This is a genomic window from Leifsonia sp. NPDC102414, from assembly GCF_044765685.1.
GTDB lineage: Bacteria > Actinomycetota > Actinomycetes > Actinomycetales > Microbacteriaceae > Leifsonia.
The window spans coordinates 1-225,638 of the sequence record NZ_JBIWKN010000005.1 but is presented as its reverse complement, the minus strand read 5'-3'; the positions used below and the strand labels follow the sequence as shown (position 1 = coordinate 225,638).

Annotated in this window: 213 protein-coding genes, 2 tRNA genes and 1 pseudogene (1 of these 216 running past the window's edge); 89 read left to right on the top strand and 127 right to left on the bottom strand. The window is 69.2% G+C overall.

Features of this window, described 5'->3' with window-relative positions; translation table 11 throughout:
- From ACIRCZ_RS18180 to ACIRCZ_RS18155, 6 genes are all read right to left on the bottom strand, one after another.
- Positions 1–394: the beginning of an arylsulfatase gene (locus ACIRCZ_RS18180; RefSeq protein ID WP_402855609.1), read on the bottom strand. The gene continues 1,961 nt to the left of window position 1, outside the view; the window shows 394 of its 2,355 coding nt (coding positions 1–394); the start codon lies at positions 392–394; its stop codon lies off the left edge, out of view.
- Positions 395–511: 117 nt separating this feature from the next.
- Positions 512–1,624 (bottom strand): fatty acid desaturase family protein, encoded by a 1,113-nt coding sequence (locus ACIRCZ_RS18175; protein WP_402855606.1) that lies wholly within the window; start codon positions 1,622–1,624, stop codon positions 512–514.
- 140 nt (positions 1,625–1,764) lie between these two features.
- Positions 1,765–2,781: a LacI family DNA-binding transcriptional regulator gene (locus ACIRCZ_RS18170; RefSeq protein WP_402855603.1), complete on the bottom strand. Its 1,017-nt coding sequence runs from the start codon at positions 2,779–2,781 to the stop codon at positions 1,765–1,767.
- A gap of 29 nt (positions 2,782–2,810) precedes the next feature.
- Complete coding sequence (locus ACIRCZ_RS18165; RefSeq protein WP_402855600.1) at positions 2,811–3,722, bottom strand: carbohydrate ABC transporter permease; 912 nt, start codon at positions 3,720–3,722, stop codon at positions 2,811–2,813.
- A gap of 1 nt (position 3,723) precedes the next feature.
- Positions 3,724–4,593: a carbohydrate ABC transporter permease gene (locus ACIRCZ_RS18160; RefSeq protein WP_082581243.1), complete on the bottom strand. Its 870-nt coding sequence runs from the start codon at positions 4,591–4,593 to the stop codon at positions 3,724–3,726.
- Positions 4,594–4,708: 115 nt separating this feature from the next.
- Positions 4,709–6,010 carry an ABC transporter substrate-binding protein gene (locus ACIRCZ_RS18155; RefSeq protein ID WP_402855597.1) on the bottom strand — a complete coding sequence of 434 codons (1,302 nt, stop codon included), beginning with the start codon at positions 6,008–6,010 and terminating at the stop codon, positions 4,709–4,711.
- A gap of 138 nt (positions 6,011–6,148) precedes the next feature.
- On the opposite strand from ACIRCZ_RS18155, the gene ACIRCZ_RS18150 reads away from it, so the two are divergent.
- The gene (locus ACIRCZ_RS18150) at positions 6,149–8,200 is read left to right on the top strand and encodes a beta-galactosidase (RefSeq protein ID WP_402855594.1); all 2,052 of its coding nucleotides are present in this window, start codon (positions 6,149–6,151) and stop codon (positions 8,198–8,200) included.
- Between the two features lie 63 nt (positions 8,201–8,263).
- On the opposite strand, the gene ACIRCZ_RS18145 is transcribed toward ACIRCZ_RS18150, so the two are convergent.
- The 3 genes from ACIRCZ_RS18145 to ACIRCZ_RS18135 all read right to left on the bottom strand — a co-directional run bounded on the left by ACIRCZ_RS18145 (position 8,264) and on the right by ACIRCZ_RS18135 (position 11,695).
- The gene (locus ACIRCZ_RS18145; protein WP_402855591.1) at positions 8,264–9,433 is read right to left on the bottom strand and encodes a hypothetical protein; all 1,170 of its coding nucleotides are present in this window, start codon (positions 9,431–9,433) and stop codon (positions 8,264–8,266) included.
- Positions 9,434–9,475: 42 nt separating this feature from the next.
- Positions 9,476–10,933: an ATP-binding protein gene (locus ACIRCZ_RS18140; protein ID WP_402855588.1), complete on the bottom strand. Its 1,458-nt coding sequence runs from the start codon at positions 10,931–10,933 to the stop codon at positions 9,476–9,478.
- Between the two features lie 120 nt (positions 10,934–11,053).
- On the bottom strand, positions 11,054–11,695 hold the full coding sequence (locus tag ACIRCZ_RS18135) for an NADPH-dependent F420 reductase (protein WP_402855585.1): 642 nt from the start codon (positions 11,693–11,695) through the stop codon (positions 11,054–11,056).
- A 186-nt stretch (positions 11,696–11,881) separates the two neighbouring features.
- On the opposite strand from ACIRCZ_RS18135, the gene cls reads away from it, so the two are divergent.
- From cls to ACIRCZ_RS18115, 4 genes are all read left to right on the top strand, one after another.
- On the top strand, positions 11,882–13,336 hold the full coding sequence (cls, locus tag ACIRCZ_RS18130; RefSeq protein WP_402855582.1) for a cardiolipin synthase: 1,455 nt from the start codon (positions 11,882–11,884) through the stop codon (positions 13,334–13,336).
- Between the two features lie 70 nt (positions 13,337–13,406).
- Entirely contained in the window at positions 13,407–13,901 is a 495-nt protein-coding gene (locus ACIRCZ_RS18125) for a hypothetical protein (RefSeq protein ID WP_157479965.1), read from the top strand.
- A gap of 61 nt (positions 13,902–13,962) precedes the next feature.
- Positions 13,963–14,808: a phosphotransferase gene (locus ACIRCZ_RS18120; protein WP_402855579.1), complete on the top strand. Its 846-nt coding sequence runs from the start codon at positions 13,963–13,965 to the stop codon at positions 14,806–14,808.
- Positions 14,809–14,868: 60 nt separating this feature from the next.
- Complete coding sequence (locus ACIRCZ_RS18115) at positions 14,869–15,756, top strand: hypothetical protein (protein WP_055889483.1); 888 nt, start codon at positions 14,869–14,871, stop codon at positions 15,754–15,756.
- Positions 15,757–15,766: 10 nt separating this feature from the next.
- On the opposite strand, the gene ACIRCZ_RS18110 is transcribed toward ACIRCZ_RS18115, so the two are convergent.
- Positions 15,767–16,330 carry a CGNR zinc finger domain-containing protein gene (locus ACIRCZ_RS18110; protein ID WP_402855576.1) on the bottom strand — a complete coding sequence of 188 codons (564 nt, stop codon included), beginning with the start codon at positions 16,328–16,330 and terminating at the stop codon, positions 15,767–15,769.
- Positions 16,331–16,400: 70 nt separating this feature from the next.
- On the opposite strand from ACIRCZ_RS18110, the gene ACIRCZ_RS18105 reads away from it, so the two are divergent.
- On the top strand, positions 16,401–17,438 hold the full coding sequence (locus tag ACIRCZ_RS18105; protein WP_402855573.1) for a DMT family transporter: 1,038 nt from the start codon (positions 16,401–16,403) through the stop codon (positions 17,436–17,438).
- On the opposite strand, the gene ACIRCZ_RS18100 is transcribed toward ACIRCZ_RS18105, so the two are convergent.
- Both ACIRCZ_RS18100 and ACIRCZ_RS18095 read right to left on the bottom strand, forming a co-directional pair.
- A complete protein-coding gene (locus tag ACIRCZ_RS18100; protein WP_402855570.1) occupies positions 17,360–18,799 on the bottom strand; it encodes an MATE family efflux transporter in 1,440 nt (479 codons plus the stop codon). The genes ACIRCZ_RS18105 and ACIRCZ_RS18100 overlap by 79 nt on opposite strands.
- A gap of 95 nt (positions 18,800–18,894) precedes the next feature.
- Positions 18,895–19,338 (bottom strand): MarR family winged helix-turn-helix transcriptional regulator, encoded by a 444-nt coding sequence (locus ACIRCZ_RS18095; protein ID WP_055889473.1) that lies wholly within the window; start codon positions 19,336–19,338, stop codon positions 18,895–18,897.
- Positions 19,339–19,417: 79 nt separating this feature from the next.
- On the opposite strand from ACIRCZ_RS18095, the gene ACIRCZ_RS18090 reads away from it, so the two are divergent.
- Entirely contained in the window at positions 19,418–20,158 is a 741-nt protein-coding gene (locus tag ACIRCZ_RS18090; protein WP_402855566.1) for a hypothetical protein, read from the top strand.
- Here the strand turns inward: ACIRCZ_RS18090 and ACIRCZ_RS18085 are convergent.
- On the bottom strand, positions 20,103–20,873 hold the full coding sequence (locus ACIRCZ_RS18085) for a CDP-alcohol phosphatidyltransferase family protein (protein WP_402855563.1): 771 nt from the start codon (positions 20,871–20,873) through the stop codon (positions 20,103–20,105). The two genes, ACIRCZ_RS18090 and ACIRCZ_RS18085, sit on opposite strands and share 56 nt — an antisense overlap.
- A gap of 79 nt (positions 20,874–20,952) precedes the next feature.
- Here ACIRCZ_RS18085 and ACIRCZ_RS18080 point away from each other — a divergent pair, with 79 nt between their 5' ends.
- From ACIRCZ_RS18080 to ACIRCZ_RS18045, 8 genes are all read left to right on the top strand, one after another.
- On the top strand, positions 20,953–21,930 hold the full coding sequence (locus tag ACIRCZ_RS18080) for a zinc-binding alcohol dehydrogenase (RefSeq protein ID WP_402855560.1): 978 nt from the start codon (positions 20,953–20,955) through the stop codon (positions 21,928–21,930).
- A complete protein-coding gene (locus ACIRCZ_RS18075) occupies positions 21,930–22,325 on the top strand; it encodes a 6-pyruvoyl trahydropterin synthase family protein (protein ID WP_402855557.1) in 396 nt (131 codons plus the stop codon). Before ACIRCZ_RS18080 ends, ACIRCZ_RS18075 begins: the two co-directional genes overlap by 1 nt.
- Positions 22,322–23,389, top strand: a complete 1,068-nt coding sequence (locus tag ACIRCZ_RS18070; RefSeq protein WP_402855554.1) for a glycosyltransferase family 4 protein — start codon at positions 22,322–22,324, stop codon at positions 23,387–23,389. The genes ACIRCZ_RS18075 and ACIRCZ_RS18070 overlap by 4 nt, the downstream gene beginning before the upstream one ends.
- Positions 23,386–24,204: an SAM-dependent methyltransferase gene (locus ACIRCZ_RS18065; protein ID WP_402855551.1), complete on the top strand. Its 819-nt coding sequence runs from the start codon at positions 23,386–23,388 to the stop codon at positions 24,202–24,204. The genes ACIRCZ_RS18070 and ACIRCZ_RS18065 overlap by 4 nt, the downstream gene beginning before the upstream one ends.
- Complete coding sequence (locus tag ACIRCZ_RS18060; protein WP_402855548.1) at positions 24,204–25,256, top strand: YbhN family protein; 1,053 nt, start codon at positions 24,204–24,206, stop codon at positions 25,254–25,256. The genes ACIRCZ_RS18065 and ACIRCZ_RS18060 overlap by 1 nt, the downstream gene beginning before the upstream one ends.
- Positions 25,253–26,026 carry a RibD family protein gene (locus tag ACIRCZ_RS18055; RefSeq protein ID WP_402855545.1) on the top strand — a complete coding sequence of 258 codons (774 nt, stop codon included), beginning with the start codon at positions 25,253–25,255 and terminating at the stop codon, positions 26,024–26,026. The genes ACIRCZ_RS18060 and ACIRCZ_RS18055 overlap by 4 nt, the downstream gene beginning before the upstream one ends.
- On the top strand, positions 26,026–27,675 hold the full coding sequence (locus ACIRCZ_RS18050; RefSeq protein WP_402855542.1) for a CDP-alcohol phosphatidyltransferase: 1,650 nt from the start codon (positions 26,026–26,028) through the stop codon (positions 27,673–27,675). Before ACIRCZ_RS18055 ends, ACIRCZ_RS18050 begins: the two co-directional genes overlap by 1 nt.
- 81 nt (positions 27,676–27,756) lie before the next feature.
- Positions 27,757–28,170, top strand: coding sequence for a hypothetical protein (locus tag ACIRCZ_RS18045; protein ID WP_402855539.1), 414 nt, complete (start codon positions 27,757–27,759; stop codon positions 28,168–28,170).
- On the opposite strand, the gene ACIRCZ_RS18040 is transcribed toward ACIRCZ_RS18045, so the two are convergent.
- The gene (locus tag ACIRCZ_RS18040) at positions 28,143–28,808 is read right to left on the bottom strand and encodes a TetR/AcrR family transcriptional regulator (RefSeq protein ID WP_402855536.1); all 666 of its coding nucleotides are present in this window, start codon (positions 28,806–28,808) and stop codon (positions 28,143–28,145) included. The two genes, ACIRCZ_RS18045 and ACIRCZ_RS18040, sit on opposite strands and share 28 nt — an antisense overlap.
- A gap of 59 nt (positions 28,809–28,867) precedes the next feature.
- Between ACIRCZ_RS18040 and ACIRCZ_RS18035 the strand changes: the two genes are divergently transcribed.
- The 4 genes from ACIRCZ_RS18035 to ACIRCZ_RS18020 all read left to right on the top strand — a co-directional run bounded on the left by ACIRCZ_RS18035 (position 28,868) and on the right by ACIRCZ_RS18020 (position 32,076).
- Positions 28,868–29,749 carry an SDR family NAD(P)-dependent oxidoreductase gene (locus ACIRCZ_RS18035; RefSeq protein ID WP_402855533.1) on the top strand — a complete coding sequence of 294 codons (882 nt, stop codon included), beginning with the start codon at positions 28,868–28,870 and terminating at the stop codon, positions 29,747–29,749.
- Between the two features lie 102 nt (positions 29,750–29,851).
- Positions 29,852–30,295, top strand: coding sequence for a hypothetical protein (locus ACIRCZ_RS18030; protein ID WP_055889443.1), 444 nt, complete (start codon positions 29,852–29,854; stop codon positions 30,293–30,295).
- Between the two features lie 9 nt (positions 30,296–30,304).
- Positions 30,305–31,456: a sensor histidine kinase gene (locus ACIRCZ_RS18025; RefSeq protein ID WP_402855530.1), complete on the top strand. Its 1,152-nt coding sequence runs from the start codon at positions 30,305–30,307 to the stop codon at positions 31,454–31,456.
- The gene (locus tag ACIRCZ_RS18020) at positions 31,453–32,076 is read left to right on the top strand and encodes a response regulator transcription factor (RefSeq protein WP_055889435.1); all 624 of its coding nucleotides are present in this window, start codon (positions 31,453–31,455) and stop codon (positions 32,074–32,076) included. Before ACIRCZ_RS18025 ends, ACIRCZ_RS18020 begins: the two co-directional genes overlap by 4 nt.
- Positions 32,077–32,156: 80 nt before the next feature.
- Here ACIRCZ_RS18020 and ACIRCZ_RS18015 read toward each other — a convergent pair whose 3' ends face one another.
- Positions 32,157–33,068 carry a formylglycine-generating enzyme family protein gene (locus ACIRCZ_RS18015; protein ID WP_402855761.1) on the bottom strand — a complete coding sequence of 304 codons (912 nt, stop codon included), beginning with the start codon at positions 33,066–33,068 and terminating at the stop codon, positions 32,157–32,159.
- A gap of 386 nt (positions 33,069–33,454) precedes the next feature.
- On the opposite strand from ACIRCZ_RS18015, the gene ACIRCZ_RS18010 reads away from it, so the two are divergent.
- From ACIRCZ_RS18010 to ACIRCZ_RS17995, 4 genes are all read left to right on the top strand, one after another.
- Complete coding sequence (locus ACIRCZ_RS18010) at positions 33,455–34,843, top strand: APC family permease (protein WP_402855527.1); 1,389 nt, start codon at positions 33,455–33,457, stop codon at positions 34,841–34,843.
- 77 nt (positions 34,844–34,920) lie between these two features.
- Positions 34,921–36,621, top strand: a complete 1,701-nt coding sequence (locus ACIRCZ_RS18005) for a SulP family inorganic anion transporter (RefSeq protein WP_402855524.1) — start codon at positions 34,921–34,923, stop codon at positions 36,619–36,621.
- Between the two features lie 15 nt (positions 36,622–36,636).
- A complete protein-coding gene (locus tag ACIRCZ_RS18000; RefSeq protein ID WP_055889430.1) occupies positions 36,637–37,308 on the top strand; it encodes a GAP family protein in 672 nt (223 codons plus the stop codon).
- Between the two features lie 9 nt (positions 37,309–37,317).
- Positions 37,318–38,910 carry a SulP family inorganic anion transporter gene (locus ACIRCZ_RS17995; RefSeq protein WP_402855520.1) on the top strand — a complete coding sequence of 531 codons (1,593 nt, stop codon included), beginning with the start codon at positions 37,318–37,320 and terminating at the stop codon, positions 38,908–38,910.
- A gap of 64 nt (positions 38,911–38,974) precedes the next feature.
- Here the strand turns inward: ACIRCZ_RS17995 and ACIRCZ_RS17990 are convergent, their stop codons facing one another.
- Both ACIRCZ_RS17990 and ACIRCZ_RS17985 read right to left on the bottom strand, forming a co-directional pair.
- Positions 38,975–39,634 carry a class I SAM-dependent methyltransferase gene (locus ACIRCZ_RS17990; protein ID WP_402855517.1) on the bottom strand — a complete coding sequence of 220 codons (660 nt, stop codon included), beginning with the start codon at positions 39,632–39,634 and terminating at the stop codon, positions 38,975–38,977.
- 74 nt (positions 39,635–39,708) lie between these two features.
- Positions 39,709–40,746, bottom strand: coding sequence for an alpha/beta fold hydrolase (locus tag ACIRCZ_RS17985; RefSeq protein ID WP_402855511.1), 1,038 nt, complete (start codon positions 40,744–40,746; stop codon positions 39,709–39,711).
- A gap of 52 nt (positions 40,747–40,798) precedes the next feature.
- Between ACIRCZ_RS17985 and ACIRCZ_RS17980 the strand changes: the two genes are divergently transcribed.
- Positions 40,799–41,185, top strand: a complete 387-nt coding sequence (locus ACIRCZ_RS17980; RefSeq protein WP_402855508.1) for a hypothetical protein — start codon at positions 40,799–40,801, stop codon at positions 41,183–41,185.
- Here the strand turns inward: ACIRCZ_RS17980 and ACIRCZ_RS17975 are convergent.
- From ACIRCZ_RS17975 to ACIRCZ_RS17950, 6 genes are all read right to left on the bottom strand, one after another.
- On the bottom strand, positions 41,175–42,689 hold the full coding sequence (locus ACIRCZ_RS17975) for a cytochrome bc complex cytochrome b subunit (RefSeq protein ID WP_402855505.1): 1,515 nt from the start codon (positions 42,687–42,689) through the stop codon (positions 41,175–41,177). The genes ACIRCZ_RS17980 and ACIRCZ_RS17975 overlap by 11 nt on opposite strands.
- 88 nt (positions 42,690–42,777) lie before the next feature.
- Positions 42,778–43,749 carry an RNA polymerase sigma-70 factor gene (locus ACIRCZ_RS17970; protein WP_402855502.1) on the bottom strand — a complete coding sequence of 324 codons (972 nt, stop codon included), beginning with the start codon at positions 43,747–43,749 and terminating at the stop codon, positions 42,778–42,780.
- 23 nt (positions 43,750–43,772) lie between these two features.
- Positions 43,773–44,540 carry an SDR family oxidoreductase gene (locus ACIRCZ_RS17965; protein ID WP_055889414.1) on the bottom strand — a complete coding sequence of 256 codons (768 nt, stop codon included), beginning with the start codon at positions 44,538–44,540 and terminating at the stop codon, positions 43,773–43,775.
- 113 nt (positions 44,541–44,653) lie between these two features.
- On the bottom strand, positions 44,654–45,850 hold the full coding sequence (locus ACIRCZ_RS17960; RefSeq protein WP_055889411.1) for an AI-2E family transporter: 1,197 nt from the start codon (positions 45,848–45,850) through the stop codon (positions 44,654–44,656).
- A 96-nt stretch (positions 45,851–45,946) separates the two neighbouring features.
- Complete coding sequence (locus ACIRCZ_RS17955) at positions 45,947–46,666, bottom strand: GAP family protein (protein WP_055889407.1); 720 nt, start codon at positions 46,664–46,666, stop codon at positions 45,947–45,949.
- Between the two features lies 1 nt (position 46,667).
- The gene (locus ACIRCZ_RS17950) at positions 46,668–47,510 is read right to left on the bottom strand and encodes a mechanosensitive ion channel family protein (RefSeq protein ID WP_055889403.1); all 843 of its coding nucleotides are present in this window, start codon (positions 47,508–47,510) and stop codon (positions 46,668–46,670) included.
- 135 nt (positions 47,511–47,645) lie between these two features.
- Here ACIRCZ_RS17950 and ACIRCZ_RS17945 point away from each other — a divergent pair, with 135 nt between their 5' ends.
- A complete protein-coding gene (locus tag ACIRCZ_RS17945; protein WP_402855497.1) occupies positions 47,646–47,858 on the top strand; it encodes a hypothetical protein in 213 nt (70 codons plus the stop codon).
- Positions 47,859–47,867: 9 nt separating this feature from the next.
- The gene (locus ACIRCZ_RS17940; protein WP_055889396.1) at positions 47,868–48,347 is read left to right on the top strand and encodes a hypothetical protein; all 480 of its coding nucleotides are present in this window, start codon (positions 47,868–47,870) and stop codon (positions 48,345–48,347) included.
- A 13-nt stretch (positions 48,348–48,360) separates the two neighbouring features.
- Here ACIRCZ_RS17940 and ACIRCZ_RS17935 read toward each other — a convergent pair whose 3' ends face one another.
- Complete coding sequence (locus tag ACIRCZ_RS17935) at positions 48,361–49,137, bottom strand: DeoR/GlpR family DNA-binding transcription regulator (RefSeq protein ID WP_235500143.1); 777 nt, start codon at positions 49,135–49,137, stop codon at positions 48,361–48,363.
- 207 nt (positions 49,138–49,344) lie between these two features.
- On the opposite strand from ACIRCZ_RS17935, the gene ACIRCZ_RS17930 reads away from it, so the two are divergent.
- Genes ACIRCZ_RS17930 through ACIRCZ_RS17905 form a run of 6 tightly spaced genes read left to right on the top strand, consistent with a single transcriptional unit; the run spans position 49,345 to position 54,901 of the window.
- Positions 49,345–50,496 carry an extracellular solute-binding protein gene (locus ACIRCZ_RS17930; RefSeq protein ID WP_055889393.1) on the top strand — a complete coding sequence of 384 codons (1,152 nt, stop codon included), beginning with the start codon at positions 49,345–49,347 and terminating at the stop codon, positions 50,494–50,496.
- Positions 50,496–51,443, top strand: a complete 948-nt coding sequence (locus tag ACIRCZ_RS17925) for an ABC transporter permease (protein ID WP_055889390.1) — start codon at positions 50,496–50,498, stop codon at positions 51,441–51,443. Before ACIRCZ_RS17930 ends, ACIRCZ_RS17925 begins: the two co-directional genes overlap by 1 nt.
- Positions 51,443–52,264, top strand: coding sequence for an ABC transporter permease (locus ACIRCZ_RS17920; RefSeq protein WP_402855490.1), 822 nt, complete (start codon positions 51,443–51,445; stop codon positions 52,262–52,264). The genes ACIRCZ_RS17925 and ACIRCZ_RS17920 overlap by 1 nt, the downstream gene beginning before the upstream one ends.
- A gap of 11 nt (positions 52,265–52,275) precedes the next feature.
- Positions 52,276–53,358 (top strand): ABC transporter ATP-binding protein, encoded by a 1,083-nt coding sequence (locus tag ACIRCZ_RS17915; protein WP_402855487.1) that lies wholly within the window; start codon positions 52,276–52,278, stop codon positions 53,356–53,358.
- Entirely contained in the window at positions 53,355–54,068 is a 714-nt protein-coding gene (locus ACIRCZ_RS17910) for a glycerophosphodiester phosphodiesterase (protein WP_402855484.1), read from the top strand. The genes ACIRCZ_RS17915 and ACIRCZ_RS17910 overlap by 4 nt, the downstream gene beginning before the upstream one ends.
- Complete coding sequence (locus ACIRCZ_RS17905; RefSeq protein WP_402855481.1) at positions 54,065–54,901, top strand: inositol monophosphatase family protein; 837 nt, start codon at positions 54,065–54,067, stop codon at positions 54,899–54,901. The genes ACIRCZ_RS17910 and ACIRCZ_RS17905 overlap by 4 nt, the downstream gene beginning before the upstream one ends.
- Positions 54,902–54,938: 37 nt before the next feature.
- Here the strand turns inward: ACIRCZ_RS17905 and ACIRCZ_RS17900 are convergent, their stop codons facing one another.
- Together ACIRCZ_RS17900 and ACIRCZ_RS17895 are read right to left on the bottom strand one after the other, a co-directional pair.
- On the bottom strand, positions 54,939–55,910 hold the full coding sequence (locus tag ACIRCZ_RS17900; RefSeq protein WP_402855478.1) for a nucleoside hydrolase: 972 nt from the start codon (positions 55,908–55,910) through the stop codon (positions 54,939–54,941).
- Positions 55,911–56,000: 90 nt separating this feature from the next.
- Entirely contained in the window at positions 56,001–57,422 is a 1,422-nt protein-coding gene (locus ACIRCZ_RS17895; RefSeq protein WP_055889367.1) for an MFS transporter, read from the bottom strand.
- A 148-nt stretch (positions 57,423–57,570) separates the two neighbouring features.
- Between ACIRCZ_RS17895 and ACIRCZ_RS17890 the strand changes: the two genes are divergently transcribed.
- Together ACIRCZ_RS17890 and ACIRCZ_RS17885 are read left to right on the top strand one after the other, a co-directional pair.
- A complete protein-coding gene (locus ACIRCZ_RS17890; RefSeq protein WP_402855474.1) occupies positions 57,571–58,359 on the top strand; it encodes a GntR family transcriptional regulator in 789 nt (262 codons plus the stop codon).
- A gap of 55 nt (positions 58,360–58,414) precedes the next feature.
- Positions 58,415–59,242, top strand: coding sequence for a PfkB family carbohydrate kinase (locus ACIRCZ_RS17885; RefSeq protein ID WP_055889364.1), 828 nt, complete (start codon positions 58,415–58,417; stop codon positions 59,240–59,242).
- A 1-nt stretch (position 59,243) separates the two neighbouring features.
- On the opposite strand, the gene ACIRCZ_RS17880 is transcribed toward ACIRCZ_RS17885, so the two are convergent.
- Complete coding sequence (locus ACIRCZ_RS17880; RefSeq protein ID WP_402855470.1) at positions 59,244–60,632, bottom strand: APC family permease; 1,389 nt, start codon at positions 60,630–60,632, stop codon at positions 59,244–59,246.
- A 49-nt stretch (positions 60,633–60,681) separates the two neighbouring features.
- The gene (locus ACIRCZ_RS17875; protein ID WP_402855467.1) at positions 60,682–62,376 is read right to left on the bottom strand and encodes an amidohydrolase; all 1,695 of its coding nucleotides are present in this window, start codon (positions 62,374–62,376) and stop codon (positions 60,682–60,684) included.
- A 94-nt stretch (positions 62,377–62,470) separates the two neighbouring features.
- On the opposite strand from ACIRCZ_RS17875, the gene ACIRCZ_RS17870 reads away from it, so the two are divergent.
- Positions 62,471–63,073, top strand: a complete 603-nt coding sequence (locus ACIRCZ_RS17870; RefSeq protein WP_402855464.1) for a TetR/AcrR family transcriptional regulator — start codon at positions 62,471–62,473, stop codon at positions 63,071–63,073.
- A gap of 180 nt (positions 63,074–63,253) precedes the next feature.
- The gene (locus ACIRCZ_RS17865) at positions 63,254–65,359 is read left to right on the top strand and encodes an NPCBM/NEW2 domain-containing protein (protein WP_402855461.1); all 2,106 of its coding nucleotides are present in this window, start codon (positions 63,254–63,256) and stop codon (positions 65,357–65,359) included.
- Between the two features lie 54 nt (positions 65,360–65,413).
- Here ACIRCZ_RS17865 and ACIRCZ_RS17860 read toward each other — a convergent pair whose 3' ends face one another.
- The 5 genes from ACIRCZ_RS17860 to ACIRCZ_RS17840 are packed head-to-tail and all read right to left on the bottom strand — an operon-like array spanning position 65,414 to position 71,549.
- A complete protein-coding gene (locus tag ACIRCZ_RS17860) occupies positions 65,414–66,340 on the bottom strand; it encodes an aldose epimerase (protein ID WP_402855458.1) in 927 nt (308 codons plus the stop codon).
- A complete protein-coding gene (locus ACIRCZ_RS17855) occupies positions 66,324–68,462 on the bottom strand; it encodes an alpha-galactosidase (RefSeq protein WP_402855455.1) in 2,139 nt (712 codons plus the stop codon). The genes ACIRCZ_RS17860 and ACIRCZ_RS17855 overlap by 17 nt, the downstream gene beginning before the upstream one ends.
- 5 nt (positions 68,463–68,467) lie before the next feature.
- Positions 68,468–69,361 (bottom strand): carbohydrate ABC transporter permease, encoded by an 894-nt coding sequence (locus ACIRCZ_RS17850; RefSeq protein ID WP_402855452.1) that lies wholly within the window; start codon positions 69,359–69,361, stop codon positions 68,468–68,470.
- Positions 69,358–70,263, bottom strand: a complete 906-nt coding sequence (locus ACIRCZ_RS17845; protein WP_055889338.1) for a carbohydrate ABC transporter permease — start codon at positions 70,261–70,263, stop codon at positions 69,358–69,360. Before ACIRCZ_RS17845 ends, ACIRCZ_RS17850 begins: the two co-directional genes overlap by 4 nt.
- Positions 70,260–71,549 (bottom strand): ABC transporter substrate-binding protein, encoded by a 1,290-nt coding sequence (locus tag ACIRCZ_RS17840; protein ID WP_402855448.1) that lies wholly within the window; start codon positions 71,547–71,549, stop codon positions 70,260–70,262. The genes ACIRCZ_RS17845 and ACIRCZ_RS17840 overlap by 4 nt, the downstream gene beginning before the upstream one ends.
- Positions 71,550–71,703: 154 nt before the next feature.
- On the opposite strand from ACIRCZ_RS17840, the gene ACIRCZ_RS17835 reads away from it, so the two are divergent.
- A complete protein-coding gene (locus tag ACIRCZ_RS17835; protein WP_402855445.1) occupies positions 71,704–72,570 on the top strand; it encodes an AraC family transcriptional regulator in 867 nt (288 codons plus the stop codon).
- Positions 72,571–72,588: 18 nt separating this feature from the next.
- On the opposite strand, the gene ACIRCZ_RS17830 is transcribed toward ACIRCZ_RS17835, so the two are convergent.
- Both ACIRCZ_RS17830 and ACIRCZ_RS17825 read right to left on the bottom strand, forming a co-directional pair.
- Positions 72,589–75,846: a DUF5107 domain-containing protein gene (locus ACIRCZ_RS17830; RefSeq protein WP_402855442.1), complete on the bottom strand. Its 3,258-nt coding sequence runs from the start codon at positions 75,844–75,846 to the stop codon at positions 72,589–72,591.
- Between the two features lie 232 nt (positions 75,847–76,078).
- Positions 76,079–76,651, bottom strand: a complete 573-nt coding sequence (locus tag ACIRCZ_RS17825) for a GNAT family N-acetyltransferase (RefSeq protein ID WP_402855439.1) — start codon at positions 76,649–76,651, stop codon at positions 76,079–76,081.
- Between the two features lie 237 nt (positions 76,652–76,888).
- Here ACIRCZ_RS17825 and ACIRCZ_RS17820 point away from each other — a divergent pair, with 237 nt between their 5' ends.
- Positions 76,889–77,218 (top strand): hypothetical protein, encoded by a 330-nt coding sequence (locus tag ACIRCZ_RS17820; protein WP_402855436.1) that lies wholly within the window; start codon positions 76,889–76,891, stop codon positions 77,216–77,218.
- Positions 77,219–77,270: 52 nt separating this feature from the next.
- Here the strand turns inward: ACIRCZ_RS17820 and ACIRCZ_RS17815 are convergent, their stop codons facing one another.
- From ACIRCZ_RS17815 to hpaD, 10 genes are all read right to left on the bottom strand, one after another.
- On the bottom strand, positions 77,271–77,876 hold the full coding sequence (locus ACIRCZ_RS17815) for an alkylhydroperoxidase domain protein (RefSeq protein WP_402855434.1): 606 nt from the start codon (positions 77,874–77,876) through the stop codon (positions 77,271–77,273).
- Complete coding sequence (locus ACIRCZ_RS17810; protein ID WP_402855431.1) at positions 77,873–78,460, bottom strand: CMD domain protein; 588 nt, start codon at positions 78,458–78,460, stop codon at positions 77,873–77,875. Before ACIRCZ_RS17810 ends, ACIRCZ_RS17815 begins: the two co-directional genes overlap by 4 nt.
- Positions 78,461–78,471: 11 nt before the next feature.
- Positions 78,472–79,521: a putative FMN-dependent luciferase-like monooxygenase gene (locus tag ACIRCZ_RS17805; protein ID WP_402855428.1), complete on the bottom strand. Its 1,050-nt coding sequence runs from the start codon at positions 79,519–79,521 to the stop codon at positions 78,472–78,474.
- Positions 79,518–80,234, bottom strand: coding sequence for an ABC transporter ATP-binding protein (locus tag ACIRCZ_RS17800; RefSeq protein ID WP_200949555.1), 717 nt, complete (start codon positions 80,232–80,234; stop codon positions 79,518–79,520). Before ACIRCZ_RS17800 ends, ACIRCZ_RS17805 begins: the two co-directional genes overlap by 4 nt.
- A 5-nt stretch (positions 80,235–80,239) precedes the next feature.
- Entirely contained in the window at positions 80,240–81,097 is an 858-nt protein-coding gene (locus tag ACIRCZ_RS17795) for an ABC transporter ATP-binding protein (RefSeq protein ID WP_402855425.1), read from the bottom strand.
- Positions 81,094–82,896 carry an ABC transporter permease gene (locus ACIRCZ_RS17790; protein ID WP_055889291.1) on the bottom strand — a complete coding sequence of 601 codons (1,803 nt, stop codon included), beginning with the start codon at positions 82,894–82,896 and terminating at the stop codon, positions 81,094–81,096. Before ACIRCZ_RS17790 ends, ACIRCZ_RS17795 begins: the two co-directional genes overlap by 4 nt.
- Before the next feature lie 27 nt (positions 82,897–82,923).
- Positions 82,924–84,084, bottom strand: coding sequence for an ABC transporter substrate-binding protein (locus ACIRCZ_RS17785; protein WP_402855422.1), 1,161 nt, complete (start codon positions 84,082–84,084; stop codon positions 82,924–82,926).
- 255 nt (positions 84,085–84,339) lie between these two features.
- Positions 84,340–84,430 (bottom strand) — tRNA-Ser (locus tag ACIRCZ_RS17780).
- Between the two features lie 97 nt (positions 84,431–84,527).
- The gene (locus tag ACIRCZ_RS17775; protein ID WP_402855419.1) at positions 84,528–85,274 is read right to left on the bottom strand and encodes a DUF2510 domain-containing protein; all 747 of its coding nucleotides are present in this window, start codon (positions 85,272–85,274) and stop codon (positions 84,528–84,530) included.
- Positions 85,275–85,414: 140 nt separating this feature from the next.
- Complete coding sequence (gene hpaD / locus ACIRCZ_RS17770; protein ID WP_402855416.1) at positions 85,415–86,410, bottom strand: 3,4-dihydroxyphenylacetate 2,3-dioxygenase; 996 nt, start codon at positions 86,408–86,410, stop codon at positions 85,415–85,417.
- Between the two features lie 127 nt (positions 86,411–86,537).
- Here hpaD and ACIRCZ_RS17765 point away from each other — a divergent pair, with 127 nt between their 5' ends.
- Positions 86,538–87,458, top strand: coding sequence for a LysR family transcriptional regulator (locus ACIRCZ_RS17765; RefSeq protein WP_402855414.1), 921 nt, complete (start codon positions 86,538–86,540; stop codon positions 87,456–87,458).
- A gap of 3 nt (positions 87,459–87,461) precedes the next feature.
- Here ACIRCZ_RS17765 and ACIRCZ_RS17760 read toward each other — a convergent pair whose 3' ends face one another.
- Positions 87,462–87,854, bottom strand: a complete 393-nt coding sequence (locus ACIRCZ_RS17760; protein WP_402855411.1) for a RidA family protein — start codon at positions 87,852–87,854, stop codon at positions 87,462–87,464.
- 132 nt (positions 87,855–87,986) lie between these two features.
- Here ACIRCZ_RS17760 and ACIRCZ_RS17755 point away from each other — a divergent pair, with 132 nt between their 5' ends.
- The 3 genes from ACIRCZ_RS17755 to ACIRCZ_RS17745 all read left to right on the top strand — a co-directional run bounded on the left by ACIRCZ_RS17755 (position 87,987) and on the right by ACIRCZ_RS17745 (position 90,342).
- The gene (locus tag ACIRCZ_RS17755; RefSeq protein WP_055889269.1) at positions 87,987–89,123 is read left to right on the top strand and encodes an FAD-dependent oxidoreductase; all 1,137 of its coding nucleotides are present in this window, start codon (positions 87,987–87,989) and stop codon (positions 89,121–89,123) included.
- Positions 89,124–89,156: 33 nt separating this feature from the next.
- Complete coding sequence (locus tag ACIRCZ_RS17750; RefSeq protein WP_402855406.1) at positions 89,157–89,597, top strand: MarR family winged helix-turn-helix transcriptional regulator; 441 nt, start codon at positions 89,157–89,159, stop codon at positions 89,595–89,597.
- A gap of 79 nt (positions 89,598–89,676) precedes the next feature.
- Positions 89,677–90,342: a GntR family transcriptional regulator gene (locus ACIRCZ_RS17745; RefSeq protein ID WP_235500137.1), complete on the top strand. Its 666-nt coding sequence runs from the start codon at positions 89,677–89,679 to the stop codon at positions 90,340–90,342.
- On the opposite strand, the gene ACIRCZ_RS17740 is transcribed toward ACIRCZ_RS17745, so the two are convergent.
- The 8 genes from ACIRCZ_RS17740 to ACIRCZ_RS17705 all read right to left on the bottom strand — a co-directional run bounded on the left by ACIRCZ_RS17740 (position 90,327) and on the right by ACIRCZ_RS17705 (position 98,931).
- Positions 90,327–91,637, bottom strand: a complete 1,311-nt coding sequence (locus tag ACIRCZ_RS17740; RefSeq protein WP_402855402.1) for a DUF3500 domain-containing protein — start codon at positions 91,635–91,637, stop codon at positions 90,327–90,329. The two genes, ACIRCZ_RS17745 and ACIRCZ_RS17740, sit on opposite strands and share 16 nt — an antisense overlap.
- Complete coding sequence (locus tag ACIRCZ_RS17735) at positions 91,634–93,241, bottom strand: sugar ABC transporter ATP-binding protein (protein WP_200949517.1); 1,608 nt, start codon at positions 93,239–93,241, stop codon at positions 91,634–91,636. The genes ACIRCZ_RS17740 and ACIRCZ_RS17735 overlap by 4 nt, the downstream gene beginning before the upstream one ends.
- Entirely contained in the window at positions 93,238–94,398 is a 1,161-nt protein-coding gene (locus ACIRCZ_RS17730) for a sugar ABC transporter substrate-binding protein (RefSeq protein WP_402855398.1), read from the bottom strand. Before ACIRCZ_RS17730 ends, ACIRCZ_RS17735 begins: the two co-directional genes overlap by 4 nt.
- Before the next feature lie 67 nt (positions 94,399–94,465).
- Positions 94,466–95,479, bottom strand: coding sequence for an ABC transporter permease (locus ACIRCZ_RS17725; protein ID WP_402855395.1), 1,014 nt, complete (start codon positions 95,477–95,479; stop codon positions 94,466–94,468).
- Between the two features lie 106 nt (positions 95,480–95,585).
- Positions 95,586–96,446 carry a fumarylacetoacetate hydrolase family protein gene (locus ACIRCZ_RS17720; RefSeq protein ID WP_402855392.1) on the bottom strand — a complete coding sequence of 287 codons (861 nt, stop codon included), beginning with the start codon at positions 96,444–96,446 and terminating at the stop codon, positions 95,586–95,588.
- Positions 96,443–96,901, bottom strand: coding sequence for a nuclear transport factor 2 family protein (locus tag ACIRCZ_RS17715; RefSeq protein ID WP_402855389.1), 459 nt, complete (start codon positions 96,899–96,901; stop codon positions 96,443–96,445). Before ACIRCZ_RS17715 ends, ACIRCZ_RS17720 begins: the two co-directional genes overlap by 4 nt.
- Positions 96,898–98,178, bottom strand: coding sequence for an FAD-dependent monooxygenase (locus tag ACIRCZ_RS17710; protein ID WP_055889243.1), 1,281 nt, complete (start codon positions 98,176–98,178; stop codon positions 96,898–96,900). Before ACIRCZ_RS17710 ends, ACIRCZ_RS17715 begins: the two co-directional genes overlap by 4 nt.
- Positions 98,179–98,187: 9 nt before the next feature.
- Complete coding sequence (locus tag ACIRCZ_RS17705) at positions 98,188–98,931, bottom strand: dienelactone hydrolase family protein (protein WP_402855386.1); 744 nt, start codon at positions 98,929–98,931, stop codon at positions 98,188–98,190.
- A gap of 152 nt (positions 98,932–99,083) precedes the next feature.
- Between ACIRCZ_RS17705 and ACIRCZ_RS17700 the strand changes: the two genes are divergently transcribed.
- Positions 99,084–100,133 carry an amidohydrolase family protein gene (locus ACIRCZ_RS17700; RefSeq protein WP_055889237.1) on the top strand — a complete coding sequence of 350 codons (1,050 nt, stop codon included), beginning with the start codon at positions 99,084–99,086 and terminating at the stop codon, positions 100,131–100,133.
- On the opposite strand, the gene ACIRCZ_RS17695 is transcribed toward ACIRCZ_RS17700, so the two are convergent.
- Genes ACIRCZ_RS17695 through ACIRCZ_RS17655 form a run of 9 tightly spaced genes read right to left on the bottom strand, consistent with a single transcriptional unit; the run spans position 100,130 to position 109,398 of the window.
- Positions 100,130–100,642, bottom strand: a complete 513-nt coding sequence (locus tag ACIRCZ_RS17695) for a gluconokinase (protein WP_235500120.1) — start codon at positions 100,640–100,642, stop codon at positions 100,130–100,132. The genes ACIRCZ_RS17700 and ACIRCZ_RS17695 overlap by 4 nt on opposite strands.
- A complete protein-coding gene (manD, locus tag ACIRCZ_RS17690) occupies positions 100,639–101,889 on the bottom strand; it encodes a D-mannonate dehydratase ManD (RefSeq protein ID WP_055889234.1) in 1,251 nt (416 codons plus the stop codon). Before manD ends, ACIRCZ_RS17695 begins: the two co-directional genes overlap by 4 nt.
- 1 nt (position 101,890) lies before the next feature.
- Positions 101,891–103,279, bottom strand: a complete 1,389-nt coding sequence (locus ACIRCZ_RS17685; RefSeq protein ID WP_402855379.1) for a mannitol dehydrogenase family protein — start codon at positions 103,277–103,279, stop codon at positions 101,891–101,893.
- Complete coding sequence (locus ACIRCZ_RS17680) at positions 103,276–104,148, bottom strand: sugar phosphate isomerase/epimerase family protein (RefSeq protein ID WP_402855375.1); 873 nt, start codon at positions 104,146–104,148, stop codon at positions 103,276–103,278. Before ACIRCZ_RS17680 ends, ACIRCZ_RS17685 begins: the two co-directional genes overlap by 4 nt.
- 3 nt (positions 104,149–104,151) lie before the next feature.
- The gene (locus ACIRCZ_RS17675) at positions 104,152–105,294 is read right to left on the bottom strand and encodes a Gfo/Idh/MocA family protein (RefSeq protein WP_402855372.1); all 1,143 of its coding nucleotides are present in this window, start codon (positions 105,292–105,294) and stop codon (positions 104,152–104,154) included.
- Positions 105,291–106,124, bottom strand: a complete 834-nt coding sequence (locus tag ACIRCZ_RS17670; protein WP_402855757.1) for a sugar phosphate isomerase/epimerase family protein — start codon at positions 106,122–106,124, stop codon at positions 105,291–105,293. Before ACIRCZ_RS17670 ends, ACIRCZ_RS17675 begins: the two co-directional genes overlap by 4 nt.
- A gap of 20 nt (positions 106,125–106,144) precedes the next feature.
- Positions 106,145–107,020 (bottom strand): carbohydrate ABC transporter permease, encoded by an 876-nt coding sequence (locus ACIRCZ_RS17665; protein WP_055889224.1) that lies wholly within the window; start codon positions 107,018–107,020, stop codon positions 106,145–106,147.
- Positions 107,017–108,027: a carbohydrate ABC transporter permease gene (locus tag ACIRCZ_RS17660; protein ID WP_055889221.1), complete on the bottom strand. Its 1,011-nt coding sequence runs from the start codon at positions 108,025–108,027 to the stop codon at positions 107,017–107,019. Before ACIRCZ_RS17660 ends, ACIRCZ_RS17665 begins: the two co-directional genes overlap by 4 nt.
- Positions 108,028–108,039: 12 nt before the next feature.
- Entirely contained in the window at positions 108,040–109,398 is a 1,359-nt protein-coding gene (locus tag ACIRCZ_RS17655; protein WP_055889219.1) for an ABC transporter substrate-binding protein, read from the bottom strand.
- A 143-nt stretch (positions 109,399–109,541) separates the two neighbouring features.
- On the opposite strand from ACIRCZ_RS17655, the gene ACIRCZ_RS17650 reads away from it, so the two are divergent.
- On the top strand, positions 109,542–110,561 hold the full coding sequence (locus tag ACIRCZ_RS17650) for a LacI family DNA-binding transcriptional regulator (protein ID WP_402855366.1): 1,020 nt from the start codon (positions 109,542–109,544) through the stop codon (positions 110,559–110,561).
- Positions 110,562–110,571: 10 nt separating this feature from the next.
- Positions 110,572–111,987 (top strand): glucuronate isomerase, encoded by a 1,416-nt coding sequence (gene uxaC, locus ACIRCZ_RS17645; protein ID WP_402855363.1) that lies wholly within the window; start codon positions 110,572–110,574, stop codon positions 111,985–111,987.
- On the opposite strand, the gene ACIRCZ_RS17640 is transcribed toward uxaC, so the two are convergent.
- Both ACIRCZ_RS17640 and ACIRCZ_RS17635 read right to left on the bottom strand, forming a co-directional pair.
- A complete protein-coding gene (locus tag ACIRCZ_RS17640) occupies positions 111,984–112,523 on the bottom strand; it encodes a DUF1697 domain-containing protein (protein WP_402855360.1) in 540 nt (179 codons plus the stop codon). The two genes, uxaC and ACIRCZ_RS17640, sit on opposite strands and share 4 nt — an antisense overlap.
- 4 nt (positions 112,524–112,527) lie before the next feature.
- Positions 112,528–113,316, bottom strand: a complete 789-nt coding sequence (locus tag ACIRCZ_RS17635) for an SDR family oxidoreductase (RefSeq protein ID WP_402855357.1) — start codon at positions 113,314–113,316, stop codon at positions 112,528–112,530.
- A 77-nt stretch (positions 113,317–113,393) separates the two neighbouring features.
- Here ACIRCZ_RS17635 and ACIRCZ_RS17630 point away from each other — a divergent pair, with 77 nt between their 5' ends.
- Genes ACIRCZ_RS17630 through ACIRCZ_RS17615 form a run of 4 tightly spaced genes read left to right on the top strand, consistent with a single transcriptional unit; the run spans position 113,394 to position 117,047 of the window.
- Positions 113,394–114,266: a sigma-70 family RNA polymerase sigma factor gene (locus tag ACIRCZ_RS17630; protein ID WP_402855354.1), complete on the top strand. Its 873-nt coding sequence runs from the start codon at positions 113,394–113,396 to the stop codon at positions 114,264–114,266.
- Positions 114,267–114,309: 43 nt separating this feature from the next.
- Positions 114,310–114,912, top strand: a complete 603-nt coding sequence (locus tag ACIRCZ_RS17625; RefSeq protein ID WP_055889204.1) for a TetR/AcrR family transcriptional regulator — start codon at positions 114,310–114,312, stop codon at positions 114,910–114,912.
- Between the two features lie 25 nt (positions 114,913–114,937).
- Complete coding sequence (locus ACIRCZ_RS17620) at positions 114,938–116,563, top strand: MDR family MFS transporter (RefSeq protein ID WP_402855351.1); 1,626 nt, start codon at positions 114,938–114,940, stop codon at positions 116,561–116,563.
- A 52-nt stretch (positions 116,564–116,615) separates the two neighbouring features.
- Entirely contained in the window at positions 116,616–117,047 is a 432-nt protein-coding gene (locus ACIRCZ_RS17615; protein WP_402855348.1) for a hypothetical protein, read from the top strand.
- Here the strand turns inward: ACIRCZ_RS17615 and ACIRCZ_RS17610 are convergent.
- Positions 116,980–119,419 (bottom strand): annotated as a pseudogene (locus tag ACIRCZ_RS17610) (HAD-IC family P-type ATPase). The gene ACIRCZ_RS17615 and the pseudogene ACIRCZ_RS17610 sit on opposite strands and share 68 nt — an antisense overlap.
- Positions 119,420–119,534: 115 nt before the next feature.
- Between ACIRCZ_RS17610 and ACIRCZ_RS17605 the strand changes: the two are divergent.
- Entirely contained in the window at positions 119,535–119,735 is a 201-nt protein-coding gene (locus tag ACIRCZ_RS17605; protein ID WP_402855345.1) for a hypothetical protein, read from the top strand.
- 4 nt (positions 119,736–119,739) lie between these two features.
- Here the strand turns inward: ACIRCZ_RS17605 and ACIRCZ_RS17600 are convergent, their stop codons facing one another.
- The 4 genes from ACIRCZ_RS17600 to ACIRCZ_RS17585 form a co-directional block, all read right to left on the bottom strand.
- A complete protein-coding gene (locus tag ACIRCZ_RS17600; protein ID WP_402855342.1) occupies positions 119,740–120,981 on the bottom strand; it encodes an MFS transporter in 1,242 nt (413 codons plus the stop codon).
- Between the two features lie 156 nt (positions 120,982–121,137).
- Positions 121,138–121,917, bottom strand: coding sequence for a lysostaphin resistance A-like protein (locus tag ACIRCZ_RS17595; protein ID WP_402855339.1), 780 nt, complete (start codon positions 121,915–121,917; stop codon positions 121,138–121,140).
- A 162-nt stretch (positions 121,918–122,079) separates the two neighbouring features.
- On the bottom strand, positions 122,080–122,694 hold the full coding sequence (locus tag ACIRCZ_RS17590) for a GNAT family N-acetyltransferase (RefSeq protein WP_402855336.1): 615 nt from the start codon (positions 122,692–122,694) through the stop codon (positions 122,080–122,082).
- Between the two features lie 55 nt (positions 122,695–122,749).
- Entirely contained in the window at positions 122,750–123,775 is a 1,026-nt protein-coding gene (locus ACIRCZ_RS17585; RefSeq protein WP_402855333.1) for an aldo/keto reductase, read from the bottom strand.
- A 179-nt stretch (positions 123,776–123,954) separates the two neighbouring features.
- Here ACIRCZ_RS17585 and ACIRCZ_RS17580 point away from each other — a divergent pair, with 179 nt between their 5' ends.
- The 3 genes from ACIRCZ_RS17580 to ACIRCZ_RS17570 all read left to right on the top strand — a co-directional run bounded on the left by ACIRCZ_RS17580 (position 123,955) and on the right by ACIRCZ_RS17570 (position 125,727).
- Positions 123,955–124,569, top strand: coding sequence for a TetR/AcrR family transcriptional regulator (locus ACIRCZ_RS17580; RefSeq protein WP_402855330.1), 615 nt, complete (start codon positions 123,955–123,957; stop codon positions 124,567–124,569).
- Between the two features lie 115 nt (positions 124,570–124,684).
- A complete protein-coding gene (locus ACIRCZ_RS17575) occupies positions 124,685–125,251 on the top strand; it encodes a TetR/AcrR family transcriptional regulator (RefSeq protein ID WP_402855327.1) in 567 nt (188 codons plus the stop codon).
- Between the two features lie 2 nt (positions 125,252–125,253).
- Positions 125,254–125,727, top strand: coding sequence for a hypothetical protein (locus ACIRCZ_RS17570; protein WP_402855324.1), 474 nt, complete (start codon positions 125,254–125,256; stop codon positions 125,725–125,727).
- A gap of 54 nt (positions 125,728–125,781) precedes the next feature.
- Here ACIRCZ_RS17570 and ACIRCZ_RS17565 read toward each other — a convergent pair whose 3' ends face one another.
- Both ACIRCZ_RS17565 and ACIRCZ_RS17560 read right to left on the bottom strand, forming a co-directional pair.
- Complete coding sequence (locus ACIRCZ_RS17565) at positions 125,782–128,145, bottom strand: arylsulfatase (RefSeq protein ID WP_402855321.1); 2,364 nt, start codon at positions 128,143–128,145, stop codon at positions 125,782–125,784.
- A gap of 89 nt (positions 128,146–128,234) precedes the next feature.
- Positions 128,235–128,357: a hypothetical protein gene (locus ACIRCZ_RS17560; protein ID WP_402855318.1), complete on the bottom strand. Its 123-nt coding sequence runs from the start codon at positions 128,355–128,357 to the stop codon at positions 128,235–128,237.
- A 758-nt stretch (positions 128,358–129,115) separates the two neighbouring features.
- Here ACIRCZ_RS17560 and ACIRCZ_RS17555 point away from each other — a divergent pair.
- Together ACIRCZ_RS17555 and ACIRCZ_RS17550 are read left to right on the top strand one after the other, a co-directional pair.
- Positions 129,116–130,141, top strand: a complete 1,026-nt coding sequence (locus ACIRCZ_RS17555; protein WP_402855315.1) for an AraC family transcriptional regulator — start codon at positions 129,116–129,118, stop codon at positions 130,139–130,141.
- Positions 130,142–130,194: 53 nt separating this feature from the next.
- Positions 130,195–130,869 (top strand): alpha/beta hydrolase, encoded by a 675-nt coding sequence (locus tag ACIRCZ_RS17550; protein ID WP_402855312.1) that lies wholly within the window; start codon positions 130,195–130,197, stop codon positions 130,867–130,869.
- Here ACIRCZ_RS17550 and ACIRCZ_RS17545 read toward each other — a convergent pair whose 3' ends face one another.
- Positions 130,870–131,229 carry a hypothetical protein gene (locus ACIRCZ_RS17545; RefSeq protein ID WP_402855309.1) on the bottom strand — a complete coding sequence of 120 codons (360 nt, stop codon included), beginning with the start codon at positions 131,227–131,229 and terminating at the stop codon, positions 130,870–130,872.
- A 322-nt stretch (positions 131,230–131,551) separates the two neighbouring features.
- Here ACIRCZ_RS17545 and ACIRCZ_RS17540 point away from each other — a divergent pair, with 322 nt between their 5' ends.
- A complete protein-coding gene (locus ACIRCZ_RS17540) occupies positions 131,552–132,019 on the top strand; it encodes an SRPBCC family protein (RefSeq protein ID WP_402855306.1) in 468 nt (155 codons plus the stop codon).
- Positions 132,020–132,208: 189 nt separating this feature from the next.
- Positions 132,209–133,258 (top strand): LCP family protein, encoded by a 1,050-nt coding sequence (locus tag ACIRCZ_RS17535; protein ID WP_402855303.1) that lies wholly within the window; start codon positions 132,209–132,211, stop codon positions 133,256–133,258.
- Between the two features lie 30 nt (positions 133,259–133,288).
- Here ACIRCZ_RS17535 and ACIRCZ_RS17530 read toward each other — a convergent pair whose 3' ends face one another.
- Positions 133,289–134,185 carry a LysR family transcriptional regulator gene (locus ACIRCZ_RS17530; protein ID WP_402855300.1) on the bottom strand — a complete coding sequence of 299 codons (897 nt, stop codon included), beginning with the start codon at positions 134,183–134,185 and terminating at the stop codon, positions 133,289–133,291.
- 108 nt (positions 134,186–134,293) lie between these two features.
- Here ACIRCZ_RS17530 and ACIRCZ_RS17525 point away from each other — a divergent pair, with 108 nt between their 5' ends.
- The gene (locus tag ACIRCZ_RS17525; RefSeq protein ID WP_402855297.1) at positions 134,294–135,673 is read left to right on the top strand and encodes an MFS transporter; all 1,380 of its coding nucleotides are present in this window, start codon (positions 134,294–134,296) and stop codon (positions 135,671–135,673) included.
- Positions 135,674–135,873: 200 nt separating this feature from the next.
- Positions 135,874–136,371: a hemerythrin domain-containing protein gene (locus ACIRCZ_RS17520; protein ID WP_402855294.1), complete on the top strand. Its 498-nt coding sequence runs from the start codon at positions 135,874–135,876 to the stop codon at positions 136,369–136,371.
- A 46-nt stretch (positions 136,372–136,417) separates the two neighbouring features.
- Here ACIRCZ_RS17520 and ACIRCZ_RS17515 read toward each other — a convergent pair whose 3' ends face one another.
- Entirely contained in the window at positions 136,418–136,912 is a 495-nt protein-coding gene (locus tag ACIRCZ_RS17515) for an AAA family ATPase (protein ID WP_402855291.1), read from the bottom strand.
- 43 nt (positions 136,913–136,955) lie between these two features.
- On the bottom strand, positions 136,956–137,594 hold the full coding sequence (locus ACIRCZ_RS17510; protein ID WP_402855288.1) for an HD domain-containing protein: 639 nt from the start codon (positions 137,592–137,594) through the stop codon (positions 136,956–136,958).
- An 87-nt stretch (positions 137,595–137,681) separates the two neighbouring features.
- Here ACIRCZ_RS17510 and ACIRCZ_RS17505 point away from each other — a divergent pair, with 87 nt between their 5' ends.
- The gene (locus ACIRCZ_RS17505; protein WP_402855285.1) at positions 137,682–138,695 is read left to right on the top strand and encodes a GlxA family transcriptional regulator; all 1,014 of its coding nucleotides are present in this window, start codon (positions 137,682–137,684) and stop codon (positions 138,693–138,695) included.
- Here ACIRCZ_RS17505 and ACIRCZ_RS17500 read toward each other — a convergent pair.
- A complete protein-coding gene (locus ACIRCZ_RS17500; protein ID WP_402855282.1) occupies positions 138,682–139,602 on the bottom strand; it encodes an NADP-dependent oxidoreductase in 921 nt (306 codons plus the stop codon). The genes ACIRCZ_RS17505 and ACIRCZ_RS17500 overlap by 14 nt on opposite strands.
- Before the next feature lie 64 nt (positions 139,603–139,666).
- The gene (locus tag ACIRCZ_RS17495; protein ID WP_402855279.1) at positions 139,667–140,308 is read right to left on the bottom strand and encodes an HD domain-containing protein; all 642 of its coding nucleotides are present in this window, start codon (positions 140,306–140,308) and stop codon (positions 139,667–139,669) included.
- Between the two features lie 341 nt (positions 140,309–140,649).
- Between ACIRCZ_RS17495 and ACIRCZ_RS17490 the strand changes: the two genes are divergently transcribed.
- Positions 140,650–141,306 (top strand): flavin reductase family protein, encoded by a 657-nt coding sequence (locus ACIRCZ_RS17490; RefSeq protein ID WP_055889140.1) that lies wholly within the window; start codon positions 140,650–140,652, stop codon positions 141,304–141,306.
- Positions 141,307–141,397: 91 nt separating this feature from the next.
- Here the strand turns inward: ACIRCZ_RS17490 and ACIRCZ_RS17485 are convergent.
- The 4 genes from ACIRCZ_RS17485 to serS form a co-directional block, all read right to left on the bottom strand.
- A tRNA-Ser gene (locus tag ACIRCZ_RS17485) sits at positions 141,398–141,485 on the bottom strand.
- A gap of 87 nt (positions 141,486–141,572) precedes the next feature.
- Positions 141,573–142,850 (bottom strand): LCP family protein, encoded by a 1,278-nt coding sequence (locus ACIRCZ_RS17480; RefSeq protein ID WP_055889137.1) that lies wholly within the window; start codon positions 142,848–142,850, stop codon positions 141,573–141,575.
- A gap of 159 nt (positions 142,851–143,009) precedes the next feature.
- Positions 143,010–143,828 (bottom strand): HAD family hydrolase, encoded by an 819-nt coding sequence (locus tag ACIRCZ_RS17475; protein WP_402855275.1) that lies wholly within the window; start codon positions 143,826–143,828, stop codon positions 143,010–143,012.
- Complete coding sequence (gene serS, locus ACIRCZ_RS17470; protein ID WP_402855272.1) at positions 143,825–145,090, bottom strand: serine--tRNA ligase; 1,266 nt, start codon at positions 145,088–145,090, stop codon at positions 143,825–143,827. Before serS ends, ACIRCZ_RS17475 begins: the two co-directional genes overlap by 4 nt.
- A 69-nt stretch (positions 145,091–145,159) precedes the next feature.
- Here serS and ACIRCZ_RS17465 point away from each other — a divergent pair, with 69 nt between their 5' ends.
- Positions 145,160–146,146 (top strand): diacylglycerol/lipid kinase family protein, encoded by a 987-nt coding sequence (locus tag ACIRCZ_RS17465; protein ID WP_402855269.1) that lies wholly within the window; start codon positions 145,160–145,162, stop codon positions 146,144–146,146.
- Positions 146,147–146,187: 41 nt separating this feature from the next.
- On the opposite strand, the gene ACIRCZ_RS17460 is transcribed toward ACIRCZ_RS17465, so the two are convergent.
- Positions 146,188–146,958, bottom strand: coding sequence for a hypothetical protein (locus ACIRCZ_RS17460; protein ID WP_402855266.1), 771 nt, complete (start codon positions 146,956–146,958; stop codon positions 146,188–146,190).
- 46 nt (positions 146,959–147,004) lie between these two features.
- Positions 147,005–148,021 carry a prephenate dehydratase gene (gene pheA / locus ACIRCZ_RS17455; RefSeq protein WP_402855263.1) on the bottom strand — a complete coding sequence of 339 codons (1,017 nt, stop codon included), beginning with the start codon at positions 148,019–148,021 and terminating at the stop codon, positions 147,005–147,007.
- A 98-nt stretch (positions 148,022–148,119) separates the two neighbouring features.
- Here pheA and pgm point away from each other — a divergent pair, with 98 nt between their 5' ends.
- The gene (gene pgm / locus ACIRCZ_RS17450) at positions 148,120–149,742 is read left to right on the top strand and encodes a phosphoglucomutase (alpha-D-glucose-1,6-bisphosphate-dependent) (RefSeq protein ID WP_402855260.1); all 1,623 of its coding nucleotides are present in this window, start codon (positions 148,120–148,122) and stop codon (positions 149,740–149,742) included.
- Between the two features lie 56 nt (positions 149,743–149,798).
- On the opposite strand, the gene ACIRCZ_RS17445 is transcribed toward pgm, so the two are convergent.
- The 5 genes from ACIRCZ_RS17445 to ACIRCZ_RS17425 all read right to left on the bottom strand — a co-directional run bounded on the left by ACIRCZ_RS17445 (position 149,799) and on the right by ACIRCZ_RS17425 (position 154,511).
- Positions 149,799–151,793, bottom strand: a complete 1,995-nt coding sequence (locus ACIRCZ_RS17445; protein ID WP_402855257.1) for a sigma-70 family RNA polymerase sigma factor — start codon at positions 151,791–151,793, stop codon at positions 149,799–149,801.
- 153 nt (positions 151,794–151,946) lie between these two features.
- The gene (locus tag ACIRCZ_RS17440) at positions 151,947–152,327 is read right to left on the bottom strand and encodes a hypothetical protein (protein WP_402855254.1); all 381 of its coding nucleotides are present in this window, start codon (positions 152,325–152,327) and stop codon (positions 151,947–151,949) included.
- A 2-nt stretch (positions 152,328–152,329) separates the two neighbouring features.
- Positions 152,330–152,554: a hypothetical protein gene (locus ACIRCZ_RS17435; RefSeq protein ID WP_402855251.1), complete on the bottom strand. Its 225-nt coding sequence runs from the start codon at positions 152,552–152,554 to the stop codon at positions 152,330–152,332.
- Between the two features lie 106 nt (positions 152,555–152,660).
- Positions 152,661–153,503 (bottom strand): M15 family metallopeptidase, encoded by an 843-nt coding sequence (locus ACIRCZ_RS17430; RefSeq protein WP_402855248.1) that lies wholly within the window; start codon positions 153,501–153,503, stop codon positions 152,661–152,663.
- Positions 153,504–153,605: 102 nt separating this feature from the next.
- The gene (locus ACIRCZ_RS17425; RefSeq protein WP_402855245.1) at positions 153,606–154,511 is read right to left on the bottom strand and encodes a DUF1287 domain-containing protein; all 906 of its coding nucleotides are present in this window, start codon (positions 154,509–154,511) and stop codon (positions 153,606–153,608) included.
- A 351-nt stretch (positions 154,512–154,862) separates the two neighbouring features.
- Here ACIRCZ_RS17425 and ACIRCZ_RS17420 point away from each other — a divergent pair, with 351 nt between their 5' ends.
- From ACIRCZ_RS17420 to ACIRCZ_RS17395, 6 genes are all read left to right on the top strand, one after another.
- Complete coding sequence (locus ACIRCZ_RS17420) at positions 154,863–156,869, top strand: MDR family MFS transporter (RefSeq protein WP_402855242.1); 2,007 nt, start codon at positions 154,863–154,865, stop codon at positions 156,867–156,869.
- 670 nt (positions 156,870–157,539) lie between these two features.
- Positions 157,540–158,865, top strand: a complete 1,326-nt coding sequence (locus ACIRCZ_RS17415; RefSeq protein ID WP_055889105.1) for an ABC transporter substrate-binding protein — start codon at positions 157,540–157,542, stop codon at positions 158,863–158,865.
- A 66-nt stretch (positions 158,866–158,931) separates the two neighbouring features.
- Positions 158,932–160,125, top strand: coding sequence for a carbohydrate ABC transporter permease (locus ACIRCZ_RS17410; protein WP_402855238.1), 1,194 nt, complete (start codon positions 158,932–158,934; stop codon positions 160,123–160,125).
- Positions 160,122–161,048 carry a carbohydrate ABC transporter permease gene (locus ACIRCZ_RS17405; protein WP_402855235.1) on the top strand — a complete coding sequence of 309 codons (927 nt, stop codon included), beginning with the start codon at positions 160,122–160,124 and terminating at the stop codon, positions 161,046–161,048. The genes ACIRCZ_RS17410 and ACIRCZ_RS17405 overlap by 4 nt, the downstream gene beginning before the upstream one ends.
- A 2-nt stretch (positions 161,049–161,050) precedes the next feature.
- Positions 161,051–162,499 carry a GH1 family beta-glucosidase gene (locus ACIRCZ_RS17400; protein ID WP_402855232.1) on the top strand — a complete coding sequence of 483 codons (1,449 nt, stop codon included), beginning with the start codon at positions 161,051–161,053 and terminating at the stop codon, positions 162,497–162,499.
- Between the two features lie 4 nt (positions 162,500–162,503).
- Complete coding sequence (locus tag ACIRCZ_RS17395) at positions 162,504–163,526, top strand: LacI family DNA-binding transcriptional regulator (protein ID WP_055889097.1); 1,023 nt, start codon at positions 162,504–162,506, stop codon at positions 163,524–163,526.
- A gap of 55 nt (positions 163,527–163,581) precedes the next feature.
- Here the strand turns inward: ACIRCZ_RS17395 and ACIRCZ_RS17390 are convergent, their stop codons facing one another.
- Positions 163,582–164,409, bottom strand: a complete 828-nt coding sequence (locus ACIRCZ_RS17390; RefSeq protein WP_055889094.1) for a phosphatase PAP2 family protein — start codon at positions 164,407–164,409, stop codon at positions 163,582–163,584.
- 110 nt (positions 164,410–164,519) lie between these two features.
- Complete coding sequence (locus ACIRCZ_RS17385) at positions 164,520–165,458, bottom strand: DNA-methyltransferase (protein ID WP_402855228.1); 939 nt, start codon at positions 165,456–165,458, stop codon at positions 164,520–164,522.
- 53 nt (positions 165,459–165,511) lie between these two features.
- Between ACIRCZ_RS17385 and ACIRCZ_RS17380 the strand changes: the two genes are divergently transcribed.
- Positions 165,512–165,796: a GNAT family N-acetyltransferase gene (locus ACIRCZ_RS17380; protein ID WP_402855225.1), complete on the top strand. Its 285-nt coding sequence runs from the start codon at positions 165,512–165,514 to the stop codon at positions 165,794–165,796.
- Here the strand turns inward: ACIRCZ_RS17380 and ACIRCZ_RS17375 are convergent.
- From ACIRCZ_RS17375 to ACIRCZ_RS17345, 7 genes are all read right to left on the bottom strand, one after another.
- The gene (locus tag ACIRCZ_RS17375; RefSeq protein WP_082581101.1) at positions 165,756–166,070 is read right to left on the bottom strand and encodes a hypothetical protein; all 315 of its coding nucleotides are present in this window, start codon (positions 166,068–166,070) and stop codon (positions 165,756–165,758) included. The two genes, ACIRCZ_RS17380 and ACIRCZ_RS17375, sit on opposite strands and share 41 nt — an antisense overlap.
- Before the next feature lie 5 nt (positions 166,071–166,075).
- Positions 166,076–166,918 (bottom strand): heme ABC transporter ATP-binding protein, encoded by an 843-nt coding sequence (locus ACIRCZ_RS17370; RefSeq protein ID WP_402855221.1) that lies wholly within the window; start codon positions 166,916–166,918, stop codon positions 166,076–166,078.
- Complete coding sequence (locus ACIRCZ_RS17365; protein WP_402855218.1) at positions 166,915–168,075, bottom strand: FecCD family ABC transporter permease; 1,161 nt, start codon at positions 168,073–168,075, stop codon at positions 166,915–166,917. The genes ACIRCZ_RS17370 and ACIRCZ_RS17365 overlap by 4 nt, the downstream gene beginning before the upstream one ends.
- Positions 168,072–169,235, bottom strand: coding sequence for a hemin ABC transporter substrate-binding protein (locus tag ACIRCZ_RS17360; RefSeq protein ID WP_402855215.1), 1,164 nt, complete (start codon positions 169,233–169,235; stop codon positions 168,072–168,074). Before ACIRCZ_RS17360 ends, ACIRCZ_RS17365 begins: the two co-directional genes overlap by 4 nt.
- Positions 169,232–171,451 (bottom strand): HtaA domain-containing protein, encoded by a 2,220-nt coding sequence (locus tag ACIRCZ_RS17355; protein WP_402855212.1) that lies wholly within the window; start codon positions 171,449–171,451, stop codon positions 169,232–169,234. The genes ACIRCZ_RS17360 and ACIRCZ_RS17355 overlap by 4 nt, the downstream gene beginning before the upstream one ends.
- Before the next feature lie 197 nt (positions 171,452–171,648).
- Positions 171,649–172,698 (bottom strand): biotin/lipoate A/B protein ligase family protein, encoded by a 1,050-nt coding sequence (locus tag ACIRCZ_RS17350; RefSeq protein ID WP_055889080.1) that lies wholly within the window; start codon positions 172,696–172,698, stop codon positions 171,649–171,651.
- 42 nt (positions 172,699–172,740) lie between these two features.
- Positions 172,741–173,589 carry an alpha/beta fold hydrolase gene (locus ACIRCZ_RS17345; protein WP_402855207.1) on the bottom strand — a complete coding sequence of 283 codons (849 nt, stop codon included), beginning with the start codon at positions 173,587–173,589 and terminating at the stop codon, positions 172,741–172,743.
- 72 nt (positions 173,590–173,661) lie between these two features.
- Between ACIRCZ_RS17345 and ACIRCZ_RS17340 the strand changes: the two genes are divergently transcribed.
- Complete coding sequence (locus ACIRCZ_RS17340) at positions 173,662–174,093, top strand: MarR family winged helix-turn-helix transcriptional regulator (protein ID WP_055889075.1); 432 nt, start codon at positions 173,662–173,664, stop codon at positions 174,091–174,093.
- 5 nt (positions 174,094–174,098) lie between these two features.
- Positions 174,099–175,397 carry an MFS transporter gene (locus ACIRCZ_RS17335; protein ID WP_402855754.1) on the top strand — a complete coding sequence of 433 codons (1,299 nt, stop codon included), beginning with the start codon at positions 174,099–174,101 and terminating at the stop codon, positions 175,395–175,397.
- Positions 175,398–175,478: 81 nt separating this feature from the next.
- Here ACIRCZ_RS17335 and ACIRCZ_RS17330 read toward each other — a convergent pair whose 3' ends face one another.
- From ACIRCZ_RS17330 to ACIRCZ_RS17295, 8 genes are read right to left on the bottom strand one after another with little or no spacing between them, the layout of a single operon-like run.
- Positions 175,479–176,987: a rhamnulokinase family protein gene (locus ACIRCZ_RS17330; RefSeq protein WP_402855203.1), complete on the bottom strand. Its 1,509-nt coding sequence runs from the start codon at positions 176,985–176,987 to the stop codon at positions 175,479–175,481.
- Positions 176,984–179,020 (bottom strand): bifunctional aldolase/short-chain dehydrogenase, encoded by a 2,037-nt coding sequence (locus ACIRCZ_RS17325; protein WP_402855200.1) that lies wholly within the window; start codon positions 179,018–179,020, stop codon positions 176,984–176,986. The genes ACIRCZ_RS17330 and ACIRCZ_RS17325 overlap by 4 nt, the downstream gene beginning before the upstream one ends.
- On the bottom strand, positions 179,020–180,183 hold the full coding sequence (rhaI, locus tag ACIRCZ_RS17320) for an L-rhamnose isomerase (RefSeq protein ID WP_402855198.1): 1,164 nt from the start codon (positions 180,181–180,183) through the stop codon (positions 179,020–179,022). The genes ACIRCZ_RS17325 and rhaI overlap by 1 nt, the downstream gene beginning before the upstream one ends.
- Positions 180,184–180,194: 11 nt before the next feature.
- Complete coding sequence (locus tag ACIRCZ_RS17315) at positions 180,195–180,569, bottom strand: L-rhamnose mutarotase (protein ID WP_402855195.1); 375 nt, start codon at positions 180,567–180,569, stop codon at positions 180,195–180,197.
- A 60-nt stretch (positions 180,570–180,629) separates the two neighbouring features.
- The gene (rhaS, locus tag ACIRCZ_RS17310) at positions 180,630–181,676 is read right to left on the bottom strand and encodes a rhamnose ABC transporter substrate-binding protein (RefSeq protein WP_055889058.1); all 1,047 of its coding nucleotides are present in this window, start codon (positions 181,674–181,676) and stop codon (positions 180,630–180,632) included.
- An 11-nt stretch (positions 181,677–181,687) separates the two neighbouring features.
- Complete coding sequence (locus ACIRCZ_RS17305) at positions 181,688–182,758, bottom strand: ABC transporter permease (protein ID WP_402855751.1); 1,071 nt, start codon at positions 182,756–182,758, stop codon at positions 181,688–181,690.
- A 5-nt stretch (positions 182,759–182,763) separates the two neighbouring features.
- Positions 182,764–183,798: an ABC transporter permease gene (locus tag ACIRCZ_RS17300; RefSeq protein ID WP_402855192.1), complete on the bottom strand. Its 1,035-nt coding sequence runs from the start codon at positions 183,796–183,798 to the stop codon at positions 182,764–182,766.
- The gene (locus ACIRCZ_RS17295; protein WP_055889050.1) at positions 183,795–185,321 is read right to left on the bottom strand and encodes a sugar ABC transporter ATP-binding protein; all 1,527 of its coding nucleotides are present in this window, start codon (positions 185,319–185,321) and stop codon (positions 183,795–183,797) included. Before ACIRCZ_RS17295 ends, ACIRCZ_RS17300 begins: the two co-directional genes overlap by 4 nt.
- Positions 185,322–185,585: 264 nt before the next feature.
- Here ACIRCZ_RS17295 and ACIRCZ_RS17290 point away from each other — a divergent pair, with 264 nt between their 5' ends.
- The 3 genes from ACIRCZ_RS17290 to ACIRCZ_RS17280 are packed head-to-tail and all read left to right on the top strand — an operon-like array spanning position 185,586 to position 187,578.
- Positions 185,586–186,599 carry a LacI family DNA-binding transcriptional regulator gene (locus tag ACIRCZ_RS17290; RefSeq protein WP_402855188.1) on the top strand — a complete coding sequence of 338 codons (1,014 nt, stop codon included), beginning with the start codon at positions 185,586–185,588 and terminating at the stop codon, positions 186,597–186,599.
- A 47-nt stretch (positions 186,600–186,646) separates the two neighbouring features.
- Complete coding sequence (locus ACIRCZ_RS17285) at positions 186,647–187,327, top strand: nucleoside/nucleotide kinase family protein (RefSeq protein ID WP_402855185.1); 681 nt, start codon at positions 186,647–186,649, stop codon at positions 187,325–187,327.
- Positions 187,324–187,578: a glutaredoxin family protein gene (locus ACIRCZ_RS17280; protein ID WP_055889041.1), complete on the top strand. Its 255-nt coding sequence runs from the start codon at positions 187,324–187,326 to the stop codon at positions 187,576–187,578. Before ACIRCZ_RS17285 ends, ACIRCZ_RS17280 begins: the two co-directional genes overlap by 4 nt.
- A 71-nt stretch (positions 187,579–187,649) precedes the next feature.
- On the opposite strand, the gene ACIRCZ_RS17275 is transcribed toward ACIRCZ_RS17280, so the two are convergent.
- Complete coding sequence (locus tag ACIRCZ_RS17275; RefSeq protein WP_055889038.1) at positions 187,650–188,279, bottom strand: MBL fold metallo-hydrolase; 630 nt, start codon at positions 188,277–188,279, stop codon at positions 187,650–187,652.
- A 114-nt stretch (positions 188,280–188,393) separates the two neighbouring features.
- On the opposite strand from ACIRCZ_RS17275, the gene ACIRCZ_RS17270 reads away from it, so the two are divergent.
- Together ACIRCZ_RS17270 and ACIRCZ_RS17265 are read left to right on the top strand one after the other, a co-directional pair.
- Positions 188,394–189,365 carry an aldo/keto reductase gene (locus tag ACIRCZ_RS17270; RefSeq protein WP_402855180.1) on the top strand — a complete coding sequence of 324 codons (972 nt, stop codon included), beginning with the start codon at positions 188,394–188,396 and terminating at the stop codon, positions 189,363–189,365.
- Positions 189,362–190,222 (top strand): aldo/keto reductase, encoded by an 861-nt coding sequence (locus ACIRCZ_RS17265; protein WP_402855177.1) that lies wholly within the window; start codon positions 189,362–189,364, stop codon positions 190,220–190,222. Before ACIRCZ_RS17270 ends, ACIRCZ_RS17265 begins: the two co-directional genes overlap by 4 nt.
- Positions 190,223–190,302: 80 nt before the next feature.
- Here ACIRCZ_RS17265 and ACIRCZ_RS17260 read toward each other — a convergent pair whose 3' ends face one another.
- Positions 190,303–191,931, bottom strand: coding sequence for a beta-N-acetylhexosaminidase (locus tag ACIRCZ_RS17260; RefSeq protein WP_402855174.1), 1,629 nt, complete (start codon positions 191,929–191,931; stop codon positions 190,303–190,305).
- A 134-nt stretch (positions 191,932–192,065) separates the two neighbouring features.
- Entirely contained in the window at positions 192,066–192,947 is an 882-nt protein-coding gene (locus ACIRCZ_RS17255; protein WP_402855171.1) for a LysR family transcriptional regulator, read from the bottom strand.
- Positions 192,948–193,045: 98 nt separating this feature from the next.
- Here ACIRCZ_RS17255 and ACIRCZ_RS17250 point away from each other — a divergent pair, with 98 nt between their 5' ends.
- Complete coding sequence (locus ACIRCZ_RS17250) at positions 193,046–193,582, top strand: GNAT family N-acetyltransferase (protein WP_402855168.1); 537 nt, start codon at positions 193,046–193,048, stop codon at positions 193,580–193,582.
- A gap of 27 nt (positions 193,583–193,609) precedes the next feature.
- On the opposite strand, the gene ACIRCZ_RS17245 is transcribed toward ACIRCZ_RS17250, so the two are convergent.
- The 5 genes from ACIRCZ_RS17245 to ddaH form a co-directional block, all read right to left on the bottom strand.
- Positions 193,610–193,858 (bottom strand): hypothetical protein, encoded by a 249-nt coding sequence (locus tag ACIRCZ_RS17245; RefSeq protein WP_402855165.1) that lies wholly within the window; start codon positions 193,856–193,858, stop codon positions 193,610–193,612.
- The gene (locus tag ACIRCZ_RS17240; RefSeq protein ID WP_055889014.1) at positions 193,855–194,502 is read right to left on the bottom strand and encodes an MOSC domain-containing protein; all 648 of its coding nucleotides are present in this window, start codon (positions 194,500–194,502) and stop codon (positions 193,855–193,857) included. The genes ACIRCZ_RS17245 and ACIRCZ_RS17240 overlap by 4 nt, the downstream gene beginning before the upstream one ends.
- 70 nt (positions 194,503–194,572) lie before the next feature.
- Positions 194,573–196,060, bottom strand: a complete 1,488-nt coding sequence (locus ACIRCZ_RS17235; protein WP_402855162.1) for a peptide MFS transporter — start codon at positions 196,058–196,060, stop codon at positions 194,573–194,575.
- 91 nt (positions 196,061–196,151) lie between these two features.
- Positions 196,152–197,447, bottom strand: coding sequence for an ornithine--oxo-acid transaminase (gene rocD, locus ACIRCZ_RS17230; protein ID WP_402855159.1), 1,296 nt, complete (start codon positions 197,445–197,447; stop codon positions 196,152–196,154).
- 11 nt (positions 197,448–197,458) lie between these two features.
- The gene (ddaH, locus tag ACIRCZ_RS17225) at positions 197,459–198,319 is read right to left on the bottom strand and encodes a dimethylargininase (RefSeq protein WP_055889008.1); all 861 of its coding nucleotides are present in this window, start codon (positions 198,317–198,319) and stop codon (positions 197,459–197,461) included.
- A 186-nt stretch (positions 198,320–198,505) separates the two neighbouring features.
- Here ddaH and ACIRCZ_RS17220 point away from each other — a divergent pair, with 186 nt between their 5' ends.
- From ACIRCZ_RS17220 to ACIRCZ_RS17200, 5 genes are all read left to right on the top strand, one after another.
- Entirely contained in the window at positions 198,506–198,943 is a 438-nt protein-coding gene (locus ACIRCZ_RS17220) for an Lrp/AsnC family transcriptional regulator (RefSeq protein WP_055891313.1), read from the top strand.
- A 66-nt stretch (positions 198,944–199,009) separates the two neighbouring features.
- Positions 199,010–199,432, top strand: a complete 423-nt coding sequence (locus ACIRCZ_RS17215) for an SRPBCC domain-containing protein (protein WP_402855154.1) — start codon at positions 199,010–199,012, stop codon at positions 199,430–199,432.
- A 95-nt stretch (positions 199,433–199,527) separates the two neighbouring features.
- A complete protein-coding gene (locus ACIRCZ_RS17210) occupies positions 199,528–200,220 on the top strand; it encodes a response regulator transcription factor (protein WP_055889002.1) in 693 nt (230 codons plus the stop codon).
- 66 nt (positions 200,221–200,286) lie between these two features.
- Positions 200,287–201,867, top strand: a complete 1,581-nt coding sequence (locus ACIRCZ_RS17205; RefSeq protein ID WP_402855151.1) for a sensor histidine kinase — start codon at positions 200,287–200,289, stop codon at positions 201,865–201,867.
- A complete protein-coding gene (locus ACIRCZ_RS17200) occupies positions 201,864–202,256 on the top strand; it encodes a GntR family transcriptional regulator (protein WP_402855148.1) in 393 nt (130 codons plus the stop codon). Before ACIRCZ_RS17205 ends, ACIRCZ_RS17200 begins: the two co-directional genes overlap by 4 nt.
- A gap of 14 nt (positions 202,257–202,270) precedes the next feature.
- Here ACIRCZ_RS17200 and ACIRCZ_RS17195 read toward each other — a convergent pair whose 3' ends face one another.
- Entirely contained in the window at positions 202,271–203,098 is an 828-nt protein-coding gene (locus ACIRCZ_RS17195) for an aldo/keto reductase (protein WP_055888995.1), read from the bottom strand.
- A gap of 29 nt (positions 203,099–203,127) precedes the next feature.
- A complete protein-coding gene (locus ACIRCZ_RS17190) occupies positions 203,128–206,769 on the bottom strand; it encodes a proline dehydrogenase family protein (RefSeq protein ID WP_402855145.1) in 3,642 nt (1,213 codons plus the stop codon).
- Between the two features lie 157 nt (positions 206,770–206,926).
- On the opposite strand from ACIRCZ_RS17190, the gene ACIRCZ_RS17185 reads away from it, so the two are divergent.
- The 3 genes from ACIRCZ_RS17185 (at position 206,927) to ACIRCZ_RS17175 (ending at position 210,210) form a co-directional block, all read left to right on the top strand.
- Entirely contained in the window at positions 206,927–207,820 is an 894-nt protein-coding gene (locus ACIRCZ_RS17185) for a LysR family transcriptional regulator (protein ID WP_402855142.1), read from the top strand.
- Between the two features lie 72 nt (positions 207,821–207,892).
- Positions 207,893–209,554, top strand: a complete 1,662-nt coding sequence (locus tag ACIRCZ_RS17180; RefSeq protein ID WP_402855139.1) for a phytoene desaturase family protein — start codon at positions 207,893–207,895, stop codon at positions 209,552–209,554.
- Between the two features lie 89 nt (positions 209,555–209,643).
- A complete protein-coding gene (locus ACIRCZ_RS17175; RefSeq protein WP_055888984.1) occupies positions 209,644–210,210 on the top strand; it encodes an SRPBCC domain-containing protein in 567 nt (188 codons plus the stop codon).
- 36 nt (positions 210,211–210,246) lie between these two features.
- On the opposite strand, the gene ACIRCZ_RS17170 is transcribed toward ACIRCZ_RS17175, so the two are convergent.
- Positions 210,247–211,215: a DNA-3-methyladenine glycosylase gene (locus ACIRCZ_RS17170; protein WP_055888981.1), complete on the bottom strand. Its 969-nt coding sequence runs from the start codon at positions 211,213–211,215 to the stop codon at positions 210,247–210,249.
- 79 nt (positions 211,216–211,294) lie between these two features.
- On the opposite strand from ACIRCZ_RS17170, the gene ACIRCZ_RS17165 reads away from it, so the two are divergent.
- Positions 211,295–212,677, top strand: coding sequence for an FAD-binding oxidoreductase (locus tag ACIRCZ_RS17165; RefSeq protein WP_402855134.1), 1,383 nt, complete (start codon positions 211,295–211,297; stop codon positions 212,675–212,677).
- 81 nt (positions 212,678–212,758) lie between these two features.
- Here ACIRCZ_RS17165 and ACIRCZ_RS17160 read toward each other — a convergent pair whose 3' ends face one another.
- The 4 genes from ACIRCZ_RS17160 to ACIRCZ_RS17145 all read right to left on the bottom strand — a co-directional run bounded on the left by ACIRCZ_RS17160 (position 212,759) and on the right by ACIRCZ_RS17145 (position 217,664).
- A complete protein-coding gene (locus ACIRCZ_RS17160) occupies positions 212,759–213,304 on the bottom strand; it encodes a thioesterase family protein (protein ID WP_082581097.1) in 546 nt (181 codons plus the stop codon).
- A 154-nt stretch (positions 213,305–213,458) separates the two neighbouring features.
- Positions 213,459–215,429, bottom strand: coding sequence for a potassium transporter Kup (locus ACIRCZ_RS17155; protein WP_402855131.1), 1,971 nt, complete (start codon positions 215,427–215,429; stop codon positions 213,459–213,461).
- A 125-nt stretch (positions 215,430–215,554) separates the two neighbouring features.
- Positions 215,555–217,315 (bottom strand): 2-succinyl-5-enolpyruvyl-6-hydroxy-3-cyclohexene-1-carboxylic-acid synthase, encoded by a 1,761-nt coding sequence (menD, locus tag ACIRCZ_RS17150; protein ID WP_402855128.1) that lies wholly within the window; start codon positions 217,313–217,315, stop codon positions 215,555–215,557.
- The gene (locus tag ACIRCZ_RS17145) at positions 217,308–217,664 is read right to left on the bottom strand and encodes a PLD nuclease N-terminal domain-containing protein (protein WP_055888961.1); all 357 of its coding nucleotides are present in this window, start codon (positions 217,662–217,664) and stop codon (positions 217,308–217,310) included. Before ACIRCZ_RS17145 ends, menD begins: the two co-directional genes overlap by 8 nt.
- Before the next feature lie 42 nt (positions 217,665–217,706).
- Here ACIRCZ_RS17145 and ACIRCZ_RS17140 point away from each other — a divergent pair, with 42 nt between their 5' ends.
- The gene (locus ACIRCZ_RS17140; protein WP_402855125.1) at positions 217,707–218,036 is read left to right on the top strand and encodes a DUF4229 domain-containing protein; all 330 of its coding nucleotides are present in this window, start codon (positions 217,707–217,709) and stop codon (positions 218,034–218,036) included.
- Positions 218,037–218,093: 57 nt separating this feature from the next.
- Here the strand turns inward: ACIRCZ_RS17140 and ACIRCZ_RS17135 are convergent, their stop codons facing one another.
- Genes ACIRCZ_RS17135 through ACIRCZ_RS17125 form a run of 3 tightly spaced genes read right to left on the bottom strand, consistent with a single transcriptional unit; the run spans position 218,094 to position 221,337 of the window.
- Positions 218,094–219,071 carry a 1,4-dihydroxy-2-naphthoate polyprenyltransferase gene (locus tag ACIRCZ_RS17135; RefSeq protein ID WP_055888955.1) on the bottom strand — a complete coding sequence of 326 codons (978 nt, stop codon included), beginning with the start codon at positions 219,069–219,071 and terminating at the stop codon, positions 218,094–218,096.
- A gap of 26 nt (positions 219,072–219,097) precedes the next feature.
- Positions 219,098–220,384: an AMP-binding protein gene (locus ACIRCZ_RS17130; RefSeq protein WP_402855121.1), complete on the bottom strand. Its 1,287-nt coding sequence runs from the start codon at positions 220,382–220,384 to the stop codon at positions 219,098–219,100.
- Positions 220,385–220,425: 41 nt separating this feature from the next.
- Entirely contained in the window at positions 220,426–221,337 is a 912-nt protein-coding gene (locus ACIRCZ_RS17125; protein WP_402855118.1) for a 1,4-dihydroxy-2-naphthoyl-CoA synthase, read from the bottom strand.
- Positions 221,338–221,393: 56 nt separating this feature from the next.
- On the opposite strand from ACIRCZ_RS17125, the gene ACIRCZ_RS17120 reads away from it, so the two are divergent.
- The gene (locus tag ACIRCZ_RS17120; protein WP_402855115.1) at positions 221,394–222,386 is read left to right on the top strand and encodes an o-succinylbenzoate synthase; all 993 of its coding nucleotides are present in this window, start codon (positions 221,394–221,396) and stop codon (positions 222,384–222,386) included.
- Positions 222,387–222,390: 4 nt separating this feature from the next.
- Here the strand turns inward: ACIRCZ_RS17120 and ACIRCZ_RS17115 are convergent, their stop codons facing one another.
- From ACIRCZ_RS17115 to ACIRCZ_RS17105, 3 genes are read right to left on the bottom strand one after another with little or no spacing between them, the layout of a single operon-like run.
- Positions 222,391–223,413 carry an HAD-IIA family hydrolase gene (locus ACIRCZ_RS17115; RefSeq protein ID WP_402855112.1) on the bottom strand — a complete coding sequence of 341 codons (1,023 nt, stop codon included), beginning with the start codon at positions 223,411–223,413 and terminating at the stop codon, positions 222,391–222,393.
- The gene (locus tag ACIRCZ_RS17110) at positions 223,388–224,407 is read right to left on the bottom strand and encodes a hypothetical protein (protein WP_402855109.1); all 1,020 of its coding nucleotides are present in this window, start codon (positions 224,405–224,407) and stop codon (positions 223,388–223,390) included. Before ACIRCZ_RS17110 ends, ACIRCZ_RS17115 begins: the two co-directional genes overlap by 26 nt.
- Positions 224,305–225,210 (bottom strand): hypothetical protein, encoded by a 906-nt coding sequence (locus ACIRCZ_RS17105; protein WP_402855106.1) that lies wholly within the window; start codon positions 225,208–225,210, stop codon positions 224,305–224,307. The genes ACIRCZ_RS17110 and ACIRCZ_RS17105 overlap by 103 nt, the downstream gene beginning before the upstream one ends.
- Positions 225,211–225,638: the final 428 nt, after the last annotated feature.

Sequence of the window (225,638 nt, the reverse complement as noted above, 5' to 3'; positions counted from 1 at the left end):
GCACGCAGCTGTTCGGACGCGTCGACCGGTAGCCGGGAGCAGGCGTCGCCGTCTCGGTGATCTGCCCCATCCCCACCTGGTGGTGGTTGCGGCCGCTCAGGAGGGCCGCCCTGGTCGGCGAGCAGATCGCGGTGGTGTGGAAGCGGCTGTAGCGGAGGCCGCCGCCGGCCAGCCGCTCGGCCGTCGGCATCGGCACAGGGCCGCCGAAGGCACTGGATGCGCCGAACCCGACATCGTCGAGCAGCACCATCAACACGTTGGGCGCTTGTCGCGGCGGGCGTTTCACCTCGATCGGGTCACGCGTCGCGTCGAGCTTCTTCTCGTCCATCGTGATCGGTCCGACATAGACCTGATCCGGTGTCGGGAGAACGGCACCCGGCAGTACTTCTGACATACCCCACCCTTCGTCGCAGAACGGCGCGGGTGGAGCTTCGGTGGTCCGCCCGCTCCCTGCCGACACTCTCACACGTGAGGGCGAGCGGACAATGCTTGACGTTCGGACCGAAGACCGCTAGCGCATCGAGGCGGCGGCCGGGCAGTCGAACGGGTCGCGGGCGGACAGGCCGACGCGGTTCAGGTATTCGATGACGATGCCGTACGAGTTCAGCAGTGTTGTCTCGGTGTACGGGATGTTCTCGGTGTGGCAGTGCTCGCGGACGATGGCGGCGGCCTTGCGCAGGTGCGGCCTGGCCATGCTCGGGAACAGGTGGTGCTCGACCTGGTAGTTGAGCCCGCCGAGCAGCCCGGTCATGCCGAAGCCGACGACGTTGCGGGAGGTGAGGACCTGGCGGCTGAGGAAGTCGACCTTCACGCCGCGGCCGATCAGCGGCATGCCCTTGTGGTTCGGGGCGAAGCTCGCACCCATGTAGAGGCCGAAGACCGCGAGCTGCACGCCGATGAACGCGAACGCCATGCCGAGCGGGAGCAGCCAGAAGATGGCGCCGAAGTAGAGGCTGAACCGGATGGCGAGGAAGGTGAACTCCTTGCCGCGACCATCCACCTTGCCGCGCTGGAAGAGCGTGCCGAACGAGCGGCCGTGCAGGTTGAAGCCTTCGAGCAGCAGCAGCGGGAAGAAGAGGTAGCCCTGCTTGCGCGTGATGGCGGCGATGAGACCCTTGGCCTTGGCGGCGTCCTCCTCGACGAACGAGATGGTGTCCGTCTCGATGTCCGGGTCTTTGCCGATGGTGTTCGGGTTGGCGTGATGCCTGGTGTGCTTGGTCATCCACCACGAGTAGCTGATGCCGACGACCAGGGTTGCGAGCATCCGGCCGAGGCGGTCGTTCATCGGGCCGGAGTTGGCGATCTGGCGGTGCGACGCCTCGTGGGCGAGGAACGCGAACTGGGTGAAGATCAGACCGAGGGCCGCGGCGATGAGGAGCTGGAACCAGCTGTCGCCGAGCAGGATCATGCCGGCGACGGCGCCGCCGAGAGCCAGCACGAGACCGGCGGCCACGAGGGCGTAGAAGAGGCGGGCTCTGCGCAGCAGTCCCTGGTCGCGAACGGTGTTCAGCAGGATCTTGAAGCTCTGCGTGACCGGGGGCGCCGCGTCGATGCGGGCGCCGGTGCGACGGATGGGGCCGAGCGTGGAGGCCGAGGGTGCGGACGTAGGGGCGAGCGTAACCATGGGCAGGCCGTTCGGTCGGATCGACTTCCCAGCCAATATGGTGGTGGGCTGCGCGCCCGGATGGCCTAACCATATCCCGGGCCACCTGAGAGCCGCGGTCGGCCCAGGCGAATCCTCAGGCTTCGCAGCACGGAATGCCGTCAGGCGGATTCGCGTGGCACGAGCTCCGTCGGAACGGTGATGGCGGCGAAGTCTCCTCCGTCGATCTGTTCGAGCAGCATGCGCACCATCTCCCTGCTGATCCTGCCGAACGGCTGGCGCATCGTGGTGATCGTCGGCGAGGACTGGACGGCCGCCGGCGAGTCGTCGAAGCCGGCGACGGCGATGTCCTCTGGAACGCGCCTGCCGCTCTCCTCGATGACGGCGATGGCGGCCGCGGCCATGCGGTCATTGGCCGCGAAGACCGCATCCACATCCGGCCGGCGTTCGAGCAGGGCGCGCATCGCCGCTGCCCCGCTCGCCCGGCCGTAGTCGCCCTCGACGATGAGCGACTCGTCCACGTCGTCGCCGAGCGCTGCGCGGTAGCCGGCCAGCCTGAGCTGGCCGCCGGAGGTGTCCTGCGGGCCGGCGATCGTCGCGACGACCCTTCTGCCCTTGTCGTGCAGATACTCCACCATCGTGCGCGCGCCGTGCTCGTCGTCCGCGGTGACGTAGCCCATCCTCCGCTCGAACCCGAGCGGGATGCCGCAGGCGACCGCTGGGAGGCCGAGCTTGTTGATCGCGGAGACGAACGCCTGCCCTCCGCTGTGCGACGACACCAGGAGCACCCCGTCCACCGAGCCGGCCGCGATGAAGTCGAGCGCCCTGCGCTGCTCGTCCTCCGCCGCCGCCATGATCAGCACGAGCGACACGTCGCGCTCGGCGAGCGCATCGGCCGCCCCGCGCATGAGAATGGAGAAGTTGGGGTCCTCGAACAGCAGGTCGTGCGGCTCGGTCAGCAGGAACGCGATCGAGTGCGCGCGGTTGGTGGCGAGGCTCCTGGCCGCAGCGTTGATGCGGTAGCCCGTCTTCTTGATCGCCGCGGTGACGGCGGCGTGCGCATCCGGGCTCACCCAGTGGCCGCCGTTCAGCACCCGGGAGACGGTTCCGCGCGACACCCCTGCCGCGTCTGCGACGTCGTTGATCGTCGGTCGCCTCTTGGGCGGGTCGGTGGCCATGACTGAATTCTAGGGATGCGCGAGGCCGGTCAGGCCTTCACCGCACCCGCAGCGAGGTCCACCCTCCAGAACCGCTGCAGCAGCAGGAACAGGATCACCAGCGGCACGATCGACAGCAGCGCGCCGGTGATGACCAGCGTGTACAGCGCTGGGACGGTGGCGCCCTGGTTGAGCAGCCCGGACAGACCGACCGTGATCGGGAACAGCTGGTCGTTGCCGAGCATGATGTACGGCAGCATGAAGTTGTTCCAGATGGCGACGAACTGGAACAGGAAGATCGTCACCAGCCCCGGCGCCATCATCGGCAGGGCGATCCTGGTGAAGATCCGCATCTCGCCCGCCCCCTCGGTGCGTGCGGCCTCGACCACGTCTGTCGGCACGGCCGCCGCCGCGTAGATGCGGGCGAGGTAGATGCCGTACGGGCTGATGAGCTGCGGAAGCAGCACGGACCAGTACGTGTTCGTGAGCCCGATCTGCGCCAGCAGGAAGTACTGCGGGATGGCGAGGATGACGCCGGGCACGAGCACACCCATCAGCAGGATGGCGAACACCTTGCCCTTGCCGGGGAACTCGAACTTCGCCAGCACGTACCCGCTCAGCGCGGAGATGTAGCTGGAGACCAGCGCGCCGACACCGGCGTAGAGGGCGGTGTTGAGCATCCAGCGCCAGAACAGGCCGTCCCGGTACTGCGTGAGGGCGACGATGTTGTCCCAGAGGTGCGAGCTTGGCGCGAAGGTGAAGGTGGAGAACAGCTCGGAGCCGTCCTTGGTGGATGCGGTGATCACCCAGAGCACTGGCAGCAGGCAGTAGACGGCGCCGAGCAGCAGCACAGCCGTGCCGAACGCGCTCGGGCGCTCCGCTGCGCTGCGGTCGCGGCCTCTGCCCCTGCCTCCTGGCGGGGCCAGCGACGGAACGGCCTGCGGTGTGATGGTGGCGGTCATGTCAGTCCTCCTGACCGAAGGCGCGCCGCTGAACGACCCGCAGGAAAAGGAACGAGAGGGCGAAGGTGCCCAGCGCGATCAGCACGCTGGTCGCCGCCGCGGAGTAGATGTCGCCGCGGACGAACGCGTCGCGGTACACCTTCATCAAGGGGGTCCAGCTCGACGAGATGGAGTTGGTGAGCGGCTTGAGGGTGGTCGGCTCCGCGAACACCTGCAGTGTGGCGATGATCGAGAACAGACCGGTCATGATGAGCGACGGCAGCACGATCGGCACCTTGATGCGCCAGGCGATCTGCACCTCGGACGCCCCGTCGATCCGTGCGGCCTCGTAGATGTCGCTCGGGATGGCGCGGAGCGCGGTGTAGATGACGATCATGTTGAAGCCGACCCCGCCCCAGAGCGCGATGTTCGCGACGGCGAAGATGACCAGGCCGGAGCTCAGGATGTCCGGCGGGGCGATGCCGACGGCCTTCAGCACGTAGGCGAACGGGCTGACGGACGGGAGGTAGAGGAAGCCCCAGAGCAGCGAGCTGATCACGGCAGGCACCGCGTACGGCAGGAAGATCGAGACCCTGCTGAACCGCACGGCTCGGGAGCGGCGGGAGTCCAGCAGGAGCGCGAACACGAGTGCGAGGCCCAGCATCACCGGGATGAGGATGGCGCCGTAGAGGAGGACGCGGAGGACGCTGGCCAGGAACTCGGGGTCGGTGACCGCATCCACGTAGTTGTCGAGCCAGGCGAACTGCAGTTTCTTGCTGCCGGAGCCGAGCCCGAGGCCTTCGACCTTGACCGTCTGGAACGACATCACGACGGTGTAGAGGATGGGGGCGGCCATGAACAGGGCGAAGAGCACGATGGCCGGGGTGAGCATCGCGTACGGGATGGCGACGCGTTTGGCGCGGGTGATGGTGGTGGTCACGCTTGGTCCTTTGCTGTGCGAGGTCAGGCGGACGGGAGGGCGGGGAGCCCTCCCGTCCGCCGTCGGCTCATTTGACGGTGAAACCCGACTTGACCAGGTCGTTCTTTGTCGTGGACTGCATCGTGTTCAGCGCAGCATCGAACTGGGCGGGATCCTTCGACTCCGCGGCCTTGGCGAACGCGTCCGTGTACGCGCTGTACGCGACGTTGACGTTCGGGCCGTAGGTGAACGACGAGACGTCCTTCGACGACTGCGCTGCGATCGACCAGAAGTCGGCCTGGTCTGCGAAGAACGCCGGAGGAGTGCTGAGCGCCGCGGAGGAGTTCACGTCGGCCGGGTAGATGTTCGCAACCTGCGCGAGCGCTTTGACGGCCTCAGGGTCGGTGTTCAGCCAGGTGATGAACTCCATCGCCTGCTTGGGGTGCTTCGACTGCGCGGTGACCGCCGTCGACGATCCGCCCCAGTTGCCGTTGGACGGCTTCGACGCATCCCAGTTCGGCAGGGGCGCTGCCGCCCACTTGCCCTTCGTGTCCGCTGCGTTGCCCTCGAGCACGCCTGGACCCCAGACCGAGCTGACCCAGCCGACCTGCGTGCCGTCGTTGAGCGCGGTGTTCCACGCGGGGGTGTACATCGGGTTGTTGTCGATCACGCCCTCGTGCACGAGGCCGCCCCAGAAGTCGGCGACCTTCTTCGTCGCCGCCGAGTCGATGTCGACGCTCCAGGCTTTGCCGTCGATGCCCCACCAGGATGCGCCTGCCTGCTGCGACAGACCGGCGAACCATCCGGGGTCGCCGGAGGAGAACGTGCCGAGGAACTTGGTGGGGTCCGCCTGGTGGATGGTGCGCGCATCCTGTGCGTACTCGTCCCAGGTCTTCGGGGCGCTGAGGCCGTACTGGTCGAAGATGTCTTTGCGGTAGTAGAACATCATCGGGCCGGAGTCCTGCGGGACGGCGTAGACCGAGTCGCCGCCGAGGGTGACGGCGTTCCAGGTGCCGTCGGTGAACTCCTTCTTGAGGTCGCCTGCGCCCTGATCCTTCAGGTCGACGAGCGCGTCGGCGGAGACCAGGGTGGGGATCTTCTGGTACTCGGCCTGCATGATGTCCGGCGCTCCGCTGCCCGCCTTGATCGCGGTGAGGAGCTTGGTGACGGCGGCGTCTCCGCCGTCCTGCTTGTTGACGGTGATCTGGATGTCCGGGTGGGACTTGTTCCAGATCGCGGCCACCTTGTCCATGTTGGGCGCCCAGGCCCAGTATGTGAGCTTGACGGGTCCGGAGCTGTCGCCCCCGCTTCCGCTGGAACTGCAGGCTGCTGTGGTCAAGGCCAGGGCTGCTGCCAGGGCGACAGCGCCGACCCTCAGTGATGTTCGCAAGATCTCTCCTCGTTGAGTGCGGCTGTGAGCGGTTACAGTAACGCACATGCGTTTGTACCTTGTCAATTCATTTAGCCCATAACACGCCGGAGTATTTCGATGTGCTATACCTGGGAGCGCACACAGTCAGGAGAAGCAATGACGCTGTCACCACAGCCCACCACCACCTCAGCCCCGCAGACCGCCCCAGCCCCGCAGCCCGCCCGCCTCGGCTGGCCGAGGGGAACAGCCGACCTCCGCTACGGCGGCGACTACAACCCGGAGCAGTGGACCAGGGAGACCTGGCTCGAAGACATCGAGCTGATGAAGCAGGCGCGGGTGAATCTGGTGAGCGTCGGCATCTTCAACTGGGGCCTGATCGAACCCCGGCAGGGCGAGTACGACTTCGCACAGCTCGACGAGATCATGGATCTCCTGGCCGGGGCGGGCATCGACGTCGACCTCGGCACGCCGACCGCATCCCCGCCCGCCTGGTTCTGGAAGGCGTACCCGGACTCCCGGCCCGTCACCCGCGACGGCGTGCCGCTCGGCTTCGGCTCCCGCGGGATGGCGTCGCCGAGCTCGCCGCACTACCGCAGAGCGGCCGCCGCCGTGACGGAGCAGCTCGCACGCCGTTACGCCGACCACCCTGCGCTGGCGATGTGGCACGTGCACAACGAGTACGGAGCTCCCGTCGGCGAGTCGTACGACGAGCACTCGGTCTCCGCGTTCCGCGGCTGGCTCGCCGCTCGCTACGGCACGGTCGACGCGCTGAACAGCGCGTGGGGCACCGCCTTCTGGGGCCAGCGCTACCAGGACTGGTCGGAGATCGACGCGCCGCGCCTGGCCGCGACCGTCATCAACCCGGCGCAGCGCCTCGACTTCGCCCGCTTCACCTCCGACGCCCTGCTCGAGTGCTTCGTCGCGGAGCGCGACATCATCAGGGCGCACACGCCGCAGCTCGCTGTCACCACGAACTTCATGGCGTCGAGCTGCCCGTCGATGGACTATTGGAAGTGGGCGCGCGAGGTCGACGTCGTCTCCAACGACCACTACCTCACCGCCGAGCGCGAGGACAACCACATCCTGCTGGCGCTGGATGCCGACCTCACCCGCTCCCTTGCAGGCGGACGCCCGTGGATGCTCATGGAGCACTCGACCTCCGCGGTCAACTGGCAGCCGCGCAACCTGGCCAAGCGGCCGGGCGAGCTGGCGCTGAACAGCATGGGCCACTTCGCGCGCGGGGCGGACGCGATCATGTTCTTCCAGTTCCGCGCATCCAGGTCGGGGGCGGAGAAGTTCCACTCGGCGATGCTGCCGCACGCCGGCACGGACTCCCGCGTGTGGCGCGAGGTGACGGCGCTCGGCAGCGACCTCGCCGCCCTCGCCTCGATGCGGGGCAGCACCGTGGATGCGCGCGTCGCGATCCTCTGGGACTGGGAGTCGTTCTGGGCTCAGGACCTGGAGTGGCGGCCATCGGTCGACCTCCGGCACCGCGAGCGCATCGAGGCGTACTACACCGCGCTCTGGCAGCTCGGCGTGACCGTCGACTTCGTGCATCCGGAGGGCGACCTGTCCGGCTACGACGCGCTGATCGCGCCGAGCCTGTACGCGGTCACCTCGCGCGGCGGCCCCGCGCTGACCGACTACGTGCGCGGCGGAGGCCACCTGCTGGTGTCGTTCGGCAGCGGGCTGGTCGACGAGTTCGACGCCGTGCATCCCGGAGGTTTCCCCGGCCCGCTGAGCGAGCCGCTCGGGCTCACGATCGAGGAGCTGCTGCCGTTCCGCTCCGGCGAGACGGCGGCGCTCGACACCGGTGGGACCGCGACCGTGTGGGCGGACGACATCCGCCTCGACGGCGCGGAGGTCGTCACGCGCTTCGCCGATGGGCGTGCTGCGGGCGAACCGGCGGTGACCAGGAACGCGTTCGGCGCCGGTGTCGGCTGGTACGTGTCGACCCGCCCGGATGCCGAAACTCTGCGCGGACTCGTCGCGCGCGTGCTGGGCGAAGCAGGCGTCGAGATTCCTGGCCCGCCGGAGGGGCTGGAGGTCGTCGAGCGGTCAGCGGGGAGCGCGCGCTACCGCGTGTACCTGAACCACACCGACGCCGATCTCACGGTCGCCGCGTCCGGCCGCGAGCTGCTCAGCGGCGCCGCCGTCACCGGTACGCTCACCGTTCCGGCGCGCAGCCCGCGCATCATCGCGCTGTAACTCCGCGCCAACATCATCGAGCCCAGGCTTTCCACCGTGTGACGCGCTTTCCACCCTGTGACGCTATGCCGCGTTCTCCGGGTGGGAACGCCTGGGCTCGATCGCTTGGGAGTTGCGGAGGAAGAGGATGATCCAGGAGAAGATGAGGATCGCGGCGACGAGCTCGACCGCGGTGAGGTTGTAGTAGCCGGTGGCGAAGAAGACGGCGAGCACGACGACGACCCCGACGTAGACGTAGCCGAGCAGGATGAACACGCGCGGCATCGCGGGCACCCACCAGCGCAGCCCGACCACGAGAGCCGCGAACACCACGGCCATCCCGGTGGCGACGCTGTTGTGCACGACGAAGAACCGGTCGACAGGGAACACCCCGACGCAGCCGAGGAACACGCCGATCAGCACGAACGCCCAGCGCACCAGATCCCTGCCGCGTCTGCTGGCCGCATCCGGGGTCGCGATGCCCGCCGTCGCCACCCGCGCGATGATGACGACGATCGCACCTCCGACGATCAGCGTCAGGTTGAACGCGAACGCGGACAGGTCGTCCGTCATCCCGAGTGCGGACAGGTTCTTCTGCCACCACAGCGGGTCGGACGAGCTCAGCATGCTCGTGAAGACGCCGACGACGAGGAACACGGCGAGCACCAGGGAGAGCAGCATCGAGGTGAGCTGCACGGAGGTCAGGAACACGACGTATGCGGTGAGCGCCAGCGCGACGCCCGCCAGCACCGCCCCTGGCAGGGTGAACACGACGGCGCCGAGGAAACTGCGCTCGACCACGTCCGAGACGGCCGTCCAGGCGAGCAGCGCGATTAGGCCGACCGCGACGGAGAGCGCGACCACATCGAACACGGCGAGGTGCAGCGGAGGGTGGGCGCCCGCATCCCGTTGTGGGAGGACGCCGACCAGGATGCGCCCGAGCGCGAACACGACCGCTGCCGTGACCGCACCGCCGATCGCGGTGTACTCGCCGATCGATCCCCGCCCGGAGATCGGCAGGTCCCTGTTCCAGAACACGAACAGGGCGACGACTCCCCCGATGACGAACACGGCGGCGCCGACGAGCAGCGCGGACGACTCGATCGACTCGACGGTGCCGATCGGCCGCCGCAGGATGCGCGAGAGGGGATGCGCGCGCTGCGGGTCGTCGTGGGCTCGCGGGGCGCGGAGAAGTGGTTCGTGGACCGACGACGGGGTGGGCAACGGGGCGGACGACGGCTCCTGGGTCGACAACGGGTCCCCTCTCGGCTCGCTCTGAACGTCTGGATTGCGAACTCAGCGCGCTGGCGACCGGAGGGGAACGCGCACGTCCGCGCCGCCCTCCTCTGTGAGCCTGTCGCGCACCTTCACGAGCATCGGCGCCGGCACGAACCCGCCGGCGAGGAGCGCTTCGCCCTGGCGGAAGCCGGGCGCGTGCGCGAGCAGCGACGGGGGCGCGAACCCGAAGATCGTGCCGAGCTCCTCCAGATCGAGCGGGGAGCTCATCCGCATCAGGGCGAGGTTGTCGCACTGGGAGATGATGTTGGGGTGCACCTTCGACGGCCGCTGCGTCGAGAGCAGCAGCCACAGGCCGAACTTGCGTCCCTCTGCGGCGATCTGGATGATCCGCTCCCGCACCGCACGCTGCAGCGGCCGGTCGTCGTCGGGTGAGCAGAGGTTGTGCGCCTCGTCGATGACGATGAGCAGTGGACGCCTGGACTCGCGTTTTGCCCACAGGTCGTCGAGCACGGCGAGCGCGATCACCAGGTGCTCGTCCGGGTATGCGAACCCGCCGAGGTCGAGGACGGTCGCATCCGGTCGCTCGTCGAGGACGTCGGTGACCGCATCCCGGCCCTCGGCCCAGACGTCCCAGTCGATGAGCCGCAGGTTCTCGATGCGCCGGCCGAGTTCTTCCGCCGCCGGGTCGTTCGAGGCGAGGAGCGCCGGGACGATCCCCTCCGGCCGCTGCGCCTCGGTCTTGACGTCGAGGTGGACGAGGGCGTTGTACTCCGCGCGGTCGTCGATCGGGTCGAGCCGCAGCACGGCGGCCTTCGACCGCATCGGGAAGTCGATGAACCTCGCCAGCAGGGCGTTCTCGGCGTCTCCCGGCCGCAGCACTCTGATGTCCTTCCGCGCCAGCTCCCGCTCGTCGTCTGTGTCGACGGCGGTGCGCAGTTCGCGGAGCCGAACGAAGTCTCCGTTCGGGTCGAAGATGACCATCGGAAGTGCGGTGTCGACGAGCAGTTGCTCGAGGAGCACGCCGAGCGCGTATGTCTTGCCCGACCCGCTCTGCCCGCACCAGAAGGTGTGCCGGTTGAACCGGTGCGCGAGCAGCCGCGCACGCACATCCGCGACCCCGATCAGCGAGCCGATGTCGAGCGTCGCCTTGGCCGCGCGGAAGACGAGCTCGACGGCGTCGTCGTCCGCGGTGTCGACGCTGGCCCAGGCGAACGGATGCGTGGAGCCTGTGTCGAGGGAACCGTCCGGTCGCCGCTCCCCCAGCAGTTTGCCTGTGCCGGCGAGGGTGTCGTCTCCATCGAAGTCGAGGTCGTCCACCTGACCGAGCTGCTCTCCGCCGGTGGAGCCGCCGGTGGAGCCGCCGGCAGCGTCGCCGCCGCGGCTGGTCGCGTCGACGCTCGCGCCGTCCCTCAACGTCACGAACCCGCCGGGCACGAACGGCGTGCCCACCGGGCTGCGGAAGCGGAACTGCCTGCCGTCAAGCGAGGTGGCGACACCTTCTGGGGCTGTGGTCACGCCCTGAGCGTACGGCCGCGCATCCCCCAGCGGCAAGACCCTGCGTCACGGTCGAGCCCTGGGCCCGCTCACCGCAGAAACGCATCCTGCAGCGGCGCCCTGGGCTCGACCGAGCGGCGGCTAGACGGTGCGGGGAGCCTTCGCGAGGTTGGCCTCGAGCTCTTCGCGGTTCTGGCGCACGACGTATGCCGGGCGGTCGCGCTCGAAGCGCCAGCTCTCCGACAGCGGTCCGACGTTGACGGCGTCGAAGCCGAATTCCTCGTAGATGGAGGAGACGAGTGCGGCGGCATCGTCGAAGTCGCTCGCGGTGGCGAGCGCACGCCGGTTCGGGGTGCCGGCGGGCGATCCGGTGGTCTGGATGTCGCCTGCGCCGATGTGGTTGAAGCCCTTGGCGACCCTGGACTCGGGCAGGTGCGCCTGCAGCAGGCCGCTGACGGTGGCGGTGCCGTCGTCGAGCTCGGCGATGTGCCCGTCGCGCTCGAAGTAGTAGTTGTTGGTGTCGATGACGATCTTGCCGGCGAGCGGCTCGACCGGGATGTCCCCGAGCGCCCTGAGCGGCACGGTCACAACGACGAAGTCGCCTGCGGCACCTGCCTCCGCCGCGGTCGCCGCAGTCGCGGACGGCCCGAGGTCGGCGACGAGCTCCGCTAGCGTCTCCGGCCCCCGCGAGTTCGCGATGGTGACGGTGTACCCGTGCTCGATGAACGTGCGTGCGAGAGCGGTGCCGATGTGGCCCGCTCCGATGATTCCTACGTTGGTCATGCCGGGTGCAACGTGGCCGGGGCGCGGGAATTCCGGGCTGTCAGGAACCTGGACGTTCTCTCACGGATGCGTCAGGGGGCGCCTGGCAGGCTGCGGTCGACGATGCCAGGCGCGGGTCCGGCTCACCTCACCGGCTAGGCTCCGTGCTGTGATCCCCCGCACGTCCCTTTCCCCCTCCGTCGCCGCATGATCGACGGCGAGGTGCTGGCGATCCTGCTGCTGATCGCGCACGGGGTGCTGGTGATCCTCGCCGCGGTCGTCGTGTCGGCGAACCGGAGGCCGTCCGCCGCCATCGCGTGGCTGCTCGCCGTGGTGTTCCTGCCCGTGATCGCGCTGATCGCGTTCCTGCTGGTCGGGCGCACCAGGCTGCCAGCGCGGCGGCGGGCCGATCAGGCGTTCGTCACCGGCAGGATGCGCGAGCGGGTGCCGAGCCTGGCCGCGGTCGGGCATCGGGAGCAGTGGCCGGCGTGGCTTCCCGGGGTCGTCGCCATGACCGAGCGGCTCGGCGCGCTGCCGATGGTCGGAGGGAACACGGTCGAGTTCATCGAGGACTACGCCGGGTCGTTCGACGCGATGATCGCCGACATCGACGCGGCGGAGCGGTTCGTGCACGTCGAGTTCTACATCCTCGTCCGCGACCACGCGACAGCGCCGTTCTTCGACGCGCTCGCCCGCGCGGCAGCGCGCGGTGTCGACGTGCGCGTGCTGTCCGACCATCTGGCGGGATTCCTCAACCCCGGCAGGAAGGCGACCATGCGGTTCCTCGCCGCGAACCGCATCCACTGGCACGGGATGCTCCCCCTCCGCCCGCTCCGCGGACAGTGGCAGCGCCCCGACCTCCGCAACCACCGCAAGCTCGTCGTGGTGGACGGGCGGGTCGGGTTCACCGGCTCGCAGAACCTGGTGGACGCCAGCTACAACAAGAGGAAGAACATCGCGCGCGGGCTGCACTGGCTGGAACTCATGGTGCGGCTGGACGGGCCCGCCGTGCGGGAGCTCGACGCCGTCTTCGTCACCGACTGGTTCAGCGAGAGCGGGGAGTTGCTGCCGCTCGACGAGTCGCCGGTGAGCGTCGCATCCGGAGCAGACCGCTTCGACGTGCAGGTGCTGCCGAGCGGACCCAGCTTCGATGCAGAGAACAACCTCAAGCTGTTCGCCGCCCTCCTGCACAAGGCGGAGCGGCGCATCAGCATCGCCAGCCCGTACTTCGTGCCCGAGGAGTCGATCATGCTCGCGCTCGCCACCGCGGTCGCGCGCGGGGTGCAGGTGGAGCTGTTCGCGTCGGAGGTCGGGGACCAGGCGCTCGTCTACCACGCGCAGCGCTCGTACTATGAGGCGCTGCTGCGCGCGGGCGTCCGGGTGTTCCTGTACCGCTCGCCCACCGTGCTGCACTCGAAGCACTTCTCCATCGACGACGACGTGGCCATCGTCGGATCGAGCAACATGGACATCCGGTCGTTCAGCCTCAACATGGAAGTGTCCCTGCTCCTCCACGGCCGGGATGCGGTGGACAGGCTGCGCGCGGTCGAAGACCACTACCGGGCGCAGAGCCGCGAGCTCACGCTGGCGGAGTGGCGGGCCAGGCCGGTGCTGGAACGCGTCGCTGACAACGCTGCGCGGCTCACCTCGGCGCTGCAGTAGCGGAGCCGGGCGCGATCGGCATGCCCCCGCATCCATTGGGCACCGGCCGACCTCGGCGTACGCTGCTTGCATGGCAACACTCGAGGACACCAGAGACGCTTTGCACCGCCTCATCTCCGGGGAGACCGGGCTGGAAGCGATGCTCGACGCACGACCGAGCTGGTACGGACGCCTGCTGACCGGTCTGACTCTCGCCATCGGCGACGACCAGATCGTCTACCTGGGTGCGGCGATGGAGCAGTCGGAGCTGGGGTTCACGTTCCGCGTCGGCGCATTCACGCCGGACACGATCGCGGTCGGCGAAGCACGCGGGGGCGCGGTCGGTGAGGCGTCGGTCACGACGAAACTGCAGCGCAGGGCAGACCTGGTGCGCCTCGAGATCGCCGGAGGCATCCCGGCGTTCGACCCGACCGAGTTCAGCGAATGGCCGGGAAAGTTCCGGCTGAAGGCGACATACGGGTCCGGCCTGGAGCTGACCATCCCGTCGAGCGTGGTCGACACCGACCAGAAGCGTGCGTCGCTCGACCACATCCTGGACGGGCTGCGCAACGACCTGAAGCACTGAGGGCGATCGACGCTTGCCGCCAGGTCGAGAATTCACCCGCGACAGCAGCGGCGCTCGTGGTGTGCTCGACCGACTGCGACAATCGGCCCACATCAGCGAGGAGCTCTCTCTCGGTTCCAAGCTCGTAGGGGGCAGGAACAACGACGTCTTTGAGGTTCTCGGTGCCTCCGAGCCTTTGTGCATCAAGCTGTACAGTCCGCAGCGAATCGACAACTTCTCTCGCGAGGTTGCAATGCTTGCCGCCCTGCACAACTGGATGCCCCAGAATGCTCCTCGGTTGTTGGCTGCGTCACACGCCGACGCGGGAATCCTGATGTCGAAGCTCCCCGGCATACCGCTTGTCGGGTCGGAGGTGAACGATGGAGTCGAGACCCAGATCCTCGATCTCTTCGACACCCTGTACTCGATCGATGTTCGAGGCGTTGAGCTCCCTGAGGTGCCCTGGTCGGCTCAGCGCATGTACGAACGGGTCACCGTGATGATCTCTGATTCGGTCGGGGCGGATCTCGCAGCCGAGTGGCGCAGAGCCGCCGAACGTTCGGGCATCGTCGACCTGCTTTCAACCGACGTTCGGCGCCCGTGCGTCGGGAGGGGAGATCCGGCGCTCGACAATATTCTGTGGGACGGATTCAATGCAGTTCTCGTCGATTTTGAGAATGGCGGCCGCACGGACATCTCACACGAGGTGGCCGAATTCCTCGAGCACCCCCAGCAACGATCGTTGTCTTCTGGCTTCGGAACGAGATTGGTCAGTGCGCTATTGAGCTCGGACGACGTTCCACCTTTGATCGCCTCCCGTTGGTTGCTTCGATCCTTCTGGACCGTTCGCTTGGAGGGAGCGGCTAGTGGCCCTCGCCTGCACCGGCTTGCGGATCTCGAGCCGATCCGCGGTCGGCAACGATGGTGAGCCTGGCGGCGAACATGTAGCCCCTCCAACGGTGGCCGCAGCTGTCGGCGACAATGGGGTGTGCACAATCTCGGACTCCTCTTCGACGTCGACGGCCCCATCGCCAGCCCGGTCACCAGGACCATCAACATCAGGAGCATCGTCACCGACCTCGTCGCGATGACTGCGGCCGGCGTGCCGATCGCGTTCATCACGGGCCGCTCAGGCGACTTCATCCGGCACCAGGTGGTCACGCCGCTGCGCGAGGCCGGCCTCGGCGACGCGCTGGACCAGCAGGGCGCGCGGATGTTCGGCGTGTTCGAGAAGGGCGGCGCGTGGGCGCCCATCACCGGTGACGGCATGGGCGAGGTCACCGTCGACGAGACGGTGGCGTTCGGTGCGGATGCTGTCGACGGCGTCAGGAACCTGGTGCGCGAACGCTACGCGGACACCATGTTCTTCGACGAGACGAAGCGCGCAATGATCTCCGTCGAGCAGCGCACCGACGTGGATGCGGACACCTACGCCGATGCGCAGGCCCGCTTCCAGGACGACGCATTCGAACTGCTCACGGGCCTCGGCATCGGGCTCAGCTACGGCGAGCGCACAGCACAGGATGCGCGGGGCGAGCTGCCCTTCCGCATCGACCAGACGATCATCTCCACCGACATCGAGTCGGTGCTGCTCGACAAGGACCGCGGCGCCCAGCGCGCCTTCGACTACTTCGCTGGGCTCGGCCCGCTCCCCCGCCGCTGGCGCTCGATCGGCGACTCGCGCAGCGATTACAAGATGGCCGACTACGTGCACGACGCCGGTTTCGACGTGGCCCACGTGGATGTGCGGCCGGCGGACGGCATCCTGGACCGGCCGTACGAGGTGATCACCATCGGCGACGCGATCCACGACGACGCCGGTGCGGAATTCCTGGCGCACTGGCGGCGCGAGCTGGGGCTCGGCGGCGACGCCTGAGGGCTCTTCCCTATCCCTGCGCCTGCTCCCCGTCCTGTCGCTTGCGGAAGGCGACCATGTTCATCCGGTTGCCGCAGCGCACGCTGCAGAAGCGCTTCGAGCCGTTGCGGGACAGGTCGAGCAGCAGGCCGGTGCAGTCGTCGGCGGCACAGACGCGGAGGCGGCCCGTTTCGCCGGAGCGGATGACGTCGACGAGGGCGAGCGCGACCTCCACCCGGATGCGTTCCGCGAGGGGCGCATCCTGAGCGGTGGCGTGCAGGTGCCAGTCGAAGCCGTCGTGACGCATCAGGTACGGACGCGCGTTCGCGTCGGCGAGCATGGCGTTGACCTCGACGGCTGCGTCGTCGCGGGAGAGCGACCAGGTGCGGCGGAGGCGCTCGCGGGTCTCGTGCACCTCGCCCAGTTCGGTGGCGTTCCTGTCGATGCGGCCGGAGTACTGCTGGGCGATCACGAAGTCGGCGACCTGGTCGGCCGTCGCCAGTTCGTCATCTCCGCTCCGGGATGCGGTCGGCACCGTGTTGCAGAGGGCGACGGCGAAGACCAGAGCGTCCTCGGTGTCAGGGGCAAAATGCAAGTTGACTCCTTATTCGCGACAAGACTAGCGTCAGGAGCATCATCCATCTAGACCCTGACCAGGATTCGCCATGAAGCGCAGCCGGACCTCGCTCGGACTTCTCATCGCCGTCATCTCGGCGGCCACCTTCGGCCTGTCCGGCGCGTTCGTAAAGCCGCTGCTCGAGTCGGGCTGGAGCCCGGCCGCCGCCGTCACGGTGCGCGCCCTGACCGGCGGCATCGTGCTCGCCCCCGTCGCGATCCTGCTGCTGCGCGGACGCTGGTCGGCGCTCTGGCGTGGACGCTGGCGGGTGCTCGGGATGGGGCTGGTCGGCGTGGCCGCGACGCAGCTGCTCTACTTCGCCGCCATCCAGCGCATTCCGGTCAGCACGGCGATCCTGATCGAGTACATCGCCCCGCTGCTGCTGGTCGTCCTCGCCTGGGCGCGGACCAGGCGGGCGCCGAAACTGGTGGTCATCATCGGCTCCGTGGTGGCGGTCAGCGGGCTCGTCATGGTGGTCTCGCCAGACGGCTCAGGCAGCATCGACCCGCTCGGCCTGGCGCTCGCCATCGCCGCGATGGTCGGCTGCGCCGCCTTCTATCTGATCGCCGCGCGCCCGAGCGACGGGCTTCCCCCGGTGGCCCTCGCGTCGTCAGGGCTGCTGATCGGCGGTGTCGCGCTCGGCGCGGTCGGCGCGACCGGGCTCGTGCCGTTCCAAGTGAGCTTCTCCCCTGTGCAGCTGTTCGGTCAGCAGACAGCGTCGTGGATCCCCATCCTGGTGATCGGCGTCTTCGCCACGGCCATCGCGTACGCCGCCAGCATCACGGCCACCGAGATCCTCGGCTCCCGCCTCGCATCGTTCACCGGCCTGCTCGAAGTCGTGGCCGCGACGTTCTACGCCTGGCTGCTGCTCGGCGAGAGCCTGGGGCTGCTTCAGTTCATCGGCGGCGCACTGATCCTGGTGGGGATCGGGTTCGTGCGCTCGGAGAGGACGGAGGCCGAGCAGGTGGCGGTCGCGGAGGCGCCAGCCGACCCGCTCGGCCAGGTGCCTCAGGCGGCGGCCTCCAGCGCGGCATCCGCCCGCTCGGCGCTGCCTTCGAAGAGTCCGCGGTCGATCGAGCGCCGGTAGGCCAGCCAGAGCACGATCCCGACGAGGAACACGATGCCCTCTGTCACCGTCAGCGCCCAGATGATGCCAGGCAGGCCGAACCAGAGGTTGCCGAGCAGCACGATCGGGATGAACAGCACGCCCTGTGTCACGGACATGACCGTCGCGGCCAGCGCCTTGCCCGTCGCCTGGAACAGCGACGTGATGAGGCCGGCGAAGCCGTTCGCGATCATGGCGACGAGCTGCGCCGTGAGGATGCTGACGCCGATCGCCAACACCGTCCTGTCCGGCACGAACGCCGTGAACACCTGGTCGCGGAACACGAAGACGAGCACCGAGAACAGCACCCCGACGCCGCCCACCACGATCCCGGATGCGCGCAGCGCCGAGAACAGTCGTGCCCTGTCGCCCTTGCCGTACGCATAGGCGAGCAGCGGGAGCACACCGAGCGTGACGCCCATCAGCAGGAACTCCGGCACCTGCGCGATCCGCACGGCCACGCCCATCGCCGCCAGCGGCCCGTCGCCGTACGCCGCGGCCAGGTTGTTGAGCACCAGCGACGTCACGATCAGGAACGACGCCTGCAGCAGTTCGCCGACGCCGACGCCGAAGACCGGCTTCAGCACGGACGGCGACAGCGTGAACCAGCGCGGCGCGAGGCTGACGTTCTCGCTGTTGCGCTGCAGCCAGACCACGAAGTAGATCACGACGCCGAGGTTCGACAGGCCCATCGCGAGCGCCGCGCCGGCGACGCCCCAGTGCAGCGTCAGGATGAACAGCACATCGAAGAGGAGGTTCGCGATCGTGGAGCCGATCAGCCCGATCATGACCTGACGGGATGCGCCCTCCGCCCTGACCAGTTGCTCGAGACAGAACGCCGCGGCGAGCACGGGCACGAAGGCGAGCATGACGGCGACGTACGCACTGGTCGCCGGGACCGCTGATGCATCCGCGCCGAGCAGCGTCACCAGCGGGTTGAGCAACAGCAGGCCGGCGGCGCCGAGGACGACCCCGGCGATCACCGCGCCCCAGACGGCGAACGACGAGACATGCTTGATCTCGGCCGCCTTCTCCGGCTCGCGCTCCGCCGCGCCGAGCAGCCGCGAGATGAGCGCGCCGCCGCCGACGCCGAACACGCCGCCGACCGCCATGACGAGACCCAGGATGGGCGTGCCGAACGTGACGGCGGCGAGGAGCGCGTTGTCGTGAAGCGAGCCGATGAAGCCCGCGTTGATGACGTTGTAGACGGCGCCGACGATCATCGCTGCCGCCATCGGCACACACAGGTGCACGAGAGCGCGGATGATCGGTGCGGAGGAGAGATACCAGCGGTTGGTGCCGACAGCGTCGGCGGTGGTGGTTTCGGGAGTCGTGGTGCTCATGACTGCTCCTTTCCGGGCAGGGTGGAGCGCGCGCCGACGAGACGTCGGAGCGACGGTGGGAGAAGAGGGAGATGCCGCCGGGCGGCAGGCCGGGGTTACCGGGTGGGGCGGGGCAGTACGGAGGTGATCTTGGTGAGCAGGGCGAACAGCGTCTCCCGCTCGTCCTCGTCCAGCGGGGCGAGGATGGTCTCGTCGGCGGCGGCCATGGCCTCCTCGAAACCGGCGATGAGGGCGGCGCCCTCTGCCGTGGCGTAGACGCGCTTGCTGCGCTCATTGCCGTTCTCGGTGCGGCGCTCGATGAGGCCGCGCTTCTCGAGCCCCTGCAGAAGGCTCGAGACGCTTGCCGCACTCGTGCGTGTCAGCTGCGCGATGTCTCGCTGGATGGCACCGGGGTTCTGTTCGAGAAAGCCGAGTGCGAAGGCCTGCTCGTGGGTGAGCTCGCGTGCGCGAATCCACTCGTCGCCTGCCTGACGCTGCGCCCAGCCGATCCAGCGGACCAACTGGAGGCTGCTCTCGAACATGCTGTCTGGTGCTTCCATGATCAGAACTCTAACTGTTTGAGTTCTAACTGTCAACCATCAAAGTGTTTGCGGTTCCGATCCCGAGTAGCGTCGGGCCATGACTGTCCCCACGGACGACGAGATCGTCGTCACCGATGGCCGGGTGTCCGCGACGAGCCGTCTCTACCACTGGTTCCTCGACCACCTCGCGAAGTTCCCCGGCCGGGTCACGGCCGTGACGTTCGCGGCGGGCGCGGTGGTGACCGTCGGCGTCGTCCTGATCGACGGAGACGGCGACGCCACCACGATCGTCTCCCTCGTCGCGACGCTGTGGGCGCTGTTCTTCGCGGTCATGATCTACCTGCTGACCGCTCGAGACACCGACAAGGTCCTCGACCAGATCGCCGACCTCCACGAGCAGCTCGCCACCGCGCTCGCCGCACCGGAGGAGGAGACGGCGGACGAAACGGGAGCGGAGACGAACGAAGCGCCCCCGACCCAGGAGTCACCCGAGCCGGAGCGGCCGGCCGCGCCGTCCACCCGCCCGGCCACCCCGGCGACGCGCCCCGGTCGGCCGGGCCAGGGCGCGCATCCACAGCCCAGGCTCCTCGACGGAGAGGCCGCCATCGTGGATGCGGTGCCCGGCGAACTCCTCGACGCCTGGACCACCGCCACCGGCAAAGCCCGCGACGCCCTCTCGCGCGCCTGGACCAGGGACCCCCGCTCCGGTCAGCAGTGGGTGCTGGAGACCGCCGACCACCAGCGCTGGGTCGTCTTCTCGCGGGGCGGGCGAGGCGCCGGCGTCATCCCTCTCGACGCGACCAGTCGCGCCCGCCTGCGCCGCTCACGCGAGGCTTGAACTCCGCCCGCCCGATGAGCCACAGCACATCGCGCCCGAACGACTCCAGCAACAGCAGCAGGGCCACCCCGACGAGCACCACATCCACGCCGGGCAGCAGACCGGAGACGGCGAGCGCCAGCGCGATCCCCGCCACCGCCGTCACCACCTTGCGCCAGTAGCGGTACGGAAGCTGCCTGCGCATCCACGGGACCGCCCAGCCGACCAGCACGAACAGGTAGCGCATGGCGCCGATCGCGAGCACCCAGAGGCCCATGCTCCCCGCGACGTACGCGCTGAGCACCAGGAGGAGGAACGCATCCACCTCCATGTCGAACCGGGCGCCGAGCTCGCTCGCCGACCCCGTGCGGCGGGCCACCCAGCCATCGACCGCGTCGAGCGCGAGGGCGGGGACGATCAGCGCGACGAGCAGCGGGACGGGGACGGCGGCGAAGGCCGACGCGACGACGAGGCCGGTGATCGCGCCGACCACCGACGACCGGAGCGAGGTGACGATGTTCGCCTGGCCGAACCGGGAGGCGCCGCGGCGCCGGAGTCCGGCGATGAGCAGTGCGTTCGAGACGATCAGGTAGGTCGCCGTGGCGATCCAGCCCAGCGCGGGGAGCGGCGTGATCGCGTCGGCCGCCGCGCAGGCGAGCAGCGCCAGCGCCGCGCCTGCCGCCGCCCATGCCGCTGCTGCCGCCCATCCCGCTGCTGCTCGTTGAACCCTTTTCACGTTCGCCTCGTGTCTTCCCTGTATGGCACCTGTTCGTTAACACGCCACGAGCGCACAGATGGTTCATCGAGGAGGGGACGTGGTGGAGGCAACAGCATTCTGGACCGAACGTCCCGGCTCCGGGTCGCTGCGGAGCGAGCCCGTCGGAGAGCCGGGCGACGGCGAGGTGCTCGTCCGCACGCTGCACACCGCGGTGAGCAAGGGCACGGAGTCGACGGTGTTCGGCGGCCACGTGCCGGTGAGCGAGCACGACAGGATGCGCGCCCCGTTCCAGGACGGCGACTTCCCGTGGCCGGTGAAGTACGGCTACCTGAACGTCGGCACCGTCGAGGGCGGACCGTCCGAGTTGCGGGGGCGTGTCGTGTTCACACTGTTCCCGCACCAGTCGGCGTTCGTGGTGCCGGGCGATGCCGTCGTTCCCGTGCCGGAAGGAGTGCCGCCCAGGAGGGCGGTGCTCGCCGGTGCCGTCGAGACCGCGGTGAACGTGCTGTGGGATGCGGCACCGCTGCTGGGCGACAGGATCACGGTGGTGGGCGCCGGCATGATCGGCTGCAGCGTCGCCAGGCTCGCGCACCGCATCCCCGGTGCCGAGGTGGTGCTGGTGGATGCCGACCCGTCGCGGCGCGCGGTCGCGGAACGGCTCGGCGTCGGCTTCGCCCTGCCGGAGGAGGCGCCGCGCGACCGCGACATCGTGGTCAACGCGAGCGGCTCGGAGGCTGGGCTGCGGCTCGCGCTGGAGACCGTCGTGGACGACGGCGAGGTGATCGAGGCGAGCTGGTACGGCGACCGCCCCGTCAGCATCATGCTCGGCGCGGACTTCCACGCCAGGCGCCTCACCATCCGGTCGAGCCAGGTGGGAGCGGTCGCCCTTCGGCGGCGAGACCGGCGGACCACCCGCGACCGGCTGACGCTCGCTCTCGACCTCCTGCACGACGCCGCATTCGACGCGCTGCTCACCTCCGCGTCGTCGTGGCGGGACCTCCCCCAGGTGCTCTCCGCGCTCGCCGGAGGTCGCACCGCCGACATCTGCCACACGATCGATTGGACGGACGCCTGATGCCTTACACCGTCACCGTGCGGGACCACCTGATGGTCGCGCACAGCTTCACCGGCGAGGTGTTCGGCCCCGCCCAGCGGCTGCACGGCGCCACGTTCATCGTGGACGCAACGTTCGGCGCCGACGACGTGGATGCGGACGGCATCGTGGTCGACATCGGCCTGGCGACCGCTGCGCTCGCCGAGATCACCGGCTCGCTCACCTACCGCAACCTCGACGACGAACCGGAGTTCGCCGGGACGAACACCACCACCGAGGTGCTCTGCCGGGTCATCGCCGACCGGCTCGCCGCCCGCGCAGCCGACGGCGGCCTGGGGACGAACAGCATCGCCTCCGTCTCCGTCACTCTGCATGAGTCCCACATCGCGTGGGCGAGCTATTCGAGGCCGCTGTGAGTGCGCCCGTCTTCTTCGTGGTCCCAGACATGCTCGACGATCCGGAGCGCGTGAGCGGGGGGAACGTCTACGACAAGCGGGTCCGCGACGGCCTGCTCTCGGACGGCTGGGACGTGAGCACCCTCCTGGTCCCGGAGACCGATGGCGGCCTGGCGCACGCGCTCGCGCAGCTCCCCGACGACGCCGTCGCGCTGGTCGACGGGCTGCTCGTCGGCCGCGAACCGGCGGCGATCGTGGCGCACAGCCCCCGCCTCCGGATGCTCGTGCTCGCCCACATGGTCGCGCACGAGCTCGGCGACCACGAGCGCGACGCGCTGCGGTCGGCGGTGAGCATCATCGCGACGAGCAGGTGGACCCGCGCGGAACTCATCGCGCAGGACGCGGCCGATCCGCGGAGGATCGTGGTCGCGCATCCGGGGACAGACGCCGCCGTCGCCTCTGTGCCCTCCGCGTCCGGAGCCCGGCTGCTCTGCGTCGCCGCGGTCGCGCCGCACAAGGGGCAGGACCTGCTGGTGACGGCGCTCGCCGGAGCGGCCGACATCGGCGGCTGGTCGTGCACATTCGCCGGATCGCTCGCGACGGAGCCGGAGTTCGCGGCCGCCGTGCGGGCCGCGGCGGTGGCGGGCGGGATCGCCGACCGTGTCTCCTTCCGCGGCGTGATCACCGGCCGCGCGCTCCAGGACGCGTACACACAGGCCGACCTGGCCGTCCTGCCGTCGCGCAGCGAGAGCTACGGGATGGCGGTCGCCGACGCGCTGGCGCACGGCATCCCGGTGCTGACGACAGGGGTCGGCGGCATCTCCGAGTCCATCGGGGACGGCCGTGCCGCGATGATCGTGCCGCCGGACGACCCGTGGGCGCTGGGACTCGTGCTGCGCCAGTGGTGGGCGGACGCTGCGCGGCGACGGGACCTGCGCGCGGCGGCGATGGATGCGCGCGGCTCGCAGCCGAGCTGGGCCGCCACCACGCGGGCGGTGGCGGCGGCGCTCTCGGCCGCAGCGACCATCCCGACCAGGCGTGCCCAAGCGGTACGAGCCTCGACCGGAGCGGAGGTGCGATCGTGAGCGACATCCTCGACGTCAGCAGCGACTGGCTGGCGCTGCGCGAGGCCGAGGACGCGCGGGCGCGTTCCGGAGACCTCGCGCAGGCCATCCCACCCCTGCTGGGCGTCGGCCCGTACACCGTGCACGATCTCGGCAGCGGCACCGGCTCGCTGATGCGCTGGCTGGCACCCATGCTGCCCGGCGGCCAGACCTGGGTGCTCCACGACTGGAACGCCGACCTCACCGACCGCGCCCTCGACCCGCCTCCCCCGCTCGACCGCGACGACCGGCCCGTGTCCATCCGCACCAGGGTCGGCGAACTCGACCGCCTCAGTGCGGAGGATCTGCGCGGGGCGTCCCTGGTGACGGCCTCTGCGCTGCTCGACGTGCTCACCGCAGCGGAGGCGCACGCCATCGTGGATGCGTGCATCCAGGTGGCAGCGCCGGCGTTCGTCTCGCTCAGTGTGACGGGCGAGGTCGAGCTGCGGCCGTGGGATGCGCTGGACAAGCGCGTCGGCGACGCCTTCAACGCGCACCAGCGCCGGGAGGTGCATGGCAGGAGGCTGCTCGGACGCTACGGCGGTCCGATCGTGCGCGGGCTGTTCGAGCAGGCGGGCTGGAACGTGCGGCAGGCCCGCACGAGCTGGCGGCTCGACGACCGCGAGCCGCGGCTCCTGCGCGAGTGGTTCGACGGCTGGGTGGACGCGGCGGAGGAGCAGTCCCCGGAACTCGGAGATGACCTCGCCGGATATCGGTCCCTCCGGCACGACCAGCTCGACCGCGGCGACGCTTCGGCCGTGGTCTACCATCTCGATGTGCTGGCGTGGCCGCGCTGATGGCTGACACAGTGGCGCCGACGCCGACGACCGTGCGTGGCCAGGTCGTCGGCGGCCACCGGTGGCGCGCGCCCGCCCTGGCGGTCGTGCGGTCGCGGTGGTTCGGCGTGACGGCGCGGGCGGTCGTGGGCGCGGGTGTGCTCGCCGCCATCGTCGCGCGGGTCGGCACGGGGCCGTTCCTGCACGGCGTGCAGAGCCTCGACGCGGGGACAGTGGGGGCGGCGATCGTGCTCGCGGCCATCGCGACGGCCGCGGCGGCCTGGCGCTGGACCGTGATCGCGCGCCGGCTGGGTGTCGGCCTGCCGTGGTCCAGGGCCGTCGGCATGTACTACCGGTCGCAGTTCCTCAACACCGTGCTGCCCGGCGGGGTGATCGGGGACGTGCACAGGGCCGTCGACCACGGCCGCAGCGCGGAGCGTCTGGGAACGGCGGCACGCGCCGTCGCGGTGGAGCGCTCGGTCGGTCAGGTGGTGCAGGTCGCGATCACCGTGCTCGTGATCGTCGCCGGGGGCGCGGCGTTCGGCACCGCGGGCGCCACCGCGGGCGGCGTCGACGCGGGAGCGGCGGACTTCGGTGGCGTCGTGTTCCCCGCGCTCGGCATCGGGGCAGCCGTGGTCGTGCTGGCCGCGACCATCGCGGCCGTCGCGAGCGCCAGGGTGCGGAACGTGCTGAGGCGGGAGGCGGCGCAGCTGCGCGTCGGCCTCGGGTCGCCGGCGGTCGCAGCCCAGGCGATCGGCGCATCCATCGTGGTGTGCTGCTGCCACATCGCCACGTTCGCCATCGCGACAGCAGCGGTCGGCGCCGAAGTGCCCCCTGTGCGGATGCTCGTGCTCGCGGTCGTCGTGCTGCTCGCCGCGGCCATCCCCCTCAATCTCGGTGGATGGGGTCCCCGCGAGGGCGCCGCGGGCTGGGCCTTCGCCGTCGCCGGATTCGGCACGGCGGCCGGGGTCTCCGCGGCCACCCTGTTCGGGGTGCTCGCGATCGTCTCACTGGTGCCCGGCGTGCTCGGGACCATGCTCGCCACCATCGTCCAGAGGAGGAAACGACCGTGACAGCCACCCCGTACGTCACCCTGAGCTGCGCCGTCTCGCTCGACGGCTACCTCGACACAGCGCGCCCGCCCAGGCTGGCCCTCTCCAACGCAGAGGACTTCGACAGGGTCGACCAGGTGCGGGCGGACAGCGACGCGATCCTGGTCGGCGCACGCACGATCCGCCTCGACAACCCCCGGCTGCTCGTCCGCAGTGCGGCGCGCCAGGGGCGTCGCACGCAGTCGGGGCTCGGGCGTTCGCCGTGGAAGGTGACCGTCACGGCCTCCGGCGACCTCGACCCGCGCTCTGCCTTCTTCACCGAGGGCGACACAACCAAGCTGGTCTACTGCCCGCGCGGGGAGGAACGGCGCATCCGGAGACGGCTGGGCGCTGCGGCACGCGTCATCGCCCTGGGCGACGAGGTGCGGATGGCCGACGTGCTCTGCGACCTGGGCGACCGCGGCGCGCGGCGGCTCATGGTCGAGGGCGGAGGGACGACGCTCACACAGTTCCTCGCTGGCGACCTGGCCGACGAGCTGCAGCTCGCGATCGCGCCCATCTTCGTCGGCGACAGGCGCGCGCCCCGGTTCGTCGGCGACGCCCTGTTCCCGTGGACGGGCGAGCACAGGGCCACCCTGGCGGAGACCCGCACCATCGGGGATGTGGTGCTGCTGCGGTACGCGCTGTCCAGCCGGTTCGAGGAGGTGGCGACCGCGCGGACGACTGGTCAGGCGACGGTGCAGACCGGGCGTGCGGCCGAGGTCGTGCCGTCGGTTCCGGGGAGGCGATGATGCCCGACCGCCAGCACCCCCGCCGGCACCCCGGCCAGCGCCGTCGCGCCGCGGCGACGATCAGAACGGTCCTCGCCGCCGTCACCGTGTTCGTGGCGTCCCTCGCTCCAGGGCTGATCGCATCCTGGTCGCCGCTCGCCCTGCTGCGCATCCCGCTCGACGCCGTCGTCGCGCTCGTCGTCCTCGTCCTCCTCCCCTGGCGCCCTGCCCGCCGGATCGTCGCCGTGCTCGCCGCGACGCTCATCGTGCTCTCGATCGTCGGCACCGCCCTCGACCGCACGTTCACCGCCACGGTCGGCCGCACGTTCGACGTGGTGACCGGCTGGCCGGAACTGTCCGACGGCTACGGCGTGGTGAGCGACTCGACCGGTCCCGTCCTCGCCGTGCTCCTGGTGGTGCTGCTCGCCACCGCCGCCATCGGAGCGACCGTCGCGGTCACGGCGTCGCTGCTGCACCTGGCCGCCGTCCTCGGGCGGCGCCGGGCGCCCAGCCTGATCGGCGCCTCCGCGGTCACGGCGGGTTGGCTCGCCCTCGCCCTTGTCGGCGCGCAGCTCGTGCCCGGCCAGCCGGTCGCCGCGGCCGACGCGCTCTCCGAGACGGTGGCCAAGGTCGACCAGGCCGCCGCCGCGGAGCGCGACCAGGCCGCGTTCGACCGGGCGGGCGCGACGGACCCGTATGCGCAACTCCCCGCATCCGATCTGCTCACCGGGCTGAAAGGGAAGGACGTCATCATCGCGTTCGTGGAGAGCTACGGACAGGTCGCCGTGCAGGGCACGCCGTTCTCCTCGGGGGTGGATGCGGTGCTCCGCGACGGCGACGCCCAGCTCGCCGCCCACGGGTACTCCGAACGAAGCGCCTTTCTCACCTCATCGACGTTCGGCGGCATCAGCTGGCTCGCGCATGCAACCCTGCAGACCGGGCTCTGGGTCGACTCGCAGCAGAAGTACGACCAGGTCACCGCAGGTCACCGGCTCACCCTCAGCGACGCCTTCCGCCGCGCTGGCTGGCGCACCATCAGCGACGTCCCCTCCGACACCAAGCCGTGGCCGGTCGGCAGCTCGTTCTACCACTACGGCACGCAGCTCAACGCGACCAACGTGGGATACCAGGGACCGAAGTTCAGCTATGCCAGGGTGCCGGATCAGTACACGCTCTCCTACTTCCAGCGACACGAGCTCGCCCGTCCCCACGCCCCGCTGATGGCCGAGATCGACTTCGTCTCGTCGCACACCCCGTGGACGCCGCTCCCGCATCCCGTGCCGTGGGACGCCATCGGCGACGGCTCGATCTACGATTCCCAGCCGGCGCAGGGCCTTCCGCCCAGCACGGTCTGGCAGAGCCGGCAGCACGTCCAGGAGCTCTACGGCCAGTCGATCCAGTACACGATGGGCTCGCTGTTCTCGTTCCTCACGACGTTCGACGACCCGAACCTCGTGATGGTCGTCCTCGGCGACCACCAGCCGGCGAGCGTCGTCAGCGGTGCAGGCGCTGACCACGACGTGCCGGTGAGCATCATCGCCAAAGACCCAGCCGTGACGCAGCGCATCGCGTCGTGGGGCTGGCAGCCGACGATGCTCCCGTCGCCGACGGCGCCGGTGTGGCGGATGGATGCGTTCCGCAACCGGTTCTTCTCGGCGTACGGAGGGTGACCTCGTGAACCTTCCACGCATCCCCTTCGTGTTCTCCCTGTGGTCCCCATCCACCAGCACTCACCGGAAGCAGGTACACCCATGAACGACAGCGGAACGGCCCTCAGGGTCCTGCGCATCATCAGCGCGATCGTGCTCCTCGTGATCGCCGCCATCCACATCTTCCTGATCTTCGACGGCGTCGGCGGTCTGCTCGGCGTTCTCTTCGTGCTGAACGGCATCGCCGGCATCGTCCTGGCACTCGGGATGCTCTTCCTCCGCGGCAGACTTCTCACCCTCGCGACGGTGCTCAGCCTGCTCTTCGTGATCGCGAGCCTCGCCGCTCTGCTCCTCGCGCTGACCGTCGGGCTGTTCGGCATCACAGAGTCGTGGGACTTCACGCTGGTGCCGGAGACGGTGATCGTGGAGGCGATCGGGGTGGTGGTGCTCGCTGCGACGACGGTGAGCGCGCTTCGCGGTACGCGCGGCTACTCCGCGACCGCCCCGACGAGGTAAGCGGCCAGGATGCGCCGGAGCCGCGGCTCCAGGTCCACCAGAGCGTGCCCGAGCCGAGGGTCGGTGCGGTAGAGCTCGGCGATCTCCGGAGGTGGGGTGGAGATCTGCCAGAACGTGCCGGCGAGGGAGGTGGCGGTGGCGACAAGGTCGACGGCTGCGGCCGGGCTCAGGCCGGGGATCGTCTCCCTGACGGCTGCGACGATCAGCGCGAGCGACTCCCCGGTCGTCAGCTTGAAGGCGCGGACGGCCTCGACGGACACGTTGCGCTCGAGGTTCATGGGCGCCTGGGCGAGCAGGTCGCAGAACGCGCCTCGTTCGGCGAGCGACGACGCGAAGGCGGCGGCGACGGCGGAGGTTCCGCTCGCCGCGCGCACCCTGGCGCACACGACAGGCGTCCACTCGCGCCACCCGTCAGCGGTCAGGCGCAGGAAGATCTCTTCCCTGGTCTCGAAGTAGCGCAGCATGGCCGACTTGTGCATCCCGACCGCGTCGGCGATGTCGGTGAGAGTGACCTCTCGGATGCCGCGCTCGGCTGCGAGGGCTCGCGCCGCATCCAGGATCGCCTGTTCCCGCGCGGCCTTCGCCTCGGGGGATCTGGCGCGCCGGAACGTGCCCGCTGCTGGTTCGGTGGTGGTCACGCCGAGAGTTTACCGCAACCGAGTTGCATTAGTTAAAGAAACGATGTTTCATTAACTCCATGACACAGAACCCCACGACCCAGACCTGGTTCATCACCGGCTCCTCCCGCGGCTTCGGCCGCGCCCTCGCCGTCGCCGCCCTCGAGGCCGGCGACCGCGTGGCGGCGACGGCCCGCCGCCCGGAGCAGCTCGACGACCTCGTCGCCACCTACGGCGACCGCATCCTCCCCCTGCGGCTCGACGTCACCGACGCCGCCCAGGCCCGGGATGCGCTCGACACCGCCAGAGAGCGTTTCGGCTCTGTCGACGTCATCGTCAACAACGCCGGCTACGCGAACGTCTCCCCGATCGAGACGACGGACGACGCCGACTTCCGCACCCAGTTCGAGACGAACTTCTGGGGCGTCTACAACGTCTCCAAGGCGGCCATCCCCGTCCTGCGGGCGCAGGGCGGAGGACTGGTCATCCAGTTCTCGTCGGTCGGCGGCCGCGTCGGAGGCTCCCCCGGAATCGCCTCATACCAGGCGGCGAAGTTCGCGATCGACGGCTTCAGCCGCGTGCTCCGCGTCGAGACGGCCCCCTTCGGCGTGAAGGTGCTCGTGGTCGAGCCGAGCGGGTTCGCCACGGACTGGGCGGGCTCGTCGATGGAGGTCCGCGACGTGCCGGAACACTACGAGAGCACGGTCGGCGCGATGAACAAGCGGATGCGGCAGACCACCTCCGGTCCGGCAGGCGACCCTGTGCGCGCCGCCGATATCCTGGTGACCGTCGCCAAGCGCGCGAACATCCCAGACCACCTCCCCCTCGGCGTCACCGCGACCGAGATGAGCGTCGCCCACGACCGCCGCCTGCTCTCCGACGACCTCGCCTGGTCGGCGGTGAGCAGGTCGGCGGACTTCGGGGAGCCGTACCCGGCGGAGTTCCCGGTGGATGCGGTGTGATGGGCGGTACGTCCGCCGCTGCCGGGCAGCATCCACTGATCGGCGGCCAGGTCCAGCCGACCGGTTGATCCGGCGGGCGCTCCCGCTCGCGACGCTGGAGGCATGACAAACGCAAACACCGCCCCACGGTCCGCCGTCCGTCCCGAGACCGCAGCGGCCCGCCGCGCGGCCTTCCGTCCCGTTCTCGTGCTCCTGGCCGCATTCACCGCGGTCAGTCTCGCGATGATCGCCGTGCTCATCGCGCAGAGCGTGATGGGGATCGCCGTCGACACCGCCGTCTGGATCCGCTGCTCGCTGGTGTTCGCCAGCGGGGTCGTCATGCTGCTGATCGCGCGCAGCGCGTCGCGGGGGTCGCGTGCAGCCTGGGTGCGCATCCGGATCATCAGCCCGATCGTGCTTGTCGCCGTGATCGTCATCGTGTCGATCCCCGGTTTCCTGCCGGACTGGGTGCGGATCGAGCAGGCGCTGTGCGGTCTCCTCGTGCTGCCGGCGGCCATTCTGCTCAATCGGCCGCGCATGGGGCGGCACTTCCCGCAGAGCGCGTAGGGTCGGCCTATGATCGACCCGCGCTGGCGGACCGTGCTCGCGGTCGCCCCGTATCTGGTGCTCGGGATGCTCGTCGCCTTCGCACTCGGGATGCAGTGGTCCGACCCCCGGCACCTGATCCCGGAGCTCGTGCTCTGCGCCGGGTACGCAGTGCTGGTGCTGGTGCTGCGCGACCTGCCGACGCCCTGGCGCGGACGCTCGGCGGCGATCTCGGTACTGATGCCGTGCCTCATCCTGATCAACCTGGCGCTCGTGCTCTACCAGGGCTGGTTCGCGTTCCTGACGATCTCGACCTTCTCGATCGCGTACTCCCTCGTCCCGTGGCCGTGGGAGCTCGTCGCCGTCGGCGCCACCGCTGTCGTCGCCGGGCTGGCGCAGGCATCCGGTTTCAGCGACAACGCGGCCGGCACGATCGGCAGGCTGCTCGTGGTGGCGCTCAACATCGTGGCGATGTGCGGGCTCTCCTGGGGGCTGAGGCTGTCGCAGAAACAGCTCGAAGTGACGGCCACCGAGGCGGAGCGGGCCAGGCTCGCGCGGGAGATCCACGACACCCTCGCGCAAGGGTTCGCCGGGATCGTCACCCAGCTGCAGGCGGCGGAGCACGCCGCGGACGACACGGCACGCGACCGCCACACCGACGCCGCCCTCTCGCTCGCCCGCGATGGCCTCGCCGAAGCGCGGCGCTCCGTCCAGGCGCTGCGGCCGGCCGCCCTGGACACGGCGGGACTGCCGGAGGCGATCCGCGAGACGGCACGACGCTGGTCGCGGCGCACGGGCATCCCGGTCGACGTCCGCACCACTGGTGCCGCCCGCCCGCTGGCAGTGGATGCGGAGGTCGCTCTGCTGCGCACCGCGCAGGAGGCCCTCGCCAACGTCGAACGCCACGCGGATGCGCACAGTGTCGCGCTCACCCTCGCGCACGACCAGCGCGGGGTGCGGCTGGAGGTGCGGGACGACGGTCGCGGGTTCGACGCGGAACCGCGGCTCGGCGGGGCCGCGGGCGCGGACGCGGCGGCCGCGGACGCCCCGCCCACCGCCGACCAAGGCGGCGGCTATGGGCTCATCGCCATGCGCGAGCGCATCACCGCCCTCGCGGGCGAACTGATCGTCGACTCCCACCCCGGCCGCGGCACCTCCATCCGGGCGGAGGTGCCGCGATGACCCCCGTGCGCCTCCTCGTGGCCGATGACCATCCCGTGGTGAGGGACGGGATCGTCGGCATGGTCTCCTCCGACCAGGACATCGAGGTGGTCGGCGAGGCGTCGGACGGCGCAGAGGCCGTCCGTCTCGCCCGCGCGCTGCAGCCGGACGTCGTGCTGATGGACCTCCGCATGCCGGGCACGGACGGGGTCAGCGCGATCCGCGAGCTCCTGCGCCTCGGCGTGCCGTGCCGGATCGTCGTGTTGACCACCTACGACTCCGATGCGGACGTCCTGCCGGCGATCGAGGCGGGCGCGACCGGCTACCTGCTCAAAGACGTGCCGCGCGACGAGCTGGTCAGAGCCGTCCACGCCGCCGCGAAGGGGCACTCAGCACTTGCGCCGTCCGTCGCATCCCGGCTGGTCGACCGCGTGCGCACCCCGGAGGCGAGCCTGCTCACCCCGCGCGAGCTGCAGGTGCTCGCCCTGGTCGCCGATGGCGCGACCAACCGCGAGGCCGGAACGCGGATGCACGTGAGCGAGGCGACCGTGAAGACCCACCTGCTCAGCGTCTACGCCAAGCTCGGCGTGGGCGACAGGGCGGCCGCCGTGGCGGAGGGTTTCAGGCGAGGGCTACTTTGAGGCATGGTACCAAATGGCACAACACCTGGTAGTTTCCATGTTCGCGACAGGAACCTTCTGCGCCACACCACCCCGCTGCCCTAAGCGTCCGCAGCGCACCGGAATCCGATGTGCGTCGTCGCCGAGTCCTCCGACTCCGGCGAGCGAGCGGCGGGCCGGTAGCGGAGGCAGTAGTCGGGCGAGCACAGGTGGGAGCCGCCCTTCAGCACGCGGCGCGGGGTGGCCGAGCCCGGCTCCGCGCCTGCCGGGCCGAGGAGACTGGGGCGGGCGCCCGCATCCACTGCCGCAGCCGCCGCGTCCGGGGGCAGGTGGCGGGGCGTGTAGTAGTCGGTCGTCCACTCCCAGACGTTGCCGGTCGTGTCGAAGAGGCCGTAGCCGTTCGCGGGGAAGGTCATCACCGGCGATGTGCCGACAAAACCCGATGCTCCCGTGTTGTTGTACGGGAAGCTGCCCTGCCAGCGGTTGACCATGAGCGCGCCGTCCGGCCGTTCGTCGTCGCCCCAGCCGAAGCGCGCGCCGTCGAGGCCGCCGCGGGCCGCGTACTCGAACTCGGCCTCGGTCGGCAGGCGGCGGCCCGCCCATGCCGCGTACGCTGAGGCGTCCTCGAAGCTCACCTGCACAACCGGATGCGCTGGACGAGAGACGACCGCGTCGAACGCTTCCCTGCCGAACGGGAAACGCCAGTACGCCCCTGCGCCCCAGCGCCACCACTGCCGCCAGTCGCGCAGGTCGACGGGACCGGCGGTCGGCGTGAACACCATCCCGCCCGGCACGAGATCGGCCGGGTCGGCTCCAGGAAAATCGGCAGGGTCCAGCGGGCGCTCTGCCACGGTGACGTAACCGGTGTCGTCGACGAACGCGGCGAACTGCTCGTTCGTCACCGGATGCGCGTCGATCAGGAATGCATCGACCGTGCGTTCGTGCACCGGCTGCTCGTCCGGATAGAACTCGGCGGAGCCCATCCGGAACGAACCGGCAGGGATCGGCACCATCGTGGTCGGATGCGCGCCCACCGTCGGGTGCGAGCTCACCGTCGAGTCTGGCATCCGGTGGGCTCCGTCCTTCTCAGTCGCGTGCCATCGCAGCCGCGTCGTGCGACTCGACGTCGATGGATGCGTCGTCCGCGATCTCGAAGACGACTTTCGTGATGGTACCGCCCTCGAACTCGAACCGGGAGCCTCCGGCAGGGAGCGGTCGCGGAGCTCCCCGGCTTCCGCGCCCCGTATTGTCACGGACGGTTTCGACACTCGATACCGCTGATAACCACGCTTTCAGCACCCGATTTCGTTGTTATGCGACGTAATCCGCACCTCTCGATTCGGATTTCGTCGCGGAACGGCTTACGATGACACGGCTTGTCTGCAGCAAAGGAGCTCGCGTGTCATCCACCCCCGCACCCACCGCGTTGCGACGATCCCTCGGCCTGTGGGCGATCGTCGGTCTCGGCCTCGGCTACATGACTCCGATGACGGTGTTCGACACCTTCGGCATCGTGACCGGCGAGACGAACGGCGTCGTCCCGTCCGCCTACCTGTTCGCGCTCGTGGCGATGGTGTTCACCGCCGTGAGCTACGGCCGCATGACCAGGGTGTTCCCGTCTGCGGGGTCCGCGTACACATACGCGTCGGAGACCATCCACCCGAACGTCGGCTTCCTGGTTGGCTGGTCGTCGCTGCTCGACTACCTGCTGCTGCCGCTCGTGAACGCGTTGATCGTGCGGCTCTACCTTGAGTCGTTCTTCCCGCAGGTGCCCGGCTGGATCTGGGTGGTCGGCTACGTCGCCGCCATCACGGCGATGAACCTGTTCAGCATGTCGTCCACCTCGCGGGTCAACGGCATCCTGGTGGTCTTCCAGATCGTCTTGATCGGCGTGTTCGTCGCACTGACCTGGACTGCGCTGAGCTCGGGCGCCGGCAACGGGACCGCGTTCAGCCTGACGCCGCTGTTCCACTCCGGCGTGCACTTGGCCGCGGTGATCGGCGGTGCGACGGTCGTCTGCTTCTCGTTCATCGGTTTCGACGCGATCACCATGTACACCGAGGAGGCCAAGGACAGCCGCACGGTGCCGAAGGCGATCGTGCTCGCGCTGATGATCGGCGGCGCGATCTTCTTCACGGCGGCCTGGTTCGCCCAGTCGCGCTTCCCCACCCTCGCGGGCTTCAGCTTCACCGACGACACGCTCCCCGAGATCGCACTGAAGACCGGCGGCCTGCTCTTCCAGATCCTGTTCATCTCGGCCGCGGTCGCCGCAGCGGTCGCCTCCAGCCTGGCGTCGCACGCGAGCGTGTCGCGCATGATCTACGTGATGGCCAGGAACGGCAACGGACGTCTCTCGCGGGGTCTGTCGTACATCCACCCGCAGTTCCGCACGCCGGCCACCGCCGTGCTGCTGGTCGGCGCAGTGTCGCTCCTCGCGGCGGCGTTCACGCTGGAGTTCGTGTCGTCGATGATCAACTTCGGCGCACTGATCGCCTTCACAGTGGTGAACGCGACCGTCATCATCCACTTCGCGATCCGGCGTGGAGAGCGGCACGGCGCCAAGCAGATCCTGCGCAACATCGTGCTGCCCGCGATCGGGATGGTGCTCACCGGAGTGCTCTGGGCCAACCTCCACGTGGATGCGCTGACGTACGGCCTCATCTGGCTGACGGTCGGGGTCATCACCCTGCTGGTCCTCACCCGCGCCTTCCGGAGACGCCTCGGCGTGAAGCTCGAAGAGGACGGGGAGGCGGCGATCATCACCCGCGAGGGAGCACCGCAGCCCTAGCCGCGATCCCGACGCGCCGCGCGAGGCACCCCTAGACGCGGAATGCCGGCGATGGTTAGCCTTCGAGCACACTCGCCGTGTTGCGTGCATTGGAGGGGATCGACATTTCGACACGACCACTCGCCGGGCTCACTGGACGCAACACCGTGCGTGAGCTCGTCTCGGGCGTCACCCTGCTGGCCATCGCCGTCCCGCTGAACATCGGGTACGCGCAGATCGCGGGGCTGCCGGCCACCGCAGGGTTGTATGCGCTCGTGCTCCCCGGCATCGTGTGGGCGCTGCTCGTGTCGTCCCGGCAGCTCGTCGCGTCTCCGGATGCCGCCGCCGCCGCGCTCGTCGCATCCTCGATCGGCGGCCTCGCCGTCGCAGGCAGCGCCGACTACATCACGCTCGCGCTCGCCCAGGCTCTCATCTGCGGCGTCCTGTTCCTGCTGTGCTCGTTCTTCAAGCTCGGCTTCCTCGCCGACTTCCTGTCGAAGCCGATCCTCGTCGGATTCGTCGGCGGCCTCGCGCTCGACATCCTGGTGTCGCAGGTGGCGAAGATGCTCGGGGTCAAGATCGACTCCGGTGGTGAGTTCGTCGACAAGCTGGTCGGCCTGTTCACCGGGCTCGGGCACCTCAACCCGTGGTCGCTGCTCATCTCGCTCGGCGCGCTGGTCATCCTGCTGGTCGGCCGGGTGCTGGCGCGGGCGGTGCCGTGGGCGCTGGTGGTGCTGGTGGTCGCGACCATCGTCGTCGTGCTCAGCGGCGCGGAGAAGGCGGGCGTCTCCGTGCTCGGTCCCGTCGACGCCGGACCGCCGAAGCTGACCTGGCCGGTGATCGACTGGTCGATGTGGCTGGCCCTCATCCCGTCCGCCATCGCGCTGACGGTCGTGACCATGGGCGAGGGCCTGCTGGTCTCCCGGTCGTACGGCGAGAAGCGCGGATACCCGACGAAACCGGACAGGGACCTGTTCGCGTTCGGCGCGGCCAACATCGCCGCGGGCGTGGCGGGCGGCTTCACCGTCGGGTCGTCCACCTCACGCACGGCCGCGATGGACCAGGCAGGATCGCGCACGCAGCTTCCGACCATCGTCACCGCGGTCGGCACCCTCGCCCTGCTGCTCTTCGGCACGGCCCTGCTGGAGCACATCCCGTCGCCCGCCATCGGCGCGATCGTCGCGGTCGCCGTCGTTCCGCTGCTCGGGATCGCCGACTTCGCGAAGCTGTGGCGGCAGGACAGGTTCGAGTTCGCCATCGGCGCCGTCTGCTTCCTGGTGACGTTGTTCGTCGGGTCCATCGCCGGCATCGTCGTCGCCTTCGTGCTCGCGGTGATCAACGTCACCCGCCGTGCGGCAGCCCCGGCCATCGACACGCTCGCCGCCGACGGCGACCCGCAGAGCTCCCTGCTCGACGCCGCGGAGCCCGGCACGGCGACAGCACCTGGCGTCGTCGTGGTCCGGCTGGCGGCACCGCTGTTCTTCGCCAACGCCGAGACCTTCGGAAAGGCGGTGCGGCGCGCGGTGGACTCGGTCGAGGGCGTCGAGCACGTCGTCCTCGACATGGAGGCGGTAACGGATGTGGACGTGACAGGCGCCGAGGCGTTCACCGGCCTGCACGCGTGGCTGACATCGCGCCACCTCGATCTCGGCCTCACCAGGCTCCGCCCAGGGCTCGCCGACCGGATGCGGCACCTCGGCCTGCTCGACGGCGTCACCGTCTACGACACGAACAGGGATGCCCTCGCCACGCTCCCGCCGCCCCGCGGGCACGGAGACGCCAGCCATGCAGACGCCTGACAGAAGGAGACGACCATGACCCAGGTGATCGGAGCCATCCTCCCGATGGCGATCGGAATCGCGATCAGCCCCATCCCGATCATCGCGGCCATCCTGATGCTGCTCTCGCCCAGGGCGAAGAGCACGGGCGTGGGCTTCCTGCTCGGCTGGATCGTCGGCATCCTGGTCGCCGTGACCGTGTTCGTCCTGCTCTCCGCCGTGCTGCCGGAGAAGGACCCGGACGCGTCGCAGCCGATCGTCGGCGTCATCCAGCTCATCCTCGGCGTGCTGCTGCTCCTGCTCGCCGTCCGTCAGTGGCGGTCGCGGCCGAAGCACGGCGAAGAGCCGGCCCTGCCCAAGTGGATGAGCGCCATCGACTCGATGAACACCGGCCGCGGGTTCGCGCTGGGCTTCATCCTGGCGGCCGTGAACCCGAAGAACCTGCTGCTGGCCGTCAGCGCCGGAGTCAGCATCGGCTCCGCCACCCTGTCCGTCGGCTTCACCATCCTCGCCATCGCGATCTTCACCGTGATCGCCGCCGTCTCCGTCGGCGCCCCGGTGATCGCCTACCTCGTCGCCTCCGACCGGATGCGCGGGCCCCTCGACGCCCTGCGCGGCTGGCTGGTGCACAACAACGCCACCGTCATGGCCGTTCTGCTGCTCGTCATCGGCGTCTCGGTGGTCGGCAAGGGCATCGGAAGCTTCTAGGCGCATCCCGTGACGACCACCCCGACGGGCAGATCGCGGCTCTGGCTGCTGCCGACGCTCTCCGGTTACCAGCGGTCGTGGATCGGCCGCGACGTGCTCGCCGGGATCTCGGCCGGGGCGGTCGTCGTGCCGCAGGCGATGGCGTACGCGACCATCGCGAACCTGCCGGTGCAGGCGGGCCTCTACACCTGCATCGTGCCGATGATCGTGTACGCGCTGCTCGGCGGCTCGCGCGCGATGAGCGTCTCGACCACCTCCACGATCGCCACGCTCACCGCGACCACCCTCGTGTCGGCCGGAGTTGTCTCCGGCTCGGACGACATCCCGCGCGACCTGGTCACGCTGACCCTGCTCGTCGGCGCGATCCTCGGGGTCGCCAGGCTGCTGCGGCTCGGATCGCTGGTGGAGATCATCAACAAGCCGACCCTGCTCGGTATCCAGGTGGGCGTGGGCGCGACCGTCGCGCTCGGCCAGCTTCCGAAACTGCTCGGCGTCTCCGAGACGACGACGGGCAGCGGGTTCATCCGCTCGTTCGTCGCCGTGGTCGAGGCGGTGCCGCAGGCCAACCTCGCCACCGTGCTGCTGTCCGTCGGCTCCGTCGCGACGCTGTTCATCGTCAAGCGCTTCGCCCCGCGCATCCCCGGCCCGCTGATCGTCGTGGTCGCCGGGATCCTGCTCAGCGCGTTCGCCGGGCTTCCGGACGCGGGCGTGGACCGTATCGCCCCCGTCACGCAGGGCGTCCCGCTCCCTGCGCTGCCGTCGTTCCAGCACATCCTCGCCCTCATCCCCGGCGCGTTCGCCATCGCCGTGATGGCGTTCCTCGAGACCACGGCCGTCGCCAGAGGCATCCGCGACGCGGGCGACAGGGCGATCGACAACAACCAGGAGCTCCTGGCCGACGCGGCAGCCAACCTGGTCGGCGGCTTCTTCCAGACCCTGCCGGCAGCCGGCGGCTTCTCGCAGAGCGCGGTCAACCGGGCAGCTGGGGCACGCTCGCAGATCAGCGGCCTGGTGACGGCGGCGCTCGCGCTCCTGGTCGGGCTGTGGCTCGGCCCTGTCGTGAGTCTCCTCCCGCAGGCGACGCTCGCCTCGCTGGTGTTCGTCGCGGTGTTCGGCCTGATCGACGTGCGCAGCCTCGGCTTGCTGTGGCGGATCAGCCGCCGCGACTTCGCCGTCGCCATCGTGACGATGACGGTCGGGCTGGTCGCGGGGCTGCTGCAAGCCGTGGTGGTCGGTGTGGTGCTGACCCTGATCCTGCTGCTGTCCGCGCTGAACAAGCCGCGCATCCGGGTGGTGTCGCCGACGGAGGAACAGCTCGACGTGACGCTGCTCGCCCCGCTGTACACCGGGAGCACGCTGGGCACGGAGCAGGCGATCCTGCAGGCGGTGGATGCCGCCCCTGGCGCGCGCCGCGTGACGCTCGACTGCTCGGTGCTGCGGGAGATCTCGGTGACCGTCATCGACGGCCTCCGCGACCTCGACCGCGAACTCGCCGGCCGCGGCATCGCGCTCACGCTCACCGGCTTCGCGCCCGCGGTCCTCGCCGTCCTCGAACGCACGGACTGGTTCCAGACCCTGCGCGAAACCGGCCGCGCCGCCTGATCGGCGCTGCCACGAGATGCCGTGATGTACGGCGTGACCCGGGGAGAACTGTGGATGCGCACCGTCACGCCGTCGCCGTGCCGGCGATCTGCGTGTTGAACGGCAGGAAGGGCGTGTGCAGCCGATAGCGCTCGACCTCGACGGCCGCGAACCCGGCCGCCCGAACCGCTCCCTCCAGGTCACGCTCGCACGAGCATCCCTCGAACGTCCAGCCCCAGGGGCGCCGGAACAGCCGCTGCGCCGCCCGCGTCGGCGTGCTTTCCTCCGCGGCGACGTGCTCGACGAACCGGAACGTGCCGCCCGGCCGCAGGATGCGCCTCACCTCGGCGAGCGCCGCGTCCGGATCGTGCACAGAGCACAGCACCAGCGATGAGATCACGGTGTCGACACTTCCGTCCGCGAGGCCCGTCGACTCTGCTGTGCGCTCACGCAGGTCGAGGCGCACGCCCTGGCGACGTGCCGCATCCCGCAGCCTGCTGTGCATGGCGCGGTTCGGCTCGACAGCGACCAGGGTCGCGCCGTCCTGAAGGTATCGGAGGTTCGCGCCGACCCCGGAGCCGAGCTCGACCACCTCAGCGGGCAGGCCGGCGAAGACGCGCGACTTGTGATCGCGGAGGCTGCGCTCCAGGTACGGCCCCATGACGTGGAAGAAGGACGCGTTGAAGCGGCCTCGACCCGCGTGCTGCTCGAAAGGGGTCGGGGTGGTGGTGTTCGTTTCGGTCATGCCTCCAGCGTGCGCGGCGCGATGGAGGCGGTCAGGCGTGGAACTACCTCAGTTCGCGCGCCGGTTCGCCGCGCTCAGTCCGCCGCCCGGTCGTGCGCCGCGGCGTACCAGGCCGCGATCTGCGCCCTCGACCGGAATCCGAGCCGCAACCGGATGCGCTCCACATGGCCCTCCGCCGACCGCTCGTCGATGCCCAGTCGCTCGCCGATCTCGCGGTTCGTGCAGCCGGCGCTGACCAGGGCTGCGACCTCGGCCTGCCTGGCGGTCAACCGGCCGGCGCCCGTCCGGGATGCGCGCAGCCCGAGGAAGCGCCGCACCGTCGTCACGAGCGCGTGCCTGTCTCCCGCCCAGGGCAGGTGGGACCGTCCTGGCAGGACGATGAGCTGCGCCCCGGCGATGCCGTCGGCGAGCGCCGCCGCCTGCGCGACCGGGGCCGCCCTGTCGTGCTCCCTGTGCACGACCAGCGTTGGCGCGCGCACCCCGGCGAGAACGCCGGAGACGTCGAGCCGGTAGCTGAGCTCGAGGAGGGAGCGAGCGGTCGCCGCATCGGACGACGCCCGCTGGTACCGGCCGAACGCCGCCCGGGAGCCGGCCGGCGCATCCGGCGCGAAGATGTCGGTGAGCACATCGGAGCCGAGCCCCCAGTGCGACTCGACCAGGCCGAGCACGCCGTCGCGCACCTCGGGCGACGCGATGGCCGAGCCTGTCGCCCAGCCGCCGTAGAGCACCAGCCTCCGCACGGTCTCCGGATGCGCGGCAGCCCACGCCGCCGCGACCGGCGCGCCGAGCGAGACGCCCATCAGGTCGAACGGCTCCGGTCCGAGCGCCGCCGCGAGCGTCGCGACCTGCTCCAGTTCGCACTCCAGCGACGGCGGGCGATCTGTGGGTGCGGACAGCCCGCATCCCAGCCGGTCGTAGCGGACGAGCCTGCACCCCTCGGCGAGCCCTTCGTAGAGAGCTCGCTCCTCCGGCAGCTCCCAGCTCAGTTCGAGATGGCTGAGCCAGCCGGAGACGTACAGCAGCGGCCGCCCTGAGCCCACCGACGCGTACGCCACGGTGGCGCCGTCGGCCGTCGTCAGCTTTCCGATGCGCTGCTGCATGCGTTGCTGCATGGCACCATTGTGGTCCTCGTCACATTTCCCTCGCTCGCGCGGTCTTAAGGGTATGAAGATCACCGCGTGGCTTCCCCGCCCTTTGCACCACCGCGCCGTCCGGGACTTCCGCAGTGCGGCCGTCTCCGGCGATGCCGCGAGGCTGGAGTCGATGCTCGCCCCGGATGTCGCCGTGGTGGTCGACGGGGGCGACGACGAGCAGCCGGCACTGCGGATGGTGACCGGCACGTTCGACGCGGTCGCCCTGCTGCTGCACGGCCTCCGCCGGAAGCCGGGGCTGGACGTGGTCGAGCGCCAGGTCAACGGTCAGTCCGGTCTCCTGCTGATCGCCGACGGCGAGCCGACCGCGGCGATGACGATCGACTTCGCCGGCGCGCTCGTCAGCGTCGTCTGGATCCGGCTGCATCCGCTGGCGCTGCGGCACGGCCTCACCGTCTGAGCGCGCGGCCCCGTTCGTCCGCGTGCTCCCGCAGCGGCGCACCGTCGCCCGGGTCTACCAGCCTCCAGCGTTCGAACTCGTCGAGCTGCCGATGGATCTCGACGTACTCGCCGCCAGGCAGCCGCACGATGCGCCCGGTCTCGACGCCGTGCAGCAGGAGTCCGACGTCCTTCTTCTGCAGGCCGAGGCAGACTCTGCGCGTGATCGCGAACGCGGCGAGCGGCCCGAGCAGCACAGCGAGCTGGAACGTCAGGACGACCGTCTCGATGCCGACATGGAAGTGCGTGGCGATCAGGTCGGCGCTCGCTGCACCCCAGAGCACGCCGTAGAACACGATCCCGGCGACCCCGATGCCGGTGCGCGTCGGGGTGTTCCTCGGGCGGTCCAGGATGTGGTGCTCCCGCCTGTCCCCCGTGATGCGTTCCTCCACGAACGGGTAGAGCAGCACGGCGAGGAGATACCCGCCGATGACGCCGAGGGGCACCAGGATGGCCAACGTCCAGGTGCGGCCGAGCCAGACGAACTCCCAGCCGGGAGGAACGAGGCGCAGCGCCCCGTCCAGAAAGCCGGTGTACCAGTCCGGCTGGCTGCCCGCCGACGCGTCGCCGGCCGACGACGGACCGTAGAGCCAGATCGGACTCACTGTCACCGTCGCCGCGACCAGGAACAGCAGCGCCGCGACGATCGTGAACAGCCCGCCGGCGCGGACGGCGGCGTTCGGCAGCACGGGCACCCCCACCACGTTCCGCTCGGTCGCGCCAGGCGCGGCGAACTGCGCCGGACGCTGCACGTAGCCGATCCGGATGCGCCACACCAGCAGCGCGATCAGGGCCGCTGGCACAATCAGCACGTGGATCGGGTACAGGTGCTCGATGATCTGTCCGGGGAACTCGCCACCGAACAGCAGTGTCGATGCCCACGTCCCGATCACGGGGATCCCGAGCACGATTCCCTCCACGATGCGCAGTCCGGTTCCGGAGAGCATGTCGTCCGGCAGCGCGTACCCGCTCCAGCCGCCGGCCAGGGAGACGATCAGGAGAAGGAACAGCAGCACCCAGCTCAGCCGCCGCGGCCGCCGGAACGCACCGGTGAAGAACGTGGTCAGCAGCTGCAGGATGAGCGACGCCGGCAGCAGGAGTGCCGCCCAGTGGTGCACCTGCCGCATCAGCAGGCCGCCCGGAACCTCGAACGAGATGGCCAGGGTCGATCGCATCGCCTTCGACATCGTCGCCCCGTCGAGCGGCGTGTATGCGCCCGAATAGACGACCTGCGTGCTCGATGGCGCGTAGAAGAACATCAGGAACACCCCGCTGAGGAACACCACGACCACGCAGGCGAGCGAGACGACGCCGAACAGGTTCGTCCAGTGCAGCGCGATGTGCCGCTGCCTGAGCTCCGCGGCGAGCGCCGTGAGCCGACGGCCGAACGCGGTCCTGGTCGCGATGGCCGACGCCGCACGGTCGGTCAGCGACCCTTTCGTCCTGGCGGAAGAACCGCCACCCACACCGAGAATCCTTCGCACGACGACCTCCAGTCTCACTAGTAAGACCGTGGAGACGGCGCGAATGTGACAGTTGGCTCGAATGTGACCGTCAGGCGGAAACGGACGCGACGCGCGCGAGCTTCTGGGGGTTCATCATCCAGAGCAGTCGGTCGATTCCTTCTGCGCTGGAGGAGAGGGCCACCACGGCGAAGATCGCGCCGTCGCGGACCAGCGCGACCGCCGGCTCGCCATTGGTCTCGACAGGACGAAGCGACACCCCGACCCAGAACCGGGGCGCGAACGCGCGGATGTACTTGGCCACGGTCTCTCTTCCCCGCACAGGGATGCGGGATGCGCGCACGATCCCGCCGCCGTCCGCATAGCTGACGACGTCGGCGGCGAACATGCTCTCGAGCTCCGTGAGGTCGCCGGTCTGCGCCGCCGCCAGGAACGTGTCGAGCAGTCGCCGCTGCTCCGCAGGGTCGACGGGCTTCGCCTGCCGTTCCGCCGCGAGGTGCTTGCGCGCCCGGCTGACCAGCTGGCGCGTGTTCGCCTCGCTGGTCTGGATGATCTCCGCGATCTGCGAGAACGGGTAGTCGAACGCCTCGCGCAGCACATACGCCGCACGCTCCGTGGGCGTCAGCTTCTCCATCAGCAGCATGACCGCGAAGCCGAGCGCCTCGTCACGTTCCGCGCCCAGGGTCGGGTCCGCGCTGGTGTCGACCGGTTCCGGCAGCCACGGGCCGATGTACGTCTCGCGCCTGGCGCGGGCCGACTGGGCGACGTTGATGGCGAGCCGCGTCGTCGTGGTGGCGAGGAAGGCGCGCGGGTCGTCGACGGTGGAGCGGTCGTACCTCTGCCAGCGCAGCCACGCCTCCTGCACCACGTCCTCGGCGTCCGATGCGCTGCCGAGCACGCGATACGCGATCCCGAACAGCCGGGGCCGCACCTGGAGGAACGTGTCGGCCGCCTCGTCGAGTTCGGCGCCGGCGGTCGGCTCGTCGCGCATCCACCGATGGTACTCCCGCCCGGCGACCGGCCGGGCGGGAGCGGGGTACGCCTGGATGGTCGCCGCACTCATGACGACAGGCGTCCTCCGGCCGGTCAGAGCGATCCGGATGCGCGCAGCCAGTCCTCGAACCTGGTCGGCGCGATCCGGAGCGCGGTGATCGCCTCGTCGTTCCCCGGCACCAGCGAGGTGTCTGTCACCGTGCCGCCGAAGTAGCCGGCGGACTCGTCCGCGACGACAGTGCGGGCATCGCCGCGCGCTTCCAGCACGCGCCGGCCGAGCTCGGCCAGGCGGAGCTGCTCGGGACCAGCCAGCTCGATGACGTCGTTCGTCGGCGCCTGCGTTGCGATGTCGGCGAGCGCCGCGGACACGTCCGCGGCGGCGATGGGCTGCATGAGCACAGGGGACAGCCGGATGGTGTCGCCGTCTGCTGCGCCCTCCGCCAGCCGTGGGATGAACTCGAAGAACTGCGTCGCCCGCACGATCGTGAACGGCAGGCCGCTCTCCCTGACGAGCCGCTCCTGCGCGACCTTGGCTCGCATGTAGCCGATGTCGTGCATCCGGTCGGCGCCGACGATCGACAGCACGATGTGATGCCCGACGCCCGCCTCCTTCTGCGCTTCGACCAGGTTGGCGGTCGAGCGCTGGAAGAAGTCGAGCACGGCCGCGTCCTCGAAGGAGGGCGAGTTGGGGATGTCGAGCACGACGTCCGCGCCGGCAAGCGCATCCGCGAGCCCCTCTCCCGTGACGCTGTTCACTCCTGTCGACGGCGACGCCGCGACGACGTCGTGCCCTGCCTGACGCAGCAGCTCGACGAGCGGCGTTCCGATCTGTCCTGTGCCGCCGATGACCACGAACTTCATGACTATCCTTTCGCTGGATGGTTTCAGAAGCTCAGACCGGGCAGCCAGGAGGTTTGTGACAGCGGCCGCGTCGGGATGAGTCTGGTCACCGTCCGGTCACCGGACGCGTCCGGTCACTCGGCAGCGTGCCCGGCGTCCTTCGCACGCTTCTCGCTCTTCCGCTGCTCCGCATCCGCCTTCATCAGCTGGCGGGTCTCGCCCAGATCTCCGATGGCCGCCCGCCAGATGCGGGCGCGCGGATCGGCGTCGACGAGCACGGCGCGGCCGAGCAGGGTGAGCGGGATGGCGAGGATCGCCCCGATCGGCCCGAGGACCACCGCCCAGAAGAGCACGGAGAAGAAGGTCAGCGTCTGACTCAGCGCGACCGCGTTTCCGACGACCTTCGGCTGCACGACCGACTGGACGACGGCGTTGATGACCCCGTAGATGACGATGATCGCGATCACCGTTCCCCAGCCGCCGGTGAGGTAGCCGAACAGCAGCGGCGGCACGATCGCGATGAAGTAGCCGACGTTCGGGATGTAACTGCACAGGAAGGCGAGGATCGCCCAGAGCAGGGCGGCAGGCACCCCCAGCAGCCAGAGCGCGATGCCGTTGATCACGCCCTGCACGATGCCGAGCACCGTCGTCACCACCATGTAGCGGCGGACGTTCCGCGCGAACGCCGACAGCGCGTACACGAGGTTGGGCTTCTTCGGCTGGAGCTGACGGAGCAGGGTCGGCGCGTATGCGGCGTCGGCCGGCATCAGGATGAGCATGGTCAGCACGACCACCCCGAACGACACGAGGCCGAACGCTCCGCCGAGCAGCCCGGTGAAGAAGTCGAGGAAGTGGGCGGGGTCGAACCCGGCCGTCACCGCCTTCACCTCGTCCGGCCCGATCCCGATGCTCTGCAGCCACGCGCCGATCTGGGCGCCGAACTCCGCGAGCTGGGCCTGATACGCGGGCAGCATCCCGATGAAGTCGGCGAGAGCCAGGAGCAACAGGCCCGCGAAGGCGGCGAGCAACGCGAACGTGGTCAGCGCGACCGCCCCCGTCGCGACGCCGGCGGGGGTTCCGTGCCTGGTGAGCCACACCCGCACGGGCTGCGCGCAGATCACGAGCACGAGCGCGAGCAGCGTCGGGGCGAGGATGCTGCCGATCGCGTGCATCCCGACAGCGATCACCACCGCGCAGGCCAGGCCGAGCAGGATACGCACCCCGCGTCCCGATGGGTTGTCCTGCTGATCGGCGTCGGCGTCGGCGGGCGGGGCTGCTTCCGGGGCGCGCGGACGCCGGTGGAACGGCCACCACGCGCGACGTTCGCTCATCTGACTCTCCCTCCCGGCATCGACGGTGAAGAAAGCTGCGTGCTTGGAGGCTATTGCGGTGCTGCCCGGGTGTCTAGGAGCGGACGGCCACGCCCGTTAGTAGCTGAGCAGTTCGGAGAGGCCCTTCTGCAGTTGCAGCACCGCGATCACCAGCAGGAGCGCAGCGTTGAGCACGTGCGTGTTCCCCGCGACCCAGGTGCGGACGCGGGCGAGCAGCGGCTCGACCGCCTTCCCCCGCACGAGCACGAGCACGGCGGGCACGATGATCGGCAGCGCCCCGACGACCCCGAAGATCACCAGGGTCCAGATCGACTCCGGCGCCGTCAGCGCCAGCCGGACGTCAAGCCCGGCGATGACCGCGCACGAGGCGTCGACCGGGTTCAGGACGAACAGCCCGAGACCGAGGACGAACGCACGAGGAACCGTGAAGTTCTCGACCGTGCGCAGCCAGCCGGGCAGCTGCGGGGCTGCCCTAGTCACATCGGCCGGGGTGCGCGCCGCCGCCATCGCCACGATGTGCGCCTTGCCTCTGCGGTACACCCAGATCGCGCTGACCAGCAGGATGACCGCGAGCAGGATGCGCACGACGGGAACCCAGACCGGCGGCACCGACTTCTCGTGGACTTCGAGCGCACCGAACACCAGGTAGCTGATCGCGAGCACGAGGCCGATGCCCACCGCCCAGCCCAGCGCGAACATGACGCCGTTGATCCTCGCGCGACGCGAGACGAGGATCGCGATGAGCGCCATGATCGCGAGTGGACTGAGCAGGATCCCGAAGCCGAGCGGCACGAGGGAGAGCAGAAGCTGGCCCATGTCACAGCTCCCCTGGCGGCGTCAGCGGCGTGTCCGGCAGGGCGGACGTGATCACGACCCGCCTGTCCGCGAACGCCGCCGCGAGGGCGTCGATGACCGCCGACCGCACCTGCGGCCCGTGCGACGGATGGTGCCAGAACCGTACGGCGTACACCGTCCTGGTCGGCTCGACGGCGGTGGTGAGCACCTGCACGGCCTCGCGGTGATGCACGCCGTCCGTGTCGTGGCAGACCGACCGGATGCGCTGCGCCGTCTCGTCGTCGACGCTCTCGTTCCCATCCGCGTTGGCGATCCTGACCTGCAGTTCGCTGCGCTGCTCTCCGGTCTCCGACTCGTTGACGAACGGGCCGCTGAGCACCACGCTGTTCGGGATGTGCACGGTCCTGCCGTCGAGGGTGCGCACGGTCACCGACCGCCCGTTCAGTTCGTGGACGGTGCCGGTGTAGCCCTGGATCGTCACTCTGTCCCCGACGACGAACGGTCGGCGCGTCTGCAGGATGACCCCGGCGGCGAAGTTCTCCGACACGCCTCGCAGTGCGAGGACGGCGATCACGGCGACGATGATCGCCAGTGCGATCACCGGTTGGATGGGCGCGCCGAGGAACGCGATCGCCACCCCGACACCGAGCAGGATGATCACGAGCCTGACCGAGCGGGCGATCCTGGCCCGCACATCGTCCGTGACGCCAGGCAGCTTCCGCAGCAGGACCGTTGCACCGCGTTTGGCGACGATGCCGAGCACGACCCCTGCGACGACGGCGAGCAGCGCGAAGACGATGTCCCAGGTGTCCAGGCCGGAGAGGAAACCCGCCGCATCCGCCCCGCTCGGTGCCGCCGCCGTCATGGACACGAACCTAGCCCGCGTCCGCAGCGAGCGTCTAGTGTCCTCGAAAACCCCCACTAGAGGAGATAGAACGAGCCCTCTACCATTCAATCAAGCGCAGTAGCAGAACCCCCGAACCGATCGGACGGAGCACTGATGGCCACATTCGAGATCCCCCTCGGCAACGCGCCGAAAAAGGGCGAAGACATCCATCTCGTGCGCTGGGCTCAGACGGGTGATGGGTGGTGCCCGGAGACGGTGCTCGCGACCTACGTCGCCAGCACCCACGACGAGTGGATCGTCGACACCTCCGGTGAGCAGCGCCGGCTGCGCCGGGACCAGTGGTTGCAGTTCGCCATGTGGCGCTAGCTGCGGGTCATGGAACCGTCAGAGTCGACGCATCCCGCCGACACGATCGTCGCCATGACGATAGCGGACTACGTCAACATCGACGCGAACGGCAAGGCCAACCTCGTCGGGGCGGGCATCCGCGTGCTCAGCCACGAATCCGGGACGTCGGCATCGTCTCCCTTCGCCGTGTGGGTGACGCTCAGCCTCGCGGACGTGCCGGCGCATCCGGTGATCGTGGAGCTGGTGCTCACCGCACCGGACGGCACCAGCGTGCGGCTCGACGACGCCTCCGGACGGCCGAGCGAGGTCCGGATCACCCAGTCGGCCACGTTCGCCACGATGACACCCATCGACCTCCCCGACGGCCACCTGCCGCCGATGCACGTCCTTGCGGCGAACTTCCCCAACGGCCTGCACTTCCCGCCCGGCCGCCTCTACCGCTGGCAGGTGGAGGCGGACGGGGTGATCGCCGGGACGTATCCGTTCTACGTCGCCGGTGCGGAGTGACTCGACGGCACCCTCACACAGTGCGCGTGTCCCCCTGCGGCGCGACCACCACCCGCCGCCCTCCCTGCACCGCGAGGTCCAGTGTCGCGGCGTCCGCCCCCGCCGTGGTGACGACGGTGTCGAAGTCGACGATCGAGGCGATCCGGTACGAGCCGCTGCCGGGGAACTTGGATGCGGTCGCGACCAGGATCGCGCGGTCTGCGGCCTGACGCATCCTGCCCTTGATGCTCGCCTCCTGCGTGAGGTCGGTGACCACGGCCCCGTCCGGCTTGACTCCTGTGCTGCTGATCACGGCGATGTCGGCGCGGACGAGCGCGAGCGACTCCTCGGTGAGCGGCCCGACCAGCGTTCTGGGCTTCGAGCCGACCATCCCGCCGAGCAGGACGAGCGAGATGGTGTCGTCGTCTCGCAGGGCGTCGAGCACGGCCAGGCTGTTCGTGATCACGGTCACCGGCCGTCCGCGCAGGTGCCTGGCAAGGCGCAGGGTGGTGATGCCGATGTCCAGCAGCACCACGTCGCCGTCCGCGATGAGTGCGGCGGTCGCGATTGCGATCGCCTCCTTCTCGCGGGTGTCGTCGTCGAGGTCGCCGCCGGTCGCTGACTCCTCGCTGAGCGGGACGGTCGCTCCTCCATGCACGCGCCGGAGCCGCCCCGCGAGTTCCAGGCGTTCCAGGTCGCGCCGGATGGTGGTGCCGCTGACCACGAGCAGCCGTGAGAGCTCTTCGACGGTCACGCTCCCCACGGCGTGGAGCCGTTCGACGATCGCCGCCTCTCGCTGATGTGTCAGCATTCTCGACCCTTTCGCAGATGTGAACACCCACAGTCTCGCGGTGCTCATTTGCGCTCATATTAACGCCGTATGAACAGTCCCTAGCGCTCATTTGAAACCTAACGCGCAGCTATCGCCAGGAACGCGCAGCCCGGTTAGCGTGAAAACCGTTCGCCCCGATCATCGGCGCGAACGCTCCCCCGACACCCTTCCCTCCAGGAGTGCTCCGTGAAATCCCCTCGCCTGATCGCCTCCGTCGCAGCCATCGCTGCGGTCGGACTCGCCCTCACCGGCTGCGCGCAGAGCAGTTCGGCCGCGTCGTCAACGGACGGCGCAGACAAGAAGCTCACCGTCTTCCTCAGCGCAGACACCAACATCCAGGACCTCTGGCAGAAGACGCTCATCCCGGCGTTCGAGAAGGCCAACCCCGGATACAGCGTCTCCGTCGACTTCGATCTGCACGGCCTGCACGACCAGCAGACCGTCGCCAAGCTCACCGCGGCGACCATCCAGAAGAAGGACCCTGGCTACGACCTCGTCGACGCCGGCTTCGTCTCCCAGGTGGCCGCATCCGGTCTGCTCGAGAAGGTCTCCGGCACCGAGGTCCCTGGCCTCAAGGACGTGCCGAAGGACCTCGTGGCCGCCGGCGGCAACGGCGGCATCCCGTACCGCGGCTCCAGCGTCGTCCTCGCATACGACACCAAGACCGTCGCCACCCCGCCGAAGACCCTGGACGACCTGCTCGCGTGGATCAAGGCCAACCCTGGCAAGTTCACATACAACTCGCCGGACACCGGCGGCAGCGGTCAGTCGTTCGTCACGACCGTCCTCGACCAGAACGTCTCCGCCGCCGACCGCACCAAGCTGGTCACCGGCTCCGCGCCGGAGGTCGAAGGAGACTGGGACAAGGGATTCGCGACCCTCGCGAGCCTCAACCCGTACGTGTACCAGAAGGGCGTGTACCCGAACGGGAACAACCAGGTGCTCGACCTCCTCTCCAGCGGCCAGATCTCGATCGCCCCGGTCTGGAGCGACCAGTTCGTCACCGGCCACAAGAACGGCCAGATCCCCGCGAACATCGCGTACACCCAGATCTCCGACCCGTCGCTGACCGGTGGTGCGAGCTACCTCGGGATCCCCTCCGCCTCCCCGCGCAAGGCGGGAGCGGAGAAGCTGGTCTCCTGGCTGCTCACCCCCGACGCCCAGGCGCTCGTGGCCGACAGCATCTCCGGGTACCCGGTGATCGCGCTCGACAAGCTCCCCTCCTCCGTGCAGGACCTGTTCAAGGATGCCGACATCGCGAACCTGCGTCCGGCATACTTCGCCACGACCGCCGCCGACCTGAACAAGGCGTGGGCACAGAAGGTCCCAGGCAAGTAATGGCCACCGCCACCGCCGACCGGGCGGCCACCACCGCGGTTCGCAGCGCCCGCCGGGCGCCGCGGACCGCGGTGACCGGCTTCCTGCTCGCCCTCCCTCCCGTCGTCGTCATCGCCCTGTTCGTCGGCGTTCCCGTCGTGCTCGCGCTCGCGTTCAGCGTCGGCTTCACGGGCGGCCTCAACTCCGTGATCGCCGCGGTCGGCCAGAACGTGCACCACGCCGACGGCGCCGTGCCGACCTTCGCCGCGTACGGCGACGTGTTCGCCACGGAGGCGTTCTGGCAGGACCTCGGGCTGACGCTGGGGGTGACCGTCGCCAGCACAGCGATCGTGCTCGTGCTCGCCGGAGGGATCGGCCTCTATCTGCGCCTGCGCGGTGGCTGGCTGGCCAGGCTGCTGTCGGCGGTCGCGATCGTACCGCTGTTCATCCCGGTGGTCATCGCCTCCTGGGCGATCCTCACCTTCTACTCCGCCGACGGCTTCCTGCGCAGCCTGCTCGCGCAGGTCGGCATCGACGGCCCGGTCTGGGCGTACTCCGCCACGGCGATCGTGATCGGCTCGGCGTGGACCTCCCTGCCGTTCGCCGTGCTCATGATCGTGTCGGGGCTGCAGTCCGTCCCCGACGCGCTGATCGAGGCGGCACGAGATGCCGGCGCAGGCACCGTGCGGATCGTGCGCACCATCCTGCTGCCGATGAGCGCCGTGCCGATCGTCATCGCGGTCACCTTCACCGCCATCGGAGTGATCGGGTCGTACACGGTGCCGTACTTCACCGGGCCCAACGCGCCCACGATGCTCGGCGTCGCGCTCGCCAGCTACTTCACCTCGTACAACCAGCCGCAGCAGTCGCTCGTCATGGCGTTCGTGGTGTTCATCGCCGCCGCCGGCATCGGCGCGCTCTACGTCTGGGCCAACTTCCGCAGCGCCCGCCGCGAGGGGAGGATCTGATGCAGCGTCCCGTCTCCGCCGTGCTCCGCGCATCCGGTGCCTGGTTGTTCGCGATCGTCCTGCTGGTGTTCGTGCTCGGCCCGCTGGTCTGGCTGGGAGCGCACGCGTTCGCGGACACCTGGACGTACCCGCACCTGCTGCCCGACTCGTGGACGCTGCGCTGGTGGGCGACGGTGTTCGGCGATCCGTCACTCGGAGCGTCCATCCAGAACTCGCTGCTCATCACACCGATCGTCGTGCTGGTCTCCGCTGTCGTCTGCCTTCCGGCCGCGTACGCGTTCGCCCGGTTCGAGTTCCCCGGCCGCCGCCTGTTCCTGATCGGTCTCTTCGCGACCAACGCGTTCCCGCGCATGGGGCTGTTCGCCACGCTCGCCTCCCTCTATTACGCGCTCGGCCTGATGAACACGATCGCCGGGGTCGTCGTGGTGCAGTTGCTCGGCACGATCGTGTTCATGACCTGGATCCCCGCCGCTGCGTTCTCCGCCGTTCCACGGTCGCTGGAGGAGGCGGCGCGCGACGCCGGTGCATCCAGGGCTCGCGTCTTCTTCACCGTGACGCTGCGGATGGCTCTGCCCGGCATCCTGGTCGGCGCTGTCATGGCGTTCCTCGCCGCGTTCGACGAGGCGCAGGGCACCTACCTCGTCGGCGCGCCGGACATCCTGACCATGCCGACCGAGATGTACAGCCTCGTCCTCAACTTCCCCAAGCAGGTCGCCGCCGTGTTCTCGATCCTGCTCGCCGTCCCATCGGTGGTGCTGCTGCTCGCCGTGCGCAAGCACGTGATGGGCGGCCAGCTTGCCGAGGGCTTCCAACTCAAATGAAGGAGCGCTCCGTGACTTCCCCCTCCCCCGCGACTGCGGTGGCCGATGCGCCGGCCCCCGCCGACGCTGCCGACGTTCCGGACGGCCTGCGCCTCTCCGGCCTCAGCAAAGTGCTCGGCGGCCGCACCATCATCGACAGCCTCGACCTCGCCGTGCAGCGCGGCGAGCTGGTCTCCCTGCTCGGGCCCTCCGGCTGCGGCAAGACGACGACGCTGCGGATGATCGCCGGGTTCCTCTCACCGGACGCCGGGAGCATCGCGATGGCCGGCCGCGACGTCACCCGCCTCGGGCCGGACAAGCGCCCGAGCGCGATGGTGTTCCAGAACTACGCGCTCTGGCCGCACCTGACCGTGGCCAAGAACGTCTCGTACCCACTGCGCCTGCGCCGCCTGTCGCGCGCGGAGGTCGCCGACCGGGTGGATGCGATGCTCGCCCTGGTCAACCTCCTCCACCACCGCGACTCCCGCCCGCCGCGCATCTCCGGCGGCGAGCAGCAGCGCGTCGCGCTCGCCCGCGCCCTGGTGCAGGAGCCGGACGTGCTGCTGCTGGACGAGCCCCTCAGCAATCTGGATGCGAAGCTGCGCGTGAAGGTGCGCGAGGACATCCGCGACCTGCAGCAGCGTCTCGGGATCACCACGGTGATCGTCACGCACGACCAGGAGGAGGCGCTCTCGATCTCCGACAGGGTCGCGGTGATGAACGCGGGTCGCATCGAGCAGTTCAGCACGCCGACGGAGCTGTATGCGCGCCCGGCGACGGAGTTCGTGGCGACCTTCATCGGCGCGCTCAACCGCTTCGACGGGTCGTTCGACGGGACACGGGTGGTCGACGGCCCCGGCGTGGTCGGCATCCGGCCGGAGGACGTGGCGTTCTCCCAGGCGCCCCGCCCGGGAGGGATGCGCGCCGTGGTCGAGCGGGTGGTGCCGCACGGGCACTTCCACGAGCTGCGACTGCGGCGCGAGGACGTCACGCTGAACGCGTACGTGTCCGGCCCGCCTCCCCGCCTCGGGAGTGTCGGATTCGCCACGGTCGAGGCCGCGCTGCTCTACCGCGACGGCCGGCTGGTCGAGCGCACAGAGGCGGGCGTCGCATGATCCCGCACGCCTCCGCGCACCGCGGCGACTCCTCCGTCATCCGCGAGAACACCCTCCCCGCCGTCCGCTCGGCCATCGCCAAGGGCGCCGACGTCGTCGAGATCGACGTGCGGCTGACGGCCGACGGCGACGTGGTGGTGCTGCACGACCCGACCCTCGAGCGGCTGTGGAACGACCACCGCCCGATCGACGAGGTGCCGACGACCGACCTCGCCTCCTTCGGCAGCGCAGACGACCGACCTCCCCTGCTCGCCGAGGTGCTGCCGCTCTTCACCGGGACGGGGAGCAGGCTGGTGATCGACATGGACGACGTCCGCTTCGCCGCTCCAGCGCACGCGGTCGTCGCCGCATCCGGCGTGCTGGTCGACTGGTGCGGCGACCTCGACGGGATGCGCGTGATCCGCTCACTCGACCGGCAGGCGCGGATCTGGCTGCCCTGGCGCGCGCTGCGGGTGCCGACGGCGGCCGAGCTCGCCGAGCTGACGCCGGTGACGGTCAACGTCCCGTTCCCCATCGCCGACGACACCTTCGTCCGCGGCGTGCACGAGCTCGGCCTGCCCGTCACGGTCTGGACGCTGGACGACCCGGACGACCTCGCCCGCGCCTTCGAGCTCGGCGTCGACACCATCACCACCAACCGGCTGGACAGGCTGCAGGCCATGATCGCGGCACACGCGACGAACACCGGGATGCCGGAGGTGCTGCGATGACGCCCGAGGCGATGCACGCGGACGAACTGCTCGCGGCCCGAACGCTGGCGCTCGACCTCGGCGCCTGGGCAGCCGAGGAGACCCGTTCGCACAGGGTCACCTCGATCTCCACCAAGGCCGACCCCGCCGACCTCGTCACCGAACTGGACCGGTCCATCGAGCTCCGGGTGCGCGAACAGGTGCTCGCCCGCTTCCCCGGCCACGCGTTCGTCGGCGAGGAGTACGGCGGCGCAGCGGTGCCGGGACACCCGACCTGGTACCTCGACCCGGTGGACGGTACGACGAACCTTGCCAACGGCATCCCGTGGACGGCCTTCTCGCTCGCCCTGGCCATCGACGACCGCCCGCTGGTCGGCGTGGTCGCCGACCCGTGGCACGGCGCCGTCTTCGACGCGGTGGCCGGTCAGGGCGCACGCCGGAACGGGGACGTGCTCCGGGTGGAGGCTGGCGCATCCACTGGCCGGTCCTCGCTCGGTGGAGGCGTGGTCGGCAGCGAGCTCGCCGGGCACAGGGCGTGGCCGGGGATGCGCGAGCTCGCGCACCGCCTGACCGACGCGTACTGCACGCTGCGCGTGATGGGCTCCGGCACCCTCACCCTGCTCGGCCCGGCCGCCGGACGCGGAACCGGGGCGATCATCCACCGGTTCAGCCCGATCGACCACCTCGCAGCGACCCTCATCGCGCACGAGGCCGGCGCCGTGGTCCTCGGACAGGACGGCCGCAGCACGCTGTTCCCGGCCGGAGGCGGCGTGCTGGTCGCGGCGCCAGCTGCGGCGGAGGAACTGTACGGGATGTGGGAGGCGGCGCTGCTGGCGGTCGAGGTGACCGCCTGACCGCCTGATCGCCCGCGATCTCAATACAGCGAGCGGGTCACTCCGCCCCGACGAGCCGCCCCACCAGGTGCGCGTCGAGCGGGCGGTCGGTGCCGAGGACGACGCGGACGTGGGCTCCCGGCTGGTCCACGGGGCCGAGGCGCTGGCCGCGGAGGTCGCAGATCGTCTGGCCGCGGCCGGGGCCCTGGGTCGCATCCACCACCACGTCGACCAGCGGCGCGTTGGAGGCCGTGATGCCGCCGACAGCGATCGCGGCGGCGAGCGGGTCGTGCAGCGCGCTGCTGCGGTGGCCGTAGAGCTCGACATAGAAGTCGAAGTAGAAGTCGAGCATCTGGCCGACCGCGCGGGCGAGGGGGCGGTCGGAGTCGAGGAGCTGCGCGCGGTGCGACTCCTCCAGCGTGTTCTCGACCGTGACGTCGAGCGGCACCAGCACGACAGGCCACGGCGCGGCGAGCAGTTCGGCCGCCGCCTCAGGGTCGTTCCAGATGTTGGCCTCGGCGACCGGGGTGACGTTGCCGGACGCGTGCGCCGCTCCGCCCATCGCGGTCAGCTCGACCACGCGCGACGGAAGGGTCGGGTCGAGGCGCAGAGCGAGGGCGATGTTCGTCGTCGGCCCGACCGTGATGACCTCGAGCCGGCCGTCGTACTCGTGCGAGAGGCGCACGAGCAGGTGGGCGGCGTCCTCGTCGATCGCGGTGAGGCCGGAGGCCGGCAGCTCGACGTCGCCGATCCCGTTCGCGCCGTGCACGTGGGGCGCGCCGCCCTCGAACGCGCGGGTGAGGGCGTCGTGGGCGCCGACGGCGACCGGGATGTCGTGACGACCGGCGAGCGAGAGGATGCGCAGCGTGTTCTCTGCGGCTTGAGCCGCGCTCACGTTGCCGCTCACCGTGCCGATGCCGACGAGGTCGATCTCGGGCGACGCCAGAAGGTACGCGAGGGCGAGCGAGTCGTCGATGCCGGTGTCGCAGTCGAAGTAGACGGGACGGCGTCGGGTGTCGGTGGTGGTCATGCGTGGTGCTCCGTGTTTCTGGTGGTGATGCGGGGCATCCGGCCGAACCGGACGCCCCGCGAGGGTGGTGCGAGGACGACGGCTGGGCGGCTAGATGGTCTGCCCGCGGCGCGGCGCGATGAACAGGCTGGCGATCAGCGCGAGGACGGTGATCCCCACGCTGATCCAGAGCGCGATGCCGTAACCGGCGAGTGTGCCCTGGGCGACGAACGGCGCCACGATGCCGATGCCGAGGCTCGCTCCGATGCCGAACCCTGCGCCGTTCAGGCCGGGCAGCGCGGCCGGGGCGTCCGGCGGGGAGAGCAGCACGCCGAGTCCGTTGATCGTGGTGAGCACGAGGCCGTTGTATGTGAGGCCGAGCAGCGCGATCATGGCCAGGACGACGCCCTGGTTCTGCGGCAGCAGGCTGATCACGACGAGGGCCAGGATGCAGAGCACCATGCCGATGCGCAGGATGCGGATCCAGCCCTGCCTGCCCGCCAGCCAGCCGGAGAGCGGTGCGGCGAACACACCGATCAGGGCGGGCGGCGCGAGGAAGAGCAGCGCGGAGGTCGCGGCGTCGAGACCGAAGCCGACCTTCGCATCCTGGCTGAGCAGCACCACGGTGAAGTTGATCACCGCGAACACGCCGGACAAGGTCAGGATGGTCGTGGCGATCACCGGCCAGACCTGACGGGAGCGCAGGTGCTCGACGGCGATCAGCGGGGTGGTGCGCTTCTTCTCGACGAACCAGAACGCCACAAGCGAGACGATGGTGCCCGCCAGGTAGAGCAGCGTGATCGGCGCGGCCCAGCCGGCCGACGAGCCCTGCGAGACGAAGAACGTGACGCAGACCAGCGCGATCGAGAGCACGGCCGCGCCCCACCAGTCCATGCGTCCTGGCGACACCGGCTTGGAGGTCTTGGGAACGACGAGGAGCACGCAGGCCAGGGCGACCAGGCCGACGAGGAAGATCACCACGAAGATCGAGCGGAAGCCGAAGGTGTCGGCGAGCAGACCGCCGAAGTAGCCGTCGACGCCGCCGACTCCGCCGTTCACCGCGGTGATGATGCCGAGCGTCGTGCCGAAGACCTTGGCGCTCATCCGCTCGCTCAGGATCACGTAGGAGAGCTGGAACGCCGCACTCGACGCCCCCTGCAGCGCGCGGCCGATCAGCAGCACGGGAAGGCTCGGCGCGAACATGCAGAGCAGCGTTCCCGCCGCCAGCACCACGAGCACGAGCACGAGCGCCTGCTTGCGGCCGATGAAGTCGCTCCAGCGCGACAGCACGACACCGCCGATCGCTCCGGCGAGGAAGAACAGCGACGACACCTGCGACACCGCGCCGACGCTCTCGTGCAGGTCGCGGGCGATATCGGGCAGGGCGGGGGTGATCATGCTGGCGTTGAGCTGGAACGACAGCACACCGAGGATGAGCGTGGCGACGAGCGCGACGGCCTTTCCTCCGCGCAACGGCGGGGCCGATGGATGTGCGGCGGCCGTGGCGGCGCTGTCGAGCGTGGGGGAACTCACGGGGCGACTCCTTTGTCTGACTGTTCGGGGTACAGGGCCGTGTGGAGCACGGCGGGTACGATGTTATACCTCTCCGGTGCGACATGCGAACCACTGGAGATTTTCGTGATTGAATATGGGAGACCTGACGAGCGAGGGAGCCTGCGAAATGACCATGACCGTCGACCAGTTCCTGGACAGGAATCTCACCACCACGGTCGGTCAGCCGTTGCGCGTGGCCGTGTACTCGCGCATCGCCGAGGGCATCCGGGGACACGTCTTCCCCCTCGGATCCGCGCTTCCTCGCGAGACGGAGCTCGGCGCATCCCTCGGAGTCAGCCGCACGGTCGTCCGCGAAGCGCTCATGCTCCTGGAGGAGGACGGCCTGATCGTCACGCGCCGCGGGGTGGGGCGCTTCGTCGCCACGAGCATCCCGAGGGTCGGCCTGGAGGAGCTGCGGCCGTTCGAGCAGGCACTGTCGGACGGCGACGGCCGGGTGGTCGTGCGTCCCGTCGAGTTCGCGATGCAGCCGACCACCGACTTCGTGTCCAACAAGCTGGCCATCGACCTCGCGGCCAACACCTGGTTCCGCGAGAGCGTGATCGAGCGCGACGGCGAGCCCATCGCAATCGTGCAGGAGCACTTCCCGGCCGGCCGCTACCTGAGCGACGTGAGCCCGGCGATCGCCGAACATCTGGATGCGGCCGCCGCAGCTCCCGCGACCCTCCTCGCCGAGCTGATCGAGCGCGTTGGCCCGGTGTTCAGCTCCGGCGTGTGCCAGATCGCGGTGAACGTCGCCGGGGCATCCCGCGCGAAGCTCCTGGCCCTCGGGGCCAACGACCCCGTGCTCATCCTCACGCAGACCGCCGAGATCGACGGGACGCCCATCTACCTCGCCAAGTGCATCGTGTCGTCGCGGGTCGCCCACCTCTCCGTGGTGCAGGCCTCGCAGGCCTGACCACGCCGTCCCAGACATTCCACCGCCGTCCCCCGCAGCAGAGAGACCCACCAGCGTGCAGAAACTCACCGTCGTCGGCAGCGTCAACGTCGACCTCACCGCCATCACCAGCCGCCTGCCGGAGCCCGGCGAGACCATCGGAGGCGGCCGGCTGCGGCGCGACGCGGGCGGCAAGGGAGCCAACCAGGCCGCGGCCGCCGCACGCCTCGGCGCCGAGGTGCGCATGGTCGGAGCGGTGGGCGACGACGCCGACGGCCAGTGGATGCGCACAGCGCTCACGGACGCCGGGGTCGACACCACGCACATCGCCTCCGTGAGCGAAGCCACCGGCACCGCCCTCATCGTGGTGGACGCCGCAGGCGAGAACCAGATCGCGGTGTGCGAGGGCGCCAACGCACTGGTCACCATCGACGGCGTCGCGTTCGCCGACGACGAGACGGTGCTCGCGCAGCTCGAGATCTCGATGGAACTCATCACGCGCCTGGCCGAGACGGTTCCCGGCTATCTGGCACTGAACGCCGCGCCTGCCCAGCCGTTGCCCCGCGCCGTGCTCGACCGGGTCGACCTGTTCATCGTCAACGAGACCGAGTACGCGCTGATGCCCGAACTGCGGGATGCGCCGCTCGTCGCCGTCACGTACGGATCGAAAGGCGCTGCGCTGCTCGAGCGCGGCGAGACGATCGCCTCTGTGCCCGCCGTCGCGACGACCCCCGTCAACACGGTCGGCGCAGGCGACGCGTTCTGCGCTGCTCTGACGCTCGCGCTGCGCGAAGGGTTCAGCCCTGTCGACGCGCTCACCACCGCCTGCGCGGTCGGCGCCGCGGCGGTCGCCGACCCGTCGTCGCAACCTGACCTCGCCCCGCTGGCGGCATACGCCGCCTGAGCTAGAGATCGCTCGGCCCGCGCAGCGGCGGTGGGCTCACCCGGAAGAACCGGGTGCGCCAGAGCAGGTAGGCCAGACCGATCGCCACCCAGACCCCGCCGACGATCATCGCACTCGGCTCCAGGCTGAACCAGAGGGCGACGTTGATCGCCACCCCGAGCCCTGGGAGAACCAGGTACCCGATGGCAGCACGCCAGCCGCGCTTCTTCACGAACCGGAGGTAGGTGAAGATCACCGACAGGTTCACGAAGATGAAGGCGACGAACGCGCCGAAGTTGATGAGGGATGCCGCACGGCCGAGGTCGAGGAAGACGGCGGAGCAGGCGAGCGCGGCGATGAGGAGCACATTCGCCGCAGGAACGCCCGCGCGGTTCAGCGAGCCGAAGAAGCGCTTCGGGAGCGCGCCGTCCCGCCCCATCGCGTAGAGCAGGCGCGCTGCGCTCATCTGCTGGGTGATGCCGCAGCCGAGGACGGCGACCATGTATCCGCCGATGAAGACGGCCTGGAAAGCGGCGCCGCCGATGTACTTCGCGATCTCCGGCGACGCTCCGACGATGTTGCCGACCTTCGCCACATCGGGGAACAGCACCTGCATCGCGTAGGTGACCGAGACGAAGAAGACCCCGGCGACGGCGACGATGATGAGGATCGCCCTCGGGATGTCCCTCTTCGGCTTCTCCGCCTCCTCCGCCAGCGTGCTGACCGCGTCGAAGCCCAGGAACGACAGCGCGAGGATGGCCGCTCCCGATGCGACGGCGGGGAGGTCGAGCCCCGGCGAGAAGAAGGGTGACATCGAGAACGACGCGCCGTTCGCGCCATCCACGATGTTCTTGATCGTCAGCGCGACGAACGCCACGGCGACCACCACCTGGATCACCACCAGGATCACGTTCACCTTCGCCGCGATCTGCACCCCGATCAGGTTCAGGACCGTGCAGATGACGATGGTGGACAGGATCCACACCCACGACGGGATGCCGGGGAACGCCGCTGACATGTAGATCGCCGACAGCAGCGCGTTGATCATCGGCAGCAGCAGGTAGTCGAGGGTCGCCGCCCAGCCGACCAGGAAGCCGATGTGCGGGTTGATCGCCTCCCTGGTGTACGTGTATGCCGAGCCGGCGAACGGGAAGACCTTGACCATCCTGGAGTAGCTGAGCGCCGTGATCAGGACGGCGACGAGCACGACGAGATAGGCGAGTGGGACGTGCCCGTGGGTGACGTCCGCCACGATCCCGAACGTGTCGAAGACCGCGAGGGGCGCCATGTACGCCAGCCCGAGGAAGACGATGTGCCGGAGCTTGAGGGTTCTGCGGAGGCCGGGAGCCCCCGGTGCTGGAGGTGCTTCCGCGGTGCGGGATGGTGCGATGGCCGGGTCGAGCTGGGACATGGGGGTTTCCTTCGCGACGGTGGGAGGAACGGATCAGGGGGAAAACGGATCAGTGAGGGGTGCTGACCGTCTCGGCGTGGGTCGCCGAGCAGTGCGCGAGCCCGCCGTAGACGGACGGGACAGCGGATGCGGCGGCCACGTCGTGCACGACCGCACCGCACACGATGGTGAGGTCCGCCCGCTGATCGAGCAGGCCGGACGGGTCGCCTTCGTGCGTGTAGAGGTCGTCGGACCAGGCGACCACGTCGGCCTTCGCGCCGACGCGGATCACCCCGAGGTCCTGCTCGGAGTGCCAGGCCCACGCACCCTCGCTGGTGTAGCCGCGGATGGTGTCGTCGAGTGAGAGACGTTCATCGGGCGTCCACGCGTCTCGCCCGTCGAGACCGGCGCGGGTGAGCGCGGAGTAGAAGCCGACGAGGGGGTCCATCTCCCCCACCTGCCAGTCGCTCGACAGGGCGACGTGCGCCCCGGAGGCCATCAGGGAGCGGATGCGCCACGCGCGGTCCCAGCGCTGCTCGCCCACGTTCTCCATCCAGGTGCCGGCGACGAGGTCCGGGGAGCAGTGCCGCGGCTGCATGGCGGCGGTGATGCCGAGGGCCGCGAACCGCGGGAGGTCGTCCGGGTGCAGGCACTCGACGTGCACGATGCCGTGACGCCGGTCGACCGTGCCGTTGGCTCTGCCGGCGTGCTCGATCGCATCCAGGGCCAGCCGGATGCCGCCGTCTCCTGTGGCGTGCGTGTGAGTCTGGAAGCCGAGCCGGTCGAGCTCGGTGACGATCCTGGTCAGCTCGCCGAGCGGCGCGCTCGGATGGCCGCGGTGGCCTGGCCGGTCGGCGTAGTCGTCGAGCATCCACGCGGTGTGCGGTTCGATCACGTCGTCGGCGTAGAGCTTGACAGGGCCGAAGCGGAGGAGGTCGTTCTGCGCGGCGGAGTCGACCGCATCCCGGAGGTCGCGGCGGAAGGCGGCGTCGGCGTCGATGGGGTGGAACAGCGCGGCGATCACGCGCGAGCTCAGCCGGCCCTCCGCCTGCGCGCGGTGGAGCAGGTCGATCTCGGCGAGCGGCACCTGCGGCTCGACCACGGTGGTGATGCCGCTCGCGGTCGCGAGCCCGAGGCTGCCGACGAGCTTGCGGTAGCGGCGCTCCGGGGAGTACATCGGGATGTCGCGCTGCAGCCCCGCGAGCCCGGCCGTGGTCATGGCGCTGGTGTAGAAGTCGGTCACCCACCCCGTGGCCGTGCCGTCGTCGCGGCGCTCGGGGCGGCCCCACGGGATGTCGCCCCCGTCCGCGATCCCGAGGATGCGCATGGCCTTCTCGTCCAGCCACACCGAGTGCTGGTCGTAGGTGGTGACGAAGATCGGGCGGTCGGTGAGTCCGGCGAGGTCGTCGGCGTTCGGGCGGCGGCCGGAGACGATCGAATAGACGGCGTTCTCGGCGCAGATCCAGTCGAGGTCGGGGCGGCGCTCCGCCAGCTCGTGGATGCGGCGGCGCACCTCCTCGAGCGTGTCCGCGCCTTCGAGGCTGACCGCATCCTGATCGAAGCCGAGCAGCAGGTGGTTGTGGCTGTCGATGATGCCCGGCGTGACGGACGCGCCGCCGAGGTCGCGGGTCTCGGCGGCGGCCGGTGCGTCGTCCACGGAGCCGACGTAGCTGATCCTCCCACCGGTGATCCCGACGGCCTCTGCCCAGGGACGGGCGTCGTCGAATGTGCGGACGGACGCGTTGGTGATGAGCAGGTCGGTCACGGATATCCCTCTCGGCGGTGAACTGGATCTATTCTTTGACGCTTGTGTCAAATAATTCCGAAAGTGTGTCACGCCGATCGGATAGTGTCAAGGAATGGCCAGACCGCGCAGGCAGGAGGAACGCCGCGCCGACCTCGTGGAGGCGGCGCTCACCGCCGTCTCCGAGCACGGCCTCCGCTCCCTCTCGCTCGCGGACGTGGCCGAGAAGGCCGGCCTCACCCGCGGCGCGATCCTCTACTACTACGAAGACCTCGACGCCCTCCTGGTCGAGGCCCACCGCGCCGGTCTCGAACGCTTCTGCGACCACCGCGACGCCGTGGTCGCCGCCATCGCAGAGCCCCAGCTCCAGCTCGCCGCCGCCATCCGCGAGGGTCTGCCCAGCGGCCCGGACGACGCCCTGATGCGCCTCCTCTACGAGTTCGACGTGCTGGCGGGAACGTCGAAGCTGCACGACGACCTGGTCGAGAAGATGTACCTGCGCCAGCTCGCCACATACACCGCCATCCTGGAGCGAGGGACCGCATCCGGAGCATTCGCCCCCCGCCTCGACGTGGCGACGCTGGCGATGAACCTGGTGGCCCTCGAGGATGCGTACGGGTTGCACATCGTGGCGGGGAACAGCCTGATCACGGTGGAGTCCGCCGAGGCGGCCATGACGGCGGCGGCCGCGGGGCTCGGGGCGCCGACGCGGGTGTGAGGAGGGGCGGAATGGGCTCGGTCCGTTTCGCTCGCGACCGACCCGACCGGCTTGCGGATCGGTGCGCTCAATCGTCGACTTGTCCAGATATTCCGTGATCTCCTGCATTTCGGCCATCGCTCTCCTGCGGTCTGATGAGGTGCCTGGGTCTGCCAGGCGACAAAGAAGTCAGGAGTATTGATGTTGACGAAACGCATACTGGGGCTCGGCGTCGCGGCGCTGCTCGGCCTCTCGGCGTCGACGGCGTTGGCCTTGCCAGCGGCCGCTGCGCCTCAGCCGGCCTCGCCGCCCACGGCGGTCGCCGCCGCGCCTTCTGCCCCGCTCGCCGCGACCCCGTACGCCGGTTGGAACACGTACTTCGGTCTGGGCGGCGACTACACCGCAGCTCAGGTGCTTGACGTCGCCGACCACCTGGTCTCCAGCGGCCTCGCCAAAGCCGGGTACGACATCGTCTGGCTCGACGGCGGATGGCAAGCGGCGACCCCGCGCGGCGCCGACGGGTTGCTGCAGGGCGACCCGGCACGCTTCCCGGACGGGATGGCCGCTCTCGCCGCCGCCATCCACGCGAAGGGGCTCAAGGCCGGCATCTACACCGACGCCGGCCCGTACATCCCCGGATCGTGCGGGCTCGGCAGCTACGGCCATTACCAGACCGACGCCGACACGTTCGCGACGTGGGGGTTCGACGCCGTGAAGGTCGACTTCCTCTGTGGAATCGCTGCGAACCTCGACCCGAAGACCGTGTACACGCAGTTCGCGGACGCCCTCCGGCACAACAGCAGCGGGCGGCCGATCATCTTCAACCTCTGCAACCCCGTGACGTCGCCCGACTGGGGCAACTACCCGGAGTCGCAGCAGTCGACGAACACCTGGAGCTACGCACCGGCGATCGCCCAGTCGTGGCGCACATACACCGACGTCGGCTTCGTGAACTCGATCAAATACACCGACGTGCTCCGCAACTTCGACGCCAACGCACGGCACCCGGAGGTCGCAGGGCCGGGTCACTGGAACGACCCGGACTACCTGGGGCCGCAACTGGGCATGACGGATGAGGAGTTCCGCTCGCAGATGGCGCTGTGGTCGATGTCGGCCGCCCCCCTGGTGGTCGGCAGCGACCCGCGCACCTTCAGCCAGGCGACGATCGCCGCGCTCACCAACCCCGACCTGCTCGCGATCGATCGGGATGCTCTCGGCAAGCAGGCGGTCCGCGTCGGGCCGGCCGGCCCGACGGAGACCTGGACGAAGCCGCTCGCGAACGGGACGACAGCCGTCGCGCTCGTCAACCGCGGAGACACCGCGACCGAGATCGCGACGACGCCGGCGACGATCGGCCTGAAAGCCACCCGCGTGACCGTCAAGGATGCGTGGACCCACCAGGTGAGCGAAGCCAAGGATTCGATCCGCTCCCAGGTGCCCGCCCACGGCGTGTCCGTCCTCGTCGTCAGCAAGAGCACGGGCATCCCTGACAGTCCGCGCGTGACCGCGGGGGCGCCGGCGGTCACCGCCGTGAACGGCACCGCCGTGAGTCCCAGTGTCAATCTGCTCGCCGCGGCTGGGTCGAAACTCGACGTGAGGGTGACGGTCCGGAATGACGGAACCACGCCCGTCGCTCTTCCGAAGACGACGCTCGCAACGCCGGACGGCTGGACGAGCACGACGAAGGGCCGGCAACCGGCGCTCATCCAGCCCGGCCGTTCTGTCGATGTGGCGTTCACTGTCGCCGTGCCGACGAGCGCACCCGTCGGAGCGTCGGCGGTCACCGCATCCGTCCGGTTCGTCGGCCTCCGTGGGCCGGTGACCGTCACATCGCCGGCATCGACCGTGACGATCGCGCCCGCACCGCCATCCGGCGCGAACCAGCCGTTGTCGCACCAGCCCTGGGTGTCGGCGACGAGCGGCTGGATGACGCCTGCCATCGACCAGAGCGTCGGTGGCGGCAACCCGATCCGGGTCGCGGGCAGCACGTACCCCACCGGGCTCGGCGTGGCCAGCCCGTCCGACATCCGCTACTACCTGGGCGGCACGTGCACTCGGCTGACCGGGATCGCCGGCATCGACGATGTCGTCGACAACGTCGGCCCGGACGGCGGAACGGCGACCTTCTCGCTGATCGCGGACGGCACGACGGTCTGGGACAGCGGCACGGTCGCCAGGGGCACCGCCGCAGCGTTCGACGCGGACCTCACGGGTGTGCGCGAGCTCGTGCTGCACGTCGGAGACGCGGGAGACGGCGGCTACAACGACCGCGCAGACTGGGCGGCACCGCTGATCACCTGCGCCTGAGCGGGCGACGTTCCTGACGGGTGCGGGTTCCGGCGGCGCCGGGGCCCGCACCCGTCACGGACGGAAGCGCCGACGGTCGATGCCCCACTCGAGCGTCCAGCGGGAGGCCGGGGGCATCCAGTGGACATCGACGCCGGAGTTGAACGCATCAGGCGGGCCCGTCATCGGTTCGAGGGCCACTGCGGGCGCGCCTGGGCCGCGGCCTGGCGGTCGATCCGTGACATAGACCTGCGCCCAGCGGAACCGCTCGTCCGCCCACAGAGTCGCCGACTCCCCGGTGCGGTCGTCGCACAGTCGCATCCGGATTCGGCCCGCTTCCGAGTGCAACCCGGTGTACGCGGCGTGCCCAGGGGCGTCCTCCAGCACCGTCGGTGTGCGCAGGTCGTACGGCGTGCCGGCGACCGGCTCGGAAGCTCGTGGCAGATTGTCGTCGCCGAGCACCAGCGTCGTCTCCGCGGCGACCTGAATCCGAAGGTCCGTCGACGGTGCATCCCCGACCCGCAGGTATGGATGCACGCCCACCGCGACCGGAGCCGGCCTGTCGCTCCGGTTGACGACGGTGATCTCGGATCGGATCCCCGTCGGAATCAGGTGATACCGAACCTCGACATCGAGCTCGAACGGGTAGCCGGCGGGACTGTCCACGGACGCCGCCAGACCGACGACGTCCTGGTCGTGCTCGATGACCTCGAACGGCGTGGTCGCGACGAGGCCGTGCAGGGCGTTTCCGCCGGTCGACTCCGTCACGTCGAGCGACTGCGTCGCGCCATCGAGCGTCCAGGTCGCGCGCCGGATGCGGTTGGGCCACGGGACGAGAACCGCTCCGGAATACGCGACAGGTCCTTCGAGGCCGCCGGCGACGAGGTCGAGCCCGTCGACGCTCAGAGCTTGAAGACCGGCCCCGACGCGCGAAACAGTCGCTTCGATGCTCCGACCGTCTGACGTGCGGGAGAGGCGGACAGGGTCAGACCGTACGGACATGCAGCAGCAGGGATCGATCGGGGTCCAGTGACGGCATCTCGATGCCAACGCGGCGCAGGACGCGACCGCTCAGAACGACCTCGTCGGCAAGCCACGGCGGTTGCGCGCCGGCCGGCCGTTCCCCGGTGGGGAAAACCGCGCGGACGGCGTAGGTCTTCGCGTCGTCCAGACCGGGCAGACCCGCTCGGCCGACGGGCCAGGTGCTCGGCCGCTCGACGATCGAGAACGCGTACAGGCCCTCGTCGGCAGACGCGCTCACCACGCCCTCCAGCCGGGCGGCCGGCTCCGCGAGGTCGGCGTGGACGACGACCCCCGAGTGCAGCAGCTCCCGGTGTTCTTTGTGGAAGTCGATCCAGTCCGCCAGCTCGCGCTTGGTTTCGTCGTCGGCGGTCAGCAGGTCGATCTCGACGCCGAGGTTGCCCCAGATCGCCTTCTCTCCTCGGTACGACAACGGATGCACGCGGTGCGTCGTGTGCGACTCCTCCGCTCCGATGTGCGTGCCCTGCAGTTCGGGCGGGACGAGGAGCCCCGTCCACCGCTGGACCTCCAGCCGTTCGTGCGGGTCGTTGCAGTCGCTCGGCCAGACACGCTGGGTTCGTTCGAGGACGCCGAGGTCGATGCGTCCGCCGCCGCTGGCGCACGACTCGATCTCGAGACCGGGGTGCCTGCGGTGCAATTCGTCCATCAGCCGATAGGCGGCGATGGTCTGCTCGCGCGGCCCCGGCCTCCCGGAGGGGGTGTGTCCGGCGTCGAGCAGGTAGCGATTGTGGTCCCACTTCACGTAGGCGATGCCGAGCTCGGCGATGAGGGTGCTCATCCGGTCGAGCAGGTACGCGTATGCCTCCGGGTGCCCGAGGTCGAGGACGTGCTGCTGCCGCGACGGCAGGCCGGGACCGTGGCCGGCGTCGAAGATCCACTCGGGATGCTCGACGGCGAGCCGTGAGTCGAGGTTGATCATCTCCGGCTCGAACCAGAGGCCGAAGTCCATGCCGAGCTCCCGGACGCGCTGGGCGATCGGGGCGAGGCCGTCCGGCCAGCGCTCGATGTCCACATCCCAGTCGCCGAGCGAGGTGGTGTCGTCGCGCCGGCCGGTGAACCAGCCGTCGTCGATCACGAAGCGTTCGGCCCCGACGGCGGCGGCCTCCTCGGCGAGCCGGGTGAGAGCCGCCGGGTCGTGGTCGAAGTAGACGGCTTCCCAGGTGTTCACCAGCACGGGACGGCGACCTGTCGGGTGAGCGTTCGACGCTCGCAGGTGCCGGTGGAACCGCGCAGCGAGCTCATCCAGCCCGTCGCCCCACGCGCCGTATTGCCACGGCGTCACATACTCGTCGCCTTCGGCGAGTTCGACCTCTGCGGCCGCGAGACCCTCGACGGCCGACAGGCGCCGCACGTTCGCGGGGGTGCGCTCTGCGGCGAGGGTCTGATTTCCGCTCCAGGCGAGATGCGTGGCCCACACCCGTCCAGAGCGGAAGCCGAAGCCGCGTTCGCCTGCTGCGAGCAGAAGCGTGTGCTCCAGCCCGGGCTTGCCGCCGCGCGACGCGCGAACCCACTCGCCGACATCGAATGCGCGCCGCTGCGGCACCCGCTCGAGCGACCAGCGCCCGGTCAGATCCAGCACCTCGTCGGCTTCTGCCGGCACCGGCAGTGCGAGTTCGAGGCTCTCCACCCGGAACACGTCCGCATTCAGGTTGCGCAGTCGCGCTCGCTGCCTGACGAGCCCGCTCTCTGCCAGCACGTCGAGTTCGATCGTGAGGGCCAAGCCGTACGCGTCATCCGTCGCTTCCGTGTGCAGGGCGACGCTCGCGTCCGTCGTGACGAGCTCGCTCCGCGCCGTACGGAAGACCGGCGCCCAGCGGCGGCCACCGGAATCCCCGACGAGGCCGGGACGCCCCAGCCAGCCCTCGTGCAACTGGGCGAGCACGGGCACCGGCTGCGGGTACGTCACCACGCTGTCGCCGACCGCCGGGAGCGAGACCTGCGCGATCGTGCGAAGTTCGCCGGCATCGAGCTCGCCGAGGTCGTCGCCCCAGTGCAGGATGCGCGGAAGCCGGTTGCCGTCGAGGAGGACGACGACGCTCGTTCCTCCCGCGCGCAGATGTACGAGGTCCGTGTCGACGAGCATGTGTTCTATTTCACCGATCCGAGGGCGAGGCCCCCGATGAAGCTGCGCTGGAAGAGCAGGAAGACGATGGTGGACGGGATGGCGGCGACCACGGTGGCTGCGGCGATAACCGACCAGCTCGAGACGTACTGGCCCTGAAGGGACAGCACGGCCGCCGTGATCGGCAGCTTCTCCGAGGTCTGCAACAGCGTGATCGACCAGAGCAGGTCGTTGAACACCCAGGTGAAGGAGAGGGCTCCGAGCGCTGCGAGGGCAGGCCGGGTGAGCGGAAGGATCACCTGGAGGAAGATCCTGACCGTGCCAGCGCCGTCGAGCGTGGCTGCCTCCTGCAGCTCGTTCGGGATGGTGCGCATGAAGCCGTACAGGACGAACGTGTAGAAGCCGATGCCGAACGCGACCTGCACGGCGATCAATGCCCCGAGCGTGTCATAGACGTTCACCTGCTGCGTGAGGCGGGCCACCGGGATCAGCAGCATCTGCACCGGGAGCAGGTTGCCCGCGAGCATCAGAAGAAGGATCGTCCGCCGGAACGGGATGCGGAAGCGGCTGAGCCCGAACGCCGCTGCCGCGGAGAGCAGGAGGGTCAGGATGACGGTGGGGATGGTGACGATCATGCTGTTCACCAGCGCCTGGAACAGCCCGCCCTGGTTCCACGCCTGCACGTACGTGTCGATGGTGAACGTGCGCGGGAGGCTCGCGATGCCGTTGGCGGAGATGTCGTCGAACGTGCGGAACGAGGTGATCAGCACCACCAGGATGGGGGCGAACCAGGCGAGCGAGATCAGGATTCCTGTGGTGTGGAAGCCGACGGTCGCTGCTGTCCGGCGCCTGCTGCGTCTGCGCAGTGTCGTCGGAGCGTGGGAGGTGGCGGTTCTGGCCGGGGCCGTGGTCGTCGTCATGACTCCTTCTCCTCGGAGAGTGCGCGCACGAGGTAGGACACGATGACGGCGATCGCGAGGACGAAGATGACCACGGCGATGGCGGACGCGTATCCGAGAGCGTGCGAACCGAACGCGGTGGAGAACATGTAGGTGCTGAGCAGTTCGGTCGAATGGTATGGGCCGCCCCTGGTCATCGCCCAGACGATGTCGAAGGAGCGGAGCGAGTCGATGATCAGCACGGAGAGCACCACGAGGTTGACGCTGCGCAGCTGCGGCATGGTGACGTTCCAGAAGCGCTGCCAGGCCGTGGCGCCGTCGACCTTGGCGGCCTCCTGGACCGCGGGGTCGAGCGCTTTGAGACCGGCGATGAAGAGCACCATGACGTAACCGATCTCGCGCCACAGCGCGGCGACGATCACCGCGTAGAGAGCGGTGCTCGAGTCACCCAGCCAGACGTGCGTCCAACTGTGCAGCCCGACGGCGTCGAGGATGTTGTTGAGCACGCCGTTCGGCTGGAAGAAGGCGCCCCAGATCAACGCGGTGACGACCAGCGAGAACACGATCGGGAGGAACAGCGCGGTGCGGTAGATGCCCACCCCTCGGCGCTCCGACTGGAAGAGCATGGCGACGCCGAGCCCGGCGACGAACGAGATGCCGCCGAACAGCACGATCCAGATCGCGGTGTTCTTGAGCGCTGTGAGGAAGATCGGGTCTGAGAACAGATCGACGTAGTTCTGCGCGCCGACCGGGGTGGCGGGGCCGATGCCGTTCCAGTGGAGGAACGAGAGGCTGATGCCCTGGAAGGCGGGCCAGAAGACGCCGACGGCCTCGATCAGGAACGGGATGAGGACGAGCGCGAACACGATCGGCGGCGGAATGGAGATCCGCCGCCGACCGCGAACCGAGGTGATGGTCGTCACGAAGTGGCCCTGATCTTCTGGGAGGCTGCATCCCAGTCCTTGAGGATCTGATCCAGGTTCTCCGGATGCGCGATGAAGCTCGTCATCGCAGTGTCGGCCGGCGTCTGCTGAGCGTCACCGGCGTCCCGGTTGTAGAACTGGGTGATCTGCTTCGCCGACTCCAGCATGTCCTTGCCCTGCTTGGACAGCGCATCCAGGCTCAGCGTCGCCTTCGAGCTCGCGGGCAGGTATGTGCCCTGCTGGCTCTTCGCCAGGTCGGACTGCGCCTGCGCGCTCGCCACGTAGTCGAGGAACTTCTTGGTGAGGTTCGGCTTGTCCGTCTTCGCGCTGGCGATGAATCCGTCCGTCGGCCCTTCCTCCGCCACCGGCACCTTGGGGTCGATGATCGGGAATTGGAAGAACGCGAGGTCGCCCTGCTTGTCGGCGGGAACCGATGGCTGCGCCCACGCCCCGAGCAGATACATCGACACCTTGCCCTGCGAGAAGTCGCTCATCGCCTGGTTCTGCGTCGTGCCGAGCACCGCTGGATCGAAGTACGGCAGCACCTGCTTGAAGGCGGCGAACACCTTGCGCACCTCTGGGCTGTCGTACTTCTCCTTGCCTGCCAGCAGCTTGAGGTGGAAGTCCGCGCCGTTGATCCGGAGGTCGAGGTAGTCGAACCAGGCTGAGGCGAGCCACGCGTTGTCGCTGAGGCCGGCCGTGAACGGGGTGACGCCCTGGCTCTTGATCTTCTCCGACGCGGCCAGGAACTCATCCCAGGTCTTCGGCGGAGTGATCCCGAGTTTCTGGAAGTCGCTCTTGAAGTAATAGACGCCCCACCAGTAGTAGCCGGTCGGCACGAAGACGTCCTTGCCGGAGGAGTCCTGGCTCAGCGACTTCAGAGCCTCGGGGAAGTCCTTCTCGTGGTTCTTCCACACGCTCGACAGGTCGAGCAGGAGGTTCTGGTCGGCGAAGTCGCGGGTCGCCTGTCCGGCGTACCAGGTGTACACGTCCGGCGGGTTCTTGGCGGTGAGGTAGGAGGGGAGCTGCTGGTTGAACGTGGTGGTCGGGATGGTGTTCACCTTGACCTGACCTTCGCCCTTGGCGTTGAAGTCCTTCACCAGCTTGTCCAGTCCTCCCTTCTCCGCGTCGGTGAAGCGCGACTGCAGGATCAGCGGGCCGGACGCATCCGGGCCGCTCTTCGTCTGCTGCGCCTCACCCGATGTGGAGACGCAGCCAACGAGCAACGCTGTCGCAGCTGCTGCGCTGCCGAGCGCCGTGAGCCATCGGGTGGTCTTACGGGTCATCTTCGACTCCATTTCGTGGTGTGATCGCGAGGGGCCGGACGAAGGAAGATCCTATGTCCGAACGACATAAACGCTATGTCGGTATCACCGGGCGCCGTAGCAGAAACCGTTGGTGTATCTGGACAATTCACTGACATTGGCACACAATCATCCCGTGCTTATCCCCGACGGATTCCCTGGCCAGCGGATGCTGGTGCTCCCCCGGCCGCGCGTTCGCGAGTTTCTGCAACAGCCGGGAACCACTCGTCTTGTCGTGACGGACAGCGGGTATTTTCCACAAGCGACCTCGCACGGTCGCCGCCGAACCACGCCGATCGCGCAGGCTGTCGTCATCGCCTGCGTCGAAGGCTCAGGCTGGTGCGAGACGGAAGCTGGACGATTCCCCGTGCAGAAGGGCCAGGTCATCGTCCTCCCTCCTCGCCAGCCGCACGCGTGCGGCTCCGATACGGAGACTCCGTGGACCCTGTGGTGGTTCCACGCAGCAGGGCCGGATGTCGAGGCGTACTTGGCGGCGGCAGGGATGACCGTGGAGAATCCCGTCCGCCGCCCCAGAGATCTCTATCCGGTGGTGTCCCTGATGTCGGAGGTGCTGGCTCGCATGGAGAGGGACAGCACCACCACGAGCCTCAACGCGGCAGCAGGGGCCGCCTGGCACGCGCTCACCCTGCTGGCTGCCGAGCGTTCGCGCTCCGATGAGGCCGGAGACGTGATCGAGCACGCCACGGAGTACCTGCGGGCGCACCTCGCCGACCGCGTCGTCATTCCCGAGCTGGCAGCGATGGCTTCCCTGAGCACGTCGCACTTCAGCGCCCTGTTCAAACGGCACGTCGGCTATCCCGTGCTCCAGTACCAGACGATGTTGCGGATGTCGCGGGCGCGCGAGCTGCTGGACACCACCTCCGCCACCGTCGCCGCGATCGCTGCCGAGGTGGGATACCCGGACTCGTTCTACTTCGCCAGACAGTTCAGAAAGGTGCACGGCATGACCGCACGCGAGTACCGCGAGCAGCACAAGGGCTGATCGCGGTACCCGGCGCGGCTACGCGACGAACAGACGCTGCGATTGCTCCAGCAGCTCGCGGACGAGCGAGGCGGCAGGATCGTGTTCTGCGAGCGCAGCGAGGATCTCCGTGGCGCGCTCTGTGTCCCCGGCGAGGAGGGCGAGTTCGGCGTCCATCACGGCGATGAGGTCGCGATGGGTCTTCTCGACGTCTTCCTGGAAGATCAGCATCGTCGGCAACGAGGTGGCGAAGTAGTCGATCGCCGGCTTCTCCCGGCGCGCGACCTCCACGTAGTTCGCGAACTCCGCCGTGAGCTGTTCCGCCCGAGAGCGGTCGTCGAGTCGTCGTGCCGCGAGGACGGAGAAGAAGGTCATCGGGGAGTGCGACACGGCGGCCATGGTGGTGAAGTCGCCTGCGCTGCTGGCCGCCGCCTGCCAGGATGCCTCCGCCGCCTCAGTATGTCCGGCGGCCTGATTCGCATCGCCGTACGCCAGCAGCAGCTCTGAACGATTCGCCAGGGGATGCGGCGCCTCTCCGAGCGAATCCGGCACATCCACAGCGCTCGCCAGGGCGGCGACCGCCGACTCGGCGTCGCCGCGGTCGACGGCTTCGGCTGCCACCGCGCGCTTGGCCAGCGTCCACACGCGGATCGCCTCCCCCTCGCCTCCCTCCCACGGGCTGAACCGGCGCGAGGAGAGCAGCGCGACCGCGTCGTGGTGGCGGCCGACGAGCACGAGCAGTTCGGCGTAGGCCAGGGCGAGGTCGTCGCGTTCGGCGATGAGGTCGCCTGCGTCGACGAGCTGCGCCAGGCGCTGCTCCGGTGATGCCCCGATCCGGCGAGCCAGCTGGTCGGCCTCATACCGGAGCTTCGCGTCGCCTGGCGCGGCCGCCACCGCGCTCCGGTACCAGCGCACGGCCTCGTCGGGGCGGCCCTGAACGTTGTATGCGGCGAGGCCGAGGCCGCGCAGAGACACCGCGTCGTCCGGCTGCTCATCGACGGCTCGCGTCAGGTGCTCGATCGCCTCGTCGTAGCGTCGGTGGAAGTAGAGCCAGTGCCCGAGGAGGGCGTGTGCGCGGCCGTCCCCTGTGCGACGGATGCGTCGTTCCAGCAGGCGCGCATCCTCACGGCCGCCGGCGAAGCACCTGTCGACGGACACAGCGCGCGCCGCCTGGAGCGCGATCGCTGCCTCCGAGGCACGGCCGAGCTCCTCGAGGAGCTCCGCTCGCGCATAGTGAATGAGGGCGAGCGGGTCGCCAGCGCCAGGGATGGGGCGGTCGACGGCGACCTGAGCGGCCGTGTCGAGCACGCGCAACGCCTCCACGGTCAAGCCGAGGGAGCGATACTCCCCCGCGACGTCTCGAAGGGTGCCGGCATCCCCGGACACGTGCGCCGCCGCGAGGTCGTTCAGCCACGCGTCCAGTCCGTCGAGCGCACGGGCAGCATCCAGGACCTGGAGCGCATCGGCGTCATGGCCCAGCTTCCGCAGCGCGATCGCACGCACGGCCGCCGCCTGGAGCTGATCGGGATCGAAGTGCGCGGCGAGCTCGGCCTGTTCGAGCGCGTCCACCCAGCGCCCGGCTCGAGCGGCGATGCGCGCGCGAGCGAGCGAGGACGCCGCGCGCCACGCGTGCGACCAGGCCGCCTTCGCGAACGCGTCGTCCGCTTCGGTGTCGCGGCCGCTCTCCTGCAGCACCACGCCGAGGAGGTACGACGCCTCGCCGTCGGCGGGGTTCGGATTGCGTCGGGTCTGCCGCCGGAGCGCTTCGCGCAGATGCTCCTCGGCAGAGGGCATCCGGCCGGAGCCGAGGTCGGCGGAAGCCAGGGCGATGTGCGTGCGGGAGTCGCCGGGGTCGCGCCGCAGCGCTTCACGCCAGTACGGCTCCGGGGACCGGGTAGCGTGCCGGTACTGGGCCAGGTGCACGCCGGTGAGGTACAGCTCGTCGACGGACTCGATGTCCGACGGGGCGGGCGGCTCGGTGGCGACCTCGAACCCGTCTGCGGCGGCATCACGGAACCGGGTCGTCGCCCGAAGCAGTTCGACACCGTCTCCCACGGCGACCACATCCAGGTCTCCCGCTGCCGCTACGGTCACGCGCGCGACGACGGGGCGCCCTGGCGCGACGGCGCAGCGCTGCTCCCACACCACGGCACCGTCCGCGTCGAGCAGCCGGAAGTCGAGCTCGTCGTAGACGCGTGTCGCGGCGAGCCCCACGGTCACGACGCGGCCGCGGCCGTCCGTGACGGCCTGATCGCTGTCGTCCTCCGCGATGCTGATGGCGAGGTCGGTGGACGCCTGACTCAACGGGCCGATGCCGTGATATGGGAACCAGAACTGGCTGAACGTCTTGGTCTCGCCAGGAGCCAGGTAGGTGAAGTCGGGCTGGTTGTCGGTGTACACCCCGGCCATCAGCTCGACGTATGCGCTGCGGTCGTCGCTGAGGTTGGCATCCCAGGCCCAGCCGAAGGGCGCGTTGCCCCAGGTCCACTGCTTCTTGCCCGGCGCGATGTGGTGGTCGGCGACGTGGGCGAAGCCGAGTGCTGTCGAGTGGTCATAGCCTCCGAAGAAGTCGTCCTCGCTCGCGACGCACATGTACGACGTCGGCACCGGGATGTTGCGGTACCAGTCGAGCCGGTCGGCGTCGTCGGCGACGAAGGCCGGATCGGACGGGTCGGCGCGGGCCGCGTAGTCGATCCCGTAGTACGGGCGGTCGGCCGCGGGAAACGCGGTCGCTGCGCGCTTGGCGTGATCGGCCACCACGTGGACGTCGGACGGGAAGAACGACTGATACTCGTCGTGCACGCGCACCGCCACGTTCGCCCACCAGAGGAAGGTCTGGGTGGTGTCCGTCCGGTTGAACAGCCGCACCCGCGCTTCGAGCACCGCACTCCCCGGGCGCAGCCGGATGCCGTGCATCCCCTTCATCCGCGCGAACGGGTCGTGGTCGGAGCACCAGACGGTGACGGAGCCGTCGTCCTCCCGTTCGATCGTCCAGTCCATCGGCAGGAAGGTCGCTGGCCTGTGGTGCTGCGGCCAGTTGAACTCGATGCCGCCGGAGATCCACGGCCCTGCGAGTCCGACCAGTGCCGGTTTGATGACGTCATTGCGGTAGAAAAAGTCCTGCCCCGTCGTCTTGTCCACGGCGATGTGGACGCGCCCGCCGAGCTCCGGAAGGATCACCAGGCGGAGGTACTCGTTCTCCAGGTGCACAGCCTGCCAGGTGCGCATCGTCGCATCGTGGCTGACGGACTCGATGAACGGCAGGGGGTACACCCGGCCGGAAGACCCCTGGTACACGCGGGATTCCAGAAAGGCCGGCAGACGACCGGGTTCACCCGGCTCGTACGTGCGGAGTTCGACGGGTTCACCCCACGCTGCGACCGCGAGTGCACGCTGAGAATCTGGAACGGGCGGAAGGGGAAACGAAGCCTGCAGATCGGACATAACCAGGACCCTATGGGAGTCGACGACTGCGGAGAATATGCGTTCCCACGCATCACCTGGACAATCCTACGGTCGCGTGGCAGTGCTACCCGAGATTCGGAAGGATTGTCCTGCGCATCACGGTCTTGCTCTTGCCGATGTGTCGCTCGAACGTGAATCCGGCCTTCTCGAACATGGCGCGGGTGCCGTTGTGGAGGAACGAGGACGACGTCCTCTTGCCCGGTACGAGTTCGTTGGGGAAGGAGACGACCTCACCACCGCCCGCCAGCGCGATCAGGTCGAGCGCGCCATCCAGCGCCTCCCGGGCCACCCCGGACCGCCGGTGGTCGCGGTCGACGAAGAAGCAGGTGATCCGCCACGGCGCCGGCGAGGTCTCGCCCGCGTCGTACTCCTTGCGGTGGTAGATGTGCGGCAGTTCGGCCGGGCTTCCGTACTCGCACCACGCGATCGCGTCGTCGCCCTCGAAGACGAGCGCGGCGTGCGCGACCCCCTCCTCCACGAGACGCCGCTTGAAGGTCGGCCCGTCGTACGCGCTCTTCACCGTCTGCTCGGTGTCGCCGTGGAACCACGAGCAATAGCATCCACCCCACACCCCGTTGTGCTTCTGGGCGAGCGTCAGCCACGCTGAGAAGGTCTCGGGCGTCAGCGGTTTGATCACATGGGATGTCGACACCCCATCGATACCGTCTTTCGAAGCCACTAGCGCTCCCAACAGTCAGCGAACGTGAGCCAGAGCAGTCTCGCGTCACCAGCGTATTGCTCTATCCACGCGTTCAGCAGGCTCCTAAAACCTGAGGGTCGCTCACTGCAGGGGTACACTCCCCGCCGTGGATCAGAAGACGCGACGTCACCGCCGAGTACCCGAGTTGTCCGAAGCACGACGGCACGGCTGACGATGACGGACAACCGGCGGGGCCGCCACGCGTTCGACGCATCTGTCGCCGCATCCGAGCTCGAGCAGACGCCGCTTGTCGGTATCGGCCGTCAGGAACTGCGGAACGGGAAGCTGCTGCTCTGGCTCGGAGTGGTCATCCTGCCCGTCGGCATCGCCCTCCACTTCGCCAGATGGGATGCGGGTGCCTGGGATGACTTCGTCCGATTCTTGACCACGGCCGTCTTCGTCGGGGCGGGTGTCAGCCTCGGTCAGGGGATCCGTCTCTACCGAGAAGGCCGCGCCACGCTCCGTGATGAGGCCAGACGGCAGGCGGAGAACAAAGCCCTCTGATCGCGCAGCCGCACGTCGCCGCCGACGGTTCGCCCGTCGATCGGTCCGAGATTCAGCTCGCCGCCGGCGTCGGCTCTCCGAGGGACAGCATCAGCCGGTTCGCCCAGTTGAAGAATGCCGCGCCGTTGATCGCGTCGATGATCGCCAGGTCGTCGAGCCCGGACTCCCTCAGCTGCCGCACGTTCTCCGCGCCGAACGCGCTGGGGATCACGGTGAGGGCGACGGAGGCGTCGATGACGGCGCGCCACTGCGGGTCGTCCTGCTGCCCGGCCGGGCCCTCGTCGAGCAGACGCTGCACGTCGTCCGGTCGCTTGGACTTGTGCGTGGCGAAGCGGGAGTGGACCGACGCGCAGAAGATGCATCCATTCGTGCGGGATGCGCTGGCGGCCGAGAGTTCGCGGAGCGCGCGAGTGAGGCCGCCCTTCTCGTTGTAGAAGATGTCGTTGTCGGTTCGCGTGCGGGCGCCGAGGATGTCTGGGTCGCGGACGAGGAGTCGGAAGTACGGGCTGTTCGCGCGCCCCTTGTCGACCAGGCCCTCGTAGTGGCGGTCGGTCAGCTCGTCGAGAGGCAACGGCTCCAGCCACGCCTCCCAGCCGAGTTCGGCCTGGGTGAAGGCGTTGGGTGCTACGAAGTCGTGCTGGATGATGGTGCCGCTCATGCGAGCTCTCCTTTCAGGACGGTGAGCCCCGCGACGACGCGGAGCTGGAAGCTGAGGAATGCGACGAGCTGAGACAGGGTGACGATGCCGGTGGTGGACCAGCCTGCGTCGAGCAGCGCCTGCAGGGCGTCGGCCGACGAGTCACGCGGGCGGTAGACGAGGAGGTGCGTGTGGGAGAGGGCGGCGGCGAGACGTGCGCCGGCTTCCGCGGTCAGGGTGGCGTCGGGGGTCCAGATGAGGCCGGCGACGTTCTCGACGGTCAGCGGTCCTGCCGGGTATTCGCCGTACGGTCCCTCCGTGACGGCCCCGGGCAGAGCGGCCTGCAGAGCGGCGAGGAGCCCGGCATCCTCGGCAGCGAGAAGGTCGCGGTAGTGCGAGGCGGTCGGCGACTGCGAGAGCGCGACGGTCCAGAACGCGACGGCGAGCCGCTCGCGCTGGCTGACCTCCTCCCGTTCGTCGGAGTGGAAGAGTGCGTCGTAGCTGGCCTGCGCGTTGGCGCGCGCGTTCGGCCGCTGGTCGCGCAGGGTGTCGAGGGCGTCGCCTGGGGCGATGCCGACGAGCTGATCGATGACGTCGGTGGGCATGGACTGTCCTTTCAGTGGTTCGCGGGCACGGGCAGGGCGGGCGCCCAGTCGAGGAGTTCGGGCGCGACCTCCGCCGCGATGAGCTCGATGGAGCGGAGCACCGTCTCGTGCGGCGGGTCGATGGGATGCGGCTGGAAGGCGACGTCGGTCGCGCGCGCCAGGATCGTGTCCGTCCGCAAGGTCGCCAGCACCTGCTCCGGCGTGCCGATGTGGATGTCGAGCCAGGCCAGCAGCTCGGTCTCGGAGACGCCGGCCGGCACCTCAAGACCCTGGGCGTCGACGAACGTCCTACCGCGGTCGATTCCGCGACGCACCCAGCGGGCCGCCTCCTCCTCCGTGTCGACGACGAGCGCCGACCGGGATGCGAGGATGCGCGGCTCGACGCCGTCGGGGAGTGCGGCCAGGTATGCGTCGACGACGGCCTCCTGCAACTCAGGGGAGGTCGGGTCCGTCCAGTTCTTCCGTGGTTGGGTGCGGGAGAGCATCAGGCCGTTGCCTCTGCGGCCGATGCGTTCCGCTCCCGCCGCAGAGAAGGTCGCCTCCCACACCGACCCGAGCAGGTCGGGGGCAGCGGGATACAGGGCGCCGTCATCCGACGTCAGGGTGTCTCCACGCAGGGCCGCCACCAGGGTTTCGCGATGACGGTCGTAGATCGCCGCGCGGTCGGCGGACTCGTGGCCGAACGGCGGGAACGACGATGGCGTCCCTCCCGAGCCGATCCCGAGTTCGAGTCGGCCCCCGGAGAGCAACTGCAGCACGGCGGCGTCCTCGGCGACGCGCAGCGGCTCCTCCAACGGAAGCGTCACGATCCCCGTGCCCAGGTGGATGCGGGACGTACGCGCCGCCGCCTGCGCGAGAAGCACGAATGGCGACGGAAGTCCGCCCTCGTTCTCGTGGAAATGATGCTGGGCGACCCAGACCGAGTCGAGCCCGACCTCTTCCGCGCGGACGAACTGGTCGAGCGCGTTGCGGTAGCGGTCGATGGCGCTCCCGTCGTCGAGCAGCCGGGTGAAGAATCCGAGCCGCTTGGCTCGCCGGGTTTGCTGAGGGGTGCCGGTCACTGTCCCGCCTTTCCGAGGTACGCCTCTTGGATCTGAGGGTCGTCGAGGAGTTCCTGCGCGGTTCCTTCGAGCACGATCGCGCCCGTCGCGAGCACGTAGCCGCGGGAGGCGATGGAGAGCGCAAGCTCCGCCTGCTGCTCGACGAACAGCACGGCCACGCCCAATTCCCGGTTGATGCGGACGATCTCGTCCAGCACCTGGTCGACGAGCTTCGGCGACAGTCCCATCGTCGGTTCGTCCATGCACACCAGGCGTGGTCGGCTCATCAGCGCTCGGGCGAATGCGAGCATCTGCTGCTCTCCTCCCGACAGCGTCCCTGCCTGCTGGCGGCGGCGCTCCGCGAGCCGGGGGAAGTGGGTGCGCATCCTGTCGAGGTCGTCGGCGACGCCCGCCTTGTCGCGCCGCGTGTATGCGCCGGCGATCAGGTTCTCGTCGACGGTCATCTCGGGGAAGACCCGCCTGGCCTCCGGCACGGACGCGATGCCGGCGGCGACGCGGCGGCGCGTGGGTGCGTTGGTGACGTCCTCTCCGGCGAACCGGACGGTGCCGGTCTTCGGCCTGACCAGCCCGAGGATGGTCTTCATCGTGGTCGACTTGCCGCTGGCGTTGCCGCCGAGAAGCGAGACGATCTCTCCCTCCCCCACCGTCAGCGAATTGCCTCGCAGCGCGTGGAACGGGCCGTAGTAGACGTTGACGTCGTCCAGCGCGAGCAGCTCGGTCACTTGAGGTCCACCCCTCCCAGTCCGCGACGGCGGCCGAGGTACGCCTCGATCACCGCGGGATTCGTCCTGACCTCGTCAGGTCGGCCTTCGGCGATGATCCGACCGCCGTCCATCACGATCACCCGGTCCGAGACCGCCATCACGAGGTCGAGCTTGTGCTCCACCAACAGGATGGCCTGCCCCGTCGTCTTGAGCTCCAGGAGTTGCTCGAGCACCTCGGCTGTCTCCGACTGGTTCATCCCGGCCGTCGGCTCGTCGAGCACGAGCAGCTTGGGTGAGAGGGCCAGCGCGCGGGCGATCTCGGTGCGCCGCCGGTTGGCGTAGCTGAGTGAGTACGCCGGGTCGTCGCGGCGGGGCCCGAGCCGTGCCTCGAACCGGTCGATCTCGGATTCGACGACCTCCGCGATCTCCGCCTGCTCCCTGCGCGAGGCCGGCGTGCCGACGATCGCGATGTACAGCTCGGCGAGCAGCGGGATCCAGCGAAGCAGGAACACGTTCGAGAGGCGACGGAACGGGCGGTTCGCGCGGAGGGTCGTGTGCAATCCGACCTCGATGTTGTCCGCCACGGAGAGGGTCGCGAAGACACGCCCGTTCTGGAAGGTGCGGGCGATGCCGTGCTCGGCGATCCGTGCGCTGTCTGAGCGCTCGATCCGCTCCCCCTCCAGGGCGATCGTCCCGCTGTTCGGCCGGAAGGTGCCGGTCACCAGGTTGAGCGTCGTGGTCTTGCCGGAACCGTTGGGGCCGATGATGGAGACGACCTCCCCGTGTGCGACGGAGAAGGAGATGCCGTCGACGGCCTTGACGCCGTCGAAGTGCCGTTCGAGGTCGTGCACGTCCAGCAATGGTTCGCTCATGCGTTCTTCACCAGGATCCCTCCCGGCCGGAACCGCACCGCGAGGATGAGGACCAGCCCGTAGACGATGATGCGCAGCTCCGGCGTGAACCGCAGCAGCTCCATCGCCCCGATCAGCACGATGGCGCCGATCACCGCCCCGTACGGCAGGTTGATGCCGCCGAGGATCACGATGGTCACCACGAGGAGCGACATCAGCATGGTGAAGATCGTCGGGTCGATGTAGGTGTACTGGTGCGCGAGCAGGGAGCCGCCGACGCCGGCGAAGAAGCCGGAGACGGCGAAGGAGAGCGCCTTGTAGTTGCGGCCCCGGACGCCGGAGGCGAGCGCTGCGACCTCGTCGGAGCCGACGGACGAGATCACTTTCCCCAGGTGCGATCCTCTGATTCGCCACATCACCAGCAGCGTCAGCACCAGCACGCCGAAGTCGATCAGGTAGTACGCCTGCGGGGTGTTCAGCGGCGTCCCGAACCATTCGGGCACGGGGATGTTGTACAGGCCCTGCGGCAGCACCAGTTGGATCACCGCGACGATGGCGATGCCGAGACCCAGCGTCGCGATCGAGATGTAGTGGCCTTTCACGCCCCAGATCGGCGAGGCGAGGATCGAGGCGACGACGGCGGCGACGATCCCGGCGACCGGCAGCGCGACCCAGAACGGGAAGTGCAGGTAGAGGGAGAGCAGCGCCGACGTGTACGCGCCGATCGCGATCGGGCCGGCCTGGCCGAGCGCCAGCACGCCCGCCTGCCCCGCGGTCACGGTGAATCCCGCGGCGATGATCGCGTAGATCAGCACCTGGGTTCCTGTGGTCAGCACGTAGTCGTTCGCGACGAGCGGGATGAGCACGCCGCCGACGATGAATGCGGCGAGCCACACCCAGCGCGGGATGCGGATCGGCCGCCCCTTGCCGAGGAAGGTGCCCGTCAACGGCTCGCTCGAGACCAGCGGCACCTTGCCGAGCAGGCCGCCCGGCCGCACGATGAGCACCACGATCAGGATGACGAACACGATGATCTCGCGCGCGGTGTCGCCGAAGAAGTGGATGCCGAACGCCTCCAGGATGCCCAGTACGAAGCCACCGATCACCGCCCCAACGAGCGAACCAAGCCCACCGAGGGTGGCCGCGACGAAGGCGGTGAGTCCGACATCCAGGCCGGAGTTCGGGTTCGCGATTCCGACGTAGAGGGCGATGAAGACACCGGCGAGACCGCCGAGCGCAGACGCGATCACGAACGACACGTGCTGCACCTGGCCGACGGGGATTCCCATCTGCAGGGCCGCCTCCTGGTCCTGCGCCGTGGCGCGGATGGCCCGGCCGACCTTGCCGTACTTCAGGAACAGGGTCATCACGACCATGATGACCGCCGTCGTCCCCAGCATGACGACGTCCGAGGTGCCGAACCGCATGTTGCCAAGCTGCAGGTTCGAGGTCGGCAGAACGTCGGGGAAGACGCGGAACTGCGCGCTGAACGCCATCTGGGAGGCGTTGTCGAGGATCAGCGAGATGGCGTACGTCGAGAGCATGGCCGCCAGCGGCAGGTACTTCGCGAGCGGGCGGACGACGGTCACGTTGATGAGCAGTCCGAGCGCGCCGCAGATGACGAGCACGACGATCAGCGCGAGCCAGAACGGGAGCCCGATCTTCACGATGAAGAACCAGGACAGCATCGCGCCGAGCCCGAAGAACGAGAACTGGGCGAAGTTGACGACGTTCATGACGCCGAAGACGAGGGAGATGCCGACCGCTCCGAGGGCGTAGACGTTCCCTCGGAGCAGGCCGGCGATCAGAGTGTCGAGCATGGTGCGTTCGGTGGAAGCGTCAACGGATCAGCCGTTGTACGCGACCCAGCTGCCGTCCTTCAGGATGCTCGGGGTCAGCTGCGGCGACGCGACCCTGCGGGTCGACTGGTCGAAGGTGATCTTCCCGTAGACGACGCTCGGTACGTCCTTGACCTTCTTGAACCCCGCGAGGATGCCCTCCCGGCTGGTGCCGCCGATCTTCGCCGCTTCGACCGCGACGTGAAGGGCGTCGTATGCTCCTGCCTCGAATCCGGTGACCTCGGTCTCCTTCGGGTACTTCTTCTTGAACGCCTTCACGAAGTCCTGGACTTCTTTGGCCGGGTTGGATGCGAGGAACTCAGCGCCGTTGATGGCGCCTTCCGCATCCTTGGTGCCGTCGAACGACTCCTCGTCCTGGCCGCCGTAGAAGGTGCCGTCATAGCCGATCGCGCGCAGCTGCGTCACGATCTTCGCGGCGTCGGGCCCGTAGCCGATGTGGACGAAGGCGTCCGGCTTGTCGGCTACGGCCTTCGTCAGCGACGGGCGGTAGTCGTCGGAGGTGTCGAGCACGCCCTCGGCGTCCGTGATCTTCAGCCCGACCTTCTTGGCCTCCGCCTTGAACGCGTTGAACGCGGGGATGCCCCAGTCGGCGGTGTTGAGGTAGGACACTCCGACGGAGTCGATGCCCTGCTTCTTGATGTAGTCGGCGGTCCAGGTGTACGTGGCGCTCGTGGTGATGGACGTCGACCACTGGTACTGCGTGCCCTTGGCCGTGAAGTCCGGGTTGGAGTTGTTGAAGCCGTACTGCACCAGCTTGCCCGCGGTGTAGATCGGCGACGCCGGGATGGATGCGGCAGACGAGTAGTCGCCGAAGACGAGACTGATGCTGTCGTCGCCCACGAACTTCTGCGCAACGGCGACGGACTGCTTCGGGTCGGACTGCGAGTCCTCGTACTTCAGCGCGACCGGGTGGCCATTGATGCCCCCGTCGGCGTTGACCTCCTCGACCGCCAGGTCGAACGCCTCTTTGAACTGCTCGCCGTACTGGGCGTACTGGCCGGTCGTGGCGGAGGAGACGCCGAAGTAGACAGGGCTCGCGCCGGACGAGCTGTCGGACGATGCGGCGGAGCCGCTGGCGCACGCGGCGAGGCCGACGGCGGTGAGGGTGGCGACGGAGACGACGGCCACACTCCTGAGGAGACGATTCATGGGGTTCCTTCGAGTCGATGCAGGGCGGAGACGCGGATGTGGATGCATCGCCGACGTTAAGATCGCTGGAACCCGGCCGCCATCAAAGGCCGTCACAATACGACGCGGTGATTAACAAACGTCATGTTGCTTGCATCGGACAGCCCGAACGCGTATGCCGTCAGGGGGAATCTCCGAAGGGAGTGGTCGCCGCGCTTCGCGTTCGGGACCGATCGCGTGGAACGGGCTCCCTGAACTCGGGCGAGAAGTACAGTGCGGAGACGGTGGGATTTGAACCCACGGTGCCCTGTAAAGGGCACTCCACCTTAGCAGGGTGGTGCACTAGGCCGAACTATGCGACGTCTCCTGAGCGCCCGCATGACGGACGCACGACAGCCATCATAACGGACGATTCAGGCTGGGTCGGACACCGGCTTCCCAGGGTGCGGGAGGTGCATCCGGGGTCAGGCGCCGAGGTTCTGCATGTTCGGGATGCTGTGCATCATCGAGGAGACCAGGGAGATGCCCCACGCGAACGAGATGACGATGGACAGGACGTAGAGGCCGATCGTGACCCAGATCGGGACGAGGCCGCGACCGGGGGCGACGCGGCGCACGATGACGCTGCGGCCGATCACGTAGACGAGGCCGCTGAGGAACGTCCAGGCCCAGTGGAACGGGCGGACGACGCCGACGCGCTCCAGTTCGCGGTAGTCGAGCCAGGCGAACACCACGCTGAGGGCGTACGTCAGGAAGCCGACGCCGACGATGACGAAGTACATCGGGCCGAACATCGCGAGCGGGCTGCCGTTGTAGACGACGCTGCCGTCGGAGCTGGTGACGAAGTCGAAGTGCGGCTGGTAGAACGGCAGCAGCACGACGCTCAGGAACGGGAGAGCGACCACCAGCCAGATGTAGGCGTTGTAGATGCGCGCGCCGTCGGCCAGCCGCGGGCGCGCCGGCGCGTATGTCTGGCCGTATGCGGGCTGCTGCCCGTATCCCTGTGTGTACGCGGGCTGCTGCACCGGCTGCTGCGCCGGCTGCACCGGGACCTGCTGCTGCGCCGGCTGCACCGGGACCTGCTGCTGCGCCGCTCCCGCCAGCGGCGCGTAGTGCGCCGTCCACTGGGCTCCGTCCCACCAGCGCAGTTGCTGTGCGCCACTCGGGTCCGGGTACCACCCGGCCGGGACGGGTGCGTTGGTGTTGCTCATGCGTGCGGCTCCGCTTCTGCGGCTCGACCGGCCGCCCGGCTCGTATGCTACCGCCGCGACCTATGGATGCGCCCACGAGTCGTGCGAAACACGCGGTCCGGCGGGCGCGGAGCGCGCGTTCCGCACGAGCCTCAATCGCGTCAGTGGATGCTCAGGTAGTCCTCGAGGGTCGCCGGCGTCGCCTGCAGCAGCGGCTCGTGCACCTGCTCCCCTGGGAACTCGCTCGCCTCGAAGAACCAGCGACGAGACGCCGGCATCCCCCAGAGCTGGGCGCGGCGCGGGTTGCTGACCTCCCAGCGCAGCGGCGGCGTCTCCAGGTCGATGAACTGGTAGTGCGTGGTGAACAGTTCGATGCGGTGCTGGTCGGGGTCGCGCAGGTAGAGGAACAGCGCGTTGCTGATGCCGTGGCGGCCAGGGCCGCGGTCGATCTCCTCGCCGAAGCCGCGGGCGCCCGCGACGTCGGCAGCGTTGAGGAGGGAGGTGGCGTCCGGCACGGTGAACGCGAAGTGGTGCAGGCGCGGGCCGCGACCGTTGGTGAACACGAGGTCGTGGGTGTTGCCTTTGACCTCCATCCAGGTGCCCCAGAGCTCGTCCGTGCCGTCCGTGGCGGTGTATTCGGACATGCGCATCCCGAGCCCCGTCCAGAAGTCGGTCGCTTTCTGCACGTCGTGGGTGACGACCTGGTAGTGGTCGAGGCGCTGGGGGAAACCGGCGCGGAACTCGTCGAAGTTCTGCATCTTGCGTTCGACGACGTCCATGGACGACGTGAGCTCGATGTGGGTGCCGACCGCGTCGCGGAACCGGATGGTCGGGCCCTGGTGGTCCTTCTCGACGCGGGCGTACTCGATGCCGTTCGTCTTGAAGTGGTTCTCGGCCGCCACGATGTCGGCGTCTGCGCGCACTCTGAGGCCGATCGCGAGCGCCTTCGCCTCGTCGGCGCGCTCCAGGGTGAGGCTGTGATGGGCGGCTTCCTCCAGTCCGCGCAGGTGGATGGCGTCGTCGGTCTCCTCCGTGACGACGAGGCCGATCGTGTCGCGGTAGAAATCGCGGCTCTTCTCCAGGTCTGTCACGGCGAGCGCGACGTGGCTGGCGCGCGTGATGGCGAAGGGAGGGGTGGGGTTCGCGGTGGGCAACATCGTCGTCTCCTGCTCGGTCGGGCTGTGGTTCCAGACTGACAGCGGGATGCGCGCCAGGGGAACTACCGATGCGCTCTACACGCCATAGCGAACGACTATGGCCACACCGCAGGCATACACTCGACGCATGGAGCTGCGCCAGTTGCGGTACTTCGCCGCCGTCGTCGAGGCAGGGTCGTTGACGGCCGCCGCCGTGCAGCTCAGGATGTCGCAGCCTCCCCTGTCCGTCGCCATCGCCAAGCTCGAGGCCGACGTCGGCGTTCCTCTCCTGGTGCGGACGCCGCGCGGGGTCGAGCCGACGAGCGCAGGACGCTACCTGCTCGACGCGTCGTCGCGCATCCTGAGCGAAGTGGACGAGGTGACCGCGGCGCTCGGCCGGTTCGGCGCGGGCGTCGCAGGCTCTCTGACGTTCGCCGCCGTGCCTGCCCTGATGTGGCGCCGGTTGCCGCAGCTGCTGAAGGCGCATCTCGCAGACGCACCGGAGGTGGAGATCCGGCTGGTGGATCCTCCGCCGTGGACGGCGATCGACATGCTGCAGCAGCGCACAGTGGATCTGGCCGCCGTGATGGTCGCGCATCCGCGACGTTTCGTCAGCCGCTATCGCGGAACGCTCGACGTGGTCGACTGGGGAAGCATCCCGCTCGTCGCAGCCCTTCCGCCCACAGAGGTGGATGCGCCGGACCCGCTCCCCCTGAAAGCGTTCGACGGCCGGACCCTCCTGCTGCCGCGTCGCACCTCCGCGGTGCCCAGCCTGCCCGAGGCGGTCGAGGATGCGCTCCGGCGGCACGGCGTCGTGCCGTCCGCGATCCGGACCGTCGAGACCATCCAGACATCGCTCCCGCTCATCGAGGCGGGGGCGGCGCGCGCGATCCTGCCCGACCCCGATCACGCGAGTCTGGCCCGTTTCGACGTGGTGGTGCGCAGGATCGAGCCGGACCCCGGAACGCTGCGCGCACTCGTCCTCGCCCGCGCTGGTGCCGCAGCCGACCCTGTGGTGGGGCGGCTGCTGGAGCGGATCAGCGGATGGGCCAGGCCTCTCCCGGAGTAGCGACTACCCACCCTCCGGCAGGATCGCCACGAGGTCGCACTGCAGCAGCGCGCCGTTGTCGAGCTGTGCCGCCATCGCCTGTCGGGCCGGGCTGTCGTCCGGATCGGGGAACATCGCCAGCCACGCGCGATTGATGGCGTCCCTGTCGCGGTACTCCGCCAGCCAGAAGGTCAGCTTGACGATGTCGTCCGTGCTGCCGCCGACCGCATCCATCAGCTCACGGATGCGGTCGAACACATTGGCGACCTGCATTTCGAGGTCGGCGGGGAACTCCTTCGTCTGCGGGTCGCGGCCGGTGAGCACGCCGGAGTAGACGTGCTGGCCGATGCGGCTGGCGACCGGCACGGGGTTGGTGTGGGCGAACCCGGCGAGGTGGATGGCGGTGCGGCGCGACATGCTGGCGATCGTACACACGATCGCACGCGATTTCCACGGAACACTTGACTCGTTCTATATGTGTGTATATATATTGCTTCATATGCGTTCATGAACCCACGGACGCCCCCACTACAGCGAAGTAGGACCATCATGGGCAAACTCCACATCCTCGTCGTCGGCGCCGGAATCGGCGGCCTCTCCGCCGCGATCGCCCTCCGGCAGCGTGGCCACCACGTGCAGGTCGTCGAGAAGTCGGCCGACCTGCACAGCTCGATCTTCGGCGTCGGCATCATCCAGCCCGGCAACGCCCTGCGCGCGCTCGACGCGATCGGATGCGCTGACGCGTGCGTCGCCGTCGGCTTCGCGGCGCAGGCCTGGGGCGAGATGATCGACGTCGACGGCAACCACCTCCACGACATCCAGGGCATCCAGATCGACGGCACGACCTTCCCGCCGATGAACGGCGTGACCCGCCCGCAGCTCCACGACATCCTGTCCGAGCGGGCGAGGGAGGTGGGGGTCGTCATCCACTACTCGACAGCGTTCGAGAACCTCGAGGATCTCGGCGACCGGGTGCGGGTGACGACGGCCACCGGCGACGTCATCGAGGCGGACATCGTGGTCGGCGCCGACGGCGTCCGCTCCAGAGTGCGACCGCACGTGCTCGGAGACGACATCGAGACCAGGTACATCGGTCAATCCGCCTTCCGCCTCAACATCCCCCGGCTTCCGGAGATCGACAGGATCGTCCTCCAGGTCTCCCCCACCGGCGACATGGCGGGCTTCGTGCCGATCGGCCCCGACCTGGCCTATATGTTCTACAACGCCCACATGGAGGTTCAGGAACGCATCCCGCGCGACCAGCTGGCCGCCCGGCTGCGGGAGTACCTCGCCCCGTTCGGCGGACTCGCAGGGCGCGTGCGCGACGAGTTCGTGACCGACGACGCCGACATCGTCCTCCGCCCGGAGGAGACCATGGGCGTTCCGACGCCGTGGCACCGAGGCCGCGTCGTGCTGATGGGCGACGCCGTGCACACGATCACCCCGCACCTCGGGCAGGGAGCAGCCCAGGCCATCGAGGACGGCGTCGTGCTCGCCGACGCGCTCGCACGGCACGACGATCTGGAGAGCGCCTTCGCCGAGTACACCGACCGGCGGCTGGAGCGATGCAGGCTCGTCGTCGAGACCTCGCTCAACATCGCGGAGTGGGAGATGGGGCGCCTCCCCGGCTTCGACAACGTGGCCGCGACCAGGCACGTTCTGGACGTGATGGCGCAGCCGCTCTGAGCGTCGGTGCGGCCACTGGGTGAGAATGGTGCCATGCCAGACAACGTGAGCGCGCGTCTTCCAGTGATCCTGCGCGAGCTCGCGTGGACGATCCACAAACGCTCCCCCGACCGCGCGGGCGTCGGCCCGCTGCCGACCACGGAGGTCGCGCTGCTCAAACAGGTGGTGGATGCGCCAGGCTCGACGGTCGGGGAGCTCTCGGCAGCCCTCGGCCTCCGTCAGCCGAACGCGAGCGCCGCCATCCGGGTGCTCGTCGGCAAGGGGCTGGTCGAGCGCGCTGCCGACGAGACGGACAAGCGCACCGTCCGGATCGTCCCGACCGCCTTCGGGCGTGCAGAGCACGAGGCCATCGCCGCGGACTGGGCCGGCGCCGTCGCCGAGGCCATCGCGCAGCTCGGCGCACGCGACAGGGCCGCGCTCGAAGCGGCGAGCGGGGCGATGACCGAGCTCACCAAGCTCGTGCGCGGCGTCTGAGCGACTGCGATTCGCTGCGCCGAACAGCCGGATCGCATAGGATTTCTGATATTATCGGGAGATACGGGAAGGGCGGACAGTGGCGTCGAGCAGAGCGGTGCAGGCTTACGACATCTTGAAGGCGCGCATCATGGACGGCACATACGGTGCCGGATACCGCCTCGTCATCGACCAGCTCGCCCGTGAGCACGAGATCAGCTCCGTGCCGTGGCGCGAGGCGCTGCGGCGGCTCGAAGCCGAGGGCTGGGTGGACATCGTCCAGAACGCCGGCGCCACCGTCAAGACGTTCGACACCAACTCCTGGCACCGCACGATGCGGCTGCTCGCGCGCCTCGAAGGCCTCGCCACCGCCCTCTCCGCACCCAACCTCAGCGCGGAGGACATCGCGCAGGCGCGTCAGATGAACGTCAGGATGCGCGAAGCCCTGCAGAACCTGGACACCATCCAGTTCGGCATCCTGAACCGGCAGTTCCACGAGCTGGTCTGCTCCAAGTGCGACGACCCCAGGCTCAACGAACTCGTGATGGCCGAGTGGGTGCGCATGGACCTCATCCGCCGCTCCGCGTACTGGTACGCGCCAGGACGCGCCCTGGAGTCCATCGACGAGCATGACGGCATCCTCGACCTCATCGAGGCCGGTGCGGACCCCGACGTGATCGAGGCGACGGCGCGCGATCACGACGTGAAGACGCTCGAGGCCATCTCCAACTACGACGAGTCGCTCGGCGCTCAGCGCTCGTCCTGAGCGGCCCCGTCGGCCGACCAGGACGCGATGAACGCCTTGCCGTAGTCGTTGCCGTTCGGCATCCGCAGCGTGGTGTGCACGTGGAACCGCGCCGGGAGGCGGTTGGCCAGCCAGACACCGGCGTGATTGTCCAGCTCCGCCAGGATCACCGGGCTCTGGATGCGGAAGTACACCGGCTGCGAACCGTCGGTCGCGCCGTACCAGGAGAGCCACGTCTCGTCGAGGTGCGCGTCGAACTCGGCGAGCGTGAGGTCGCGTTGCGGCTCGCGGAGCAGCAGGAGGAAGTCGGCGACGATCGCCCTGAGCATCCCGAGCTGGTCCGGTGACAGCCGCGACGCCTGGATGCCCTCGTACGGCACCACGCGGTTGTCGCGGAAGGCTCCGCCCACGTGCCGCTCGTCGGCCGGGTGCACGCGTCCCTCCGGCATGGCGGGGTCGAGCACCGAGGCGTAGACGACCGCCTCCGCACGCTGCTCCGCCGTGAGCGAGGACGCCAGCCGGATCGCGAGCCGCTCGCGCTCGTCGAAGAGCGGGGGCCGTGCGTCCGTGAGCGCCGGCTCGCCGCCGATGAACACCGGCGCGATCACGTCTCGCCCTCCCACCGTCACGAAGTTGAGGCAGACGTGATGCCCGGACAGCTGCCAGCCCCACGGCTCGCTCGGCGACGGGGCGCCGAAGAACGCGAACCAGTAGCTGCGCTCGTTCATGATGCCGGGCAGGTCGGTCAGCTCGCCGAGGAAGCCGTTGAGCGCCATCGCCTCGCGCACCCGCGCGTAGCCGTCAGCGCTGAGGGATGCGGCGATGAGGGCGAGGATCGCCTCCGCCTGGTCGTCCGCGATGTCCTCCAGCCGCAGCCCGTTGCGGTGGAACACGAATTCCGGGTTGCTCCAGCCGCGCCAGTCCGGCGCATCCACGGGATAGCGGACCCGGCGCTGCTGGTCGGCGGAGAGCGCCGCGAGCGCCTGTTCCGCCGCGGCGACCAGCTCCGGGTCGGTCTCGCCGCCCCTCCGGAGGTCGTACAGGCCGTCGCGCACGACACCGTCCGAGGTGACGCCGACGAACGGCTCGGCGTAGAGCTCGTCCCAGTCGGCGAGGAGAGCGGAGAGGAACTCGTTCTGCTGCCTGGTCGCCGCGAACTTCTCGTACGTCATCTGCCGCCAGTCGGCGAGCTCCGGGTCGTCGTGCCCGATCAGGAAGTCCCGGTAGTCCTCCTCTCCGAGGACGACCGCCTCGTCTCGACCGCTGACGCGGGCGGTGGAGAAGAATCCGTCGATGTCCTCGTCGTGCACGGTCACTCCGTCGCCGCCTCGCGGTCGCGGAGGCGGCCCCGCGACCCGTTCGTGTAGATCGCCGCCACGATGTCGTCCGGGGTGAACGCGCCGGTGAGCTCGCGCGCGATCACGCCGTCGTCGAAGACCAGCACGCGGTCGCAGATGAGGGCGAGCTCGTTCTCGTCCGATCCAGCGACGACGACGTACCGGCCGGACGCCGCCGCATCCCTGACGGCGGTCGCGATCGTGTGCCTGGCGCCCACATCCACCGCCTGGGTCGGCTCGTGCAGCAGGAGCAGGGTGGGGTCGGTCGCGAGCCATTTCGCGATGAACACCTTCTGCTGGTTGCCGCCGGACAGCGTGCCGACGTGCGCGGACGGCCGGGGAGGGCGGACGTCGAGCCGCTCGATCCAGTCGGCGGCGAGCGCACGCTGGCCCTTCGCCCTGATCGGCAGCAGAGAGCGCTTCGCACGGGCCGTCTGCGGGAAGCCGATGTTCTCCTCGATCGACATGCCTGCGGCGATCCCGGCGTGCTCCCTGCCCTCCGGCACCAGCGCGATGCCGGACTCGATCGCGGTCGGCGGTGTGAGACCTGCGATGTTGACGATCTTCGACGGCAGGGCGAGGGAACCGGCCGATGCGCGGCTGACGCCGCTCAGCAGGTACGGGATGTCGTCGTAGCCGGACCCGGCGAGTCCCGTGAGTCCGACGATCTCGCCCTGGCGCACATCGAACGCGACGTCGGAGACGCCGAGGCCCGTCACCCCGGTGATCCGCACGGACGGGGCGCCGGGCGCCGGATGGACGGGCGTCTTGGTGCCGAGCCCCTCCAGCCCGCGGCCCAGGATGAGCGCGGTCAGTTCCGTCTCCGTCATGCCGGCGACGTCCTTGCCGCTGACCACGGTCGCGCCGTCGCGGAGCACCGTGACCCTGTCGGCCGCATCGACCACTTCCTCCAGCCTGTGGGTGATCAGGAGGACGGATGTTCCCGTCGCGACGATGTCGTGCAGGATGCGGAAGAAGTGCTCGAGCGAGCGACGCCCGAGTGCGCGCGTCGACTCGTCGAAGATGATGAGCCCGCGGCCGGGCGTCGCGTCCTGCAGCGCTCTGGCGATCGCGACGGTGGCGCGGTCCTCCTCGCGGAGCGACCCGACGGGCACGTCGAGCGGCACCGTCCGGCCGATGCGGGCGAAGACCGCCTCGGCCTCCGCTCTCTCGTGCTTCCAGTCGATGCGACGGAACACCTTCGACGCCGCGAACCGGCCGACGCGGAGATTCTCGAGAACGGTGAACGAGTCGACGAGGCCGAGGCTCTGGTGCACGACCGCCATCCCGCTGGCGAGCGCGTGCGCGGGCTGCACGGGGAGGGGGAACGGTGCTCCGTCGATCGAGACCCTGCTGCCTGGGTCGGGGGTGTACAGCCCGGAGAGGATTTTCGCGACCGTAGACTTGCCGGACCCGTTCTGGCCGACCAGGGCGTGGATCTCCCCCGGCCGCACGTCGAACGCGACGTCTTTGAGGCCGCGGTTGCTGCCGAACGTCTTCGAGAGCGATTCGACGGACAGCCGCGGCGCGACGGATGGCGCGGACGTCGCCGCCCGCGCCACCGTCGAGTGCTCGTCCGTCACTCGGCGCCCCACAGCTTCTTGAAGTCGGCTGGGAACGTCGTCGGGCCGAACCACTCGCCCGACGCCTCCGCCGCGGCGGTGAGGGTGACGCTGTCGATGTTGGTCGGCGAGAAGAGCCTGGTCGGGATCGCATAGTCCCCGACCTTGGTCTTCGTGATCAGGCGCAGGATGATGTCACCAGCCTTCCAGCCCTGGAACGACGCCGCCTGGCCGGCCGCGGCGGCGAGCTGACCCGCCTTGACCGCCTGGTAGGTTCCGAGCACCGCTGCGCCGGAGACGACCTTCACGGTGTCGGCGACGCCCGCGGACTGGATGCCGCCCTGGGTCGGCTGCAGGAACTGCGCGAAGTCGGTGAACACGTAGTCGATCGACGGGTCGGCGAGCAGCGCGGCCGAGGTCGACGGCGCCACCTGCGCGAAGTTGGCCGACGACACCTGGTTGATCGTCGTCTTGCAGTCCGGGCAGTCCTTCTTCAGCTGGGCGAGCGCCGTCTTCATGTACGCCGCGGGCCACGGGCCGTCCGCGTCCTGGTTGATCAGGATGTTGGCCTTGCCTCCCGAGTCCTTGGCGATCCACTGCAGCAGGGCGGTGTCGGTCGCGGGGGCCGGGGCCGGCAGGTAGGCGAGGGTCGCATCCGCCGGGTACTTGTCGTCGGTCGGACCCTGGTCGGACACGATCACCGGGATGCCGGCCGCGCGGGCGGCGTCAAGGCCGTTCGCGGCGAGCTCGTACGGGATGGCGTCGAGGATGATGCCGGCGGCTCCCGCACCCTGCGCCTGGCCGATGCAGGCGCCGATGTCGGTCGGCGTACCCTTGCCGTCGCAGGTCTGCACGGTGATGCCGACCGTGCCGAGCGCCTTCTTGAGCGCGGTGCCGGTTACCGTGAACTGCGGCGCCTGCTGGGTGATCGGGATGTAGTAGACCGTCTTGCCCTTGAGAGCGCTGACGCCGGAGATAGGGTCGGCCGGGATCGGGTACGACGTGGGGAGCGCCTCCGCCGCCGCGACGGCCTTGGCGAGGTCGGAGCTTCCCGCGGCGGAGCTGGAGCTCGGCGCGGCCGCATCGTCGGCGGAGCAGCCGGCGAGCGCGAGCGCCGCGACCGCGATGCCGCTGGCGAGCATCAGACTGCGGCGCGCCCTGTGTGCTGTGGTGGTCATGGTTTCTAGCTCCTTCTTGACAACGTTGGCAATGTGGATGGGGTGGTGCGTCCTCGGGCCGGCACGGCTATCTCGCGCGCCGGTTGAGGATGGTCGAGAGGGTCACGGCCGTGACGAGGACCGCGCCGTAGAAGACGTTGGCGACCCACGATGTGGCGCCGAGGAGCTGCAGGCCGAGCACGCCGGTCGCGAGGAAGTAGACGGCGATGAGGGTGCCGATCGGGTTGAACCGCCCTGGCTGAAGGATCGCGGTGCCGAGGAACACGGCGGCGAACATCGGCAGCAGGTAGGTCTGGGAGACCGACGAGTCGAACCCGCCCGTCTTGGCAGCGGCGAGCACTCCGCCGAGACCGGCGATCACGCCGGCGGCGATGAACGCGCCGAGCCGGATGCGGTTGACCCTGACTCCGGCGAGGCGGCTGACCTCGCGGTTCTCGCCGACGAACCGCATGTTCCTGCCGAGCGGCGTGAACTGCAGGATGTACGCGAAGCCGAGCATCAGGACGAGGCCGATGAAGAAGCCGATCGGCAGGCCGCCCTTGATGCCGAAGTTGAACAGGGCGAGCTGCGCGAAGCTCTGCGGGAGCCCGCTGATCGGCTGCAGGTTCGTCACCCACATCGCGAGCCCGAGCAGCACCGTGCTCATCCCGAGGGTCACCACGATCGTGTTGACGCCGACGCGCACCACGAGCAGCCCGTTGATCAGGCCGACCAGCGCGGCGACCGCGACGGCGACGACGGCGGACACCCAGACATCCCAGTGGTACGTGACGTTGAGCACCGAGATGAGTACTGCGGACAGGCCGAAGTTCGACGCGACGGACATGTCGACGAACTCTCCGACGATGATGGTGCACAGCAGCCCGGCGGAGAGGAAGACGAGTTCGAGCTGGCCGCCGAAGATCACCCGGAACGCACCGGCTGTGAAGAACGTGTTCGGTTCAAGCAGACTGAACAGGATGATCAGCGCCAGCCACACGACGATGACGGCGTAGCGTGACGACCACCAGCCGAAACCGAGGCGCTGACGGTCGGGGGTCACCCGGGAAATCGCGGCGGTCGCGCTCTCATGTGTGGTCATCGGTCGTGCTCCCTGGTTCGCGTCATTGCGGGCGTGGCCGATCGGGATGCGCCTGCAACCTGATCGTGTGTGACATCGTATGCGATTTTCAGCGTGATCGACATCCTCAACGCACCTCCGCCACGATCCGGTTCTCGATCCCGCCGAGGCCGTCGATGCCGGCAGCGACGACGTCGCCGACCCGGAGGAAGTTCCCCGTCGGCGCGCCGATCCCCTGCGGCGTCCCTGTCGCGAGGATGTCGCCTGGCAGGAGCGTCATCACCTGCGTCAGATACGCGATCTGCTCGTAGATGTCGTAGATCATGTCGTCGGTGACGTGGTCTTGACGGACCTCGCCGTTGACGGTCAGCGTCATCCGGAGGGCGAGCGGGTCGGCGATCTCGTCGTCGGTGGTCAGCCACGGCCCGATGGGACCGTGCGTGTCGAACGACTTGCCGAGCGTGAACGTCGGCGAGCGCTTCTGCAGCCAGTCGCGCACCGAGACGTCGTTGAGTACGACGTACCCGGCGATCACCGAGCGCGCATCCTCGACGGCAACGTTCTTGCAGCGCCGGCCGATCACGACGCCGAGCTCCACCTCGTAGTCGAGCTGGTCGGACACGTCCGGCTTCACCACATCGTCGAACGGGCCGACGATGCACGACACCTGCTTGTTGAACCAGAGCTGACTGGTGGGCGTCGGGATGCCGGCGAGCGCCGCCTCCGCCGCGTGCTCCCGGTAGTTCATGCCGATACCGAGGAACTTCTGCGGGTCGTCGACCGGCGCGAGGAGGGTCACCTCCGCGAGCGCGTGGGTGTCGCCCTCCGCCGCGAGGATCGCGGGTTCCAGCTCCTGCAGTGTGGGGAGGATCGCCTTCAGTGACGATCCGATCCCCCGAACGCCGGACAGGTCGGTCACGGTGTCGCCGTCTACGCGGCCGAGCCGGACGCGATCCTCTGTTCCTGCACAGTAGCGAGCCAGTCTCATGCTGCGTCATCCCCCGCAGCCGCCGCGCGCTCGGACGGGAGCGCGCCCCAGATCTCCTCGCCGGTCGGCGTGAGCTGGAAGTTCACGAACCGCCACGCGCCGTCGCCGGCCAGGCGGAGCACCTGGGTGACCGTTCCGGTCTGGAGCCTGCTCGACCCGTCCGGGTTCCTCAGGTGGTTGGTGATCGGCCCGACCACGATCGCGACGTCGCCGATCCGCCGGATGCTCAGCTCTCCGCGCTCCACCGCCAGGTAGGCGCGGCGCGTTCCGACGTGCTCAAGCAGCATGGCCTTCGTGTGCACCAGCCCCGGTGCGTGGATGTGGATCAGCGCGTCGTCGAAGATCGCGTCGAGCGCATCCAGATCACCGTCGACGAGCGCGCGCCGACGCGTGTCCTCGACGGCGAGGATCGCATTCCTGGTCGCCTGGTCTACCTCCTCGACCGTGCCCATCATGCCGTCGCCTTCGGTGCGGCCCAGGTGCGGTAGCCGGTCGCCTCGCCGGCCTCGCGGCCCGGCCGGGGCGCGCCGACGAGCGCGTGGTACTTGCTGAAGATCTCGTCGGCCTCCGCCAGCGGGAGCACCTCCTCGATGTCCTCGAACGGCTGACCGTCCGTGCGCTCCGCGACCATCCGGCGGATCACCTCGTATCCCTCGCCGCGCATGTTCATGACGATGCGGTTCACCGGCTCGCGGCGGATCGCGTCGTACGCCACGAACGCCGCGTGCGGGTCGTCCGGATGCGCGAGCAGCTGGTCCGTGATGACATGCGCATCCACCAGGGCCTGGGAGATGCCGTTACCGCCGCGCGGATACATCGCGTGCGCTGCATCGCCGAGCAGGACGACCCTGCCGTCCACCCAGTTGTCGAGCGGGTCGTGCCTGATAAGGGGGAAGAGGTAGACCTCGCGCGCATCCCGCATCAGCTGCTGCACGTCGAGGAACGGCAGCTTGACCGTGTCGTAGAGCGGGAGGATCTGGTCGACCGTGCCCTTCTGGTTCCAGTCCTCCGCCGTCTCGTCGCGCTCGTACTCGACCACCCAGTTGATGAGCTGGTTGCCCTGGCCGTCCACGTCGTCCTGGATCGGGTAGACGATCATCGAGGAGACCCGCGGGTCACCGATATGCAGGATGGTTCGGCCGTTGAGGAACGGCGGGTGCACGGTGACGCCGCGCCACATCGTGATGCCCGAGTAGTGCGGGGTCGAGCTCTCCGGGTGCATCTGCTTGCGCACGGCGGAGTTGATCCCGTCTGCGGCGATCACGGCGTCATGACCGACCTGGCCGGTGGTTCCGTCGCTGTGCACGACGTCGAGGGTGACCAGGTCGCCGTCCTGGCGGTATCCGGTGACGCGGGTGTCGGACTTCACCGCGCCGGCGCCGAGCCGTTCGACGACCGTGCTGTGGAAGAGCATCTGCAGCCTCCCGCGATGCACGAATCGCTGCTCGTTCAGGTAGCCCATGTGCACACCGCACTTCTCGGCGTAGATCTCCTGGCCGTGGGCGTTGAAGAAGATCGAGTCCTCCGCATCCACCGAGATGGCGCGGAATTCGTCGAGCAGGCCGATCTCCTCGATCTCCTTGGTCCCGTAAACCTTGATGTCCACGCCGACGCCGAGCGGTTTCAGCTCTGGAACCGATTCGTAGATCGTCGGGCTGTAGCCCGCCTTGTGCAGGCGGAGCGCCGTGAGCAGCCCGGCTGGCCCTGCCCCGATGATGGCGATGTCGAGCATTCGTGTCCCTTACTGTGCGAGGAGTTCGTCGAGGAATCGGTCGGTGGACCCCAGCGCTCTGGCAGCGGCTCGCGCGTCGTACGCGGCCCCCGGCATCCCGAGGCTGTCGGCCCGTGGGTCGGTGAAAGCGTGCTTGGCACCGCTGTAGAGGTCGAGCTCCCAGTGGATGCCGCGTCCGGTGAGCGCCGCCTTGAGCGCCTGCCACTGGGCAGGGGTGGCCATCGGGTCGTCGGCGCCGGTGCAGACGAGCACGCGCGCATCCCGGTCGGACGACTCCCATCCTGGGATGAGCAGGTCGAGCCCGGCGTGGATGCTCGCGACGCCGCGCGTGCGCCCTCCGCTGCGGAGGTACTCGAGAGCCGACGAACCGCCGAAGCAGTATCCGACGGTCGCGACGGCGTCCTGGTCGAGTTCCGGCTGACCGGATGCGGCTTCGTGCGCCGCGTGGACTCTGCCCATCCAGGTGTCGCGATCGGACACCATCGAGCCGATCAGCTGCCCGATCTCGTCGCCGGTGCTCGGGCTGCGGCGTCCGCCCCAGAGGTCGGCCGCGAAGACCGCCCTTCCGGAGTGGGCGTGCCGGCGTGCCGTGGCGCGGAACGCCTGGTCGAGGCCGAAGGCGTCGTGCAGGAGGACGACGCCGGGTAGGACGACGCCGGGGAGCCGGCCGGCCGTCTCCGGTACGCAGAAGTACCCGGTCATGGCAACGCCACCCGCCGTGTACTCGACGTCCCGCTCGATGAGCTCGCTCACTGCACTGCCTTTCCGCGCGGTGGTCGGCGACGTCGCTCGACCGTGAGGCGCAGTGTGATCGTACACAGGATCGCACACGATTTCCAGCACGATCCTGTCAGGATCACGTATGCTGACGTCACAACGGTGTACGAAACAAAGGAGTTCAGGCCATGACGGTCGTCGACATCAACATCCACCATCTGCCGGAGGACCTCTTCACGAACGAGAAGATCCTCAACGGCTTCCTCGATTCAGCGCCGCGCGGCTTCGGCGAGATCGCCAGGGTCATCACGATGGAGAGCGGCCAGAAGCAGCTGATCCTGGAGAAGCCGAAGGGATACCAGAACCTCAACTACGTCGAGGGCGACTACTCGGCGGAGGCCAAACTCGCAGCGATGGATGAGGCTGGCGTCGACTACGGCATCATGCGCGTCCCGGTGTGGCAGGAATGGCTCGGCCTGGAGACCTGCAAGGCGGTCAACGACAACGCCGCCGAGATCGTGAAGAAGTCGAACGGGCGCCTGTTCGCCACCGCCTGCGTTCCGCCGTGGGGCGGCAAGGAGAACATCTACGAGCTGGAGCGCTGCATCAAGGAGCTCGGCGTCGTGGGCGTGCAGCTCGCCTGCCACTACGGACAGCTCTACCTCGACGACGAGGCGTTCGACCCGTACCTCACGGTGCTCAACGACCTCGACATCCCGGTCATCGTGCACCACACCCCGCTTCCCGTCGAGTGGAAGTCGGTCATCGACTACACCAACCTCCGCCGTGAGTACGGCCGCATCGTCGACCAGGCAACCGCCGTCGGCCGCGAGCTGTTCAGCGGGATGTTCGACAAGTACCCCAACCTGCGCTTCATCCACACGATGCTCGGCGGCAACTGGTTCGCGAACGCAGCGCTGCTCACCCCGCACGCCCCCAACAAGGCCGAGGCGATGGCCCGCCTCGACCCGACAGGCGGCGAGAAGATCAAGCAGTACCTGGACGAGAACATCTTCTTCGACCTCACCCACCCGCACTCCTGGGGCAAGACGCAGGTCGAGGCGGCCATCGAGGTCAGCGGGGCAGACCACTACCTGTTCGGCTCGTCGTTCCCCGTCTTCCGCTCCTGGATGAACCAGGGCGTCGAGTTCGTCCAGAACGAGCTCGAGCTCAGCGACGCCGACCGCGAGCTGGTGCTCTCCGGCAACGCCAAGCGCCTCTTCAACCTGCCGATCTAGCGCTCGCGCGCGGCGAGCACGGCGCGCGCGAGCACGTCGTCGACGGGAGCGTCGATGTCGATCGTCGCGCCGCGCTCGTCGGCGGCGAGTGGTTCGAGCGTCGCGAGCTGCGAGTCGAGGAGCGCGGCCGGCATGAAGTGGTCGGTGCGGCCCTCCATGCGGGCCGCGAGCACGGCGCGCGACCCGGCGAGGTGGATGAACACCGCGCCGGGCGCCTCGCTCGCGATCAGGTCGCGGTACGCACGCTTGAGGGCGGAGCACGCGATCACCAGTCCGCCGTCCGCCTCGGCCAGCGCGCGGCCGACGGCGCGAAGCCACGGCGCGCGGTCGGCGTCGTCCAGCGGGGTGCCCCCTGCCATCTTCCGCACGTTCTCGATCGGATGCAGGGCATCCCCGTCCACGAACGGCACTCCCAGCTCGTGCGCGATGAGGGCACCGATCGTGCTCTTGCCAGACCCGGACACCCCCATCACGACGACCCGGATCGGCGCCGCGCCCTCGCCGGTCACCAGTCGTGCATGGAACCGTCGAGCAGACGGTTCACCGGCAGGTACGCCGCCTCGTACGGGAACGACTGGGCGATCACGTCGTCGTAGTCGACGCCGATGCCTGGCGCGTCGGACGGCTTCAGCATCCCGTTCTCGAAGCTGTATGTGGTGCGGAAGACCTCGTGAGTGGTCGGACTGTGCTTCATGTACTCCTGGATGCCGAAGTTCGGGATGGCGATGCCGAGGTGGATGGCGGCGGCCAGGCCGACCGGCGAGACGTCGGTGGGGCCGTGGACCCCTGACTTGATCTGGTACACCGAAGCGTAATCGAAGATCCGGCGCAGCCCGGTGACACCGCCCGCGTGCGTGATGGGCGAGCGAACGTAGTCGATGAGCTGCTCCTCGAACAGTTCGCGGTAGTCCCAGATCGTGTTGAAGACCTCTCCGATGGCGAGCGGCGTCGTGGTGTGCTCGCGCACCCGCCGCAGCACCGCCTGGTTCTCCGCCGGCGTCACGTCTTCCAACCAGAACAGGTCGTACGGCTCGAGCGACTTGCCGAGCTTGGCAGCCTGGATGGGCGTGAGCCGGTGGTGCGCGTCGTGCAGCAGCGGCAGCTCAGGGCCGAACTCGTTGCGGACGGCCTCGAACACCGTCGGCGCGTGCCGCAGGTACGCGCGGGTGTCCCACGACTCCTCCACGGGCACGGCGCTGCGCCGAGCAGGCTCGTAGTCGTACCGCGCATCCGAGCCGGATCCGGCGCCGGCCGCCGCGTTCTTGCTCGACGCGACGCCGTACACCGACGGCAGCCCTGGGATGCCCGTCTGCACGCGGACAGCGCGGTAGCCCTCCTCCAGGTGCTCGTTGATCGAGTCGAACAGCTCGGGCAGCTCAGCGCCGGATGCGTGACCGTAGACCAGCAGGCCCTCCCTGCTGCGACCGCCGAGCAGCTGGTACAGCGGAAGCCCAGCCGCCTTCGCCTTGATGTCCCAGAGCGCGGTGTCGACCGCGGCGATCGACGCCATCGTCACCGGGCCGCGACGCCAGTAGGCGCCGCGGTAGAGGTACTGCCAGGTGTCCTCGATCTGGTGCGCGTCCCTGCCGATCAGCAGCGGCACGACGTGCTCGCTCAGGTAGGCGGCGACCGCGAGCTCGCGGCCGTTGAGGGTGGCGTCGCCGAGGCCGGTGAACCCGTCGTCGGTGGTGATCCTCAGTGTCACGAAGTTGCGGCCGGGGCTCGAGACGAGAACCTCGGCGGAGGTGATGCGCATGTCAGTGTGCTCCTGTCGGTAGCGGTGGTTCGGTGGTGACGCCGGTGCGCAGGTGCGCGATCCGGCTCTGGATGAGGTCGGTGAGCGACGCGTCTCCCGCGAGGTCGGGAGCCAGCTCGGTGAGGACGGCGGTGGCGAGCGACGCGTCGTCGTCCGGGTGTGCGCGAAGCCGCTCGGCGAGCGGCGCAGCGGCAGGGTCGCGCACGTCGTCGCCGAGCAGGTGCAGTGCCCAGGCGGCGAGCACCCCTGCCTGAGCGTCGCCTGGCGCGCGCCCTGCCGCCAGCCGCGACCGAAGCGGGTCGAGGATGCGCGGCCCGAGCTTCTGCGAGCCATCGGTCGCGATCTGCGCCAGCCGGTGCTCGATGCGCGCGTTGCCGAAGCGGTCGCGGAGGGCGGCGACGGCCGCATCCACGGTGTCTGCGTCGAACGGGAGCTCTGTTCGTGCCTCCGTCCAGAGCGCTTCGAGGTCGGCCACGATCGCGTCGTCGCCCATCGCCTCCGCGATGGTGGCGTATCCGCGCAGCAGCCCGCGGTACGCGAGCAGCGAGTGACCGGCGTTGAGCAGCCAGAGCTTGCGGCGCTCGTATGGCTCGATGTCGTCGACGAACTGCGCGCCGACCGTCTCCCAGGCGGGGCGGCCGGCGGGGAAGGCGCCGCTCAGCACCCACTCGCTGAACGGCTCAGTGACCACGGGAGCGGCATCGTCGTAGCCGGTCAGGCGCGCTGCCGTCGCGCGGTCGGTATCGGTGGTGGCCGGGGTGATCCTGTCGACCATCGACGACACGAACGAGACCGAGCTCTCGATCCACTCGGCCAGCTCTGCGTCGACGTGTTGTGCGAGGCCGAGCACCGCGTCCCGCGCCACCCTGCCGTTGTCCGGCAGGTTGTCGCAGCTCACCACGGCGATGGCGCCGACCCCGGCGGCGCGGCGAGCGCGCAGCCCGTCCACCAGCCGGCCGGGGGCGGTGGATGCGCCATCCCCCGTGGCGAGCGACGCCCGGTCCGCGTCGAGCGCCGCCGCTGACAGCCGGTAGCCTGCCTCCGTGACGGTGAGCGTCAGCACCGCGACGGCAGGGTCGGCGACGGCCGCACGCCAGCGCGCGGTGTCGCCTCCGTCTGCCACGGTGCTCAGCGCATCCACGATGATCGCCGCGTCGGTGTCGGGGCCGCGCTCGATCAGCGTGTACACCGCATCCTGTGCTGCGAGCACGCGCGCGGCCTCCGGGCTCCGCCCTGTGAACGCCGCGATCCCCCAGCCAGCCTCGCCCGCACGGCCGCCGCGCTCGTTCGCCCGCTGGGTATACCAGGCCTGGTGGGCACGGTGGAACGCGCCGAGGCCGAGGTGCACGATGCGGACGGGGTGACGCTCGGAGCGCGGCGGCGTCGTCATGCGCGGGCCGCGACCAGCGAACGCGTGCTGGCATCGACCTCGCGCAGGTATGCCAGGTTGTCGCGCGTGCGCTCGGCGAGCGGGAGCTCGGTGGAGAAGTCCTCCGCCGTGACCCAGCCGTCGTAGCCGAAGGCGTGCAGCGCCTCGAAGTACGCCTCCACGTCCCCCGCGCCCGTGCGCAGCGGCGCCCACTCGTGGTGCCAGCGCACCGTGCCGTCCGCCTCGGGCTCGCCGGGCAGCCAGACGACGTTCTTCACGTGCACGTGTGCCAGGTACGGGCCGAGCAGCTGGAAGGCGGCGAGGGTCGCCTCCTGCCCTTCGATCACCAGGTTCCCGAGGTCGTGGATCACGCCGACCGTCTGCGGGTCGATGCCGTCGACCATCCGGAACGCGGCGGACGCCGAGGGCGTGATGGTCTCGTGGTGCAGTTCGATCAGCGCCTTCACGCCGAGCTCGCCGGCGCGGGCCGCTGCCCGCTCGATGTCGCGGCGGGCGGACGCGAACAACTCGCGGTAATCGTCGCCTGAGTCGGTGCGCGGCACGGTGACGCGCACCTGCCGTGCGCCGAGAGCCGCGGTCGCTGCGAGCATCCTGTCGACGTTCTCGTGGTCGTCGCAGCGGGCGTAGCCGCCGATGCCGGAGAACTCCAGGCCGGACTCGGCGGTCAGCCGTGCGATCTCCGGCACGGACTCTTCGAGCCCTGTCAGCGGCCAGGTGGCACGGTTGCCCGCCCAGAAGCCGGGCGGGGTGGCGTCGTCCTGGTCGATGACGCGCCACTCGATGCCGTCCCAGCCCTGGGCGGCGAGCGTCTGCGCCGCCTCCGCGGGGGTCCAGTCGGGGGTGGATGCGGTGAACACCGAGAACTTCATCGGTCAGGCTCCTGTCGTGACGGTGATGTCGTCGAGGGTTCCGGAGAGCACCTCGTCGAACGCGATCGGTCGGCCGAGAGTGGCCGACAGGTAGATGGCGCGGACGACGGCGAGCGACACGAACGCGTCCTCGACCGTCACGCCGGGTGCGCGGTGCTGCTGGATCGCATCCACCACGTCCTCGTACTGGCGCAGGTGGCCGACGATGAAGCGGTCCGCTCCACGCTCTCCCCCGCGCACCTCCCCCGCCTCGACGAGCTCGGCCGCGCGGTTCACGACGCTGGCGCCACTCGCGTCGAACGCCGCCGGATCTGCTGTGCCGAAGTATTCGAGCTGGTCGTCCTCGATGATCGCCGAGCCGCGGTCGCCGTGCACGTGGATGCGCACCGACCCTCCCGGGTACGCGGCGGTCGTCGCGTGAACCACGGCCAGCGCGCCGGACTCGAACCGCACGGTCGCGACCGCGATGTCCTCCACCTCGACGCGCTCGTGCGCGAGCAGCGCCGTCTGCGCGACGACCTCGACGGGCCGGCCGAGGAACCAGACGAGCAGGTCGACCGTGTGCACGCCCTGGTTCATCACGGCGCCACCGCCGTCCAGCTCCCAGGTGCCTCGCCACTGGCCGGAGTCGTAGTAGTCCTGGCTGCGCCACCAGGCGACGGAGGCGATCCCGCTGGTCACCCGGCCGAACGCGCCGCTGTGGGCTGCGTCTGCGACGACGACGGACGCGGGGTCGAACCGGTGCTGGCTGATCACGGAGACGACGAGACCGCGGCCCTCCGCCTGCTTGGACAGCTCGAGGATTCGCCTGGCCCGCGCCATCGAGACGTCGAGCGGCTTCTCGATCACCACGTGCTTGCCAGCGGCGAGCGCCTCCTCCGCGAGCTGCACGTGCAGTCCGCTCGGCGTGCAGATGACGACGATGTCGACAGAGGCCGCGGCGACCGCGGCTGGGAGGGTCTCGAACTCCGCGGGGCGCTCCCCGCCGAACTCGGACACGATCTGGTCGGCGAGGGCGCTGGCGGCGGCGGGGACCGCATCCACCAGGGCGGTGATCGCGAGGTCGGGGTGCCGGGCGATGGCCCTGGCGTGGTTGAGGCCGATGATGCCGCAGCCGACGATGGCCACGTTCAGGCGAGAGCTCATACGAGCTGCACTCCAATCTGGTCGGTGAGGCGGCGGAGCGCGCGGCCTGCGCGGCCGAACGCCTCCGGTCCGGAGAAGCCGCCCATGTTGTTCACGTCTGCGAGGTGGGGTTCCAGGGAGGCGAAGCCGGTGTATCCGTCGTCGCGGAGCGCGGTGAGGGTGGCGAGCAGCTGCCCGTCCCCCTCCCCGGCCGGGGTGACGTCGCCGGTGGCGGCGACGGCGTCCTTCACCTGCAGGTATTCCAGGTGCGGGCGGAGGGCGGCATAGCCGTCGTCGAACGGGAAGGCGACGCCGACCTGCACGAAGTTGGCGCTGTCCCAGGCGAGCCGGAGATTCGGAGAGCCGACCGTCTCGACGATGTCGAGGCAGCGCTCCGGGGTGTCTCCGTAGATGTCCTTCTCGTTCTCGTGCAGCAGCACGACGTCCGCGGCCTCCGCCGCGTCCGCGAGGGCGCGCATCCGGAGCATCACGTCGTCACGGATGCTCTCGACCGCGACGTCGTCTCCGCGATAGAAGGAGAACAGCCGGATGTAGCGGGTGCCGAGGCGTTGCGCCGCCGCGATGGCGCGGCCGAGACGCTCGACCTCGTGCTCGACGGGGAGGGACACATCCACTTTGCCGATCGGCGATGCGATGGCCGAGACGCCCATCCCCCGCTCGGTGAAGATCCCGGCCAGCCGGGCGAGCTGTTCGTCGTCGAGATCGACGATGTTCACGCCCCAGGCGCTGCGCACCTCGATGTGGTTCGCACCGAGGGCCTGCAGCACCGCGACCTGGACTACAGGGTCCTGGTCGATCTCGTCGCCGAAGCCCGACAGGGCCCAGCTCACCGATTCTTGAGCGTTCTGGCTCACTTCACTCCTCCAGAGGTCAGGCCACCGACGAGGTAGCGCTGGAACACGAGGTACAGAGCGACCACGGGCACGGCGCAGATGAGGGACGCCGCCATCATCTGCCCGTAGAGCGGGATCGCGCCACCCTCTTGCGTCGCCCCGAACACCTGCAGCGCCACGGCGGCGGTGCGGGTCTCGGGGTTGGTCAGCACGGATGCGAACAGCACGTCGTTCCAGCCGAGCAGGAACGCGAAGATGCCGGAGACGACGATGCCCGGCCAGCTGAGCGGCACCACGATGCGGGTCAGGATGCGCCACGACGACGCACCGTCGATGCGCGCCGCCTCCTCGAGCGCCTTGGGCAGGCCGCGCAGGTAGGTGACCATCACCCAGGTCGAGAACGGGAGCGCGAACGTGAGGTAGGTGATGAACACCGCCCAGCGCGTCCCGATGATCTGCACCCCGAGCAGGCTCGCGGTCGACGAGAACAGCACGAACACGGGAAGCAGCATGAGCGTGCCGGGGATCGACTGCAGGCCGAGCAGCCCGCGGAGGAAGGACAGGCGACCGCGGAAGTCGTAGCGGACCAGCACGTACGCCGTCGCGACGGCGAGGAACGCGCAGACGATGGCGACGGCCACGCAGACGATCACGCTGTTCATCAGCCCGGTGCCGAGGTCGACCGTCGTCCACACCTTGAGGTAGTTGTCGAGGTGCAGCTCTGTCGGGAAGAACGCGCCGCCGGCGACGGCGACGTCCGAGTTGATCGACGCGAACAGCATGTAGAGCACGGGCCCGAGCACGATCACCAGCAGCACCACGATGACCGCGACGAGCAGCGGCCGGGGCAGCAGCCGGGTGATGTCGGCCGAGGACGGCTTGACGGCGGTCATCGCTGCTCCTCCTCTCCTGAGTCGAGTTTCACGGCCCGCAGGTAGATGAACAGCGGGATGGCGATGAGCACCAGCGAGCAGATCGCCATCGCGGCGCTCAGCCCGAAGCGGAAGCTCTGGAAGCTCGTGACGTAGGTGAGCACCGGCAGCACGTCCACGTCCTGCGGAGCAGGCACCCCGAACAGCACGAACGGCAGCGTGAACGCGTTGATGTTGTGCAGGAACGCGATGATCAGCGCCAGCAGGATCGGGCCGCGCAGGTACGGCAGGATCACCGAGCGCAGCTTGATCCACCAGGTGGCGCCGTCGATGGCGGCTGCCTCGTGCACCTCGTGATCGACGGACTGCAGACCGGCGAGGACGAGCAGGTAGAAGAACGGCCACGACGTCCAGATCTGCACGACGATGAGCGACCAGTAGCTGAGGGGGCCGTTGAGGAACAGCCCGGTGTGGATGCCCATCGCGCCGAGCGTCGAGTCGACGACACCGCCCGGCTGCAGCATGGTGCGCCAGAGCGTGCCGACCACGAACGCGGGGAGCACGTACGGGATGAGGAACAGCGAGCGCACGAGTGCCCGCCCGCGGAACTTGTTCTGCGTGGCGAGGGCGGCGGCGAGGCCGATCGGCATCGTGACGACCGCCGCGATCAGCGCGAAGGAGACGCTGATCCCGATGGAGCGCAGCAGCGACGACGAGACGATCGCCTCGACGTAGTTCTGCAGGCCGATGAACGGGGCCTGCAGCCAGCTCTGCAGCGTGTACTGGTCGAGGTCGAGCGTCGACATGATCGCCGCGACGACGAGCGGCACCACGATGATGACCAGCATGAGGATGCCGCCGGGCAGCAGCATCCAGAGCGGCCGGTTGCGCTCGTACTTCCGCTTGCGACGCGGCGTGGCGTGCTGCTCGTTCCGGCCGGGGCGGCCGCCCGCGGGGGTGTTCCCCGCGGGCGAACCGCTCTCGTGGCCGGTCGCGCCTTCCGGCGCGGCCAGGGTGGGGTTGGACATGATCGGTTCCGGCTACTTGGCCTTGTTCAGCGAGCTCTGCGCGGTGTCCTGCGCCGTCTTGAGCTTGGCTTCGAGATCGGAGGACGACACCGACCCGTTCGACAGCGACGGGATGGACTGCACCACCACGTTCACCAGGGCGAGCTGCGTGTCACCCCACGCTCCGCTGAACGGGGTGCCGTACGCCTTGGTGCCCGCGTCGAGGATCGGCGCGATGAGCTCGTTGCCGCTCTCGATCTGCTTGGCGGCATCGGCGTTGGTCGGCAGGTCGCCGAACGTCTTGGTGTACTTCACCTGGTTGTCGGTGCTGGTGAGCATCTTGACGAGGGCGAAGGCGAGGTCCTGGTTCTTGGAGTACTTCGCCACGACCATGTTGTCGCCGGAGATGATCGTCGCGGCGGCCTTGCCGTCGCTCGGGAGCTTGGTCTCCCCCGGCGGGATGGTCGGCATCACGGCGTAGCCGTACTTGCCTGCCACGCTGGACTTGTCGAGCGAGACCTGCGACGACGAGGACACCATCGGCAGGAACGCTGCCTTGCCGTCCGCGAAGGCGGCGACGGCGTTGGCGTTCTTCCAGCCGATCGCGGCGGGGTCGACCACCTTGTCGTCGGTGAGCCAGCCGAAGTACGTCTCGTACGCCTTCTTCACGGCGTCGTCGTCGATCGTGGCCTTCTTGCTCTTCAGATCCAGGATGGTGTTGCCCTGCTGCATCGCCATCGCCCAGACGAACTTCCAGGGGTCGAAGCTGTCCGCGTACGCGACGGCCATTCCGTGCACGTCTCCGGAGGTGAGCTTCTTCGCCTGGTCGGCGAGCCCATCCCAGGTGTCGGCCGGCTTGTCGATGCCTGCGGCCTTCAGCAGGTCCTTGTTGTACGCCATCACGAACGGACGGCTGAGGAAGGGGATGCCCACCTCGTTCTTCTCGTCCGGCCCGGAGATGCCGAGCGTCGCGGGCACGAACCTGTCACGGCCGCCGACCTTCTTCCAGTCGTCGTCCGTGAGCTTCACGAACGCTCCGGTGGAGTACGCGGTGGGGGTGAAGGTGGTGCCGAGGTCGTAGATGTCCGGACCCTGGCCGCTGAGCACCGAGGTCTGGATCTTGGTCAGCTCGTCGTTGGCGGATGCGAAGGTCTCGAACTTGACCGTCGCGCCCGTCTCCTTCTGGAACTGGGCGGACACATCCTTGAACCACTGCTGCTGTTCGGTGGGGTAGAGCGAGTTGGCCGCGATCATGACGTCGAGGGTCTTGCCCTTGCCGTCGACCTTCCCGGAGGTGGAGGAGCCGGTGCTCCCCGACGAGGAGCAGCCGCTCAATGCCAGGCCGATGACGGCCAGGCCGGCGACCGCGCCGAGCGCGATGCGAGATCTCATTCGTGACTCTCCTTTGAGACAGGGACGTGAGTGTCAGCACCCTCAGCTGGTGCATGGAGGATGGTTGCTGAGGACTCTAAGCAGCGCGGCAAGGATGGTGCAACCGATTGCCATAATTTGCCATCGTGTGCTGAGATGTCGTCATGCAACCTCTCGCCGGAGCGGGGTCGGATCGCCCAGCCACCCTCGCAGACGTGGCGGCGGCCAGCGGCGTCGCCACCTCGACGGTCTCGCGCGCCCTCTCGAATCCCGGCCGGGTGAACGCCATCACCCGCGAGCGCATCGAGCAGGCAGCCCGCGAACTCAACTACGTTCCCAACTCGCAGGCCAGGGCGCTCACCAGCGGAAAGACGCGCGCCATCGCCGTGCTCGTCTCCGACGTGACCAACCCGTTCTACTTCGGCATCATCCGCGGCACCCAGCAGCAGCTGAAGGCCGCCGGCTACACCCAGATCCTGGTCGACACCGAGGAGTCCGACGAGCTGGAGGACGGGATGCTGCACAAGCTCCGGCGCTCCTTCGACGGCGCCATCCTCGCCGCTTCCCGACTCACCGACCGACGGCTGACCACGCTGGCTCAGGAGATCCCGCTGGTCGCCATCAACCGGCAGACCCGCGGCGTCCCGCACATCTTCATCGACACCCCGAGCGGCATCGAGCAGGCCGTCGGCCACCTCGTCTCCCTCGGCCACACCCAGCTCTGCTACGCCTCCGGCCCGGAGACGTCGTGGTCGAACGAGGGCCGCTGGCGGGCGATGGTGCGGGCGGCGGAGCGCTACGGCGTCACGGCCACCAGACTCGGCCCGTTCTCGCCCCGTCAGTACGCTGGCGCCGCTGCTGCGGACGCCGTGCTGCACGCGGGCGTCACCGCCTGCATCGCCTTCAACGACCTCCTGGCCATCGGGATGCTCGCCCGCTTCCGCGAGCGCGGCGTCGATGTGCCGGGCGACGTGAGCATCGTCGGCTGCGACGACATCTTCGGCGCCGACTTCTGCAACCCGCCGCTCACCACCCTCACCGCTCCGATCGAGCAGGCGGGGCGCACGGCCGTGTCGATGCTGCTCGCCAGGCTCGACGAGCAGAGCACGCTCGGGATGCGCCAGGGCGCCACCCTCCCCACCCACCTCACCGTGCGGTCCTCCACCGGGCCCGCGCGGAACTGAAAGGACGCCGATGACCACGCTCGCCCCGCATCCAGACCGCCTGTTCCCCGCCGACCCGGCGGAGCGCGACCTGGCCAGGCGCCTGCACGCGGCGGTCGCAGACGCTCCGATCGTGTCGCCGCACGGCCACGTTCCTGCTGCGATGCTCGCCGACGACGAGCCGTTCGGAGACCCGTCGGCGCTCCTCATCACGCCGGACCACTACGTGACGCGGATGCTGCACGCGGTCGGCGTCCCCTTGGACGAGCTGGGCCTCTCCCGCGACGGCGCGGCACCGACCGCCTCCGGCAGGGAGATCTGGCGTCGCCTGTGCGAGAACTGGGAGGTCTTCCTCGGCACCCCGGTGCGCTTCTGGTTCGAATCGGAGTTCAGCGAGGTGTTCGGGCTCACCGAGCAGCCGTCCGCCGCGAGCGCGGACGCCCTCTACGACCAGCTCGCCGAGACGCTGACCCGCCCGGAGTTCCGTCCGCGCGCGCTGTTCGACCGGTTCCGCATCTCGGTGCTCGCGACCACGGACGACCCGGCGGACGACCTGTCCGCCCACCAGCGCCTCCGCGACGACCCGACCTTCACCGGCCGCGTCGTCCCCACCTTCCGCGCCGACAGGTACATGCACCCGGACGAGCCCACCTGGCGGGGCAAGCTGGACGCGCTGGCCGCCCGCGCCGACATCGACACCTCCACCTACCCCGGCCTCCTCTCCGCCCTGCGCGCGCGCCGCCAGGCGTTCATCGCCGCGGGAGGCACCGCGACGGACACTGGTGTGATCGACGCGGGAAGCGATCCGCTCTCCGAGGCGGAGGCGTCGCGCATCCACCTGGCCGCCATCGACGGCAGCCTGACCGCGGCGGAGGCCGTCGCCTACCGGCGCAACATGCTCTACCGGCTGGCAGAGATGGCGGCGGACGACGGCCTGGTGATGCAGCTGCACCCCGGGGTCATCCGCAACCACCACCGTCCGACGTTCGACGCGTTCGGGCCGGACACCGGCCACGACCTTCCGGCGGTGGGCGGTTTCACTGTGCCGCTCACGCCCATCCTGCGCGACTTCGGCACGAGCTCGACGTTCAGGATCGTGCTGTTCACGGTGGACGAGACGACGTTCTCGCGCGAGATCGCGCCGCTCGCCGGCTTCTACCCGAGCGTGTACGCGGGTGCGCCGTGGTGGTTCATCGACACCCCAGCCGCGATCCTGCGCTACCGCCAGGCGATCACGGACAGCGCCGGTTTCACGAAGACCAGCGGCTTCATCGACGACACCAGGGCGTTCTGCTCCATCCCGGCCAGGCACGACATGTCCCGCCGGGTGGATGCGTCGTTCCTCTCCTCCCTCGTCGTCACCCACCAGCTCGCGGAGGAGGACGCGTTCGCCATCGCGCACCGCCTCGTCGACGACATCCCCCGCTCCACCTTCCGCCTGGGCTAGGCGTCGAGGAGTTCCAGGAGACGGGTGGTGGTGCGCCAGGTGCGCACGGTCATCCGCTTGAAGACCGGCATCGCCATCAGGCGCTGGATGCGGGTCTTCGTCGCGAGCGCCTTGGTGCGCGAGAAGTAGAGCGCGCCTGGCCCCGCAGCCATGCGGTCGACGCCGTCGCGCAGCTCGGGGAGCTGCGCCATCACCTCGTCGGCGGTCAGTGGGTGCTTCAGGAAGAACACCTCGCTGCGGAGCTCGTCGGAGCCGTGGTCGGCAGGGGCTGCTGCGACCGTCGCCGCCAGCTCGTCCCTCGACCGGGCGATCACGGTGAGCGGCGCATCCAGCCGGTGTCGCAGCATCGACTCCAGCGCGGCCTCGAGGTCGGGTGCGGTCTGCGGCTTCGCGGTGAACAGCACGTTGCCGCTCTGGCTGTGGGTGCGCACGCTCTCGTACCCCGCTGCGCGGAAGTCCTCCGCGAGCGCGTCCATCCCGATCAGGTTCGCCCCTCCCACGTTGATCCCACGCAGCAGGGCGACGTATCCGGCCATGCGCTCATGATCGCACCGGCGACCGGTTCGCCGCGAGCTGCTGTCGCAGGAACGCCTCCCACGTCCGCTCGCCCCGCAGCGCGCCATCCGCCGCCAGGTTCTCGCCTGCGCGGTACGCGCGGCCGACGCCTCCTGGGATGCGCACGGGCAGGCCCGGGCGCCGTCGCCGTCCGTTCGCCTCGGCGTACGCGGCCGCGAGCTCCCGGATGCCGAGCACCTCCGGCCCCGCGATGTCGGCGACGCGCCCCGCGGGGTCGCCGAGCGCGAGTTCGGCGAGCCTGGCGGCGACTTCGTCGCCGTGCACGGGCTCGAACCGCAGGCCGCCCGGTGTCGGCAGCAGAGGCAGCTTCGCCATCCCCGCCACGATCGGGAGCACGAAATCGTGGAGCTGCGCGGCACGCAGCACGGTCCACGGCAAACCAGAGTCCGCGATGACCCGCTCGGCCTCCGCCTTGGCGCGGAAGTACCCGATCGGCATCCGGTCCGCACCGACCACCGAGATCAGCACGAGGTGGCGCACCCCGGCGGTCCGCGCCGCCGCGGAGATGGCACGCGCGGCGACGTCGTCCCCTTTCGCCCCTCCTGCCAGGTGCAGCACGACCTCGACCCCGTCGAGCGCTGCGGCGAGTCCGGCGCCGGTCACGGTATTCCCTTCGACATGCTGGATGCCTGGTTCGTCCTGGCGCGGGTGCCGGGAGAGGATGCGGAGGTCGCGGCCCGCCGCGCGCAGCAGCGGCACGACGCGGCTGCCGATGGTGCCTGTGCCGCCCGTCACCAGAAGTGGAGCATTCATGAGTGGTCGCCTTCCCTGTCACATTCGAGGGTGTTCCCTCGTCGACATTCCGACGATCCTGAACGAGGAGATGTGACATGACCGACCAGACATTCTTGGCGAGACGCTTCGAGACGGAGCGGCCGAGGCTGCGCGCCATCGCGACCCGCCTCCTCGGCTCGACGGCGGATGCGGACGACGCGGTGCAGGAGACCTGGCTCCGGCTCGAACGGACGGACGTCGCGAGCATCCAGAACCTCGAGGCCTGGCTGACCACCGTCGTCTCCCGGGTGAGCCTCGACCTCCTCCGCGCCCCGCGCCGCACCCGCGAGCGCTCCTGGCAGGTGGAGCCGTGGCGGGACGAGCCGGTGTCCAGCGACCTCGACCCTGCCGACCTGGTGGAACAAGGCGACCGCATCAGCACCGCCCTGCTCGTCCTGCTGGAGACGCTGAGCCCTGCCGAACGCATCGCCCTCGTGCTGCACGACGTCTTCGGCCAGTCGTTCGACGAGATCGCGACCGTGCTCGACAAGACCCCGGCGGCAGCCCGCCAGCTCGCGTCGCGCGCCAGGCGCAGGGTGCGCGGAGCATCCACCCCAGTGTCCTCCGGGCACCGCAGCACCAGGCGGATCGTGGATGCGTGGCTCGCCGCCGCGCAGGACGGCGACCTGACCTCGCTCCTCTCCCTGCTCGACGACGGCGCCGTACTCCACGCCGACTACGGCGAATCCACGCAACTCGTCGAAGGCGCGCGGTCGATCGCAGAGCAGGCCGTCCTCTCCGGGCGCCTGGCGGCGCACTCCACCCCGATCCTGATCGGCGGGCGCCCCGGCGTCGCCGCGGTCATGAACGGCGTCGTCGCGTCGATCATGGCGTTCGACATCGTCGGAGACCGCATCGTCGCGCTGGACGTGCTGGCCGACCCTGCGCGGCTCCGCGAGCTGGGGGTGGAGGCGGTGCTCGCCGGCTGAGCCGAAGATGCACTATCGAGATAAAAGTGCAAGAATGCACTCTATGCCCGACAGTGCAACCTCCATCCGCGAGCGCCGCAAGGCCGAGACCGCTCGCGGGCTCAAGGATGCGGCCCGTCGCCTGACCATCGAGCGCGGGCTCAGCGGCTTCACCATCGAGGAGCTGTGCGAGGAGGTCGGCGTCTCGCGGCGCACCTTCTTCAACTACTTCGCATCCAAGGAGAACGCCATCATGGGCGTGCCCGTCGACGCGGACGAGTCCGGAGCGGCGGAGCGGTTCGCCGCCGCTGGTGCGCGCGGCTTCGGCCACCTGATCGACGACCTTCTCGAACTGCACCTCGACCGGTGGGCGTTCGGCGGCATCACCGCCGAGGAGGTCCACCAGCTGTTCACCGCGTTCGAGCGCGAGCCGCGTCTGCTGCATCACATGCTGGAGCTTGCGAGCAGGGGCGAGCGCGACGACATCGAGCTGGTCGAGCGCAGGGAAGGGCTGCCGGCAGGCGACCTCCGTGCCGCTGCCGCCGTGCAGCTCGTCGGCGCTGTGCTGCGCGCGAGTGCGGAGGAGTTCTTCCGCACCGATGACGGAGACGACTTCCCTACCCTCATGCGACGTCGGCTCGACGCCGTCCGCGACCTCTTCGCCTGACCGACCTCACCACCGAACGGACCACATGACCGCCATCGCCCCTGCGCCGATGCTGCTGACCAAGCGGCGCATCTGGATCATCTTCAGCGCCCTCATCGCCGGGATGCTGCTCTCCAGCCTCGACCAGACCATCGTGTCGACCTCCATGCCGACCATCGTCGGCGACCTGGGCGGCGTCGAGAACCAGGTGTGGATCACCACCGCGTACATCCTCGCCACCACCATCGTCATGCCCGTATACGGCAAGCTCGGCGACGTCATCGGGCGTCGTTGGCTGTTCATCATCGCCATCGCGGTCTTCACCGCCGCATCCATCGGCTGCGCCTTCGCGTCCGACTTCTGGATGTTCGTGGTGTTCCGCGCGATGCAGGGCCTGGGCGGAGGCGGGCTGATGATCCTCTCGCAGGCGATCATCGCCGACATCGTCCCCGCCAACGAGCGCGGCAAGTACCTCGGGCCGCTCGGCGCGATCTTCGGCCTCTCGGCCGTCGCTGGCCCGCTGCTCGGCGGCTTCTTCGTCGACCACCTCACCTGGCAGTGGGCGTTCTACATCAACATCCCCGTCGGCATCGCCGCGTTCGTGATCGCGCTTCTCGCCCTCAAGCTGCCGAGCAAGCGGGCGACGCAGCCGATCGACATCCTCGGCATCCTGTTCCTGTCGATCGCCACGACCTGCCTGATCTTCTTCACCGACTTCGGCGGCGACAAGACGCACGGCTGGGGTTCGCTCGCGACGTGGGCCTGGGGCATCGGGATGCTGCTGGCAGCGGTCGCGTTCGTCATCACCGAGGCGAGGGCGAAGGACCCGATCATCCCGCTCAGCCTGTTCAAGAACCCGATCTTCATCAACGCGACCGCGATCGGCCTCGCGCTGGGCATCGGGATGTTCGCGGCCATCGGCTTCGTCCCCACCTTCCTGCAGATGTCGTCCGGCACGTCCGCGGCCGCATCCGGGCTGCTGATGATCCCGATGATGGTCGGCCTGATCGGCACGTCGATCCTGTCCGGCGCCGCGATCACCAAGACGGGGCGATACCGGCTCTACCCGATCCTCGGCACGATCATCACCGGCATCGCCATGGTGTGCATGACGACGCTCGCCGCATCGACGCCGATCTGGCTGATCTGCGTCTACCTGTTCGTCTTCGGAGCCGGTCTCGGCCTGATCATGCAGGTGGTCGTGCTCGTGGTGCAGAACGCGGTCCCCGCCGCGCAGATCGGCACGGCGACCTCCACGAACAACTACTTCCGCGAGGTGGGAGCCGCGCTCGGCACCGCCGTCTTCGGCACCCTGTTCACCACGCGCCTCACCGAGAACCTGACCGACGTGTTCACCAAAGCGGGCGCCTCGCCGTCCGACGCGGCCGGGGCGACGGCCACGCTCAGTCCCGAGGCGCTCAACGCGCTGCCGGATGCGGTGCACACCGGCGTCGTGAACGCCTACGCGGACGCGCTCGCCCCGGTGTTCTGGTACCTCATCCCGTTCATCGCGGCCGCCTTCCTGCTCGCTCTCTTCCTCAAGCAGATCCCGCTCTCCGACCAGGCGGGACTCGTCGCCAGAGGCGAAGCCATCTCCGGCGAGGAGGCGGAACGGCTCGAAGCGGAGCAGCGCGGCCGGGTGCAGCCGGAAACGGAGCGGCTGACTCCTTAGCGCGCGGCGCGCATCCTGTTATCGTCGGTGCATCCGGCGAAGGGCGGGCGACGTGCCACGAGTGGGGACCGAGCGGCGGTCTGGCATCCCGATCGAGCTCACGATCAGCGTGATCCTGAGCTATCTGGTCGGTGTGCTGCAGATCCTGGCCGGGATCGCGCTGATCTTCGTGCGCTACGCGGACGGGCTCACCGCTGTGGAGCGGACGGTGGTCACCATCGTCGGCGCCTGCACGATCCTGCTCGGGCTGCTGGTGTGCGCGCTCGCGTCAGGACTCACCCGCGCCAGACGGGATGCACGGCTGTTCTTGACCATCCTGATCTCGATCACCATCGCGCTCGGGATCGTCGTGCTGGTCTCCGACGGAGAGGTGACCGCTTTCCGCATCGCCGACCTGGCGATCTCGGCGGCGGTGATCATCGTGCTGTGGACAGGGCGCGTCGCTCGCTCCTTCGCACATACCGCCGATGAGCGAACCGGATGATCTCGATCAGTGCGACGCTCACCGCGGAGAAGAACAGCACCAGCGCTGCCGTCACGATCGACGGGTCCACCAGCACCAGGAAGTCCCTGGCGATCGGCACGGAGTAGACCAGGATCAGCCCGATCATCATCGAGCCGATGATGAGGATCTTCCAGCCGTCGATCGGCCGGGACAGCACCACGAGCACCCACAGTCCGACGATCGTCAGGATGAGCGTCGAGCCGGTGCGCAGCTCCGCCTCCGGGATGCCCGCCTGCGTCGCGGACCACGAGTACGCGAGCAGCATCAGCGCGATCACCGCGCCGGCCGGGGCGGCGAACGAGAGCGAACGCGCGAGGAAGCCGGGGATGTAGCGCCGCTTGTTCGGCATCAGCGCGAGGAAGAAGCTGGGCAGGCCGATCGTCAGACCGTCGATGACGGAGAGCTGGCGCGGCAGGAACGGGAACTGCAGCAGGAACACGCCGAATAGCACCGCGAGCGCCGTCGCGTACGCGGTCTTGGTGAGGAACAGCATCGAAACGCGCTCGATGTTCGCGATCACCTGCCGCCCTTCCGCCACCACGCTCGGCAGGTGGGAGAACCGGCCGTCGAGCAGCACGATCCGGGCGACGGCCTTGGTGGCTGCCGCACCGGACTCCATCGCGATGCCCATGTCGGCCTCTTTGATGGCGAGGGCGTCGTTGACCCCGTCCCCCGTCATCGCGACCGTGTGGCCCGCCGCTTTGAGGGCGACGACGATGGCCTTCTTCTGGTCCGGCGTGACGCGGCCGAAGACGATGTGCTGCTCGAGCACCCTGGTGAGCTCGGCCTGGTCGTCCGGCAGCGAGCGGGCGTCGTAGCCGTCCGGCGCGTCCAGCCCCACCTGTCTGGCGATGGCGGCGACGGTCTGCGGGTTGTCTCCGGAGATCACCCGCACGCCGACGCCCTGCTCGGCGAAGTAGCGCAGGGTCTCCGCCGCGTCCGGCCTGATGCGCTCCCGGAAGGTGAGCAGCGCCACGGGGACCAGGTCGTCCGGCAGCCGCTCGTCGTCTCCCAGCGGCTGCGCGCTGTACGCGAGCACGAGGGTGCGGCGGCCGGAGGCGGCGAGCTCGGCAGAGCGGCTCGAAAGACGGTCGTCCGGGAACACCATCTCCGGGCCGCCGAGCACCCAGCTTCCGGGGGGCATCCGCCGAACCGGGAGCATCCGCCGAACCGGGGGTATCCGCAGCCGCGAACGACACGGCGCTCCACTTCCGCGCCGACGAGAACGGGATGCGCCCCGTCGGCGCCCCGTCGACCGGATGCGCGTACTCGGCGACCAGGCAGCGTGCGGTCGCGTTCGCATCCGGTTCCGTGCCGTACCAGGCGAGCACCGACCGCCAGCCGCGCGGTTGCGTCTCGGACAGCGGGTGCTCTGCGTCGAACTCGATGTCGCCCTCGGTCAGCGTGCCGGTCTTGTCGAGGCAGATCAGGTCGACGCGGGCGAGCCCCTCCACCGCCGCCAGCTCCTGCACGAGCACCTGCCGGCGCGCCAGCTTCACCGCGCCGACGGCGAACGCGATGCTCGTCATCAGCACCAGGCCGAGCGGGATCATGGCGACCACGGCCGCGATCGTGTTCACGGCCGCTTGGCGCCAGGCGCCCGTCGAGAACGTCTCGGCCGACCAGCCGCCGAGCGCGATCACCTGCGCGTTGAAGACGAGCAGCGCGATCGGGCCGACCACCCAGGTCACCCAGCGGAGCACCCTGTCGATCGACGAGCGCAGCTCGCTGGCGACGAGCGAGAACTTCTTGGCCTGCGCAGACAGCTTGTTGGCGAACGAGTCGGCGCCGACCTTGTCGACCTGCGCTCTCCCCTCCCCCGCCACGACGACGGACCCGGACAGCACCTCGTCGCCCTGCACCTTGTCGATCGGGTCGGACTCGCCGGTCAGCAGCGACTCGTCGAGCTGGAAGTGCCCGGCCTCCACCACCCGCGCATCCGCGGGAACCTGGTCTCCCGCCCGCAGCACGAGCAGATCGTCGAGCACGACGTCCGCGACGGCGATCGATGCCTCCGCTCCGTCGCGCAGCACGCGCGCGTTCGGTGCGTGCAGCACGGCGAGCCGGTCGAGTGCGGCCTTGGCACGGAACTCCTGCACAGACCCGATGACCGTGTTGGCGATGGCGCTCAGGCCGAACAGCGCATCCTGCCAGTGGCCGAGCACCAGCAGCACGAGGAAACAGGCGGCGATGATGCCGTTGAACAGGGTGAGCACGTTGGCCCTGACGATGCTGCCGACGCTGCGGCTCGCATCCTGCCGGAATGCGTTCGTGCGGCCGTCCGCAACCCGCTCCGCCACCTCGGCCGAGGTCAGGCCGAGGCGTTCGTCTGTCGCGATCCCGTCCGGCATTGCTCCCCCTCACCGAGCGAATCGGGCGCGCCCCGTGTGCAGAATGCTAACCGGTCGCCTTCCGGCCTCCAAGATCCGCCGACCGCGCGCGTCCCGACAGGTCTAGGGTGAGGCCATGAAGCGCAGTTGGCCGTTCGTCGTCCCCGGCGTGATCCTCGGTCTCGTCGGCCTGGTGTGGACCCTGCAGGGTCTCAACGTGCTGCGCGGCTCCGCCATGAGCGGGTCGTCGCTCTGGGGGACCATCGGCCCGATCCTGCTCGTGATCGGTCTCGTGCTGATCATGGTCGGCGTCGTCCGGAGCAGACGCGCGCGGTGACCGGCTAGAGCCGTCGTCCCGTTTCCGCCACGACCCGCCGGTGCAGCACCAGGAGTCCTGCCGAGGCGACCAGGGCGAGCGCAGCGGGGACGACGAACACCAGAGGCAGCCCGATCGTGCCGGCCCCGATCCCGCCCGCGAGGCCACCCAGCGCCGAGCTGAGGGCGGGGGCCGTGATGAAGATCGCCGACGCCGTCGCGATGGCACTGGGGAGCAGCCGCTGCGCCACGATGATCCCGAGCCCGGCGAACACACCCCACACGCCGCCCATCAGGATCTGGCCGGCGAAGAGCCCGACCGCCGTCGCTGTCGTTGCGAAGAGCAGGTTGGCGCCGACGCCGAAGAGCGCGCCGACGACCATGAGCGGCAGCATCCCTGTGCGCCGGGCGACGACGACGGCCACCGGCATGAGTGCGAGCTCGACCAGGGGCTGGATGCCGATGATCGCGCCGCTGAGCGCGCCGGGGAAGTGGAGCTGATCGTTCATGTAGATCGGCAGGTAGGCGTACTTGATCGGCTCTCCTGCGTAGACGAGCACATACAGGCCGGTGAAGACGAGCAGCGGCAGCATCGCCCGTACAGGGACGTGCGACCGCGCCACGGTCGCGGCGGACTCGTGCGTGTCTGTGGTGGGGACCGCATCCACTCGTTCGCGCAGCGTTCCGATGGGCAGGAGCTGCGCGATGGTGCAGACCGCCGTCGCGATCAGGGTCACCCGCAGGCTCGTCTGCGCGGCGAGGTACGACCCGGCGACGGGACCGATCACCCAGCCGAACGTCAGTGCCATACGGACGATGGAGACCACTCCGTCGCCGACCGGGGTGGGGGCGGCAGCGAGCTCGTCGTGGATGGCGGCGAACAATTGCGATGCCGCTGCTCCCGCGAAGCCGAGGATGACGGCGCTGACGACGAACGGCATCCAGAGCTGACCGGAGAACGCGATGGCGAGCCAGCCGACGCCGCCGGCCACCGCGCACAGCCGGAACAGCCCGAGCCTCCTGCCCATGCGGTCGGAGCGACGCCCGATCAGGTAGCCGGCGACGGGGGCAGTGAGATTGGTGAGGTAGTACAGCCCGGCGACGGTGAGCGAACTGCCGAGATCGTTGACGAGGAACTGCGCGATCTGCGGTGCGGCGGCCGACGTGCCGAGACCGGACAGGAAGAGCGCGAGCGTCGCGCCGCGATACAGGGGGCTCTGCAGCACGACCCGCAGGGCGGATGGGCTGCGGGTGAGCTGGTCGGTCATCGAGGTGCGTCTCCGTTGGCGTGGTGAAAAACCGTTAAGTGGATGGTTTTCTGCGATGCTATGCGCTCTGCCCGGTGGGCGCAAGCGCGGGCGCAAGCGCGTGCGCAAGCGCGTGCGCGCGTGCGTGCGTGACGGTCGTGGCCGCGACGGAACCGCTCAGGCGGCCAGCCTGGCTTCGGACGCCCCCACATCCACCGGCTTCTCGTCCGTCCCCGTGATCACCCAGTACACGACCGCCAGCGCGAGCAGGCCGACCACGGGGGCCAGGATGTTCGCAATTGCTGGACCAACGGAGGCATGGCCGACCGCGAAAACCGAGACGTCCCACAGGCCGTGCAACAACATCGCCCAGATCAGCGAACCGGTGACCCGCCGCACGATGTAGAACGCGGTGCCGGACGCGAACGCCATCAGCACCTGGACGAGCGTGCTGCCGATGGGCGCGCCGAGCGCTGCGTTGACCAGGTGCATCCCGCCGAACAGCACGCTGGAGATGAACCACACCCAGCCCTCCGGCAGGCGCGAACGGAACGCCGTGAGCACCAGACCCCGCGTCATGAGCTCCTCGTTGAAGCCGACCAGGATGCCCAGGGCGACCAGCGCGAAGATGAACGACGCGTCGAACTTCGACCAGTCCGTGTTGACGAGGTTCGCGAACGCGACCAGGAGCATCACGATCGGCACGAAGATGGGCCACTTGTGGTGCGAGCGCTTCCGCTCGAAGAGTGCAGGCCGCCACCAGCCGAGGAGGGAGGTGGTGATCGCGAGCAGCACAGCGGCCGCGGCGAGGTCGACCACCGCACCCTTCCAGGTCTCCTCCGCCGTGGCGCCGATGCGGGTGTACGGAACGCCCATCAGCTTCGTGACAAGGAAGATCACGACGACGTAGCCGGCCCAGATGACGAAACCCATCCAGTGTCGAGGGTGGATGCGCATGGAGTGGTTCCTTCCCAGGTGTGCCAGTGTCACGTGTCGCGTCGCCCCGTCCGGTACCGGAACGGATTCAGACTAGCGCGCGGGGTCGGCGCACGAACTGGGCTGACCGAGGCACTTGGCTCCCGGCTCTCGGCTCCCGGCTCCCGGCTCCCGGCTCCCGGCTCAGCCGAAGACCAGAAACCTCCCCGGCTTCTGCGGCTCGACGAGCTCGAACCGCAGGGCGAGATCGGTGCGCCGGATGAGCTCCACCTGCTGCGCGAACAGCTCACTCACGACGAAGATGACCTTCTCCGCATCCCACTCGTCCGCGAACCAGGCGCGCAGCGCAGCGAGGAGTCGATCATCCATCGCCGTGGCCATCCTGCTCCGCCGCACCCAGAAGTAGACGACGAGGTCCACCTCCACCCACGCGTCGTCGCCGACCGGGGTCACCGTGGCCTTCGTGAGGAACGATGCTCCGGTGGGGAAGACGTAGACGCAGCCGAGGCACTCTCGCCCGGCCGGGTCGAGCACCGTGTACGTGAGGGCGCGCCGGTCATTGTGGCGCGCTTCGAGTCCGGCGAGGTCGTCGCGGTTCGCCTCCACGGTGAAGTCGTCCTCCGGCCAGCTCGACTGCTCCCAGAGCCGCAGCTCGTCCCGCGTCTCCATCAGCGCGGCGTGATCGTTCGCCGCGTCGCCCGCCACGATCGGGCGGAGGACGAACTCCGTCGTCGTCAGCCCCGCGGGGACACGTCCGGTCACGTGCGCGTCCGACGCGGGGCTCTGCTCATCGTTCACCGTCGAATTGCACCACCGGACGCGGCGCAGCGCAACTCTCCTCCCCCGCGTGAGCTCACGCCGCGGAGCGCTCCGCGACCGGCCGGCGACGCAGCGAAGGGTCGCCGACCTCCGGCCCGCGGTAGACCATGTCCATCGCGCCGATGCTCTCGCCGGGCGGCACGATCGCGTCGATCCGGTCGAGCACGTCGTCGGACAGCGAGACCTCCATGCCCGCGAGCGTGTCCTCCAACTGCTCCATCGTGCGCGGCCCGGCGATCGCGGAGGTGACACCCGGATGCGCGATGACGAACGCCATGGCGAGGTGCGTCAGCTTCACGCCGGACTCGTCGGCGAGTTTCACGAGCTCTTCGACGGCCGCCAGGCGGCGCTCGTCGCGGAAGTGGCGCATCCCGGTCCTGGTCGAGCGGAAGTTGTCGTTCTCCTGGCCTGCCCGGTATCTGCCCGTCAGCGTTCCGCCGGCGAGCGGACTGTAGACGAGCGTGCCCATCCCGTAGCGTTCGGCGACAGGCAGGATCTCGCGCTCGATCTCGCGGTCGAGGATCGAGTAGTTCGGCTGTTCGGTGCGGAAGCGCTCGAAACCGCGCCGTTCCGCCATCCACTGCGCCTCGACGATCTCCGATCCGCGCATCGAGGACGAGCCGATCGCGCGCACCTTCCCCTGCCGGACGAGGTCGGTGAGAGCGGAGAGCGTCTCGTCGATGTCCGTCTCCGGGTCTGGCCGGTGAAGCTGATAGAGGTCGATGTGATCGGTCTGCAGGCGTCGGAGCGAGCGCTCGACCGCCTGCACGATCCAGCGACGGGATGCGCCGCGGTGGTTGATGTCGTCGTCGACGGGGCCCCAGAACTTGGTGGCGAGCACGACATCGTCGCGGCGGCCCTTGAGCGCTTCGCCGACGACCTCCTCGGAGTCTCCGTAGCGGTCGGCGGTGTCGACGAAGTTGATTCCTGCGTCGAGTGCCCTGTGGATGATGGCGATGCCCTCCTGCCGGTCGGGGTTGCCGAGGGAACCCAGCATCATCGCTCCGAGAGCGTACGGGGTCACCTTGATGCCGGTGCGGCCGAGTGTGCGGTACTGCATGGTGCCTGCTCCTTGTGTGTGCGTTCGAGTCGGATGCCCGTGGTGCCGGAGGCGGTCGGTGCCCTAGAATCGAGCAACCGGAACATCACTCCGGATAGCTTCCGTCCGACTAAGCGGAACGTTGTTCCGTTTAGTTTCACTCTACGGGGAACAGCGTTCCGATCACAAGAGGGACCTGTATGCCGACCTCCGCCACCACTGCCGACCACGCGGCGCAGCCCGAGCGTCCAAGGATGCGCGCCGACGCCCGCCAGAACGTCGACGCCCTCGTGCTGGCGGCGAAGGCCGTGTTCGCCGAGTCCGGCGTCGATGCCCCCGTGCGGTCGATCGCCGAGCGCGCCGGGGTCGGCGTCGGAACGCTCTACCGGCACTTCCCCCTCCGCTCCGACCTCATCTCCGCCGTCTTCCGGCGCGAGATGGACGCGTGCGTCGACGCGGCCACCGAGATCGAGGGGAGCTATCCGCCCGGAGAAGCGCTCGACAGGTGGATCATGCGCTACACCCAGTTCGTCGCCACGAAGCGCGGTCTCGCCGCCGCCCTGCACTCCGGCGACGCGGCGTACGAACCCCTCGCCGAGTACTTCTCCACACGCCTCGCGCCGACGCTGGCGCGCCTGCTCGCCGCCGCGACCGCATCCGGGGACGTGGTGCAGAGCGTCGACCCATCGGAGTTCCTCGGCGCGGTCGCGAACCTCTGCCACGGTGGAGGTCCGGCATCCACCGAGGGGTCCGGCCAGGCCGAGCGGATGGTGCGCCTGCTGCTCGCGGGGCTGCGGACGTCGGACGGCGACTGACAGCGGCGACGGACAGCGACGACGGACAGCGACGACCAACCGTTGCACTGCCTCTTGCGTTCGGGAACTAACGGCGTTAGTTTAACTAACACCGTTAGTCGACGATTGGAGTGACATGCCCACCCCGCTCTCACGCACACTGATCCTTGACACAGCCCGGGCCATCCTCGACGCAGAGGGCGAGACCGCCCTCTCGATGCGGACGATCGCGGCCAGGCTCGATGTCAAGGCCGCGTCGCTGTACAACCACATCGGGAGCAGGCACGAGCTGCTGCAGGAGACGGTGGATGCGATCGCCGGCGAGGTCATGGCGACCCTGGATCCGACAGACGACTGGCGGACGATCCTGACCACGCTCGCCGACCGGCTCCGCGAGACGCTGCGAGCGCATCCAGGATCGACGAAGGTCGTTGCGACGGTGAACATCTCACCCGCCCTCGCGCAACGGATGGCCGACGACTTCGGGCCGCCGCTGGCGCGCGAGCTGCGCACGACGGTGGAGCACGCCCTCCTCACGGTGCAGTCGCTGTACGTGCTGGTCGTCGGCCTCGCGCTCGCGGAGTTCGGCGACGTGCCGAACGCGCCGGTCGCATCCCGCGACTTCTACGACACCTGGTTCGGCATCGCCACGACGACCTTCCTCGACGGGATCGCCGCACAGCTCGCGACGGGAGGCGAGTAGCCGTGGTCATCGCCGCTGTCGTCGTCCTGCTCGCCGCCGACGTCTACTTCGTCGTCACCACCCTCGTCGACCTCGCGCCGCTGAACAATGTGCGCGCAGCCACCCGGAGGGAACGCGCGACCGAGGTCGCCATCAACGGCCCGATCATGCTCCTCCCCGCGATCCTGGTCGGCCTCGCCGGCGTGTTCGCAGCCCCCGTCCTCGCGGTCGTCGGCGGCGCGATCGAGACCATCGTCGTTGCCGGCGGTCTCCTGCTCTGGTGGCTGCCGTACCTGGCGAGCATCACCGTGCCGTGGGCGACGGCCGGGACAGCGGACACCTGGGAGCAGCTTCACGCCCGCACATACGCGCGGACGATCATCGCGCTCCCCCGCATCGGCGACCGGCCGCGGCCCAACCTCGAGCACATGATCCTGCACGCGCTGCTGCTCGCCGGGGCGATCCTGGCATTCATGGCGGCTGCCGCGATCGGCTGAACGGCACGCGACCGCCGCGCGTCTTCACCGCGCGACGGCCGCGTGACGGCGCCGCTACTGCCGCGTCATCGCGATCTGCATCTGGTGCTCCGGGTCGATCAGGTGATCGTGGCTGTCATCCCCTGCGTCGAGACGGACCCAGGCGATCCTGCCGGTGAAGCCGTTGCCCGCCGGGCCGTAGTCGCTGGAGACCGGCGACGCGAGATCTTCGCCGATGTCGACCGTCTCGTCCATCGAGAAGAAGAACGGCAGAGTGCGCTCGACGGTTCCGGCCGCGAGCACGGCGTCCCCGTCCGAGATCGTGACCGCGCCGCCCTTCCCGAGGCCGCCTCCCTCGTATGCGAAGTGCACGACCAGCTCGTGGTCTCCCGGTGCCAGCGCGTCGTCCGACCTGGTGAAGTCGGTCTTGATCCCCATGATGTTGTACGCGAACGCCGGCTTCCCGTCTGTGACGTACACCGACCATCCGCCGTATGCGCCGCCCTGGGCGATGATCACGCCACTCGCGCCACCATCCGGGATCGTCAGCTTCGCCGTCACGGTGAACGACTTGTTCTTGACGTTCACCACCGAGTTCTCGCTGAGGCGCTTCATTCCGGTGTAGAACGTCTGCGAGGTGCCCTGGACGAGCGTCGGCCGGCCGGCGAGCTCCGCGTTGAAACGTTCGGCAGAACGGATGTCGAGCGGTAGGACGTTGAAGCGTGCCGCCTGGATGAGGAAGAGTCGCTGGAGCTCCGCCAGCCGCTCCGGCTCCTGCGCGGCGAGGTCGTGGGACTGGGTCCAATCCTCCTCCACGTTGTAGAGCTCCCAGACGTCCTCGTCGAGTCCGTGGTCCGACGAGAGCCACGGCTTCTTGTGCATGGCGACCGCGGTCCATCCCTTGTGGAAGATGGCCCGGTTGCCCAGCATCTCGAAGTACTGCGTGGTGTGCTGCTCGTCGGCGTCTGCTGAGTCGAAGCTGTAGTTCATCGGCGTTCCCTCGTACGGGCGCTGGGTCACACCGTGCACCGTCGACGGCTCCGGGATGCGGGCAGCGGCCAGCACGGTCGGGGCAACGTCGATGACGTGGGCGAACTGGTTGCGGATCTCTCCGCGCGCGGCGATCCCCTTCGGCCAGGAGACGATCGTGCCGTTGCGGGTGCCGCCCCAGTGCGAGGCCACCTGCTTCGTCCACTGGTACGGGGTGTCCATCGCGTGCGCCCAGCCGATGGCGTAGTGGTTGTACGAGCGGGGCGTGCCGAGGTCGTCCTTGTGGGCGATCTTGTACGCGTCGTCCTCCATCTCGGTCATGTGGTTGATGGTGAACGCCTCGTTCGTGGTGCCCGTCATCGTGCCCTCTGCCGATGCGCCGTTGTCGCCGATGATCACGTAGACGAGGGTGTTGTCGAGCTCGCCGATCTCCTCGAGCGCATCCAGCAGCAGGCCGACGTGGTGGTCGGCGTACTCGAGGTACCCGGCGTAGACCTCCATCTGGCGGGCGAGCACCGGCTTCAGGTCGTCGCTCATCTCATCCCACGCGGGGATGCCATCGCTGCGAGTTGTGAGCGTCGCACCCTCTGGGACGACGCCGAGTTCCTTCTGCCGCGCGAAGGTCTCCTCGCGGATCGCATCCCAGCCCTGGTCGAACGCGCCCGCGTACTTGTCCGCCCACTCCGGCGGAACATGGTGCGGCGCGTGCGTCGCGCCTGGGGCGAAGTAGGTGAAGAACGGCTTGTCCGGTGCGAGCGACTTCTGCTGCTTCGTCCAGACGATGGCCTTCTCCGTCATGTCGGCCATGAAGTGATACCCCTGCTCCGGCGTGCCCCACGGCTCGACAGGAATGGTCCCTTCGTAGATCGCCGGGTACCACTGGTTGGTCTCTCCGCCGATGAAGCCGTAGAAGTACTCGAAGCCGCCGCCGGGGGTCGGCCAGTGGTCGAACGGCCCGACGGCGCTCGACTCCCACACGGGCACCTCGTGGCATTTGCCGAACTGGGCGGTGTTGTAGCCGTTCAGCCGGAGCGTCTCGGCCAACGGAGCGCAGTTGTTGGGCCGCAGCGAGTTGTAGCCCGGCGCGCTGGTGGCGATCTCGGTGATGCCGCCCATCCCCACGGTGTGGTGGTTGCGGCCGGACAGCAAAGCTGCGCGGGTCGGCGAGCACAGGGCGGTGGTGTGGAAGCGGGTGTACTTGAGCCCCTGAGCGGCGACCCGCTCGAAATTGGGCGTGTGCACAGGGCCGCCGAAAGCACTCGACGCCCCGAATCCGGTGTCGTCGATGAGGACGACGAGCACGTTCGGAGCGTCTGCGGGAGGAAGACCGCGCTGGATGGGCGGATAGTGCGTATCCGGGTCGGTGGCGTCGTAGGTGACCGTCCCGGTATAGGCCAGATCCGGGATCGGGAGGGTCGAGCGCTGTACGGAATCCTGTTCTCTTGCCACGTGTCCATCTCCTCATCGCAGGGTGGTGCCATGTGCTGCCGACGCTACTCGACGGAGACGGGGCTGAGTAGGGGGAAGATTCCGGGCGGTCAGTGCGGCCAGAACCCCGCCAGCAGCAGGAGCCGTGCTGCACCGTCGAGGGGGCGCTCGCCCTCCTCGGGGTGCTCCTGGCATTCCGCCGGGTCTCCCCGGCGGCTCTCGTGTTCGCTCATGCCCATACGTCGAACGAGCCGAGGCGGAAACGACATCCGGGTCGATAGGTGCGGGACCGTGCGCCCGTCCGGCCCGCTCCGACCTTCGCACGGTTATCGCAGTGAGGCGACGACCGCGAGTGCAGAGATCAGTGCGGCCAGGACGATGAGCACGGTGAGGGATGCCCGGTTGCGCATCGACCACGCCCGCACCCGTCCAGCGTGCGAGCGCGCGTGCGCCGGGCGACGGGACCGTCCTCGAACGAGTCCGGCCAACCGACTCCGGCGTGGTTGCTCGGTTGCGGTGCCGGTCGGGCGATCCTCTGCGCGATCGCGGCGCGTGGTCTGCAGGAATTCGACGAACCCGCATCGCGTGCAGCTGGACAGGTACTGGTGGACCGCGAGACCGACCCCGTAGTACGGGTTGACGACGACACGGGCGCGCGACCCGCACTGTCTGCACCACTTCGGTCTCGTCGGAAGACTCGGCTGATTCATCGAACACCGCTCGCTCGATGACGGCGGGGCTGGTCGCGAGGACTCATTGTCATCCTTCGGCTCGTTCGTCGCCTGCGGTGGTGCGGGCCGCGACGATAGGGGAAACGGCGGCCTTCTCCACCCGAAGGAGAAGGCCGCCGCACATCGTCGTGCAGATCTGCGTCGACACGAATCACCGTATGCGGGGGCCGGAACGACGGATATCCGCCAAGCGCGGACGTGTATCCGCTTTGCGCAGCGCTCGATTCTGGAGCCAGACGAGCGACGCATAGAATCGCGTCATGCGAGCGAACGCGGCCGAAATGTTCCGCGGCCGGCGTATCGTGTCGAGCCGGGGAATCGAGCAGACCAAAGAAGCGCTGACGAACGTGTTCCTCCCCGTGGACTTCCCCGCTGCGCGCGCATCCACGCCTGTCGCCATGGAGCTCAACGCCCTCAGGGTTGGTCGGGTCACCTGCGGGTACATGCGGTTTCAGAACGCCGTCCAGATCGAGACCGCCGAGGCAGAGCACTTCCACATCGACATCCCGACGGGCGGCCGGGCCAGGATGCGCGCAGCACACGGCACACCGATCTACGGGACGCAACAGACGGCCGGGGTCTTCATGCCGGGGAGATCGGTGGAACTCGACTGCAGCGAACGGTTCGCGCAGATCTCTCTGATGATCCCGCGCGACCAGCTCCAGCTCGAACTCGAGAACATGCTCGGCACGACGCTCGCACGGCCGCTCCAGTTCACGGCTGAGCTCAACCTGGCGAGCCCCGGTGGTCAGCTCATGATGCAGACCCTCCAGCTGATCGACCACGCCTCCGACGTGGCGGAGGGACCGCTCTCCCACCCGCTGGCGCTGCAACGGCTGGAGCAGGTGCTGATGCACAGCCTCCTGTTCGCGCAGCCGCACAATTACTCTGCTCTCCTGGCGCGACCGTCAGCCGCCCCTGCCGCCCGGCCGGTATCGCAGGCGGTGGAACTCCTGCGCAGCAGCCCGGCGCATCCGTGGACCGTCGGAGAACTGGCCGCAGCGGTCTCGCTGAGCGTGCGCAGCGTGCACGAGGGCTTCCGCCGGTGCCTGAACACCACCCCGATGGCCTACCTGCGGCAGGTGCGTCTCGAGAAGGTGCGCGAAGAACTGCTCGCGGCATCGCCGGACACGGCCGGCGTGACCGAGGTGGCCACCCGCTGGGGCTTCGTGCACCTGGGCAGATTCGCCGCCGCATACTGTGCTGCGTTCGGCGAGCGCCCCTCCGAAACGTTGCGGTCGGCGCGCACCCGTGCGACGGGCGCCGGCAGGCCGGGCGCACAGTAGGTGGACCCGGGCCCGACGAACGGCCAGGTATCGACGAACCCGAAGGAGAGATCGTGCACGACGTTGTTCCCATCGATGAGGAGGCCGTCCTGTGGTCCGCCCCTGAGGGGGAGCGCGCCGACCGTCCGCTCGTCGTGCTCCTGCATGGTTTCGGCCACGACGAGACCGACTGGGCACAGCATTTCGACTCGATCCCACCCGGAGCCGTCGGCGCATCGCTGCGTGGGCCGGCCGCCACCGGTCGGGGATGGGCGTGGGCCGACTTCAGCGGCCAGAAATTGCGCATGGCGCAGGGGAACAGGGCCATGTCCGCGGTGGCCCGTGGTGTCGCCGGATGGATCGCACGCCAGGATGCGAGCTCTGTCTCGCTCGTCGGGTGGTCCCAGGGCGGAGCGCTGGCCTTGCACCTGCTCCGGAAGAGCCCGAGCGCGTATGTGTCGTGCGCAGTCGTCGCCGGGTACGTCTGGGATCGGACGCCCCATGCCGGCGTCAAGCGAGCGCGCCCGAACGTCTGGTACGGGCTCGGCGACGGCGACGACGTGATCGCCCCTCGCCTCGCCGGCTCATCGCGACGCTGGCTGGCCGACCACACCGATGCGGTGATCGCCGACCTCGAGGGCGAGGACCACGGGCTGTCACGCGCCTTCGCGCGACGGGCACTCCTGTACACCGGCGAACAGCTCGCCCGTGAGCGAGCCGAGGCCCCAGCGTCCGGCGTGGAAGGCTGATCAGGAGGGAGCGGAACTCCCAGCGCCGTCGGAAACGATCGGATGCGGTGCCGTGCGGTCCTCCGGGAGCCCCCACAACGGCTGGCCCTCCCCCGCATCCAGGAGGAACTCGACCGCCGTCGTCCACAGGGGCACGACCTTCATCGGCGGGATGTCTTCCTCGCCAGGAAAATGCGTCGCGAAATGCACCTCCGGCTCGCCCTTGACCGGATCAGCCGCCGCAACCAGTCCGTAGTATCGCTCGTCGTCGACGACCCGCCAGCGTCCGGTCTTCCCGTGCTCTGGTTCAAGCCGCACCGTGTAACCGCCATAGGCGAAGTCCGGCCCGGGTGGGAGGGAAGCGCGCTCGTCGTTGTTCATACCTGTGTTGTACGGCGAGAAATCGGCGAAGACAACTAGTTCACTTGCCTAGTGAAGTGGAGTAAGGCACGCAGCGACCACAGGGCGGGGACCCTATCCAGCAGAACGCATGTGCCGCCCGGAGCCACCGGCGCGGGGGCGTCGGCCGAAGGCCCCGATTGTGACTACTGCTCCGATGAAGCCAAGGCCGCCCGCAGCGGCAGTGTCGGATTGCCGGGAGGCCGTGCGCCGCATCATCGACTCGTGAAGTCAAGGCCCTGCGTCCTGCCGCTGCCCGGCCTATCGTCCGGCGTGACCATAGAAGGCAGCGAAAGGAGCAGCGATGACTGCAGTGACCACGTCCATCGACGTGAACGTGCCGGTCTCGACCGCGTACAACCAGTGGACCCAGTTCGAGTCCTTCCCCCAGTTCCTCGACGAGGTCGAGGAGATCCGCCAGGTCAACGACACGACCAACCACTGGCGCGTGAGGATCGGCGGCGTCGAGCGCGAGTTCGACACGGTCATCACCGAGCAGCTTCCGGACGAGCGCGTCGCGTGGAAGTCCGTCGCCGGCGACACCGAGCACGCGGGCGTCGTCACATTCCACCGGCTGTCCGACGCCGAGACGAAGGTGACCGTCCAGCTCGAATGGGCGCCCTCCGGCGCGCTGGAGAAGCTGGGCGCTGTGTTCGGACTGGACGACCACGCCGTCAAGAAGGATCTCGAGAACTTCAAGAAGTTCGTCGAGTCGCAGGGCACCGCGTCCGGCGCCTGGCGCGGCGAGGTCGACCGCGGGGAAACGGCCTGACCCGTTCTCCGCGTGTACCCCTGGCGCCCCCGCGAATTGGGGGTACCAGGGGTACAACTTTGTCCTCATTTATGAGGACAAATGGGGTGGGGCAAGCGTACCTTCGAACGTAGATGAGAATTCCTCATCTCACCCGTTGTTTGGGCGGATACATGAGACGCTCCTCGTGGAGTGCCGGAGACGGCCATCATGATCTCGCATGCTGGACACCTTGAACCCCACTGGCACGGCCGCGCCGCGCAACCACGGCGCCGCCGGTCGGCGCTCTTCATCGCGCTGATCGCTTTCCTCAGCGTCCTGGCCGTGGCGGGCGGCGCGATCGTCGGCGGCGGCCTCCTCTACGCCGGAAGCGTCGCCTCGACCTTCAGCTCGACCGTCAAGCACATCCCGAACGCCTTCCCACCGGCGGCGACGCGCCCCGTCGCCGTCTCGACCGGAGCGATGAACATTCTGCTCATCGGCTCCGACTCGCGGGGCGACCCGACGACCATCGGTGCGACCGGCACTTCCAACCAGCGTTCCGACACCCTGATGCTCGTGCACATCGACGCCGACCGCCGGAACGTCTATGTCATGTCGATCATGCGCGACCTGTGGGTCCAGATCCCCGGCAACGGAACCGCCAAGATCAACGCAGCGCTCGCCTGGGGCGGCACACCCCTGGTGGTCCAGACGGTCGAGCAATTGCTCGGCACCCCGATCGACCACGTGGCGATCATCGACTTCCAGGGGCTCGCCGGGATGACGGATGCGCTCGGTGGCGTCGACGTCGACAGCCCCGTCGGATTCACCACGGTCCTGAAACCGCACTACACGTTCGTGAAGGGCATCAACCATCTCGACGGCTCGCAAGCGCTCGCCTTCGCCAGGGAGCGCTACGCCTTCCCCACCGCCGACTACCAGCGGGTCGCCGACCAGCAGGCGCTCATCAGGGCCATCGTCAGCAAGGTCCTCAGCCGGTCGACGCTCGCCGACCCGGCAGCCATGACCGCCTTCGTGGGGGCGATGGGCAGGTACCTGAGTGTGGACGAGAAGTTCGACGTCCCGACCATCATCGGACTCGCCGCCAGCATGCGGCTCGATGGCGCATCCAGCATCCACACGTTCACAATGCCCACCGGGGGAACCGGCACCTCGGCCGACGGCCAGTCGATCGTCAACGTCGATCAGAACTCGCTCTCCGCGCTGCGGACGGCATACGCCCACGACCAGCTCGGAACACTGGCCCAGACGCAATGACCCGTCGGCGCCCGACGTCGCCCGCTGCCGTCAGCGCGGTGGTCCGCTCCGTCCCACGGCGGCGTAGAGAAGGTCCCGCACGCCCGGCTTGACCTCACGATCGGGGCGCCAGATGAGTCGAAGCGACAGGTCCGGCGCCGGCACCTGCAGCCGGACCAGGGCACCTGCTGCGAGTTCGTGCTCGATCGCGAAATCGGGCAGGAGGGCGACACCCATGCCCTGAGCGGTCCACGCCTTCGCGATGGCGAGGCTGCCGGCCTCGATGCGTTGAGCCCCTGGTCGAGCGATGCGGTTGCAGGCGAGCCAGAACGAGCAGTTCGGATTGTTGCCGATGAACGGGTGACCATCGAGGTGCGCCGACGAGGAGACCTGGGCGGATGCCAGCGCGTGCGACGGAGCGACGACGACGGACAGGGCGACGGATTCGAGATCGAGGTGGGTCAGGTCGTCCTGCGGCGGTTCGAACCCGAGGTCGCCGATCCGATCCCCCAGGTCGAGGAGCAGCCCAGCATCTACCCGACCGCTGGTGACATCGCTGAGAAGCTCCGCACGGCTGGTGCGAGACGACGTCTGCGTCACGACGCCGGGGCGGCGATCGGCAAGTCGGCGAAGCATCTGGGGAACATGGATCGCCATCAGGGTCTCCAGCGCGGCGAGGTGGACTTCGATCGGACTCGACGTGACATCGCGTCGGGCTGCGTCCGCGTGATCCAGCAAAGTTCGCGCCCAGCCGAGCAAACGCTCCCCGGGCGCCGTGAGCCGCATCCCTCGCGGCCCGCGCTCGAACAGCATCACCCCGAGCGACTCCTCGAGAGAGCGCACCTGCTCAGACACGGAGGACGGCGCGCGGTTCAGCGCGATCGCAGCCGCGCCGACGGTGCCCTCCCTGGCCACCACCTTGAAGGTCCTCAACTGCTTCAGCTCCACCGCGTCTCCGTTCGGATATTCCGAAGGCAGCATACGGGATCGGCGGTCGCCCGACCGCGCCGGAGCGAACACGATGGCACGGGTCACCGGTTGAGAGGGAGGATGACGATGGCATCGCACATCGAACGGCTGTCGGACGTCGGCACTGCAGCGAGAGTCGAGGGAAGAGTCCGTGCTCTGATGGGCCTGTCCCTCGGCTATTTCATGGTGTTGTTGGACACCACCGTGCTCTCCGTCGCTGAGCCGGACATCGCCTCGTCACTCCACGCGTCGATCGGCGGGCTGCAGTGGGTGGTCGACAGCTACACGATCACGCTCGCCGCGTTCCTCCTCTCCGCCGGCGCGGTCGCCGATCGCATCGGACCGGCCCGGATGTTCCGGTTCGGTGTCGCCGCGTTCGGAACGCTCTCTCTCCTGACAACCTTCGCGCCCTCGGTCGGCGCTCTGATCGCTTTGCGGGCTCTGCTGGGCGTCGTTGCGGCGGCCTGCATCCCGTCGTCGACGGCCATGATCGCTCAGCTCTACCCCCAGCAGCGCACTCGCGCTCGCGCCCTGGCCGTGTGGACGGCGATCAGCGGCGTCGGCCTCGCATCCGGACCACTCGTCGGTGGAGTCCTCGTCGGCGTCGCCGGGTGGAGAGCGGTGTTCGTCATCAATGCGCCCGTCGCCATCGTCGTGCTGCTTCTGGTTGCACACCGTGGCTTCGCCAGCGCTCGGGCGAGGCGCCCGATCAACGTTGCCGCGCAACTCCTCGCGTGCGCGTCGCTCGCCTCACTCAGCGGCGCGCTCATCGCACTCGGCGGAGGCCGAGCGTCTGTCGCAGCGCCTCTGCTCGTCGCAGCCGTCTGCTGCGTTGGGACACTGGTCGCTGTCGAACGCCGCAGCGCGCACCCGGTGTTCGTGCCCGCCATTCTCCGAGCGCGCGGCGTTGGCGCCGGCCTGCTCGCCGGAGGGGTCGTCAATTTCGCGCTCACCGGTGTGATCTTCGCCATACCGCTGGTTCTCGCTGCGCAGTTTCGGCTGGCACCGATGAGCATCGGGCTGTTCCTTCTCGCGCTCACCATCCCCTGCGCGCTCAACCCCCTCCTCACGGGTTACCTCGTCGCGCGCCACGGAAGCAGGCCGCCCATCGTCGGAGGGCTGGCACTGGTCGCCGTCGGGCCTCTGCTACTGGGCTTCTGCATTGCAGCCGGGCTTCCGCTCGTCGTATTCGCTCTGGGACTCGCCGTCACAGGGTTCGGGATCTCGTTCGCGCTGCCCGCGTTGGTGTCTGCCGTGCTCGGCGCGGTGCCGGCGGATACCGCGGGCAACGCCAGTGGTCTCCTGAACGCGGTGCGTCAGATGGGTGCGACGATGGGCGTCGCCGTCATGGGCGCCACCCTTGCGACGCCTCCCCTCGCCGTCGGCGGGGCCAGTGCGATCTTCATCGCCGCCGCTCTCGCTGCAGTCGGTTGCATCGTCTACGCCGTCCTCACTCGACCGAAGTGATCCAGCCACCACATCCCGTGGGCGGGGACTCTTACGACGCGCTCTGTCACCGGACTAGGCTGTCGTCCGTGATGACCGGATCGGCCGTAGGCCACGCACAGATCGGTGAACCGGCCGCCGGCTGAGCCGCCCTCGGGGCCGCGCGCCTCCCTCCGTCTCGTGATGCCAGATCAACGACACGAGACAAAAAGGAGACAACCATGCCCATCACACCTCGGGAGACCAACGATCTCTCGGCGCAGACCAGCAGGCTCGTCGCGTGGAGCGACGAACTCCGGCGGACGCATCAGCAGCTACGGGACGCCGTGCGGGCCACCCGCGAAGCCGCCGGAAGCGATGACTCGACCCGCGAGGCGAGCCGCGAGCTGCTGCTGCTCTGTCACGGCTTCTGCGTCGCCCTGAACGCCCACCACACCGGCGAGGACCGGTCCCTGTTCCCGGCCATCGAAAGGGCGCACCCGGAGCTGGCGGCCACACTCCGCGCGCTCGAACAGGATCACTCCATGATCGCTCACCTCCTCGCCGAGCTGGAAGCGGCCGTCACCCGGTCGGCCTCCCGGGCCGAGCTTCACGGGCACCTGGAAGGCGTGTCCGCGATCATGGAGAACCACTTCCGCTACGAAGAGCGTCGACTACTCACCGTCCTGAAGGGATTGGAGTTGAACGCTGACGTGGAGGACGTCCTCGGTCCTCTGTGACGTCGGGCGGTGATCCCCGACATCGTCGCCCGACTCACGAGCGACGTCAGGGCTGGACGACGGTCAGCGGGCCTTCGTCTGACGTGGGGGGTTCGAAATGATCGAAGTACTCGGCCGCCAGCTCCTCGCTGAGACCGAAGTCGTCTCCGTGTGCGAGAGCACGGGCACGAATCCGTGCCAGGGCGACCTCGCGCGGGGTTGCCAGGTAGATCGTCTGGGGCTCGACGCCCAACGGCCTCAGCAGCTCGCGGTACTCCTCCCGAGCTCGCCGGGACCAGAACGAAAAGTCGAGCACGACATCCGAGCCGGCCGCAACGAGCCCCAGGAGTTTGCGGCGCAGTTCGTTCTCGATCTCCTCATGGACGTCCGGCGCCAAAGGCATCGAGCGGATGCCCCTCGACCAGGCCTCTTGGTCGAATGAGAGACGCACCATGCCGTCCTCCTCAAGACGTCGGGCGACAGTCGACTTGCCTGAGCCAGCCGGCCCGCACATCAATACGACGCGACTCACTCGGTCGTTCGTCCCGTGGTTCGAGTTCACAGCCCTAGGGTAACCAGCCCGCCCTCGGCGCGCCGGACGGGCTTCATGCCGGCTCCCACGCCGACAGGACGCGATCGACCATGCTGCCGCGGCGGAACCCTGGCTCGAACTGCTCCAGGATGTCGGCGTTGATGGTGCCGTATGTCGTGCCCGGCCGGTGTTTGAGTCCCTCGTGGAACGTCGCGAGGAACCCGAGCTTGAAGTCGTCGCGCGGGTACGCCCGGAGGATCTCCTCGATCGCCTCCTGGTCCAGTTCATCGACGCCGAGTCCGACAGCGTCTGTGAGCACGCCGAGGTTGGTTGCGGCGATTTCGGGGCCCATCCTGCCCGGGATCTCTGGCGTGGTGTGCAGCGCGATCGCCTGCCAGACGGTCTCCGCGGCTGAGGCGGAGTAGCCCTCGGCAGCGAGGAACTCGCGAGCGAGGTCGGCGCCATCCACTTCGAATCGTTGTGGCGTCGGAGACGGCGGCACGAGCAGTCCGCTGTCGTGGAACAGCGACGCGAGGAAGAACAGTTCCCGGTCGGGTTCGAGCCCGCGCGCCCTGGCGCGCAGCGATCCGAACAGGAACACGCGGAGCGAGTGGTCGAACAGCGGAGCGCTGCTCTGGCTTCGCACGAGCCGTTCCGCCGCCCGGGCGCCAGGGGTGCTCGGGATCTCTACGCCTGCGATAATTCTCGACATGTCATGCTCCTCGGGTGTGGATGCGGACCGTGCGTCCACCATCCACGGTGCCAGCGTGCGGCCTCCCGTCGCTGCCTGCGGCCGGCCATGAATCACCCGGAAACGGACCCCGTCGGCCGCACGGTCGTGATCCTGGTGTACGACGGCGCCAAACTCCTCGACGTCGCCGGCCCGGCTGACGTCTTCGGCGAGGCGAACCGACTCGGCGCCGATTACCGGATCGCGCTCGTCTCCCCCGACGGCGCGGATGTGATCACGTCGGTCGGCATCCGGGTCGCCGTCGACGGCGACGCCGAGCTGGCGGCCGACGCCGACACCGTCATCGTCGCCGGGGCGGACGCATACCCGAGCACTCGCGTCCCCTCTCACCTTGCGGATGCGGTGCGGACACTGTCGGTCAGGACGCGCCGTCTGGCCTCGATCTGCACCGGCGCGTTCATCCTGGCCGAGGCCGGCCTCCTCGACGGAAAGCGTGCGACCACGCACTGGAAGGTCGCCCAGGCGCTCGCCTCCCGCTACCCGCAGACAGCGGTGGATCTCGACGCCATCTACGTGCGCGACGGCGAGACATACACGTCGGCCGGTGTGAGCGCGGGCATCGACCTCGCGCTCGCGCTGGTCGAGGAGGACTACGGGGCGAATCTCTCACGCGACGTCGCGCGCGCACTCGTCGTCTACCTGCAGCGGGCGGGAGGCCAGTCGCAGTTCTCGGCGCCCCTCCAAGGGGCGCCCCCGCGGACGCCGGCGCTCCGGCGGATCGTGGATCTGGTCGTCGCCGATCCGACGGCGCGCCACACCCAGGCCGAGCTTGCCGAGCACCTGAACGTGAGCACGCGGCATCTCAGCCGGCTGTTCCGCGACGAGCTGTCGACAACGCCGACGCGGTACGTGGAGTCGATCCGCTTCGACATCGCGCGATCGCTCCTCGATCAGGGCTACAACGCGACGGAAGCCGCCGAGCGGGCCGGCTTCCCCAGCTACGAGAGTCTGCGGAGAGTGTTCTCCCGCGAGCTCGGGATCTCTCCCGCCGCGTACCAGCGCCGATTCCGCACCTCCCAGCCGGACGATTCGGAGGATGGGCCGGCGTTCAGCCCTCGCTGACCCGCACGATCGTCTTGCCGTTGCCGCCGCTGCCGTTGAGGAACGCGCCCGCGGCGTCATCCAGCGAGACCACATCGCCGACGAAGGTGCGGAGCCGGCCGTCGCGCACCCGCTGAGCGAGTTCGTCCAGCTGCCGTCGTTCGGGCTCCACCACGAAGAACGCGGCGGTGACGCCTGGACGCTGAACGGGCGGAGGCTCGACGATCGTGACGAATGTGCCGCCGTCGCGCACCAGTCCGGCCGAACGGGCGCCGATCTCGCCGCCGATGACATCGAACACCAGGTCGGCCTCCCCCACCGCCTGCGACCAGTCCCCCGTCGTCTCGACGAACCGGTGCACGCCCGCCTCTGTCGCGCGCTGACGGTGCGCGGGTCGGCCGATGCCGACCACGAAGGCGCCCTCGCCTGCGGCCAGCTGGGCCACCACCGATCCGACCCCACCGGCGACGCCGTTGACGACCACGGTCTGACCGGCCTGGAGGCGTCCATGTTCGAACAGCCCCTGCCACGCGGTGAGGCCCGAGATGGGAAGGCTGGCCGCGGTGACGACGTCGATGTCCGCCGGCAGAGGGGCGAGGTTCCGCGCCTCCACCGCGACCTGCTCTGCCAGCGACCCGTCGCGCGCCCAGTCGGCGAACCCGAACACGCGCTGACCGACCGTGAGGCCGGTCGTTCCGTAGCCGAGCTGTGTGACGACGCCGGCGAGTTCGTGCCCGGGGATGCTGGGAGTGCGGTCGCGGCCGGCGCGGTCGGCCCAGGTCGCCGGCCAGTCCAGTTCACCAGGGGTGAAGCCGGCGGCCCTCACCTCGACGATGACGTCGTTCTCGGCTGCGTGCGGCTCGGGCCGCTGCGTCAGCGTCATGCCCGCGACGCCCTGGGCCTTGTCCACCACCGTGATCGCTTTCATGTGCGGCCTTCCTGTTCGCCTTTCTCGGATGTGTGCTGTGCTCGGTCAGGATCCGAGTGCTGCATCACTCCGGCCACGCGGAGTTCTGGATGACCTCGACGAAGTCCGTCCGGCGGAAGCCTGGCACGAAGTGCTCGAGCACATCGGCGTTCACGGTGCCGAAGGTCGAATCGGGTCGCTGGGCGAAGCCGTCGGTGAAGGCAGCCAGGATGCGCTCCTTGAACTGCGGGCGGGGATGCGCTGCCACGACGGCCGCGATCTCGTCCTCGGTGAGCGCATCCAGCCGCAGGCCGAGCACGTCGGTCTCGACTCCCGCTGTGGTGGCCGCGATGACAGGTGCCATGCGCCACGGTACCTCCGGAGTCGTGTGCAGCGCGATGGCCGTCCAGACCTGCTCGGCGTCGGCGGCGCTGAACCCGTGCGAGGCGAGGAAGGCGCGCGCCTGGTCAGCTCCATCCAGTTCGAAGCGCTGCTGGTCGCCGCGATAGGGCGGGACGAGCCCGAGATCGTGGAACAGGGCGGCGACGTAGAGGAGCTCCGCATCCGGCCGCAACCCGGCACGCGCCGCCTGAAGCGACCCGAACAGGAAGACCCGCCTGGAGTGGTTGAAGATGAGTTCCGGCGTGGTGGTGCGGACCAGCTCGGTCGCGTCGGCGACCAGGCTGCTGTCGGGGACCACGACCCCGGCGATGACTTCGGTGGACACAGCTTCTCCTCCAGTGGATGCGGATGGCAGCGGACCTGCTCGCTTTCGAGTCTGCGCGTCCGGCCGCCGGCCGGCCCCTCAGCGTCGGCCACGAATACCCCGAATCCAGACGCACTCCACCGCGCGGGGAAGAGGGCCGTCGATGCACTGACTCGCCGGCACCGCACTCCCGCGACTATGGCAGCCCGCTGCGGGCGGTTCGGCTGACGCGACGTCCGGAATCCGCGAGCATCGGGATACGGACGATCGAAGGATGGGACGTGCGGTCGAGCAACGCACACCGACCGTGCCACGTGCACCGCAACGGCTCCCGACCCGTACCCCTACCGAAGGACCTCTCCGTGACCAGCACCCATGTCGCCATCGATCCAGCCATCCTCTACTTCGGGACCCCCGTCGCCCTGATCAGCACACTCGATGCGGACGGGATCCCGAACCTCGCCCCGATCTCATCGATCTTCTGGCTCGGGCATCGGGCGGTTCTCGGGATCGCCGCTCGTTCGCAGACGGGCCGGAACCTGGCCTCCACGCGCGAATGCGTGATCAATCTTCCGGACGCCCGGCTCGTCGACGCCGTCGACCGGCTTGCTCTGACCACCGGCCGCGATCCCGTTCCACCGCGCAAAGCGGCGGTCGGCTACCGACATGTGCGGGACAAGTTCGCGCACGCCGGGCTCACGCCCACCGCATCCGAAACCGTGGCACCCCCGCGCGTCGCCGAATGTCCGGCCACGATGGAGGGTGCGGTCATGCACGTGCACGAGCTGAAACGAGACGATCCGGCAGAGGCGGGAAGCATCATCCTCGCCGAGGTGGCCGTCTCGCGCGTCCACGTGCACGAGGAGATCCGGATGCACGGGCATCCGGACCGCATCGACCCGCTGCGCTGGCAGCCGCTCCTGATGTCGTTCCAACGGTTCTTCACGACCGGCGACGAGGTGAGCCCCTCCCGCCTGGCGACGATCGATGAGGAGTGGTACCGGCCGACCGCGGCGTAGTGCCGGCAGGACTGCAGGGCACGAGACCTGGCCGTATCGGCCGCTGGGGTTGTACGAGCATCGACTCGGGCGGCGATGGCGCCTTCGACGGTGGCGGAGGGCGTGGGATTCGAACCCACGAGACATTTCTGCCCACCAGTTTTCAAGACTGGCTCCATCGGCCGCTCGGACAGCCCTCCTGGCGCCGGCGCAAACCGGCGTCGCCCGATTCTAACGGACGAGGGGATGCGCGCCTGGCACGGCCCCGCGCATACCGTGCCGCGCGCCTAGTCGGAGTACGGCTTGGAGCAGGTGTACTGGTTGGCGGTCTGACCGTGGACGTCCGACGGGAGGTCGACGGACCCGGAGGTCGACTGCGTCGGAGCGTCCGTCGACGGCGTGCCGGTCGCCGGAGCGCCCGTTGCCGGTGCGCCCGTGGCCGGGGTGCCCGTTGCCGGCGCGTTCGGGTCCGCCTCGGAGCCGACACCCGTGTCGCCGGTGAGCGTGATCGGCTGGTCGTTCTTAAGCGCGGTCATCAGCGTGTCCGCCGCGTCCGTGCTCGGCGCGACGCCGTCGCCCTCGTAGTGGTTGGGGTACTGCACGAACACCATCTGGCTGAGGTCGATGTTCTTCAGCGCCGCCGCCATCGAGGCGATCGTGGTCACGTTGTTCAGGCTCTCGGAGAGCTCGATGTTGGTGGTCGCCGCCTTCGCGAGGCCGTAGACCTTCACCGGGTTGGCGAGAGTGTCCGAGCTCTTGATGGTGCGCACGAGCGACGAAAGGAAGACCTGCTGGTTGCTGATGCGGCCGAGGTCGGAGCCGTCGCCGACGCCGTGGCGGGTGCGGAGGAAGGCGAGCGCCTGCTGGCCCTCGAGCGTGTTCTGGCCGGCCTTCACATCCAGGCCGGTGTACGGGTCGTTGATGTCGCCCGCCACGCAGACGGGAACGCCGCCGACCGCGTTGGACATCTCGATCACGCCGTCGAACTCGATGACGCCCGCGTACGGGATGTCGAGGCCGGTCAGCTTCTGCACGGTGAGAACCGTGCAGGCCAGGCCGCCGTAGCTCAGGGTGTTGTTGATCTTCTGCTTGCTCATCGCGTCGAAGCTGCCGCCCTTGGGGTCTGGGCAGGACGGGATGGAGACGTACATGTCGCGGGGGAAGCTGATGACCGTCGCGGTCTTGTGGTCGGCGGAGACGTGGAGCAGCATCGTCACGTCGTTCAGGACCTCGCCGCGCTCACCGTATGCTGCGTTGCCTCCACCGCTGTCGCTGCCGGCGAGGAGCACGTTGAACGCGCCGTTCATCGCGCCGACCTGCGGCACGACCTCTTTGCCCTTCGCGTCGACCAGCTTCACCGACGGCTTGAGACCGGCTGCCACATCCCACACCGCGTATGCGGCGACGGATGCGGTGCTCACGCCGACCACGGCGACGATCGCCGCGAGCATCCCGAGCAGGAAGCGGAGCGGGTGGCGCTGCTTGAGCCGACCGTGGCGTGCGATGCTCGGACCGGCCGACACTTCTTTCGCACGCGCCTGGGCGCGGGTGGGCAACTCGCTCATTCACTTCCTTCGATGAGATCAGGGGTTTTGCGCGCTCAGAATCGGCGCGCACTACCCTCCAGATTTACAGATCACCCTGGCAAACCTCTGGACAGCCACGCCGGAAATGCTGATCAGCGCCACGACGGAGCGCCCATCAGAGCCACGCGGGAACGTCGATCAGAGGGAGTCGAGCAGCCGCGCGAGGCCGTCCTCGACCACCGGCTCCGTCACCCGGTTCGCCACCGCTTTGACGTCGTCGGGAGCCTGACCCATCGCGACGCCGAGGCCCTCCTGCGCCGCCCAGGTGAGCATGTCGATGTCGTTCCTGCCGTCGCCGACCGCCACCACGCGCGCCAGCGGGATGCCGAGCTGCTGACGCACGCGCTCCAGCGCCGTGGCCTTGTTGACGCCGTCCGGTGCGATGTCCAGCCACGCTGTCCAGCCGATCGAGTAGCTCACCTTGTGCAGGCCCATCCGCTCCACGATGTCGAGGAACTCGTCCTCGTCGTGCTGCGGCGAGACGACCACGACGCGGGTGGCGGGATGCGCGGAGAGCTCCTCGAAGGAGACCTGCACCGCGTTCACCAGCTCCCAGTCGGTCATGCCCTCCGTGTAGCGGCGGAACCCGGTCGCGTCCTCGACCATGAAGCTCCCGCTCGGCAGATATGGGCGGATGGTCTCCAGCACCTCTGTCGGGTCGAACACCTCGACGAACTCGCGGCGGTAACCCTCATCGACGGTGTCGTCGCGTTGCATCGTGAGAGCGCCGTTCGCGCAGACCACGTATTCGCTGGTCAGCCCGAACGTCGAGTGGATGCCTCTCGCCGTCTCCCAGCTGCGGCCGGTGGCGAGCATGACCTCGTTGCCGGCGTCGCGGACGCGGGCGACGGCATCCCGCACAGCGGCGCCGATCGTCTCGTCCTCGTGGATCAGGGTGCCGTCGACGTCGAGCGCGATCAGCAGGCGGCCGTCGTCGGCCTGGTCGGCGGCGCTCACCGTGCGATCGGTTCCAGGATGTCGAGGCCGCCCAGGTATGGGCGCAGCGCCTCCGGCACGACCACCGAGCCGTCGGCGCGCTGGTGCGTCTCCAGCAGGGCGACGATCCAGCGCGTCGTGGCGAGGGTGCCGTTGAGGGTGGCGACAGGGCTCGTCTTGCCGCTCTCCGTGCGATACCGGATGTCGAGGCGGCGGGCCTGGAATGTGGTGCAGTTGGAGGTGGACGTGAGCTCGCGGTACGCATCCTGCGTCGGCACCCACGCCTCCACGTCGAACTTGCGGGCGGCGCTCGACCCCAGGTCGCCTGCGGCCGTGTCGATCACGCGGTAGCTCAGCCCGAGGGCCTGCAGCATCTCCTCCTGGTATTGCAGCAGGCGAGCGTGCTCGGCCTCTGCCTCCTCCGGGAGCGTGTAGACGAACATCTCGAGCTTGTTGAACTGGTGCACCCGGATGATGCCTCGGGTGTCCTTGCCCGCCGAGCCCGCCTCTCTGCGGTAGCAGGTGGACCAGCCGGCGTAGCGCAGCGGCTCCGTCACATCCACGATCTCATCGGCGTGGTATCCGGCGAGCGCCACCTCGCTCGTTCCGGTGAGGTAGAGGTCGTCGGCCGGCAGGTAGTAGATCTCGTCGGCGTGCGCGCCGAGGAAGCCGGTGCCCTGCATGATCTCGGGCTTGACCAGCGTCGGCGTGATCATCGGGATGAACCCGGCGCCGACCGCCTTGTCGAGCGCCATGTTCATGATGGCGAGTTCGAGGCGGGCGCCGACGCCGCGCAGGTAGGAGAAGCGTGCACCGGAGACCTTAGCGCCGCGGGCCATGTCGATGGCGCCGAGCAGTTCGCCGAGCTCCAGGTGATCGCGCGGCTCGAAGTCGAACGTCGGCTTCTCACCGACCGTCTTGACGAGCACGTAGTCGTCCTCGCCGCCCGATGGGACGCCGTCGATGATCGGGTTGCCGATGCGACGGAGCACGTCGTCGAAGCGCTTCTCCGCCTCGTTCGCGGCGGCCTGCGCCTCCTTCACCCGGCCGGCGAGGCTCTGCGCCTGCGCGACCAGCTCCTTCTTCTCGTCCTTGGGAGCGGCGGCCACCTTCTTGCCGAAGGCGTTCTGCTCAGCGCGCAGCTCCTCGAACGCCGAGATGGACGCGCGACGCTCCTTGTCGGCCTGCAGCGCTTCGTCGACGAGCTCGACGGAGTCGCCCCTGGCCTCCTGCGAACGCTTGATGACGTCGGGGTGCTCACGGAGAAGAACTGGATCGATCACGGGTTCAGCTTATCGAGGCGGCGCTGGACGTTCGGGGCGTTCGCCGTGGAAACAGGTAGCGTGAGCTTCGTGAACGATCGGGGAGCGGGGACCGCCGCGCAGGCTGCGGTCGTCTACAACCCCATCAAGGTGGACGTCGCCCGGCTGAAGTCGGCCGTCGCCGCCGCCGCTTCGGGCGCCGGCGTCCGCGACGTCCTCTGGCTCGAGACGACGGAGGCCGAGGGCGGCCAGCAGCAGACACGGGATGCGCTGGCAGCCGGAGCGACGCTCGTCCTGGCCGCAGGAGGCGACGGCACCGTGCGCGCCGTCGCGGAGGCGCTGCGCGACAGGGACGCCGACCTGGCGATCATCCCGTCCGGGACAGGCAACCTGCTCGCCCGCAACGTCGGCATCCCGTTCACGCGCCTGGAGGACGCCTGCGCTGTGGCGTTCGGGGGCGCCACGCGGCCGATCGACCTGGGGGTCGCATCCATCACGGCGAAGGACGGCGGAATCCACGAGCACGTGTTCCTCGTGATGGCGGGGCTCGGCATCGACGCGACGATGATCGCCAACACCCGCCCCCGGCTGAAACGCCGCCTCGGCTGGCTGGCATACGTGGATGCGGGCTTCCGCGCCCTCCCCAAGGCACAGAAGGTCCGCGTCGGGTACACGCTCGACGAGGGGACCACGCGCACGGCGAGAGTGAGTACGATCCTCGTCGCCAACTGCGGCAGCCTGCCTGGCAACATCGAACTCATCCCGGACGCAGCCGTCGACGACGGCGCCCTGGACATCGCGGTGCTGCAGCCGAAGTCGCTGTTCGGCTGGCTGCTGATCTGGCGCAAGGTCACCTGGGAGAACCGTGTACTTCGCCGCAGCGCCGTCGGCCAGAAGATCATCCGCTTCACCGACCGCGCCATCCGCACGGAGCTGACCTATCTTCGCGGCGCATTCGTGCGCCTGACCGTGGAGCGTCCTGAGCCGTTCGAGCTGGACGGCGACGGGTTCGGCGACGTGGTCGCTGTCGGCCTCACCGTCGACCACAAGGCCCTGCGCGTCCGCGTGCCCGCCTGACCCGGCTAACCTGCCTCACCCGCCATCGAGTCCGGAGTTGTTCAGTCCTCCGGGCGGCGTGTCGCCGGATTTACTTCGGACTCGATTGCTGCGGGCGGGCGACGCGAGGACAGCAGCGTCAGCCCCAGCAGCACCATGAGAGTGGCGAGGCCGACCGTGATGAGGGGACCGGCGAGCATCCACCCCAGTTGGCTGAAGACGAGCCCGGACACGTCGGCACCGGACGTCGCGCTCGTATTCGTGTACGAGGTGAAGACCGACATCACGTAGAGGACGATGCCGAGGGCTACCAGGCCGCCGCCGACCAGCCACAGAGTGAGCACAGCGCGATTGCGGCGCGGGGAGAAGTCGATCGTCTCGAGCATGCCGCCCCCGCGCACAGGGATCACCCCTGGCGTGGTGGGGCCGAACGCCGCGAGTTCGGCGTCGGCGCGCTCGCGTTCGACCTCCGTCTCCCAGGAGTCGGGGGCGACGACGGCACGGGATGCGGGTGCCTCCGTGACCGAGGAGGCGGACGCTGCCGAGGTCGAGGGTGACGTCGCTGCCCTCGGCGGGGCCGGCGGCCAGGCCGGTGCGGGGTCGGCTGCTGTCGCCGTCGCAGCGGCGGCGCGCTCGACGGGGCGCTGGGCCGGCCGTTCGAACGGCGTCGGAGCCTGAGGCGCGACTGGTGCAGTCGCTCCCGCCGACGCATCACGCACCCTCGTGCGCGGCCGCTCGCCCGGCTTGGGCTGGTACCCCCGCTGGAACGCCGGGTCGTAGCGCGGGTCGAAGTCGCGCGCGGCGGTGTCCCGGTTCGCGTCGTCCACGGCCATCGTGTCTGCTCCTCGCTCGGAACTCACAACTCTTCTGGCTGGCAGCCTACCCCTGGGCCGGCGTGGCGTCCGTGGTCGTCGCAACGTCCGCGACCGGCGTCGTCAGCGACGCGAGCCAGTCGCGCGCCTCCGTGAACACCTCGTCGCGGTATCTGCGGTCGTAGTCGACCGAGACCTTGTCCGCGCGCGGGTACGAGCCGAGGAAGATGACGGCCGGGCTGAACCGGCGGAGGCCGAGCAGCGCATCCGCCACCCGTTCGTCGTGGATGTGGCCGTCCGCGTCGATCACGAACCGGTAGCGGCCGAGGGCGTCGCCGATCGGGCGGGACTCGATGAGGCTCAGGTTGATGCCCCTGGTGGAGAACTGCTCCAGCAGGTCGAGGAGGGAGCCTGGCCGGTCGTCCGGCAGTTCGGCGATGAGGCTGGTCTTGTCCGCCCCGGTCGGCGCGGGGACGCTCCGCTCCGTGCTGACGAGGACGAACCGGGTGACCGCGTTCGGGTTGTCGCCGATGTTCTCCGCGAGCACCGTGACGTCGTGGTGGTCGACGATGCCTGGCGGGGCGATGGCCGCGTCCGCCGTGCTGCCCTCGAACAGCGACGCGGCGGCCGCGACGTTGCTCGACGCCGGCAGGTGCCCGTGCGCCGGCAGGTGCTCATCCAGCCACAGGTGGCACTGGGCGTACGCCACGGGATGCGCGTTGATCGTCTTCACGTCGGCGAGCGTCGTGCCCGGCCTGGCCACCAGCACGAAGTTGACGGGAACGAGGTATTCGCCGACGATCCGCAGCCCGGGAACGGTGGCAAGCGCATCCTGAGCGACGGAGACACCGCCCTCGATGGAGTTCTCGATCGCGATCATCGCGGCGACGCTGCGGCCGGAGACCACGTCGGCGAGCGCTTCGCCGACGTTGTTGACCGAGCGCCAGTGCTTGCCGCGCGCCTCCGGCACCTGGGCGAGCGCCGCCTCCGTGAACGTGCCGGACGGCCCGAGGAAGCTGTAGACCTCGTCGACGGACGCTGGCAGTTCGGCGGTGGGCTCGGCGGGATCGACGGCGTCTGGCATGGCGCTCAGCTTAGCCAACCCCTTTCTCCACAGAATGAAGTTCCACAACCTTGTGTTCCCCGCTGGCGCAACGCATCCCGAGTGGAAGGATGGGTGCCATGAACGAACGAGCTGGCACCCCCGCACAGGCCTCCGACCTGGTCGACGTCGATGCGCTCCGGCGCGCGTACTACGAGCTGAAGCCGGATGTGAGCATCCCGGAGCAGAGGGTGGTGTTCGGAACGTCCGGTCACCGCGGCAGTTCGTTGAACACGGCGTTCAACGAGAACCACATCGCCGCCACCACGCAGGCCATCGTGGAGTACCGCGCCTCCCAGGGCATCACGGGGCCGCTGTTCCTCGGTGCGGACACGCACGCGCTGAGCGAGTACGCGACGACCACGGCCCTCGCCGTGCTCGTCGGCAACGAAGTGCGCGTGCTGGTCGACGAGTTCGACGACTGGGTGCCGACGCCCGCGCTGTCGCACGCCATCCTGCGCTACAACAGGGCAGGGCACTCGGATCAGGCGGACGGCATCGTCGTCACCCCGAGCCACAACCCGCCGGCGGACGGCGGCTTCAAGTACAACCCGCCGCACGGCGGCCCTGCCGACACGGATGCGACGAGCTGGATCGCCAACCGCGCCAACGAGCTCATCGCCGACGAGCTGCGCGGCGTGCGCATGAGCGAGCCGAGCGCGGTGGAGACGTACGACTTCCGTGGAACGTACGTCGACGACCTCGAGAACATCATCGACGTGAAGGCGATCCGCGACAGCGGCATCCACATCGGCGCCGACCCGCTCGGCGGGGCGAGCGTCAACTACTGGGCGGCCATCGCAGAGCGCTACGACCTCGACCTCACGGTAGTGAACCCCACGGTGGACCCCACCTGGAGCTTCATGACCCTCGATTGGGACTCCAAGATCCGGATGGACCCGTCCAGTCCGTCTGCCATGGCGTCGGTTCTCGCGCACAAAGACGACTACGACATCCTCACCGGCAACGACGCAGACGCCGACAGGCACGGCATCGTCACGCCGGACGGCGGCCTGATGAACCCCAACCACTACCTCGCGGTCGCCATCGACTACCTCTACCGCACGCGCACGGAGTGGCGGAAGGACGCAGCGGTCGGCAAGACCCTCGTCTCCTCGTCGATCATCGACAAGGTGGCCGAGTCACTCGGACGCCGCCTGTGGGAGGTGCCGGTCGGCTTCAAGTGGTTCGTCCCCGGCCTGATCGACGGTTCGGTGGGCTTCGGCGGCGAGGAGAGCGCCGGTGCCAGCTTCCTCCGCTTCGACGGCTCGGTCTGGACGACAGACAAAGACGGCATCCTCCTCGCTCTGCTCGCCAGTGAGATCCGCGCCGTGACCGGCAAGACCCCGTCCCAGCTCTACGCGGAGCTCACCGAGAAGTTCGGCGACCCGGTCTACGAACGAGTGGATGCGCCGGCCAGCCCCGCCGAGAAGTCCGCCCTCTCCAAGCTCGATGGCGAAGCGATCACCGCCACTGAGCTCGCCGGCGAGCCGATCATCGCCAAGCTCAGCCGCGCCCCCGGCAACGACGCCGCCCTCGGCGGCGTCAAGGTCGAAACGGCGAAGGCCTGGTTCGCCGCTCGCCCGAGCGGCACCGAGAACGTCTACAAGATCTACGCCGAGTCCTTCGACGGCGCCGACAACCTGCGCGAGGTGCAGGAAGAGGCGAAGCGCATCGTGTCAGAGGCGCTGGCGGGAGCGTAGCGGGGCGGGCGCGGTCAACCCCAGCGCTCGCCGCGCGGCGTCGAGACGATCGAGCCTCAGTGACCGTTCAGCGACGCCGAGGCGATCGGGCCCTCGCGATCGTCGCCCGCGTAGCGGACCTGCACGGTCCAGGTTCCGATCCCTGTCCACCAAGGGAGGCTGCTCTCCCAGCGGCCGCTGCCGTCGAGGGCGAGCGTGGACCATGAGCCGGAGGTTGTGAGGCGTCCTTCGACCCGGGCCCGTGGCACACCGGTGATCGTGAGGCTGGTTCCGTCTCCCCTGCCGTCGAGAGTGAGCTCGGGCGCGTCCAGAACGACTGTCACGGATGCGGCTGGTGAGAGACGCCCCTGGGCGTCCGTCTGGGTGACGGAGAGCGCGCTCGTTCCGGTGGCGAGGTCACCGATCGGCGGCGATGTCCACGCACCGTCGGCGTCCGCCGTGACCGCGACCGTGCCTGCGGATGCGTTGATCGTCACCGTCGCGCCCGGCGCGGCGGTGCCGGACAGGATCGGGAAGTAGCGGCCGCCCGCAGTGTCCACGGTCGTCACGACCGGAGCAGGGGCCGTCGGCGTCGGCGTGGGCGTGGGTGTCGAAGTCGGTTTCGGTGTGGGCGTGGGTGTCGAAGTCGGTTTCGGTGTGGGCGTGGGCGTGGGCGTCGAAGTCGGTTTCGGTGTGGGCGTCGGCTTCGGGGTGGCCGTCGGCTTCGGGGTGGCCGTCGGCGCCTTCTGGCTGGAGGTCGACGGCGCGGGTTGCGAACCGTCAGAGGCCGACTGGTCGGCCGGTGCCGGATCCTCGGGCACCGGAACCGTGGGCACGGGCGTCGGCGAGGCGGTCGGCGGAGCGCTCGGCGACGCGACGGGCTTCACCGCAGGCGGCGACACGGGCGACGACGAATGTGCGGACGTATTCGCTGCGACCGGCGCCTCCGCCGGAGCGTGAGAGACGGCGGCGAAAACAGCGACTCCCGCCACGACGATGGCGCCGACGACGAGGCCGGCGCCGACCAGGACGGCCGTGCCCGTCGCCGCGCCGGAGGTGCCACCGACTGCGCCCACCCCCGCCACACCACTCGTTGCACCGCCGCTCGCAGCACTCCCGCTCGCAGCGCTCCCGCTCGAAGCACTACCGCTCGAAGCACTACCGCTCGCAACACTCCCGCCCGCAACACCTCCCGGCGCCCCGGCACCCCCGCCGAGCATCCCGACCCCACCCAGCGTCGACGCCGACGCCGCGCCGCCCGCGCCGCTCGTCGACAGCCACGCCGTGTACGCCACCGCGCCGCCGATGCCCGCGACAAGCGGCAGCAGGGCGAGTCCCACCTGACGGTTGGCCTCTCCCGCGTCCCTGGCCGCCATCGTGCAGTCCGCGCATCCGTCGAGGTGGCGTTCGATGCGGGCGCTGGTGCGCTTGGCGGTCTTGCCGCGGAGGTGGGCGCCCAGGTGGTCGATCGTCCACTTGCACTCCGAGTCGGCAGGGACCGACGCCAGGTGAGCCTGGATCCACGCCTGCCGGAGACCTTCGCGCGCCCGGTATGCGAGGGCGGCAGCCGAGTTGGCGCTGATGCCGAGCAGCGGCGCGAGTTCGCGCGGGGCGAGCCCTTCCACCTCCGTGTACCAGAGCACTTCCTGCCACTCCGCGGAGAGGGTGCGGAACGCCGTCATCGCCAGCGAACCGTCGAGGGCGGCGAGTTGCGCGTCCTCGCTGAAGCGGGGATCCTCGATGAGGTCGGCATCGTCGACGGGAATCTCGCGGCGTGCCCTCCCCCAGCCGGCAGCGGTGTTCCTGATGGTGGTGAACAGGTACGGCCGGAAGGCGGCCGTCGGCCCTCCGCCGGACTCGATCGCCTTGAAGATGCGGGCGAACGCCTCGGAGACCAGGTCGTCGGCGTCGAGGGACGGGCTGTGCGAGCGCGCGACGGCCAGCCCCGCCGACGCGTGTCGACGCCACAGTTCGCCGTACGCGTCGCGGTCGCCGGTGCGTGCCAGCTCAACGAGCTCTCCGTCTGAACGGCCTGCGACGTCTCGTCGCGCGCCGAAGAGCGCTCTCGCCATGTGTGTCAACCTCCGGGTACAGGTGGTGCAGCGGACCGCGCCCCTTCGGGAGGGCGAACGGTCCCAACGGAGGAGAGACGATCACATCACGCGATCATGATGCGATCTCGGCGAATTCCCAGGGACCAACTCCCGGGATGCGCTCCGCCGCCCCTACTGCCCGCTCTCCCTGCGCACCAGCTCGTCCAGCGCCGCGAACGCCCTCGCCACTCCCGCGCATCGCTGCACGTCGCCCGACATGGCGAGTTCCGCGGCGATCAGCGAGACCCTGCTGCGTGCATCCACCAGCCCGCGCAGATAGGCGTCACGCTCTGTCGCGGTTCGCACGTCGTCGACGAGCTTCCCGCTGCGAGCCGCGCCGGCGAGCCTGCACTCGATCGCGGGCACCAGCACGCTCAGGTCGCGCAACGATTCGGAGAGCAGCACGATGCTGTCGCAGTCGTCGACGTATCCGCCCGCCAGTCCGACGAGCACATTGCCGTCGCGAGACCAACGGACCAGTTCTCCGACAAGCGGATGGTCGAGGGCCGGCATGGTCACACCGTCGCGCTGGAGAGCGCGGCCATCAGGCTCAGCAGGGCGACGACGGCGACAGCCACTCCTGCGCCGACGACGATGGATGCGCGCCAGCGCTCGACAGCGGACGCGGACGCCGGCTCGGCCGCCTCGGTGCACGCGCTGTCGAGTTCGGCTCTGAGTTCGGCGAGCGTCTTGCGCTGCTGGCCCAGCACGTACGGAGCATCGCCGTCCGGCATGATCATCGGATACCTTCATCGCTTCGGGGGTCGTCCAGCGGCCACCGGCCGCTGTCATCCGAAGAGACGCGGAATCGTCGCGCCGATGACGCGACATCGCGAAGAAATACCGTTACGGTCCGTAGCTCGTGCCGCCTGGCACTCCGAAGAACTCCTCCAGCGTGGTCACGCCGGTCGTGTGCAGCTGGGTGGCGAGGGGCACGCCGATGTAGCGGAAGTGCCACGGTTCGAAGGTGAAGCCGGTCACCGGCACCTTGTCGGCCGGGTAGCGCAGCAGGAAGCCGAACCGCCACGCGTTCGCGGCGAGCCACTCCCCCTGCGGCGTCTGCGCGAAGCACGCGGCGAGGGAGCATTTCGCCGGGACGGCACTGATGTCCACCGCCAGGCCGGTCTGGTGCTCGCTGTGCCCAGGCCGGGACGTGTCGGTGTCGGCGAGCGCCTGACCGTTTCTCGCGACGTCGTCGTTGTACACCCGCACCTGCGAGTCATAGGAACGGTATGCGCTCTGCACGGAGAAATCGAGACCGGCCTCCGCCTTGCCCGCGGCGAACATGGCCACCAGCGCCGTCGCAACCTCCTGCCGCATCGGCTGGCGGTTCACGTAGCGCACCTCGGGGTACACCAGGTCCGCAGGCACGTACTCCTGCGGTCTCAGAGCGCGAGCCTTGTTGGCGACGACCCAGGTGCTCGCCGGGTCGTCGATCGACTGCGCGGTCTTATCGAAGCCGACGACCAGCGGAGGCGGCGTCACCGTCGGCATCGGGCGTGACGGCGTCGGAGACTGCGCCTGACGCGGCGGCTTCGTGTGCGGAGCCCCGGAGCGACGTGGATGCTCGGCCGCCGTTGCCCCGCCCGTCGCGCATCCGCTGAGGGTGGCGACGACGATGAGCGCGCCGCCGAGCAGCGCGGCAGCGGTCGCACGCGCTCTGCGTGTCCGAAGGTCCCCCAGTTTCACGCGCTGAGCCTAACCCGTCGCCGGGTCGAAGAACCGGCACGAACGGCCGAATCGCAGCAGCTGCCCAGCACCTGTGCAGCTGCGGCGGAGCCGCGGTGCCGCCTACTTGGAGAGGCTCCAGAAGTGACCGATGGCGCCTGGGTGCTCGACCGTGATCGTGTTGTCGAGGTCGCGGTAGTCGGTGTCCTCGTTGTGGCCGACCATCTTGATCACGATCTTGCCGTCGACGTGCTCGACCGCTGAGACGATCTGCACGTGGTCGAGGGAGTCGTTGTCGTTCCAGTCGAACATCACGATGTCGCCCACCTTGATGTTCTGGCGCTGGTCGAGCGGGTACTCCGTGAGGCCGAGGGAGGCGGCGTTCGCCTGGAAGTACGCATCCATCGCCGGCACGTAGCCCCAGGCCGGGCTCCAGTCGGCCGCGGCGTTCTTGTTGTACCAGTCGTCGTTCATCTGCCAGCCGCGAGCGATCAGCGTCTGGCTGACGAAGTTGGCGCAGTCGCCGCCGACCGGATTGAGGTCGCCCCACTCGGCGGTGTTGTAGTTCTTCCAGTAGGTCATCGCGTACGCCAGCTGCTTGTCGACCGGCGTGGCCACCTGGTAGTCGTACGCCTTGTCGCTGGATGCGATGGCCTTGCCGTCCTTGCCGGTGAGCGCCACATCCACTGCCCCGGCCTGGAAGTTGGCCGCGGGAGGAACGACGGCGACGACCTTGCTGTCACTGGTGTGCGTGACGGTGGCCTGCTGGCCGCCGATCTGGACGCTCTTCACATCGTCGAGGTTGCTGCCGGAGATGGTGACCGTGCCGGAGCCGGAGACGCTGCCTGCGGCCGGCTTGATGGTCGAGATGCTCGTGTCCTGCGTGGTCGGGGACGCGGCTCCCGCGACGGCCTTGGTGACCGGCGACGGCTCTCCGGCGCATCCGGTGAGGACGAGCGCGGTGGCTGCGGTGAAGCCCGCCACGGCGAGGAGGCGGCGGGAGGCGGAAGAACGGGACTGGCGGCGCATGGGACCTTCAGATCGATGGGGGCGTCGGATTCGGGTCTTCATTCACCGTACGCCTCATTCTTAGGCGTGACCTGTGCGGGGGTCAGGTGTCCGCCGAATTCGGTCCATACATCCGCATGAACTGGCGGAAGGGCCGCTCGCGTTCGCCCGTGGCGAACGTTTACAGATGACAAGTACTTCACGTTGCTGAAACACTCGCACTGGGTGTAACTTTGCACTCTCCGCAAATTTCTTTTTGTGCCCCACACCGGTGTGACTCCCGTGGCTCGGGCGTCCCCATTCAGACTCTCGACTCGGAGATTCATGTCAAGCCAAGCATCCGCGGCCCCGGCCGCACCGAGGAACGCGATCATGACGCACCGTCAGATCCTGTTCGTCATTTTCGGCCTCATGGCCGGAATGTTCCTGTCAGCACTCGACCAGACCGTCGTCGGAACCGCCATCCGCACGATCGGTGACGACCTGCACGGCCTCAGCCAGCAGGCCTGGGTCACCACGGCCTACCTGATCGTCTCGACGATCGCCACACCGATCTACGGCAAGCTCTCCGACATCTTCGGTCGGCGCCCGCTGTTCATCCTCGCCATCGTGATCTTCGTCGTCGGCTCGTTCGCCGCGTCGTTCTCCACCTCGATGATCGAGCTCGCGGTGTTCCGCGCCATCCAGGGCCTCGGCGCCGGTGGCCTGATGTCGATGCCGCTCGCGATCATGGGCGACATGCTCGCCCCGCGCGAGCGCGCCAAGTACCAGGGCTACTTCCTCGCCGTCTTCGGTATCTCCAGCCTCATCGGCCCGCTGGTCGGTGGCCTGTTCGCCGGTGCGAATCAGATCCTCTGGATCGCCGGATGGCGCTGGGTGTTCCTCATCAACGTGCCGATCGGCGTCGTCGCGCTCATTATCGTGCTGCGGTTCCTGCACCTGCCCAAGCGCGAACGCGGCTCCGCCCGCATCGACTGGTGGGGCGCGACCGCTGTCGTCGTCGCGCTCGTCCCGCTGCTGCTCGTGGCGGAAGAGGGCCGTGACTGGGGCTGGGGCAGCGCAGGCGCCATCGCCTGCTACGTGATCGGCGCCATCGGCATCCTGGCCTTCATCTTCATCGAGATGGCCATGAAGGACGACGCGCTCATCCCGCTCAAGCTGTTCCGTTCCTCCACGTTCTCGATGGCCACCATCATCGGTGTGTTCGTCGGTTTCGGGATGTTCGGCGCCATGCTGACCCTGCCGCTCTACCTGCAGCTCGTGCTCGGCGCGACGCCGACGGAGTCCGGCCTGCAGATGCTCCCGATGATCCTCGGCCTGATGATCTCCTCGATCGCATCCGGCCAGATCATCTCGCGCACCGGGCACTACCGGCAGTTCCCGATCATCGGTACAGCGCTGCTGTCCGGCGGCTTCTTCTACCTGACGTTCCTCAAGTTCGACAGCTCGTACTGGTTCATCGCCGGCGCCATGCTGCTCATCGGCCTCGGCCTCGGCCAGCTCATGCAGACGCTGACCATCGCCAGCCAGAACTCGGTTGGCCTGAAGGACATGGGCGTGGCGACCAGTGCATCCACGTTCTTCCGTCAGATCGGTGGAACGCTGGGCACGGCCGTGCTGCTGTCGCTGCTGTTCACGGTGATGCCAGGCAACATCCAGACGTCGCTGACCGACAAGCCCACCCTGACGAACGCTCTGGATGCGGCCCTCACCCCTTCGGTGGCGAGCGCCCCGGAGAACAAGCAGATCATGGACACGATCTACAACAAGATCGTGACCCCGCTCGAGGCGAACGCACAGAAGGCTGCACACGATGCGGGCGTCGCGCAGCTCGTCGCCACGGGCGTTCCTGCCGATGTCGCCGCCGCTCAGGTCCCAGCTGCCCCGATCGACTTCTCGAACGCCGACCAGCGCTCGCAGGTGGTCGACAAGGCGGTGCCGACCCTGCAGACCGAGCTGAAGAAGTCGGGCGCGACGGGCAACGCCAGCCTCGACGACACGTCGTTCCTGAACGGCGCTGACAAGCGGCTCGCGAAGCCGTTCCTCGTCGGATTCAACCAGTCGGCCATCGAGGTCTACTGGGTGGCGCTCATCGTGGTCCTGATCGCGTTCGTGCTCACCTGGTTCTTCAAGACGCCGCCGCTGCGGGCCAAGTCGGCCCTGCAGGAGGCAGCGGACAACGCGGCGGACGCCGCAGACGCCAAGGCGGACCGCGAGCGCGTGCTCGCTGGAACCGCGGCGTCGGAGGCGGACGAGGAGCTCGACACGGGCATCCTCGCCCACCGCGCGGCCGACGACTTCGGCGCACTGATCGAGCCGGGAGCCGATACGGCCTCCCTGCGCGCCCAGCGCCCGAAGACGAACCCGGCCACGGACTAGGCAACGCAGGTCTCGCGTTAGCAGCGGCCGTCGCCCTTCGGGGCGGCGGCTGCTCTGCGTTGCGGCGGCGGCGGGGCCGCTGCGAGCAACGGCGCCCCGGCGCCACGGCCCGCTCGCGTCGCGCTCCGTTCGGACGGAGAACCGGCACGCCACGTCGTCGAGAACTCCGTTCGGACGGATATTCGGCCGCCACACGCCCGGACGTCCGTTCGGACGGATATTCGGCCGCCTCGCCGCTGCGGACTCCGTCCGGAAGGAGACCTGGGGCGACACGCCGCTGCGAACTCCGTTCGGACGGAAATTCGGCCGCCACACGCCCGGGAACTCCGTCCGGACGGAGGGCGCGTTTGGGGGGGACTCGGCGCGGGCGCTGGTAACGATTCGGTCACGACGCGGCCGCTCCGATCGCCGGCGCGAAGCGCTGCGGGGGCCACGCCCGCGCATCCGGAGCCCGCGGAATTGTTGGGCGAGACGCGGAATGCGCGCGCGAACGACCACCGCGAGTCCACTTCCGCGGAACCGCGCGGATGAGAGCGCGACCACGGTTCGGCTTGACAGCGGCCGCAATGCTTGCATATTCTCTGTGGCAACCCGTGAGAGCGCTCTCACGACACCAGGTGAGAGCGCTCTCATCGGCACCACACCAGACCACGCACACAAGGGAGTGACCGTGAAGTTCTCACGACGCACCAAGGTTGTCGCCGCCGTTGCCGGCGCAGCATCCTTCGCCCTCCTCGCCGCAGGATGTTCATCCAGCGGCGGAGACGGCGGCAGCAGCTCGAACCCGATCACGTTGACCGTCACCACGTTCGGCACGATGGGATTCGACAAGCTCTACTCGCAGTACGAGAAGGAGCACCCGAACATCAAGATCAAGGCGACCAACATCGACACCGGTGACAACGCCCTGACCGACTGGCAGACCAAGGAGGCGGCCGGAAGCGGTCTCCCCGACGTCCAGGCCGTCGAAGAAGGCTGGCTCAGCAAGGTCATGCAGGTCTCCACGGACTTCAACGATCTGAAGGACTACGGAGCCGACAAGATCAAGGACCGCTGGGTCGACTGGAAGCTCAAGCAGGCCACCGACAAGGACGGCCGCATCATCGGCTACGGCACCGACATCGGCCCGGAGGGCCTCTGCTACAACAGCAAGCTGTTCGCAGCGGCCGGGCTGCCGAGCGACCGCGACTCCGTCGCCAAGCTGTTCGGCGGGGACGACGCCACCTGGGCGGACTACTTCAAGGTGGGCCAGCAGTACAAGGCCGCAACCGGCAAGGCGTTCTACGACCAGTCCGGCTTCCTCTGGAACGCCATGGTGAACCAGCAGCCGGAGGGCTACTACACCAAGGACGGCAAGCTCAACATCGAGGACAACTCCACGCTCAAGGGCCTGTGGAGCCAGCTCGCCGGCGGCGCAGCGGCCGGTCTCTCCTCCAACCAGACCCAGTGGGACTGGGGCAAGGGCAAGGCGTTCACCGACGGCTCGTTCGCCACGTTCGTCTGCCCGGGCTGGATGCTCGGCGTCGTGCAGGGGCAGGTCAAGGCCGGAGGCGGCGACGCATCCACCGGGTGGGACTTCGCCAACGTCTTCCCCGGCGGCGCAGCCAACTGGGGCGGATCGTTCCTGACGGTCCCGAAGCAGTCGAAGCACCCGAAGGAGGCCGCCGACCTCGCTGCCTGGCTGACCACGGCCAAGACGCAGGTCGCCACCTTCCAGGCGGCGGGCACTTTCCCGTCCGTGACCGCTGCGCAGTCCGACCCCGGCGTGACCGGTGAGAGCGACCTGACGAAGTTCTTCAACAACGCACCCGTCGGCCAGATCCTCGCCGAGCGCGCGAAGGGCGTCGTCGCCCAGTACAAGGGACCGGACGACTCGGTCATCCAGTCCCAGGTCTTCGGCCCGTCCGTGCAGGAGCTCGACTCCGGCAAGGCCAACGGCGACCAGGCCTGGGCCAACGCGATGACGCTGCTCAACCAGCTCGTCGTCAACAAGTAACCACCAGCACCGATCGGGCCCCTGCCGCGCAGGCGGCGGGGGCCCGCACCTGGGGAGAACCAGCGCATGACCTCCGTGACAACACCGCCGGCCGCGACAGACGGCACGAACAGGCGCGACAGCAAGACCAGCGGCAGCAAGACCAGCGGCAGCCAACCCGGCGGCAGCGACCGCCGCCGCCAGGCTCGGGATGCGCGCCGCGCCCTGACCTTCGGCCAGAAGGTGAGCCGCTTCGACGTCAAGGCGTCCCCCTACCTCTACATCGCGCCGTTCTTCATCCTGTTCGGCCTGGTCGGGCTGTTCCCGCTCGTCTACACGTTCGTCGTGTCGCTGAACAAGTGGAACCTCCTCACCGGCCCAGGCGAGTGGGTCGGCTTCGGCAACTACGTCGCCGAGCTGAACGACCCGTTCTTCTGGAACTCGCTGTTCAACACCATCAGCATCTTCCTGCTGTCCGCCATCCCGCAGCTGATCGGCGCCGTGCTGATCGCCGCGATCCTCGACCAGAACATCCGGGCCAAGACCTTCTGGCGGATGAGCGTCCTCATCCCGTACGTGGTCACCCCGGTAGCAGTCACCCTCATCTTCTCCAGCGCGTTCGACGAGAAGTACGGCCTGATCAACAACCTGCTGCAGTCCGTGCACCTCTCGCCGATCAACTGGAAGACCGAGACCTTCCCCGCCCACGTCGCCATCGCCTCGATGGTCAACTGGCGCTGGACCGGCTACAACGCTCTCATCCTCCTGGCCGCCATGCAGGCGGTCCCGCGCGACATCCACGAGTCCGCCGCCCTCGACGGCGCCGGCGCGTTCCGCCGCTTCTTCTCGATCACGCTGCCGAGCATCAGGCCCACGATGATCTTCGTCATCATCACGGCCACCATCGGCGGACTGCAGATCTTCACGGAGCCCAAGCTGTTCAACCCGTCGAGCGCCGTGCCAGGAGGGCCGCAGCGGCAGTACCAGACCACCGTGCTCTACCTCTGGGACATGGCGTTCAACCGGCAGAACTTCGGCAAGGCGTCCGCCATCGCCTGGCTGCTGTTCATCATCATCGTGCTGTTCGGGGTGCTGAACTTCCTCATCTCGCGGCGCATCGCATCCACCGAGTCCCGGATGCACGCCAAGCGCACCAAACGTCGGCTGGCCGCCCAGCGCGCCACGGCAGGGGCGGGTGACGCGGGCAGCGGGTACGGAGACGACTCGGCCACCGAGGGCGACCTCGCCCTGGTCGCCGCCAGCGAGGAGAAGAGATCATGACTGCCACCGTCGACCGCGACAGCTCCGCGGAGCAGCGCCCGTCCAGGGCGACCGCAGCGAAGGCGCCTGGCCCCAAGCCCCGTTCGAACAAGCGCCGTGCACTCGGCATCGACCGTCGTCCCGGCTTCCTGACATACGGTCTGCTGATCGTCGTCTTCATCGGCGGCGTCTACCCGCTCTGGTGGTCGGTCGTCGCCGGCTCCAGCCCGAGCAGCGTGCTGACCTCCACCTATCCTCCGCTGCTGCCAGGCGGCCAGTTCTGGACGAACGTCGCGCAGGTGCTCGACACCGTGCCGTTCTGGCTGGCGCTCGGGAACTCGCTCATCGTCTCGAGCATCATCACGATCTCGGTCGTCGGGTTCTCGACGCTCGCCGGGTACGCGTTCGCGAAGCTGAGGTTCCGTGGCCGCGAGGGCCTGATGGTGTTCGTCATCGCGACCCTCGCCGTGCCGACCCAGCTCGGCATCATCCCGCTGTTCATGGTCATGAAGCAGTTCGGCTGGACGGGCACCCTTGGCGCGGTCATCATCCCGACCCTGGTGACCGCGTTCGGTGTGTTCTTCATGCGGCAGTACCTGGTCGACGTGATCCCCGAGGAGCTGATCGAGGCGGCCCGTGTCGACGGCGCCAACATGATCCGCACGTTCTGGCACGTCGGCGTCCCCGCTGCGCGGCCCGCCATGGCGATCCTCGGCCTGTTCACCTTCATGACCGCGTGGACCGACTACCTCTGGCCGCTGCTCGTCGTGCCGCAGAACCCCACCCTGCAGGTGGCGCTGAGCCAGCTCCAGTCGGCCAAATACGTCGACTACTCGATCGTGCTCGCCGGCGCCGTGATGGCCACGATCCCTCTGCTCATCCTCTTCGTGCTCGCTGGCAAGCAGCTGGTCTCCGGCATCATGGCCGGCGCCGTGAAAGGCTAAGAATGACGTTCCAGACCAGCGACTGGCCTGACGGTTTCCTCTGGGGGTCTGCGACCGCCGCTGCCCAGATCGAGGGTGCGGCTCACGAGGACGGCAAAGAGGACTCCATCTGGGACCACTTCGCGCGCATCCCGAACGCGGTCGCCGGCGGAGACACCCCGGAGGTGGCCGTCGACCACTACCATCGGATGCCGGCCGACGTCGCCCTGATGAAGGAGCTCGGCCTGCAGTCGTACCGGTTCTCGATCTCGTGGGCGCGCGTGAAGCCGGGCGACCGCTTCGTGAACCAGGCCGGCCTCGACTTCTACAGCCGCCTGGTGGACGAGCTGCTGGATGCGGACATCCTGCCGTGGCTGACGCTCTACCACTGGGATCTCCCGCAGGCGCTCGAGGACGCGGGCGGCTGGGCCAACCGCGACACCGCATACCGTTTCCGCGATTACGCTGCGGCGGTGTACGACGCGCTCGGCGACAGGGTGAGCCACTGGACGACGTTCAATGAGCCGCTCTGCTCCTCGCTGATCGCGTACGCGGCCGGTGAGCACGCCCCTGGCAGGCGGGAACCGCGCGCCGCTCTGGCCGCACTGCACCACCAGCACCTCGCGCACGGGCTCGCGACGCAGACCCTGCGCGAGAAGGCCGGCGCCGCTGCTCTCCGCGTCGGCATCACGCTCAACCTCACGAATGCCGTTCCGGACGACCAGGCGGATGCGGCCGACCGCGAGGCGGCGCGCAGGATCGACGGCCTCTGGAACCGGATGTTCCTGGAGCCGCTGCTGCTCGGCAGCTACCCGGCCGACGTCCTCGACGATCTCCGCGAGCACCGCTTCGACGAGCTCGTCCAGGACGGCGACCTGGCCACCATCGCCCAGCCCATCGACTTCCTCGGCGTGAACCACTACCACGACGACAACGTCTCCGCGCATCCACTGCCGGTGGATGCTGCGCCCGGCCTCACCCCGACCGACCGGCCGAAGTCGTCGCCGTTCGTCGGCAGCGAGTACGTGACGTTCCCGTCGCGCCACCTGCCGCAGACCGCGATGGGCTGGGAGGTCAACCCGGACGGCCTGCGCACCCTGCTGGTGCGGCTCGGCCGCGAGTACCCGACGCTTCCTCCGCTGTACATCACGGAGAACGGCGCAGCGTACGACGACACCCTCGACCCGGACGGCCGCATCCGCGACACCGAGCGAGAGGCGTACATCCTCTCCCACGTGGATGCGGTGCGCGCGGCCATCGCGGAGGGTGCGGACGTGCGCGGATACTTCGTCTGGTCCTTCCTGGACAACTTCGAGTGGGCGTGGGGCTACGAGAAGCGGTTCGGCATCGTGCGGGTGGACTACGAGACGCAGGAGCGTACCGTGAAGGACTCCGGCCACGCGTTCGCCAGGCTGATCGCGGAGACCAGGGGGCGCGTCGGCTCTAGCATGGGTCTTGCGGTAGAAAGGTGACCCGATGACCTCGGAGCAGGTGGACGGCCGGCCCGTGCCCACCCTCGAAGCGGTGGCGGCGCGCGCCGGTGTCTCGCGCGCGACCGTTTCCCGTGTGGTGAACGGCTCGACCAAGGTCACGCCCGAGGTCACGGAGGCGGTCACCAAGGCCATCGCCGATCTCAACTACGTGCCCAACAGGGCCGCCCGCTCCCTCGCCTCCCGCCGCACTCAGGTGATCGCCCTGGTCGTGCCGGAGTCGACGGCCAAGGTCTTCGCCGACCCGTTCTTCGCATCCATCGTCCAGGGGGTCGCTCTGCACCTGGCGGACACCGAGTACACGCTCAACATGGTGATCTCGTCGGAGCTCAACCCGGACAAGACGCGGCGCTACCTGATGGGCGGAAACGTGGACGGCGCGCTCGTCGTCTCCCACCACTCCGGCGACCACTCGTACGCCCAGCTCGGCTCGACGCTTCCGATCGTCTACGGCGGCCGCCCGGTGAGCGAGACGGAGCACAACGCCTCCTTCGTCGACGTGGACAACGTGGCGGGCGCGGTGGGCGCGACGGAGCACCTCATCGGTCGGGGCCGCCGCAACATCGCCCTCATCACCGGCCCCCAGGACATGCCGGCGGGCGTCGACCGCTACACCGGCTGGCGCCGGGCGATGGATGCGCACGGCCTCGACGCCACGCTCGTCGAGTACGGCGACTTCTCCCCTGTGTCCGGCATGGAGGCGATGCGCCGTCTGCTCGCTCGCGAGGTGCCGATCGACGGACTGTTCGCCGCCAACGACCAGATGGCGGCCGGCGCGTACTCGGCGATCCACGACGCGGGGCTGAGCATCCCGGGCGACATCGCGGTGGTCGGCTACGACGACGACTACTTCGGCCTCACGGCCACGCCCCCGCTGACCACCGTGCACCAGCCCTCGATCGGCCTCGGCGAGACGATGGCGCGGGTGCTCGTGCGCCGCATCGAAGGCGAGCCGGTGGACAGGGTGACGCTGCTGCCGACAGAGCTGGTGGTGCGGCAGAGCAGCTAGGCGCGCGAGCGCAGTCGCTGAGCCGCCATACGTGATCTGCCCAACGTGATCTGCCCTAAGCCAGCGCCCTGAACACCCTGTTGCCCAGCACCGCGAGCACGAACCCCGTCGCCACGATCGCCGCCACTCCCCCTGCGTACGCCACGAACAGGTGCTGCCCCGTGCCGTCCTGCGCGGAGAAGTAGGTCACCAGCAGAGCGACGATCGCCCCGGCGGCGCACACCACGGCGATCCAGAGCAGCGGCCACAGTTTGGTGCGAACGGGGCGCTCCGCGGTCGGCACGCGCAGCCAGGAGTACAGCAGCCCTGCGATGCAGCCCCAGAACGCGACCACGAGCATCCCGGCCACCACGTCGCTCGGCCGGTGCCACTGCTCCACCAGCGTGGATGCGCCAGCAGCGATCGTGAAGACCGAACCGATCACCGCGGCGAGCGGGCGGAAGCGCGGCGAGGCGACCAGGAAGACGACGAGAGCCGCCGACGCCGCCACGGTCGTGTGGCCGGAAGGTAGCGAGTTGGCGAGGCCGACGTCCACGCCCTTCGACGGGCGGCTCAGCACGGTGTATTTGAGGAGCTGGGTGCTGCCGTTGGCGAGGGCGGCCGCCGCGACGGCGACGAAGAAAACCGCCCAATTGCGGCGGAAGGCAACGATCGCGAGCGCGGCGATGCAGCCGAGGATCACCGAGGCGGCCGGCAGGGCGTTGAGGAAAGCGTGGGCGAACTCGATCAGGTCGCCCTTCCACACGTCTGCCCCCGCGAACGCCCGCTCGTCGATGACCTGGCCCATGTAGCTCTGCACGAAGACGAGGTAGACGAGCGCGAACGTCACCGCTGTGCCCAGCGCGCCCCAGAGGAAGGGCAGGGGGCGGAGCGCGGTTCGCATAGTGCCCCAGCCTCCCACACCGTTCTTGGTGTTCTCCGGACGGCGGCTCCGGGGTGTCTGGAATCCGTCGTGCAGCGACCCCGGTACCGGCAGGTGGATGCGCGTCCCGCCTACGCCTCCACGAACCGCACCGCAGGCTCCGCCGCCGCGAATCGTGCCCGCATCACGCCGATCGCGTCCGGGTTGCTGTCGACCAGCAGGAACCGGCGGCCGAGGGCCGACGCCACGGCGCCCGTCGTGCCGCTGCCCGCGAAGAAGTCGAGCACCCAGTCGCCCTCGCGGCTCGACGCCTGCACGATGCGGCGCAGGATGCCCTCCGGCTTCTGGGTCGGGTATCCGGTCTTCTCCCTGCCCGTGGGCGACACGATGGTGTGCCACCAGACGTCGGTCGGCAGTTTGCCCAGTTCCGCCTTCTCTGCGGTGACCAGGCCGGGCGCCATGTACGGCTCGCGGTCGACGGCGGAGGAATCGAAGAAGTAGCCTGCGGGGTTCTTCACGTAGACCAGGATCGTGTCGTGCTTGGTGGGCCACTTGTTCTTCGCCTTGGCGCCGTAGTCGTATGCCCAGACGATCTCGTTGAGGAACGACTCCCGGCCGAACAGCGCATCCAGGAGCACCTTGGCGTAGTGGGCCTCCCGGTAGTCGAGGTGCAGGTAGAGCGTCCCGTGGTCGGCGAGGATGCGCCACGCCTCGATCAGACGGGGCTCGAGGAACGACCAGTAGTCGTCGAACCGGTCGTCGTAGCGCAGCAGGTCGCCCTTGATCCGTTCGTAGCTGCGGCCTTTGAACCCGGTGACACTGCCCGCGCCGCCCGCCGAACGCACCGAGGTGGTGCTCCGCCTGGCCTGCGACCTGCCGGTGTTGAACGGCGGGTCGAGGTAGATGAGAGTGAACGACGCGTCAGGAAGCGCAGCCACGATGTCGAGGTTGTCGGCGTGCACGACAGTGCTCGGCGCATCCGGGTGCCAGGCCGGGACCGCATCCGCACGGGACACATCCGCACGCACCGCATCCGCAGGGGCCGCATCCGCGGTGGAGTCGTCCAGCATTCCCCCATTCTCGCAGTCTGTGCGTCGCGACGCTGCCGGGTTAGCCTGGCGGCATGAGTCTCACTGTGGTGAATCAACCGGAATCGTCCCGCTACGCCCTCCTCAAGGACGGCGAGCAGATCGGCGTCGCCGAGTACGACCTGCGCGACGACGCGATCGTTTTCACGCACACCGTCGTCGATGAGGCGAAGCGCGAGAAGGGGATGGCCTCGACGCTCGTTCAAGAAGCCTTGGACGACGTGCGCGCCAACACCGAGCTGCGCGTGGTCGCGACGTGCCCGTACGTGCGGCACTGGCTCAGGGAGCATCCCGAGTATCAGGACCTGCAGGCCCGCTAGGCGCAACATCGATCCGGATGCGGCCGCCCTCCCAGATGCCCTTGTCGCCGTCGCCGGGCAGCGGGGCTGGGGCCGGAAGCATCGACTGGCGGTCGAGCTCGACCTGCGCCTCGTGACGGGTGGGCGCGAAGACCTCGTCGCCGATGCCGACGATGCTGCTCGACGAGCCACCCGTCTTGCGCGTCTTGTCGGAGAAGTCGATCCAGCCGAGCTTCGACGCGATGACCACGAGCACCACTGCAGCGACGATTCCGCCGACGATCCACCAGTTCACGCGGGTCAGGGTACCCGAACGCGCTGGGAATGTCCCCCTTTCGAGGGTGAACCGGGGCCGGATGCGCGCACCGGCAGCACGAGCAGCGCGCCGGTGACGGGGTGGTCGATGGCCTCCACCGGATGCCCGTATACCGCGCTGAGGCGTTCGCCGGTGAGCACGTCCCGTGGGCTGCCGTCCGCGACCACGGCGCCATCGGCGAGCAGCACGATCCGGTCGGCGTACGCGGCAGCGAGGTTCAGGTCGTGCAGCACCGTCAGCACAGCGGCCCCGTCCGCGGCGAGGTCGGCGGCGAGCGCGAGCACCTGCTCCTGGTGGCCGATGTCGAGCGCGTCCGTCGGTTCGTCGAGGAGGACGATACTGCAGCGCTGCGCGAGCACGCGGGCGAGCGAGACGCGGGCGAGTTCTCCTCCGGAGAGGGTGGTCACGTCGCGGTCGGCGAGATGGGTGGTGTCCGTCCTGGCGAGGGCCTCGGCGACGATGGCCTCGTCGTCGCCTGCGTCGCCGGCGGTGCTGGCCCATGGCATCCGTCCCATCGCCACCACGTCGCGCACCGGGTAGGAGAACGACACCCCCTTCTGCTGCAGCAGCACGCTGCGCAACCGGCCGAGCTCCTGCACCCGGATGCGCGCAACGGGTCGATCGTCGATGGTCACCGTGCCGGAGTCCGGCGTCACGTCCCCCGCCAGCACGGAGAGCGCCGTCGACTTGCCAGCGCCGTTCGGGCCGATCAGGGCGACGAGCTCTCCCGGTCGCACGGCGATGTCCACCTCGGACAGCAGCGTGCGTCCGTCGATGGTGAGGGTGACGCCGCGCAGCTCGGCGACGCCGCGTTGACCGGCGCTCATGCCGCCCCCTCCTTCGCCGCGATCGTGCGCCGCAACAGCACGAAGAACACCGGGCCGCCGACGAGGGCGGTGAACATCCCGATCGGGAGGTCGGCGAACGGCACGACGGTGCGGGCCGCCAGATCGGCCGCGCTGATCAGCAGCGCACCGCCGAGCGCGCTGGCCGGGATGAGCGCCGCGTGCGCCGGACCGATCAGCAGGCGCAGCAGGTGCGGGATGATCAGGCCGACGAACGCGATGATGCCCGCGAACGACACGGCTACGGCGGTGAGCAGCGCCACGAGCAGGATCGCGAGCAACCGCACCCGTTCGACGGGAACGCCGAGGTGCCTGGCGCTCCGCTCGCCCAGGGCGAGCGCATCCAGTCGCTTGGCGAGCAGCCATGCGCATCCCACGCCCACGATCAGCAGCGGGAAGGTGACGGCAACGGCCCGCCAGCTGGCGCCGTTGAGGGAGCCGAGCTGCCAGAACATGATCTGCTCGCGGCTGGCCGTGTCCGCCTGGAAGACGAGGAACGCGATGACGGCGTTCGCGACGGCGTTGATCGCGATGCCGGTGAGCACCAGCATCAGCACCTGGGTGCGCCCGCGGGCGCGCGACAGCACGTAGACGATGACGGTCGTGAGCACGCCCATCACGAAGGCGGCGGCGGGGATGCTCGCCGGGCCGAACTGCTGCAGGTCGAAGACGATCACGGCGCACGCCCCCACCGCGCAGCCGGCGGAGACGCCGACCACCGCCGGCTCGGCGAGCGGGTTGGCGAAGACGCCCTGCATCAGGGCGCCGGCGACGCCGAGGGCGGCACCGACGACGATGCCGAGCGCGACGCGGGGGAAGCGGATGTTCCAGAGGGCGCCGTCCGCATAGCTCGCGGCGCCGGTCGCGGCCGGTGCGATGCCGATGCGTCTGCCGATGGACGCGACGATCTCGGCCGGCGAGAGCGCGAACTGCCCCACGGAGGAGGAGACCAGCACGGCGAGCAGGAGCAGCACGACGAGCCCGACGATCACCGGGACGCGGCGGCGGCGTGCACGGGTGACGGCGCTGAGGCGCTGGCGGGGCTTCGCGCGGGACGCAGCCGGCGCGGCACCCTCTGCGCTCACCGTCATCTCCCGACGCTGCGCGTCCGAGCGCGGCTGCGCCTCCGCGCGCGTCACTTCGCGGCCTCCGGCCGGTAAAGCGCGTCGGCGAGCGACAGCAGCACGGCGGGCGTCGTCGGCCCGAACGACATGAGCTGCCCGTCGTTCATGTCCACGATCCTGCGGTGCTGCCCCGCCGCGGTGTCCGCGACACCCGGCCGCTGGAGCAGCCCATCCACGCCGCCGGTGGAGGCGAGGCCGTCCGTCATCATGAGGAACACATCCGGGTTGGTCGCCAGCAGCGCTTCGCTGTTCGCGGGCTTCGCGCCCGTGATGCCCGCCTCGGTCGCCACATCGACAGCGCCGAGCGCCCCGATGAGGTCGTCGGCGCCCATCCCCTTGCCGAAGAGGAAGAACACACCGGCGCGACCGCGCACATAGAGCAGGGCGGCGCGCAGCCGGTCGTCTCCGGTCGGCGCCATCGCGGCGATCGTCTTCTTGGCCGCCGCGAGGTCGCCCGCGACCCGCTTCGACAGACGCGCACCGTCCGCATCGAGGCCCACCGCGTGCGCAACCGTCTCGATCTGCGAGCCGATGGTCGCGATGCTGCGCTCCGAGTCGAAGAACACCACAGTGACTCCGGATGCGCGCAGCTGGTCCTGCACATCGCGCGGCCCGAGCGTGGTGTCGGTGAGAACCAGCGTCGGGTGCAGGGCGAGGATCGCCTCGCCGTTCAGCTCGTGGCCGTTCTGCGTCACCAGCGGGAGCTTCTTCATCACGCTCAGCGTGTTCGACGCCCCTCGGCCGACGAGCCGGTCGCCCAGCCCGAGGCCGACGACGGTCTCGGCGAGCGTGCCGTAGACGTCGAGGGCCAGGATGCGGCTGGCGTCGGAGACCGTGACCTTCGTGCCGGACGCATCATCGACGGTCACCGGCAGTTGCGGCTTCGGCGTCTTCGTGATCGGGACGACGTCCGCGACAGGGGCGGCGGTCGACGGACCGGTGATGGTGCGCGGGTCGGCGAGCCCGGCACGCGCATCCGCCGCCGGTGCCGTCGCCGGTGTGGACGGCGCGGGGGTCGATGCCGAGGTCGCGGCCGTCGCGCCGCATCCTGAGAGGGTCGCCACCACCGCGACGACGGCCGCGAGTCGCAGCAGCCGGGCGGAACGGGGCGGCCGCCGACGCCCGCGGGCGGAGCCGACGGCCCCGCCCACGAGTGCTTCCGTGCGAGAGGTCACGCCTGTGCCACCGCCTGGCTGGATGCGCGACGCCGGACCGCGACGACAGCCGCGACGCCGACGAGCACCATCAGGCCTCCGAGCAGCGGCCAGCCGCCGGCGTCTCCCCCGCCGGTGGTGGCGAGGGTGGACGCTGTCGCACTGTCACAGGGCACGCTGGCCCCGAGCGGCAGGCTGAACGACACGGGGTCGAGTGACGTGCCCGCCTCGTAGAAGCCGGCGAACGCGGTGGCGCCCGCCGCGGTGAGGGTGACAGGAGCATCCGTCGCCGTGACCCGCGGGCCGGACGCGCCGCCGCTCAGCGCGACGGAGGCGAACGCGATGCCGGAGTGGTCGCTGGCCGCGCCGCCCATGTCGGTCGAGTGGACGTCGGCGACGATGGTGGCCGTGTTCGGACCCGTCACCTTCACCGCGACGTTGGAGAGCACCAGGTTGAGGACGCCGTTGTGACCGGTGAACGCGACGCTGCCGGGGAAGCGTGCGATGCCCTTGTCGTCAGCCGTGTTGTAGCTGCCGGAGCCGTTGCTCCAACCGTACTGCCCGTCGGCGTACGTCACGCCGGAGAGGTTCCACGAGCCCTTCGCGATCCCGCCGGAGATGTAGTTGCGGAAGCTCGACTTGAGCCCCCAGCTCAGCGTCGCGTCGCTGATGGAGCGGGCGACGCAGACCGGCTCGGCCGGGGCGACCGGCGTCGCGACGACCACGGGGTCCGGAGCGGTCGGGACGGTCACGATCGGAGACGCTGTCACGGTGTGGGTGACCGGCGCGGCCGTCGATGCGGCGAAAGCGGACGGATCGGCCGGCGTGAAGGTGGCCGTCAGCGAGCGCGCGCCCTGCGGGAGGGTGGAGATGCGGGTGGTCGCCTTTCCGTCGCGCAGCACGAGGTTGCGTGCGACGACGGTGCTGCCGTCCAGGATGCTCACGGTGCCGTCCGCCTTCGGGGAGACGGTGACCGTCACATCCACCCCGGAGCCCGCGGTCGAGCTGGCAGACGAGGTGGTGATCGAGAGGGTGGTGGCGACAGGGGTCACGGCGGGGACGGCGAACGCGATGGGCGTGTACGTGTCCTGTGTGCGGTCGGCGGAGCCGTGCGCGGCGAAGGTGTAGACGCCGCACTCCTCGGTGGAGCAGTCGACCTGGCGGCCGTTCGAGGTGAAGGCCTGGGCGATGCCGGTCAGGGAGCTGGTGAACGCGCCGTCGGCGCCGATGGTGCGCACCCAGGCGACACCCTGGAAGAGCGAGGCGGTGAGGTTCCACGACGGCTCACCTGCTGCCGACTTCGGGCCGACGCCCACGTACACGCCGGGAACGGCGCCGCCCGTCGGGGCGAAGTTCTCACCGGTGACCGTGATGGACGCGCCGGACGGGTCGAGCCCTGTCGCCGGGGAGACGGTGACGGAGGCGGGGGTCGGGGCGCCGACAGCGGTCACCGTGACGGTGACGGCCGGCGAGGTGGACGCAGCGAAGGCGGTGCTGTCCGCCGGGGCGAACGACGCGGTGATCGAGTGCGCGCCGACGGCGAGGCCGCTGGTGCTGAACGTCGCGGTCGAGCCGGAGACCGTTCCCGTGCCGAGCGTTGCCGACCCTTCGCGGAAGGTGACCGTTCCCGCGGCGGCCGGGCTGACCGTCGCCGTGAGGGTGACCGCCGAGCCGTCCGTGACGCTCGCCGCGCTCGTCGCCAGCGCGAGAGCGGTGGTCGCGGGAGGAACGGGTGCATAGACGAGCGGGGTGATCGAGTTCTGGCTGGTGTCGCTCATCCCCTGGCCGTGACCCTTGGACGTGTAGACCGCATACGTCGGGGTGGATGCGCTTGCCGCAGGGACCGTGACGGTCACGGAGAACGTGCCGTCGGCGTTCATCGGCGCCGTGCGGCCGGAGGGGCTGGTGCCGTCGACGTTGCCCGGTGCGATCCAGATGGTCTCGCTGGTGATGAGGCTGCTGGCGCCGAGGTAGAAGCCGGGGAGTCCCGTCGGGCCGACACCCAGGTAGATGCCCTGTGTGCTGGGGGTGAAGCCGCTGCCGGTGAGGGTGATCGTGCCGCCGGCGGCGGGGATCTCCTGAGCGGACACGGTCGGGCCTGCCGCGTGCGCCGGGGCGGCGACGGCAGTGACGCCGAGCGTCGCCAGGGCGGTCGCGACCAGCGCCGCGAGCAGACGCGCGCCGCGTCTCTTCGCCGGTGCGTGCGCAGCTGTGGACGGGGAACTCAACGATCTCATGGCACTCCTGTGAGCGGAGCGACGCACGGTCGTTCCGCTGGATTCTGGACTGGTGTGGTTAGGTAAGGCTCAGCTAACTAAGCTTTGCCTAACCTAACAACACTCTCGCCTCAGACGCAATCGAGCCCAGGCTTTTTCACCGCAATTGCGTTGAACGATGAAGAAGGCTGGGCTCGACGGGATGCGAGGGGCGCGGTCTACGGGACGCGGTAGAGCCACTCCGTGGTGCCGAACTTCTCGGCGACGAGCTTCTCGGCGGCGGCGTACTCCTCCGGCGTGATGTCGCCGGGAGTCGCGCCGTACAGCTGGGTGAAGGTCTGCTTCATGCGGTCGATGATCTCGGCGCGGGTCATGCCGGTCTGGCTGCGCAGCGGGTCGACGCGCTTCGCCGCGCTGGTGATGCCCTTGTCGCTGATCTTCTCGCGGCCGATGCGCAGCACCTCGGTCATCTTCTGACCGTCCATGTCGTAGCTCATGGTCACGTGGTGAAGCACGGCGCCGGAGCCGAGACGCTTCTGCGCGGCGCCGCCGATCTTGCCCTTCGGGCTCGTGATGTCGTTGAGCGGCTGGTAGAACGCGTCGATGCCGAGCGACTTCAGGGCGACGATCGCCCACTCGTCGAGGAAGGCGTAGCTGTCGGCGAAGCTCATCCCCTGCACCAGATCGGCCGGGGCGTAGATCGAGTACGTGACGACCGAGCCGGCCTCCATGAACATCGCGCCGCCGCCGGAGATGCGCCGCACCACGTCGAAGCCGTACTTCTCGGCGTTCTCCGCATCCACTTCGTTCTTCACCGACTGGAAGCTGCCGATGACCACCGCAGGCTCGTCCCACTCCCAGATGCGCAGCGTCGGGCCGCGACGCCCCTCTCCGACCTCGGTGGCGAGCACCTCGTCGAGCGCCATCTGCATCACAGGAGGCACAGCCTTGGAGTGCACGATCTGCCAGTCGTAGTCGCGCCAGCTCGTCGCGCGGGCGAGCGAGCGGCGCACGGCGACGGCGACCGCTTCCGGCGAGAAGCCGAGCAGCGTCGCGCCCTCCGGCAGCGCGCCGCGGACAGCGGCGGCGATGGTCGCGGCATCCGACTCGGCCGGGAGACCGTTCACCGAGCGGTCGATCGCCTCCAGCGCCGTGTCCGGTTCGAGGAAGAAGTCGCCGGCGAGGCGGAAGTTCGCGAGCCTGCCGTCGATCACCTCCAGGTCGACGACGACGAGCTTGCCACCAGGAACCTTGTATTCACCGTGCATGGCTACAGCCTAGATCGCCGGGCGGCTCTCCGGATCGACCGGCTACTCCCGCGACGGGATGCGCGCATCCAGCCAGGCGGTCAGGTCGGCCATGACCTCGGCCTTGTTGGTCTCGTTGTAGATCTCGTGGCGCGCGCCTGGATAGACGATCGTGGTCACGTCGGTGAGCCCCGACCGCTCCCGGTACGCCTTCTCCAGCTTGCGGGCACTGGCCTCTCCGCCGAGCGGGTCGTCCCCTCCTACCTGGATGAGCAGCGGCAGGTCGCGTGCGAACGAGCGGGCGGGACGGCCGAGCAGCCGGGAGGCGTCCGCCAGACCGAACAGCTTCGCGATCGGGGTGAGCGTGGTGAGCGGATCGTCGACGAACGCCTGCGCGACGGCCGGGTCGCGGCTCAGCCACTCTGCGCCCGTCGTGCCGAGATGGGCGTGCCGCTTGTTCAGGTCGCCGCTGTTCATCGAGCCGAGCACCCGGTACGCGGTGCCGGAGAGCACGGCGGCGTCGTAGTCGCTGCTGTGCGTGTTGAGGATCATCTGGCCCATCAGCGACCCCCAGCTGTGACCGAAGAAGACCAGCGGGAGGTCGGGGTTCTCTTCGCGGATGAGCCGCGAGAAGTTGTGCAGCGCATCCACTGTCGCCCGCAGGCCGCCGACCCCGAGCCTGCCGAGCCGGGTGGCGTCCCCTTGCCACTGGGCCATGCCTGTCCGCCCGTGGCCGCGGTGGTCGTCGGCGTACACGGTGTAGCCGTTCGCGTTGAGATGCTCGGCCAGCAGCCGGTAGCGACCAGCGTGCTCGCCGACGCCGTGCGCGACCTGCACCACCGCCCGCGGGGTCTCGACCTGGTACACGTCGTAGGTGATCTCGACGCCGTGAGCATCTTCGTAGCTGGGCACGTCGTCATTCTGGCGCACGCCGGCGGCGAACGGGATTTATTTAGCAAGACTAATTTGTTAGGCTAACGATATATGGCTCAAAGACTCTCCACCCACGACCTCAGCACCGCCGTCCGCATCGCGGTGGCGCGGCTCTCCCGTCGGCTCAGGGCGGAGAAGGCGGACGACGAGCTCAGCGACACCCAGACCTCCACTCTGGCGTTCCTGGTGAGAGAAGGCCCCAGCACCATCGGGCGGCTCAGCGAGCACGAACGCGTCAAGCCGCCGTCGATGAACCGCACGATCAACTGCCTGGAAGAGGCCGGGTACGTTCGCCGCACTCCGGACGCCGACGACGGCCGCAAGGTGGTCGTCGTGCCGACCGAGCAGGGCCTCGCCCTCGTCGCCGAGACCAGGAGACGGCGCGACGCCTGGCTGCACAAGCGGCTGCGCACCCTCACCCCCGAGCAGCGGGCGACCCTGGTGGATGCGGCGGCCATCCTCCGAGAGCTGGCCGACTCGTGAGTGCGATGTTCCGTTCGCTCTCCGGGGTGAACTACCGCATCTGGGCGGCGGGAGCGATCGTCTCCAATGTCGGCACCTGGATGCAGCGCACGGCGCAGGACTGGATCGTCCTCACCCAGCTCACCCACAACAACGCGGCGGCTGTCGGCTTCGTGATGGCGCTGCAGTTCGGGCCGCAGCTGCTGCTCCTGCCCGTGACGGGATGGGCGGCCGACCACCTGGACCGCCGCAAGTTGCTCATGGCCACGCAGGGGGCGATGGGCGCGCTGGGGCTCGGGCTGGGCATCCTGACCGTCACCGGTGTCGTGCAGCTCTGGCACGTGTACGTGTTCGCGCTGCTCCTCGGCTGCGTCGCGGCGTTCGATGCCCCCGCGCGGCAGACGTTCGTCTCCGAGCTGGTGGCCGGACCGAACCTGTCGAACGCCGTCGCGCTCAATTCGGCGTCGTTCAACATGGCGCGCCTGCTCGGTCCCGCTGTGGCCGGCCTGCTGGTCGCCGTGGTCGGGGCCGGCTGGGTGTTCCTGATCAACGCGGCCACGTTCGGCGCCGTACTGCTCTCGCTCAAGTTCCTGCGGATCGAGAAACTGTACAGGTCGGAGCGGGCGAAGCGGCAGCGCGGCGGTCTGGCCGAGGGCTTCCGGTACGTGCGGCGGCGCCCCGACATCATGGTGATCCTCGTGATGGTGTTCCTGATCGGCACGTTCGGCCTCAACTTCCCGATCTTCATCTCCACGATGTCGGTGTCGGTCTTCCACGCCGGCGCAGGCGAGTACGGCCTGCTCTCGTCGATCATGGCGATCGGCTCCGTGGTCGGCGCGCTGCTCTCCGCCCGCCGCGAGCGGCCGCGCGTCGCGCTCCTCTTCGCCGGCGCAGCGTTCTTCGGCTTCGGCTGCGCGCTGGCCGCCGTGATGCCGGACTTCTGGCTCTTCGCACTCGCGCTCATCGTGATCGGCGTCTCGTCGCAGACCCTGATGACCACCGCGAACGGCGTCGTCCAGATGACGACGGACCCGCAGCTCCGCGGGCGCGTGATGGCCATCTACATGGCGATCTTCATGGGCGGGACCCCCGTGGGCGCCCCGATCGTCGGCTGGGTGGCCGACACGTTCGGCCCGCGCTGGGCGATGGGGGTGGGTGCCGCATCCGGCTTCGCCGCGGCGATCGTGGGCGTCTTCTACCTGGTCAAGTACCGCAGCCTGCGCCTCCGCTTCACGTCCTGGCGCCCGCGCTTCACGCTCTCGCCGCGCGAGACCGCCCGCGAAGACCTCGCAGACACCGAGGCGACTGCCGCTCGCGCCTCCTGACCAGAGGTTTTCCAGAGCCGCGGAGCCGGCCGCACAACGAGACACCCGCAACTGCTGCGCATCCCGGGCGGTGTGCGACAGTTACTGGAGTCTCGAGAGCGTCGCCGCGGCCGCAGGGAGGTACTCGATCGGCGGGTGGGTGGCGAGGACCAGGGCGCGAAGCGCCTCCAGGTCACCGTGCACCAGGCCGTGCGCCCGCGCCTGCACCAGCACGTTGCCGATGGCCGTCGCCTCGACGGGCCCGGCGAGCACCGGCACGCCGCAGCGGTCGGCGACCAGCTGGCAGAGCAGCCGGTTGCGCGCACCCCCTCCCACGATGTGCACGGTGTCCACGGGCCGCCCGGACAGCGCAGACGCCGTCCGCACGGCCGTCGCGAACGCCTCGGCGAGGCTCTCCACGATGCTCCGCACGTACTCGGCCGGACCGTCCGGCGCCGCCACCCCGCGCTCCGCGCACCAGGACGCGATCCGCGACGGCATGTCGCCAGGAGCCAGGAAGCGCTGGTCGTTCGCGTCGAACACCGGCACCGGCGTCGTCAGCGACCCCGCTCGTTCCAGCAGGTCCACCAGGTCGGCGTCGATCCCCGCAGCACGCCAGCTCCGAATGCACTCGCTCAGCAACCACAGGCCCATCACGTTGTGCAGGAACCTGACCCGCCCATCCACGCCGCCCTCGTTGGTGAAGTTGGCCTCTCGCGCTGCCTCGCTCAGCACCGGCCGGTCCAGCTCGAGGCCGACCAGCCCCCAGGTTCCGCAGGAGATGTACGCCGCGTTCTCCGAGCGCAGGGGCACGGCCACCACCGCAGACGCCGTGTCGTGCGAGCCGACCGCGGTCACCACCGGCCCACCGGGAATCCCGCTTCCGGCCCGTTCAGCGACATCGGCCACCTCGCTCGGGATGCGCAGCTCGCCACGCACACTCGGCAGCAGCGGCCCGATCACGGTCCCCGAATCCACCACAGGGCGGAACAGGCCGCGCGGCAGCTCCAGCGCGTCGATCAGCGGCGCGTTCCACGTCCCGTCGACGCCGAGCAACCCCGTCGTGGATGCGTTCGTGCGCTCCGCGACGCGCTCTCCGCTCAGCCAGTACGCGATCAGATCGGGGATGAGCAGCATCGTGTCGACGCCGTCGAGTCGCCCGGCCGCGTTGTCGACCGCGAGCTGGTAGAGCGAGTTGAACGGCAGGTACTGCAGGCCGTTCTGCCGGTACAGCTCGCCGGCGGGCACCCGCTCGTGCACCAGCGGCGTCCCGGCCGCTGCCCGCTCGTCGCGGTAGTGGTACGGGATGCCCTGGAGCACCCCGCCGCGCAGCAGCCCGTAATCGACGGCCCACGCATCCACCCCGACGCTCACGATCCCCGGCTCGGCGCGCAGCGCATCCCCCAGCCCGTCGACGACGTTGCGGTACAGCTCCGCGATGTCCCAGTGCAGACCGGGGCGGTCGCCCTCCCACAGCGTGACGGGCGTGTTCGGGAACCGTGCGGCCTCCGTCAGGTCGAGCGTGTCCGGCCCGACCCTCCCGATCATCACGCGCCCGCTGGTCGCCCCGAGGTCGACCGCGGCGACCGCGCCCGTCGCACCCGCGCTCATCGCAAGAACGCCGCCGCGACGCCGGCGTCGACCGGGATGTGCAGGCCTGTCGTGTGGTCGAGGTCGGACGAGCACAGCACGAAAACCGCGTTCGCGACGTGTTCCGGCAGCACCTCGCGCTTGAGCAGCGTGCGCTGCGCGTAGTACTGGCCGAGCTCCTCCTCCGGAACCCCGTAGACCGCGGCGCGCTTCGCGCCCCAGCCGCCGGCGAAGATCCCGGACCCGCGCACGACGCCGTCCGGGTTGATCCCGTTGACCCGCACGCCGTGCTCGCCGAGCTCCGCCGCGAGCAGCCGCACCTGGTGCGCCTGGTCGGCCTTGGTCGCTGAGTACGCGATGTTGTTCGGACCGGCGAAGATCGAGTTCTTCGACGAGATGTAGACGATGTCTCCCCCGAGCTTCTGATCGATCAGCACCCTCGCCGCGGCGCGCGAGACCAGGAACGAGCCCTTCGCCATCACGTCGTGCTGCAGGTCCCAGTCGGCCACGGTCGTCTCCAGGAGCGACTTCGACAGCGACAGCCCTGCGTTGTTGACCACCAGGTCGAGGCCGCCGAACGCCAGCAGGGAGGCATCCACGGCCGACTGCACCGCCCGCTCGTCTGTGACGTCCGCCTGCACGCCGACGGCCACGTCCGTGCCGCCGATGGACGCAGCGGCGTCCTGCGCCTTCGCGAGGTCGAGGTCGGCGATGACGACGCACGCACCCTCGGCCGCGAGCCTGGTGGCGATGGCCTTGCCGATCCCGGACGCTGCGCCGGTCACGAGCGCCACCCGCCCCGCGAGCGGCTTGGGCTTCGGCATCCGCTGGAGCTTCGCCTCCTCCAGCGCCCAGTATTCGATGCGGAACTTCTCCGACTCGTCGATCGGCGCGTATGTCGACAAGGCCTCGGCGCCGCGCATGACGTTGATCGCGTTGATGTAGAACTCGCCCGCCACTCTCGCCGTCTGCTTGTTCGCGCCGTAGCTGAACATCCCGACGCCGGGGATGAGCACGATCGCGGGGTCCGCGCCGCGGATGGCCGGCGAATCGTCCGTCGCGTAGCGGTCGTAGTACGCCTGGTAGTCGGCGCGGTACGCCGCGTGCAGCTCCTCCAGCCTCGCCACCGAATCCTCGATGGACGCGTCGGCGGGCAGGTCGAGCACCAGCGGCTTCACCTTCGTGCGCAGGAAGTGGTCTGGGCAGGACGTGCCGAGGGCGGCCAACCGTGGATGCTCGGCCATAGCCAGGAAGTCGAGCACCTCGTCCGCGTCGCTGAAGTGACCCACCTGCACGCGATCCGTCGACGCGAGCGCCCGCAGGTGCGGGGCGAGCGCCGCCGCCTTCGCGCGCCGCTCGGCCTCGGGAAGCGGCGCGTAACCGTCCAACCCGGTTCCGAACGGCTCCGGCCGCCCGTGCGCTGCGATGTATGCCGCTGCTGTCTCGATGATCCACAGCGAGTTCGCCTCTGCCTCGTCGCTGGTGTCGCCCCATGCGGTGATGCCGTGCCCGCCAAGGATGCAGCCGATCGCATCCGGGTTGGCCTCCTTCACCGCCGCGATGTCGAGGCCGAGCTGGAAGCCGGGCCGCCGCCAGGGCACCCACACCACGCGACCGCCGAACGCCTCGGCCGTCAGCCGCTCGCCGTCGGACGCCGTCGCGAACGCGATGCCGGAGTCCGGATGCAGGTGGTCGACGTGAGCCGCGTCCACCAGCCCGTGCATCGCCGTGTCGATCGACGGCGCGGCACCGCCCTTGCCGTGCAGGGTGTAGTCGAACGCCGCGACCATCTCGTCCTCGCGGTCGACTCCTGGGTACACGCCGGTCATGGCGCGCAGCCTGTCCAGCCGCAGCACCGCCAGCCCGGCCTCGGTCAGCGTGCCGAGATCGCCGCCTGACCCCTTCACCCAGAGCAGCTCCACCGGCTCGCCGGTGACAGGGTCGGTCTCCGTGCCCTTGGCTGACGTGTTGCCGCCTGCGTAGTTGGTGTTGCGCGGGTCGGCGCCGAGCCTGTTCGACCGTGCGATGAGTTCCGCTGCTGCTTTGTTCGTCATCAGGCGCCCCATCCCGCCTGCGTCCCGCCGACGCGGTCGGCCTCGATCTTCTCCTGATATCCGGACGCGGCGTACGCGGCCATCGGGTCGGCGGGGAGCCCGCGGGACTCTCGCCACTCGGCGAGCGCTGGGCGCACGTCCGTGTAGAAGGCGTCCATCAGGATGCCGTTGGCGCCGAGGACGTCGCCCGCGGTCTGGGCGGCGGAGAGCGCCTCCCTGTCGATCAGCAGCGCGCGCGCCGTCATCTCCTGCACGTTGAGCACCGACCGGATCTGCCCGGGGATCTTCTTCTCGATGTTGTGGCACTGGTCGAGCATGAACGCCACATCCGGGTTGTTAAGCCCGCCGCCGCGCACCACCTCCGCGATGATCCGGAACAGCTGGAACGGATCGGCGGCGCCGACGATCAGGTCGTCGTCCGCGTAGAACCGCGAGTTGAAGTCGAACGAGCCGAGCTTGCCGAGGCGGAGGAGCTGGGCGACGATGAACTCGATGTTCGTGCCGGGCGCGTGGTGGCCGGTGTCGAGGCAGACGTACGCCTTCTCGCCGAGCGCCACCGTGTGCGCGTAGCTGGTCCCCCAGTCGGGAACGTCCGTGTGATAGAACGCCGGCTCGAAGAACTTGTACTCGAGCACCATCCGCTGATCGTCGCCGAGCCTCGCGTAGATCGCCGCGAGCGACTCCGCCAGCCTGTCCTGCCTGGCCCTGATGTCGTCCTGGCCCGGATAGTTGGTGCCGTCCGCCAGCCAGATCTTGAGGTCGCGCGAACCGGTCTCGTCCATCACGTCGATGCAGCGGAAATGGTGGTCGATCGCCTTCTGCCTGATCGCCGGGTCGCTGTGGGTCACCGACCCCAGCTTGTACGCGTCGTCCTGGAAGGTGTTCGAGTTGACCGTGCCCAGCCCGACCCCGTGATCCTCCGCGTGCTTGCGCAGGTCGGCGTACGAGTCCACCACATCCCACGGGATGTGCAGCGCGACCTTCGGCGCGAGGCCGGTGTGCTTGTGCACCTGCGCGGCGTCCGCGATCTTCTCGAACGGGTCGCGCGGCGTGCCAGGCGACCCGAACACCTTGAACCGGGTGCCGGAGTTGCCGAACGCCCACGAGGGCAGCTCGATCGCCTGCTGCTGCAGGATCGGAGCGATTGTGGAGAGGGAGGTCATTGTTCGTCCGCCTATCGTGATGGTGCTGATGTCGGTTCGTCACCTGCCGAGGACGCCAGCTGGTCCTCGAGGTGGAAGATTTCGTCGAGGAGTTCGAAGCCCTCGTCAGGGGAAGCCCCGTCGAGTTCGGTGAAGAACTCGCCCATCTGCTCCTGCCAACGGGTGTTCACGTCGGTCAGTGCCATGCGAGCCTGGGCCTGGTCGATGGAGTCGCTCACTTCGACGTAGCCGATGAGCGTTCCGTCCGGAGCGATGAACAGCGAGTAGTTATCCCAGCCGGCCTGCTTGAGCGCCTGGAGCATCTCCGGCCAGACGGCGGCGTGACGCTCCCGGTATGCGTCGATCCTGTCCTGGCGCAGGTGTAGCCGGAAACATGCGCGTTGCATGAGACGTCCTTCGGATGGGGGTGGAACCGGGCCGGTGGACGACCACCGGCCCGGTGGTGATCAGAAGTTGAACTTGTCGATGTTGTCCTTGTTGAAGACGTACGGGTCACCGAGGAGGACGGTGCCGTTGTCGCCGACGGTGAACTTCCCGAGCTTGCCGGCGGTGAAGGAGTCGCCCTTCTTGCCGGTGATCGTGCCGTCGATCAGCGCCTTCGCGGTGAACGCGGCCAGGTAGCCCAGATCTTCCGGGTTCCACAGCGCGAACTCGTCGACTGTTCCATCCTTCACGAACTCACGCATCTGGTTCGGCGTGCCGAGGCCGGTCAGCTTGACCTTGCCCTTGAACGCCGAGGTCGACAGGTAGCGTGCTGCCGCCGCGATGCCGACGGTGGTCGGCGAGACGATGCCTTTCAGGTTCGGGTGCGTCTGCAGCAGCGCGGCCGTCTTGTCGAAGGAGGTCTGGTCGTCGTCGTTCCCGTAGACCGTGTCGACGAGCTTGACGTTGGGGTGGTCGGCCGCCAGGTCCTTCTTCATCAACTCGATCCACGCGTTCTGGTTGGTCGCGTTGGCGGCGGCGGACAGGATGGCGATCTCGCCGCTGTCGCCGATCTCCTTGGTGATCGTGTCGACCTGCACCTTCGCGATGCCCTCGGCGGTCGCCTGGTTGACGAACACGTCGCGGTACTTCGGATCGGTGTCGGAGTCGAACGTGACCACCTTGACGTTGGATGACTTCGCCTGCGTCAACGCGCTGCCCAGAGCGGTCGGGTCGTTGGCGGAGAGCACGATCGCCCCGACGCCCTGCTGCGTGAGCGTGTTGATGTAGCTGACCTGGGCGTCGGCGGTCGCCGTCGACGGTCCCACCTGGTTGTATGTGCCGCCGAACGACTTGATGGCCGTCTGACCGCCCTTGTCCGAGGTGTCGAAGTACGGGTTGCCGAGGTTCTTGGGCAGAAAGGTGATCTTGTAGTTCTTGTCCCCGGAGGTGGAGCCTCCGTTGCTACCGCCGCTTGAGCATCCCGTCGCCAGCAGCGCGATGGCCACGACGCCTGCTCCGATGCTGAGCGCACGACGGAGACCTCGACTCTTGGTTGTGTGAGGCAACATCCTTGTTCCTTTCATTGGGGTTGTGTGAGTGCAGGTGTGCTGCGCGATCGACGGGAAGCGGCGCGGCGCGCCGAGAACCAGCCGAGGATGCGCGGGGAGAGAACCGAGATGACCAGCAGGGCGCCGGTGATGATGTTGATGGCGTCCGAACTGACGTTGGCGAGGCGCAGAGCGCTCTGCAGCACACCGATCAGCAACACACCGGCGACGACGCCGTGCATCGCCCCTTTGCCGCCGAAGATCGACACACCGCCGAGAAGCACTGCGGCGATCACCGAGAGTTCGAGTCCGATCGCGTTGTCGCCTCTTGCGCTGCCGTAGCGGAGCGTCCAGTAGATGCCCGCGAGCGCCGACACCGCACCGGTGAGCATGAACGCGATGAACTTCGTGCGATCGACGTCCACCCCGGAGAACGCAGCAGCGTCCTTGCTCAGGCCGAGGGCGAACAGTCCCCTGCCGAACGGCGTGAAGTGGAGCACCAGCGAGAACACGATGATCAGGGCCACCACGAGCACCATCACCACGGGGATGCCGCTCGTCCCGAATCGCATCTGCACCAGGTTCTGCCACTCGAACGGGAACTCCGTTATCGCTGTGGTGCCGAGCATCCCGACCGCAATGCCCCTGAACAGCGCGAGGGTTCCGATGGTGACCGCCAGGGAGGGCAGTCCCACCACGGTGACGAGGAAGCCGTTGACCATCCCCGCCACGATCCCCACGACGATGCAGACGACCATCGCGACCTCGATCGGCCACCCCGCCTTGGTGAGGACACCGAGCATGACGCTGCTGAGGCCGAGCGTGCTCGCGACAGACAGGTCGATCTCGCCGCTCACGATGACGAGGGTCATCGGCAGGGCTATCAGCAGGATGGGCGTGGCGTCGAGAAGGAGGAAGCCGAGCGTCGTGCTCGTGCCGAAGTTGGGCACCACGATGCTGGCCACGATGGCCACCACGATCAGGGCGACGATGACAGCCGTTTCGCGGGAGAGCAGCCAGCGCTGCCAGAGCGGCCTGGCGTAGTCCGCGATGATCCGGTCGGCGCGTGTCTGCGCATCCCGGTTGCTGGGGGTGAGGCCGATGCTGGTCACTGGTCGACCTCCCGTTGTGCCACGAGCCGTCTGGACAATCGAAGGGCGAGAACCCTGTCGAGCACGATCGCTCCGATAATGAGGACGCCGACCACTGCCTGCTGCCAGAAGTCCTGGATGCCGAGGATGGGGAGCGCGCGGTTGATGGTGAGGAGCAGCACGGCACCGATCGCCGCACCGTAGACGGTTCCGCTCCCGCCGAAGATCGCGACACCGCCGATCACGGCGGCGCCGACGGCTTGCAGTTCGAGCCCGGTTCCGGTCTGCGAGTTCGTGGTGCCGTACCTGGCAGCGAAGAGCACACCGGCGAGCCCGGCGAGCGCGCCGCAGAGCACGAAAGCGATCAGGATGCGCTGTGTCACTTTGAGGCCGTAGAGCTCTGCGGCCTCGGGGTCGGAGCCGATCGCGTACAGCTCGCGTCCACCGCGCTTGTTGCGCAGGTACCAGCCGGCCGCGAGCACGACCACGAGGGCGAGGATCGTCAGGTACGGGATGCTCAGGAACGAGTTCGTGCCGAGGCTGAGGAAGCCGGACGGCAGGTCGCTCGCGTTGATCCGGTTGCTGCCGGTCCAGAGCACGTTGATGCCGCGGTATGCGTACAGGGTTCCGAGGGTGATCACAAGGGCGGGCACCTTGCCGAACGCGACGAGAGCGCCGTTGACTAGGCCGAGCAGCGCACCTGCCGCGAGGCCGATGACGAAGACCAGGATGATCGGAATGCCGGGGAAGTCGATGAACAGCCGCCCTGTGAGGTAGGCCGTGAGGCCGACGACGGAGCCGACCGACAGGTCGACGCTCCTGGTGATGATGACCATCGCCTGCCCCACGGCAACGATCACCAGGATGGACGGCGTCAGGAGCAGATCGCGCCAGCCGTCAGGGCTGAACAGGAAGGTGGGGTTGATGATCGTCGTCACCGCGATCACCACGAGCAGGGCGAGGAGGATGCCCGTCTCGCGAGCGCCGAAGAATGCCCTGACCCCGCGCGTGACCGCGGACGAGCCGGGCTCACGGGTCTGAAGGGCGGTCATCGGGTGACCTCCTCTGCGGCGTGGGTGGCGGCGTACATGACGTTCTCTGCCGTGGCTTCCGCGCGGGAGAGTTCGGCAGTGATGCGGCCTTCGCGCACGACCAGCACGCGGTCGGCCATCCCGAGCACCTCCGGAAGCTCGGACGAGATCATGAGAATTCCCATTCCGCGGCCGGCGAGCTCCGAGGTGAGCCTGTGCACTTCCGCTTTCGTTCCGACGTCGATGCCGCGAGTCGGCTCGTCGATGATGAGGACACGGGGGTTGGTGGCCAGCCACTTGCCGAGAACGACCTTCTGCTGGTTACCGCCGCTGAGCGTCCCCGCCAGCGTGTCGAGTGCCGAGGTCTTGACCTGGAGTCGCTGCGCCCATTCCCGCGCCGCACGGTTCTCGCTCGCGTTCCGGAGGAAGCCCCACTTCGCGAGCTTCGAGCGGATGGCGAGGGTGGTGTTCCTCGCGACGGACGAGTCCAGCACGAGCCCCTGCTTGCGGCGGTCCTCGGGGACGAGCGCGAGGCCGGCCGCCATCGCCGCGGCCGGCCGGCGCTTGGGCACCGGTTTGCCCGCGAGGGTGACCGTGCCGCTCTGATAGCCGTCGACGCCGAAGACGGCTCGCGCGATCTCGCTTCTGCCTGCTCCGACGAGTCCTGCCAGGGCGACGATCTCCCCTGCTCTGACGGTGAAGGAGACGTCGGAGAAGACGCCGACGGATGTGAGCGCATCCACCCGGAGCAGTTCGTCACCGACCGTCGTCTCCTGCTTCGGGAACAGGTCGGTCACATCGCGGCCGACCATTCGCCGCACGATCTCGTCCTCTTCGACGTCGGCGGTCGCGTCGGTGGATATGTACCTCCCGTCCCGCATCACGGTGATGGTGTCGCAGAGCGAGAAGACCTCGTCGAAGCGGTGCGAGATGAACACGAGCCCCCGTCCCTCATCGCGCAGGCTGCGCGCGACCGCGAACAGCCGCTCGACCTCGACGCCGGAGAGGGCTGCCGTCGGCTCGTCCATGATGAGCAGGCGCGCGTCGAGCGAGATGGCCTTGGCGATCTCGATGATCTGCTGGTCGGCGATGGACAGCCCCTCCGCGATGCGGTCCGGGTCGATGCGCACGGCCAGCCTGGCGAAGATCTCGCGCGCTTCAGCCCGCATCGCCTTGCGGTCGATCCTTCCGAGCCGATCCGTGGGCTGGCGGCCCATGAAGATGTTCTCGACCACAGAGAGGTCGGGGAAAAGCGTCGGTTCCTGGTAGATGACGGCGATGCCGGCGGCTTTGGCCGCGGCGGTGGAGGTGAAGTCCACCGGCTCACCGCGGAACAGGAATTCGCCGGAGTCCTTCTGGTACAGACCGGCGACGATCTTGACGAGCGTCGACTTGCCCGCCCCGTTCTCGCCGACGAGCGCGTGGATGGAGTTGGAATGCACCGTGAGAGTGGCGGAGGTCAGCGCGACCACCGATCCGAACTTCTTGGCGACATCGCGAAGTTCGAGCACGGCTGGACCGTTGACAGTCGGGTTGGTCGGCATTGACGGAACCTGGCCTCCACAGTGAGGATCGCAACGTCTGAATGAAACGTTTTAATCGAATGAACGTGAGCACTCTATGGCCGACCGTCTTCATTCGTCAAGCACTTCCGGCCAATGAATCCGTGGTTGTTACCGGACAGCAACCGATGAACGTCGCCGCACACCGCCGGAATCCCGCGTCAGCCATAGAAACGATTCAATTCGGGATGCGTCGCGCCGCGTTCCTGCCGTACACTTCCGTCAGGGCGACAGAACAGGACAGCGATGCCGAGCGTGAGCGTGAAGGACGTTGCCGCTCTCGCCGGCGTCTCCGTCGGCACCGTCTCGAACGTGCTGAACCGCCCGGAGCGCGTGGCGGAGGCCACCGTCGTGCGCGTCCAGACGGCCATCCAGAAGCTCGGATTCGTGCGGAACGACGCCGCGCGCCAGCTTCGAGCAGGTCACAGTCGCGCGATCGGGCTGATCATCCTGGACATCGCGAACCCGTTCTTCGCGGCGATCGCCAGAGGGGCGGAGGACCACGCTGCCCATTCCTCGCTCTCGGTGCTCCTCGGAAACAGTGACGAGAAGGTCGAGCGCGAGACCACGTACCTCGACCTCTTCGAGCAGCAGCGCGTCAACGGCGTCCTCATCTCTCCAGTCGGCGATGTGGTTCCGCACCTCCGACGGCTGCGCGACCACGGCATCCCATCGGTGCTCGTGGACCGCACGAGCCCCGACACGTCGTTCAGCTCCGTCTCGGTCGACGACGTCATCGGCGGCGAGCTGGCCGTCGCCCACCTGCTGGAGATCGGACGGAGGAGGATCGCGTACGTGGGAGGCCCGTTCGAGATCCGTCAGGCGAGCGACCGTCTGGAGGGCGCCCGCCGCGCTGTCGCGGCGTACCCGGACGCGTCCCTCGAGGTTCTCCCCGTTCGCGCCCTCAGCGTGCTCGAAGGGCGCGCGGCCGGTCTGGACATCGCGGCCAGAGCAGCGTCGGAACGACCGGACGCGATCTTCGCGGCCAACGATCTCCTGGCCACCGGGCTCCTTCAAGCACTGTTCATGCAGAGCACCATCGCCGTCCCGGACGAGATCGCGTTGATCGGCTACGACGACATCGACTTCGCGAGCGCGGCGGTCGTTCCCCTTTCGTCGATCCGCCAGCCCAGCTCCCAGATCGGCGAGACCGCTGTGCAGATCCTCCTGGAGGAGAGCGCGGACCCCGGCATCCAGCCTCGCCAGATCGTCTACCAGCCCGAACTCGTCGTTCGAGCGAGCACGGTCCCTTCGAGCTGACGGCTCTCACCGGAACTGCGCGTCGGCGCGTGTGTGAGACTGGTCCGGTGATCGACGACCTGGCCGACGCGGCCGTGCATCTCACGCTCGCGTCCCCGCACGCACGCGTGCTCGTCGGTATCGCGGGGAGTCCAGGCTCTGGCAAGACCACGCTCGCGGGGGCCGTTGTCGAACGTGCGAACGCCCTGATGCCCGACCACCCGGCGTTCGCCGCATCCCTGCCGATGGACGGCTTCCACCTCGCCAACGCGACCCTGGATGCGCTCGGTCGCCACGACCGCAAGGGCGCGATCGACACGTTCGACGCTTGGGGTTTCGTCGCGCTGCTCGAACGCGTGGCGACGGAACGCGAGCACACGGTGTACGCCCCCGGCTTCGACCGCACCGTGGACGAACCCGTCGCCGCCAGCATCGCCATCGCGCCGGAGACCAGACTGGTGGTGGTGGAGGGCAACTACCTGCTGGCCGACGCCGAGCCGTGGTCGCGCATCCCCGACCTGCTGGCGGAGAGCTGGTTCGTCTCCACTCCGGAGTCGGTGCGGCTCGGCCGCCTGATCGACAGGCACACCCGCCACGGCCGCACTCCGGAGGCGGCGGAGGCGTGGGCGCGCGAGGTCGACGGCGCGAACGCCGCGCTCATCGAAGGCCATCGGATGCACGCGACGCGCGTCGTGGACGGCTCCCGCATGGACGGCTCCCAGGCTGCTGCGCTTAGGCTCGAACCATGACTTCCGCGCAGACGTATGACAAAGTGACCGTGTTCGGCGCCGACTGGTGCCGCGACTGCATCCGCTCCAAGGCCCTCCTCGACCGCCTTGGTGCCGACTACGACTACATCGACCTCGTCGCCACCCCGGAGAAGGCCGACGTCGCCCAGGCGATCAGCGGCCGCACGAACATCCCGGTCATCGTCTTCCCTGACGGCTCCCACCTGGTCGAGCCGACCGACCCGGAACTCGAGGCCGCGCTCAGCCGCTGAGGTGTGCGGGCCGCTGACGTGTGGGCCGCTGAGGCCGGGTTGCTGACTCGCTGACGCGCTGCCTCAGCCTCTCACCCGTCGATCCGCCCCGGCGCCCCGTGGCCTGGGCAGACCAGGCGCGGGCGGCGGGATGCGATCAGGTCGGCCGTCGCCAGCGCCTTCTGCTTGTCGCTGATGAGGAACCACGGCATCTGCACCAGGCGGCCCTTCGAAACGCGCACCGCATCCCCGGCGAAGACCACGCCGCGCGCCTCGACGACGACGTGCCCGTCCGTGTGCCCAGGGGCGGGGATCGCGACGACCCCCTGCACGATCTCGGTCTCGCCCGTCCCCGGGATCTCGTGCAGATCGGCCGGCACCTCCGTGCCCGGATAGATGCGGCCGAGGAAACGTCGGAAGCGCGTCGGCGCCGGGGCCTCGCCGCGCAGGACGGCAGCATCCGCGCGCCCCATCCACACGCGCGCGCCGGTCTCCCGCTGGAGCGCTGCGGCCGCCCCGGCGTGATCGGGGTCGTAGTGCGTGAGGACGATGTCGGTCACCGGGGGCAGGTCGCGCGCATCCCGCAGCTCGGACAGCAGCTTCGTCGCGCCGCCCGGCGTTCCCGTGTCGACGATCACCGAACCGCTGCCGGTGTCGACGAGGTAGGCGTTGGCGCCCGTGGCATTCTGGAGGCGGTAGACGCCGTCGGTGAGGAGCTGCATACGCTCAGCTTCGCACCGCCGGCCTGAGTGCCGCATCCATTCATTCGCCGGCCTGCACAATGCCATCCAGATCTCCTGTTGGACAGCTGACTCGCGCGGGCGGATGCTGACGGTATGGAGTACACACACCTGGGCCGGTCCGGCCTGAAAGTCTCTCGGCTCGCGCTCGGCACCATGAATTTCGGGCCGCAGACCAGCGAGGAAGACTCGTTCGCGATCATGGATGCCGCGCACGAGTACGGCATCAACTACTTCGACACGGCCAACGTCTACGGTCAGCACCGCGGCAAGGGCGCGACGGAGACCATCATCGGCGACTGGTTCTCCCAGGGCGACGGCCGCCGCGAGCGCACCGTCCTCGCCACCAAGCTGTACGGCGACATGGGCGACTGGCCCAACGACGGCAAGCTGTCGGCGCTGAACATCCGGCGCGCCCTCGACGCCAGCCTCAGCAGGCTCAAGACCGACCACATCGACATCTACCAGTTCCACCACGTGGACAGGGACACCCCGTGGGATGAGATCTGGCAGGCCATGGAGGTCGCCGTCGCGCAGGGCAAGATCCTGTACGCGGGATCGAGCAACTTCGCCGGGTGGCACATCGCCACCGCGCAGGCAGAGGCCCGCAAGCGCAACTACACCGGGCTGGTCAGCGAGCAGTCGATCTACAACCTGCTCACCCGCCAGGTCGAGCTGGAGGTGCTGCCCGCCGCGCAGGCGAACGGCGTCGGCGTCATCGCGTGGTCGCCGCTGCACGGCGGCCTGCTCGGCGGCGTGCTGCGCAAGCAGAACGAGGGCAAGCGCCGCCTCGAAGGGCGCGCTGCGGAAACCCTCGAGAAGCACAGGGATGCGGTGGAGGCATACGAGGCATTCGCCGAGGAACTCGGCCACGAGCCTGGTGACATCGCACTGGCCTGGCTGCTCGCCCAGCCGGCCGTGACCGCGCCGATCATCGGTCCGCGCACCAGCGAGCAACTGGATGCGGCCGTCCGCGCCCTCGACGTCACCCTCGACGAGGCGGCTCTCGCCCGACTGGACGAGATCTTCCCCGGCCACAAGACCGCACCGGAGGACTACGCCTGGTGAAGACACGCAGCATCGCCGACGTCCAGGTGAGCGCGATCGGCCTGGGCGGAATGCCCATGTCGATCGAGGGCCGACCGGACGAGGCCCGCTCCATCGCGACCATCCACGCCGCACTGGATGAGGGCATCACCTTCTTCGACACCGCCGACGCCTACCACCTGCACGCCGGGGAGGTCGGCCACAACGAGTCGCTGATCGCCGAAGCCGTGCGCAGTTGGGGCGGGGACGCATCCACTGTGCTCATCGCCACGAAGGGCGGCCACCTCCGCCCCGGCGACGGCAGCTGGTATGTCGACGGACGCCCCGAATACCTCAAAGAGGCGGCCAAGGCGTCGCTGGCACGGCTCGGCGGAGACGCGATCGGGCTGTACCAGTTTCACCGCCCCGACCCCGACGTGCCGTACGAGGATTCGGTCGGTGCGATCCGCGACCTCCTCGACGAGGGAGTGATCCGCCTCGCCGGGATCTCGAACGCCGACCAGGAGCAGATCCGTCAGGCGCAGGAGATCCTGGGCGGCCGGCTCGCGTCGGTGCAGAACCAGTTCTCGCCGGCCTTCCGGTCGAGCGAACCGGAGCTGGAGCTGGCCGACCAGCTCGGCATCGCGTTCCTGCCGTGGAGCCCGCTCGGCGGCATCACCTCCGCGGCCGGGCTCGGCGACCGGTTCGCGCCGTTCCAGCAGGTCGCGGATGCGCGTGGCGTGAGCCCGCAGGTGGTGGCGCTCGCCTGGCACCTCGCCAAGAGCCCGCACGTCATCCCGATCCCCGGGGCATCCCGCCCGGAGTCCATCCGCGACTCCGCGACGGCCGTCGACCTCGTCCTCACCCCCGACGAGCTCGCCGCCCTCGACGCCGCCTGACCCCGAAACAATCGAGCCCGGAGTTGTTCAGGCGACACGCCGGTGTCGCCACTGAACAACTCCGGGCTCGATTGTTTCGGTCAGGGGGTGGGGGCGATGGTTGCGGTGAGGGCGGCGACGGTGGCCGCGCGGGCGGCGCGCGTGTCGATACGGCCGGGGATGCCCGGCCTGGTCTGCCAGGGCAGCGGGCCGTCGGCGCGACGGTACTCGACTCCGAGCGCGTCGAGCCGCGCGAGGTGCGCATCCAGCCGGGACGCGAACGCGTCGTAGTCGCGGTCGCCCGCCGTCCACAGCGCTTCGGCGAGCGCGCACAGCCGCGGGAACGCGAAGTAGTCGAGCGTCCGCGGCGAGTCGATGTACTCGGTCCAGAGGTTGGCCTGGCCTCCCAGCACGTGCGCCCGCTCGCTCTCGGTGAGCCCCGCCGGCACTGGGTCGAACGCGTACACGTCGCGCACGGTGATCACCACCACCAACGGGATGGGCTCCTCTGGATGCTCGGACTGGCGGTAGTTGAGGTACACGGTCTCGTCCGGGCACAGCACCACGTCGTGTCCCGCGCGCGCCGCCGCGACCGCCCCTGTCGATCCGCGCCACGACGCGACCGTCGCACCGGGAGCGAGCCCGCCCTCCAGAATCTCGTCCCAGCCGAACAGTCGTCGCCCGCGCGCGGTGAGGTGGTCGTCGAGCTGCCGCACGAACCAGCTCTGCAGCTCGTCCTCGCTCCCCACGCCGAGCTCGCGCATCCGCTCCTGCGTCCGCGCATCCGCCCGCCACTGGTCTTTGACGCACTCGTCGCCGCCCACGCCGATGAACGCGGACGGGAACACCTCGAGCACTTCGTCGAGCACATTGCGGAAGAACGCGACCGTGCTGTCCTCCGCGTTGAGCACGTTCGGGATGATCCCCCACCGCGTCCCGACCTCCAGCGGCTCGCCTGTCACGCCCAGCTCCGGGTATGCGGCGATGGCCGCCTGCACGTGCCCCGGCGATTCGATCTCCGGCACGACCGTGATGCCGCGCGCCGAGGCGTACGCCACGATCTCGCGCAGATCGTCCTGCGTGTAGTAGCCGCCGTGCGGGCGGCCGTCCCCCGGTGCATCCGCCCCGTAGCCGACCTGCGACTCGCACCGCCACGCCCCCACCTCGGTGAGCCGCGGATACCGGTTGATCTGGATACGCCAGCCCTGGTCGTCCGTGAGGTGCAGGTGCAGCACGTTGAGGCGGTGCATCGCCATCAGGTCCACGAACCGGAGCACGTCGCGCTTCGGCAGGAAGTGCCTGGCCACGTCGAGCATGACCCCGCGCCAGCGGAAGGCCGGCTCGTCTGCGACCTCGCAGGCGGGGGCGACCCAGCGCACCCAGGGCACGGTGGCACGCCGGTAGACCTGCGGCGGCAGCAGTTGCAGAAACGCCTGCACACCGTTGCCCACCCCGGATGCGCTGCCCCCTGCGATGCGGACGCCCTCCGCCGCGACGGACAGCCGGTAACCCTCCGCCGCGAGCGATGGGTCGACGGAGAGGGCGATCTCCCGGCCTCCTCGACCGTCGAACCCCCACCCCGTGGATGCGCTCAGCGCGGCACGCAGCAACGCCGCCTGCTCCGCGGCGGCCTCGTCAGCGGCGATCCTCGTCGCGGCGTCGAGCACGAACTCTCCCGAGCGGTCCTCGACGTGTCGCGGGCGGGGAAGGAGTCGGTCTGCGGCGCTCACGGACGCCAGCCTAACGGTGGCAGGTGCCGGTGGGCGGGCGGGCGCGTGGCGGCAGGGCGGCCGACGCGGGCGTGCGGGCGCGAGGGCGAGGGCGCTAGGGCACGAGCGCGACCGGCACGAGGACAGCCGGCGCGCTACGCCGCCGTCGCCACCGGCTGAAGCTGCCGCAGGAAGGCACCGGCCGCGGGACTCGGCTCCTCAGCGACGGCGACCGCGACGTTCCACGCGGGAACATCGCCGCGCAGCTCCACGGCCCTCAGCTGGTCCGGCCGCTTGCGCGCGAAGCTCGTCGGCACGATGGCGACGCCGAGGTTGTATCCGACCAGGTCGAGCAGCGGATGCACGTCGTTGACCTCCATCGCCGCCCGGTAGTCGAATCCGGCCGCCGCGAAAGCCCGACGCGCGAGTGCCTGCGCACCCCAGCCCTCTTGGAAGCCGATCAGCGCTTCGCCGCGCAGGCTCTCCAACGGGATGCTCGTCTCGGCCGCGAACCGGTGGTCGGGGTGGCAGAGCACCAACATCTGCTGCGTGCTCAGCCGCCGCAGTTGCACTCCGGCGGGGGTGTGGCCGGTGTCGACGACGAGGGCGACGTCCACGCGTCCGCCCGCGACCGCATCCACGAGCTCGACGGAGCCGGAGTAGCGCAGCCGCACCTCGACGCCGGGGTTCGCCGTGCGGAACGACGCCAGCTCGGCGGGCAGGTCGACCGAGCCGAGGCACGGCTCCGCTCCGATCGTGAGGCGCCCGCGCACCAGGCCTCGCACGGCAGCCACGGCGTTCCTGGCAGCGGCGGCGCTGGCGAGCGTGCGGACGGAGTCGGCGAGCAGGGCCTGACCGGCCGTCGTCAGCTCGACCCGCCGTGTGCTGCGGATGAACAGCGAGGTGCCGAGCTCCTGCTCGAGCGAGCGAATGGATGCGGAGAGACCCGACTGCGAGATCTGCAGCAGTTCTGCCGCGCGGGTGAAGTGTCGCTCCTCCGCCACGGTGACGAAGTGCTCGAGCTGCCGGAGTTCCATTCAGCAATGGTACGACTGAATGGAGGGCGGCTTGACCGCATCCACTGATGGTTGCGTGTTGTTCACCGCTGGGCATCCCGATCGGCTAGGAAGGACTCATGCTTACAGGCAGCATCGTCGGGCTGAGGGCCAGGCACGAAGAGGACGTCCCTATCCTGCTGACCGAGTTGTGGGACGACGTGGTCAACTCCTCGCGGGCGGAGGGCAGCCCGTGGCGCCCTGTCTCCCCTGGCTCGGACGACCCGCGACTCAAGGCGGACACGACAGAGGACGACGTCGTCCGGTTCTCGATCGTCGAGCTGGCAGGCGGCTCGCTGATCGGGGTGGCGACACTGTGGGGCATCGACACCCACAACCGGTTCGCACACATCGGGCTCGGCCTCCTTCCCGCCGCGCGCGGTCACGGCTACGGCACCGACGTGGTCGCGGTGCTGAGCCACTACGGATTCGTCGTGCGCGGCCTGAACCGGCTGCAGATCGAGACGCTGGCCGATAACGCAGCGATGCTCGCCGCGGCCGAGCGCAACGGTTTCGTGCGCGAGGGAGTGACCCGTTCCTCCGCCTGGGTCATGGGAGAGTTCCTCGACGAGGTGATCCTCGGCCAGCTTGCGGCCGACTACCGGCCGCGCGCGTAGCGTCGCAAGGCGCGGCCCCCGGTCGGGTCAGGGATGCGCGGCGTGCACGCGGGCAGCGAACGCGGAGATATCGTCGGCGCGGGCGGAGTCGTAGAAGAAGCTGAGGCGTGCGCCGCTGGTCGGCTTGATCGTCACCAGCTTCGAGCCGACCGTGATCGTCGGACGGAACGCGATGTGCATCCGCTGCGCGTCCGTCAAGCCGAACACCTCCAGGATGCGACCGTCGAAGGCGATCAGGGTGGACTCGCTCGCCCAGACCTCGTCCACGCCGCTCACACGCTCACCCTCGCCGCGATCTTGCGCATCGCGTGCGCGAGCTCCGGCACGATCGCCACCGAGCCCGCGCGTTCAGCGGTTTCCAGCGCATCCACTTGCCTGGCGTCTGCCGACGTGAACCACGACGCGACGGTGACGCCGTGCCCTGGCCGCGACACCACCTCGATGCTGTCCCCCGCCGCGATGGTGCCCGCCTTGACGATCCCGAGGTATGCGCCGGGCAGCCCTGCCTCGGTGAAGCGCTTGACCCACTGCCGCTCCCCCATCCGCCGCTGGAAGGTCGCGCACGGCTCGCGCGGACAGGTGACCTCGACCACCAGCTCGTCGCCGATCCGCCACCGCTCACCGATCTCCGCGCCGTTGACGTCGAGCCCCGCCGTGCGCAGATTCTCCCCGAACAACCCGGCCGGGATGTCGCGCCCGAGCGCAGCCGCCCAGAACTCGGCGTCCTCCTGCGCGTACGCGTACAGGGCCTTGCTCAGCCCGCCGTGATGTTTGCGGTCGGCCTGCACGTCCCCGTACAGCCCATACGGCCGCACCCGCAACGGCTCGCCGACGGGCCGCTTGTCGATCGCGGTCACCCCCACGCTCCCCGCATCCGGAATCAGCTTGTCGACGCGGCACAGCTCCAGCAACTCAGCCATGCGACCAGTCTGCCTCACCCTGCCATCACTCGTCCGACCATCACGCGCCCGGCCATCACGAACCCCGCCATCACCGCACCCCGCGCATCAGCTTCAGCACCCACGGGCTCAGCAGCGCCAGCACGACGCCGATGGCGATCGCGACCCCGCCGATCACCCCGAAGTAGATGCCCTCCGTCGCCGGCGCGTACAGCTTCGCGAGCTGACCGGCCATCGCGGTGCCGAGCGCCACCGAGAGGAAGTACAGGGCCACCATCTGCGCGCCGAACGCGTGCGGCGCGAGCTTGGTGGAGGCGGACAGCCCGACAGGCGAGATCAGCAGTTCAGCGATCGTGAACACCAGCAGGATGCCCACCACCGCCAGCAGCGGCGTGCTGTTCTCGCCTCCGCCGGCCCAGAACAGGAACATCAGGAAGGCGAGCCCCATCACCACCGTGCCCGCCGCGAACTTGAGAGGAGTGGACGGCTGCTTCGCTCCCCACTTCGTCCAGATCGCGGCGAAGACACCGGACAGGATGATGATGAAGATCGGGTTGATCGACTGCACCCAGGAGACCGGGAACTCCCAGCCGAAGAGGTCGCGGTCGAGGCGCTTGTCCGAGTAGATCGTGACCACGGTGAACTGTTGCTGGTAGAGCGACCAGAACGCCGCGTTGGTGATGAACAGCGGGATGAAGGCCAGGATTCTGCTGCGCTCGTCCGCGCTCAGCAGCTTCGACCTCAGGATGACCACGAAGTAGGCGATCGCCGCCACGATCACCAGGCCGATCACGATGAGCGCGAGGTTCTGCGCCGTGATCACCCCCGCGAACACCAGCGCGACCACCACGATCACTCCGGCGACGGCGATGCCGATCACCAGGGGGCGCCGGGATGCGGGCAGCGGGTTCGGGATCTCGTGCGACGCCTCCGGAAGACGCTTGCGTCCGAACGAGTACTGGATGAGGCCGATCGCCATACCCACCGCCGCCAGCCCGAAGCCCCAGTGGAACCCGAGCGTCGTCTGCAGCAGGCCGGTGAGCAGCGGACCGAAGAACGCGCCGAGGTTGATGCCGAGATAGAAGATCGAGAATCCGGCGTCGCGCCGCGGGTCCTTCTCCGAGTACAGGGTGCCGACGATGCGGGTCGCGTTCGCCTTCAGCCCGCCGCTGCCGAGCGCGACCAGGAGCAGACCGGCGATCACGCCTGAGACACCAGGCAGGACCGCCAGGCAGATGTGCCCGGCCATGATGACGACGGCGCTCCAGAACAGCACGCGTTCCGACCCGAACATCCGGTCGGCCAGCCACGCGCCGAGGATCGTCGACAGGTACACCGCCCCGCCGTACGCCCCGACGATGCCTGCGGCGGTCGCCTGGTCGATTCCCAGACCACCGTCTGCCGCGGAGTAGTAGAGGTAGATGAGGAGGATGCCCTGCATCCCGTAGAACGAGAAGCGCTCCCACATCTCCACACCGAAGATGTTGGCGAGCGACCGCGGTTGCCCGAAGAACGTCTTGCCGCCGTCGCGCCGTTCAGGCGCCGTTGCCTGTGCGCTCGGATCACTCATGGCGCCCATGCTTCCACTCGGAGGCATCCAGCGCGACGATAATCCGGAAGCTGTGGAAACTACGGCTGTCCACAGCCGCGCCCATCCCCGGCGGAACGCGCTACCGCCCGGACAGCTCCCGCAGCACAGCCTCCAGCTGATCGACCGCCCAGTCCAGGTCGGCAGGGTCGACAACGATCGGCGGAGCCAGCCGGATGGTCGACCCGTGCGTGTCCTTCGCCAGCAGTCCCCGCTCCATCAGCAGCTCGCACACCTCGCGCCCGGTCGCCAGCGCGGGGTCGATGTCGATCCCCGCCCAGAGCCCGGCCCCGCGCACCGCGAGCACGCCGTGGCCGATCAGCCGGGTGAGTCCGGTGTGCAGCCGCGCGCCGAGCAGGGCGGCGCGTTCCTGGGGCTCGCCCGTCGCGAGCATCCCGACCACCGCCCGCCCGACGGCGGCAGCGAGCGGGTTCCCACCGAAAGTCGACCCGTGTTCGCCGGGGTTCAGCACCCCGAGCACATCACGGTTGCCGACCACGGCAGAGACCGGCACGATGCCGCCGCCGAGCGCCTTGCCCAGCAGGTAGAGGTCGGGTACCACTCCCACCAGGTCGCACGCGAACGTCGCTCCGGTGCGGCCAAGGCCGGACTGGATCTCGTCCGCGATCAGGAGCACACGTCGCTCGTCGCAGAGCGCGCGCAGTTCGGGCAGGAAGCCGGCGGGCGGCACGACGATGCCCGCCTCTCCCTGGATGGGTTCGACGAGCACGGCCACCGTGTCGTCGTCGATGGCCGCCGCGACCGCATCCGCGTCGCCGTACGGGACCGTGCGGAAGCCCGGCGTGTACGGACCGAAGCCGTCGCGCGCATCCGGGTCGTCGGAGAAGCTGATGATCGTGGTGGTGCGGCCGTGGAAGTTCCCGGCCATCACGATGATGTTCGCGCGCCCGTCCGGCACGCCCTTCACGCGGTATCCCCACGCGCGCGCCACCTTGATTCCGGACTCGACCGCCTCGGCCCCGGTGTTCATCGGCAGCACCATGTCTTTGCCAGCGAGCGCGGCGAGCGCCTCCACGAACGGGCCGAGCTGGTCGTTGTGGAACGCGCGGCTCGTCAGGGTGATGCGGTCGAGCTGCGCACGTGCCGCATCCAGCAGCACGGCGTTGGAGTGGCCGAAGTTGACCGCGGAGTACGCGGCGAGGCAGTCCAGGTAGCGCCTGCCGTCCACATCCGTGACCCAGGCGCCGTCCCCCTCGGCGACCACGACGGGCAGCGGATGGTAGTTGTGCGCCGTGTGCTCCTCTTCGCGCTCGATCGCCTCGGCCTGCCGCTCGGTCGGCGCGGCCGTACTGGGGTGGATGCGGTGGGCCGCGGTGTCGGCGCCCGCCCGGTCGACCGTGTCGGTGTCGTTCGTCATGCGCTGTCCTTTCAGCGTCGCAGTTCGAGGGTGCAGCACTTCACGCCGCCGCCGCCGAGCAGCAGCTCGGAGAGGTCGACGCCGATCGGGTTGTAGCCGTGCGCGCGCAGCTGCCGCTCGAAGTCGACGGCACGGGATGCGATGACCACGTTGTACCCGTCCGAGAACGAGTTGAGGCCCAGCACAGAGGCGTCCTCGTCGTTGACGACGATCGCATCCGGGTACCGCTCGGCGATGACGGCCCTGCTGGCGTCGTCGAACGCGGACGGCAGATAGGCGACGTGCTCCTGCCCCGGCGTCCCGTCGAGCACGGCGAGCGCGGTGTCGAGGTGGTAGAAGTTCGGGTCGACCAGCCGCAGCGAGATGACTTCGCGGCCGTAGATGGCGGCCAGCTCCTCATGGCTCTCTCCCGTGCTGCGGAAGCCGGAGCCCGCGAGGATGGTCTCGCCGACCAGCAGGAAGTCGCCCTCGCCCTCGTTCACGTGCTGGGGCTCTGCCACCTCGTAGCCGTTGCTGCGGAACCACTCCATGTACGCGGGGCCTTCCGGCTGGCGTTCCGGGTATGTGAAGCTCGCGCCGTATGCGATGTTGTCGATCACGAATCCGCCGTTGGCCGCGTAGACCATGTCCGGCAGCCCGTCGATCGGGTCGATGAGCTGCACGTCGTACCCGAGGTCGACGTAGGTGCGGTGCAGGGTGTCCCACTGCTGCACCGCGAGGGAGGTGTCGGTCGGCAGAGCAGGGTCCATCCACGGATTGATCCGGTAGACCACCACGAAATGCTCCGGCCTGCACATGAGCACCGAGCGGCGCGTCGGGGTGCGCGCCGGCCGGTCTGTCCGTGGCTCGGCGTCTTCGTGCGTGATCGACATGGGGATAGTGTCACACACGATTGTCGGCGAATGGATGCGTCCTGGCGCACGTAATCGCCGTTCTGTCCTGCACTCACGCAGTATCCGTGCATTCGCTCCGAGCGAGAGCGAATCGTTACACACCCCGCGCAACTTTTCCGCGTAATACCCGGCGACGACGCAACGATCCACCGTATGCTTGCGCTCGTGGACAACCTCGATCGCAGCATCCTCGACCTGCTCCGCCAGAATGCCCGCGCAGGGTACGGGGACATCGGCTCGGTCGTCGGCCTGTCCGCGTCCGCCGTGAAGCGCCGGGTCGACCGCCTCGTCTCGGACGGCGTCATCCGCGGTTTCACGATCCAGGTCGACCCGGCCATCGACGGCATGAGCACCGAGGCGTACGTCGAGCTGTTCTGCCGCGGGACGGTCGCGCCAGACGAGCTGTTGCGCATCCTGTCCGCCGTGCCGGAGGTGGTGGATGCCGGGACGGTCACGGGCAGCGCCGACGCGATCGTTCACATCCGGTCGCGGGACATCCCGAGCCTGGAGGCCGCGTTGGAGAAGGTGCGTCTCGCGCCGAACGTCGACCACACCCGCTCCGCCATCGTGCTCTCCCGCCTCATCAGCCGCGGCAACGCCTGAGCAAGGCCGGCGCCACCCGTCGCATTTCTTCAAGCCTGCGCCGCCGATCGCGCGCAGGATGGGGAGATGACAGAGACAGCAGAGGCCTCCATCATCGTCGACGCCGACACGGACGCCGTCTGGCGTGCCATCACCGACCCGGAGATCATCGCGCGGTACCTCTACGGCACCCGCGTCGAGTCGGAGTGGCGGGTCGGCAGCCCCATCGTCTACCGCGGCGAGTGGGAGGGGAAACCATACGAGGATCACGGCACGATCCTCGAGTTCGTGCCAGGCGAGCGCCTGGTGAGCAGCTACTACAGCCCGCTCAGCGGCAAGCCGGACGTGCCGGAGAGCTACCAGGACGTCGCGTACGTGCTCCGCCAGGAGGACGGCGGCACCCGCCTCACCGTCACCCAGAGCGGATGCGCCGACCGTGCAGAAGCCGACCGGATAAGCAGCAACTGGGCCACGACGCTGGAGGGCCTGCGCAGCACGGTCGATGCCTGAAAACCCAGGATGATCTGCGAGAACCTACAGGAAACGCCCTGCCGGATCAAAGCCGATCCGAGCGCGGCCACGGGAATCGGTGGCACGATGTTGCCATGAAGCTCCTCGTTGTCGAAGACGATCCCGACATGGGAGGCCTCGTCGAGCGCGGCCTCACGGCCGAAGGCTACGACGTGACCCTGGTCACCAACGGCGTCGACGCGCTCATCGCGCTGCGCACGGACACGTACTCCGCCGCCGCGATCGACGTCATGCTGCCGGGGATGAGTGGCTTCGAACTGTGCCGCCACATCCGCGAGGCGGCCAACCCGATGCCCATCCTGCTGCTCACCGCGCGCGACGCGATCGAGGACCGCGTCCACGGCCTCGACTCCGGTGCGGACGACTACCTCACCAAGCCGTTCGCGTTCGCCGAGCTGGCCGCGCGCGTCCGGGCTCTGCTGCGCCGCGAGCCGTCCGGGATGCGCCCCCAGGTCACGGTCGGCCGTCTCACCATCGACTCGCACGAGCACCGCGCCCTCGTCTCCGGCCACGAGATGCCGCTGAGCCGCCGCGAGTTCACGCTGCTGCGCCTGTTCGCCACGAACCCGGACAAGACGCTCGCCCGCTCTGACATCCTGGAGACGGTGTGGGGAACCACGGAGAACATCGGCACGAACGTCATCGACCAGTACGTGTCGTACCTGCGCAAGAAGCTGGAGCTGGCGGGCGCCGGGCTCGCCATCGTCACCGAGCGTGGCCGCGGCTACCGGCTGGACGCCAAGAACGCCGAGGTCGCGACCTCGTGAGTCACCCCGCGCCCGCCTACGCTCTTCCCGGCCGCTCGGGATGCGCGGAACCGGCGTGACGCGACCGTGAACCGTCTCCGGCGCCTGTCGATCACCGCCCGCATCACGATCGGCAGTCTGATCGTCGCCACCCTGTTCGGCCTGGTCGCCGTCGAGGTGGTGCGCTTCGGCGTCGCGGCGATCCTGCACAACGCCACGGTGACGCTGCTCGACAACGACGTGGCGGCGCCGGCCGCCGCTCTGGGCAACAACCCGGACGGACCGTTCGATCTGCCGGGCGGCGGCCAGGAGCTCGCGATCGTGGATGCGTCCGGCTCGGTGCTCGCATCCACTCTGCCTGGCTCGCTGGAGGAGGGCATCAGCAGTCTGCTGAAGCTGGGCGACCAGGCCACGAGCGTGAAGGTCGGCGACGACCAGTACCTCGTGCTGGTGCGCGAGGTGGTGACGCCGAACGGTGTGATGCACGTGATCGCCGCGCGCAACAACGAGACGACGGACCTCATCCTGGACCGGCTGACCGGTGCTCTCGCGATCGGTGCGGTGCTGCTGGTGATCGGGTTCGGAGCCGCGTCGTGGCTGCTGACCCGCGCCGCCCTGCGCCCGGTGAGCAGGATGCGCGAGCAGGCGGAGCGCATCGCCGACGTGCAGTCGACGGGACTGCTGACCGTCAATCCGGCGCGCGACGAACTCGCGGAGCTCGCCGGGACCCTCAACGACCTGATCCGGCGGCTGCGGGCGTCGGCGGAGCGCGAACGGCAGATGGTGTCGGATGCGAGTCACGAGCTGCGCACGCCGCTGGCCGTCCTCCGCGGCCAGCTCGAACTCGCGGAACTGGACGCCGGCGACGCGAACGCGCTGCTCGCGGACATCCGTTCGTCTCGCAGCACCGCCCTCCGGCTCGGCCAGCTCGCGAACAACCTGCTGGAGCTGTCCCGTATCGAGGCCGGCCCGGCGAGCGGCCGCACGGACTGGCGAACGCTGACCGACGAGCTGGCCGACGCCATCGACCGCGCTCGCCTCCTGGCCGCGAGCCCGGAGGAGAGCACTCCGCCGATCTCGATCGACTTCGACTACAACCCGCGCAAGATGCCATCTGGCGAGCGCCTGGTCGGTCTCTCGCCCACCGATTTCGGCCGCATCCTGGACAACCTCATCGGCAACGCGATCACGGCGATCGCGGCAGCGGCGACTGCGACTGAGGGCGCGCCGGGCACGGGAACGGCGGGCGCAGGAACGCCGGGCGCAGGAGCCGGCACGAGCACGGAGACCAGCGTTGACTCCGAGACAAACGCAGACACAGACTCAGACTCAGACTCAGGCGCGCCCGACGACCTCGAACTCCGGGATGCGACGGTCACCGCCGAGCTCACGGCCACCGACGCCGAGGTCATCCTGACCGTGAGGGACAGCGGCCCGGGAATGCCGGACGCGTTCATCCCCGTGGCGCTCGACAGGTTCACTCGGGCGGACGGCGCCCGCACGGCGCATTCCGGCGGCGGGCTCGGTCTCGCGATCGTCGGAGCGCTGGCCGGGTCCGCAGGCGGTAGCGTCGTCTTGGCGAACGCGCCGGGCGGCGGTCTCGTCGTCACCGTGGTGCTTCCGCTCGTCGACAGCGCACCGATCCCAGGGAAGGCGGACCAGCCGTGACCGACTCCAGCACGCCGGGCTTTCTCGCCGGCGCGATCGACCCGTCCGCGACCACGCCGCCGTTCGAGCAGTTGAAGTCGCACATCCTCTCCGCCGTGGCGTCGGGCGACGCCGCCGTCGGAACACGCCTCCCGCCTGTCCGCGCCCTGGCCGATGCGCTCGGACTCGCTCCCAACACGATCGCGCGCGCCTATCGCGAGCTGGAGCACGTCGGCGTCCTGGAGACGCGCGGCCGCGCCGGCACGTTCGTCGCGGCCCCGGACGCCGTCCAGCGCGAGGCCGCCGCAGCAGCAGCGGCCTTCGCCGACCGCGCCGCAGATCTGGGCCTGACAGTGGACGCGGCCCTGACCCTCGCCCGCGCCGCCCTGGAGTCGCGCCTCCGCGCCTGACACCGGCGCCGTTGTCAGTGCCCGCTGCGGTCCGAGTCCACTCCGGCGTCCGGCCCTTCGTCGAGCGTGTCGATCGCGGCCAGGTCCGCTGCGTCCAGCTCGAACCCGAACACGTCGAAGTTCTCCGCGAGCCGCTGGGCGTTGCTGGATTTCGGGATGACGACGAGCCCGTTCTGGATGTGCCAGCGGAGCACGACCTGCCCCGGCGTCTTCTCGTGCTTCTCTGCGATCTCGGCCAGCACCGGCGAGCGCAGAAGCTCGCCTCCGGCGCCGAGCGGGCTCCACGACTCCGTGACGATCCCGTGCTCGGTGTCGTATGCGCGCTGCTCACGTCGCTGAATAGCCGGGCTGAGCTGGATCTGGTTCACCGCCGGGGTCACGCCGGTCTCCGCGATCAGCTTTTCGATGTGCGCTGGCTTGAAGTTGGAGACGCCGATCGCGCGCGCCTTGCCCGCCTCCCGCAGCCGGATGAAGGTCTCCCAGGTGGACACGTACTCGTCCCGAGCGGGCAGCGGCCAGTGGATGAGCAGCAGGTCGACGTAGTCGAGCCCCAGCCTGGCAAGCGAGCCGTCCAGCCCGTCGACAGCGCGGTCGTCTCCCTGGTACGTGCCGTCGAGCTTCGTGGTGACGAACAGCGCCTCCCTGGCGACGCCGCTGTTCTTCACCCCGGCTCCGACGCCGACCTCGTTGCCGTACTTCACCGCCGTGTCGATGTGGCGGTATCCGATGGCCGCCGCTTCGACGATCGCGCGCTCGACCTCGCGGTCGTCGAGTGGCCAGGTGCCGAGACCGAGCTGCGGGATGGACGTTCCTGAGTTGAGGGGAAGGCTGGGTGTCGTCATGTTTTCAGGCTACGCGGGCCCGTCTCCGATCAGATGACTGTGTCGGAAAGCTGCGTCGGATTTCCGAACCGGTGGTTGGTGATCGAGATCGCCTGCTCGTGGAGGAAGGGCAGCACCTCGATGCGCCCGGACGGCGTGACCTGGTTGGCGTACACAGCCACGTCCGGGGTGCCCCCGAGTGCGGCTGCCAGCTCGGACGCGTCTCCCCCGATGAGCCGGATGCGGTGGGGCCGTGCCGCGTGCGACCGGATGCGCGACAGCCAGTGCGCGTCCGACTCCACGACCACCTCGAGCTCGCGTTCGCGCAGGAGCTGGTGCATCGCCCGCGGCAGCTTGACCGCCGTGCTCACCGCGAACGGCGAGTTCGCGACGGTCCCCGCCGCCATCACCCGCAGCAGCTCGGGAAGCCCCGCCCCCTCGGAGAGCCGGATGGTCACCGGCACCGGCCGGTAGCGGAACAGGTTACGCTCCACCCCGATGGCGGACACGTCTTTGACGGCGTGGTATTCCGTCGCCGCGGCGATGGCATCGCTGAGCGCCGACCGTCGCACGACGTCGAACGCCGCGTAGTCCATCGACGATTGACCGGACTCGATGAGGTCGGACACCCGCTTGTCGAGCCCACGCAGGTGCAGGCTGGCGCTGGAGCTGCCAGCGTCCGGCACCCACGATCCGAGCCCGATCAGATAGTTCGGTCCACCGGCCTTCGTGCCGGCGCCGACGGACGAGCGCTTCCACCCTCCGAACGGCTGACGCTGCACGATGGCGCCCGTGATCCCGCGGTTGACGTAGAGGTTTCCCGCTTCCACCGACTCGAGCCAGAGCGCCAGCTCCTCGGAGTCGAGCGAGTGCAGTCCGGCGGTGAGCCCGTACTCGATGGCGTTCTGATAGCGGATCGCTTCGTCCAGGTTCTTCGCCGTCATGATCCCGAGCACCGGACCGAAGAACTCGGTGAGGTGGAAGTACGAGCCTGCCGGCACTCCCGCACGGATGCCGGGCGACCACAGCCTGCCCGTGCCGTCCAGCTGCTTCGGCTTCACCAGCCACTCCTCGGATGCGCCGAGCGTGGTGAGCGCGTGCAGCAGCTTGCCGGATGCCGGCTCGATCAGCGGCCCCATCTGACTCGTCGGGTCCTGCGGGTATCCGACGCGCATACTCGTGGCCGCGTCGATGAGCTGGTTGCGGAACCGATCAGAGGTGGCGACGGAACCGACCAGGATGACGAGGCTCGCGGCCGAGCACTTCTGGCCGGCGTGGCCGAATGCGCTCTTCACGATGTCCGAGACGGCCAGGTCGTAGTCGGCGCTCGGCGTCACGATGATGGCGTTCTTGCCGCTCGTCTCGGCCAGCAGCGGCAGGTCGGGACGCCACGACCGGAACAGCTTGGCCGTCTCGTACGCGCCGGTCAGGATCACCCTGTCCACGCGTGGGTCCGAGACGAGCGCCTGTCCGAGGTCGTTCTCCGCCACGTCGACGAGAGCCAGCAGTTCGCGCGGGATGCCCGCCTCCCAGAGCGCCTCGACCATCACAGCGCCGGAGCGCTTGGCCTGAGGAGCCGGCTTGATGACGACCCCGCTACCCGCGGCGAGCGCGGAGAGGACGGAGCCGGCGGGGATGGCCACGGGGAAGTTCCATGGAGGCGTGACGACGGTGATCTTCGACGGCACGAAACGGGCGCCCTGGACCGCATCCAATTCTCGCGCTCTGCTGGCGTAGTAGTGGGCGAAGTCGATCGCCTCGCTGACCTCTGGGTCGGCCTCCGCGATGGTCTTGCCCGTCTCGGATGCCATCACCTCGATGAGCCTGTCGCGGTTCGCGGCGAGTGCGATCCCGGCACGGTCGAGCACGGCAGCGCGGTCGAAGCCGCTGCGCGCACCCCACGCCTCGCCGTTGATCCTCACGGTCTGGAGGAGCTCATCGAGCTGACCGGCGTCGGTGAGCGCGGCAGACGCGATGGTCTCGACTCCCAGCTCCGACGCGGACGACCTGGCGAGAATCTTCCTGCCCCAGCTCCGGTTCGCCGCGAGCGACGGGTCCGTGTCTGCGGCGTTGTGGAAGCCGCGCATCACGTCGACGGTCATCGGCTCTCCGACGACCCCGTCGCCGCTCGACCCGCGGCGCAGCCCGAGCACGACGCTCGTCAGCCCTTCGTCGCCATCAGCGGCAGGCTCCGGCGCGGCGGGCCGGGTGAACGCCTCTGCGCTCGCCTCGTCCCACTCCCGTGAGCGGTCCTGCTGCCGGTTGGGCAGCGGCGCGACACCCCACGGCTGCGTGTCTGCTTCCAGCTCGGCGATCGAGGCGAGGAACCGTTGCTTCTCCCGCTCGAACACGCCGGCATCCGAGTCGAGCTCGAACACCGCGGACATGAAGTTCTCCTGGCTCGCGTTCTCTTCGAGCCTGCGGATCAGGTACGAGATCGCCACGTCGAACTCTGCGGGGTTGACGACCGGCGTGTAGAGCAGCAGGCTGCCGACCGTCTTCTTGACCGCCTCCGCCTGGGCCGTTGCCATCCCGAGCAGCATCTCGAAGTCGATGCTGTCCGTCACCCCGCGACGCGAGGCCAGCAGCCAGGCGTACGCTACGTCGAACAGGTTGTGCCCTGCGACGCCGATCTTCACCGCGTCCGTGTGCTCCGGTGTGAGCGCCCAATCGAGCATGCGCTTGTAGTTGGTGTCGGTGGCCTGCTTGCTGCCGTAGGTGGCGAGCGGCCAATCGTGGATGGCCGCATCCACCCGCTCCATCGCCAGGTTCGCGCCCTTGACCACGCGCACCTTGATCGGGGCGCCGCCCGCGACCCGCCGGGTGCTGGACCACTCCGTGAGGGTCTGCAGCGCATCCAGGGCGTCCGGCAGGTAGGCCTGCAGCACGATCCCCGCCTCGAGCTTCGCGAACTCCGGCTTGCTCAGGATGCCGGTGAAGACCGCCATCGTCAGGTTGAGGTCGCGGTACTCCTCCATGTCGAGGTTGATGAACTTCGGCTTCGGAGACGACGCGGCCAGCTGGTACAGCGGCGTCAGCCGTTCCACCACGCGCTCGACCGTCTCGTCGAACGACCACATCGAGAGCTGCGACGCGATCGAGGACACCTTGATCGAGACGTAGTCGACGTCGTCGCGCGCGAGCAGCTCTCTCGTGCCTTCCAGGCGCCGCGCCGCCTCCTTCTCTCCGAGCACGGCCTCCCCGAGCAGGTTGAGGTTCAGCCGCGCTCCGTGTCCGTGCGGATCGTTGGGCGTGCGCAGGTGGGCGATGGCCGGTCCGAGCTTCTGCGGGGTGGCGTCGACGACCAGGTGGCCGACCATCCCGCGCAGCACACGACGCGCGATCGGAATGACGATCCACGGGAGCACCGGCCCGAACACACCGCCCAGCCAGATCGCGAACCGCATGTACCACGGCAGGAACGACGGGATGCGCTTGGCCACCTTCTGTAGGTTGTAGCCGGCCACGAACAGGTCTTGCGGGCGGGCGACGCCATCCACGAATCCGACAGCGAAGTCGAGTCCGTGCGGGTCTTTCAGCACGCCGGCGAGACGCTCGGCCGCCGGGTCTTGCGCAGCAGGGGCACCCTCGGCGGTCGCGGAGCTCTGAGCGAGCCAGGTGCGCACGAGTTCGACCGCCTCGTCCGCGATCTGCGACGGGCGCGTCTCGTTGCCATCCGTGTGATTGACCATGTCCACGACTGTATTCCTCGCTGCTCGGGGGATCGCTGAGGCCCGCGAAATCTGTGCAGAACCGACCCCTGTGGAAACAGTGTGCAGCCTCAGTATCATCAGGAAAAGCGAATGTTTGCGAACGATATCGTTCGCTCTGACCGAATGAAGGCAACGGATGCTCGACGTGCGCAAACTCCGCCTCCTGCGCGAACTCAAGGTGCGCGGCACCGTCACCGGCGTCGCGGAGGCGCTGTCGTACTCTCCGTCTTCCGTCTCCCAGCAACTCTCGGCGCTGGAGAAGGAGTCCGGCGTCGTCCTGCTCGAGAAGGTCGGCCGCCGCGTGCAGCTCACCGCCCAGGCCGAGATCCTGGTCAGGCACACCGGCGACATCCTCGACATGCTCGACAGGGCGGAGGCCGAGCTGACCGCATCCAGCACCACAGTCGCCGGCGTGGTGCGGATCGCGGTCTTCCAGTCGGCGGCGCACGCCATCATCCCGCGCGCGCTCTCCACGCTCGCCGCCGAATACCCGGAGCTTCGCGTCGAAGTCACGGAGCGAGAGCCGGAGCAGGGCCTGTTCGAGGTCTCTGCGCGCGACTTCGACCTGGTGATCGCCGAGCAGTACCCAGGCAGCACGCGCGGGCTCCGCACCGACCTCGACAGGGTCCAGCTCGCCTCGGACGCCATCCATCTGGCGAGCAGCTCCAGCGCGGATGCGCGGGTGACGACCACGAGCCTGGCCGGCGCCGCCACCCTCCCCTGGGTGATGGAGCCGCAGGGCACGGCCGCGCGCACCTGGGCTGTCCAGCTGTGCCGTGCCGCCGGGTTCGAGCCGGACGTCCGCTACGAGACCGCCGACTTGATCGCGCACATCCGCCTGATCCGTTCCGGCAACGCAGTCGGCATCCTGCCCGACCTCGTCTGGGCAGGCGAGACGCCGAGCGTTCGCCTGATCGACCTGCCTGGATCGCCGCACCGCACCGTTTTCACGTCGGCGAGGCGCTCCTCTGCCGAGCGCCCAGGCGTGGTCGCGTGCCGCGACGCGCTCGCACGAGCTGTGCCGTCCTGACGCGGTGCCGTCCTGACGCGTCGGCTGCCATCGCGTTGATGCACGATCGTCGCTCCGCATAGGCTCTGACGCATGACCGCCACTTCCGCTTCCTCCCCTGAGCTCGAGCAGGCTGCGACCCCGGCACCGGCCCCAGCAACGACCCCGGCACCGACTCACGATGTGGTGATCGTCGGCGGCGGCCACAACGGCCTCACCGCCGCCGCGTATCTCGCACGCGCCGGAAAGAGCGTCATCCTGCTCGAACGTCTCGAATCCGTGGGAGGCGCTGCGGTCAGCGCGCAGGCGTTCTCCGGTGTCGACGCCTGGCTGTCGCGGTACTCCTACCTGGTGAGCCTGCTCCCGCAGCGCATCGTCGATGACCTCGGGCTGCGCATCCGGCTGGCGCGTCGCCGGTACTCCTCGTACACGCCCGTCCCCGGCGACGAGTCCGGAGCCGCGCTCCTCATCGACAACACGGATGCGGACGCCACGTCCTCCTCGTTCGCCCGCATCGGAGCCCCGGACGACGCCCGCGCGTTCCACGACTTCTACGAGACGACCGGTGCCCTCGCGCAGTCCCTGTGGCCCACGGTCACCGAACCGCTCCTGACCCGCAGCGAGGCCAAGGCACTCGTCGGCGACGACGAGCTCTGGTCGTCGATCTTCGAGCGCCCGATCGGCGAGCTCATCGAGTCGCGCATCTCCAACGACCTCGTCCGCGGCGTGGTGGCGACGGATGCCCTGATCGGCACATTCGCCAGCGTCTCCGACGCCTCCCTCGCCCAGAACCGCTGCTTCCTCTATCACGTCATCGGTCAGGGCACCGGTCAGTGGGACGTCCCGGTCGGCGGCATGGGGACGGTGACAGGCGAGCTCGCCAGGGCCGCCCGTGAGGCCGGCGCCCGCATCGTGACGGATGCGGAGGTCACCTCGATCAGCCCGGAGGGCGTCGTCGGGTACGACCGCCATGGCCACGACCGCCGCGTGGTCGGCAGGCACGTGCTCGTCAACGTCGCACCGGATGTGCTCGACCAGCTGCTCGTCGGACAGGGCGACGGCGAGACCCCGAGTGACGCCACCCCGTCCCGACCCCGCGCCGAGGGAGCGCAGGTCAAGGTCAACCTCCTGCTCGAACGCCTCCCCCGGCTGCGCGACGAAGCCGTCGACCCCGCTGCGGCCTTCGGCGGCACCTTCCACATCAACGAGACATACACGCAGCTCGAAGACGCCTTCGCCGGGGCGGTCCGCGGCGTCATGCCGGACCTCATCCCGTGCGAGATCTACTGCCACTCGCTCACCGACCCGAGCATCCTGGACCCGGAGCTCGCCGCATCCGGAGCCCAGACCATCACGGTGTTCGGCCTGCACACCCCCGACCGCTGGCTCACCGACGACAACAACGACGCCACCAGGCAACGACTCCAGGATGCGGTCATCGCATCCCTGAACTCCGTCCTGGCCGAGCCGATCGAGAGCCTCCTGCTCACCGACGCGGACGGAAATCCCTGCATCGAGACGAAGACCACCCGCGACATCGAGCACGCCCTCAACATGCCGGGCGGCAACATCTTCCACGGCCCGCTCTCCTGGCCGTTCGCCGAGGACGACGACCCGCTCGACACCCCTGCGCAGCGGTGGGGCGTGGCGACCGAGCACCCGCGCATCCTGCTGTGCGGGTCCGGGGCGCGGCGCGGAGGCGCGGTCAGCGGGCTCGGAGGGCACAACGCGGCGATGGCGGTGCTGGAGGGCTGAGCCGGGCAGACCGTGTGAGGACTCACACCGCATCCACTGCCGGAAACCGCGCAACGTGGCTAGTGTGATGGTCTAGCGGGAGGTGCACCATGATGCCGCAACCAACGGGTCGACTCGTACGCAAAGACGACGGGGTCTACGTGGTCCTGGACAGGATCTTCAAGGCGCCGATCGAGGACGTCTGGTCCTATTTCTCACGATCGCCGCGCCTCGCCGAGTGGATCGGCGAGCTTACGGGAACCCCATCCACCGGCGCCGCCCGCTTCCGGATGAACGCGGAGGGCAACGAGGCGGAGTGGGAGAATGTCACCATTCTGGAGTGCGACTCGCCGCACCGGTTCGCCGCGGACATCGGGCCGTCCGGAACCTCGCGGCGCGTTTACGTCCACCTCACGGAGGCCAGCGGGCACACGACGGTGACGCTCGGCCAACGCCTCCGCTCTCTGACGGACGAAGCCGTGATCGGCGTCGGCTGGGACTATTACTTCGACCGCCTGATCGCCGCGCGCAGCGGCAAGCCGATGCCGGCCTGGAGCGACTACTACCCGCTGTTCCTCGAGCACTACGAGAACCTGTGCCGCGAGCTCAACCAGGACATCAAGGCGGAGAACGCCACACTGCACGCGGTCGGCAGGGCCAACGGCACCACCGGCTGACGCAGCGACGGCCACGTGGATGCGGTCACCGCCTGCTCAGTGCCAGCGGTGGTCCTGCAGCGTGATGCGCGGCCCGCGCCGCTCGAACCTGTGCCCGCTGGCGAGGATCAGCCGGATGACCCGTTGCCGGTGCCCTGCCCACGGCGACAGCAGTTCGAGCATCCCGTCGTCGTCGACGCGCTGACCGGTGAGCGCCTCGCCGACGTAGTGCGCCAGGTGGTAGTCGCCGACGCTCACGATGTCCGGGTCGCCCGTGGCCCGCTGCAGCGTCTCCGCCGCGGTCCACGGCCCGATGCCGGGGATCGTCTGCAGCGCCCTGGCTGCCGCATCCCGAGGGTCCGGCTGTCCGGCCGCGCGCTCGACAGCGCGCTCGAGCGACGCCGCGACGGCGAGCGCCGCCTGCGCGGTGCGCGCCCTGCCAGGGTCGACGCCGGCGCGATGCCAGTCCCACGACGGGATGCCGCGCCACTGTGCGACGGTCGGCACCACGCGCATCCCCTCGGGTGCTGGCCCTGGTGCCTGCTCGCCGAACCAGCGCAGCAGCCGCGCCCACGAACGGTAGGCCTCCAGGCTGGTCACCCGCTGCTCGATCACGGCGGGCAGCAGAGCCTCGAGCAGACGATTGGTGCTCGACAGCTTCAGCCCGGCGTTGCGGCGACGGCTGTCGTGCAGCAGCGGCGTTCCGCTCACGTCGAGCCCGTCCCAGTCGTCGTCGCGCCCGAGCAGAGCGGGCACCGCGTCGATCGCCCACTCGGCTCCTGGCCCCCACGCCGTAGCGCGGACGCTGCCGTCCGCCCCCGGATAGCGGATGCGCAGGGTCGCCGCGCCCGCCGGCGTGCGGAACGTGCGCCACACGCCTCCCGCATCCCACCTGGTGGTCGGGTCGTGCGGGCCGCGGCCGAGCACGGAGAGCGTGCTCCGCACATCCACGGGCGATGCTGGACGGTAGACCGTCTCGACCGCGCCGCCAGCCGGGGCCGGCGCTGCGGGAAGGACGGTGCTCATGCAGGGAATGGTACGTCAGAGCCCTGACACCATACCGGCTGTGATTCCCAGTGTCGGCCGTCTCCTCTACATTCTCCCCATGGGAATCGAAATCAACGACGATGCCGTCGCGCGCCTGCGCGACGCCATCGCAGGAACTGTCTACCTCCGGGGGGAGGAGGGGCTCGCGGCCGAGGTCGCCTGCTTCAACCCGGTCATCGTCCACGATCCGGACATCGTGGTCGCCGTCACAGACGAGAACGATGTCGCGGAAGCTCTCCGCTTCGCTCGCGACCAGGGCATCCCCGTGCGGATTCAGGCGACCGGCCACGGCTCGGAGACGCCCATCGTCGGCGGCATGATCATCGCAACGCAGGCGCTCGACACCATCGCCATCGACCAGGATGCGCGGCTCGCCACCCTCGGCGCCGGCGTGCGCTGGGCGCCGGTCATCGTCGCGACCGCCGAGTTCGGCCTCATGCCGGTCACCGGTTCGTCCACCAGCGTCGGAGCGGTCGGGTACTCGCTCGGCGGCGGTGTCGGCCCGCTGGCGAGAAGCCACGGCTTCACATCGGACTGGGCGCGCGGGTTCCGCGTCGTCACCGCGGACGGCGAGGTCGTCACGGCGGACGCCGACACCAACCCCGACCTGTTCTGGGCGCTGCGCGGGGGCAAGGGCGGGCTGGGCGTAGTCACCGAGATGACGCTCGAACTCGTGCCGCTGCGCACGCTGTACGCCGGAAGCGTGTTCTTCGAAGGCGACGCCATCGCAGACGCGTTCGGCGCATGGGCGGACTGGTCGGCGCAGCTGTCGGAGGAGGCGACCACGTCGGTCGTCTTCCTGCAGATCCCGGACATGGAGGGGCCGCCGCCTCCACTGCGCGGCCGTTCGCTGCTCAGTGTGCGCTTCGCGTTCCCCGGCGACGCGGCCGAGGGCGAGCGGCTGTTCGCACCGATGCGCGCGGCGGCGCCGGTGTACCTCGACATGGTCGGCGAGATGCCCACCACGGCCGTCGCGACCATCCACAACGACCCTGAGCAGGGCGCGCCGAGCTGGATCCGCGGTCTGATGCTCGACTCGTTCGACAGGCAGACGAGCGAAGCCCTGCTCGACGTGGCCGGACCGGGAACCGGGTCGCCGTTCCTCGCACTCGAGATCCGTCAGCTCGGCGGCGCGACGGCGCGCGACGTCCCGGAGGGCTCGTCCGTCGGAGGCCGCGACAGCAGGTACACGGTGTCGACGCTCGCGGCCGACCCGTCGACGTTCGCCGAACTCGCGCCGGCTCGCGCTGCCGCCGTGGCCGACGTGCTCGCCGACCGCATCTCCGAGATCACGAACGTCAACTGGTCAGCCGGTCTCAGCGACCCAGAGGCGTTCGAGCACACCTGGCCGCCGGCGATCTTCGACCGCCTGGCCACGGTCCGCGCCACCTGGGACCCCGACGGCGTCTTCGCGTTCGGCCCGGCTCCCGTCCCGCGCTAGCCCATCCCCAGCAATCGAGTCCGGACTTGTTCAGGCGACACGCCGATCCTGAACGTGAACAAGTCCGGACTCGATGCGGTCCTACTCCGCCCAGACGCTCGGCGCGGCCGCCTTGGTGGACGGCAGGGCGGCATCCGCGCCCCACTGCAGCAGCCACTCGGGAACCGAGACGTCGGAGGGTGCGACGCCCACCGCATCCAGCAGCTCCTCATTGGTCACGATGCCGCCGCCCCGTTTGAGGAAGCGGCCGCGGATGAACGCCTGCGTGTAGATCTCGCCGTCCACCGTGAACCGCTGTTCTACATACACGGCCCGCTCGTCGAAGCCCAGGATGCGCGACTCGACCACGAACGGCTGCCACAGTTCCAGCGACTTCCGGAACGAGATCGTCTCCGACGCGACCACCGGGTACCACCCGCGCTTCTTGAAGATCGCCCACACGCCGTTCCGGCTGAGCAGGTCGAAGCGCCCGATGTCGGCGATCGACAGGTACACGCCGTTGTTCATGTGCTTCAGGATGTCGAGATCGGTAGGCAGCACCCGGAATCTCGTGCGGGCCACATCCCAGTGCCCCAGCCGCGGCCCGAAGCGCGAGATCAGGAAGTGAAGCATCGTCCGAAAGATCATGTGCACCCGGTCATGCTAGCCAGCCGCCAACGATCTCTCACTTCCGTTGTCGACGGCCTCCAAACGGCGCCACACCGTCCGGGCCACCGGTTGTGCGATCCGCGAGAGCCTGCCGAGCATCGACCGCCCGGCTTGCCTTCCTGCCTGGCTGGCGTCAGATCTCGACGTCGCTCCCCATCGTGACGGTGCGCAGCGCTGGGAGACCGAAGCGCGCGGCGGGATCAGCGGCGTTGTGGGCGAGCGCGATGAACAGCGACCGGCGCCACCTGACCATCTTCGTCGTCCGGGTGGTCCGGATCGCCCCGCGGGAGATGAAGTACGAGGCGTCGTTGAAGTCGCGCGCGTGGAGCGGCAGCACTCCCGCGTAGCACGCGGCACGCAACGCCCGCGGGATGTCCGGTTCGTCCGAGAAGCCGAAGCGGATGGTCAGGTGCTCGATGCCGTCGTCGGTGTAGCCGAGTTCGTCATAGGAGAACGCCTCCATGCGCGGCACATGCGGAACCTGGGCCGTGCTCACCGACACGATGATCACGTTTTCGTGCAGCACATGGTTGTGCTCCACATTCGCCCGCAAGGCGAGCGGAGTGCTGTCCTTGTTCGGGTGCGGGAAGATCGCGATCCCCGGAACGCGCGGGAGGTTCTTCTTGCGCACGTCCTCGATGAACTCGGCGAGAGAGCCCTCCTTGACCTTCCTGTCCTCCTTCACCAGCAGTCGTCCACGGCGCCACGTGGTCATGACGAGGATGACGGCCGCAGCGATGAGCAGGGGAACCCAGCCGCCGTTCACGATCTTGGAGAGGTTTCCTGCGAGGAAGGCCAGTTCGAGGCCGCCGAAGACGATGGCGGCCGCAGCCATCTTCCACGGCCCCCAGCCCCAGAGCGGGCGGGCGACCAGTACGAGCAAGAGGGTGTCGACGACCAGCGCCCCTGTGACAGAGATCCCGTATGCGGTGGACAGCCGATCGGAGGAGCCGAAGGAGAGCATCACGGCCATCACGCCGACGAACAGGAGAGCGTTGATGGCGGGCATGTAGATCTGGCCGCCCTCGCGTTTCGAGGTCTGGCGCACGGTGAGCGGCGGCAGCAAGCCCAGTTGCACGGCCTGCCTGGAGAGCGAGAACGCTCCGGAGATGACCGCCTGGCTGGCGATCACGGTCGCCGCCGTCGCCAGGATGACGACGGGGAGCCGCCCCCAGTCCGGGATCAGCAGGAAGAACGGGTTGGCCTTCGCCGCCGGGTGGTGCAGGATCAGCGCGGCCTGACCGAGATAGTTGATCGTGAGCGCTGGGAACACCAGAAAGAACCAGGCCCGGCGGATCGGCGAGCGGCCGAAGTGCCCCATGTCGGCGTACAGAGCCTCAGCGCCGGTGATCACGAGGACCACCGCGCCGAGCGCGATGAACGAGATCGAGGGATGCGCGATGATGAAGACCACCGCGTAGCTGGGCGACAGCCCGAGCAGCACGGACGGATACTGGATCACCATTCCGAGTCCTGCCACGGCGAGCACGACGAACCAGAGCACCATGATCGGTCCGAACAGCACGCCGACCTTCCCCGTTCCGAAACGCTGCACGACGAACAGGCCGACCAGGATCACGGCCGCGATCGGGATGACGAGGTGCGAGATCGCCGGGATCGTGACGTGCAGGCCTTCGACGGCCGACAGGACGCTGATCGCGGGCGTGATGATCGAGTCTCCGTAGAACAGCGAGACGCCGACGATGCCGATCAGCAGCAGAATCCCGGCCTTGCCCGCGCGCTTCGCGTAGAGGCGCTGCGCGAGTGCTGCCAGCGCCATCACGCCGCCCTCGCCGTCGTTGTCGGCGCGCATCAGGATGCCGAGGTACTTGATCGAGACCACGATCGTGATGCTCCAGAACATCAGCGAGATGACGCCGAAGACGTCGCTCTCGTTGGCGCGCACGGCGCCGCCGTCGAGGAGGAACACCGTCTTCAGCGCGTAGAGCGGGCTCGTCCCGATGTCGCCGAAGACGACCCCAAGGGCGGCGACCGCGACCGCGACCAGCGGCCCCCGGTGGTGACCGTGGGCACGGGCCGGAGCAGGTCGATTCGCGCGTCCGGCGGCGGCTTTACCCTGCCGAGGCGTGACTGACCGAGTCATTCGGCTCCACGACGCCGTGAGCGCCGAAACCAGCTACCTTGCATTTTCGTCACGTTACCCCTCTGCGGGCACGGCGCGGCCCGACCCGCGCAACTACACGGCGAGTTGGCGGGATGCAGCGCCGGTCAGCGCCCGAGCGGAACCTCGACGATGCTCACGCCCGCAGGTGGAGCGGACAGCGCCTGGTCGAGTTCGCCCTTCGTGCGAACGACGCGGTGCGCCCATCCGTATGCCTGCGCGAGCACCGCGAGCTCGACCCTCTGCGGCGTGTAAAGCACCCGGTCGAACGCGCTGGCAGGCGCGCTCGTCGCCACCTCCAGCCCGTCGAAGATCGTTCCCCCTCCGTCGTTTCCGACGATCACCTGCAGGTGCGGCCGACGCTCCCCTTCGCCGAACAGCAGCGAACCGACGTCGTGCAGCATCGCGATGTCTCCGAGCAGCAGCCGCGTCACGCCGGTCGGCGCACCTGCCGCCTCCGCGGCGGCCTGACTCTCCAGTGCGATGCCGATGGCCGTGGCGATCGTGCCGTCGATTCCGGCGAGGCCGCGGTTCGCGTGCACCCTGAGCTTCTTCCCCGACACGATCCTGTCCGCATCCCGCACCAGCCGGGAGGCGCCGAACAGCAGGCGGTCGTGCGGCCAGGTGTACCGCCACAGCGCCTCGGCGAGCAACGGTCGCGTGATCGGGGCGCGCACGGCGGCGAGCTCCGCCTTGGCGAAGGCGAGAGCATCGGCCGGGTCGTACGAACGAGCCTTGTCGACGTCCGGGGCCGTGGCTGCCGGGTCTGCAGCGAGTTCCGCCTGCTCGATGAGGCGGCGGCTGCCGAACACCCAGCTGCCCACCCACGCGCGCACCTCCGGAGACCGCAGGTCGATGGATGCGGGCGGGAGCACCCCTCCGACGATCCGCGCCCGGTGCCCCGGGTTGTACGCCTGCGCGCCTCTGGGCGCGACGACGACGACCTCGACGTCCTCCCTGGTGAGCAGGACGGGCACCTCCCGGCTGAGCGTCGGGTGTCCGAAGACGATGGCACGCTCGACACGTCCGCCGAAGTCGTCCTCGTGCAGCAGCTCCCGGTATGCGACGACCAGGTTCGGCCCGAACCGGGACCCGCTCGACACCTCAGCCAGCAACGGTGCTCCGGATGCGCGGGCGAACTCCTCAGCCTCCGGTCCGGCGTCCGCTCCCGCGATCACCACGGTGCGCTTGCCGTCTGCGAGTTCGATCGTCTCCCGTCCGAGTGCTTCCGGACCCGCTGTCGCCGGCCGTTCGCCTGCCTCGATGCGTCCGAGCTCCGGGACGGCGACGGACAGCGGCTCGCGGAAAGCGATGTTGAGGTGGACGGGGCCAGGGTCCCCTGTGTCCGCTCCGACGGCCGCGCGCACGGCGGCGAGCGCGAGCGCCGTCGCCTCACGCTGTTCGCCGTCTGCGCCGGTCGGCGCCGCGACATCGCGAGTGGAACGCACGGCGACGCCGTAGAGGCCGTCCTGGTGGGTGGTCTGATTGGCGCGGATGCCGCGGAGCTCATCCGGGCGGTCGGCGGTGAGGACGATCATCGGGATGCCGGACTCGTGCGCTTCGAGCACGGCGGGGTGCAGGTTGGCGGTGGCTGTGCCGCTGGTGGTGATGACCACGGCGGGCGCCCCGCCTTCGCGTGCGAGGCCGAGCGCGAGGAATCCGGAGACCCGCTCGTCGATGCGCACGTGGAGCCGGGCCGAGCCGGAGCGTTCCAGCTCGGCGGCGACGAGGGCGAGTGCCTGCGAGCGCGAGCCAGGGCTGACGATCAGGTCGTGCACCCCCGCGCGCACGAGCGCGGTGAGGAGTGCGATGGAGTAGTCGGTGGCTGGGTTTCCCGTAGGAGCGGGCTGTGCGGCTGGTTCACCCATCCCGGCGGCCGGTTTGGTCGTTGTCTGGTCCGTTGTCATCGAGTTCGGCGAGTTCCTTCTCCAGTTGCCGGATGCGCTCTTCCTGGTCGTGGTCGACGCGGAGGCGCTTCAGGAATTCGGGGTCGTCGTCCGGGGCGACTGTGCGCCGGCCGATGCCGTTCTTGCGTCGACCGCGTCCGATGAGGAACCAGAGCACCCCGCCGATGACCGGGAACAGGATGATGACGAGAAGCCACACGGGCTTGGGAAGGCCGCGCACCCTGGAACGGTCGAAGAAGGCGCAGTCTGCCACGGAATAGATGTAAAAAACCGCGGCAGCGACGCCGAGGACTATCCAGAGGCGAACCATGCGTCAATCGTAACTCTCAGAGAGTGTCTCTAAGCTGGGAGGGTGAAACGCATTCCCTCCTGGGTCACTTATTCTGTGCTCCGCCTCCTGTTGTTCGCGATCCCGCTCGCGATCCTGCTGGTGTTGCGCATCGACTGGTGGATCGCGGTCATCGCGGCGGCGCTCATCGGGCTCTGCCTTTCCTACATCTTCCTCAGCAAGCCGCGCAACGCCGTGTCGACGGACCTGTACGCCGCCCGCCACCGCGACAAGCCGGCCACGACCGTCGACGACGACGCGGAAGATGCGGTCGTCGACGCCGCCGAGCACACCGAGCACCCAGAGCACGCCGAGCACCCGGTGCACACCGAGCACACCGACAAAGCCTCCTGAGTCGGCTCAGGCCTCAGCGTCTCCGGCTATTCGTTACGCCGCTGATCCGTTCTCCGATCAGAACGCGTATGCGGCACCGAGCGCCAGCGCCACCAGCAGCCCGGTGAAGCTGGTCAGCTGCAGCGCAGTGACCAGTTCGCGCGGCGTCTTGGCGAACAGCGTGATGACGCAGGCGGGCAGAGCGGCCAGCAGCGCGAACATCCCGAACCAGGCGAACGGGTAGAGCAGGGCCAGAACGGCCAGGATGCCGAACGGCACCAGGAGCAGCACGCAGAAGACGATCCGGGATGCGACGTTCCCGAGCAGCACGGCGAGCGTCCGCTTGCCCGCCTGCTTGTCCGGCCCGATGTCGCGGATGTTGTTCACCATCAGCACCGCGCACGCGATGAGCCCTGCGATGACGGCGCCGAACCAGGCCTCCTGGTTGACGATGCCCGCCAGCATGTATGTGGTCCCGGCCGTGGCGACCAGCCCGAAGAACAGGAACACGAACACTTCGCCGAGCCCGAAGTACCCGTACGGCCGCTTGCCTCCCGTGTAGAACCAGGCGGCGACGATGGCCGCGGCCCCGACGATGAGCACCCACCAGTGCTGGGTGAGCAGCACGAGCACCAGCCCGGCGACCGCGCCGAGCGCGAAGAACACGAGCGCGACGGTGAGGACCCGCTTCGGCGCGGCCCTGCCGGACCCGGTCAGCCTGCTCGGCCCGACCCGGAACTGGTCCGTCCCGCGGATTCCGTCTGAGTAGTCGTTCGCGTAGTTGACGCCGATCTGCAGGAAAACCGCCACGGCGAGGCACAGCAGCGCGCGCACCGGGTGCCAGATCCCGGCTCCGTCCGCCACCTTGGCAGCGCCGACGCCGATGATGACCGGAGCGATCGCCAGCGGCAGGGTGCGCAGTCGTGCGCCGGCGATCCAGTCGGATGCGGTTGCCGGCTTGACCTTGACCTTCGCTGCCCCGGGACGTCCAGGCCTGCCGCCGTTGCGGCGCTGAGCGGGCGTCATCCGTTGCATTCGTGGCTTGTTCTGACTCATCACAGTGCGAATCGTAACAACAACGGCTATGCCGTTTCGTCCGCCGCGACCTGCCGCGCCGCCACCCGGTCCGGCTTGCCGCTGCTGAGGTGCGGCAGCGCATCCACCTGCACGATGGCGGCGGGGGCTGCCGCCCGGCCTGCCCTCTCGGCGACATGCGCGCGCACCGCGGCGAGCGTGGTCGACGACGCGGAACTATTGCGTTCGACGACCACGACGGGCACCTGGCCCCATTCCTCATCGTCCACGGCCACCACCACCGCCCCGCCGAATCCGTCCAGCGCCCGCACCGCGCCCTCGACCGCGTCGAGCAGCACCTTCTCCCCGCCCGAGATGATGACGTTGTCGGCCCGGCCGAGCACGCTCACCGTGCCTTCGCTGTCCACGCGCCCGAGGTCGCCCGTGCGATACCATCGCTGTCCGTCCGCCTCGTGGAACATCGCCGCTGTCCGCTCCTGATCGCCCAGGTAGCCCTCCGCGAGCACCGGCCCGGCGATCTCGAGCAGTCCGTCGACCGCCCGAACGTTCGTCGTGCCGATCGGTCGCCCGTCGTACACGCACCCGCCCGCCGTCTCGCTCGACCCGTATGTGCTCAGGATGCGCGCGCCCGCCGCCAGCGCACGCTTCCGCAGTTCAGGCGTGAGCGCCTGCCCACCGACGAGGATGCCGTCGAACCGTCGCAGCGCGTCGCCCACCGCCCTGTCACCGGACTCGGACGCCGCGACCAGCCTCGCCAGCTGCACCGGAACCACGGAGACGAACCGCAGGTCGTGCTCCAGCCGGCCGGCCGCCTCCGCGAACCGCGTCGGATCGAAGTGCCCGTCGCCGTAGTACACCGGCTCCGTCTCCGCGGCGATCGACCGCACAAGCACCTGCGCCCCCGCCACATAGTGGGCGGGCAGCGCGAGCATCCACTGTCCCTGTCCGCCCATCGCCCCCGCCGACGCGGCGGCACTCGCAAGCAGGGCGTCCGCCGACAGCGCCACGCGTTTCGGCACTCCCGTCGATCCCGACGTCTCGATCACCAGCGCGACGTTCTGCGCCACCCGCTCGTCCTGACCCGGCCACGCCCCAGACGCCACCTCGACGCCAGACGCCACATCGACGCCAGACGCCACATCGACGCCAGACCCGACATCGACGCCAGACCCGACATCGACGCCAGACCCGACATCGACGCCAGCGCCGACACCGAGCCCCGTGCCACCGTCGCGCGGCACTACAGCGCCACCACCACCGCCGAGCGCTTCCCGCAGCGCTTCATACACCTCCGCCGGGCGCCCGGAATCCACCACCCGCAGCGCCCGCGTCACCGCTTCCTCCCGATAGCCGTCGTCATCCGCGCCACGCCCGCTCAGAACTGCCAGGGGAACGGCGACCAGTCCGGCTCCCGCTTCTCCAGGAACGAGTCGCGCCCCTCGACCGCTTCGTCCGTGCCGTACGCCAGTCGCGTCGCCTCTCCGGCGAACACCTGCTGCCCGACCAGCCCGTCGTCCACCGCGTTGAACGCGAATTTCAGCATCCGAATGGCTGTCGGCGACTTGGTCAGGATCTCGTTCGCCCATTCCAGCGCCGTGGTCTCCAGCTCGGCGTGCGGCACGACTGCGTTCACCGCGCCCATTTCGTATGCCCGCTGTGCCGAGTACTCCCTGGCCAGGAAGAACACCTCCCGAGCGTTCTTCTGCCCGATCTGCCTGGCGAAGTATGCGCTGCCGTACCCGGCGTCGAACGAGCCGACGTCCGCATCGGTCTGCTTGAACCGCCCGTGCTCAGCACTCGCGATGCTCAGGTCGCAGACCACGTGCAGGGAGTGGCCGCCGCCGGCCGCCCAGCCGGGGACGACCGCGATCACGACCTTCGGCATGAACCGGATGAGTCGTTGCACCTCGAGGATGTGCAGTCGCCCGCTGCGCGCAGCGTCGATGCCTGACGCCGTCTCACCCTCCGCGTACTTGTACCCGTCGCGTCCCCGGATGCGCTGGTCGCCTCCCGAACAGAACGCCCACCCGCCGTCTTTCGGGCTCGGACCATTGCCCGTCAGCAGCACGACGCCGATCCGCGGGTTGGTGCGTGCATCCTCCAGCGCCGCATAGAGTTCGTCGACCGTGTGCGGCCGGAACGCGTTGCGCACCTCCGGCCTGTTGAACGCCACGCGCGCCACGCGCCCGGCGACATCGTGGTGGTACGTGATGTCGGTCAGCTCCTCGAAGCCGGCGACCTCGCTCCACGCGCTCGTGTCGAAGATCTCTGAGACTGCTTTTGCCATGCCACCAGCCTACGGTTCACGGTCGCGGCGCGGACCGGTCGTGCGACACTTGTGGAATGTTGCCCGAGCTCGCCGACCTTTTGAAAACCGCCCGTGTCGTCGCGCTGCCGATGACCTCGAAATTCCGCGGCATCACGGTCCGCGAGGCGGTGCTGTTCGAGGGCCAGGAGGGCTGGACCGAGTTCTCCCCGTTCGTCGAGTACGACGACGCGGAATCCGCCCACTGGCTGCACGCCGCCATCGACTTCGGCTGGCGCGCCGTCCCCACCCCGCTGCGCGACCGCATCCCGGTCAACGCGACCGTTCCCGCCGTCGCAGCACACGCGGTCGCGGCGATCCTCGACCGCTACCCCGGCGCGCGCACGGCAAAGGTGAAGGTCGCCGAGCCGGGGCAGACGCTCGCTGACGACATCGCACGCGTGCGCGCCGTCCGCGACCACCTCGGCCCGGAGGGACGCATCCGCATCGACGCGAACACTTTCTGGAACGTCGATGAGGCCGAGCACGCCATCCACGCTCTCGCACCCTTCGATCTCGAGTATGTGGAGCAGCCGTGCGCCTCCATCGAGGAGTTGGCCGAGATCCGCCGCCGCACCGCATACATGGATGTTCCGATCGCCGCAGACGAGAGCGTGCGCAAGGCCAGCGATCCTCTCGCCGTCGCCCGCGCGGACGCTGCCGACCTGCTGATCGTCAAGGCGCAACCGCTCGGCGGCATCCACTCGGCTCTGCGCATCGTCGCGGAGGCCGGCCTCCCTGTCGTCGTCTCCAGCGCGATCGACACCTCCGTCGGCATCGCGATGGGCGCGCACCTTGCGGCCGCTGTCCCCCGGCTCGACTTCGACTGCGGGCTGGGCACTGCCGCAATGTTCGTCGACGACGTCACCGACGAACCGCTCCGCCCGGTCGACGGGAGCATCCCCGTGCTGCGCCCGTCCGTCTCCTCAGCGCGTCTCGACGCGCTCGCGGCCGACGGCGACCGTCGCGACTGGTGGCTCGACCGCATCCGCCGCTGCTACCGCCTCGTGGAGCGGGCGACGGCGCTCTGACGGCTCAGCTGTACAGTCGCTCCGGAACCTCGAGCCCGTAGATCGCACGACCGGAGCCCCAGATGACCGCGCACGCAGCGCGCAACAGGTTCAGCTCGTCGTCGCCCTCACTCAGGATGCGCACGTCGTTGCCGTCGATCGACACGGAGGCGTCCCCCACGGTGGCGGTGCGTCCGTCCTTGCTGAAGTCGGTGGCCGGGTACGGCTCGCTCAGTCCACGCAGGTCGCCGAGGATGTACGTCGGTCGCGAGTTCGCGTCCGCCGCGATCAGCTGCTTGGCGCGGTCGACCCCCGTCAGCACGAGCACAGAGTCGATCCCGGCGCGGTTGGCGCCGAGGATGTCGGTGTCGAGCCGGTCTCCGATGAACAATGCTTTGGACGCACCGAAGCGCGTGACCGCCTCTTCGAAGATGGCGACCTCCGGCTTGCCCGCCACGATCGGGAGGCGTCCGGCTGCCGTGTGCACGGCGGAGACGAGCGTGCCGTTGCCCGGTGCGATCCCGCGAGCGACCGGAATGGTCCAGTCGGTGTTCGTAGCGACCCACGGCCGCTCCTCGTCCGACCTGCCCTGCAGCGCGAACGCCGCCTCGGCGAGTTGCGTCCAGCCGACTTCGGGTGCGAAGCCCTGGATCACGGCGGCCGGATCGTCGTCGGCGGAACGCGTGACGGCGAACCCGCCCTTCTGCACCTCGTCGACCAGGCCGTCGCCGCCGATGACCAGGATGGTCGCCCCGGCCGGCACGTGCTGGGCGAGCAGCCGCACGGCCGCCTGCGGCGAGGTCACCACATCCGCCGGCTGCACGTGCAAGCCGAGATCGGTGAGGTGCCCGGCGACGGATGCGTCTGTGCGGGATGCGTTGTTGGTGATGTAACCGACTCGCACGGTTTTGGCGGCCAGGTTGAGGCTGTCCACGGCGTGGGGAATCGCGTCAGGGCCTTTGTACACGACTCCGTCTAGGTCAGCCAGCACCAGATCGACTCCGTCGAGGGGGGTCACGGTCTTAGCGCTCCGGCGAAACAGGGCCATCGGTCGTGTCTTCCTCCACGTCGTCCTGGTCGGTGTCCTTGTGCTGGTCGTCGCCAGCCTCGGCGTCGTCAGCGTCGTCGTCATCATCAGAGTCGTCGCCGTCAATGTCGTCAGCGTCGTCGTCATCAGAGTTGTCGTCGTCAGCGTCAGCGTCAGCGTCGTCAGCGTCGTCGTCGTCGAGCTCCACGTCGTCTTCGAGCTCGAGCACGATGTCCGCATCCTCATCCACGGAACCAGCGTCGCCGATCGCGATGCTGTCCTCCCCGTCGATGTCGAACTCGTACTCTTCCTCGACGACGTCGACGGTCTCGTGCTCATCCATCGAAAGCGCGTCGCCGATCGCTTCCTCCGCACGGGTGGCGCGCTCGCGCCACGCCTCGGAGTCTTCGGTGCGCCCGAGTTCGCCGAGCACATCCGCGTATGCGTGGAACAGGTCGGGACTCCAGCTGAACGCCCTGTTCGGGTCGAGCTGGGGAATCTCGAGCTCGGCCAGCGCAGCTTCCGGCTGCTCGAGATCGAGACGCGCGCCGGACATCGCGATGGCCAGCGACACCTGCACGTCGTTCGGCAGCGTCGACCGGTCAACGCTCCGCCCGAGTTCGAGCGCGCGATCCGGACGGCCGACCCCGCGCTCGCTGTCCACCATCAGCGGAAGCTGGTCGTTGGAACCGGAGATGCGCCGATAGGTGCGCAGTTCCCGCAGAGCGAGGGCGAAGTCGCCTGTACCGTACGCGGTGATCGCGAGCGTCTCGCGAACGACCGCGATGCGCCCTGCCCTACGGGCGGCGGAGAGCGCGTGCTTGTGGGCGAGCTCCGGGTCTTCCTCGATCAGCTGAGCTGCCATCACCAGGTGACGTGCCACCCAGTCGGCGTTGTCCTTGCTGAGCGTCTTCAGCTCGACACGAGCCCCCTTGTCGAGGTCGCGCGCCTGCACGCTCTCGGGGATCTCCGGGTCGTCGTGCCGTGGACGAACCGACCGCAGCTCTCGCGCCATGCGCTCTTCTTCGGTGAGCTCGCGCTCGTAGTCCCTGGCGTCGCGGTCGCCGCGCGCCGGACGCCCGTCCCTGGTCCACAGCTTGTCGCCGCGGCCCCCATCGCGTCCTCCGTCACGTCCATCGCGTCCGTCACGTCCGGCGCCGCGTCCGCCACCGTCCCTGTCATAGCCACGGGATGCGCCCCCACGACCACCCGACGGCGCGCCACTACGCTGCCCGTCCCGCGAGCTCGCGCCCCGGTAGCCATCGCGCGGAGCACCATCACGCGGAGCACGATCACCGCGGTACCCGTCGCGCGGAGCACCCTCACGCGGAGCACGATCACCGCGGTACCCGTCGCGAGAACCACCAGTGCGGGGAGCCCCGGTACCACCGTTGCCGCGGTAATCTCCGGAACGTTCGCCGTTACGGGGTGCGCGGTCACCGCGGTACCCGTCACGCGGCGCACCATCACGCGGAGCACGATCACCACGATAGCCATCACGCGAGCCGCCATCACGAGGAGCACGATCACCCCGGTACCCATCGCGCGGAGCGCCATCACGCGGAGCACGATCACCCCGATAGCCATCGCGCGGAGCGCCATCACGCGGAGCACGATCACCCCGATAGCCATCACGCGAACCGCCCTCACGAGGAGCACGGTCTCCCCGGTACCCATCACGCGAACCGGCATCCCGGCCGCCGCGGTCAGCACCGCTGGAGCCGCCGTCCCGACCGCGATACCCGTCGCGCGGCGCTGAGTCGCGGTTGCCCCGATACCCATCGCGCTGGGCCCCGTCGCGCGGAGTCCCGTTGCCACGATACCCACCAGAGCGCTCACCGTCTCGGCCACCGTCACGCGGTGCGCGGTCGCTGCGGTACCCGCCGCTCGATCGCTGTCCGTCCCGCGAACTGGAACCGCGGTAACCATCGGAGCCTCCGCGGCCGCCCTGGTTCGGACGCCCGCTCCCGTTGTCCGATCGGCGCGCTCCGTCGCCTCGCGACCCACCGGAGCGTGCACCGGAAGCGCCGCCTCGATCGTCGGCGCTGCGCGCGTCTCGCTGGTCGTCTGCCGGTGTATCGCTCACGACTTCTCCTGTTGGGTGGCGGGAACGTTGCCCAGCCTACGTCGTTCCCGACGCCCTGTTGTGTTGTGGTGTTGGTTGTTAAATGCGAAATGGCCACCCGGTGGGTGGCCATTTCGTGAAAAGAAGTCCGGCGGTGTCCTACTCTCCCACAGGGTCCCCC

Bases quoted from the DNA above. Each gene is read 5' to 3' on its own strand.
- ACIRCZ_RS18175 (WP_402855606.1), bottom strand. From the start codon at position 1,624: ATGGTTACGCTCGCCCCTACGTCCGCACCCTCGGCCTCCACGCTCGGC.
- ACIRCZ_RS18170 (WP_402855603.1), bottom strand. From the start codon at position 2,781: ATGGCCACCGACCCGCCCAAGAGGCGACCGACGATCAACGACGTCGCA.
- ACIRCZ_RS18165 (WP_402855600.1), bottom strand. From the start codon at position 3,722: ATGACCGCCACCATCACACCGCAGGCCGTTCCGTCGCTGGCCCCGCCA.
- ACIRCZ_RS18160 (WP_082581243.1), bottom strand. From the start codon at position 4,593: ATGCTCACCCCGGCCATCGTGCTCTTCGCCCTGTTCATGGCCGCCCCC.
- ACIRCZ_RS18150 (WP_402855594.1), top strand. From the start codon at position 6,149: ATGACGCTGTCACCACAGCCCACCACCACCTCAGCCCCGCAGACCGCC.
- ACIRCZ_RS18135 (WP_402855585.1), bottom strand. From the start codon at position 11,695: ATGACCAACGTAGGAATCATCGGAGCGGGCCACATCGGCACCGCTCTC.
- cls (WP_402855582.1), top strand. From the start codon at position 11,882: ATGATCGACGGCGAGGTGCTGGCGATCCTGCTGCTGATCGCGCACGGG.
- ACIRCZ_RS18125 (WP_157479965.1), top strand. From the start codon at position 13,407: ATGGCAACACTCGAGGACACCAGAGACGCTTTGCACCGCCTCATCTCC.
- ACIRCZ_RS18105 (WP_402855573.1), top strand. From the start codon at position 16,401: ATGAAGCGCAGCCGGACCTCGCTCGGACTTCTCATCGCCGTCATCTCG.
- ACIRCZ_RS18100 (WP_402855570.1), bottom strand. From the start codon at position 18,799: ATGAGCACCACGACTCCCGAAACCACCACCGCCGACGCTGTCGGCACC.
- ACIRCZ_RS18095 (WP_055889473.1), bottom strand. From the start codon at position 19,338: ATGGAAGCACCAGACAGCATGTTCGAGAGCAGCCTCCAGTTGGTCCGC.
- ACIRCZ_RS18090 (WP_402855566.1), top strand. From the start codon at position 19,418: ATGACTGTCCCCACGGACGACGAGATCGTCGTCACCGATGGCCGGGTG.
- ACIRCZ_RS18075 (WP_402855557.1), top strand. From the start codon at position 21,930: ATGCCTTACACCGTCACCGTGCGGGACCACCTGATGGTCGCGCACAGC.
- ACIRCZ_RS18060 (WP_402855548.1), top strand. From the start codon at position 24,204: ATGGCTGACACAGTGGCGCCGACGCCGACGACCGTGCGTGGCCAGGTC.
- ACIRCZ_RS18050 (WP_402855542.1), top strand. From the start codon at position 26,026: ATGCCCGACCGCCAGCACCCCCGCCGGCACCCCGGCCAGCGCCGTCGC.
- ACIRCZ_RS18045 (WP_402855539.1), top strand. From the start codon at position 27,757: ATGAACGACAGCGGAACGGCCCTCAGGGTCCTGCGCATCATCAGCGCG.
- ACIRCZ_RS18035 (WP_402855533.1), top strand. From the start codon at position 28,868: ATGACACAGAACCCCACGACCCAGACCTGGTTCATCACCGGCTCCTCC.
- ACIRCZ_RS18030 (WP_055889443.1), top strand. From the start codon at position 29,852: ATGACAAACGCAAACACCGCCCCACGGTCCGCCGTCCGTCCCGAGACC.
- ACIRCZ_RS18025 (WP_402855530.1), top strand. From the start codon at position 30,305: ATGATCGACCCGCGCTGGCGGACCGTGCTCGCGGTCGCCCCGTATCTG.
- ACIRCZ_RS18020 (WP_055889435.1), top strand. From the start codon at position 31,453: ATGACCCCCGTGCGCCTCCTCGTGGCCGATGACCATCCCGTGGTGAGG.
- ACIRCZ_RS18015 (WP_402855761.1), bottom strand. From the start codon at position 33,068: ATGGTGCCGATCCCTGCCGGTTCGTTCCGGATGGGCTCCGCCGAGTTC.
- ACIRCZ_RS18000 (WP_055889430.1), top strand. From the start codon at position 36,637: ATGACCCAGGTGATCGGAGCCATCCTCCCGATGGCGATCGGAATCGCG.
- ACIRCZ_RS17990 (WP_402855517.1), bottom strand. From the start codon at position 39,634: ATGACCGAAACGAACACCACCACCCCGACCCCTTTCGAGCAGCACGCG.
- ACIRCZ_RS17985 (WP_402855511.1), bottom strand. From the start codon at position 40,746: ATGCAGCAACGCATGCAGCAGCGCATCGGAAAGCTGACGACGGCCGAC.
- ACIRCZ_RS17980 (WP_402855508.1), top strand. From the start codon at position 40,799: ATGAAGATCACCGCGTGGCTTCCCCGCCCTTTGCACCACCGCGCCGTC.
- ACIRCZ_RS17970 (WP_402855502.1), bottom strand. From the start codon at position 43,749: ATGAGTGCGGCGACCATCCAGGCGTACCCCGCTCCCGCCCGGCCGGTC.
- ACIRCZ_RS17965 (WP_055889414.1), bottom strand. From the start codon at position 44,540: ATGAAGTTCGTGGTCATCGGCGGCACAGGACAGATCGGAACGCCGCTC.
- ACIRCZ_RS17960 (WP_055889411.1), bottom strand. From the start codon at position 45,850: ATGAGCGAACGTCGCGCGTGGTGGCCGTTCCACCGGCGTCCGCGCGCC.
- ACIRCZ_RS17955 (WP_055889407.1), bottom strand. From the start codon at position 46,666: ATGGGCCAGCTTCTGCTCTCCCTCGTGCCGCTCGGCTTCGGGATCCTG.
- ACIRCZ_RS17950 (WP_055889403.1), bottom strand. From the start codon at position 47,510: ATGACGGCGGCGGCACCGAGCGGGGCGGATGCGGCGGGTTTCCTCTCC.
- ACIRCZ_RS17945 (WP_402855497.1), top strand. From the start codon at position 47,646: ATGGCCACATTCGAGATCCCCCTCGGCAACGCGCCGAAAAAGGGCGAA.
- ACIRCZ_RS17940 (WP_055889396.1), top strand. From the start codon at position 47,868: ATGGAACCGTCAGAGTCGACGCATCCCGCCGACACGATCGTCGCCATG.
- ACIRCZ_RS17935 (WP_235500143.1), bottom strand. From the start codon at position 49,137: ATGCTGACACATCAGCGAGAGGCGGCGATCGTCGAACGGCTCCACGCC.
- ACIRCZ_RS17925 (WP_055889390.1), top strand. From the start codon at position 50,496: ATGGCCACCGCCACCGCCGACCGGGCGGCCACCACCGCGGTTCGCAGC.
- ACIRCZ_RS17920 (WP_402855490.1), top strand. From the start codon at position 51,443: ATGCAGCGTCCCGTCTCCGCCGTGCTCCGCGCATCCGGTGCCTGGTTG.
- ACIRCZ_RS17910 (WP_402855484.1), top strand. From the start codon at position 53,355: ATGATCCCGCACGCCTCCGCGCACCGCGGCGACTCCTCCGTCATCCGC.
- ACIRCZ_RS17905 (WP_402855481.1), top strand. From the start codon at position 54,065: ATGACGCCCGAGGCGATGCACGCGGACGAACTGCTCGCGGCCCGAACG.
- ACIRCZ_RS17900 (WP_402855478.1), bottom strand. From the start codon at position 55,910: ATGACCACCACCGACACCCGACGCCGTCCCGTCTACTTCGACTGCGAC.
- ACIRCZ_RS17890 (WP_402855474.1), top strand. From the start codon at position 57,571: ATGACCATGACCGTCGACCAGTTCCTGGACAGGAATCTCACCACCACG.
- ACIRCZ_RS17880 (WP_402855470.1), bottom strand. From the start codon at position 60,632: ATGTCCCAGCTCGACCCGGCCATCGCACCATCCCGCACCGCGGAAGCA.
- ACIRCZ_RS17870 (WP_402855464.1), top strand. From the start codon at position 62,471: ATGGCCAGACCGCGCAGGCAGGAGGAACGCCGCGCCGACCTCGTGGAG.
- ACIRCZ_RS17865 (WP_402855461.1), top strand. From the start codon at position 63,254: ATGTTGACGAAACGCATACTGGGGCTCGGCGTCGCGGCGCTGCTCGGC.
- ACIRCZ_RS17860 (WP_402855458.1), bottom strand. From the start codon at position 66,340: ATGTCCGTACGGTCTGACCCTGTCCGCCTCTCCCGCACGTCAGACGGT.
- ACIRCZ_RS17855 (WP_402855455.1), bottom strand. From the start codon at position 68,462: ATGCTCGTCGACACGGACCTCGTACATCTGCGCGCGGGAGGAACGAGC.
- ACIRCZ_RS17850 (WP_402855452.1), bottom strand. From the start codon at position 69,361: ATGACGACGACCACGGCCCCGGCCAGAACCGCCACCTCCCACGCTCCG.
- ACIRCZ_RS17840 (WP_402855448.1), bottom strand. From the start codon at position 71,549: ATGACCCGTAAGACCACCCGATGGCTCACGGCGCTCGGCAGCGCAGCA.
- ACIRCZ_RS17820 (WP_402855436.1), top strand. From the start codon at position 76,889: ATGACGGACAACCGGCGGGGCCGCCACGCGTTCGACGCATCTGTCGCC.
- ACIRCZ_RS17815 (WP_402855434.1), bottom strand. From the start codon at position 77,876: ATGAGCGGCACCATCATCCAGCACGACTTCGTAGCACCCAACGCCTTC.
- ACIRCZ_RS17810 (WP_402855431.1), bottom strand. From the start codon at position 78,460: ATGCCCACCGACGTCATCGATCAGCTCGTCGGCATCGCCCCAGGCGAC.
- ACIRCZ_RS17795 (WP_402855425.1), bottom strand. From the start codon at position 81,097: ATGAGCGAACCATTGCTGGACGTGCACGACCTCGAACGGCACTTCGAC.
- ACIRCZ_RS17790 (WP_055889291.1), bottom strand. From the start codon at position 82,896: ATGCTCGACACTCTGATCGCCGGCCTGCTCCGAGGGAACGTCTACGCC.
- ACIRCZ_RS17785 (WP_402855422.1), bottom strand. From the start codon at position 84,084: ATGAATCGTCTCCTCAGGAGTGTGGCCGTCGTCTCCGTCGCCACCCTC.
- ACIRCZ_RS17775 (WP_402855419.1), bottom strand. From the start codon at position 85,274: ATGAGCAACACCAACGCACCCGTCCCGGCCGGGTGGTACCCGGACCCG.
- hpaD (WP_402855416.1), bottom strand. From the start codon at position 86,410: ATGTTGCCCACCGCGAACCCCACCCCTCCCTTCGCCATCACGCGCGCC.
- ACIRCZ_RS17765 (WP_402855414.1), top strand. From the start codon at position 86,538: ATGGAGCTGCGCCAGTTGCGGTACTTCGCCGCCGTCGTCGAGGCAGGG.
- ACIRCZ_RS17760 (WP_402855411.1), bottom strand. From the start codon at position 87,854: ATGTCGCGCCGCACCGCCATCCACCTCGCCGGGTTCGCCCACACCAAC.
- ACIRCZ_RS17755 (WP_055889269.1), top strand. From the start codon at position 87,987: ATGGGCAAACTCCACATCCTCGTCGTCGGCGCCGGAATCGGCGGCCTC.
- ACIRCZ_RS17750 (WP_402855406.1), top strand. From the start codon at position 89,157: ATGCCAGACAACGTGAGCGCGCGTCTTCCAGTGATCCTGCGCGAGCTC.
- ACIRCZ_RS17730 (WP_402855398.1), bottom strand. From the start codon at position 94,398: ATGACCACCACAGCACACAGGGCGCGCCGCAGTCTGATGCTCGCCAGC.
- ACIRCZ_RS17725 (WP_402855395.1), bottom strand. From the start codon at position 95,479: ATGACCACACATGAGAGCGCGACCGCCGCGATTTCCCGGGTGACCCCC.
- ACIRCZ_RS17720 (WP_402855392.1), bottom strand. From the start codon at position 96,446: ATGAGACTGGCTCGCTACTGTGCAGGAACAGAGGATCGCGTCCGGCTC.
- ACIRCZ_RS17715 (WP_402855389.1), bottom strand. From the start codon at position 96,901: ATGATGGGCACGGTCGAGGAGGTAGACCAGGCGACCAGGAATGCGATC.
- ACIRCZ_RS17710 (WP_055889243.1), bottom strand. From the start codon at position 98,178: ATGCTCGACATCGCCATCATCGGGGCAGGGCCAGCCGGGCTGCTCACG.
- ACIRCZ_RS17700 (WP_055889237.1), top strand. From the start codon at position 99,084: ATGACGGTCGTCGACATCAACATCCACCATCTGCCGGAGGACCTCTTC.
- manD (WP_055889234.1), bottom strand. From the start codon at position 101,889: ATGCGCATCACCTCCGCCGAGGTTCTCGTCTCGAGCCCCGGCCGCAAC.
- ACIRCZ_RS17685 (WP_402855379.1), bottom strand. From the start codon at position 103,279: ATGACGACGCCGCCGCGCTCCGAGCGTCACCCCGTCCGCATCGTGCAC.
- ACIRCZ_RS17680 (WP_402855375.1), bottom strand. From the start codon at position 104,148: ATGAAGTTCTCGGTGTTCACCGCATCCACCCCCGACTGGACCCCCGCG.
- ACIRCZ_RS17675 (WP_402855372.1), bottom strand. From the start codon at position 105,294: ATGAGCTCTCGCCTGAACGTGGCCATCGTCGGCTGCGGCATCATCGGC.
- ACIRCZ_RS17665 (WP_055889224.1), bottom strand. From the start codon at position 107,020: ATGACCGCCGTCAAGCCGTCCTCGGCCGACATCACCCGGCTGCTGCCC.
- ACIRCZ_RS17660 (WP_055889221.1), bottom strand. From the start codon at position 108,027: ATGTCCAACCCCACCCTGGCCGCGCCGGAAGGCGCGACCGGCCACGAG.
- ACIRCZ_RS17655 (WP_055889219.1), bottom strand. From the start codon at position 109,398: ATGAGATCTCGCATCGCGCTCGGCGCGGTCGCCGGCCTGGCCGTCATC.
- ACIRCZ_RS17650 (WP_402855366.1), top strand. From the start codon at position 109,542: ATGCAACCTCTCGCCGGAGCGGGGTCGGATCGCCCAGCCACCCTCGCA.
- uxaC (WP_402855363.1), top strand. From the start codon at position 110,572: ATGACCACGCTCGCCCCGCATCCAGACCGCCTGTTCCCCGCCGACCCG.
- ACIRCZ_RS17640 (WP_402855360.1), bottom strand. From the start codon at position 112,523: ATGGCCGGATACGTCGCCCTGCTGCGTGGGATCAACGTGGGAGGGGCG.
- ACIRCZ_RS17635 (WP_402855357.1), bottom strand. From the start codon at position 113,316: ATGAATGCTCCACTTCTGGTGACGGGCGGCACAGGCACCATCGGCAGC.
- ACIRCZ_RS17630 (WP_402855354.1), top strand. From the start codon at position 113,394: ATGACCGACCAGACATTCTTGGCGAGACGCTTCGAGACGGAGCGGCCG.
- ACIRCZ_RS17625 (WP_055889204.1), top strand. From the start codon at position 114,310: ATGCCCGACAGTGCAACCTCCATCCGCGAGCGCCGCAAGGCCGAGACC.
- ACIRCZ_RS17620 (WP_402855351.1), top strand. From the start codon at position 114,938: ATGACCGCCATCGCCCCTGCGCCGATGCTGCTGACCAAGCGGCGCATC.
- ACIRCZ_RS17605 (WP_402855345.1), top strand. From the start codon at position 119,535: ATGAAGCGCAGTTGGCCGTTCGTCGTCCCCGGCGTGATCCTCGGTCTC.
- ACIRCZ_RS17600 (WP_402855342.1), bottom strand. From the start codon at position 120,981: ATGACCGACCAGCTCACCCGCAGCCCATCCGCCCTGCGGGTCGTGCTG.
- ACIRCZ_RS17595 (WP_402855339.1), bottom strand. From the start codon at position 121,917: ATGCGCATCCACCCTCGACACTGGATGGGTTTCGTCATCTGGGCCGGC.
- ACIRCZ_RS17585 (WP_402855333.1), bottom strand. From the start codon at position 123,775: ATGCAGTACCGCACACTCGGCCGCACCGGCATCAAGGTGACCCCGTAC.
- ACIRCZ_RS17580 (WP_402855330.1), top strand. From the start codon at position 123,955: ATGCCGACCTCCGCCACCACTGCCGACCACGCGGCGCAGCCCGAGCGT.
- ACIRCZ_RS17575 (WP_402855327.1), top strand. From the start codon at position 124,685: ATGCCCACCCCGCTCTCACGCACACTGATCCTTGACACAGCCCGGGCC.
- ACIRCZ_RS17560 (WP_402855318.1), bottom strand. From the start codon at position 128,357: ATGAGCGAACACGAGAGCCGCCGGGGAGACCCGGCGGAATGCCAGGAG.
- ACIRCZ_RS17555 (WP_402855315.1), top strand. From the start codon at position 129,116: ATGCGAGCGAACGCGGCCGAAATGTTCCGCGGCCGGCGTATCGTGTCG.
- ACIRCZ_RS17545 (WP_402855309.1), bottom strand. From the start codon at position 131,229: ATGAACAACGACGAGCGCGCTTCCCTCCCACCCGGGCCGGACTTCGCC.
- ACIRCZ_RS17540 (WP_402855306.1), top strand. From the start codon at position 131,552: ATGACTGCAGTGACCACGTCCATCGACGTGAACGTGCCGGTCTCGACC.
- ACIRCZ_RS17535 (WP_402855303.1), top strand. From the start codon at position 132,209: ATGATCTCGCATGCTGGACACCTTGAACCCCACTGGCACGGCCGCGCC.
- ACIRCZ_RS17525 (WP_402855297.1), top strand. From the start codon at position 134,294: ATGGCATCGCACATCGAACGGCTGTCGGACGTCGGCACTGCAGCGAGA.
- ACIRCZ_RS17520 (WP_402855294.1), top strand. From the start codon at position 135,874: ATGCCCATCACACCTCGGGAGACCAACGATCTCTCGGCGCAGACCAGC.
- ACIRCZ_RS17510 (WP_402855288.1), bottom strand. From the start codon at position 137,594: ATGTCGAGAATTATCGCAGGCGTAGAGATCCCGAGCACCCCTGGCGCC.
- ACIRCZ_RS17505 (WP_402855285.1), top strand. From the start codon at position 137,682: ATGAATCACCCGGAAACGGACCCCGTCGGCCGCACGGTCGTGATCCTG.
- ACIRCZ_RS17500 (WP_402855282.1), bottom strand. From the start codon at position 139,602: ATGAAAGCGATCACGGTGGTGGACAAGGCCCAGGGCGTCGCGGGCATG.
- ACIRCZ_RS17480 (WP_055889137.1), bottom strand. From the start codon at position 142,850: ATGAGCGAGTTGCCCACCCGCGCCCAGGCGCGTGCGAAAGAAGTGTCG.
- ACIRCZ_RS17460 (WP_402855266.1), bottom strand. From the start codon at position 146,958: ATGGCCGTGGACGACGCGAACCGGGACACCGCCGCGCGCGACTTCGAC.
- pheA (WP_402855263.1), bottom strand. From the start codon at position 148,021: ATGCCAGACGCCGTCGATCCCGCCGAGCCCACCGCCGAACTGCCAGCG.
- pgm (WP_402855260.1), top strand. From the start codon at position 148,120: ATGAACGAACGAGCTGGCACCCCCGCACAGGCCTCCGACCTGGTCGAC.
- ACIRCZ_RS17445 (WP_402855257.1), bottom strand. From the start codon at position 151,793: ATGGCGAGAGCGCTCTTCGGCGCGCGACGAGACGTCGCAGGCCGTTCA.
- ACIRCZ_RS17440 (WP_402855254.1), bottom strand. From the start codon at position 152,327: ATGCCGGCCCTCGACCATCCGCTTGTCGGAGAACTGGTCCGTTGGTCT.
- ACIRCZ_RS17435 (WP_402855251.1), bottom strand. From the start codon at position 152,554: ATGATCATGCCGGACGGCGATGCTCCGTACGTGCTGGGCCAGCAGCGC.
- ACIRCZ_RS17425 (WP_402855245.1), bottom strand. From the start codon at position 154,511: ATGCGCCGCCAGTCCCGTTCTTCCGCCTCCCGCCGCCTCCTCGCCGTG.
- ACIRCZ_RS17420 (WP_402855242.1), top strand. From the start codon at position 154,863: ATGACGCACCGTCAGATCCTGTTCGTCATTTTCGGCCTCATGGCCGGA.
- ACIRCZ_RS17410 (WP_402855238.1), top strand. From the start codon at position 158,932: ATGACCTCCGTGACAACACCGCCGGCCGCGACAGACGGCACGAACAGG.
- ACIRCZ_RS17405 (WP_402855235.1), top strand. From the start codon at position 160,122: ATGACTGCCACCGTCGACCGCGACAGCTCCGCGGAGCAGCGCCCGTCC.
- ACIRCZ_RS17400 (WP_402855232.1), top strand. From the start codon at position 161,051: ATGACGTTCCAGACCAGCGACTGGCCTGACGGTTTCCTCTGGGGGTCT.
- ACIRCZ_RS17395 (WP_055889097.1), top strand. From the start codon at position 162,504: ATGACCTCGGAGCAGGTGGACGGCCGGCCCGTGCCCACCCTCGAAGCG.
- ACIRCZ_RS17390 (WP_055889094.1), bottom strand. From the start codon at position 164,409: ATGCGAACCGCGCTCCGCCCCCTGCCCTTCCTCTGGGGCGCGCTGGGC.
- ACIRCZ_RS17385 (WP_402855228.1), bottom strand. From the start codon at position 165,458: ATGCTGGACGACTCCACCGCGGATGCGGCCCCTGCGGATGCGGTGCGT.
- ACIRCZ_RS17380 (WP_402855225.1), top strand. From the start codon at position 165,512: ATGAGTCTCACTGTGGTGAATCAACCGGAATCGTCCCGCTACGCCCTC.
- ACIRCZ_RS17370 (WP_402855221.1), bottom strand. From the start codon at position 166,918: ATGAGCGCCGGTCAACGCGGCGTCGCCGAGCTGCGCGGCGTCACCCTC.
- ACIRCZ_RS17355 (WP_402855212.1), bottom strand. From the start codon at position 171,451: ATGAGATCGTTGAGTTCCCCGTCCACAGCTGCGCACGCACCGGCGAAG.
- ACIRCZ_RS17350 (WP_055889080.1), bottom strand. From the start codon at position 172,698: ATGCACGGTGAATACAAGGTTCCTGGTGGCAAGCTCGTCGTCGTCGAC.
- ACIRCZ_RS17340 (WP_055889075.1), top strand. From the start codon at position 173,662: ATGGCTCAAAGACTCTCCACCCACGACCTCAGCACCGCCGTCCGCATC.
- ACIRCZ_RS17335 (WP_402855754.1), top strand. From the start codon at position 174,099: ATGTTCCGTTCGCTCTCCGGGGTGAACTACCGCATCTGGGCGGCGGGA.
- ACIRCZ_RS17330 (WP_402855203.1), bottom strand. From the start codon at position 176,987: ATGAGCGCGGGTGCGACGGGCGCGGTCGCCGCGGTCGACCTCGGGGCG.
- ACIRCZ_RS17325 (WP_402855200.1), bottom strand. From the start codon at position 179,020: ATGACGAACAAAGCAGCAGCGGAACTCATCGCACGGTCGAACAGGCTC.
- rhaI (WP_402855198.1), bottom strand. From the start codon at position 180,183: ATGACCTCCCTCTCCACAATCGCTCCGATCCTGCAGCAGCAGGCGATC.
- ACIRCZ_RS17315 (WP_402855195.1), bottom strand. From the start codon at position 180,569: ATGCAACGCGCATGTTTCCGGCTACACCTGCGCCAGGACAGGATCGAC.
- rhaS (WP_055889058.1), bottom strand. From the start codon at position 181,676: ATGTTGCCTCACACAACCAAGAGTCGAGGTCTCCGTCGTGCGCTCAGC.
- ACIRCZ_RS17300 (WP_402855192.1), bottom strand. From the start codon at position 183,798: ATGACCGCCCTTCAGACCCGTGAGCCCGGCTCGTCCGCGGTCACGCGC.
- ACIRCZ_RS17295 (WP_055889050.1), bottom strand. From the start codon at position 185,321: ATGCCGACCAACCCGACTGTCAACGGTCCAGCCGTGCTCGAACTTCGC.
- ACIRCZ_RS17290 (WP_402855188.1), top strand. From the start codon at position 185,586: ATGCCGAGCGTGAGCGTGAAGGACGTTGCCGCTCTCGCCGGCGTCTCC.
- ACIRCZ_RS17280 (WP_055889041.1), top strand. From the start codon at position 187,324: ATGACTTCCGCGCAGACGTATGACAAAGTGACCGTGTTCGGCGCCGAC.
- ACIRCZ_RS17275 (WP_055889038.1), bottom strand. From the start codon at position 188,279: ATGCAGCTCCTCACCGACGGCGTCTACCGCCTCCAGAATGCCACGGGC.
- ACIRCZ_RS17270 (WP_402855180.1), top strand. From the start codon at position 188,394: ATGGAGTACACACACCTGGGCCGGTCCGGCCTGAAAGTCTCTCGGCTC.
- ACIRCZ_RS17255 (WP_402855171.1), bottom strand. From the start codon at position 192,947: ATGGAACTCCGGCAGCTCGAGCACTTCGTCACCGTGGCGGAGGAGCGA.
- ACIRCZ_RS17250 (WP_402855168.1), top strand. From the start codon at position 193,046: ATGCTTACAGGCAGCATCGTCGGGCTGAGGGCCAGGCACGAAGAGGAC.
- ACIRCZ_RS17240 (WP_055889014.1), bottom strand. From the start codon at position 194,502: ATGGCTGAGTTGCTGGAGCTGTGCCGCGTCGACAAGCTGATTCCGGAT.
- ACIRCZ_RS17235 (WP_402855162.1), bottom strand. From the start codon at position 196,060: ATGGGCGCCATGAGTGATCCGAGCGCACAGGCAACGGCGCCTGAACGG.
- rocD (WP_402855159.1), bottom strand. From the start codon at position 197,447: ATGACGAACGACACCGACACGGTCGACCGGGCGGGCGCCGACACCGCG.
- ddaH (WP_055889008.1), bottom strand. From the start codon at position 198,319: ATGTCGATCACGCACGAAGACGCCGAGCCACGGACAGACCGGCCGGCG.
- ACIRCZ_RS17215 (WP_402855154.1), top strand. From the start codon at position 199,010: ATGACAGAGACAGCAGAGGCCTCCATCATCGTCGACGCCGACACGGAC.
- ACIRCZ_RS17210 (WP_055889002.1), top strand. From the start codon at position 199,528: ATGAAGCTCCTCGTTGTCGAAGACGATCCCGACATGGGAGGCCTCGTC.
- ACIRCZ_RS17195 (WP_055888995.1), bottom strand. From the start codon at position 203,098: ATGACGACACCCAGCCTTCCCCTCAACTCAGGAACGTCCATCCCGCAG.
- ACIRCZ_RS17190 (WP_402855145.1), bottom strand. From the start codon at position 206,769: ATGGTCAATCACACGGATGGCAACGAGACGCGCCCGTCGCAGATCGCG.
- ACIRCZ_RS17185 (WP_402855142.1), top strand. From the start codon at position 206,927: ATGCTCGACGTGCGCAAACTCCGCCTCCTGCGCGAACTCAAGGTGCGC.
- ACIRCZ_RS17180 (WP_402855139.1), top strand. From the start codon at position 207,893: ATGACCGCCACTTCCGCTTCCTCCCCTGAGCTCGAGCAGGCTGCGACC.
- ACIRCZ_RS17175 (WP_055888984.1), top strand. From the start codon at position 209,644: ATGATGCCGCAACCAACGGGTCGACTCGTACGCAAAGACGACGGGGTC.
- ACIRCZ_RS17170 (WP_055888981.1), bottom strand. From the start codon at position 211,215: ATGAGCACCGTCCTTCCCGCAGCGCCGGCCCCGGCTGGCGGCGCGGTC.
- ACIRCZ_RS17165 (WP_402855134.1), top strand. From the start codon at position 211,295: ATGGGAATCGAAATCAACGACGATGCCGTCGCGCGCCTGCGCGACGCC.
- ACIRCZ_RS17160 (WP_082581097.1), bottom strand. From the start codon at position 213,304: ATGATCTTTCGGACGATGCTTCACTTCCTGATCTCGCGCTTCGGGCCG.
- ACIRCZ_RS17155 (WP_402855131.1), bottom strand. From the start codon at position 215,429: ATGACTCGGTCAGTCACGCCTCGGCAGGGTAAAGCCGCCGCCGGACGC.
- menD (WP_402855128.1), bottom strand. From the start codon at position 217,315: ATGGGTGAACCAGCCGCACAGCCCGCTCCTACGGGAAACCCAGCCACC.
- ACIRCZ_RS17145 (WP_055888961.1), bottom strand. From the start codon at position 217,664: ATGGTTCGCCTCTGGATAGTCCTCGGCGTCGCTGCCGCGGTTTTTTAC.
- ACIRCZ_RS17135 (WP_055888955.1), bottom strand. From the start codon at position 219,071: ATGAGTCAGAACAAGCCACGAATGCAACGGATGACGCCCGCTCAGCGC.
- ACIRCZ_RS17125 (WP_402855118.1), bottom strand. From the start codon at position 221,337: ATGGCAAAAGCAGTCTCAGAGATCTTCGACACGAGCGCGTGGAGCGAG.
- ACIRCZ_RS17120 (WP_402855115.1), top strand. From the start codon at position 221,394: ATGTTGCCCGAGCTCGCCGACCTTTTGAAAACCGCCCGTGTCGTCGCG.
- ACIRCZ_RS17115 (WP_402855112.1), bottom strand. From the start codon at position 223,413: ATGGCCCTGTTTCGCCGGAGCGCTAAGACCGTGACCCCCCTCGACGGA.
- ACIRCZ_RS17110 (WP_402855109.1), bottom strand. From the start codon at position 224,407: ATGGCGCGAGAGCTGCGGTCGGTTCGTCCACGGCACGACGACCCGGAG.